Annotated in this window: 215 protein-coding genes (2 of these 215 only partly in view); 86 read left to right on the top strand and 129 right to left on the bottom strand. The window is 64.3% G+C overall.

Annotated elements, in window-relative coordinates; genetic code table 11:
• The 5 genes from H6955_06665 to H6955_06685 all read right to left on the bottom strand — a co-directional run.
• Positions 1-111, bottom strand: the 5' portion of a protein-coding gene (locus tag H6955_06665; GenBank protein ID MCP5313218.1) for a purine-binding chemotaxis protein CheW. The gene continues 462 nt to the left of window position 1, outside the view; 111 of the gene's 573 nt are visible here — the first part of the coding sequence; the start codon lies at positions 109-111; the stop codon falls past the left edge of the window.
• Entirely contained in the window at positions 108-470 is a 363-nt protein-coding gene (locus H6955_06670) for a response regulator (GenBank protein MCP5313219.1), read from the bottom strand. The genes H6955_06665 and H6955_06670 overlap by 4 nt, the downstream gene beginning before the upstream one ends.
• The gene (locus H6955_06675; protein ID MCP5313220.1) at positions 470-865 is read right to left on the bottom strand and encodes a response regulator; all 396 of its coding nucleotides are present in this window, start codon (positions 863-865) and stop codon (positions 470-472) included. The genes H6955_06670 and H6955_06675 overlap by 1 nt, the downstream gene beginning before the upstream one ends.
• 79 nt (positions 866-944) lie before the next feature.
• Positions 945-1,658, bottom strand: coding sequence for a rhodanese-like domain-containing protein (locus tag H6955_06680; GenBank protein ID MCP5313221.1), 714 nt, complete (start codon positions 1,656-1,658; stop codon positions 945-947).
• Between the two features lie 65 nt (positions 1,659-1,723).
• On the bottom strand, positions 1,724-2,119 hold the full coding sequence (locus H6955_06685; GenBank protein ID MCP5313222.1) for a hypothetical protein: 396 nt from the start codon (positions 2,117-2,119) through the stop codon (positions 1,724-1,726).
• 188 nt (positions 2,120-2,307) lie between these two features.
• On the opposite strand from H6955_06685, the gene gshB reads away from it, so the two are divergent.
• The 9 genes from gshB (at position 2,308) to H6955_06730 (ending at position 10,004) form a co-directional block, all read left to right on the top strand.
• On the top strand, positions 2,308-3,258 hold the full coding sequence (gene gshB, locus H6955_06690) for a glutathione synthase (GenBank protein MCP5313223.1): 951 nt from the start codon (positions 2,308-2,310) through the stop codon (positions 3,256-3,258).
• Positions 3,255-4,319 carry an FAD:protein FMN transferase gene (locus tag H6955_06695; protein ID MCP5313224.1) on the top strand — a complete coding sequence of 355 codons (1,065 nt, stop codon included), beginning with the start codon at positions 3,255-3,257 and terminating at the stop codon, positions 4,317-4,319. Before gshB ends, H6955_06695 begins: the two co-directional genes overlap by 4 nt.
• 156 nt (positions 4,320-4,475) lie before the next feature.
• Entirely contained in the window at positions 4,476-5,309 is an 834-nt protein-coding gene (locus tag H6955_06700) for an energy transducer TonB (GenBank protein MCP5313225.1), read from the top strand.
• Positions 5,310-5,354: 45 nt separating this feature from the next.
• Positions 5,355-5,918, top strand: a complete 564-nt coding sequence (locus H6955_06705) for a YqgE/AlgH family protein (GenBank protein MCP5313226.1) — start codon at positions 5,355-5,357, stop codon at positions 5,916-5,918.
• Entirely contained in the window at positions 5,918-6,316 is a 399-nt protein-coding gene (gene ruvX, locus H6955_06710; GenBank protein MCP5313227.1) for a Holliday junction resolvase RuvX, read from the top strand. Before H6955_06705 ends, ruvX begins: the two co-directional genes overlap by 1 nt.
• A 13-nt stretch (positions 6,317-6,329) precedes the next feature.
• Positions 6,330-6,845, top strand: coding sequence for a bifunctional pyr operon transcriptional regulator/uracil phosphoribosyltransferase PyrR (gene pyrR / locus H6955_06715; GenBank protein ID MCP5313228.1), 516 nt, complete (start codon positions 6,330-6,332; stop codon positions 6,843-6,845).
• Positions 6,846-6,868: 23 nt separating this feature from the next.
• Positions 6,869-7,855, top strand: coding sequence for an aspartate carbamoyltransferase catalytic subunit (locus tag H6955_06720; GenBank protein ID MCP5313229.1), 987 nt, complete (start codon positions 6,869-6,871; stop codon positions 7,853-7,855).
• Positions 7,852-9,141, top strand: a complete 1,290-nt coding sequence (locus tag H6955_06725) for a dihydroorotase (GenBank protein ID MCP5313230.1) — start codon at positions 7,852-7,854, stop codon at positions 9,139-9,141. Before H6955_06720 ends, H6955_06725 begins: the two co-directional genes overlap by 4 nt.
• Positions 9,138-10,004, top strand: coding sequence for a dihydroorotate dehydrogenase electron transfer subunit (locus H6955_06730; protein MCP5313231.1), 867 nt, complete (start codon positions 9,138-9,140; stop codon positions 10,002-10,004). Before H6955_06725 ends, H6955_06730 begins: the two co-directional genes overlap by 4 nt.
• A 26-nt stretch (positions 10,005-10,030) precedes the next feature.
• Here H6955_06730 and H6955_06735 read toward each other — a convergent pair whose 3' ends face one another.
• The 3 genes from H6955_06735 to H6955_06745 form a co-directional block, all read right to left on the bottom strand.
• Positions 10,031-12,826: a response regulator gene (locus H6955_06735; protein MCP5313232.1), complete on the bottom strand. Its 2,796-nt coding sequence runs from the start codon at positions 12,824-12,826 to the stop codon at positions 10,031-10,033.
• A gap of 122 nt (positions 12,827-12,948) precedes the next feature.
• Positions 12,949-14,061, bottom strand: a complete 1,113-nt coding sequence (locus tag H6955_06740) for a PilT/PilU family type 4a pilus ATPase (GenBank protein ID MCP5313233.1) — start codon at positions 14,059-14,061, stop codon at positions 12,949-12,951.
• A gap of 92 nt (positions 14,062-14,153) precedes the next feature.
• Positions 14,154-15,191: a type IV pilus twitching motility protein PilT gene (locus H6955_06745; GenBank protein MCP5313234.1), complete on the bottom strand. Its 1,038-nt coding sequence runs from the start codon at positions 15,189-15,191 to the stop codon at positions 14,154-14,156.
• 130 nt (positions 15,192-15,321) lie between these two features.
• On the opposite strand from H6955_06745, the gene H6955_06750 reads away from it, so the two are divergent.
• From H6955_06750 to H6955_06775, 6 genes are all read left to right on the top strand, one after another.
• Entirely contained in the window at positions 15,322-16,005 is a 684-nt protein-coding gene (locus H6955_06750; protein MCP5313235.1) for a YggS family pyridoxal phosphate-dependent enzyme, read from the top strand.
• An 82-nt stretch (positions 16,006-16,087) separates the two neighbouring features.
• Positions 16,088-16,912 carry a pyrroline-5-carboxylate reductase gene (locus H6955_06755; protein MCP5313236.1) on the top strand — a complete coding sequence of 275 codons (825 nt, stop codon included), beginning with the start codon at positions 16,088-16,090 and terminating at the stop codon, positions 16,910-16,912.
• The gene (locus tag H6955_06760; protein ID MCP5313237.1) at positions 16,912-17,487 is read left to right on the top strand and encodes a YggT family protein; all 576 of its coding nucleotides are present in this window, start codon (positions 16,912-16,914) and stop codon (positions 17,485-17,487) included. Before H6955_06755 ends, H6955_06760 begins: the two co-directional genes overlap by 1 nt.
• Positions 17,484-17,786 carry a YggU family protein gene (locus H6955_06765; GenBank protein MCP5313238.1) on the top strand — a complete coding sequence of 101 codons (303 nt, stop codon included), beginning with the start codon at positions 17,484-17,486 and terminating at the stop codon, positions 17,784-17,786. Before H6955_06760 ends, H6955_06765 begins: the two co-directional genes overlap by 4 nt.
• A gap of 240 nt (positions 17,787-18,026) precedes the next feature.
• A complete protein-coding gene (locus tag H6955_06770; GenBank protein MCP5313239.1) occupies positions 18,027-19,964 on the top strand; it encodes a dynamin family protein in 1,938 nt (645 codons plus the stop codon).
• 109 nt (positions 19,965-20,073) lie between these two features.
• Positions 20,074-20,520 carry a DUF4426 domain-containing protein gene (locus tag H6955_06775; GenBank protein MCP5313240.1) on the top strand — a complete coding sequence of 149 codons (447 nt, stop codon included), beginning with the start codon at positions 20,074-20,076 and terminating at the stop codon, positions 20,518-20,520.
• 28 nt (positions 20,521-20,548) lie between these two features.
• On the opposite strand, the gene H6955_06780 is transcribed toward H6955_06775, so the two are convergent.
• From H6955_06780 to xth, 3 genes are read right to left on the bottom strand one after another with little or no spacing between them, the layout of a single operon-like run.
• Positions 20,549-21,214 carry a sulfite exporter TauE/SafE family protein gene (locus tag H6955_06780; protein ID MCP5313241.1) on the bottom strand — a complete coding sequence of 222 codons (666 nt, stop codon included), beginning with the start codon at positions 21,212-21,214 and terminating at the stop codon, positions 20,549-20,551.
• On the bottom strand, positions 21,207-22,580 hold the full coding sequence (locus H6955_06785) for an MFS transporter (GenBank protein ID MCP5313242.1): 1,374 nt from the start codon (positions 22,578-22,580) through the stop codon (positions 21,207-21,209). Before H6955_06785 ends, H6955_06780 begins: the two co-directional genes overlap by 8 nt.
• Positions 22,570-23,343, bottom strand: coding sequence for an exodeoxyribonuclease III (gene xth / locus H6955_06790; protein MCP5313243.1), 774 nt, complete (start codon positions 23,341-23,343; stop codon positions 22,570-22,572). The genes H6955_06785 and xth overlap by 11 nt, the downstream gene beginning before the upstream one ends.
• A gap of 89 nt (positions 23,344-23,432) precedes the next feature.
• Between xth and pyrE the strand changes: the two genes are divergently transcribed.
• Positions 23,433-24,080 carry an orotate phosphoribosyltransferase gene (gene pyrE, locus H6955_06795; protein MCP5313244.1) on the top strand — a complete coding sequence of 216 codons (648 nt, stop codon included), beginning with the start codon at positions 23,433-23,435 and terminating at the stop codon, positions 24,078-24,080.
• Here the strand turns inward: pyrE and H6955_06800 are convergent.
• A complete protein-coding gene (locus tag H6955_06800) occupies positions 24,077-24,823 on the bottom strand; it encodes a sulfite exporter TauE/SafE family protein (GenBank protein ID MCP5313245.1) in 747 nt (248 codons plus the stop codon). The genes pyrE and H6955_06800 overlap by 4 nt on opposite strands.
• Before the next feature lie 71 nt (positions 24,824-24,894).
• Here H6955_06800 and H6955_06805 point away from each other — a divergent pair, with 71 nt between their 5' ends.
• Positions 24,895-25,917, top strand: coding sequence for a DUF4124 domain-containing protein (locus tag H6955_06805; GenBank protein ID MCP5313246.1), 1,023 nt, complete (start codon positions 24,895-24,897; stop codon positions 25,915-25,917).
• Between the two features lie 35 nt (positions 25,918-25,952).
• On the opposite strand, the gene slmA is transcribed toward H6955_06805, so the two are convergent.
• From slmA to coaBC, 5 genes are all read right to left on the bottom strand, one after another.
• Positions 25,953-26,549 (bottom strand): nucleoid occlusion factor SlmA, encoded by a 597-nt coding sequence (slmA, locus tag H6955_06810; GenBank protein ID MCP5313247.1) that lies wholly within the window; start codon positions 26,547-26,549, stop codon positions 25,953-25,955.
• 9 nt (positions 26,550-26,558) lie between these two features.
• Complete coding sequence (argB, locus tag H6955_06815; GenBank protein MCP5313248.1) at positions 26,559-27,455, bottom strand: acetylglutamate kinase; 897 nt, start codon at positions 27,453-27,455, stop codon at positions 26,559-26,561.
• A 21-nt stretch (positions 27,456-27,476) separates the two neighbouring features.
• Positions 27,477-29,012 (bottom strand): phosphomannomutase/phosphoglucomutase, encoded by a 1,536-nt coding sequence (locus H6955_06820; GenBank protein MCP5313249.1) that lies wholly within the window; start codon positions 29,010-29,012, stop codon positions 27,477-27,479.
• Positions 29,013-30,055: 1,043 nt separating this feature from the next.
• Positions 30,056-30,511, bottom strand: coding sequence for a dUTP diphosphatase (gene dut / locus H6955_06825; GenBank protein ID MCP5313250.1), 456 nt, complete (start codon positions 30,509-30,511; stop codon positions 30,056-30,058).
• Positions 30,483-31,700, bottom strand: coding sequence for a bifunctional phosphopantothenoylcysteine decarboxylase/phosphopantothenate--cysteine ligase CoaBC (gene coaBC / locus H6955_06830; GenBank protein MCP5313251.1), 1,218 nt, complete (start codon positions 31,698-31,700; stop codon positions 30,483-30,485). The genes dut and coaBC overlap by 29 nt, the downstream gene beginning before the upstream one ends.
• Before the next feature lie 135 nt (positions 31,701-31,835).
• On the opposite strand from coaBC, the gene radC reads away from it, so the two are divergent.
• The 3 genes from radC to rpmG all read left to right on the top strand — a co-directional run bounded on the left by radC (position 31,836) and on the right by rpmG (position 33,041).
• The gene (gene radC / locus H6955_06835) at positions 31,836-32,510 is read left to right on the top strand and encodes a DNA repair protein RadC (GenBank protein ID MCP5313252.1); all 675 of its coding nucleotides are present in this window, start codon (positions 31,836-31,838) and stop codon (positions 32,508-32,510) included.
• Positions 32,511-32,623: 113 nt separating this feature from the next.
• The gene (gene rpmB / locus H6955_06840; protein MCP5313253.1) at positions 32,624-32,860 is read left to right on the top strand and encodes a 50S ribosomal protein L28; all 237 of its coding nucleotides are present in this window, start codon (positions 32,624-32,626) and stop codon (positions 32,858-32,860) included.
• A gap of 13 nt (positions 32,861-32,873) precedes the next feature.
• A complete protein-coding gene (rpmG, locus tag H6955_06845; GenBank protein MCP5313254.1) occupies positions 32,874-33,041 on the top strand; it encodes a 50S ribosomal protein L33 in 168 nt (55 codons plus the stop codon).
• A 66-nt stretch (positions 33,042-33,107) separates the two neighbouring features.
• On the opposite strand, the gene H6955_06850 is transcribed toward rpmG, so the two are convergent.
• Together H6955_06850 and H6955_06855 are read right to left on the bottom strand one after the other, a co-directional pair.
• Positions 33,108-34,283, bottom strand: a complete 1,176-nt coding sequence (locus H6955_06850; protein ID MCP5313255.1) for a fatty acid desaturase — start codon at positions 34,281-34,283, stop codon at positions 33,108-33,110.
• 255 nt (positions 34,284-34,538) lie between these two features.
• On the bottom strand, positions 34,539-36,503 hold the full coding sequence (locus H6955_06855; protein MCP5313256.1) for a hydantoinase/oxoprolinase family protein: 1,965 nt from the start codon (positions 36,501-36,503) through the stop codon (positions 34,539-34,541).
• On the opposite strand from H6955_06855, the gene H6955_06860 reads away from it, so the two are divergent.
• The 5 genes from H6955_06860 to mutM are packed head-to-tail and all read left to right on the top strand — an operon-like array spanning position 36,502 to position 40,631.
• Positions 36,502-37,311, top strand: coding sequence for an ABC transporter ATP-binding protein (locus tag H6955_06860; GenBank protein ID MCP5313257.1), 810 nt, complete (start codon positions 36,502-36,504; stop codon positions 37,309-37,311). The two genes, H6955_06855 and H6955_06860, sit on opposite strands and share 2 nt — an antisense overlap.
• Positions 37,308-38,048, top strand: a complete 741-nt coding sequence (locus H6955_06865) for an ABC transporter permease subunit (protein MCP5313258.1) — start codon at positions 37,308-37,310, stop codon at positions 38,046-38,048. Before H6955_06860 ends, H6955_06865 begins: the two co-directional genes overlap by 4 nt.
• Positions 38,048-39,337, top strand: a complete 1,290-nt coding sequence (locus H6955_06870) for a GldG family protein (protein ID MCP5313259.1) — start codon at positions 38,048-38,050, stop codon at positions 39,335-39,337. The genes H6955_06865 and H6955_06870 overlap by 1 nt, the downstream gene beginning before the upstream one ends.
• The gene (locus H6955_06875; protein ID MCP5313260.1) at positions 39,334-39,816 is read left to right on the top strand and encodes a hypothetical protein; all 483 of its coding nucleotides are present in this window, start codon (positions 39,334-39,336) and stop codon (positions 39,814-39,816) included. The genes H6955_06870 and H6955_06875 overlap by 4 nt, the downstream gene beginning before the upstream one ends.
• 2 nt (positions 39,817-39,818) lie before the next feature.
• Complete coding sequence (gene mutM, locus H6955_06880; GenBank protein MCP5313261.1) at positions 39,819-40,631, top strand: bifunctional DNA-formamidopyrimidine glycosylase/DNA-(apurinic or apyrimidinic site) lyase; 813 nt, start codon at positions 39,819-39,821, stop codon at positions 40,629-40,631.
• Here mutM and ggt read toward each other — a convergent pair.
• The 6 genes from ggt to H6955_06910 form a co-directional block, all read right to left on the bottom strand.
• Positions 40,570-42,336: a gamma-glutamyltransferase gene (gene ggt, locus H6955_06885; GenBank protein ID MCP5313262.1), complete on the bottom strand. Its 1,767-nt coding sequence runs from the start codon at positions 42,334-42,336 to the stop codon at positions 40,570-40,572. The genes mutM and ggt overlap by 62 nt on opposite strands.
• Position 42,337: 1 nt before the next feature.
• Positions 42,338-42,592 carry a YfhL family 4Fe-4S dicluster ferredoxin gene (locus H6955_06890; GenBank protein ID MCP5313263.1) on the bottom strand — a complete coding sequence of 85 codons (255 nt, stop codon included), beginning with the start codon at positions 42,590-42,592 and terminating at the stop codon, positions 42,338-42,340.
• A gap of 34 nt (positions 42,593-42,626) precedes the next feature.
• Entirely contained in the window at positions 42,627-43,106 is a 480-nt protein-coding gene (gene coaD, locus H6955_06895; protein ID MCP5313264.1) for a pantetheine-phosphate adenylyltransferase, read from the bottom strand.
• 71 nt (positions 43,107-43,177) lie between these two features.
• Complete coding sequence (gene rsmD / locus H6955_06900) at positions 43,178-43,789, bottom strand: 16S rRNA (guanine(966)-N(2))-methyltransferase RsmD (protein ID MCP5313265.1); 612 nt, start codon at positions 43,787-43,789, stop codon at positions 43,178-43,180.
• The gene (locus H6955_06905; GenBank protein ID MCP5313266.1) at positions 43,750-45,096 is read right to left on the bottom strand and encodes an insulinase family protein; all 1,347 of its coding nucleotides are present in this window, start codon (positions 45,094-45,096) and stop codon (positions 43,750-43,752) included. The genes rsmD and H6955_06905 overlap by 40 nt, the downstream gene beginning before the upstream one ends.
• Positions 45,086-46,459 carry an insulinase family protein gene (locus H6955_06910; GenBank protein ID MCP5313267.1) on the bottom strand — a complete coding sequence of 458 codons (1,374 nt, stop codon included), beginning with the start codon at positions 46,457-46,459 and terminating at the stop codon, positions 45,086-45,088. The genes H6955_06905 and H6955_06910 overlap by 11 nt, the downstream gene beginning before the upstream one ends.
• A gap of 182 nt (positions 46,460-46,641) precedes the next feature.
• Between H6955_06910 and ftsY the strand changes: the two genes are divergently transcribed.
• The 5 genes from ftsY to H6955_06935 all read left to right on the top strand — a co-directional run bounded on the left by ftsY (position 46,642) and on the right by H6955_06935 (position 50,930).
• Complete coding sequence (gene ftsY, locus H6955_06915) at positions 46,642-47,616, top strand: signal recognition particle-docking protein FtsY (GenBank protein ID MCP5313268.1); 975 nt, start codon at positions 46,642-46,644, stop codon at positions 47,614-47,616.
• Positions 47,617-47,665: 49 nt separating this feature from the next.
• Positions 47,666-48,337 (top strand): cell division ATP-binding protein FtsE, encoded by a 672-nt coding sequence (gene ftsE, locus H6955_06920; GenBank protein MCP5313269.1) that lies wholly within the window; start codon positions 47,666-47,668, stop codon positions 48,335-48,337.
• On the top strand, positions 48,337-49,299 hold the full coding sequence (gene ftsX, locus H6955_06925; GenBank protein ID MCP5313270.1) for a cell division protein FtsX: 963 nt from the start codon (positions 48,337-48,339) through the stop codon (positions 49,297-49,299). The genes ftsE and ftsX overlap by 1 nt, the downstream gene beginning before the upstream one ends.
• Before the next feature lie 223 nt (positions 49,300-49,522).
• Positions 49,523-50,305 (top strand): class I SAM-dependent methyltransferase, encoded by a 783-nt coding sequence (locus H6955_06930; GenBank protein ID MCP5313271.1) that lies wholly within the window; start codon positions 49,523-49,525, stop codon positions 50,303-50,305.
• 157 nt (positions 50,306-50,462) lie between these two features.
• Positions 50,463-50,930: a rhodanese-like domain-containing protein gene (locus H6955_06935; GenBank protein MCP5313272.1), complete on the top strand. Its 468-nt coding sequence runs from the start codon at positions 50,463-50,465 to the stop codon at positions 50,928-50,930.
• A gap of 244 nt (positions 50,931-51,174) precedes the next feature.
• Here the strand turns inward: H6955_06935 and H6955_06940 are convergent, their stop codons facing one another.
• Entirely contained in the window at positions 51,175-51,849 is a 675-nt protein-coding gene (locus tag H6955_06940) for a hypothetical protein (GenBank protein MCP5313273.1), read from the bottom strand.
• Between the two features lie 581 nt (positions 51,850-52,430).
• Between H6955_06940 and H6955_06945 the strand changes: the two genes are divergently transcribed.
• The gene (locus tag H6955_06945) at positions 52,431-53,132 is read left to right on the top strand and encodes a PEP-CTERM sorting domain-containing protein (protein ID MCP5313274.1); all 702 of its coding nucleotides are present in this window, start codon (positions 52,431-52,433) and stop codon (positions 53,130-53,132) included.
• 77 nt (positions 53,133-53,209) lie between these two features.
• Here the strand turns inward: H6955_06945 and H6955_06950 are convergent, their stop codons facing one another.
• The 4 genes from H6955_06950 to H6955_06965 form a co-directional block, all read right to left on the bottom strand.
• Positions 53,210-53,995 (bottom strand): succinate dehydrogenase/fumarate reductase iron-sulfur subunit, encoded by a 786-nt coding sequence (locus tag H6955_06950; GenBank protein ID MCP5313275.1) that lies wholly within the window; start codon positions 53,993-53,995, stop codon positions 53,210-53,212.
• Entirely contained in the window at positions 53,995-55,917 is a 1,923-nt protein-coding gene (locus H6955_06955) for a fumarate reductase/succinate dehydrogenase flavoprotein subunit (GenBank protein ID MCP5313276.1), read from the bottom strand. The genes H6955_06950 and H6955_06955 overlap by 1 nt, the downstream gene beginning before the upstream one ends.
• 1 nt (position 55,918) lies before the next feature.
• Positions 55,919-56,602, bottom strand: a complete 684-nt coding sequence (locus H6955_06960; GenBank protein ID MCP5313277.1) for a succinate dehydrogenase cytochrome b subunit — start codon at positions 56,600-56,602, stop codon at positions 55,919-55,921.
• A 133-nt stretch (positions 56,603-56,735) separates the two neighbouring features.
• Positions 56,736-57,539 (bottom strand): hypothetical protein, encoded by an 804-nt coding sequence (locus H6955_06965; GenBank protein ID MCP5313278.1) that lies wholly within the window; start codon positions 57,537-57,539, stop codon positions 56,736-56,738.
• Between the two features lie 331 nt (positions 57,540-57,870).
• On the opposite strand from H6955_06965, the gene rpoH reads away from it, so the two are divergent.
• A complete protein-coding gene (gene rpoH / locus H6955_06970; protein ID MCP5313279.1) occupies positions 57,871-58,722 on the top strand; it encodes an RNA polymerase sigma factor RpoH in 852 nt (283 codons plus the stop codon).
• A 78-nt stretch (positions 58,723-58,800) separates the two neighbouring features.
• On the opposite strand, the gene ccoS is transcribed toward rpoH, so the two are convergent.
• From ccoS to H6955_07000, 6 genes are all read right to left on the bottom strand, one after another.
• Positions 58,801-59,031, bottom strand: a complete 231-nt coding sequence (ccoS, locus tag H6955_06975) for a cbb3-type cytochrome oxidase assembly protein CcoS (protein MCP5313280.1) — start codon at positions 59,029-59,031, stop codon at positions 58,801-58,803.
• 14 nt (positions 59,032-59,045) lie between these two features.
• Entirely contained in the window at positions 59,046-61,466 is a 2,421-nt protein-coding gene (locus H6955_06980; protein ID MCP5313281.1) for a heavy metal translocating P-type ATPase, read from the bottom strand.
• Between the two features lie 288 nt (positions 61,467-61,754).
• Positions 61,755-62,663 carry a protoheme IX farnesyltransferase gene (locus tag H6955_06985; protein MCP5313282.1) on the bottom strand — a complete coding sequence of 303 codons (909 nt, stop codon included), beginning with the start codon at positions 62,661-62,663 and terminating at the stop codon, positions 61,755-61,757.
• Complete coding sequence (locus tag H6955_06990) at positions 62,645-63,625, bottom strand: COX15/CtaA family protein (protein MCP5313283.1); 981 nt, start codon at positions 63,623-63,625, stop codon at positions 62,645-62,647. Before H6955_06990 ends, H6955_06985 begins: the two co-directional genes overlap by 19 nt.
• A 2-nt stretch (positions 63,626-63,627) precedes the next feature.
• Positions 63,628-64,242, bottom strand: coding sequence for a hypothetical protein (locus tag H6955_06995; GenBank protein ID MCP5313284.1), 615 nt, complete (start codon positions 64,240-64,242; stop codon positions 63,628-63,630).
• The gene (locus H6955_07000) at positions 64,229-64,999 is read right to left on the bottom strand and encodes an SURF1 family protein (GenBank protein MCP5313285.1); all 771 of its coding nucleotides are present in this window, start codon (positions 64,997-64,999) and stop codon (positions 64,229-64,231) included. The genes H6955_06995 and H6955_07000 overlap by 14 nt, the downstream gene beginning before the upstream one ends.
• Positions 65,000-65,047: 48 nt before the next feature.
• Between H6955_07000 and H6955_07005 the strand changes: the two genes are divergently transcribed.
• On the top strand, positions 65,048-65,263 hold the full coding sequence (locus H6955_07005) for a twin transmembrane helix small protein (GenBank protein ID MCP5313286.1): 216 nt from the start codon (positions 65,048-65,050) through the stop codon (positions 65,261-65,263).
• Positions 65,264-65,344: 81 nt separating this feature from the next.
• On the opposite strand, the gene H6955_07010 is transcribed toward H6955_07005, so the two are convergent.
• From H6955_07010 to bioB, 10 genes are all read right to left on the bottom strand, one after another.
• Complete coding sequence (locus tag H6955_07010) at positions 65,345-66,205, bottom strand: cytochrome c oxidase subunit 3 (GenBank protein MCP5313287.1); 861 nt, start codon at positions 66,203-66,205, stop codon at positions 65,345-65,347.
• 73 nt (positions 66,206-66,278) lie between these two features.
• Positions 66,279-66,830, bottom strand: coding sequence for a cytochrome c oxidase assembly protein (locus H6955_07015; GenBank protein ID MCP5313288.1), 552 nt, complete (start codon positions 66,828-66,830; stop codon positions 66,279-66,281).
• A 175-nt stretch (positions 66,831-67,005) separates the two neighbouring features.
• Positions 67,006-68,586: a cytochrome c oxidase subunit I gene (gene ctaD, locus H6955_07020; GenBank protein ID MCP5313289.1), complete on the bottom strand. Its 1,581-nt coding sequence runs from the start codon at positions 68,584-68,586 to the stop codon at positions 67,006-67,008.
• Positions 68,587-68,610: 24 nt separating this feature from the next.
• Positions 68,611-69,837: a cytochrome c oxidase subunit II gene (coxB, locus tag H6955_07025; protein MCP5313290.1), complete on the bottom strand. Its 1,227-nt coding sequence runs from the start codon at positions 69,835-69,837 to the stop codon at positions 68,611-68,613.
• A complete protein-coding gene (locus tag H6955_07030) occupies positions 69,834-70,268 on the bottom strand; it encodes a DUF2244 domain-containing protein (protein ID MCP5313291.1) in 435 nt (144 codons plus the stop codon). The genes coxB and H6955_07030 overlap by 4 nt, the downstream gene beginning before the upstream one ends.
• Positions 70,269-70,559: 291 nt before the next feature.
• Positions 70,560-71,234 carry a dethiobiotin synthase gene (gene bioD / locus H6955_07035; protein ID MCP5313292.1) on the bottom strand — a complete coding sequence of 225 codons (675 nt, stop codon included), beginning with the start codon at positions 71,232-71,234 and terminating at the stop codon, positions 70,560-70,562.
• Positions 71,231-72,100, bottom strand: coding sequence for a malonyl-ACP O-methyltransferase BioC (bioC, locus tag H6955_07040; GenBank protein MCP5313293.1), 870 nt, complete (start codon positions 72,098-72,100; stop codon positions 71,231-71,233). The genes bioD and bioC overlap by 4 nt, the downstream gene beginning before the upstream one ends.
• Positions 72,093-72,884: a pimeloyl-ACP methyl ester esterase BioH gene (gene bioH / locus H6955_07045; GenBank protein ID MCP5313294.1), complete on the bottom strand. Its 792-nt coding sequence runs from the start codon at positions 72,882-72,884 to the stop codon at positions 72,093-72,095. The genes bioC and bioH overlap by 8 nt, the downstream gene beginning before the upstream one ends.
• Positions 72,881-74,044, bottom strand: coding sequence for an 8-amino-7-oxononanoate synthase (bioF, locus tag H6955_07050; protein MCP5313295.1), 1,164 nt, complete (start codon positions 74,042-74,044; stop codon positions 72,881-72,883). Before bioF ends, bioH begins: the two co-directional genes overlap by 4 nt.
• A gap of 103 nt (positions 74,045-74,147) precedes the next feature.
• Complete coding sequence (gene bioB, locus H6955_07055) at positions 74,148-75,158, bottom strand: biotin synthase BioB (protein MCP5313296.1); 1,011 nt, start codon at positions 75,156-75,158, stop codon at positions 74,148-74,150.
• A 220-nt stretch (positions 75,159-75,378) separates the two neighbouring features.
• On the opposite strand from bioB, the gene H6955_07060 reads away from it, so the two are divergent.
• Positions 75,379-76,083, top strand: coding sequence for a ComF family protein (locus tag H6955_07060; protein ID MCP5313297.1), 705 nt, complete (start codon positions 75,379-75,381; stop codon positions 76,081-76,083).
• 59 nt (positions 76,084-76,142) lie between these two features.
• Here H6955_07060 and dksA read toward each other — a convergent pair whose 3' ends face one another.
• The 7 genes from dksA to H6955_07095 all read right to left on the bottom strand — a co-directional run bounded on the left by dksA (position 76,143) and on the right by H6955_07095 (position 83,128).
• Entirely contained in the window at positions 76,143-76,562 is a 420-nt protein-coding gene (gene dksA, locus H6955_07065) for an RNA polymerase-binding protein DksA (GenBank protein MCP5313298.1), read from the bottom strand.
• Positions 76,563-76,666: 104 nt separating this feature from the next.
• The gene (locus H6955_07070) at positions 76,667-78,166 is read right to left on the bottom strand and encodes an alpha/beta hydrolase (protein ID MCP5313299.1); all 1,500 of its coding nucleotides are present in this window, start codon (positions 78,164-78,166) and stop codon (positions 76,667-76,669) included.
• Positions 78,166-79,065, bottom strand: coding sequence for a 4-hydroxybenzoate octaprenyltransferase (gene ubiA / locus H6955_07075; protein MCP5313300.1), 900 nt, complete (start codon positions 79,063-79,065; stop codon positions 78,166-78,168). Before ubiA ends, H6955_07070 begins: the two co-directional genes overlap by 1 nt.
• Positions 79,062-79,643 carry a chorismate lyase gene (locus H6955_07080; GenBank protein MCP5313301.1) on the bottom strand — a complete coding sequence of 194 codons (582 nt, stop codon included), beginning with the start codon at positions 79,641-79,643 and terminating at the stop codon, positions 79,062-79,064. Before H6955_07080 ends, ubiA begins: the two co-directional genes overlap by 4 nt.
• Positions 79,644-79,720: 77 nt before the next feature.
• Positions 79,721-81,808, bottom strand: coding sequence for an ATP-dependent DNA helicase RecG (gene recG / locus H6955_07085; protein MCP5313302.1), 2,088 nt, complete (start codon positions 81,806-81,808; stop codon positions 79,721-79,723).
• 48 nt (positions 81,809-81,856) lie between these two features.
• The gene (locus tag H6955_07090; GenBank protein ID MCP5313303.1) at positions 81,857-82,753 is read right to left on the bottom strand and encodes a hypothetical protein; all 897 of its coding nucleotides are present in this window, start codon (positions 82,751-82,753) and stop codon (positions 81,857-81,859) included.
• A 204-nt stretch (positions 82,754-82,957) separates the two neighbouring features.
• Positions 82,958-83,128 (bottom strand): hypothetical protein, encoded by a 171-nt coding sequence (locus H6955_07095; protein MCP5313304.1) that lies wholly within the window; start codon positions 83,126-83,128, stop codon positions 82,958-82,960.
• A 372-nt stretch (positions 83,129-83,500) separates the two neighbouring features.
• On the opposite strand from H6955_07095, the gene H6955_07100 reads away from it, so the two are divergent.
• Genes H6955_07100 through H6955_07110 form a run of 3 tightly spaced genes read left to right on the top strand, consistent with a single transcriptional unit; the run spans position 83,501 to position 86,587 of the window.
• The gene (locus H6955_07100; protein MCP5313305.1) at positions 83,501-84,682 is read left to right on the top strand and encodes an efflux RND transporter periplasmic adaptor subunit; all 1,182 of its coding nucleotides are present in this window, start codon (positions 83,501-83,503) and stop codon (positions 84,680-84,682) included.
• A gap of 7 nt (positions 84,683-84,689) precedes the next feature.
• A complete protein-coding gene (locus tag H6955_07105) occupies positions 84,690-85,376 on the top strand; it encodes an ABC transporter ATP-binding protein (protein ID MCP5313306.1) in 687 nt (228 codons plus the stop codon).
• The gene (locus H6955_07110; protein MCP5313307.1) at positions 85,373-86,587 is read left to right on the top strand and encodes an ABC transporter permease; all 1,215 of its coding nucleotides are present in this window, start codon (positions 85,373-85,375) and stop codon (positions 86,585-86,587) included. The genes H6955_07105 and H6955_07110 overlap by 4 nt, the downstream gene beginning before the upstream one ends.
• A 148-nt stretch (positions 86,588-86,735) precedes the next feature.
• Here H6955_07110 and tsaA read toward each other — a convergent pair whose 3' ends face one another.
• On the bottom strand, positions 86,736-87,164 hold the full coding sequence (gene tsaA, locus H6955_07115) for a tRNA (N6-threonylcarbamoyladenosine(37)-N6)-methyltransferase TrmO (GenBank protein MCP5313308.1): 429 nt from the start codon (positions 87,162-87,164) through the stop codon (positions 86,736-86,738).
• Positions 87,165-87,484: 320 nt separating this feature from the next.
• Between tsaA and H6955_07120 the strand changes: the two genes are divergently transcribed.
• Complete coding sequence (locus H6955_07120) at positions 87,485-87,898, top strand: YjbQ family protein (protein MCP5313309.1); 414 nt, start codon at positions 87,485-87,487, stop codon at positions 87,896-87,898.
• Positions 87,899-87,933: 35 nt separating this feature from the next.
• Here the strand turns inward: H6955_07120 and H6955_07125 are convergent, their stop codons facing one another.
• Positions 87,934-88,455 carry an invasion associated locus B family protein gene (locus H6955_07125; protein MCP5313310.1) on the bottom strand — a complete coding sequence of 174 codons (522 nt, stop codon included), beginning with the start codon at positions 88,453-88,455 and terminating at the stop codon, positions 87,934-87,936.
• A gap of 252 nt (positions 88,456-88,707) precedes the next feature.
• Between H6955_07125 and H6955_07130 the strand changes: the two genes are divergently transcribed.
• From H6955_07130 to H6955_07155, 6 genes are all read left to right on the top strand, one after another.
• Positions 88,708-89,460 (top strand): glutathione peroxidase, encoded by a 753-nt coding sequence (locus H6955_07130; GenBank protein ID MCP5313311.1) that lies wholly within the window; start codon positions 88,708-88,710, stop codon positions 89,458-89,460.
• A gap of 93 nt (positions 89,461-89,553) precedes the next feature.
• Positions 89,554-90,963 carry a glutathione-disulfide reductase gene (gene gorA, locus H6955_07135; GenBank protein MCP5313312.1) on the top strand — a complete coding sequence of 470 codons (1,410 nt, stop codon included), beginning with the start codon at positions 89,554-89,556 and terminating at the stop codon, positions 90,961-90,963.
• Positions 90,964-91,072: 109 nt separating this feature from the next.
• Positions 91,073-91,987, top strand: a complete 915-nt coding sequence (locus H6955_07140) for a mechanosensitive ion channel (GenBank protein MCP5313313.1) — start codon at positions 91,073-91,075, stop codon at positions 91,985-91,987.
• Complete coding sequence (locus tag H6955_07145) at positions 91,980-92,813, top strand: magnesium transporter (protein ID MCP5313314.1); 834 nt, start codon at positions 91,980-91,982, stop codon at positions 92,811-92,813. Before H6955_07140 ends, H6955_07145 begins: the two co-directional genes overlap by 8 nt.
• 1 nt (position 92,814) lies before the next feature.
• A complete protein-coding gene (locus H6955_07150) occupies positions 92,815-94,122 on the top strand; it encodes a magnesium transporter (GenBank protein ID MCP5313315.1) in 1,308 nt (435 codons plus the stop codon).
• A gap of 208 nt (positions 94,123-94,330) precedes the next feature.
• Positions 94,331-94,735, top strand: coding sequence for an SCP2 sterol-binding domain-containing protein (locus H6955_07155; protein MCP5313316.1), 405 nt, complete (start codon positions 94,331-94,333; stop codon positions 94,733-94,735).
• Positions 94,736-94,759: 24 nt separating this feature from the next.
• Here the strand turns inward: H6955_07155 and H6955_07160 are convergent, their stop codons facing one another.
• Positions 94,760-95,146 (bottom strand): RidA family protein, encoded by a 387-nt coding sequence (locus H6955_07160; GenBank protein MCP5313317.1) that lies wholly within the window; start codon positions 95,144-95,146, stop codon positions 94,760-94,762.
• Positions 95,147-95,234: 88 nt separating this feature from the next.
• Between H6955_07160 and H6955_07165 the strand changes: the two genes are divergently transcribed.
• On the top strand, positions 95,235-95,471 hold the full coding sequence (locus H6955_07165; protein MCP5313318.1) for a hypothetical protein: 237 nt from the start codon (positions 95,235-95,237) through the stop codon (positions 95,469-95,471).
• Here the strand turns inward: H6955_07165 and lnt are convergent.
• The 6 genes from lnt to H6955_07195 all read right to left on the bottom strand — a co-directional run bounded on the left by lnt (position 95,453) and on the right by H6955_07195 (position 100,985).
• Entirely contained in the window at positions 95,453-96,937 is a 1,485-nt protein-coding gene (gene lnt / locus H6955_07170) for an apolipoprotein N-acyltransferase (GenBank protein MCP5313319.1), read from the bottom strand. The two genes, H6955_07165 and lnt, sit on opposite strands and share 19 nt — an antisense overlap.
• 4 nt (positions 96,938-96,941) lie before the next feature.
• The gene (locus tag H6955_07175) at positions 96,942-97,841 is read right to left on the bottom strand and encodes a CBS domain-containing protein (protein MCP5313320.1); all 900 of its coding nucleotides are present in this window, start codon (positions 97,839-97,841) and stop codon (positions 96,942-96,944) included.
• Entirely contained in the window at positions 97,838-98,302 is a 465-nt protein-coding gene (gene ybeY, locus H6955_07180; GenBank protein MCP5313321.1) for an rRNA maturation RNase YbeY, read from the bottom strand. Before ybeY ends, H6955_07175 begins: the two co-directional genes overlap by 4 nt.
• Before the next feature lie 4 nt (positions 98,303-98,306).
• On the bottom strand, positions 98,307-99,278 hold the full coding sequence (locus H6955_07185) for a PhoH family protein (protein MCP5313322.1): 972 nt from the start codon (positions 99,276-99,278) through the stop codon (positions 98,307-98,309).
• A 30-nt stretch (positions 99,279-99,308) separates the two neighbouring features.
• On the bottom strand, positions 99,309-100,661 hold the full coding sequence (gene miaB, locus H6955_07190) for a tRNA (N6-isopentenyl adenosine(37)-C2)-methylthiotransferase MiaB (GenBank protein ID MCP5313323.1): 1,353 nt from the start codon (positions 100,659-100,661) through the stop codon (positions 99,309-99,311).
• A gap of 90 nt (positions 100,662-100,751) precedes the next feature.
• A complete protein-coding gene (locus H6955_07195; GenBank protein MCP5313324.1) occupies positions 100,752-100,985 on the bottom strand; it encodes a heavy-metal-associated domain-containing protein in 234 nt (77 codons plus the stop codon).
• A 204-nt stretch (positions 100,986-101,189) separates the two neighbouring features.
• Here H6955_07195 and H6955_07200 point away from each other — a divergent pair, with 204 nt between their 5' ends.
• The gene (locus H6955_07200) at positions 101,190-101,819 is read left to right on the top strand and encodes a hypothetical protein (protein MCP5313325.1); all 630 of its coding nucleotides are present in this window, start codon (positions 101,190-101,192) and stop codon (positions 101,817-101,819) included.
• Between the two features lie 272 nt (positions 101,820-102,091).
• Positions 102,092-103,666, top strand: a complete 1,575-nt coding sequence (locus H6955_07205; protein ID MCP5313326.1) for a hypothetical protein — start codon at positions 102,092-102,094, stop codon at positions 103,664-103,666.
• Between the two features lie 14 nt (positions 103,667-103,680).
• Here H6955_07205 and H6955_07210 read toward each other — a convergent pair whose 3' ends face one another.
• The 6 genes from H6955_07210 to H6955_07235 form a co-directional block, all read right to left on the bottom strand.
• Positions 103,681-104,619 carry an HDOD domain-containing protein gene (locus tag H6955_07210; GenBank protein ID MCP5313327.1) on the bottom strand — a complete coding sequence of 313 codons (939 nt, stop codon included), beginning with the start codon at positions 104,617-104,619 and terminating at the stop codon, positions 103,681-103,683.
• A gap of 126 nt (positions 104,620-104,745) precedes the next feature.
• Positions 104,746-105,504: an FprA family A-type flavoprotein gene (locus H6955_07215; GenBank protein MCP5313328.1), complete on the bottom strand. Its 759-nt coding sequence runs from the start codon at positions 105,502-105,504 to the stop codon at positions 104,746-104,748.
• A gap of 127 nt (positions 105,505-105,631) precedes the next feature.
• Entirely contained in the window at positions 105,632-106,231 is a 600-nt protein-coding gene (locus H6955_07220; GenBank protein MCP5313329.1) for a response regulator, read from the bottom strand.
• Positions 106,212-108,629: a response regulator gene (locus tag H6955_07225; protein MCP5313330.1), complete on the bottom strand. Its 2,418-nt coding sequence runs from the start codon at positions 108,627-108,629 to the stop codon at positions 106,212-106,214. Before H6955_07225 ends, H6955_07220 begins: the two co-directional genes overlap by 20 nt.
• The gene (locus H6955_07230) at positions 108,626-109,804 is read right to left on the bottom strand and encodes an HDOD domain-containing protein (GenBank protein ID MCP5313331.1); all 1,179 of its coding nucleotides are present in this window, start codon (positions 109,802-109,804) and stop codon (positions 108,626-108,628) included. Before H6955_07230 ends, H6955_07225 begins: the two co-directional genes overlap by 4 nt.
• A complete protein-coding gene (locus H6955_07235; GenBank protein ID MCP5313332.1) occupies positions 109,801-110,682 on the bottom strand; it encodes an ATPase in 882 nt (293 codons plus the stop codon). Before H6955_07235 ends, H6955_07230 begins: the two co-directional genes overlap by 4 nt.
• 345 nt (positions 110,683-111,027) lie before the next feature.
• Here H6955_07235 and H6955_07240 point away from each other — a divergent pair, with 345 nt between their 5' ends.
• Entirely contained in the window at positions 111,028-111,387 is a 360-nt protein-coding gene (locus H6955_07240; protein ID MCP5313333.1) for a hypothetical protein, read from the top strand.
• A 28-nt stretch (positions 111,388-111,415) separates the two neighbouring features.
• Here the strand turns inward: H6955_07240 and H6955_07245 are convergent, their stop codons facing one another.
• From H6955_07245 to H6955_07285, 9 genes are all read right to left on the bottom strand, one after another.
• The gene (locus H6955_07245; GenBank protein MCP5313334.1) at positions 111,416-111,949 is read right to left on the bottom strand and encodes a cyclic nucleotide-binding domain-containing protein; all 534 of its coding nucleotides are present in this window, start codon (positions 111,947-111,949) and stop codon (positions 111,416-111,418) included.
• Between the two features lie 139 nt (positions 111,950-112,088).
• Entirely contained in the window at positions 112,089-113,591 is a 1,503-nt protein-coding gene (locus H6955_07250) for an NADH-quinone oxidoreductase subunit M (GenBank protein ID MCP5313335.1), read from the bottom strand.
• 58 nt (positions 113,592-113,649) lie between these two features.
• Entirely contained in the window at positions 113,650-115,176 is a 1,527-nt protein-coding gene (locus H6955_07255) for an NADH-quinone oxidoreductase subunit M (protein MCP5313336.1), read from the bottom strand.
• 46 nt (positions 115,177-115,222) lie between these two features.
• Positions 115,223-116,779, bottom strand: coding sequence for a hypothetical protein (locus H6955_07260; protein MCP5313337.1), 1,557 nt, complete (start codon positions 116,777-116,779; stop codon positions 115,223-115,225).
• Positions 116,769-120,056: a DUF2309 domain-containing protein gene (locus H6955_07265; protein ID MCP5313338.1), complete on the bottom strand. Its 3,288-nt coding sequence runs from the start codon at positions 120,054-120,056 to the stop codon at positions 116,769-116,771. The genes H6955_07260 and H6955_07265 overlap by 11 nt, the downstream gene beginning before the upstream one ends.
• Positions 120,057-120,122: 66 nt before the next feature.
• Positions 120,123-121,586, bottom strand: coding sequence for an NADH-quinone oxidoreductase subunit M (locus tag H6955_07270; GenBank protein MCP5313339.1), 1,464 nt, complete (start codon positions 121,584-121,586; stop codon positions 120,123-120,125).
• Positions 121,587-121,966: 380 nt separating this feature from the next.
• Positions 121,967-124,429, bottom strand: a complete 2,463-nt coding sequence (locus H6955_07275) for an EAL domain-containing protein (GenBank protein MCP5313340.1) — start codon at positions 124,427-124,429, stop codon at positions 121,967-121,969.
• 6 nt (positions 124,430-124,435) lie between these two features.
• Positions 124,436-125,407, bottom strand: a complete 972-nt coding sequence (locus H6955_07280) for an ABC transporter substrate-binding protein (GenBank protein MCP5313341.1) — start codon at positions 125,405-125,407, stop codon at positions 124,436-124,438.
• A gap of 157 nt (positions 125,408-125,564) precedes the next feature.
• Positions 125,565-125,807 (bottom strand): CDGSH iron-sulfur domain-containing protein, encoded by a 243-nt coding sequence (locus H6955_07285; GenBank protein ID MCP5313342.1) that lies wholly within the window; start codon positions 125,805-125,807, stop codon positions 125,565-125,567.
• Between the two features lie 230 nt (positions 125,808-126,037).
• Between H6955_07285 and H6955_07290 the strand changes: the two genes are divergently transcribed.
• On the top strand, positions 126,038-126,904 hold the full coding sequence (locus H6955_07290; protein MCP5313343.1) for an HDOD domain-containing protein: 867 nt from the start codon (positions 126,038-126,040) through the stop codon (positions 126,902-126,904).
• A 34-nt stretch (positions 126,905-126,938) separates the two neighbouring features.
• On the opposite strand, the gene H6955_07295 is transcribed toward H6955_07290, so the two are convergent.
• From H6955_07295 to H6955_07330, 8 genes are all read right to left on the bottom strand, one after another.
• On the bottom strand, positions 126,939-128,003 hold the full coding sequence (locus H6955_07295) for a tartrate dehydrogenase (protein ID MCP5313344.1): 1,065 nt from the start codon (positions 128,001-128,003) through the stop codon (positions 126,939-126,941).
• Between the two features lie 20 nt (positions 128,004-128,023).
• Positions 128,024-129,034 (bottom strand): Ldh family oxidoreductase, encoded by a 1,011-nt coding sequence (locus tag H6955_07300; GenBank protein ID MCP5313345.1) that lies wholly within the window; start codon positions 129,032-129,034, stop codon positions 128,024-128,026.
• Positions 129,031-129,960: a hydroxyacid dehydrogenase gene (locus tag H6955_07305; GenBank protein ID MCP5313346.1), complete on the bottom strand. Its 930-nt coding sequence runs from the start codon at positions 129,958-129,960 to the stop codon at positions 129,031-129,033. The genes H6955_07300 and H6955_07305 overlap by 4 nt, the downstream gene beginning before the upstream one ends.
• A gap of 48 nt (positions 129,961-130,008) precedes the next feature.
• A complete protein-coding gene (locus H6955_07310; GenBank protein ID MCP5313347.1) occupies positions 130,009-130,494 on the bottom strand; it encodes a tripartite tricarboxylate transporter TctB family protein in 486 nt (161 codons plus the stop codon).
• The gene (locus tag H6955_07315; protein MCP5313348.1) at positions 130,484-131,995 is read right to left on the bottom strand and encodes a tripartite tricarboxylate transporter permease; all 1,512 of its coding nucleotides are present in this window, start codon (positions 131,993-131,995) and stop codon (positions 130,484-130,486) included. The genes H6955_07310 and H6955_07315 overlap by 11 nt, the downstream gene beginning before the upstream one ends.
• Positions 131,996-132,040: 45 nt before the next feature.
• Positions 132,041-132,988 (bottom strand): tripartite tricarboxylate transporter substrate binding protein, encoded by a 948-nt coding sequence (locus H6955_07320; GenBank protein MCP5313349.1) that lies wholly within the window; start codon positions 132,986-132,988, stop codon positions 132,041-132,043.
• 163 nt (positions 132,989-133,151) lie between these two features.
• Positions 133,152-134,327: a UxaA family hydrolase gene (locus H6955_07325; protein MCP5313350.1), complete on the bottom strand. Its 1,176-nt coding sequence runs from the start codon at positions 134,325-134,327 to the stop codon at positions 133,152-133,154.
• 54 nt (positions 134,328-134,381) lie between these two features.
• Positions 134,382-134,663: a UxaA family hydrolase gene (locus H6955_07330; protein MCP5313351.1), complete on the bottom strand. Its 282-nt coding sequence runs from the start codon at positions 134,661-134,663 to the stop codon at positions 134,382-134,384.
• Between the two features lie 192 nt (positions 134,664-134,855).
• Between H6955_07330 and H6955_07335 the strand changes: the two genes are divergently transcribed.
• On the top strand, positions 134,856-135,584 hold the full coding sequence (locus H6955_07335; GenBank protein ID MCP5313352.1) for a GntR family transcriptional regulator: 729 nt from the start codon (positions 134,856-134,858) through the stop codon (positions 135,582-135,584).
• 147 nt (positions 135,585-135,731) lie between these two features.
• The gene (lon, locus tag H6955_07340) at positions 135,732-138,113 is read left to right on the top strand and encodes an endopeptidase La (GenBank protein ID MCP5313353.1); all 2,382 of its coding nucleotides are present in this window, start codon (positions 135,732-135,734) and stop codon (positions 138,111-138,113) included.
• A gap of 41 nt (positions 138,114-138,154) precedes the next feature.
• Here lon and H6955_07345 read toward each other — a convergent pair whose 3' ends face one another.
• Complete coding sequence (locus H6955_07345) at positions 138,155-138,745, bottom strand: MarC family protein (protein MCP5313354.1); 591 nt, start codon at positions 138,743-138,745, stop codon at positions 138,155-138,157.
• Positions 138,746-139,219: 474 nt separating this feature from the next.
• Here H6955_07345 and H6955_07350 point away from each other — a divergent pair, with 474 nt between their 5' ends.
• Positions 139,220-140,452, top strand: coding sequence for a TlpA family protein disulfide reductase (locus H6955_07350; protein ID MCP5313355.1), 1,233 nt, complete (start codon positions 139,220-139,222; stop codon positions 140,450-140,452).
• On the opposite strand, the gene H6955_07355 is transcribed toward H6955_07350, so the two are convergent.
• From H6955_07355 to H6955_07370, 4 genes are all read right to left on the bottom strand, one after another.
• On the bottom strand, positions 140,425-141,279 hold the full coding sequence (locus H6955_07355) for a UDP-2,3-diacylglucosamine diphosphatase (protein ID MCP5313356.1): 855 nt from the start codon (positions 141,277-141,279) through the stop codon (positions 140,425-140,427). The genes H6955_07350 and H6955_07355 overlap by 28 nt on opposite strands.
• Before the next feature lie 132 nt (positions 141,280-141,411).
• Positions 141,412-141,801 (bottom strand): diacylglycerol kinase, encoded by a 390-nt coding sequence (locus H6955_07360; protein ID MCP5313357.1) that lies wholly within the window; start codon positions 141,799-141,801, stop codon positions 141,412-141,414.
• Complete coding sequence (locus H6955_07365) at positions 141,774-142,826, bottom strand: glycosyltransferase family 1 protein (protein MCP5313358.1); 1,053 nt, start codon at positions 142,824-142,826, stop codon at positions 141,774-141,776. The genes H6955_07360 and H6955_07365 overlap by 28 nt, the downstream gene beginning before the upstream one ends.
• A gap of 48 nt (positions 142,827-142,874) precedes the next feature.
• On the bottom strand, positions 142,875-144,101 hold the full coding sequence (locus H6955_07370; GenBank protein MCP5313359.1) for a glycosyltransferase: 1,227 nt from the start codon (positions 144,099-144,101) through the stop codon (positions 142,875-142,877).
• A gap of 195 nt (positions 144,102-144,296) precedes the next feature.
• Between H6955_07370 and H6955_07375 the strand changes: the two genes are divergently transcribed.
• The gene (locus H6955_07375; GenBank protein ID MCP5313360.1) at positions 144,297-145,088 is read left to right on the top strand and encodes an HAD family hydrolase; all 792 of its coding nucleotides are present in this window, start codon (positions 144,297-144,299) and stop codon (positions 145,086-145,088) included.
• A gap of 94 nt (positions 145,089-145,182) precedes the next feature.
• On the opposite strand, the gene putP is transcribed toward H6955_07375, so the two are convergent.
• Positions 145,183-146,631 carry a sodium/proline symporter PutP gene (gene putP, locus H6955_07380; protein ID MCP5313361.1) on the bottom strand — a complete coding sequence of 483 codons (1,449 nt, stop codon included), beginning with the start codon at positions 146,629-146,631 and terminating at the stop codon, positions 145,183-145,185.
• Between the two features lie 350 nt (positions 146,632-146,981).
• Positions 146,982-147,437: a hypothetical protein gene (locus tag H6955_07385; GenBank protein ID MCP5313362.1), complete on the bottom strand. Its 456-nt coding sequence runs from the start codon at positions 147,435-147,437 to the stop codon at positions 146,982-146,984.
• 179 nt (positions 147,438-147,616) lie between these two features.
• Here H6955_07385 and H6955_07390 point away from each other — a divergent pair, with 179 nt between their 5' ends.
• The 4 genes from H6955_07390 to H6955_07405 all read left to right on the top strand — a co-directional run bounded on the left by H6955_07390 (position 147,617) and on the right by H6955_07405 (position 154,666).
• Positions 147,617-148,378 (top strand): hypothetical protein, encoded by a 762-nt coding sequence (locus H6955_07390; GenBank protein MCP5313363.1) that lies wholly within the window; start codon positions 147,617-147,619, stop codon positions 148,376-148,378.
• Positions 148,379-148,841: 463 nt separating this feature from the next.
• A complete protein-coding gene (locus H6955_07395) occupies positions 148,842-151,184 on the top strand; it encodes a hypothetical protein (GenBank protein MCP5313364.1) in 2,343 nt (780 codons plus the stop codon).
• A 162-nt stretch (positions 151,185-151,346) separates the two neighbouring features.
• Positions 151,347-152,180, top strand: a complete 834-nt coding sequence (locus tag H6955_07400) for a GNAT family N-acetyltransferase (GenBank protein MCP5313365.1) — start codon at positions 151,347-151,349, stop codon at positions 152,178-152,180.
• A gap of 80 nt (positions 152,181-152,260) precedes the next feature.
• Positions 152,261-154,666 (top strand): VCBS repeat-containing protein, encoded by a 2,406-nt coding sequence (locus H6955_07405; GenBank protein ID MCP5313366.1) that lies wholly within the window; start codon positions 152,261-152,263, stop codon positions 154,664-154,666.
• Between the two features lie 25 nt (positions 154,667-154,691).
• On the opposite strand, the gene H6955_07410 is transcribed toward H6955_07405, so the two are convergent.
• Both H6955_07410 and H6955_07415 read right to left on the bottom strand, forming a co-directional pair.
• A complete protein-coding gene (locus H6955_07410; protein MCP5313367.1) occupies positions 154,692-155,600 on the bottom strand; it encodes an NAD(P)-dependent oxidoreductase in 909 nt (302 codons plus the stop codon).
• Positions 155,600-156,040, bottom strand: coding sequence for a heme-binding protein (locus tag H6955_07415; protein ID MCP5313368.1), 441 nt, complete (start codon positions 156,038-156,040; stop codon positions 155,600-155,602). The genes H6955_07410 and H6955_07415 overlap by 1 nt, the downstream gene beginning before the upstream one ends.
• Positions 156,041-156,442: 402 nt before the next feature.
• Between H6955_07415 and H6955_07420 the strand changes: the two genes are divergently transcribed.
• Together H6955_07420 and H6955_07425 are read left to right on the top strand one after the other, a co-directional pair.
• Positions 156,443-156,973 (top strand): riboflavin biosynthesis protein RibA, encoded by a 531-nt coding sequence (locus tag H6955_07420; protein ID MCP5313369.1) that lies wholly within the window; start codon positions 156,443-156,445, stop codon positions 156,971-156,973.
• A gap of 49 nt (positions 156,974-157,022) precedes the next feature.
• Positions 157,023-157,256, top strand: coding sequence for a DUF2789 domain-containing protein (locus H6955_07425; GenBank protein ID MCP5313370.1), 234 nt, complete (start codon positions 157,023-157,025; stop codon positions 157,254-157,256).
• Positions 157,257-157,291: 35 nt separating this feature from the next.
• Here H6955_07425 and H6955_07430 read toward each other — a convergent pair whose 3' ends face one another.
• The 5 genes from H6955_07430 to H6955_07450 all read right to left on the bottom strand — a co-directional run bounded on the left by H6955_07430 (position 157,292) and on the right by H6955_07450 (position 161,674).
• A complete protein-coding gene (locus tag H6955_07430) occupies positions 157,292-158,629 on the bottom strand; it encodes an MATE family efflux transporter (protein MCP5313371.1) in 1,338 nt (445 codons plus the stop codon).
• A 34-nt stretch (positions 158,630-158,663) separates the two neighbouring features.
• The gene (locus H6955_07435) at positions 158,664-159,587 is read right to left on the bottom strand and encodes an amidinotransferase (protein ID MCP5313372.1); all 924 of its coding nucleotides are present in this window, start codon (positions 159,585-159,587) and stop codon (positions 158,664-158,666) included.
• Between the two features lie 61 nt (positions 159,588-159,648).
• Complete coding sequence (locus H6955_07440; GenBank protein MCP5313373.1) at positions 159,649-160,389, bottom strand: phosphatidylserine decarboxylase; 741 nt, start codon at positions 160,387-160,389, stop codon at positions 159,649-159,651.
• A 164-nt stretch (positions 160,390-160,553) separates the two neighbouring features.
• Positions 160,554-160,943, bottom strand: coding sequence for a YbaY family lipoprotein (locus tag H6955_07445; protein MCP5313374.1), 390 nt, complete (start codon positions 160,941-160,943; stop codon positions 160,554-160,556).
• Positions 160,944-161,002: 59 nt separating this feature from the next.
• Entirely contained in the window at positions 161,003-161,674 is a 672-nt protein-coding gene (locus H6955_07450; protein ID MCP5313375.1) for a cysteine hydrolase, read from the bottom strand.
• Between the two features lie 194 nt (positions 161,675-161,868).
• On the opposite strand from H6955_07450, the gene H6955_07455 reads away from it, so the two are divergent.
• The 3 genes from H6955_07455 (at position 161,869) to H6955_07465 (ending at position 166,034) form a co-directional block, all read left to right on the top strand.
• Entirely contained in the window at positions 161,869-162,807 is a 939-nt protein-coding gene (locus H6955_07455; GenBank protein ID MCP5313376.1) for an amidohydrolase family protein, read from the top strand.
• Positions 162,808-162,884: 77 nt separating this feature from the next.
• Positions 162,885-164,048, top strand: coding sequence for a molybdopterin biosynthesis protein (locus H6955_07460; GenBank protein ID MCP5313377.1), 1,164 nt, complete (start codon positions 162,885-162,887; stop codon positions 164,046-164,048).
• 27 nt (positions 164,049-164,075) lie between these two features.
• Positions 164,076-166,034: a molybdopterin biosynthesis protein gene (locus H6955_07465; GenBank protein ID MCP5313378.1), complete on the top strand. Its 1,959-nt coding sequence runs from the start codon at positions 164,076-164,078 to the stop codon at positions 166,032-166,034.
• Between the two features lie 29 nt (positions 166,035-166,063).
• On the opposite strand, the gene H6955_07470 is transcribed toward H6955_07465, so the two are convergent.
• Entirely contained in the window at positions 166,064-166,759 is a 696-nt protein-coding gene (locus tag H6955_07470) for a haloacid dehalogenase type II (GenBank protein MCP5313379.1), read from the bottom strand.
• 766 nt (positions 166,760-167,525) lie between these two features.
• Here H6955_07470 and H6955_07475 point away from each other — a divergent pair.
• Positions 167,526-168,695, top strand: a complete 1,170-nt coding sequence (locus H6955_07475) for a hypothetical protein (GenBank protein ID MCP5313380.1) — start codon at positions 167,526-167,528, stop codon at positions 168,693-168,695.
• 329 nt (positions 168,696-169,024) lie between these two features.
• Positions 169,025-171,247 carry a hypothetical protein gene (locus H6955_07480; GenBank protein ID MCP5313381.1) on the top strand — a complete coding sequence of 741 codons (2,223 nt, stop codon included), beginning with the start codon at positions 169,025-169,027 and terminating at the stop codon, positions 171,245-171,247.
• Between the two features lie 118 nt (positions 171,248-171,365).
• Here the strand turns inward: H6955_07480 and H6955_07485 are convergent, their stop codons facing one another.
• A complete protein-coding gene (locus H6955_07485) occupies positions 171,366-172,193 on the bottom strand; it encodes an NAD(P)H-binding protein (GenBank protein MCP5313382.1) in 828 nt (275 codons plus the stop codon).
• Positions 172,194-172,495: 302 nt separating this feature from the next.
• On the opposite strand from H6955_07485, the gene H6955_07490 reads away from it, so the two are divergent.
• The 6 genes from H6955_07490 to H6955_07515 are packed head-to-tail and all read left to right on the top strand — an operon-like array spanning position 172,496 to position 176,321.
• Positions 172,496-172,783 carry a DUF2282 domain-containing protein gene (locus H6955_07490; GenBank protein MCP5313383.1) on the top strand — a complete coding sequence of 96 codons (288 nt, stop codon included), beginning with the start codon at positions 172,496-172,498 and terminating at the stop codon, positions 172,781-172,783.
• A 5-nt stretch (positions 172,784-172,788) separates the two neighbouring features.
• Entirely contained in the window at positions 172,789-173,640 is an 852-nt protein-coding gene (locus H6955_07495) for a DUF692 domain-containing protein (GenBank protein ID MCP5313384.1), read from the top strand.
• Entirely contained in the window at positions 173,637-174,419 is a 783-nt protein-coding gene (locus tag H6955_07500; protein ID MCP5313385.1) for a putative DNA-binding domain-containing protein, read from the top strand. Before H6955_07495 ends, H6955_07500 begins: the two co-directional genes overlap by 4 nt.
• Positions 174,412-174,906: a sigma-70 family RNA polymerase sigma factor gene (locus tag H6955_07505; protein MCP5313386.1), complete on the top strand. Its 495-nt coding sequence runs from the start codon at positions 174,412-174,414 to the stop codon at positions 174,904-174,906. The genes H6955_07500 and H6955_07505 overlap by 8 nt, the downstream gene beginning before the upstream one ends.
• Positions 174,903-175,505 (top strand): hypothetical protein, encoded by a 603-nt coding sequence (locus H6955_07510; protein MCP5313387.1) that lies wholly within the window; start codon positions 174,903-174,905, stop codon positions 175,503-175,505. The genes H6955_07505 and H6955_07510 overlap by 4 nt, the downstream gene beginning before the upstream one ends.
• A gap of 12 nt (positions 175,506-175,517) precedes the next feature.
• Complete coding sequence (locus tag H6955_07515; GenBank protein MCP5313388.1) at positions 175,518-176,321, top strand: formylglycine-generating enzyme family protein; 804 nt, start codon at positions 175,518-175,520, stop codon at positions 176,319-176,321.
• 126 nt (positions 176,322-176,447) lie between these two features.
• On the opposite strand, the gene H6955_07520 is transcribed toward H6955_07515, so the two are convergent.
• On the bottom strand, positions 176,448-177,407 hold the full coding sequence (locus H6955_07520) for a hypothetical protein (protein ID MCP5313389.1): 960 nt from the start codon (positions 177,405-177,407) through the stop codon (positions 176,448-176,450).
• 344 nt (positions 177,408-177,751) lie between these two features.
• On the opposite strand from H6955_07520, the gene H6955_07525 reads away from it, so the two are divergent.
• On the top strand, positions 177,752-178,309 hold the full coding sequence (locus H6955_07525; protein ID MCP5313390.1) for a hypothetical protein: 558 nt from the start codon (positions 177,752-177,754) through the stop codon (positions 178,307-178,309).
• Between the two features lie 184 nt (positions 178,310-178,493).
• Here the strand turns inward: H6955_07525 and H6955_07530 are convergent, their stop codons facing one another.
• From H6955_07530 to H6955_07575, 10 genes are all read right to left on the bottom strand, one after another.
• A complete protein-coding gene (locus tag H6955_07530; protein MCP5313391.1) occupies positions 178,494-180,236 on the bottom strand; it encodes a radical SAM protein in 1,743 nt (580 codons plus the stop codon).
• A gap of 149 nt (positions 180,237-180,385) precedes the next feature.
• Complete coding sequence (locus H6955_07535) at positions 180,386-181,378, bottom strand: alcohol dehydrogenase catalytic domain-containing protein (GenBank protein ID MCP5313392.1); 993 nt, start codon at positions 181,376-181,378, stop codon at positions 180,386-180,388.
• Between the two features lie 11 nt (positions 181,379-181,389).
• Positions 181,390-182,148 carry an SDR family oxidoreductase gene (locus H6955_07540; protein ID MCP5313393.1) on the bottom strand — a complete coding sequence of 253 codons (759 nt, stop codon included), beginning with the start codon at positions 182,146-182,148 and terminating at the stop codon, positions 181,390-181,392.
• Entirely contained in the window at positions 182,148-183,461 is a 1,314-nt protein-coding gene (gene hisD, locus H6955_07545; protein ID MCP5313394.1) for a histidinol dehydrogenase, read from the bottom strand. Before hisD ends, H6955_07540 begins: the two co-directional genes overlap by 1 nt.
• A gap of 49 nt (positions 183,462-183,510) precedes the next feature.
• Complete coding sequence (locus H6955_07550; GenBank protein ID MCP5313395.1) at positions 183,511-184,824, bottom strand: TRAP transporter large permease; 1,314 nt, start codon at positions 184,822-184,824, stop codon at positions 183,511-183,513.
• On the bottom strand, positions 184,824-185,273 hold the full coding sequence (locus H6955_07555; GenBank protein MCP5313396.1) for a TRAP transporter small permease: 450 nt from the start codon (positions 185,271-185,273) through the stop codon (positions 184,824-184,826). The genes H6955_07550 and H6955_07555 overlap by 1 nt, the downstream gene beginning before the upstream one ends.
• 143 nt (positions 185,274-185,416) lie before the next feature.
• The gene (locus tag H6955_07560) at positions 185,417-186,568 is read right to left on the bottom strand and encodes a TRAP transporter substrate-binding protein (GenBank protein MCP5313397.1); all 1,152 of its coding nucleotides are present in this window, start codon (positions 186,566-186,568) and stop codon (positions 185,417-185,419) included.
• Positions 186,565-186,819 carry a hypothetical protein gene (locus H6955_07565; protein ID MCP5313398.1) on the bottom strand — a complete coding sequence of 85 codons (255 nt, stop codon included), beginning with the start codon at positions 186,817-186,819 and terminating at the stop codon, positions 186,565-186,567. The genes H6955_07560 and H6955_07565 overlap by 4 nt, the downstream gene beginning before the upstream one ends.
• Before the next feature lie 75 nt (positions 186,820-186,894).
• The gene (locus H6955_07570) at positions 186,895-188,070 is read right to left on the bottom strand and encodes a UxaA family hydrolase (protein MCP5313399.1); all 1,176 of its coding nucleotides are present in this window, start codon (positions 188,068-188,070) and stop codon (positions 186,895-186,897) included.
• A gap of 50 nt (positions 188,071-188,120) precedes the next feature.
• Entirely contained in the window at positions 188,121-188,402 is a 282-nt protein-coding gene (locus H6955_07575; GenBank protein ID MCP5313400.1) for a UxaA family hydrolase, read from the bottom strand.
• 322 nt (positions 188,403-188,724) lie between these two features.
• Here H6955_07575 and H6955_07580 point away from each other — a divergent pair, with 322 nt between their 5' ends.
• The 3 genes from H6955_07580 to H6955_07590 all read left to right on the top strand — a co-directional run bounded on the left by H6955_07580 (position 188,725) and on the right by H6955_07590 (position 191,151).
• Positions 188,725-189,456: a GntR family transcriptional regulator gene (locus tag H6955_07580; GenBank protein MCP5313401.1), complete on the top strand. Its 732-nt coding sequence runs from the start codon at positions 188,725-188,727 to the stop codon at positions 189,454-189,456.
• Between the two features lie 205 nt (positions 189,457-189,661).
• Positions 189,662-190,633, top strand: a complete 972-nt coding sequence (locus tag H6955_07585) for a radical SAM protein (GenBank protein MCP5313402.1) — start codon at positions 189,662-189,664, stop codon at positions 190,631-190,633.
• Positions 190,634-190,977: 344 nt separating this feature from the next.
• A complete protein-coding gene (locus H6955_07590; protein ID MCP5313403.1) occupies positions 190,978-191,151 on the top strand; it encodes a hypothetical protein in 174 nt (57 codons plus the stop codon).
• Positions 191,152-191,379: 228 nt separating this feature from the next.
• On the opposite strand, the gene katG is transcribed toward H6955_07590, so the two are convergent.
• On the bottom strand, positions 191,380-193,560 hold the full coding sequence (gene katG, locus H6955_07595; GenBank protein ID MCP5313404.1) for a catalase/peroxidase HPI: 2,181 nt from the start codon (positions 193,558-193,560) through the stop codon (positions 191,380-191,382).
• A gap of 295 nt (positions 193,561-193,855) precedes the next feature.
• On the opposite strand from katG, the gene H6955_07600 reads away from it, so the two are divergent.
• Positions 193,856-194,536, top strand: a complete 681-nt coding sequence (locus H6955_07600) for a DUF480 domain-containing protein (protein MCP5313405.1) — start codon at positions 193,856-193,858, stop codon at positions 194,534-194,536.
• Positions 194,537-194,573: 37 nt separating this feature from the next.
• Here H6955_07600 and glgC read toward each other — a convergent pair whose 3' ends face one another.
• Positions 194,574-195,842, bottom strand: coding sequence for a glucose-1-phosphate adenylyltransferase (gene glgC, locus H6955_07605; GenBank protein MCP5313406.1), 1,269 nt, complete (start codon positions 195,840-195,842; stop codon positions 194,574-194,576).
• Between the two features lie 113 nt (positions 195,843-195,955).
• Positions 195,956-196,255 (bottom strand): DUF3144 domain-containing protein, encoded by a 300-nt coding sequence (locus tag H6955_07610; protein ID MCP5313407.1) that lies wholly within the window; start codon positions 196,253-196,255, stop codon positions 195,956-195,958.
• Positions 196,256-196,637: 382 nt separating this feature from the next.
• On the opposite strand from H6955_07610, the gene H6955_07615 reads away from it, so the two are divergent.
• Complete coding sequence (locus H6955_07615; GenBank protein ID MCP5313408.1) at positions 196,638-197,951, top strand: amino acid permease; 1,314 nt, start codon at positions 196,638-196,640, stop codon at positions 197,949-197,951.
• Between the two features lie 191 nt (positions 197,952-198,142).
• On the opposite strand, the gene H6955_07620 is transcribed toward H6955_07615, so the two are convergent.
• The 4 genes from H6955_07620 to H6955_07635 all read right to left on the bottom strand — a co-directional run bounded on the left by H6955_07620 (position 198,143) and on the right by H6955_07635 (position 204,810).
• Positions 198,143-198,622, bottom strand: coding sequence for a hypothetical protein (locus tag H6955_07620; GenBank protein MCP5313409.1), 480 nt, complete (start codon positions 198,620-198,622; stop codon positions 198,143-198,145).
• 916 nt (positions 198,623-199,538) lie between these two features.
• Positions 199,539-200,432: a hypothetical protein gene (locus H6955_07625; GenBank protein MCP5313410.1), complete on the bottom strand. Its 894-nt coding sequence runs from the start codon at positions 200,430-200,432 to the stop codon at positions 199,539-199,541.
• Between the two features lie 15 nt (positions 200,433-200,447).
• Positions 200,448-203,261 (bottom strand): hypothetical protein, encoded by a 2,814-nt coding sequence (locus H6955_07630; GenBank protein ID MCP5313411.1) that lies wholly within the window; start codon positions 203,259-203,261, stop codon positions 200,448-200,450.
• A 583-nt stretch (positions 203,262-203,844) separates the two neighbouring features.
• Positions 203,845-204,810, bottom strand: coding sequence for a TIGR04348 family glycosyltransferase (locus tag H6955_07635; GenBank protein MCP5313412.1), 966 nt, complete (start codon positions 204,808-204,810; stop codon positions 203,845-203,847).
• Between the two features lie 61 nt (positions 204,811-204,871).
• On the opposite strand from H6955_07635, the gene egtB reads away from it, so the two are divergent.
• The 3 genes from egtB to selD all read left to right on the top strand — a co-directional run bounded on the left by egtB (position 204,872) and on the right by selD (position 209,459).
• Complete coding sequence (gene egtB / locus H6955_07640) at positions 204,872-206,155, top strand: ergothioneine biosynthesis protein EgtB (protein ID MCP5313413.1); 1,284 nt, start codon at positions 204,872-204,874, stop codon at positions 206,153-206,155.
• Between the two features lie 81 nt (positions 206,156-206,236).
• Complete coding sequence (gene egtD, locus H6955_07645; GenBank protein MCP5313414.1) at positions 206,237-207,211, top strand: L-histidine N(alpha)-methyltransferase; 975 nt, start codon at positions 206,237-206,239, stop codon at positions 207,209-207,211.
• Positions 207,201-209,459 carry a selenide, water dikinase SelD gene (selD, locus tag H6955_07650; GenBank protein MCP5313415.1) on the top strand — a complete coding sequence of 753 codons (2,259 nt, stop codon included), beginning with the start codon at positions 207,201-207,203 and terminating at the stop codon, positions 209,457-209,459. The genes egtD and selD overlap by 11 nt, the downstream gene beginning before the upstream one ends.
• A gap of 142 nt (positions 209,460-209,601) precedes the next feature.
• Here selD and H6955_07655 read toward each other — a convergent pair whose 3' ends face one another.
• The 6 genes from H6955_07655 to ald form a co-directional block, all read right to left on the bottom strand.
• The gene (locus H6955_07655; protein MCP5313416.1) at positions 209,602-210,579 is read right to left on the bottom strand and encodes a hypothetical protein; all 978 of its coding nucleotides are present in this window, start codon (positions 210,577-210,579) and stop codon (positions 209,602-209,604) included.
• Positions 210,580-210,694: 115 nt separating this feature from the next.
• Positions 210,695-211,900 (bottom strand): ABC transporter permease, encoded by a 1,206-nt coding sequence (locus H6955_07660; GenBank protein MCP5313417.1) that lies wholly within the window; start codon positions 211,898-211,900, stop codon positions 210,695-210,697.
• Positions 211,900-212,619: an ABC transporter ATP-binding protein gene (locus tag H6955_07665; GenBank protein MCP5313418.1), complete on the bottom strand. Its 720-nt coding sequence runs from the start codon at positions 212,617-212,619 to the stop codon at positions 211,900-211,902. Before H6955_07665 ends, H6955_07660 begins: the two co-directional genes overlap by 1 nt.
• 7 nt (positions 212,620-212,626) lie before the next feature.
• Positions 212,627-213,928, bottom strand: coding sequence for an efflux RND transporter periplasmic adaptor subunit (locus H6955_07670; protein ID MCP5313419.1), 1,302 nt, complete (start codon positions 213,926-213,928; stop codon positions 212,627-212,629).
• 341 nt (positions 213,929-214,269) lie between these two features.
• A complete protein-coding gene (locus H6955_07675; protein ID MCP5313420.1) occupies positions 214,270-215,535 on the bottom strand; it encodes an adenosylhomocysteinase in 1,266 nt (421 codons plus the stop codon).
• 139 nt (positions 215,536-215,674) lie between these two features.
• Positions 215,675-216,784, bottom strand: coding sequence for an alanine dehydrogenase (ald, locus tag H6955_07680; protein ID MCP5313421.1), 1,110 nt, complete (start codon positions 216,782-216,784; stop codon positions 215,675-215,677).
• A 293-nt stretch (positions 216,785-217,077) separates the two neighbouring features.
• On the opposite strand from ald, the gene H6955_07685 reads away from it, so the two are divergent.
• The 3 genes from H6955_07685 (at position 217,078) to soxA (ending at position 219,160) form a co-directional block, all read left to right on the top strand.
• Positions 217,078-217,617, top strand: a complete 540-nt coding sequence (locus tag H6955_07685) for a hypothetical protein (GenBank protein MCP5313422.1) — start codon at positions 217,078-217,080, stop codon at positions 217,615-217,617.
• A gap of 326 nt (positions 217,618-217,943) precedes the next feature.
• Positions 217,944-218,387 (top strand): sulfur oxidation c-type cytochrome SoxX, encoded by a 444-nt coding sequence (soxX, locus tag H6955_07690; GenBank protein MCP5313423.1) that lies wholly within the window; start codon positions 217,944-217,946, stop codon positions 218,385-218,387.
• Positions 218,388-218,392: 5 nt separating this feature from the next.
• A complete protein-coding gene (gene soxA, locus H6955_07695) occupies positions 218,393-219,160 on the top strand; it encodes a sulfur oxidation c-type cytochrome SoxA (GenBank protein ID MCP5313424.1) in 768 nt (255 codons plus the stop codon).
• A gap of 22 nt (positions 219,161-219,182) precedes the next feature.
• Here the strand turns inward: soxA and H6955_07700 are convergent, their stop codons facing one another.
• The 3 genes from H6955_07700 to H6955_07710 form a co-directional block, all read right to left on the bottom strand.
• Positions 219,183-220,538, bottom strand: coding sequence for an NAD(P)/FAD-dependent oxidoreductase (locus tag H6955_07700; protein ID MCP5313425.1), 1,356 nt, complete (start codon positions 220,536-220,538; stop codon positions 219,183-219,185).
• Positions 220,539-220,547: 9 nt separating this feature from the next.
• Positions 220,548-221,240 carry a c-type cytochrome gene (locus tag H6955_07705; GenBank protein ID MCP5313426.1) on the bottom strand — a complete coding sequence of 231 codons (693 nt, stop codon included), beginning with the start codon at positions 221,238-221,240 and terminating at the stop codon, positions 220,548-220,550.
• Positions 221,241-221,609: 369 nt separating this feature from the next.
• Positions 221,610-222,938 (bottom strand): OFA family MFS transporter, encoded by a 1,329-nt coding sequence (locus H6955_07710; GenBank protein ID MCP5313427.1) that lies wholly within the window; start codon positions 222,936-222,938, stop codon positions 221,610-221,612.
• A 298-nt stretch (positions 222,939-223,236) separates the two neighbouring features.
• On the opposite strand from H6955_07710, the gene hemG reads away from it, so the two are divergent.
• The 4 genes from hemG to H6955_07730 all read left to right on the top strand — a co-directional run bounded on the left by hemG (position 223,237) and on the right by H6955_07730 (position 229,314).
• A complete protein-coding gene (hemG, locus tag H6955_07715; GenBank protein MCP5313428.1) occupies positions 223,237-223,767 on the top strand; it encodes a menaquinone-dependent protoporphyrinogen IX dehydrogenase in 531 nt (176 codons plus the stop codon).
• Between the two features lie 178 nt (positions 223,768-223,945).
• On the top strand, positions 223,946-224,998 hold the full coding sequence (locus H6955_07720) for a DMT family transporter (protein ID MCP5313429.1): 1,053 nt from the start codon (positions 223,946-223,948) through the stop codon (positions 224,996-224,998).
• Between the two features lie 461 nt (positions 224,999-225,459).
• Positions 225,460-227,544 (top strand): SulP family inorganic anion transporter, encoded by a 2,085-nt coding sequence (locus H6955_07725; protein ID MCP5313430.1) that lies wholly within the window; start codon positions 225,460-225,462, stop codon positions 227,542-227,544.
• Positions 227,545-227,934: 390 nt separating this feature from the next.
• Complete coding sequence (locus H6955_07730) at positions 227,935-229,314, top strand: L-serine ammonia-lyase (protein ID MCP5313431.1); 1,380 nt, start codon at positions 227,935-227,937, stop codon at positions 229,312-229,314.
• A 73-nt stretch (positions 229,315-229,387) separates the two neighbouring features.
• Here H6955_07730 and H6955_07735 read toward each other — a convergent pair whose 3' ends face one another.
• A protein-coding gene (locus tag H6955_07735) for a histone deacetylase family protein (GenBank protein ID MCP5313432.1) crosses the window boundary here: on the bottom strand, positions 229,388-230,686 show its 3' portion. It continues 459 nt past the right edge of the window; 1,299 of the gene's 1,758 nt are visible here — the last part of the coding sequence; its start codon lies beyond the right edge, outside the window — the gene reads right to left on this strand; its stop codon occupies positions 229,388-229,390.

Consider the following 230,686-nt stretch of genomic DNA (forward strand, 5'->3'; position numbering starts at 1 on the left):
CTGGGGCAGGCGCTCCGCAGCCGCATTGCTGCGCTGCTCGATCTCTACCAGCACGTCCAGCGCATCGGCAGCTGTGAGTGTTGATTCAGCAAGACCAAGCACGGCAGTCAACCCAGCAATTCAGTAATTTTCTGCAGCAATTCCTTGCCATCGACCGGCTTTACCAGGTACCCCTTCGCCCCTTGACGCATACCCCATTCACGGTCGGTCTCCTGATCCTTGGTGGTTACCATCAGCACGGGTATGTGCTGGGTCTTGGGGTCACGACTGAGCTTGCGTGTAGCCTGGAAACCATTCAGTCCCGGCATCACTACGTCCATCAGGATGGCATCCGGGCCCTGCGATTTCGCGGTGGCGATACCGGATTCGCCATCCGCTGCAGTCAGCGCCTCATGACCGCCCTGCTGCAGGATCTTGGTCAACACATGCAGTTCCGTGGGTGAATCATCGACGATTAGGATCTTGGCCATTAGTTTTGTGCCTTCGCGTCTGTTGATTGGTCCCCGCCAGACTGACTGACGGCATGCTTTCGAATCGCACCGAGCAGTTCATCACGTGTGAAAGGTTTGGTCAGATACTGCTCCGAACCGACGATTCGCCCGCGCGCACGATCGAACAGCCCGTCCTTGCTGGACAACATGATGACCGGGATATTGCGGTACAACTCGTTGTGCTTGATCAGTGCGCAGGTCTGATAGCCGTCGAGGCGCGGCATCATGATGTCGACGAAGATCAGGTCTGGGTGATTGTCCGCAATGATCGACAATGCCTCGAATCCGTCCGTGGCGGTAAGGACCTCGCACCCGGCTTTGGTCAGCAGGGTTTCCGCGGTACGACGGATCGTCTTACTGTCGTCGATCACCATGACTTTCAATCCGCCAATATCAACTGCGTCGTCACTGCTCACACGCTGTCCCCTGTGAATGCTTGAATCACCAATAAAGTTACTGACGCGGCACGACCGTCGTCAGCCCCCAGAGCTGCCACATCTGCATGCCCCCGCGGTAGTACTTGAGTTTCGCCGGTGGGTACCCGATCTCGACCAGCCCACGGATCGCTCGTGGCGATTGCCCGCACGCCGGCCCGTTACACCAAAGCACGAGCTCCTTGGCGTCGGTGAAATCCCAGGTGTTGGTTTTCTGTCCCTTTTCCGACAGACCCCACTCCTCCATGAGGCCCTCGATGGCGCCGATCTCACCGCGCGGCTTGGCGCCCAACGACTTCAGCACTTCGGCGAGATCGGGGTCGTCAGGCTGCTTGGTAAACAGCGCAAAAGGATAGTTTACTGAGCCCGGAATGGTACCTTTCCGGAACCACGACTCGGTACGTGCATCGATCAGCAGTCCACTGCCGTCGCGCAGCCGGGTTTCCATGAAATCGAACAGCTCCACTTCGCCAATTGCCTGGACCCCGGCCGACGGTGCGATCGGCTGAATGCAAAACGGCGGGCACTTCCGCGCCGTCTTCGCGAAGTAACCTTTGAGCTCGTAGTTGGGATCCTGCACACGCTGTACCTTTACCGAACGGCCCTCGTGGATCACGTGCAGGTACGGCTTGCCATTCATCAGCGGGATGAAATCCTTGGATTCACCGATCTGCAGCTCGTCCGCGGTCGCCTTATTCGCGGCCACCCAGCCGGCCACCAGTACCAAGGTCATCAACACGGCTGTCGAGAGCGCTGTGGCATATCCCGATTTGCTTGCTTTAAAGCGAAAGTCCACCATCACGGATGCAAATACCTCTCTATGATCTTCTCACGCAGCGCTTCCAAGGACGCGCCACGCTGGTAATCGAGGTAGATTTCCTCGCGACTGCGCTCCGGCAACTTCCCGTAGAAACTGTAAGTGCCCACGTGCCGGTCGCGGAGTTCCGCCTCGAAAGCTTGGCGCGACATCGTCCCGACCTCACCGCTTCTGCTGGAACCGCCAGGGCCGTCATTTTGTGTATCGGACGGTCGGGCCTCGACCTTAGAGGCTTCTTGGTCGAGCATATCCAGGTAGCTGTCGTCTGCCGACGCAGCGACCACCGGTAGCGCGCCAAAAACAATGACAGCAACGCCCCTCGCCAACACTTTGATCACCGGGAGCGCTGCTTTTAAAATCGCTGAGAAATCAATCATCGGCCCTCCAGCCGCGCATCTCACCCTGCATGAAGGCCGCAACACGCGCCGGGTCGGGAGTACAGGTTTCATCAAAAAAACAGCAAGCCCCCAAGACCCGCCGTCGCCCCTAATATAGACGACCCGGCAACAGTAACGGCCGGGATGCGCGGTTTTGAAGCCCCTTTGGCCACACAGGCAGGTAAAGCATGCAAGTTTCGCTCGGCGTCGTGATGGACCCGATCAGTCGGATCAAGATCCACAAGGACAGTACTTTCGCAATGCTGCTGGAAGCTCAACGGCGCGGCTGGCCGCTGTGGTACATGGAGCAAGGCGATCTGGCGCTGAGTTCGGGGCGCGTTTTTGCGCGGATGCGGCCACTGCAGGTGCGCGACGATCCGGCTGGTTGGTTCGAGCTCGGCTCCCACCAGACACGTCCACTCGACGAACTCGACACCGTCCTGATGCGTAAGGATCCACCGGTCGATATGGAGTACCTGTATGTGACACACCTGCTGGAACAGGCCGAATCACGCGGCACCCTGGTCGTCAACCGGCCAAAAAGCCTGCGCAACGCTAACGAAAAATTGTACACGGCCTGGTTTCCCCAGATCTGCCCCCCGACGCTGGTGACGCGGACCCATGCGGACCTGACCGCCTTCATCGACGAGCATCAAGACACCATCCTGAAGCCCCTCGATGCAATGGGTGGCGCATCGATATTCCGTGTGCGTAGCGGCGACACCAACCGCAACGTGATCATCGAAACGCTGACCGCAAACGGTACGCGGTACGCGATGGCGCAGCGCTTCATTCCCGAGATACGGGATGGCGACAAGCGCATCCTGGTGATCGACGGCGAACCCGTCCCCTATGCCTTGGCACGCATCCCGGCGGCCGGCGAGAACCGAGGAAATCTCGCAGCCGGCGGGCGCGGCGTCGGCGTCGCGCTGAGTGACAAAGACCGCGAGATCGTGGAGACTGTGGCACCGCGGCTGCGCGAGGAGGGCATTCTGTTTGCCGGCCTCGACGTGATCGGCGACTTCCTGACCGAGGTTAATGTCACCAGCCCGACCTGCATCCGCGAACTCGACCAGATCTACGGCCTCAATATCAGCGCGCTCCTAATGGATCGCATCGAGCAGAAACTCGCAGTATGAGATTGCTTGCCCTGCCGCGGCGCTGCGGTGCCCTATTGGCGATCATCGCGATGCTCGTCGCCCTCACCGGTTGCGGCCGAAACGACCCCGTGTCTCGGGGCCGGATCACTGCTTTCGATACCACGATCGATCTGACGCTGATCGGCGTGGATCGCCAGCGCGCAGCGGAAATCACCCGCGTGCTCGAGGCCGACATGCAGACCATGCAGCGCGCATGGCACGCCTGGCAACCGGGTCCCGTATCGCGCATGAATGCCCTGTTCAACGAGAGCGACGCAGCGTTCGCAGCACCTCCGTCTGTGCTGCCGCTGCTGCGGCTCTCCAAGTCGCTCTCGCTGGAAAGCGGCGGTCTCTTCAACCCGGCCATCGGCCATCTGGTGCGCGCCTGGGGTTTTCAGGGCAGATCGGCCAACTGCCTGCGCCCCCCGTCGGAAGAGTTGATCCGCAAGGCGATCGAGGCCCACCCCAGCATGCAGGACGTCACCATCGACGGATTTCGCGTTTCGTCGTCCAACCACATGGTGAAACTCGACTTTCGCGCCATCCAGCTCGGCTTCGCGCTCGACCAGGCGGTCGCCAGGCTGCAGGAGATGGGCGTCAACAATGCCAGCATCAGCGCCGACGGCAATCTGCGGGTTATCGGCTCACGGGATGGCCACCCCTGGAGTGCGACCCTGCGCAGTCCAGAGGGCGGCGCAGTGTTCACCACACTGCCGGTCCGCGACAACGAGGCGGTGTTCACCGCTGCATCCTACAAACGCAACTTCACCTGGGAAGGCAAGCTGTACCACGACATCATCGATCCGCGCACCGGGTATCCGGCCGAAGGCACGGCGTCGGTAACCGTGTTGCATCCGAATGCGACCACCGCCGCCGCGGCCGCCAATGCTTTGTTCATAGCCGGTGCCAGCGACTGGTATCGGGTCGCGAAGATGATGGGCGTGCGCTACGTGATGCTGACCGACAGCAACGGAACGGTCTACATGAATCCTGCGATGCGTGCGCGTGTTAAGCTCAGCGGCAGCAACCGCGAAGTGGTCGTCAGCGATCCGCTGACCTGAAGCGGCAGCGCATCCTGGCTTCGGCAGACCCGAAGCATAACGCACGGCGCTCCGGTCGCTAACCAGGCACCGTCCGCCGGGCAACACCACGAGGACTCCGTGGAGATCGACGGCAATTCGGGCTTCCGGCAATCGAACGAGGCGTTCGGCTTTGCACTGACGGCCGCCCTGGGCTTGCATGCCTTGTTGATCCTCGGCGTGACGTTCGACATCTCGCGCGACCGACCGCCGCCGCCGGAACGCACCCTGGACATCACCCTGGTGCAGCCCAAACCCAAACCGCTCGAGGCCGAGAACCCGGATTTCCTGGCTCAGCAGACCCAGGAAGGCGGTGGCGAGGAGACGATCAAGGAGCGCCGCACCAGCCCGCTGGGCAATCCTGAGGCGATTCCGGCACCGGAACCCGCCGTCGAACTGATGCGCTCCGGTGACCCCGAACCCGTGCCGGAGGCCAAACCCGAGGTCGTCACCACGCGTCAGGCGGCGCGCGTCGAGCGTGCGCCACCGCCCAAACCGGTCGTCAAGGAACGACCGCGTGCAACCCTCAGCCAGCTGCTGGCCAGCACTCAGCAGGAGATCGACCGGCTGACCGCCGAACTGGACCGTCGCACCCTGTCGGCGTCCAAGCAGGAAAGGCGCAAGGCGGTCAATGCCAGTACGCAGGAATACCAATACGCGGCATACCTCGAAGCCTGGCGCAGCAAGGTCGAGAAGATCGGCAACCTGAACTATCCGGACGAGGCCAAGCGCCGCAAGCTGTATGGCCATCTGCTGATGCACGTCGCGGTCCGAGCCGACGGCAGCGTGGAACGAATCCGCGTGGTACGCTCGTCGGGACACAAGCTGCTCGATGACGCCGCGGTACGGATTGTGCGCATGTCGGCACCGTTCGCCCCTTTTCCTCCCGAGATCCGCAAAGAAGTCGACGTCCTCGACATCACGCGCACCTGGCAGTTTCTCGACGGAAACACCTTGTTTTCGTCGCGCTAGACCCCATCTTGCCGACTGGGGAGTCGCGCACGATACTTGAACCTTATGAACGACCAAGCTTCGTTGAAGAACCAGCTGCTGATCGCGATGCCGGCCCTGCAGGACCCGAACTTCGCGCGCACCGTGACCTATATCTGCGAACACGGCGAGCACGGAGCGATGGGGATAGTGCTGAACCGTCCCACCGATCTGTGCCTGGCAGACATTCTGCAACACATGCAGATCGAAGGCGGACTGGGCGATGCAGGCGAACAGATCGTCTACCTTGGCGGCCCGGTCGAGGAAGAACGCGGTTTCGTGTTGCATACGCACACCGCCCCCTGGGACTCGACCCTTGCAGTCAACGAAGACATCAGCATCACGACGTCACGCGACATCCTCGAGGCGATGGCGCGCGGTGACGGTCCGTCGCGCACCCTGGTGGCACTCGGGTACGCCGGCTGGGGTGCCGGCCAGCTGGAGCGCGAACTCAAGGAGAACGCATGGCTCAGCGGCCCGGTCGACCAGTCCATCCTGTTCGACCTGCCCGCCGAGCAACGGTGGGAGGCCGCGGCGCGACTGCTCGGCGTCGACGTCCATCTGCTGAGCAGCGAGGCCGGGCACGCCTGATGGGCGTGCTGCTCGGTTTCGACTACGGCACGCACAAGATCGGCGTCGCAGTGGGCCAGGCGTTGACCGGCACGGCGACACCGTTGACGACCCTCGGCCTGGTCAATCACGGTCCGGACTGGGCGGCAATCGCCGATCTGCTGGCCGAGTGGCACCCGGAGGCCCTGGTCGTTGGACACCCCTACGAAATGAGTGGACGCGAGGCGAACAACGCGGCCGGCGCCAAGCGCTTCGCGCGGCAGCTGCACGGCCGTTTCCGGTTGCCGGTGCACCTCGCCGACGAGCGCCTCACCAGCCGCATCGCATGGACCGAGCTCGGCACCGCGGCCGCCAAAGACCCGACCCGGGTGGACGCCTTCGCCGCCAAACTGATCCTGGAAACCTGGCTCAATGACTGAACCGACGCCCTTCATGGGACACGACGCCATCGTCGACCTGATCCACGGCATGGCCGATGTCCTGCGCAGCCGGCAGCGCGACCGGGCATTGGACGATCCGGCAATGATCGGCATCCACACCGGCGGCGCCTGGGTGGCCAAGCGGCTCAACGAGATGCTCGGCCTGCACCAGGCGAGCGGCCAGCTCGACATCAGTTTCTATCGCGACGATTTCACCCGCATCGGGGTGCACCCCCAGGTCAGACCCTCGCAGATCGATTTCGACGTCGAGGGGCGGCACATCATCCTGGTCGACGACGTACTCCACACCGGCCGGACCATCCGGGCGGCGATGAACGAGATCTTCGACTTTGGGCGCCCGGCCAGCATCACCCTGGTCGCGCTGATCGAGCGCAGCGGCCGGGAGCTGCCGATCCAGGCGGATGTCATCGGACTACGCCCTCCGCTGGGCCTGACCGACCACATCAAGCTGAACGGCCCCGAGCCGTTGAGCCTGGAGATTTTTCACGGACCTCGGACAGGCCGCTGATCGCAGCGCTACAATAGCGGGCGATGCCAAGCCCGCGATCGCACAATCTGCAGCTCAACGAGAACGGCCGGCTGCGCCATTTTTTGACCATCGACGGTCTCGGCCGGGATCTGCTGTTGCATATCCTGGACACTGCCGAGTCCTTCGCCGCGCTGCCGGGCCGCCCGGTGAAAAAGGTCCCACTGTTGCGCGGCCGAATCATCACCAATCTGTTCTTCGAAAACAGTACCCGCACGCGCACCACGTTCGAACTCGCCGCGAAGCTGCTGTCCGCCGACGTGATCAATTTCAACATCAGTACATCGGCGACCTCGAAGGGCGAGACACTGCTCGATACCCTGCGCAATATCGAGGCGATGCATTCGGACATGTTCATTGTCCGCCACGCACAATCGGGCGCGGCGCATTTCATCGCCAGGCATGCGTCACCCAGGGTCAGCGTGATCAACGCCGGGGATGGCCGTCATGCCCACCCGACCCAGGCGATGCTCGACATGTTCACGATCCGCAAACACAAGGGCGATTTCACGCCATTGCGGGTTGCCATCGTCGGTGATGTCTTGCATTCGCGCGTCGCGCGATCCCAGATCCTTGCCCTGAACACACTGGGCGTCAGCGAGGTGCGGGTGGTCGGCCCGCGTACCCTGCTGCCGACCGAGGCGCGCGCACTGGGTGTACATGTCTTTCATGACCTCGCCGAGGGCATCAAAGATGTCGACGTGGTGATCATGCTGCGCCTGCAGAACGAACGCATGGACGGGGCCCTGTTGCCCAACCAGCACGAATACTTCCGTCTGTACGGACTGACGGACGAGCGCCTGGAAAATGCCAAACCGGACGCGATCGTGATGCACCCCGGACCGATCAACCGCGGCATAGAGATGGATTCGTCGGTCGCCGACGGTCCGCGCTCGGTGATCCTGCAGCAGGTCAGCTATGGCATTGCCGTGCGCATGGCGGTGATGTCGATGGCGATGCAATCGCAGGCAGATCTCGGGGGCGAGCCATGAGTGTCAGCATCGTCAACGGGCGGTTGATCGATCCGGCACATGGCATCGACGACCTGCTGGACCTGCATATCGACGGCGAGGTGGTGGTCGCGATCGGCGATGCTCCGGCGGAGTTCGCCGCAGCCGAGGTGATCGATGCGCGCGGCAAAGTGGTCTGTCCCGGCCTGGTCGACCTCGCGGCCAGCCTGCGCGAACCCGGTTACGAGCACAAGGCGACGCTCGCCAGCGAGGCGGCCGCGGCGGCACGCGGCGGCATCACGACACTGGTCTGTACGCCGGACACCAACCCGGTGATCGACAATGCAGCGGTCGTCGAGCTGATTCATCGCGTGGCACGCAAGCTCGCCCAGGCGCGTATCCTGGCGACCGGCGCGCTCACCCGCGGCCTCAACGGCGAGCAGTTGTCGGAGATGGCGGCGCTCAAACAGGCCGGTTGCGTGGCGGTCGGCAACGCCCACCTGCCAATCGCCTCGACGCTGGTGGAACGCCGCGCCCTGGAGTATGCGGCGACCTTCGGGCTGACGGTGTTCCTGCGCTCCGAAGACCGGCACCTCAGGGCCGGGGGTTGCGTCCATGAGGGCGTGGTATCCGTGCGGCTCGGCCTGCCCTGTATTCCGGCCGCTGCGGAAAGCGTCGCGGTGGCACGCGATCTCGCGCTGGCCGAACACACCCGGGCCAAGGTGCATTTCCGCAACCTGTCGACGCGCACGGCCGCGCGCATGATACGCGAGGCCCAGGCGGCCGGGCTGGCGGTTACCGCGGACGTCGCCGCTCACCAGCTGCATCTCACGGAGATGGACGTCGACGACTTCAACGCCGCCTGCCATGTGTCACCACCGTTGCGCACCCTGGGTGATCGCGATGCCTTGCGACAGGCACTCGCCGACGGCACGATAACGGCGATCTGCTCCGACCATCAGCCGCACGAACCCGATGCCAAGCAGCGTCCGTTTCCCGAAACCGAGCCCGGTATTTCCGGCCTCGAGTCGCTGCTCGGTCTGACGCTGCGGCTGGTCGACGAGAAGGTCCTCGATCTCCCGACCGCACTGGCCCGGGTAACCAGCGGACCGGCCGACATACTGGGCCTGCCGTACGGCCGCCTGGGTGTCGGTTCGCCGGCCGACGTGTGCATCTTCGATCCCGCTCAACACTGGGTGTTGCGCGCTGCCGACATGCGCAGCGAGGGCAAGAATACGCCGTTCGACGGCTGGGATTTTCCTGGTCGCGTCACCCATACCCTGTTCAACGGGCGCGTGGTGTACCGTGCGCCGGACATCGACGGATGATACAAGCCACACATCGCGCCACCATTGCGCTCGAAGACGCCGAGGTTATCGAACACCAGTCCTTCGCCGGCGATCAGTACCTGTTGCGAGTGCGCGCTCCAAGTTGCGCGGCTCGCGCCCTGCCCGGCCAGTTCGCGCACCTTACCGTGGATCCGCAGCGCCCGATGCGCCGACCGCTGTCGATCATGCGCACATCGACCAGAGACGGCTGGGTCGATTTCCTTTACAAATCCGTAGGCGACGGTACACGTCTGCTGACGGCGCGCCGGCCAGGCGAACGCATCAGCGTGCTCGGTCCTATCGGTCGACCATTTCAGGTCGACGCGCAGAGACCGCTGCTGATCGGTGGCGGGGTGGGTATGCCCCCGATGGTGTTCATCGCCGAATCATTGAGGCGATCGGGAAAGCAGCCGTTCGTGGTGCTGGGTTCCGAGGTGCCGTTTCCGTTCACTGCGCGCCCGTCGCAATTCGTTGTCCCCGGCATGCCCGAGGGCGTCATCGCCGCGATGCCGTTGCTCGAAGACTGGGGCATCCCGAGCCGACTCACCAGTCTCCAAGGGTATACCGGCTGCCACGAGGGCTACGTGACCGAACTCGCGCGGCACTGGCTGGACGCGATGGACGACGGCGAGCGTTCCAAGGTCGCGGTCTACGCCTGTGGCCCGCACCCGATGCTCGCAGCGGTCGTCGACCTGGCACGCGCGTACCGACTGCCGGTTCAGGTATCACTGGAGGAATTCATGGCGTGCGCCGTGGGTGGCTGCGCCGGCTGCGTGGTCGAGGTGGCAACGCCTGCAGGCCCGGCCATGAAGCGCGTCTGCGTCGACGGCCCGGTATTTGACGGCTACTCGGTATTCCAGTGATCCGATCCCTGGACGGGACAGTGGCGTCAGTGCACCACTGACGCGGTGGCCGGCCCCGCCCCTCCGCTCCGCGTGTAGCTCAGGATGGTGTCGACCAGCACTTCCTTCAACACCGGTTTGACCAGCTGGTCGTGCATGCCGGCGGCGAGCGATGCCTTGTGTTCGGTGGGCGAAACATGCGCTGTCAGGCCGATGACGGGCACCAATGAGCCGGCATCACGGATCCGACGCGTGGCCTCGCGACCGTCGAGCACCGGCATCTGAACGTCCATCAACACGACGTCGAAACCGCTCGTGGCCTCCCCTACGACCGCATCGACCGCTTCGGCGCCATTGTTCACCGTGGTCACAACCGCGCCCTCGGCGCTCAGCAACGCCTCGACCAGGCGGCGGTTGACCGGGACATCGTCGGCCACCAACACACGCAATCCCGCCAACGGCAGCTCTCTGGGCAGAAGCGTCGGCGAATCGTCCGACTTTTCGCTGCGGGCTTCGTGAACCGATTTCAGCGGTAGGCGCAATACAAACTGGCTGCCTCGACCGTGTTGGCTGTGCACATGGATGGCACCGCCCATCATGATCGCCAGGGTATTGCTGATGCTGAGCCCCAACCCGGTGCCCTCGCGATTCTGCGCAATCGATTCCGGATCCTGGTTGAACGGTGTAAACAGCCGGCCGATCTGGTCGGCGGACATGCCGATGCCAGTGTCCGTCACGGTGAACAGATAGGTTCCCGCCTCGCAACGGATATCGAGATTGACCGATCCCTGCTCGGTGAACTTCACCGCATTGCTCAACAGGTTGATCAGGATCTGCTGCAAGCGGAAACCGTCGCCGACCAGACGCTCCGGTATCTCGGCTGCGATCGTCGTCGACATCACCAGTGCCTTGGCATCGACGCGCTGCTTGAGCATGTCGGTGCACTGTTTGACCGCCTTGCGCAGTTCGAACGGACGAGCCTCGATGACCAGTTTTCCGGCTTCGAGCTTCGACAGGTCGAGCACATCGTTCACGACATGCAGAAGGTGCTCCCCGGCATCGAGGATCTGTTCGAATGTGGCTGCGACACGACGATTCTGGCTCTGCTGCATGCCGACCTGCGACAACCCGAGAATCGCATTCAGCGGCGTGCGGATCTCGTGGCTCATATTGGCGAGAAACTGGCTCTTTGTCTGTGCGAGACGTTCGGCAACATTGCGGGCATCGACCAGTTCCGCAGTACGTTCGAGCACCTCCTGTTCCAGCCGGTCTCGGTGATTGCGCAACGCCCGCTGGATCACGCGCATCTCGCTGATGTCCTGCATCATGCCGACTGCCTGCAATGTGCGCGTGGGGCCGATGACATCGAATTCCGCCATCGCGTGGATATCGATCTCCTTGTCATCGATCAGCAGCCGGAACTCGACGTCCATGGTGCCCCCCGGACGTCCGCCTCGCCAGGCTTTCAGCAGATCGAGCTTGTCGTCCGGGTGGACAAACGCCAGAAATTCCATCCAGGTGCTGACATGCGCGAGCACCCTGTGTATGCGGCTGGCACCCTGATCGAATGCAAAACTCCCATCCAGTGGCCGCCCCGTCCAGCTGGCGACACGCGCCATCGATTGGGCCAACTGGAGGTTCTGCTCGCTCTCCCGCAGCGCCTGTTCAGCCGAAGCATGCGCCTTGTCGAGCGCCTCGATCTGCGCGGCTGCCTTGTTGATCGCCTCGATCATGATGTCGATCTCGTCGTCCGGCAGTCCGTCGCGAACCGGTGTCGGCAACTCCTGGCGTAAACGCGCGAACGACTTTTCCGCCAGCAATGGCAGTGCGTACACCATTTCCTGAATGCGCCGCATCGGCCCGGCCATCAGTATCAAAAGGATCAGTTCCGATACCACCAGCCCCCCCAGGCCGATAAACAGACTCTCCGCGGTTGCTTCACGAATCGCCTGAATCTTGCCGGACACGCCATTGACCGCCAACACCGTGACCCGGGGATCGACCGCCACCGCCGCGAGTACGTTCGCCTCGTACCAGGTGCCGCCGGAACGTACCTGGCGGGGCCCGTCGGCGAGTTCCGAAATGTCCGTGAGACGCGCAAGCGATCCGAGTACCGGCAGCACCACCTCGGGACGCGTGATCGCCGCGACGCTGGCCCCCCACAGGCGCGCACCGAGGTGCGCGGCACCGCTCTCCGTCGTCGCAGTCGGGTGATACAGCAGGACGATATCCGCACCGGACAGCAGCTGAAACTCGCCCAAGCTGATGGCAGCCGGCCGCTCGAGCAACAATACTGCCGTGGTCTTCCCCAGGCGCCGCACCGGCGTCGCAACCACCTGCGAACACTGGGCGCCACACACCAGACGACCCCGCGGCGCATCCTCACGTGTCATGATCTGCAACAGATCACGTACCGCGGGCACCGCGCGGCCCTGTGGCCAGGACACCGCAAGGTCGTCGTGGCCGCCAACCCCGAGGTAGTGGATGCCCTCGATACCCCACGCGGCCTCCATCTGCATGCCGTGCCCGGCAAGCACCTCCGCTATGCGCTGTGGGTCGTCAGGGGCCGGGGCTGCGCTGCCAGCGGTCGTCAACAGAGGCACGAAGGACGCGAATGCCGAAAGCATGTCGGTTCCAGCAGACATCACGACATTGAACTCGCGCGTCTGGGTCGCCAACCGATTCGCCTGTTCCGTCTCGTAGTGTCCGACCGCCTTGCGATAGACCAGGTACGCGATTGCGGAGTTGACAAGTACCAGCACGACGCTGAGCACGACGAGGGCCTTCCACTTGAGACTGAGGAAGGTACGCCGTGGCGCTTTGCGGTGCTGGTTCCTCGTCACCGCGGCTCATCCCGCTGCAATGCGGCGCGCGAGGTATCCGATGGCGGAAAAACTGGGGATGCCTGGTGCTGTTCTGATCATCACTACGGCTCCGTGTTTGCGCCGCCGCTGCGAACCCCGAGTTACTCGCTGAAACCGATCTTTCCGGCGTCGCGATTGAGGGCATTCGGACTGGTGTCACCCAACTTGATCATCAACCTGACCTCGTTGGCGGAATCCGCGTGGTGCAACGCATCTTCCTGGGTGATCTCCCCGCGCCGGAAGGCATCGTACAGCGCCTGGTCGAAGGTGATCATGCCGTGCTCCGTGGAGCGCTTCATCAATTCCTTCAGCTTGTGCACCTCGCCCTTGAGGATCAGGTCCGAGACGAGCGGCGTGTTCAACAGGATCTCGACGATCGCCCGCCGACCGTTGCCGTCAGGCCGTCGCACCAACTGCTGGGCGACGACACCGCGCAGGTTCAGCGAAAGATCCATGAGTATCTGGTCGTGCTGCTCCTCGGGGAAGAAATGCAGGATACGGTCGAGTGCCTGGTTCGCATTGTTGGCGTGCAACGTGGTCAGGACCAGGTGCCCGGTCTCCGCGAACGTTATCGCGTGCTCCATCGCTTCGCGCGTCCGAATCTCACCTATCAGGATCACGTCAGGGGCCTGGCGCAGCGTGTTGCGCAAGGCGATCTCGTAAGACTCCGTATCGATGCCCACCTCGCGCTGGGTGACGATGCAGCCGGCATGGCTGTGCAGGAACTCGATCGGGTCCTCGATGCTGATGATATGGCCGGTGGTGTTCTGGTTGCGATAGCCGACCATCGCCGCCAACGACGTGGACTTGCCGGTCCCGGTCGCCCCGACGAACAACACGATACCGCGGTTGGCCATCGCCAGGTCATGCAGGGTGTGCGGCAGGCCCAACCCTTCGAGCGTCGGGATGCGCGTCTCGATCCGGCGCAACACCATGCCGACCGCATCACGCTGCACGAATGCGCTGACCCTGAAGCGCCCGATGTTCTTCGCGGTGAACGCGAAGTTGCACTCCTTGGTATGCAGGAATTCCTCGCGCTGCTCCGGGGTCATCAACGACAGCGTCAATTCGCGGGACTGGGCGGCATCCAGGCGGGTCTTCGACACCGGCATGATGCGGCCATGGACCTTGATGCTCGGTGGGATGTCAGCCGTGATAAACAGGTCTGATGCCTTTTTCTGGACCATGTGATCCAGGATGTCGCTGAAATCCATGTACCCTCCCTCAACCCGCCACCGGCCGGGCCATTCCCGCCAGGCGGGTCACCGCAGGTGCCGCTAAAGAGACCACAATCACGCCATGACGTCTAGCTGAAAAGCTCCTTGTTTACCGCGCGCGCGATTGCATCCTGCTTTGAAATCAACCCCTTACGCAACATCTCCTGCATGCCCTGGTCGAGCGTCTGCATGCCGTACGCCTGGCCGGTCTGGATCGCGGAGTACATCTGCGCCACCTTGTCTTCGCGAATCAGGTTCCTGATCGCCGGCGTACCGACCATGATCTCGTGGCACGCGACGCGACCGCCGCCGGTACGTTTGAGCAGGGTCTGGGAGATGACCGCGCGCAGTGATTCCGAGAGCATCGAACGGACCATCGCTTTTTCGCCGGCCGGGAACACATCGACGATACGGTCGATGGTCTTGGCCGCCGAACTGGTGTGCAGCGTGCCGAACACCAGGTGACCGGTCTCCGCGGCTGTCATCGCCAGACGAATGGTCTCCAGGTCGCGCAACTCGCCGACCAGGATGATGTCCGGGTCCTCACGCAGTGCCGAACGCAGCGCCTCGGCAAAACCCAGCGTGTCGCGATGCACCTCGCGCTGGTTGATCAGGCATTTCTTGCTCTGGTGGACAAACTCGATCGGGTCTTCGATGGTCAGGATATGGCCGTACTCGGTGTCGTTCTTGTAGTCCATCATCGCCGCCAGCGTGGTCGACTTGCCCGAACCGGTCGGTCCGGTGACCAACACCAGGCCACGCGGGTTGTCGCAGATGTCACGGAACACTGACGGGCAGTTGAGCTCTTCGAGGCTCTGGATCTTCGATGGGATGGTGCGGAATACCGCGGCCGCGCCGCGGTCCTGGTTGAAGCCATTTACGCGAAAGCGCGCCAGACCGGGGATCTCGAACGAGAAATCGACCTCGAAGAACTCCTCGTAGTCTTTGCGCTGCTTGTCGTTCATGATGTCGTACACGAGCTCGTGTACCGTCTTGTGGTCGAGGACCGGCACGTTGATGCGCCGGATGTCACCGTCCACGCGGATCATCGGCGGCAGTCCGGCCGACAGATGCAGGTCAGAGGCGTTGTGCTTGACGCTAAAGGCGAGCAGCTCAGCAATATCCATAGTGTTCCCGCAGCAGCTAGGTTTAAGGTTGCAGATAAACCAGTGATAGTTAGCGACACTACGCGCCATGAATTAAGCGGTGGGTATGAACCCGTGGCGCCGCAACCGCCGACCGGATGATAGCCTGGACATGAACCATATTCCTGCCCGGCTCGATGAGGTACGCCGTCGCATCCGCTCGGCGGCACTCGCGGCCGGCCGCGATCCAGATGCGATCACCCTGCTGGCAGTCAGCAAGACACGGCCGGTCGACGACATCCGTGCGGCATACGCTGCCGGGCAGCGGCTGTTCGGCGAGAACTACCTGCAGGAGGCACTGCCCAAGATCGCCGCCCTCGCGGATCTCGACCTGGAATGGCACTTCATCGGTCGGTTGCAAAGCAACAAGACTGCCGATGTCAGTCGCACCTTCGCCTGGGTCCACGGCCTCGACCAGTGGCGCCACGCTCAACGTCTGAACGATCAACGTCCGACCGGCCTGCCGCCGCTGCAGGTCTGCCTGCAGGTCAATCTCAGTGGTGAATCCAGCAAAGGCGGTATCACGCCCGACGATTTGCCAGGCCTGGCAAAAGCCGTCGCCGAACTGCCACGCCTGCGCCTGCGCGGCCTGATGACCATGCCGGACCCCAACACACCCGTGGAGACGCAACGCGGCGTATTTGCACGCCTGCGGCAGCTGTTGCGGGCGCTGCACGACAGGGGTCTGCCGCTCGACACCCTGTCGATGGGCATGAGCGCCGACCTCGAGGCAGCGATCGCCGAAGGGGCCACCCTGGTCCGCATCGGCACCGATATTTTCGGGGCCCGCAGATGACGCTGGTCGAACCCGCCCCCCATCCGGCGGCGCGCTTCGATTAAAATCCATTTCACCCAGGCAACCAGAGTCAAGAGTTCAAATGAACCATCGCATCGCGTTTATCGGCGCCGGCAACATGGCCGGGGCCCTGATCGGCGGATTACTCGCCGACGGCGTGCCAGCCGATCGTATCGTCGCCAGCGACCCGGCGCCGGCAAAACGCGAGGCACTGCGTGCCGCGACCGGCATCCAGACACTGGATGACAATCTGAGCGCGGTGGTGCAGGCGGACGTCGTGGTGCTGGCGGTCAAACCGCAGGTGCTGCGCGAGGTCGCCCAGGGACTCGCGGACGGGCTCGCCGGTCGTCGCCCGGTCGTTGTCTCGATCGCCGCCGGCATCCGCTGTGCCAGCCTGCAGAGCTGGCTAGGCGGCAATGTCGCATTGGTGCGCACGATGCCAAATACCCCGGCGATGATCCAATCCGGGGCGACCGTGCTGTATGCGACCCCCGGGGTGAGTACCGCACAGCGCGAACAGGCCGAATCGCTGATGCGGGCGGTCGGCCTGACTCAGTGGATCGATGACGAGGCCTTGATGGACGCGGTGACCGCACTGTCCGGCAGCGGTCCGGCGTACCTGTTTCTGGTGATGGAGGCGATTGAGGCCGCGGCGCGCGATCTGGGCTTGGACCACGAAACCGCCCGGCTGCTGACCTTGCAGACCGCTTTCGGTGCGGCGCGCATGGCGCTCGAGAGCACCGACCCACCAGCGACGCTACGCGCCCGGGTCACCTCCCCCGGTGGGACGACCGAGCGCGCCATCGCGGTACTCGAAGACGGCGGCATCCGCGATCTGTTTGGGCGCGCGCTGAAAGCCGCCCGTGACCGCTCCGTCGAGCTGTCGGCCGACCTGGGGGCCGCGTGATGGGTGGTGGTTACCTGACACAGCCGGCGATATTTCTCGTCCAGGTGCTGTTCGGTCTGTATGCGACCTTGGTCGTGTTGCGCTTTCTGCTGCAGTTGGTGCGCGCCGATTTCTACAATCCGCTGTCGCAGTTCATCGTTCGCGCCACCAAACCGCTACTCAATCCCATGCGGCGCCTGATACCGGGCGTCTCCGGCCTGGACATAGCCGCGCTGGTGCTCGCATGGCTGGTGCTGACCCTCGAGCAAACCGCCATTCTCGGCCTGGCCGGCAGCGGCTTTCATCCGGGTGCCGGCGCGCTGCTGGCAATTCCGGAACTGATCTCGCTGATCATCAACATCTTCCTGTTCGCGATCCTGATCCAGGTGATCCTGAGCTGGATAAATCCGGGAACGCTGAATCCGGCGGTCGGGCTGATCCACAGCCTGACCGAACCGCTGCTCGGACCTGTGCGCCGAAGGATGCCGGACATGGGTGGCCTGGACCTTTCGCCGATGGTCGTCATGCTCGGCCTGGTGGTACTGGAGATGCTCCTGATCCCGCCGGTCAAGGACCTGGTCGTGCGGCTGATGTGAACGCGGCGACCTGGTATCGCTGGGACGGCGAAGACCTGCTGCTGCAACTCAAACTGCAACCGCGCGCCGGCAGGGACGCGTTTGCGGGGGTCCACAACGACCGGTTGCGGGTACGCGTCGTGGCCCCTCCCGTGGACGGCCAGGCCAATGCGCACCTCACCGCCTGGCTGGCGAAGCAATTCGGGGTGGGTCGCAACGCGGTCACCATCGAGTCCGGCCAGACGAGTTCCCTGAAACGTGTGCGCGTCGCGTCTCCGAACCGGCTGCCGGGCATCTTCGATACGCCCGAGGCGCCCTGACCTCGCCACTGCAGGTCCCGGAAGCGCCCGCCACCCCCATTGGGATCTGCGTTCCGTGACGCGCCACGCATCCCGGGCGGCGATCTGCGCAGCAAGACGCCCACCTTCCTATTGACCGCCTCCGGCGTGGCCTATACTGAGTGCCACGATTGGTCACCCAGCCACCAGACCAATCGCACAAAACAACAATAGCGGCAACACAGTGCCGAGCCGAACACCGTCAGGGTGGCCAAGAGCGACATGTTTAAATCAGAACTCTCGCACCAGCTGGGCGCGTTCCACGCCTGGAAACAGGCCCAATTGCGGCTGCTGAAACAGGTCCGGCCATGGCTGGAACAACAGGGTCTCTACACCGCGGAGGCACGCAGCGCGATCGAGCGCGCCGTACGCGCACTGAGCGACGACCACCTCACGGTCGCGGTTGCCGGTGAGTTCTCGCGCGGCAAGACCGAGTTGATCAACGCGCTGTTTTTCGCCGACTACGGACGCCGCCTGCTGCCGACCAATGCCGGACGCACGACAATGTGTCCGACCGAGATCCTCAGCCACAGGGGCCGTCCGCCGGAGCTTCGCCTGTTGCCTATCGAAACCCGCCACAGCGAGCTGTCACTCGCGGCACTTTGCGACGACCCGCGATACTGGGAGGTCCGCACACTGCCGCTGGACGATGCGGATGCGCTGGCCGAACGGCTACAGATGCTCACGGAATACAAAACCGTGTCGGCGCGGGAAGCGATGCAGCTGGGATTGCCCGGTGACCCGCACACAGATGGCCAACAGACCAGGATTCCGCGCTGGCGGCTCGCGCAGATCAATATTCCGCACCCACTGCTGGCACAAGGCCTGCGAATCCTCGACACGCCCGGGCTCAATGCGATTGGCAGTGAACCCGAACTCACCTACGAGATGCTGCCGGCGGCGCACGCGGTGCTGTTCGTTCTCGGCGCAGATACCGGCGTGACCCAGTCCGACCTGCAGATATGGGAACAGTACATCCAGCACCCGGGGCAACCGCCGCGCCCGGGTGTCATGGTGGTATTGAACAAGACAGACACCCTCTGGGATGAGATGCGCACCAAGCGCCAGATCACCGACACCATCGTGCGGCAGTGCCGCGATGCCGCGCAGACGCTGGCGGTCGATCACGGTCAGGTATTCGCACTGTCCGCGCAGAAGGCGCTGTTGGCACGCATCAAGCACAAACCGGATCTGGAGGCGCGTAGCGGGGTAACGGGTCTGGAGCGTTATCTCGGCGAGGCACTTCTGGCCAATCGCATGAACATCATCCGCTACGAACACACGGTGTTGGTACGCGAAGCGCTCGAAAAGCTGGAAAACATGGTGCGCGCCCGCCAGGAACGCAGCATGCAACAGCAGCAGAGCCTGCTGGACCTGGCCGGCCGCAGTGACTCGGCGATCGCACAGATGCTGGCGGAGACTCAGGCCGAACATGATCACTACCAGGAAGTCGTCGATGCCTACCGCGTCGGTCGTTGCCAGTTCTCCGAACACGCCGCGCGGTTGCGCAGCACCTTGGACCAAAGCACGCTGGACGAAACGCTCGACGAGATTCGCCGCACGATGACCGGTGCCTGGACCACACCCGGACTCAAACAGGCGATGCGCCGGCTGTTTGGCGACATCAATGGACGGATGGCGGCAGCAGCGGAGCAGACCCAGGCGATGCGACGACTGCTACGCACCCTGTACCGGCGATTCGAGGGCGAACGCAGGACCGCGACCACTCACCCGCCAATGTACTCACTGATCAAACACCAGGTCGATCTCGGCCTGCTCGAGCAGGAAGCGGAAGTCTTCCGCAAGAGTGCGCGCACGACGCTGACCGAACAGCACTTCGTAACGAAACGCTACTTCAGCACCATCGTCCAACGCGCTCGCCAGGCCATCGCGGCGGCGTACGCTGAGGCGGACGACTGGAGCAAGACGGCCATGGAGCCGCTGTTCAACGAGGTCAAGGAGTACCGAGACGGCCTCGCCGAGGAGATACAACACCTGCGTGACGCGGCCGAGTCACGCCGTACCGTGCAGCAAAGGCTCACTCGACTCAAACGCGACCAGGCACGACTGCAGGCCCAGCTGGCGTCGCTCGGCAAGGTCCGCGAGATGCTGGTCGAACCCGGACTCCGCCCTCCAGCGAAGGCCAGCGGGCAGAACTGACTCCCCGCTCCCGCCCGGCACGATGTCGCAACAAACAGTGCTGCGCACTGGTCTATATTGATGCTTAGACGGATCTTCTAAAACAACAGCAAACTGGAGGAAATCCCCAATGAAATCTCTGGCAAGGGCGTTGGGCCTGGTGCTTCTGCTTGCGTTGCCGCTGGTCGCCAGCGCCGAAAACAGTACGCATACCGGCGGCTATACGATCCACCACAACGCGCTGACCACGGACAGTCTGCCCGTGCAGGTGGCAACCGCCTACGGTATCCAGCGGAGCAAGAACCGCGCCTTGCTGAACGTCAGCGTGATTCGCGACGCACCGGGTGGCCAACTGGGCACGCCTGTGCATGCACAGATCCGTGCGGTAGCGAGAAACCTGTATGGGCAGCTGCGACCGATCGAGATGCGTGAAGTCGTTGAAGGTCAAGCGATCTATTACATCGCGGACTTCCCGGTCGCACACCGCGAACTCTTGAATTTCGAATTCGAAATCATGCCGGAAGGCGGGCGTTATCCCTTGCGCGCCCATATGCGCCAGGAGTTCTACACTGATTGAGGTCGACAGTGTGTGGCGGTGAACCTGTTCACCGCCCCCACGCATCGAGCAGCAACACCAGACCGAACAGCATCACCAAGCCGCCGGCGATCCTCCGAACCAGTGGCTGCCGGGTCCAGCGGTTCAGTTGTGCGGCGGCGACACCCATCAACATCAGATTCGGCAAGGTGCCGAGACCGAACGCCAGCATCAACGAAGCCCCTTGCAGGGCACCACCGGAAGCGACCGTCCACACCAGCGCACTGTACACCAGACCGCAGGGCAACCATCCCCACAACAGCCCCAATACGAAGGCATGGCGCGCAGATCGGATTGGCAACAGCCCCCGCCCCAGCGGCTCCAACCTGCGCCAAACGACACCGCCGGCGCGCTCGACGTGCGACAGCAGGTTCCACCACCCGGCCAGATACAGGCCCATCAACAGCAGAAAGACCGCGGCCAACGTCAGCAGGACACGCTGCGCCGCCTGTACCGGCAGAAGGCCCGAAAAAAAGAACCCAAGCGCCCCCATCAAGGCCCCGGCGGCTGTATAACTGCTGATCCGGCCGATGTTGTAGGCCATCAGCATCGGTAGATGCCTGCCTCCGGGCATCCCCAGCGACATCGCACCGACGATGCCGCCACACATGCCGACGCAATGTACGCCGCCCAGCAGGCCGACGACGAAGGCGCTGATCAGGTCGACTTCAGGCATCTGAACTGTTCGTCTCCACACGGGAGTAGCGCGCCGCCAGCCATACCAGCAGCAACACCGGTAGTCCCATCGCCGCGGTCCAGACGAAGAACTGCTGATAACCGATATGGTCGACTATCACGCCCGAAAAGCCGCCTACGAACTTGGGCATCAGAAGCATCACCGAACTGAACAACGCATACTGGGTCGCCGAGTACTGGACGTTGGTCAATCCCGACAGGTAGGCGACGAAAGCGGCAGCGGCAAGTCCACCGGACAGGTTGTCCATCGCGACGACGCCGATCAGCAACGGCAGCGAATTGCCGACGCCCGCGAGCCACGCGAATAGCAGGTTCGTCGCGGAAGACAGTAGCGCTCCTGCGAACAGGATGCGCATCACGCCAAGTCGGTCGACCAGCACCCCGCCGATCACAGCACCCAGCAGCGTCATCGCAACACCAAACACCTTGGTGACATTGGCCACTTCAGTCTTCGTGAAGCCCATGTCGACATAGAACACGTTGGCGATGACACCCAGCACAATATCCGAGATCCGGTAACTGGCGATCAAGGCGAGCACAAGCAACGCCAACCAGCCGTAGCGTCCGAAAAAGTCCACGAACGGGCTTAGTATGGCCAACCACATCCAGCGTGCCGCAGGTAGCAACCAGCGCGGGAGGGTCGCGATCATGGCCGGCACTCGCGTCGCGTGCGCCGCAGGCCGCTGCGGCGGGTGTGGCTCGCCGGCCAGCAAGGTGGTCACGATCCCCACGACCATCAACGCGGCCATCACCAGGTAGGCGAACTGCCAGGGTCCGTGTTGGTACTTGGCCTCATCCGGATCGACCCAGGCCGCCAGCCACAGCACGCCCGCCCCGGCCGTGATCATCGCGAGGCGGTATCCAATCATATAGGTGGCCGCCATCGCGGCCTGCAGGCGAACACCGCCACTCTCGATGCGGAAGGCATCGATCACGATATCCTGCGTCGCGGATGCAAACGCGACAACAACGGCAAACCAGACCAGGCGATCCAGATCGTGCGCAGGATCGGTGACTGCCATCGCCACCAGCCCGCCGACGACACCGCACTGGGCCAAAAGCAACCAGCTCCGCCGTCGACCGATCAGGCCCGACAGTACCGGGATCCGCATACGATCCACCAGCGGTGACCAAACCCACTTGAACCCGTAGGCAAGCGCGACCCAGCTCACGAAGCCTATCGTAGATCGGTCGATGCCGGCTTCACGCAACCAGTACGACAGCGTTCCGAAGACCAACAACAATGGCAGACCGGAGGAGAACCCAAGGAACAGCAGGGTCATCGGTCGTGGGTGGAAATAGATGCCAAACGAATCACGCCAGTTGGCACGCACCTCAACGGTCATCGTCGTAATCCACGATGAGCGGCGCATGGTCCGAAAAGCGTTTGTCGCGATAGATCCGCGCGCCGAGGATGCGTGCGCGCAACCCGGGCGTCACCACCTGGTAGTCGATCCGCCAACCGACGTTTTTTGCCCAGGCCTGTCCGCGGTTCGACCACCAGGTATATTCGTCCGGGTCCTGGTTGACGACACGAAATGCATCCACCCACCCGACGGGCCCGAACAGACGGTCCAGCCAGGCACGCTCCTCGGGAAGGAAGCCGGAGTTTTTCAGGTTCCCGCGCCAGTTCTTGATGTCGGCCTTGGTATGCGCGATGTTCCAGTCGCCACACAGGATGTACTCCCGACCGTCTTGGCGCATCCGGGTCAGTAGCGGTGTCAGCCGCTCCATGAGATCGAACTTCACCTGCTGGCGGTGTTCACTCGAGGAACCCGACGGCAGATACAAGGAAATCACGCTGAGACTGCCGAAGCGCGCCTCGATCCAGCGCCCTTCGTCATCCACGTCGGGCCAGCCGAGGCCCTGGATGACCTCATCGGGTTCGTGCCGGGAATAGATGGCGACACCGCTGTAACCTTTCTTCTGGGCAGGATGGTAGTAGCAGCGGAAACTCGGCGGCCAGAACTGGCGGTCGCTCAGCTGATCGATCTGAGCCTTCAGCTCCTGAAGACAGACGACGTCGGCACGCTGCCGACGCAGCCAGGCGAAAAAGCCCTTGCGCGCCGCCGATCGAATGCCGTTCAAATTGAGACTGATGACGCGCATCCGGCGATTATAGGTAAAGCCGTGACAACGCGCGCTTGTCATGAGCGGCGGGCTTTCGCACAATGCGGCGTCGTTCGAAGGCCTTCATTATGCAAGATTACCAACGCGAATTTCTCGATTTCGCCCTCGATATCGGGGTGCTGCGATTCGGCACCTTCACGCTCAAGTCAGGGCGGATCAGTCCGTATTTTTTTAACGCAGGACTGTTCAACACCGGCGCCGCATTGGCCAAGCTTGGTCGATTCTACGCGCAGGCGATCGTCGACGCTGGCATCCGCTTCGATGTGCTGTACGGTCCCGCGTACAAGGGCATACCGTTGGCCGCAGTGACCGCAGCCGCTCTCTTTGAGCAGCATGCGATCGATGTGCCCTATGCGTTCAATCGCAAGGAGGCCAAAGGCCATGGCGAGGGGGGGCAGATTGTAGGGCACGCCCTGCAGGGCGGAGTGCTGATCATCGATGATGTGATTACCGCAGGTACCGCGGTGCGCGAATCGATGGACATCATCACGGCCGAAGGTGCACGACCCGCCGGTGTGGTGATCGCACTCGACCGACAGGAGCGCGGAACCGGCACGCGTTCGGCGATCCAGGAGGTCGAAGCCGACTACGGCATACCGGTAGCATCCATCGTGCGTCTCGACGACCTGGTGGGGTTCATTGGCGAACGTTCGCAGTTCTCGGAACATCTCGAGAGTATCGAGGCCTACCGTCGCGAATACGGCGTCGCCCCCTAACCGATAACCAGTTTCGCACCGACCAACAAGGTGACAACCTCGAAAATCCGTTTGATCCAGACATTGCCCTTGAGGATCGCGAGGTGTGCACCCGCGTATCCGCCGAGCAGGGAGCCGAGCAGCAGGGCCGGCAGCCAATCCCAACGCACCTCGCCCAGAATGCCCAGCGTGATGGCGCCGGCACCGTTCCAGACGATGCCGACCAGGACCAGCGTATAGGCGACCGCCTGCCGATAGTCGGCGCCGAACCAGCGCACCAGCCACAAAGTGACGAACAACCCGGTCCCGGAAGTCAGGGATCCGTTCAGCACACCAATCGCGAACAGTCCGATGCCACCCCAAATCAAACCGGGGCCCTCGCGGTTGCGGGGTTGCTCCGCCAGTCCCAACTGCTTGCGCGACACGGAGTAGATACCCAGCCCGAGCGTGAGCAGCCCCAGCGCAACCTCGGCATGCCGGCCAGGAACTTGCAGGATTAGACTGGCGCCTAACAGTACGCCTGGTACGCCGGTTGCCAGGATGAATAGTACGAAACGGCGCTTCAGCCCTCCCTCGCGCAGGTGACGGACCGTGGCACCCACGCCGAGAGCGACAGAGGCGAGCTTGTGTGTGGCCAGTGCCACACCGAATGGCAGGCCGAGAAAGATCAGCGCTGGCAGCTGCAGCAGGCCGGCGCCGCCGCCGGCAAATGCGGAAAACAGGTTGGCGAACAGGGCAACCAAAAAAAGTATGAACTGTTCCACATCCCTGCCGCTAATCAATGGCGAGACATCATTATAATCGTGGGTTAGGCGCCCGCCGCCGGTAAAGAGACATGAGATCAGCGATTCGATTCATCATTCCTCTACTGACGCTTGTCGCGTTCGTTCTTTCGCCAGTGCAGGCCGGTACGATCAAGAAATGGGTCGACGAGAACGGCCAGGTGCACTACGGCACCGCCGTGCCTCCGCAATACAAGGATCTGGCGCACAGTGAACTGAATGAACGCGGGATCGAGTTGCGGCGCCAGGAGCGCGCGCTGACGCCGGAAGAGATCGAGCGCGAAAAGGCCCTCGCACAGCTGCGTGCCGAGCAGCAGAAACTGCTCGAAGAACAGCAGGCGCGCGACCGCATCCTGTTGAACCTCTATCGCAACGAGGACGATCTGGTGATGGCGCGTGACGGTAAGATCGCCCAGCTGGACAGCCAGATTCGGCTAAATCACAACGAGATCAGGCGGCTCAAGACACGGTTGTCCGATTTTCAGGCCTCTGCGGCAGCCAACGAACGCAGCGGCCGGCAGTTGAGTGATCGCCAGAAAGCCAATCTGGACGCGACCCAGCGTTCGATCGAGCGCTCCTACGCCATCATCCTCAGCAAGGAAGACGAAAAACGCGCCACGCTGGAACGCTACAACTATGATCTGGAGCGTTTCCGCAAGTTGCGCAGTGGCGCGGCGCATGCCGCCAATGCCGACGTGATTGCCGAGTCGGAGTTTCCCGATCTGGTCGATACCGCGGTGCGCTGCCACACGTCCGACGACTGCGTCCGGCTATGGCAGAGGGCGCAGGACTACGCTCGCCAGCACGCGACCACACCGGTCGATCTCGCGGCCGACCGCATCCTGGTGACTGCCCCACCGCGCGAGCTGCGCGACATCAGCATCACGGTCTCACGCCTGATCGACAAAGATAGCGAAAGCGAACGGATCTTCATGGACGTGCAGTGCGCCAACTTCACCGAAGGCAAGGAGTTTTGCCGCGGACCGGTGGTTCGGGAGATCCGCGAACGATTCAAGGCCGCACTGGGCCCGGTCAGTCCGCCGCCAGCCACCGCGGAGTCGCAGTCGGCCGAGTAGACCTCAGACGCGTCGTCGCGAGGTGTGCCTGGGGGTCAGGGCTCGCGCGGCGGATCGAACAGGCCGTGGCTCAGCACCAACCAGTCGGCCTCCCACGCGGGCAACGAAGCCAGCGCGAACCTTGAGCGCAGGAACTGCTGCATCCGCCCTTCGACGAACGCCGTCAACAACGCAGCGGCGGCCTCCGGGGTGGTGCGCAGATGCGCATCCTGACGCATCTGGGCTTCCCGGAGGATCTGCCGCAGTTGCAGGTCGACCCGCTCGAAGAACTGCTGCACCCGGTCATGCAGACGTTCACGCTCGCCAACCAGGGCATCACCCAACAACACCCGGGTGATACCGGGATTGCGGTCGGCAAAACCCAGTAACAGGTAGACCACCCGGGCAATCCGTACCTGGGTGTTCCTCTCGTCTGCGAGGATCTGGTTGATGCGCGCGAACACCGTTTCTTCGGCGAACCCGATCAGCCCCTCGAACATCCGCGCCTTGCTGGGGAAGTGACGATAAAGCGCCGCCTCGGAGACACCCACCGCACGTGCCAGTGCGGCGGTCGTGATGCGGTCTCCCGGATGCCTTTCGAGCTCGTCGGCCAGCGCCTCGAGGATTGCCTGCTTGCGGGAGGGGCGCGGCATGTGTGGCGATCAGCGACGGCGGATCAGGGTACCGACGCCCTGGTCGGTGAACAGCTCGACCAACACCGCATGCGGCACCCGCCCGTCGATGATGTGTGCCGAGTTCACACCTGCCTTGACCGCATCCAGCGCACAACCGATCTTCGGCAACATGCCACCGGTGATGGTGCCGTCGGCAATCAGTTCATCGACACGATCGAGACTGAGCCCCGTCAGCAGCTTGCCCTCCTTGTCGAGCAGCCCCTGGGTGTTGGTCAGCAGGATCAGCTTCTCCGCTTTCAGCACCTCGGCCATCTTACCGGCCACGAGGTCGGCGTTGATGTTGTACGAACGGCCGTCGCTACCCACGCCGATCGGTGCAACCACCGGGATGAAGTTGCCATGCACCAGCATGTCGACGACCGAAGCGTCGATACTCTCCACCTCACCGACATGACCGATATCGATGATCTCGGAAGTCTGCGCCTCTGCGTTGGCGCGGGCCAGATTCAGCTTGCGGGCGCGAATGAGGTCGCCATCCTTGCCGGTCAGACCCACTGCGGATCCGCCATGGCGGTTGATCAGGTTGACGATCTCCTTGTTAACCAGACCGCCCAGAACCATCTCGACGACATCCATTGTCTCGGCGTCGGTGACGCGCATTCCCTGGACGAACTCGCTCTGCTTGCCCAGCCGCTTGAGTAGGTCGCCGATCTGCGGACCACCACCGTGCACAACGACGGGGTTGATACCGACCAGCTTCATCAGTACCACATCGCGCGCGAAGCCGGCCTTGAGGTCCTCGTCGACCATCGCGTTGCCGCCATACTTGATCACGATCGTCTTGCCGCCGAAGCGCTGTATGTAGGGTAACGCTTCCGTCAAAACGTGGGCGACATTGCCCGCCGCCTGTGCCGTCAGACTCATAGTTGTCCCGCGGTATTGTTCTTAAAAGGGTGCCTGCATGTCGGGGGCCACGCGACGCAACAGATCGCGGAACCTTGCCTTGATCTGTTCGAGCGCGTCCTCGTCGTCCGCCTCGAAACGAAACGTCAGCGAGGGCGTGGTATTCGAGGGGCGTATCAGGCCCCAACCGTTGGCGAACTCGACACGCAGGCCATCGAGTTCCACCAGCCGGGCATCATCGAATACCTTGTGCGCATCCAGTGCGCGCATCAGGTTCGGACTCTGACCTTCCTCGAGCATCAGCTGATATTCCGGTGTAGACGGGCTGGATGGCAACTCGCCAAATACCTCGGAGGCCGGCCGCGAATCGAGCGCCAGCAACTCCAGGACACGCGCCGCCGCGTAGATCGCATCGTCAAAACCGAACCAGCGTTCCTTGATAAACAGATGACCCGTGAATTCGCCACCGAGCAACGCACCTGTCTCGAGCATCTTGGCGCGCATCCGCGAATGCCCCGATTTCCACATGATCGGCCGGCCGCCATGGCTGAGCACAAAACTCGCCAGATGCCGACTCGATTTGACGTCGTACAGGATATCCACGCCGGGGTGACGACCGAGCACATCGGCCGCGAGCATCATCAGCACCTTGTCCGGCCAGATGTTGTTGCCCGCTTCGTCGATCGTGCCAAGGCGGTCGCCGTCGCCGTCGAACGCAAACCCGACATCGGCGCCCTGGGACTGGACCTCGCGCATCAGCGCCGCAAGGTTGTCAGGCTGGTTCGGGTCGGGGTGGTGATTGGGGAAGGTTCCGTCCGGCTCACAGAACAGCGGCGTCACTTCGCAGCCCAGGGCCTCGAACGCGGCGACCGCCAGATCACCCGCCACCCCGTTGCCGGCATCCACGACGACCTTCAGCGGCCCAGCGAGTTGCACCTCGCGGGTTACCGCCTCGACATACTCCCCGACCAGGTCGATGCGTTCCACGCTGCCCTGTCCGCGCCGCAGTTCGCCGCTCATCATGCGCAGTCTCAAGTCTTGCAGGTCGTCGCCATCCAGCACCCGATCGCCAACCATGATCTTGAAACCGTTGTAGCGACTCGGGTTGTGGCTGCCGGTAACCATGACCCCGGCCTGCGCGACCTGAGTATGCAGCGCAAAATTGATCAGCGGCGTGGGCGCCATTCCGGCATCCACGACGCGGCACCCGGTCCCCACCAGGCCGCGGATCAGTGCCGCCGACAGCTGCGGACTCGAGGTCCGCGCATCGCCGGCGACCACCACCTGGTTGCCCCCCTGGTCGAGCACCAGGCTGCCGACCGCGCTGCCCAACAGCTGGGCAATCTCGGGGGTCAGCTCCTCACCGACGATGCCGCGTACATCGTAGGCGCGGAACAATTGCTGCGGGACATCGGCGACCGGATTCGCCCGGGCGCCTCCCAATACATCCGCCGGGTCGTTCTCGAGCTCCTCGACTTCGACACCGAGCGACGCTTGCTGCGCCGCCGGAGCCGCGGGGATGCGCGCCTGCTTGCCCGTCTGCGCCGTACTGACAGCGGCCCTCGCAGGGTCTCCCATGGCGATCGAGGGATCGCGCGCGTCGCGCGCAAACTGCCCGAGCAATGCGATCGCATCGGCGGCACCCGACAGATTGGCCCGGCGCGGCGGCATCCCTTCTCGGCGCAGAATCGCCTCGCCCAAATTCACCACGGTGGCCATATCGTCACGCAGGTCGCGGCGCAGCATATGCCATTGCAGATACATCGTGAGCAGCAGCGCGAGTACGCTGCCCCCGGCCAGCGCGAACAGTGTCTGCAGGTCGTCCAGCCCCCCGGTTTCCGGCATCAGGCGATAGCCCACCTTCCAGATCGTCTGCGGCACATTGACGCCGCCGGCCGCCGGCAGGTCCTCGTTGCCACCCGGGCCGGAAGCCAGCACGTAACCCCCGTCTCCCCCCTGCAGCAACTCCACCCGGCCGGGGAAGGGCGGCGACGATTCCACTACCGCGATCAGAGGCCGCAGATCCCATGCGGCGAACAGTACGCCGCCCTTCTGCCCTGCTACCGGCAGCGGCAACGCGATCGCGAGATAAGGCGCACCCGACTTGATCTGATGCACCTCGGCAGGGGTGGGACGGCCGCTGTCGAGCGTGCGATGCAGCATGTCCAGACCCGCGTACCCCATCGGTGCCGGACCGTCGAGATCCGGCTGGCTGGTGTCGGAGGCGAGTACCCGGACCTGCAGCAGGCCGGGGATACGCTGCTGCAGCGATGTTTCCAACGCGCCCATCGACGCGTGATCGCCGGCCGCGAAAATCTTACGTGCCTGCGGTTCGTTCAACGCCAGCGTGAGCAGATCTCGGCGCGCGATGATCTCGCCTTCGAGTCGGCCGGCAAGTGCAGTCGCGACGCTGATCGCCGCACTTTCGGCGGCGCGTGCCGTGGCCGTGCCGATACTCTGTTGGGCCAACACCGCAGCCAGTAGTATCAGCAGCGTGGCGACGACCACCGCCGGCGCAAAGTACAGCAGCAAGGGTCTGCCACTGCGCCGCTTGGCGGCTTCCGTGGCCGGCTGATTGGCGGCCTGTTGGGGTTTGCGTTTGAACATTCCCAGGTTATGTCCTAGTGGCGTCCCGAATGGCCGAATCCACCGGCGCCACGGTCGCTTTCGTCAAATGTATCGACCTGTTCGAATACCGCGCGCACCACCGGCAGCAGCACCAGTTGGGCGATCCGTTCGCCGACTTCAATGCGGAACGGTGCGCTGCCGCGATTCCAGCAAGATACGAAAAGCTGTCCCTGGTAGTCCGAATCGATCAGTCCCACCAGATTGCCCAGCACGATGCCGTGCTTGTGGCCCAGGCCGGAGCGAGGGAGGATCACCGCGGCCAGCGCGGGGTCGGCGATGTGGATCGCTATGCCGGTCGGGATCAATTCGGTCTGCCCTGATGCCAGCTCCAGCGGCTCGTCGAGCATCGCCCGCAGGTCCATTCCGGCGGCGCCGTCGGTCGCGTAATCGGGCAGTGGGAAGGTGTCGCCGAGGCGGTTGTCAAGAATCTTGAGTTGCAGTCTGTGCATCGAAACGGTCCGCGATCAGTTCGGCCAGCTGGGCCGCCAGCTGGGTCTTGGGTTGTCGAGCGAGGGGCCGCCGCCCACCGTCCCAGATAACCAGTAGTGCGTTGTCGTCCACTTCGAATCCCTGAGCCGCACCCACCTGGTTAGCGGCCACCATATCCAGGCCCTTAGCACGCAGTTTTGCCTCGGCATTCGCCGTCACGTCGTCCGTTTCTGCGGCAAATCCGACACAAAACGGCCGTTGAGTGCCTGCTGCGACCTCGGCCAGGATATCCGGGTTGGGTATCAATTCGAGCGTGAGCCCGCTGGTCGTCTTCTTGATCTTCTGTTCGGCAGTCGCCACCGGTCGATAGTCCGCGACCGCGGCACATGCCACGAAAATGTCCGTCCCTGGCAACGCCGAAAACACCGCTTCACGCATCTGCCGCGCCGATTCGACATCGATGCGGGTCATCACCCTGGGCGGCGTGGCGAGTTCCACGGGGCCGCTGACCAACACGACCTCCGCGCCCTGCGCGGCAAGGGCCCCGGCCACCGCGAAGCCCATCTTGCCCGAACTTCGGTTGCCGATGAACCGCACGGGGTCGAGCGCCTCGCGCGTCGGGCCTGCAGTGACCAACACCCGCCGGCCGACCAGGCGGCCCTGGGCAAACTGTTCGGCCAACGCAGCCAGCAGCCGCGCCGGTTCGACCATCCTGCCCGGTCCGACATCACCACAGGCCTGCTCGCCCTCGTCCGGACCGACCAGCTTCACGCCGCGAGACTGCAGCAGCCTCACGTTCGCCTCGGTGGCCGGGTGCCGCCACATCGCCTGGTTCATCGCCGGCGCCATCAGCACGGGCGCATCTGTCGCCAGGCACAGCGTACCCAACAGATCTCGCGCCATCCCTGCGGCCGCCTGGGCGAGAAAATCGGCGGTGGCCGGCGCGATCACGACGAGCTCCGCCCATCGGGCGAGCTCGATATGGCCCATGGCCGCCTCGTGCGCCGCATCAAACAAGGCACTACGCACGGCCCTCCCGGTCAGCGCCTGCAGCGTCAACGGAGCGATGAACTGCCCGGCCGCTTCGGTCATCACCACCTGGACCTCGGCACCCGCCGTCGTCAACAGGCGGGCCAATTCAGCCGCTTTGTAGGCAGCGATCCCGGCGGTGATACCAAGCAGCACTCGGCGTCCACTGAGCGGATGCATCGAACTGGGCGATTCCTTAGATTCCGGGGCTGTCGATGGGCCAAGAGTAACCGACCGGCCGCATGCGGCAAAGCAGGCTTTACGGCAAAGGATCGGTTCGGCTAGGCTTTCGTCGCTTCATGGAGGAAGACGGCGATGGCAATCAGGGACTGGCCGGCCAACGAACGGCCGCGCGAGCGCCTGCTCGCACACGGCGCGCGAAGCCTCAGCGATGCCGAACTGCTGGCGATCTTTTTGCGTACCGGGGTCCGGGGCAGCAGCGCCGTCGATCTGGCACGCGACCTACTGACCCGGTTCGGCAGCCTGCGTTGCCTGCTGGCGGCGCCACGCGAGGCGTTCTGCGACGCTCCGGGGCTCGGCGATGCGAAATTCGCCCAGTTGCAGGCGGTCCTGGAGATGGGACGCCGCCACCTGTTCGAACGACTGGAACGCGGCGAGCCCCTGTCGAGTCCACGGCATTCGGCGCAGTATCTCATCGCCCGACTGCGCGACCACCCCTACGAGGTATTCGCGGTGCTGTTCCTCGACAACCGGCACCGGGTTCTGGCGTTCGAAGAACTGTTCCGCGGCACCATCGACGGTGCCAGCGTCCATCCGCGCGAGGTGGTGCGTCGCGCGTTACGACACAATGCGGCCGCAGTGATCCTGAGCCACAATCACCCTTCCGGGATCGCGGAACCGAGCCGGGCCGATCAACAGATCACCGCCAAATTGCGCGACGCGCTGGCGTTGGTCGACGTCCGCGTACTGGACCATCTGGTCGTCGGCGACGGGGAGTGTTGCTCGCTGGCGGAACGCGGCCTGCTCTGAGCGCTCGGCCACGGGTTGACCGATATCCGCGGTTCCGGTATAAATTGCGGCCTTTCCGCCCGCCCTAAGGCTCGGGCACGACGAATACAACGCGCTTTTTCGAGGCCTCAACCATGTCTAAAGTCTGCCAGGTCACCGGCAAACGGCCGATCACTGGGAACAACGTATCCCACTCGCATCGCAAGACCCGGCGCCGCTTCCTGCCGAATCTTCATTACCATCGCTTCTGGGTGGAGAGCGAGCAGCGTTTCGTGCGGCTGCGCGTTTCCGCCGCCGGTATGCGGATTATCGACAAGAAGGGCATCGATTCGGTGCTGAACGAGCTGCGCGCGCGCGGCGAAAAGGTCTGAAGGAGCGACTGACATGGCTAAAGCGGTACGCGAAAAGATCCGCCTGAACTCGAGCGCAGGCACCGGACACTTCTACACCACGACCAAGAACAAGAAGACCATGACCGGCAAGATGGAGATCAAGAAGTACGATCCCGTCGCCCGTAAGCACGTGATGTACAAGGAAGGGAAGATCAAGTAAGGGCCTCGCCGGGCGCCCGAAAAAAAACCGCCTTTCGGCGGTTTTTTTGTGCCCCGGTGACATGCCTCAGACGGGTGCCGGTGCGTAGCTGCGCAGGTTGCGCGCGAAATCCTGCAGCGCCTTGATACCGCTGCTGTCCGCCTCTCGGCACCACTGCTGCAGCGCACCGAGCAGTGCGTCCTGGCTGGAAGCGGTGCGCTCCCAGACCTGTTGCAGCTGCTTGCGGAACCGGTGCACCGTCGCCAGCATCTGGCTGCGATCGAGCAGGTTCTCCAGCCGCTGCCGGCTTTGTACGTCGAGCGAGGACTCTTCTCGCGCCAGCAGCCTGCGCGCCTGTCGTGCCAATCGCCGGCAATGCCGCTCGGAACGACAGAACTCGGCATCCGCGACCGGCTTGATCACCTCCCGCGCATAGTTCGCCAGCACATGCATGCGGTGCGTGACCACGGCCCTGACGGTATCCATATCGATCACGCTCTTGTCGCGCAGCCGTGATGGCCGGCGTGCCACCCGTCGGACCCGGGCGAGACCCAGCACCGACAAGGTGCGGATGTAGAACCAGCCGATGTCGAACTCCCACCAGCGCGCGGACAACTTGGCCGAACTCGGGAATGCATGATGGTTGTTGTGCAGTTCCTCGCCACCAATCAGGATGCCCCACGGGGAAATGTTGGTCGCCGCGTCCGGCGACTGAAAATTGCGATACCCCCAGAAGTGCCCGACGCCGTTGATCACCCCGGCGGCAAAGAACGGGATCCAGATCATCTGCACCGCCCACATCGCGATGCCCGGGATTCCGAACAGGGCGACATCGATCAGCAGCATCACCGCAATACCCATGAAGTTGTACGGCGTATACAGTCGACGCTCGATCCAGTCGTCCGGGGTACCGTGCGCGTAACGCTCGACCAGCTCCGATCGACTCGCCGCCTCCCGGTATAGCTCGGCACCTTCCAGCAACACCTTGCGCAGACCGAGCACCTGGGGACTGTGCGGGTCCTCCGGCGTCTCGCAGCGGGCATGGTGCCGGCGGTGCACGCCGACCCACTCGCGCGTGATCATTCCGGTCGTCAGCCACAGCCAGAATCGGAAGAAATGCGCGATCACCGGGTGCAAGTTCAGTGCGCGGTGCGCCTGGCAACGGTGCAGATAGACGGTGACGGCAACGATCGTCACGTGGGTCATCGCCAGGACAATCAATATCGACTGCCACCAGGCGGGTGCAAGCAAACCTTCGGTCATGAAGAATTCCTCGGGACCTTAAATCGAAATAATTGCGGATCCGATCGACAGAGGGTAACGGAAGTTCCGCGAAAACCTGAGCGCCGAGGCCCCGGAAGGTGCCCTTTAGGGAATCTGGGCCCCATGCGAGGTGGAGAGGCACCCGACAATGATACCCCGGATCACCGGGTGCCCGAAATTCCGCTCAGCCCCGGGGCACCGATGACCTGCCCGTCGCAGCCGGCGATCACGCCAAAGGTTCCGACGCCCACCGCATCAGCCGATACGGCGCAGCTGGAGATTTCCGATGCGGTCGACGCTGAGCCGCCAGCCCGGTGCCACCCAGGTCGTCGCGACCGGCTCCATCACCAGAAGCGGCCCGTCACACACCTGCCCCGACACCAGTTCGCCGCGGCGATGGCATGCAGCCGCGTACGCTCCCCCGAAGACCTCGCGGACCGCAAAAGGCCTGGCAGGCGGGCCCTCGGCGGCCACCGGCAGGCGCAGATCGGTCGCCGGACCGCGCACCCACTGGCGCAGATTGACCACCTCAACCGGCAGATCGAGCCGATGACCGTAGCGTGCCAGGTGGCGCCGATGGAACGCCTCCCGGGTGGCCTCGACGCCGTGCCAATCGATATTCAGCGTATACGCCTGACCGGCGTATCGCAGATCGACCGAGGCCGTGGCGGTACAGTCCGCGGCGGCAAACCCCTCGGCCTGCAGCTCGTCGGCACCCTGTCTGTACAAGGCGTCGAAGATCGCCGCGATCTCGGCTTGCGGCAGCCCGTCCAGCAGCCCGATGTGGGTGCGCGACAGCTGCCGTCCGGGCCGGGCCGCGAGCATGCCGAGTGCCGATAACACCCCGCCGTGCATCGGAATCATCGCGGCTGGCGTACCGAGCAGGTCCGCCAGCGCACAGACGTGCAGGCCACCTGCCCCGCCGAATGCGACCAGTACGTGCTCGCGCGGATCGACGCCCCGCTTGATCGAGATCGCACGCAACGCCTGCGTCATGTGCTCGTTGGCGACCGCGACGATATCGCGGGCCGCGGACAGCAGATCCGTGCCCAACCCGCTGGCCAGCGCCTGCATCGCCTGCCGTGCGCCTTCCAGATCGAGCGGCATCGCGCCGCCAAGGAAGGCGTCGGGCTGCAGCAGACCGAGTACCAGATTGGCGTCGGTGACGGTCGGCGCAACGCCACCGCGCGCATAGCACACCGGCCCGGGATCGGCGCCGGCCGATTGCGGTCCGACCTGCAGCATGCCCCCTGCGTCCAGCCACGCGATCGAGCCGCCGCCGGCGCCGATGGTATGCATATCGACCATCGGCACGGCGACGGGAAACCGCCCGATGCGACCGTCGGTGGTCAGTCGTGGCTGCGTCTCGACCAATGCGACATCGGTCGAGGTTCCCCCCATGTCGAAGGTCAACAGGCGTTCCTGGCCGGTCGCGGCAGCGAGCTGTCGTGCCGCGATCAGCCCCCCCGCGGGGCCGGACAGCAACATGCGTACCGCGTGGTCTGCGGCCTGCGCGGCCGCCACCGTGTCCCCGGAACTCTGCATCACCGCGACCGCGGCATCACCGATCCCCTGCTGCAGCCGCCGCAGGTAGCCGGCCACCCGTGGCCCGACCCAGGCATTCAGCCAGGTTGCCATGCCGCGTTCGAACTCGCGCACCTCGGGCAGCACGCGCGACGACAGCGAGACGAACAGGTCCTCAGGCAACGCGCCGGCGATACGGGCCTCGAGTGTCGGGTCCAGGTAAGAGAACAAGAGGTTGACCGCGACCGCCTGCACACCGAGCCGTTCGGCCGCCGCGCGGATCTCCGCGAGGTCCCGGTCGGTCAGCGGCTCGAGCAGCTCGCCACGCGCGTCGAGCCGGCCCCCGGTCTCGATACACAGGTCCGGCGCAACGACCGGCGCTGTGGCTGCGGGTTGCAGGTCGTACAGCGCGGCACGCTGCTGGCGACCGATGTTGAGCAGATCGGCGAAACCACGGTTGCCGACATAGAGGGTCTTGACACCCTTGCCCTCGAGCACTGCGTTGGTCGCCACGGTCGAACCATGTACCAGATGCAACGGCTGGCCGGCCAGGCCCATCTCGGCGACACCCTGGAGAATCGCGCGCTCCGGTGCGTCGGGCGTGGACAACACCTTGTGCACGCGCAAAGTACCGTCCGCGTCGAGCAGGACGAAGTCGGTGAAGGTACCGCCAGTATCGACGCCGAGTCGCAACATGCGGCGCATTGTAAGAGATGCATCCGGTTTCACCGCACAGGGTTCGCAATTTGCCGCGCGCACGGTAATCTGCCGCGCCATGGAAGCCGTGTTGTCCGCCCATGATCTGAGCTATGGCCCGCCGCGCCAACCACGCGTACGCCGGATCGACCTGCAATTGACTGCGGCCGACCGGCTCGGCCTGCTCGGACTCAACGGCGCCGGCAAGTCAACGCTGTTGCAGCTGCTCGCCGGCGTGCTGCCGCCGAGCGCGGGTGAGGTACGCGTGCTCGGCCGCCGTCTCGATGCCGACGGGCACGCCGCGCGCCGACAGATCGGCTACCTTCCGCAGCGCGTCCCCGCATATCCGGAACTGAGCGTGCGTGAGAATCTCGCCTGGGCCGGACAGCTGCACGGATTGCGCGGACGCCCGCTGCGCGAGGCGATCGCCACGGTGCTCGCGCAGGTCGAGCTCGGTAACGTCGCCGACCGCCTTGCCGGTCGACTTTCGGCCGGTATGCTGCAGCGCCTCGGCCTGGCGCAGGCGATACTCCATAGGCCGCGCGTCCTGATCCTCGACGAACCGACGGCGAGTCTCGATCCGCTGCAGACCGAACAGATCCGCGACCTGCTCGGCAGGCTTGGCGACGACGTCAGCCTGGTGGTCGCAACCCATCTGCTGGACGATGTACTGCAGCTGTGTGGACGCGTGATCCTGCTCGATCAGGGGCGCCAGGTCGCCGAGCATCCGGTGACCGCCGATATCGACCTGCTCGCACATCTGCGCGCCGGGCTGAACGACACCGGCCTGCACCAGGCTGCGCGATGATCTGGACCATTGCACGCCATGAATGGCGACGCCTGCACAGCGCGATCACGTTCTGGCTGCTGCTGGCCTTCGCACAGCTGCTGATCGCCTGGCTGGCATTCGCGCAACTGGAGACGTTCGCGACGATCGCACCGCAACTGACCGCCGCCGGCGCACCGCTCAGCGCCATGGATCTGGTGGTCGTCCCCACCTTCAACAGCCTGGTGTTGCTGCTGCTGCTCGCGGCGCCGCTGCTGGCGATGGGCAGCCTCGCCGGCGAGGTCCGCAGTGGCCGCATCGCCCTGTGGCTCGCGGCGCCGGTTGCAGCGCTGCGCATCGTGGCGGGCAAGGTGATCGGGCTCTGGCTCGCGCTCCTGCCGCCACTGGCGACCTGCATGCTGACGCTGGCCGCGCTGGGCCTGGCGATCGAAATCGACCCGACGCGCTTCGTACTCGCAGCCACGATGCTCGCCGTGTTCACACTGTGGCTGAGCTGCATGGGGGTGTTCCTGTCGAGCCTGTTCGACCACCCGGCCGCGGCGCTGGCCGCGTGTTACGGGATCCTGCTGTTCCTGTGGCTGCTGGATTCACTGAGCGGGAGCCAGGCGGCCTGGTCGTGGTGGGCATTGCTGCCGCACCTCGAACCGGCCTTCGATGGCCTACTGCGCAGCCAGGACATCGTGTTCTTCGTCGCCAGTGGCGCCGCCGCCTGGCTGCTCGCCGGCTACCGTGTCGCGCGACGGCGGGGAGAACTGTGATGCTGCGCCGCCTGGTCTTCCTCGCGCTGGTCGCCGCGTGCCTGTGGTTCGCGGCAAGGGTCGGTGACCGCCATTCGTGGCAGCTCGACCTCAGCAGTGCGCAGATCCATACGCTCAGCGAGGCGGCACAACGGGCGCTCGACGCCCTGCCCGATGGTCTGCGCATCACGGCGTTCGTACCTGACCTGGTCGTCGACCGCGCACGGATCGAACAACTGCTCGCCCCCTATCTCGCACACCCGCGGGTCCGGCTGTCTTTCGTCGACCCGCTGCAGGACCCGGAAACCGCGCAGGCGCAAGGCGTGCAACGGCATGGCGAGTTGCACCTGCTGAGCGGGCAGCGGCGCGAGGTCGTGGTCTCCCCGTCACGCGGCGAACTCGACCGCGCACTCAACCGGCTGGCGCTGCAGGGAGAACGCTGGATCGTGAGTTTCACGGGACAGGGCGAGAGCCGGATCGACGGGGCGCCGGGCGGCCTGGGTGATTTCGTCCGACACCTCGAAGAACAGGGATACCGGGTGGTCGAACTCGACCCGCGCCAGCTCGATGCCCTGCCCGACAACACGGCGTTGCTGCTGATCGCCGGACCTCAGGGCGAATACGGACCGCACACCGAACGCCTGATCGAGCAGTTCGTCGACAGTGGTGGCGGCCTGTTGTGGCTGTTCGGCGACGCGGAATCAGCCCTAGTCGAACGCCTGTTCGGCGTGACAGCACTGCCCGGTATCGTGGTCGACGCGGCCGCGGCCCAGTACCGACTGGAGCGCCCGGACTATGCGGTCGTCTCCCGGTTCCCCACGCAACTGCCGGGGCTCGGCGATGGATACGCCGCGCTGAGCCAGGCGCATGCCCTGGCCTGGCAGACGCGCGAAGACTGGCAGGAACGCATGCGCCTCGAGAGCAGCGCGCGCAGCTGGAACGAGACCGGCAGCCTGCGTGGCGAGATCGCGCGCCAGCCCGACCTGGGCGAACAGGCCGGTCCGCTGACGGTCGGCATCGCGCTGGAACACGCCGCGACATCACCGGCTGCGCGGGTGATGTTCGTCGGCGGACGACAGTTCCTCGGCAACGGCCAGATCGGGCAAGGCGCCAACCTGGCATTGGGTCAGGGCCTGGTGCGCTGGCTGACCGCCAATCAGGGGCTCGCGGCGGCGCCGCCGGTTCACGACCTGGGCGTTCGCTGGTCACCGCAGACCGCTGCCGCTTTCGCGGTCGGACTGATGGCCGGGCTACCACTGTGTTATCTCGGTCTCGGATTCTGGTTGCGCCACCGGCGACGCCGTGCATGAGTAGCTGGACACGTCTGAATCTGCTGCTTGCCGTGCTGCTCGGCGCCCTCGTGGTGGCGGACCAGTGGGCGGGCGTTGCGACCGCGAACGGGCCATTGACGCCGCTCGATCCCGACGAGATCAGCTCGCTGCGTGTCGAACGCGCAGACCGCATGCAACTCGCACTGACGCGCACCACCGACGGCTGGACACTGGAATACCCTGCCGGCGGCGCAGTCTCCGGGCAGCGCGTCGCGCCGTTGCTCGCGCTGGCCAGGGCGCCGGTATTCGAACGCTTTCCGGTGAGTCGCGATCTGGCCGCGTATGGCCTGGACCCGCCGCAGGCGGTGCTGCTGCTCGACCGGCAGCGATTGTTGTTCGGTGGCCGCGAACCGACCCAGCAGGGCCGCTATGTGCTGGTCGGCGACCAGATCGCAGTGATCGACGACGTCTACTTCAACCTGCTGACCCTGCCGGCACGGCATTTCACCGGTGAGTGACGATGCCTGAACTGCCCGAGGTCGAGACGACGCGGCGCGGAATCGCACCTCACCTTCAGGGACAGACGATCGACGGCGTGCGTATCCGTCAGCCCAGGCTGCGCTGGCCGGTCCCCGATCTCGCCGCACTGCTGGGTGGACACCGCGTGCTGCGGGTCGAGCGGCGCGCGAAGTACCTGTTGCTGCGCTTCTCGCACGGCACGCTGATCATCCATCTCGGCATGTCCGGCAGTCTGCGTATCGCGCCGGCCGCCAGCCCGCCGCGCCTTCACGACCACGTGGACCTGTTGTTTGGCGAACGCTGCCTGCGCCTGCACGACCCGCGCCGCTTCGGCGCCATGCTGTGGGCCGCCGGCGACGACCCCTCGCAGCACCCGCGCCTTGCAGACCTCGGCCCCGAACCGTTGAGCGAGGCGTTCGACGGTGCCTGTCTGCAGCGTGCCACACGCGGCAGGCGGACCCCGATCAAGGCGTTGCTGATGGACGGCCGGGTGGTGGTCGGCGTTGGCAACATCTACGCGACCGAGGCGCTGTTCCATGCCGGCATCCACCCGGCACGCGCCAGCGGACGGGTGTCTCGCGCGCGCCTCGACCAGCTCGCGGGGGCGGTCAAGGCGGTGTTGCGGCATGCAATCGAACGCGGCGGCACGACGCTGCGCGACTTTGTCAACGAGTCCGGTGAGCCGGGGTACTTTGCCCAGGAGCTGTTCGTCTATGGGCGCGCCGGTCAGCCGTGCCGGCGTTGCGGCAACGTCATCCGGACCCGCCAGATCGGCCAGCGCGCAAGCGCCTATTGTCCGCACTGCCAGCATTGAGCGCACCGTCGACCGCCGCCGGCCGCCGCACAGCGGCGCGCCCGATGCCGCGTGGATCCGCGGCGGCGTCGAGCCGGTCTGCGGCGATGTCCCAGACGATCGCCTGCATATTGCCGTAAGGATCGTCCAGCACCCTGATCGAATGACCGCGCCGCGCCAGCTCGTCGACCACCTCGGGCGGCAGGGCACCGGGTTCGACCTCGACCCGGTCCGGCAGGTACTGGTGATGAAAGCGGCCCGCCGCGACGATCTGCTCGGCCGAACGACCGTCGATGGCGTCCAGCAGACCGAGCAGGACCATGCTGATGATCCGCGATCCGCCGGGGGTGCCGAGGATCGCAAGCCGGTCGGGGCCCTCGACGAACGTCGGCGACATGCTCGACAGCATCCGCTTGCCGGGCGCGATCGCGTTGGCGGCGTTGCCGACCAGGCCGTAGGCGTTGGCGGCGCCCGGTTTGGCCGAGAAATCGTCCATCTCGTCGTTCAGCAACACGCCGGTCCCCGAGGCGACGAAGCAGGCACCGAACGGGTAATTGATGCTCAGTGTCGCCGCGACCCGATTGCCCTCGGCATCCAGTACCGAGAGGTGGGTGGTATCACGTCCCTCGTCGGACAGCGACGACAGCGCTTCGCTCGGTGTCGCCCGCTGCAGATCGATCTGCCGCGCCCGTCCGGCCGCATAGCGTGGACTGAGCAGGCGCGCGAGCGGCACCGAGACGTGATCCGGATCACCCAGGTAACGGGCGCGGTCGGCGTAGGCCCGGCGCATGATCTCGACCAGCAGGTGGGTGCGATCGGCGGGCGAAAGCCCCCGCAGCGGCCGCTCATTGAGCATCTGCAGCATCTGACCGAGCAGCACCCCACCCGAGGACGGCAGCGCCGCGCTGACCACACGCCAGTCGCGGTACCGCGTCACGACCGGCCGGCGCTCGACGACCCGGTACTGATGCAGGTCGCGCGCGGTCCAGATGCCCCCGCCGGCACGCACCGCCACGACCAGTTGATCGGCGATCTGACCGCTGTAAAAGGCCCGGGCACCGTCACGCGCGATCGCGCCTAGGGTCTCGGCGAGTGCGGGTTGACGCAGGCGAAAGCCTTCGGCGGGTATCTCGCCCCGGTCGAGAAACTGCTCCGCGGCCGCGGCGTCGGCGCGCAGCGCAGCGAGTCGAAACCCCGCCATGCGCCGGTAGACGCCGTCGACCGGGAAGCCATCGCGGGCGAGGATGATCGCCGGCGCGAGGCTCACCGAGAGTGGCAGCCGGCCATAACGTGTCGCGATATGTGCCAGCGCCGCCGGCACCCCGGGGATGCCGGCCGCCAGGGGCCCATCGATGGACGCTCGCGGGACCACCTGACCCGCGGCGTCCAGGTACATGTCCGCGTGCGCCGCGAGCGGCGCGCGCTCGCGACCGTCGACCATGACCTGATAGCCGTCGCGGGCACGGTGCAGCAACCAGAAACCGCCGCCGCCGAGTCCCGAGCTGTAGGGTTCGACCACTGCCAGCGCAGCGCTGACCGCGACCGCGGCATCGAATGCGTTGCCCCCTGCCTCGAGGATCAACAGGCCCGCCTCGGTGGCCAGCGGGTGTGCCGACGCGACCGCCGCCCCCGGAGGGCGCGGACCGGCCGTGGCCACGCTACACAGGCACCAGACAACAAAAAGGCTCCACCAGGGAGCCTTGTACAGTGAGCGGCGGCCGAACATGTCAGCCATTCGCGGCGGTGATGCGCTCGTATTTGGCCATCAGTTCTTCCTGGGTCTCGACATGGTTCGGGTCGTGCGGGATACAGTCGACCGGACAGACTTCGACGCACTGTGACGTTTCGTAGTGCCCGACACACTCGGTGCACAGATCCGGGTCGATCACGTAGATCTCGTCACCCTGCGAGATCGCGCCGTTCGGACATTCCGGTTCGCAGACGTCGCAGTTGATGCATTCGTCGGTAATCATCAATGCCATGTGGGCCGCTCCAAAATACTCAATGGAAATTAACTCAGGTACAGCGTTTGCTTTCGAGCAGCCGCTGTACCTCGGGATGCACGAATTCTGACACATCCCCGCCGAGCCGCGCGATTTCCCTCACCAAGGTCGAGGAGATAAACGCATACTTCTCTGCGGGCGTCAGAAAGATTGTCTCCACATCCGGCGCCAGCCGCCGGTTCATGCTGGCCAGCTGGAACTCGAACTCGAAGTCCGAGACAGCGCGCAGTCCACGAATCACGATGCCCGCGTCGTGTTGCTTGCAGAATTTCACCAACAGGCCCTCGAACGGCACCACCTCGACGCGCGGGATACCGCTGAGCGCCATCTTCGCCAGCTGCACCCGTTCGTCGATGCCGCACACCGGTGCCTTGCCGGTATCCTTCGCGACCGCGACAAGCACCTTGTCGAACAACCGCGTCGCGCGCATCACCAGGTCGCTGTGACCGTTGGTGATCGGATCAAAAGTACCTGGATAAACGGCTGTCTTCATTGCGATTCGTCATCTGGGTTCCCGCTCATCGCCAGTCGTCGCCGGCGTTGCGGGCATCAAAAGGCGCCATTCTAGCCCGGCTTGCTGCGCCGCAACAAACGTTGCGCCGACTGGCCGGCAACCCCCTGGCGATGCAGCGTCCAGTTGCCCGGCAACTCCGGCCATGGGTGTTTCGCATCCTGCTCAAGATAGACGATCGCGGCATCCGACAACCAGCCGTGTTGCTCCAGCAGCCGGCAGGTGTCGCCCAACAGCCCGGCCGCGAACGGCGGGTCGACGAAAACCAGGTCGTACGGCCGGTCCGCCGTGCTCTTCAGCAACCGCAGCGCATCGTCCTGCACCACCAGCGCATTGTCCTGTTCATGCAGCAGCGCGATATTCTCGCGCAGTCGCTCGGCTGCAGCGCGATTCCGTTCAACGGCCAACAGGTGTGCAGCACCGCGCGACAGGGCCTCGAGGCCGAGCGCCCCGCTGCCGGCGAACAGATCGAGACAACGGGCGCCGGGAACCTCGTGCTGCAGCCAATTGAACAGCGTCTCACGCACCCGGTCCGGGGTCGGACGCAGGCCTGCACCCGGCGCAAACCGCACCCGGCGCCCGCGATGCCGGCCACCGATGATGCGCACCTGATTGGCGGTCACCGTCAGCCGCTGCCGCCGACGATCACGGCGATCCCGGCCGATCCACCGATGCGCCGTGCGAATGCGTCACGCACCTGCTCGGTGGTGACCGCGGCGAGTTTTCCGGTCAGCGTATCCAGGTAATCGAGCGGATAATCGTAGAACCCCATCATCGCGATGTAATCGATGATCTTGGCGTTACTGGAGATGCGCAGCGGGAATCCACCGATCAGGTTCTGCTTCGCCGCATCCAGCTCTTTCTCGCTCGGTCCGTCAGTGACGAATCGTTGCAGCGTGTCGCGCATCACCTTCAATGCCTCGTCGGCCTGATCGTTCTTGGTCTGTGCGACCATCAGGAACGGGCCTTCGGCACGCATCGGGCTGAAATAGCTGTACACGCTGTACGACAGGCCACGCTTGTTGCGAACCTCCTCGCCCAGGATAGAGACCAGCGAGCCGCCGCCGAGCACGTGGTTGCCGACATACAGCGGAAAGTAGTCCGGATCATGGCGCGCCATGCCGGCCTGGCCGATGTAGATGTGCGTCTGCGATGAGGGAAACGCCTCATGCAGTTCGCCGCCGCTGATCGCCGGCGGCTGCGGAATCACCGGCGCCGGCTGGCCGACGGCGAGGCCCTCGGTGACCCGTTCGGCGATCGCCTCGGCGGTGACGCGGTCGACGTCCCCGACCAGTGCGACCACCGCGTTGCTCGCGACGTAGTAGCGCCGATGGAAAACCAGCAACTCGCCGCGATCGATCGCCGCCAGTGCACTCTCGGTACCAGTCGGCGAATGTGCATACGGATGGTCGCCGTACAGCGTCTCGAAAAACCGCCGCTGGGCGACGGTCGCCGGTGACTGCAGGCTGCTGCGCAGTCCGATCTGCAGCTGTTGTCGGACGCGCTCGATCGCATCGGGGTCGAAGCGCGGCCGCGCGACCACGGCCTGCAGGCTGTCCAATGCCGAGTCGAGCACCGCGGGATCCGTCAGGCTGCGCAGGCTGACCCAGGCCATGTCGCGCAACGAGCTGCTGCCCAGTTCGATACCACGCTCTTCGAGCCGCAGCGCCAACGCGTCCGCGTCCCAGTCGCCCGCGCCCTCGCTGAGCATGCTGTTGACGAAACGCGCCAGTCCGGGCCGTTCGCCGTCCCGGGCACTGCCCGCGTCGAACACGACGCGCACGTCGAGCATCGGCAGCTCCGGGGCGTGCACGTACATCACCTTGGCCCCGCGGCTGGTATGCCAGGATTCGACTGCCGGACCGGCCGACGCGACGACGGGCAGCATCAACAGGGCTGCAAAGAGCCACGCGGCGGCCCTGCGCCAGCCCACCGTCAGGACTCCGCGGTGCACACTGCCCTCAGCTGCCATGATGGCCCCCGGCGGCGGCCGCGCGTGGTGCGGATTTCTCGATGGGCAGCGGATCGAGGACTGCGACCGTGAGATTGTCGTCGGTCAGGTAACGCCGGGCGACGCTGCGCACCTGTTCCGGGGTCACCGCCTTGAGCGCCGCGATCTCCTGGTCGAGCAGACGCCAGTCGAGCCCGAGCGTCTCCAGCATGCCGATCTGCATCGCCTGGTAGAACAGCGAATCGGCCTCGTAGACCTTGCTCGCGACCGCCTGGGTGATCACCCGCTGCAACTCGGATTCGTCGACGAGCTCTTCGCGCAACCGCGCGACCGCGGCGCGCAAAGCCTGCTCCAGTTCCTCGACGCTGTGTCCGTCGGTCGGCGTCCCGTCGAGCGTGAACATATTCGGCAGCCGCCCGTAGCTGGTGTATTCCGCACCGGCACCGGCCGCGATACCGGTACCGCGGATCAATTCGCGCGACAGGCGCGCACTGTCGCCGCCATCCAGCACGCTCGCCGCCAGGTGCAGCGCGTAGGGTTCCCACGGCTCGGGCGCCTGGCCGATGATCGGCGTCTTGTATCCCATCACCAGGAACGGCTGGCGCGCGGGCACGCGCACCGTGACCCGGGTCTCGCCGGCCTGCGGCGGTTCCTCGACCGGTTTCTGGGCGACCGGCTCGCTCGGCGCCAGCGAGCCGAAATGCCGCTGGGCGATCGCCCGCACCGTCTCCGGCTCGACGTCGCCGACCACGACCAGGGTCGCGTTGTTGGGCGCGTACCAGCGCCGGTACCAGGCGGTGAGATCGTCGATCGTCATGTGTTCGAGGTCGTTCATCCAACCGATGATCGGATTGCGGTAAGGCGACGATCGCCACGCGACCGCGTTGAACTGCTCGTACACCCGCCCGCTCGGCTTGTCCTCGGTACGCAGGCGTCGCTCTTCCTTGACCACCGCGATCTCTTTGGCGAACTCGTCCGCATCCAGCAGCAGATTGCGCATCCGGTCGGCCTCGAGTTCGAGCGCACGCTCCAGATGCTCGACCGCCAGGGTCTCGAAGTAGGCGGTGTAGTCACTGCCGGTGAATGCGTTTTCGGTGCCGCCGAGCGCGGAGATGATGCGCGAGAACTCACCCGCCCCGACCTGCGGCGTCCCTTTGAACATCATGTGTTCAAGCGCGTGCGAGATCCCGGTGATGCCATCCGGCTCGTAGCTCGCCCCCACCCGGTACCAGACCTGGCTGACCGCAACCGGGGCGCGGTGATCCTCCTTGACGATCACCTGCATGCCGTTGTCCAGCTGATACTCCGTGACGTCCGCCAACGTCGGCAGCGAGAGCGTCCACAGACCGAGCACTACGATTCGAATCAGGTCTTTCAATGCCATCGGGGCTCCAAGATGTGCCGCTACCGGCGCCGGTGGTACGATGCGCCGCAACAGGCGCGGATGTGCGCCGTTCAACCCGGGATTCTTGCAAGCGGGCCTGGTGGCATCAACCACCGCCCGGTTGCGGTACTTGCGCCAGAAGACCGGCAGACCGGTTCAACAGTTCCCTAAGCAGTTACCCCATGTTCGGATTCGGCAAAAACAAGACGACTGACACCAAGGCGGAACCGGAGGTCAAACCCCAGGGCCTGTTTTCCCGCCTGAGGGCCGGTCTGGCGCGCACCCGGGCCACGCTGAGCGACGCGTTGGGCGATCTGCTCAGCGGCCGCCGGCAGATCGACGAAGACCTGCTGGAGGACCTCGAAACGCTGCTGCTGGGCGCGGATGTGGGCGTCGACGCGACGCGCCGGATCATCGACGACCTGACCGCGCGCGTGCGGCGCAAGGAACTGGCCGACCCGGCCGCGCTCGGCAACGCACTGCGCGCCCAACTGAGCGAGATCCTGCATGCGGTCGACACCCCCCCGGTCAAGGTACCGGACGGACGGCCGCTGGTGATCCTGATGGTCGGGATCAACGGCGCCGGCAAGACCACGACGATCGGCAAGCTCGCCCGCCGCTTCAAGGATGAAGGCCGCAGCGTCATGTTGGCCGCCGGCGACACCTTTCGCGCTGCCGCGGTCGAGCAGCTGCAGCGCTGGGGCGAGCGCAACGCGATCCCGGTGGTCGCGCAGTCGACCGGGGCGGATGCCGCCTCGGTGATCTACGACGCCCTGGCGGCAGCGACCGCGCGCCATGTCGACGTGCTGATCGCGGACACCGCCGGTCGCCTGCACACCAAGAGCAACCTGATGGACGAGCTGACCAAGATCAGCCGCGTGATGAAAAAGATCGATCCCGAGGCACCGCACGAAGTGCTGCTGGTGGTCGACGCAGGCACCGGGCAGAACGCCCTGAACCAGGCGATCGAATTCAACAATGCGGTCGGGCTGACGGGCGTCGCGCTGACCAAGCTCGACGGCACTGCGAAGGGCGGCATCATCTTCGCAATCGCCGAACGCCTGGGCGTGCCGATCCGCTTCATCGGTGTCGGCGAGAGTATCGAGGATCTGCGACCGTTCGACGCAGATGAATTCGTCAAGGCGCTGTTCGAGTGAAGCGGCGACAGCGACGACCAGGACAACGGGACCAGCAGCCGCCTGCGAGATGATTCGATTCGACAACGTCGCGAAACGCTATCCGACCGGCCACGAAGGGCTGTCAGGGGTCGACCTGCATCTGGAGCCCGGTGAGATGGCATTCCTCACCGGCCACTCGGGCGCCGGCAAGAGCACGCTGCTCAAACTGATCGGCCTGCTGGAACGGGCGACACGCGGCCAGGTGTGGGTGAACGGCCGCAACCTGAACAAGCTCAAGACCCGCGACATCCCCTACCATCGGCGCCAGGTCGGCATGATCTTCCAGGATCACCGCCTGCTGCACGATCGCACCGTGTTCGACAACATCGCGCTGCCGTTGGTGGTCGCCGGCATGGGGCATGCCGAGATCAAGCGGCGCGTACGCGCGGCGATGGACAAGGTCGGCCTGTTGAAGAAGGAGAAGGTGTATCCGATCACCCTGTCGGGCGGCGAGCAACAGCGCGTCGGCATTGCCCGCGCCCTGGTCAGCAAACCGCCGGTGCTGCTGGCCGACGAGCCGACCGGCAACCTCGACCCGGACCTGTCGCGCGAGATCATGGAATTGTTCGTCCAGTTCAACCAGGTCGGCGTGACGCTGCTCATCGCGACCCACGACGTCGACCTGATCAATCGTCTGGGCAGACGGATCATCCGCCTGCGCCACGGCCGTATCGCCGGCGACAGCGGGGGCACGGACTGATGGCGCGACGGGGCGAATCGCCAGCGAAGTTCCGGCGCAATCGCAATCCGCTCACATGGCTGCTGCGCCATGCGCAGATGTCGCTGGCCTCGCTGGGAAGGCTCAGTCGCAGCCCGGTCAGCACCCTGATGACCGCGGCGGTGATCGGTATCGCACTCGCGTTGCCCAGTGGCCTGCACCTGCTGGTGGACAACGTCCGCGGCCTGAGCAGCGCCTGGGACGGCACCGCGAGCATCTCGCTGTTCCTGAGCGACGCGCTGGATGCCGAGCAGGCCGAGGCGGTGCGCGCCCAGATCGCGCAACGCCCGGATATCGCAGAGACCCGGCTGATCGGGCGCTCGCAGGCACTCGACGAGTTCCGCCGCCTGTCGGGTTTCAGTGGCGCGCTCGACCTGCTGGACGAGAATCCGCTGCCCGCACTGGTGCTGGCACGCCCACGCGACGAGGACCAGGATGCCGCCGCGATCCACCGCATCGCCGAGGAGCTGCAGGCCTACCGCGAGATCGAACTGGCGCAGGTCGACCTGCAGTGGGTCGAACGCCTCGGCGCGATCACACGCACGATAGAGCGCGCAGTCGTGGTCCTGGCGGTACTGCTCGCGGCCGCGGTACTGTTGATCGTCGGCAACACCATCCGCCTCGAGATCCAGAGCCGACACAGCGAGATCGAGGTCGTGAAGCTGGTGGGGGGCACCGATGCGTTCATCCGCCGGCCGTTCCTTTACGAAGGCCTGTGGTACGGCCTGCTCGGCGCGCTCATCGCGCTCGGCCTGGTGCTGACGTCTTTGTATCTGCTCGACGGGCCGGTCGCACGCCTCGCCGGGCTTTATCAGTCGACCTTTGAACTCGCGGTGATCGACCCCTACAGCCTGCTCGGGATGCTTGTCGGTGGGCCACTGCTCGGCCTGGCCGGCGCGTGGCTCGCGGTCGGCCGGCATCTGGCCGATATCCAGCCGGAGTAACGCCGCGGCCGGCACGACGCGGATTGTGGTAGCGTCCGTCTGGGACGATCGCCCGAAGGCACTCAGGTCGACGGCGCGCCGGCTGGATGCGCGGACCTGACCGACCCCGTCTCTCGGGTACCCCTCGTTGGGCATCCAGACGCTGCGCTTTGACGCATCCCGCGGCGCGGCATGTGCCATGCTTCCTCCTTGGTTGGGCATAGACCGGCCAAGGGACACCGCAATGAAAGACACCTGGCAATCCGGTAGTGCGTACGAGCGTTACATGGGCCGCTGGAGCCGGCGCGTCGCCGAGGCATTCGTCGACTGGCTGTCGCCCAAGAGCGGCTTGAGATGGTTGGACGTCGGGTGTGGATCGGGGGCCCTCAGCGAGGCGGCGATCGAGCGGCACGAACCCGCTTCCGTGACAGCTGTCGACCAGTCAGAAGGTTTCGTGCGCACGGCTTCCCGGCGGCTTGGTGTCCGTGCGACCTGTACGGTCGGAGATGCATTGTTGCTGCCCCTCGACGACGCCTCGTGCGATATCGCAGTGTCCGGACTGGTACTGAATTTCATCGGTGAACCGGCAAGGGTGCTGAGCGAGATGCGGCGCGTGACCGGCAGAGACGGTACCGTCGCGGTCTATATCTGGGATTACGCCGGGAAGATGGACCTCTTGACCACGTTCTGGGATGCCGTCGTTGGGCTCGACCCCGATGCCTCGGGGCTTCACGAGGGGCGACGCTTCCGGGATGCAAACGCCGCTGCGTTGTCCGAGACCTTCAGGCAGGCCGGCCTATGCGCAATCGAGACGACGCCTATTGAGATCGCTACGGACTTCGTTGATTTCGACGACTACTGGACACCGTTGCTCGGTGGTCAGGGACCGGCACCGACCTATGTCTCAAGCCTGGAGGCGGCGGACCGGGACAGGCTGCGGGAACTGTTGCGTCGAAGCCTCCCGGTCCAGCAGGATGGCTCCATTTCGCTGACCGCGCGCGCCTGGGCGATCAAAGGCGTAGCGTGATACGGACGGATTTTCGGGCGCCCACGCCGGTGGGACAGCCCCTGCAGGGACGCGAGGTGAATGCGAGGCCGATCCCCCTGAGGTACGGCACAGTCCGGCAAAGCTGGGCGAACGCGACGGCGTTCGCCGAACCACTCACTGTCTTGCGGAGCACAATATGCACAGCCGTTTCACAGTCGCGCTGCTACTTTTGCCATTCTGCGTCGCCATGGCCGAAGAGAACCCGGCCCTCGAGGCCATCCAGGAGTACATGGACTTTGCAGAGTACTCCGAAGGTTCAATCTCCACCGACCAGCTCGCCTCGATCGATTCGGACGGGATCTTCTTCGTCGATACCCGCAACCAGGGGCAGTACGACGAGGGCCACATACCCGGTGCGGTCAACATCGAATGGCGGCAGATACTCGCGCGTCGCGACGAGATCCCGACCGACAGGCCGGTGGTCCTGTACTGCGAGACGGGTCTGTTGTCGTCCAAGGCGCATTTCGCGTTGCGACTCGCCGGCCGCGACAACGTGAAGGTGCTCTGGGGTGGTTACCTCATGTGGAGTGCGCGGCACAGCTTTGAAGAGGCGCAGCAGCAGACCAGGACCACACCGGCCAGCACCGATCGCCCGACCCCTTGAATCTCAGTGAACCGGGGCATTGTGCCCCTGTCCGACGGGCCTTGCGGCACCGCGCCTCGCCGACCGATCGGTAGCAACGCGGGAGGCGTCCGGCCTGTGGGACGCTAGCGACGGGCGCCGACCCCGAGCAGCCGCTTGCCTCGTACAGGGCAATGGCGGTTCGCCGACAAAATCGGACAAACCAAAACCCCGCCGAAGCGGGGTTCACGTCTGATATCTGATACCGGCTACCGCTCAGCTCAGCTCAGCTCAGCTTTCGGCGGATGAACCCCAGACCGAGCAAGCCCATTCCAAACAGCGCCAGAGGGGCGGGAACCGGAACGGCACCATCTACGATCTCGACCGTATCAAACGCCTTCACTCCGCTGAAACCACGAAACGCGATACCACCGCTACTCGAAAACGAGACTGTACTGCTGACGGAATTCAGGAGCGTCGTACCATCGCTGTCATAAAGATTGCCCGTGACAGCACCGGCAGCACCCCAGACTACTTCAGCTCGATACCAATGATCCGCAAGAAAGGCCTGCGCGACCGAGTCGAGTTCGGAGAAGCCAAAGCCAAAGTTGTCTTGGAAGCGAATGTCTCCGGTATTCGGAGCCAGCACGAAACTCTGCGTCCCCCCTGCACCGGTCCCGAACCCGAAATAAGCACGGCCTTCGCTTGTATCGGCAAATTGAATCCAGACGGAGAGCGTATCCCCCGCCGAGACCAGTGAGTCGGTTCGGTAAATCCATTCGCCCGCATCGGTCCCCAGACCGAAACTTCCGTCGTGCGCATGCGCAGCGGAGAGGGTACCGCTCGCGTTATTGGCGTAACCGGCGATTCCGCCTTCGAAATCCTCGATGACCGTCGCATTCACATTCGAAGAGAAAACAAATGCCGCCAGCAATGCCAAAGCTACTGCGTGGATATTCATTCTTATTGCCATTCTCCGTCCCCAAAGACTCGCTCAAAACAATTCGTATCAACGAGCAAATTCTATGCCGATAAAAATCTTCGTTTATTATTCAGTACTTTGCATGATTTCGATTGGAAAACACCCGCCATCAGCGGGAAAGGTGTAAAAGAAATCGGCAGCGTGGGCAATTCCCACCGCCGGTTGAAAGCGGACCGTTCGTCGCAATCTGCGGACCCCGCTTTGGGCAGATATTCGGTGAAGGAGCCCGGATCTCCCCATTTGCTCGCAGATTGCATGTGCGGGAAGCGTTGGCGAAGTGGTCCGTGAGCGAATGGAAAGTAGACGCGGGTTGACCTTCGTGTTCCGCCCAAGCGGACATCGCCTTCCGGCTTGTGGGTATGCGGGTCGCCAGTCCCGCATCAGTACCGAGGCCGGGCAGAGCCATCACGGCATTCCCAACGCGGGCATTCTCCGCCGGTGCGCCTGCGGGTTTCGGCCAACACCGGACCTCGGCGATTTGCGATTGGCGGATGTCAGAAAACTTTACGCAGTTGGAGGCGGCAGTGATCTCGCCAGCTGCAAGTACATGATTTTATTGCATGGCACAAATCGTGCTCGCCATCTCTCATTCCCGACAAAACGCAGAAAAAACAAATTTCCGGAGGCGAATAACGATGGGTCCACTGAAGGTTTTTATTGCTGCCGCAGCGCTAAGTGTGCCAATGCAGGCATTGGCAATTCCTGCTCTGACCAGTTTTAGTGGCGGCATCAACGCGACGTCTGGCAGTGACCAACTCTACGGCTGGGTATTTGATGTCAATTCGGCCGTAAACGTCACAGCACTTGGTGCTTTTGACGATGACCTCGACGGTATGGCTGTCAGTCATGATATCGGGATCTTTCGTGTCTCCGACCAGACCCTGGTCGCTTCGACTACGCTCGGTGCCGGAACAGGCGGGTTTCTTGACGGCGACTTCCGATACGGGACGCTGTCGAGCGACGTCCTGTTGTCGGTTGGGCGTTACCAGATACTGATGACCATGCCGAGCGGAAATGCCGACCTCCAGTCCATCACCAACACCGTGGTCTCTACTGCTGCAGAGATCGACTACGTGACCAGTGCGTTCGACGAGGGCAGCTCCCTCCACTACGTCACAAGCTGGGGTGCGTTTGCAGAAGGCATGTTTGGGCCGAATTTCCAGTTCGACGCGGCGGTTCCCGAGCCCATGACCTTGGCATTGATGGGCTTAGGCCTTGCCGGTATCGGGTATAAGCAGCGTCGCGACAAGAAAGCTGCATAGCGAAGAATCGGACAACCCCCTTATTCGACCCCACTACGGTTAGCCCTGGTGGGGTTTTCCTTGGTCGCCGTGCCCGCTCACTCCTCGTGCTCGTGCGGGCCGGCCAACTCGACGAACTCGCGGCTGGTCAGTGCCGCGGTGAGGAACTCGCGGTTCAGCTGCGCGATGAAGCGCACCGGGATTTGCTTCGGGCAGGCCTCGGCGCAGGCGTAGTGATTGCTGCAGTTGCCGAATCCGGCATCGTCCATCGCCTCGACCATGCCGATCACCCGTCGCACACGCTCCGGTCTGCCCTGCGGCAGCAGTGCCAGCTGCACGACCTTGGCCGCGGTGAACAGCATCGCGGAGCCGTTCGGACAGGCGGCGACACAGGCCCCGCAACCGATGCAGGCGGCGGCCTCGAACGCCGCGTCGGCGGCCTGCTTGGCGATCGTCAGCGCATGCGCATCCGGCGCCGAGCCGGTGTTCACCGAGACATAGCCGCCGGCCTGGATAACGCGATCGAGCGCGGCGCGATCGACGATCAGGTCGCGCAGCACCGGGAAGGCACGCGCCCGCCAGGGTTCGACGGTGATCTCGCTGCCGTCGACGAAATGGCGCATGTACAACTGGCAGGTAGTCGTGCCCGGCAGCGGCCCGTGTGGATCGCCGTTGATCACCATCGCACAGGAGCCACAGATCCCCTCGCGACAGTCGTGGTCGAACGCGATCGGCGGTTCGCCCTGACCGATCAGGCCCTGGTTCAACACGTCGAGCATCTCCAGGAACGACAGGTCCGGACTGATGTCATGCACCCGGTAGGTAACAAAGCCACCTGGATCGGCCGCGCCGTGTTGTCGCCAGATGTGCAGCATGAACTCCATCAGCGGTAATTCCTCTCCGCCAGCTGCAGGTGTTCGAAGTGCAGCGGCTCGGTGGCGCGTTGCGGCGCGGTGTCGTCACCGGCGAAGCCCCAGGCGGCGACATGCGCGAAACGCACGTCGTCGCGCCGCGCCTCGCCGTCGCCGGTCTGGTATTCGATGCGGAAGTGCGCACCGCAGGATTCCTCGCGGGCCAGCGCGTCACGCACCATGACCTCGGCGAACTCGAGGTAGTCGGCGACCCGCCCGGCCCGCTCCAGGACCACGTTGAACTCATCGCTGCCACCGCAGACGCAGATGCTCGACCAGAACTCGTCACGCAGCGCCGGGATCTCGCCGAGCGCGCGCTCCAGCCCGGCGCGGCTGCGCGCCATGCCGCAGTGCTCCCACAAGAGCTCGCCGAGGCGGCGGTGGATCGTCTCGATCGGCGTGCGCCCACCGATCGCGACCAGGCGTTCGATTTGTGCCTCGACCGCGGCCTGGGCCGCCGCAAACGGCGCCGTGTCGGTGCCGGGCGGCCCCGGCGCCCGATCGGCCAGGTAGTGGCCGATGGTCTGCGGCAGGATGAAATAGCCGTCGGCGAGACCCTGCATCAGGGCGCTCGCGCCGAGCCGGTTCGCCCCGTGGTCGGAGAAGTTGGCCTCGCCGATCGCGAACAGTCCGGGCAGCGTCGTCATCAGGCCGTAGTCGACCCACAAGCCGCCCATCGTGTAGTGCGCGGCCGGGTAGATTCGCATCGGGGTCTGCCACGGGTCTTCGCCGGTGATGCGCTGGTACATCTCGAACAGGTTGCCGTAACGGTCTGTGATCACGCGCCGCCCGAGGCGTGCGATGGCCTCGCCGAAGTCGAGGTAGACGCCCCGCCCGGTCGCACCGACCCCGCGCCCCTGTTCGCAGACCGCCTTCGCGGCGCGCGACGAGATGTCGCGCGGGCTCAGGTTGCCGTATGCGGGATACATCCGTTCCACGTAGTAGTCGCGCTCGGCCTCGGGGATCGACGCCGGAGGACGCGTGTCGTGTACCGCGGCCGGCACCCAGATGCGACCGTCGTTGCGCAGCGATTCCGACATCAGCGTCAGCTTCGACTGGTGATCGACGACCGCCGGGATGCAGGTCGGGTGGATCTGCGTGAACGACGGGTTGGCGAACCAGGCGCCGCGCCGGTAGGCCCGGTAGGTCGCGGTGACGTTGCTCGCCAACGCGTTGGTCGAGAGATAGAAAATGTTGCTGTAGCCGCCGGTCGCCAGCACCACGGCGTCCGCCGCGTGGCGTTCGATGCGCCCGTCGGTGAGCCGGCGGGTGACGATGCCGATGGCACGCCCGTTGTCGACCACCAGGTCAAGCATCTCGCTGCGGGTGTGCAGGCGGACCTGGCCGGCCTGCACCTGACGGCTCAGTGCGCCGTAGGCGCCGAGCAGCAGCTGCTGACCGGTCTGGCCGCGCGCATAGAAGGTGCGCGAGACCTGGGCGCCACCGAACGAGCGGTTGTCGAGGTAGCCGGCGTAGTCACGCGCGAACGGGATGCCCTGGGCGACACAGTGGTCGATGATCTGGTTGCTGATCTCGGCGAGGCGATAGACGTTGGCCTCGCGCGAGCGGTAATCCCCGCCCTTGATGGTGTCGCGAAACAGGCGCTCGGTGCTGTCGCCGTCGTTGCGGTAGTTCTTGGCCGCGTTGATGCCGCCCTGCGCGGCGACCGAGTGGGCGCGACGCGGACTGTCGTGGAAGGTAAAGGCGTCGACCCGGTAACCGAGTTCGGCGAGGCTCGCCGCGGCCGACGCACCGGCCAGCCCGGTGCCCACGACGATGATCCGGTAGCGACGCTTGTTGGCCGGGCTGACCATGCGGGCCTCGGCGCGGTAGCGCTGCCACTTGCCGGCGAGCGGCCCGTCCGGGATGCGGGGGTCGAGCGTCGGGGCGTCCATCTCAGCCGCCTCCAGTGAAGGCGCCGGCAAGCACCAGCACGGGGATCGCCGCGAATCCGCCGACAACCAACAGCGTCAGCGTGGGCGCCAGGACCCGGATCAGGCCCTGGTAGCTGTCATGGTTGAATCCCAGGGTCTGGAACAGCCCCTCGATCGCATGTACCAGGTGCAGACCTAGCAGGGCCATCGCGAACAGATAGAGCCCTGCGGTGAGCGGATCGCTAAACGCGGTGACCACCATCCCATAGACGTCTACCCGCCCGGCCGCGTCGTACAGCGGCTCGACCCGTGGACCGACCGCGTGCAGCGTCAGGTGCAGCAGATGAAAGGCCACGAAGACGATCAACAGGCCGCCACTGACCACCATCAGGCGTCCAGGCAGACGGGTGCCGAGACGCGCGATATACCGATAGCGCAGCGGCCGGGCCGCACGGTTCTCGCGCGCCAGGCGCAACGCTGTCAGCACGTGGGCGAGGAACAACGCGAGCAGTGCGAGACGGAAACCCCACAACAGCGGATGCCCTTGCAGCCAGTCGGCGTAACCATTCAGGGCATCGGGTCCCTTGAGGATCAACAGATTGCCCGCGGCATGCACGAACAGGAAACCGACCAACAGGGTGCCCGTCGCGGCCACGACGAGCTTGCGACCGATCGAGGTGCGAAACAGCCGAATCAGTCGATTCACGTCGCTGTCAGCCTGTCGTCGATGAACGGGGATCGGCCCATGGACTCCAACAATAACCTATCCGCACGCCGGCGCGCGCCCCATGGATCCGGTTCGTGGATGCAGCCGGCGCAGGGGCCGGTCAGGATGGGCGTCAACGCTCCTCGGCACGCTGCAGATACGGCCGACCGGAGGCGGCGCCGGAGCGCACCAGGTAGTCGAGTATCGCCGGCTCAACCTTGATGCCACGCCGGTTCAGCGCCTCGTTGCCGAACAGCACGTTGAATTCCAGCAGCCACGGGTGATCCCCGTCGAGGATCAGATCGAACCCCGCATGATCGATGCCGAGCGCGGTCGCGACCTGTTCGACCAGGCGCAGAGCGCCCGGCGGGATCGCGTCGAAATCGGCCAGTCCGCCGCAGGCGACGTTGTGATGGAATCCGTCGCCACCACGCCGCCAATAGGCAGCGATTATTCGGTCGCCAACCCAGACCACGCGCAGATCGGCCTCCGACGGCAGGTACTCCTGTGCGTACAGTACGGCGCTGTTGGCGGTCCAGTCGCGCAACGCCGCGACGGTCTCGAGCAGCGCCACACCGCGCCCCATGGAACTGCGCGGTTCCTTGACCACGACCGGCAGACCGAGTTCGTCGACGACCCTCTCGACCGCGTTCGCATTGGCCGGCAGGATCAGGGTGCGCGGCACATGCTGTGGCGCAACCGCCTGGAAGGCCCGTGTCATCTCGATCTTGTCGTACCCCAGGTCGTAGCTCGCGGGACTCGGAAACACCCGTCGCCGCAGCGCATAACACAGTACGTTCAGCTGCCAGCTCTCAGGGAACAGCACGACGTCCGCATCGAGGACGCGTTGGCGCTGATCGAACATCTGCTCCGGTTTGAGGTAGCCGACACCGGGCAGACCCAGCGTGCGGTAGGGATTGAACGACAACAGGCGCATACACCGAGAGAGCGAGGACCGAGGGAACCGGACGCGGACACGGCCGGCGCGCGCTTTTTACGCCGCGGCTATCCCGCCGTCAATGGGCCGCGGCGCCGGACGGCCTCAAGGTGGCCCTCCGCGGACCGCTAACCCGCGACGGGGACCGCCCAACGGGCCGGAGATGCCCGAAGCTTGGTTCAAAACCATGATTTTTATCAGATAGTTACCAAGATCCCGGAACTTCTCCGAGGGCTTGGCACTCTGACAGACGGACTGCTAAAAAACGATTGGCAGTCCCTCATAACGAGTGCTAAATTCGAATTGGAAGAAGGATTTAGGAAGGGGATAGATGACCAAACAGCTTGCCATTCCGATGACCCTGCCGACCGGCAATATGGAGGCGTACATCGGCGCTGCGTTCCAGCTGCCGATGCTCACCGCCGAGGAGGAGCACGATCTCGCGGTACGCCTGCGCGATCGCAACGACCTCGGAGCGGCGCGTGCACTGGTGATGTCTCACCTGCGCTTCGTCGTGCGCATTGCGCGGGGTTACAGCGGTTACGGCCTGCCGCAGAACGACCTGATCCAGGAGGGCACGGTCGGTCTGATGAAGGCGGTCCGCCGTTTCGACCCGGACATGGGTGTGCGCCTGGTCTCTTTCGCGGTGCACTGGATCAAGGCCGAGATCCACGAGTACATCCTGCGCAACTGGCGGATCGTCAAGGTCGCGACCACCAAGGCGCAGCGCAAACTGTTTTTCAATCTGCGCAGTGCGAAGAAGCGCCTCGGCTGGTTTTCCCGCCAGGAGGTCGAGGAGGTCGCCGAAGATCTCGGCGTGAAGCCCGAGACCGTGCTGGAGATGGAGTCGCGCCTGTCGAACTACGACGTGTCTTTCGATGGCGCCGATGCCGACGAGGACGATGCGCCGGGTGTCGCACCGGCGGCTTATCTGCCTGACCTGCGCCACGAACCGTCGCGCATGCTTGAGCAGGCCGACAGTGCCCGGTCCGAACGCGACGGCCTGTACGACGCACTGGATGCGCTCGATCAGCGCAGCCGCGACATCCTGCAGCGTCGCTGGCTCAATGAGAGCAAGGAGACACTGCACGAACTGGCCGACGAGTACGGCGTATCCGCCGAGCGGATCCGTCAGATCGAGGCCGCGGCGATGAAGAAGCTGCGCAGCGCACTGGCCGCCTGACGGCCGGTCGCCGGCAACAGATCACCGACGCCCGCCCTTGTGCGGGCGTTTTTCATCCTGCCGGGCGCCGGGCGGCCATCACTCCCGGCGGTCGGCGGAATCCTCGGGCTCGGTGCTGTCGGCATCCGGTTTGGCCGCAGGGGGCTGGCGTTTGCCCGGAATCATCGGATCGTCATCGTCCATCAGGATACGGTGCGCGGGTCCCTCGAGGTCATCGTACTGACCGGTGCGCACCGTCCACAGGAAGAATCCGACCGCGACGATCATCAGGCCGACGGCGAGCGGGATAAGCAGGTAGAGAATGGTCATCGGTTATCCGGCGATCAATCGTTGGTGCGCTTCAGGCGGAGGGCGTTGAACACGACGACCAGCGAACTCGCCGACATCCCGATGGCCGCCATCCACGGGGCCACGAAACCGGCGGCCGCCAATGGCACCGCGGCGGTATTATACAAGATCGCCCAACCCAGATTCTGTTTGATCACGCGGCGCGTTGCGCGTGCCTTGCTCAAGGCCTGTGGCAGCACGCCCAGGTGCTCGGACAGAACCACCATGTCCGCGCTCGCATGGGCCAACTGCGCCCCCTGCCCCATCGCGAGCGACACGTCCGCACCGGCAAGGACCGGTGCGTCGTTGACGCCATCGCCGACCATCGCGACGCGATGCCCCTCGGCCTGCAGCGCACGCACGCGCGCCAGCTTGTCGTCCGGGCGCAAACCGGAACGCGCCTGTTCCAGTCCGAGGGCATCGGCGATCCGCCGCACCGCACCGGCGGCATCCCCACTGAGTATCTCGACTGTCACGCCCAGATCGCGTAGTCGGGTAATCGCGGCCACTGCATCGCTACGCAATTCGTCGCGCAGCGCGAATCGCGCCAGCAGGCCCTGTCGGTCACCAAGAAATACCTGGGTCGCATGGTCCGCGGGGTCGGGCACGGGCGGCACCTGGCCACTGAGCGCCGCCGCATAGGCCGGGTTGCCGATTCGGTAGACGTCGCCGTCGATCTCGCCCTGCATGCCTTCACCGGGCAATGCACTCAGTTCGGACACCTGCAGTGCACGTCCGGCGTGCGCGGCCAGCGCCTTGCCGACCGGGTGTTCCGAACCGCTCTCCAGGGCCGCCGCGAGCGCCAGACAGCGCTCCAGATCGGCGCGCCCGCTCAGCACCTCGCTCTCGCCGAGCTGAAGGATCCCGCGGGTCAGGGTGCCGGTCTTGTCGAACAGCACATGGCTGACCTGGGCCAGTGTCTCCAGCGCATGCCCACGCGTGGTCAGCAGACCGAGCCGGGTCAGCGCACCCGAGGCCGCCGTGACGGCGGTCGGCGTGGCCAGCGACAGCGCACAGGGGCAGGTGACGACGAGTACCGACAGCGTGATCGCGAACGCATGCTCGGGCGCATGTACGCCCCACCACGCGGCGACCACGAGCGCGACCAGCAACAGCGCACCGACGAACCAGGCGGCGACCCGATCGGCCAGACGCGCGATATGCGGTTTTTCCGTCTGTGCGCGATCGAGCAGGCGCACGATCGCCGACACCAGGGTGTCCTCGCCGACCTTCTGCACGCGCAGCTGCAGCGGGCTCTCGACATTCACGCTGCCGCCCACCAGTTCGTCACCGATCGCGCGCGGCCGCGGCAGGCTCTCGCCGGTCAACAGCGATTCGTCGACCGAGCTGCGCCCCTGATGCACCACGCCGTCCGCCGGCACCGTCTCGCCGGGCCGCACCAGAACGAGGTCGCCCGGTGCGAGTTCGGATACCGCGACCACCCGCTCACCGTCGGCCTCGATCCGGGTCGCGGTCGCCGGCAGCAACTTGACCAGCTCCTCGGCCGCTTCACCGGCGCGGTGGCGGGCGCCCATCTCCAGGTAGCGGCTGGTCAACAGGAAGAACGCGAACATGCAGACCGAGTCGAAATACACCTCGGCGCCGTTGAATACCGTGGACCAGACGCTGGCCGCAAAGGCACCACCGATCGCCAGCGAGACCGGCACCTCCATGCTCAGCTGGAGACGTTTCAGGTCGCGCCAGGCGGTGACGAAAAAGCCGCTCGCCGCATAGGTCACCACGGGCAGCGTCAGCAGCAGGCTCACCCAGCGCATGAACACGCGCAGGCCGGGATCCATGTCGCCGCCTTCGCCGGCGTACATCGCGATCGCCAGCATCATCACCTGCATCGCACCGAGCCCGGCGACCGCGAGACGGCGCAGCGCCTTCGACTTCTCCTTCTTGTACACCGCCTCCTGGCGGCCCGGGTCGAACGGATGGGCGATGTAGCCGATCTCGCTGATCGCCTTGAGGATGTCGGAAAGGTGGATGCGGCCTTCGTCCCAGCGCACCCGCGCCCTGTGGGTGCTGTAGTTGACGGAGAACTCCAGCACTCCCGGCAAGGCATTCACGTGGCGCTCGTTCAACCAGACACAGGCGGCGCAGGTGATCCCCTCGAGGATCAGCGAGGCGCTGCGCTCCATGCCCGCATCGGCGTGCACGAAACTCTGCTGCAGCGCCGGCTGATCGTACAGCTCCATGCGCCGCAGTGCCTCGGGCACCAGGTCCTCGGCCTTGCGCGAGGGTGTCTCGCGGTGGCGGTAGAACGACGTCAGCCCTCCGTCCACGATCGCCTGGGCAACCGCCTGGCAGCCATGGCAACACATCGCGCGGGCCCGGCCATCGATCTCCACGCGATAGTCGGCTCCCTTGGGGATCGGCAGACCGCAGTGAAAACAGGTATCGCTGTCGCTCAAGGTCGCGAACCCCGTCGGGCACAACAAAACCGCATGGTCGGTTCGGACATGGTCCTCAAGCTCTCAGACATTCGCAGCAGGGGCAGCCCGAAGGCCGGACGAGGGTAACGTTCGGTGGTGGGATAACAGGCGGCAGTGGCTGACGGAGGGTCGACCCACTGTCGTGCCGCCTATGTTACCGCAAGCGCGCACGCGCGGGCAGGCCGCCATTGTCTCGCAGCGATGACCGGGACACCCGGCGTGGCGAACGGTTTGCGGCGAGGTGCCGCGTAACCGAAGAGCGGCCGGCTAACCGGCCAGCGCGACCAGGTGCGGCACGTAGTGGTCGGTCAACAGCAGGGCGAACAGCGCCATCAGATAGATGATCGAGTAGCCGAAGGTGCGCATCGGCATGCGGTTGTCGTCGTTGCGGTACAGGCGCACTGCGTAGTACAGGAATCCCAGGCCAAGCACGATGGCCCCACCGAGGTAGAGTCCGCCGCTCATACCGTATCCGTAGGGCAGCAGGGTCACCACCAGCAACAACACCGTGTACAGCAGGATCTGCAGGCGCGTGAAGTCACTGCCATGGGTGACCGGCAACATCGGCATGTCGACCTTGCGGTATTCCTCCTCGCGATGGATCGCAAGCGCCCAGAAGTGCGGCGGCGTCCAGGTGAAGATGATCAGGAACAGCAACAGCGCCCCGGGATCCACGCTCCCGGTCACGGCCGCCCAGCCGAGCACCGGGGGCGCCGCACCCGCCGCACCGCCGATCACGATGTTCTGGGGTGTCGCCCGCTTCAGGTACATGGTGTAGATCACCGCGTAACCGATCAGCGAGAGGAACGTCAGCCAGGCCGTCAGCGCATTCACCAACAGCGCCAGCGTCGCCATCGCGATCGCGCCGATGATCAGGGCGAAAACCAAGGCATCGCGACTGCTGACCGCACCTTTCGGCAAAGGCCGGCCGCTGGTACGTCCCATCACCGCGTCGATCTTCTGGTCGACGACGTGGTTGATAGCGGCCGCCGAGGCCGCCGCCAGGCCGATTCCCAGGGTACCGAACACCAGGGCATCCAGCGGCACCATGCCCGGTGCCGCCAGCAGCATGCCGACCACGGCGGTGAATACGATCAACGCCACGACGTTGGGTTTACACAGCTGGAGATAGTCTTTCCAGGCCGGGCGTGCGGAATTCAGTACTGTCGTTGCCATAATCGAAAATTCAGATAGACCATTGAAAGAAGCAGCAAGGCGGCGACACCGTTGTGGGCGGTCGCAACCTCGAGCGGCAGGTGCAGCAGCACATTGCCGATACCCAAACCGACCTGGACGATCAGCAGTCCACCGACCAGCAGGGCCGCGCCGGTCAGGGAGGTACGGCTGCGCAGGATACCCAATGCGAGCCAGGCAAGGTACAGGAAAGTGATCAGCGCGCCGACGCGATGCGAAAAATGAATCGCTGTCCGGGCCGGATGATCCAGCACCCCGTACTCGTAGTTCACGCCGAGACCGCGCCACATCACGAACGCCTCGCGGAAATCCATCGCCGGCAGCCAGCTGCCGTGGCAGGTCGGAAAATCGAGACAGGCCAACGCGGCATAGTTGGAACTCGTCCAGCCACCGAGCGCGATCTGCGCCACCAGGATCAGCAATCCCAGGCCTGCAGCGAGGCGCCAACCGCCCCTCCCGACCGGCGGCGGACGGCTGCCGGCACGCATCGCCAGCAGGGCCAGCAGCGCGAAGGTCGCGAAGCCGCCGAGCAGATGCCCCATCACCACGATCGGCTTGAGCAGCAGGGTCACCGTCCACATCCCCAGTGCGGCCTGAAACACCACCAGCGCGAGCAGGGCTGTCGGTAGCCAGACCGGCTGACGCGCATCGTACCGACGGCGCGCCCAGGACCAGACGGTGATCGTCAGGATGCACAGACCGAGCGTGCCGGCGAAGTAGCGGTGGATCATCTCCTTCCAGCCCTTCTCCGGCTCCAGCGCGCGTTGCTCGAGGTAGCGTTTGTCGGCAACGTGTTCTTCGCTGGCCGGCACGGTCAGGTGACCGTAGCAACCCGGCCAATCCGGACACCCGAGTCCGGCATCGGCGAGTCGCGTGTAGGCGCCGAGCAGGATCACTGCAAACGCGAGCAGGCAGGTGAAGATTACGAATCGCCGGTATGCCATCGTCAGCCTATCTGCGAGATCTTGAGCAGCTTCTGCAAGTCCCGCATCATGCCCTTGGCCGGGACCTCCAGGTCATAGCTCATCATCAGGTTGCCGAGCGGATCGACGAGAAAATAGTGACTGCCGCCGGCGTCGAAGCCGTCGCCGCGAAAACGCTGCAGAAATGGCTCGGCGGTTGAATCGCGGACGACCCAGCGCAGATCCTCGTGTTCGGCCGCAAGCCGCTGCGCCAGGTCCTGTGCCGGGGCACGATCGAGAACCAGGAGGCGCTGCACGCGCGCGATGTCCTTGTTCATCGCCAGGCGAATCTGCCGCGTCAGGTACAGCTGCCGCTCGCAGCGTTGGTCGCACCCGGCGGCACCGAACACCACGTATGTCCAGCGACCGCGCAGCTCGGCATCGGTTGCAGGACGACCGTCTGCGTCGACCACGCCGACCAGGTGCACCGGTCGGGCGGGAGCAATCAGCGTGCCGGCATTGGTGGTTGCACCGGCGCCAGCGTCGCCCATCACTTTCCATGCCACCCAGGCGGCGATCGGCGGCAGCATGAACAGCGCGACGATCAGGATCAGCTTGGTCCTGTTGTTGCGCGCCACCATTGCCTCAGGCGTTGACATGTTTGCCCCCGTCGTCGCCGCGGCGCCGCGTATTTACACCGACGTAGATGATCAGCAGCGCCGTCGCGAGACCGAACCATTGCACCGCGTAGCCGATGTGCTTTTCCGGTCCGATATCGGGTATCGGGGTCCAGTCGTACTGCAGGCCACCCGGCTGGCCCTCATCGATCACCAGGGTGTAGCGCAGCAGCCGCATACCGCGCGCCTCGGCCAACGCGGAGACATCCAGCGACTGGACCAGCACCTTGTCGGCGACGCTGTGCAGCGGCACCTCGCCCAAGACCAGGCCGACCGAGGCGGGTGAATCCAGACGACCGGTCAGGGTCACGGTGCCTTCGGTCACCGGCAATGCGGGCAGGAACTCGCGCGAGGCACCGACGGCGATCCAGCCGCGGTTCACCAGCAAACCCGGGGCCTCTTCGCCATCGATCTGGAACGGCGTGAACACGTGGTAACCCGGCTGGCCGGCGAACACGCGGTTGTCCAGCAGCCATTGTTGTTCGGGCACGAAACGGCCACGTACCCGCGCAAGACGGTAGCGGTCCTGCCCAGCCAGCGTCATCGACGAGTGCAACTGCAACGGCGCGGCGAGTTCTCCCGCGGCACGCTGCTCGAGCAAAGCCTGCTTGTCGTAGGCGCGTTGCGTCTGCCAGTAGCCGAGCCCCAGAAGGATCGGGAATATCACGACAAAAGCGACACTCGGCCAAAGCGCCGGAGCGAAGCGGTAGTGTCCAATGTCGATGGGCGGAATTCGCATCTGGCTGACTGTTATACTGCCGCCGCACTCAATGAGGAATCAGCTGCTGTGTGGATCAAGGTCATCATCGTTGTCGTCTTCGTCGGAATCATCGCCAGTCTCGCATCGGGGCTCTACTACCTGGTGAACGATCGCGGCGATTCACGCCGGACGCTGCGAGCACTGACATGGCGCATCGGCCTGTCGATCGGCCTGTTCGCGTTCCTTATGCTGCTGATTGCAACCGGGGTGATCGAACCCCACGGCATCATGCCAGGGAGATAGCGACCTGCAGTTGCGCCGCTCGGTCAGCGGGGCTGGTCGGGCAAGATCCGGGCACGACCAAGGCCGTGCCCGGCAGTAGCGTCAAAGCACGTATACGAAGATAAACAGGCCGAGCCAGACCACGTCGACGAAATGCCAGTACCAGGCAACACCCTCGAACGCGAAGTGGTGTTCCGGCGAGAAATGTCCTTTCGCCGCACGCAGGGTGATCACGATCAGCATGATGGTACCGATCGTCACGTGCATGCCGTGAAATCCGGTCAGCATGAAGAACGTCGAGCCGTAGATGCCCGAGCCCAGGGTCAGGTTCAGCTCGTGGTACGCGTGGTAGTACTCGTACGCCTGGAAACCAAGGAAGGTTACGCCGAGCGCCACCGTGGCGACCAGCCACAACACCATTTTCGATTGATCGTTCGCCTTGAGCGCCCAGTGCGAAAGGGTGATCGTCACACCGGAAGTCAGCAGCAGCAGTGTATTGATCGCCGGGATGCCCCAGGCGCCCATGCTGTGGAAGTCGCCACCCACGTTGCCCGGGCCGTTGGTCGGCCAGGCCTCGCCGTAACCCTTCCAGAGGTATTCATGGGTAGAGAAGTCTCCACCCAGCAACCACGGCAGGATCAGAACTCGCGCATAGAACAATGCGCCGAAGAAGGCCGCGAAGAACATCACTTCGGAGAAGATGAACCACATCATCCCCTGGCGGAACGAGCGGTCGACCTGCTCGTTGTACACGCCCTTGAGACTCTCGTTGATGACCGTGCCGAACCAGCCGAACATCATGAACGCGACCATCGCCAGGCCGAGCAGCAGGATCATCTGCCCCGAGGTATTCCCGTTGAACCAGTTCGCGGCACCGATGACACCGATCGTCAGTGCAACACTGGCGACTATTGGCCAGTGACTGCCGTGTGGCACGTAGTAATGGTCACTCGTATGCGCCATGTCTCCCCCCAGAATATCTGTATCGTGAATCGTTGATTGATTATTCATCCGCCCGGCAGATGCCCGGCGGGACCTATTTCATTGCCACTTGCTGGGTCACGTCGAACAAGGTGTAACCGAGCGTCAGCGTCTCGACGTCTCTTGGCAGGTTCGGATCGACGATGAACCGCAACGGCATGTCCTTGTGCTCACCCGCCGCCAGCGGCTGCTGGTTGAAGCAGAAACATTCCGTCTTGTTGAAGTAGCGGCTGGCCTTGCCCGGTGCGACGCTCGGCACCGCCTGTCCGATCATGTCGTGCGATGTCGGATTACGCGCGCTGAACGCCGTCGCATACACCTTGCCGGGATGCACCTGCATGCTGGCGACCGTCGGACCGAAATCCCACGGCATGCCGGTATTGTTGTTCGCAACGAACTGCACGGTCACGGTGCGCGTCATATCCGGATGGTAGCGCGATACGACTGCCGCCTCGTCGACCCGACCCGTCTTTCCGTTCAGACCGGTGATCTCGCAAAACACGTCGTACAACGGTACCAGCAGATAACCGAAGCCGAACATCGCGACCGCGACCGCGGCGATCCGCACGAACGAGCGGTTGTTGCGTCTTTCAATCTGCGAACTCAAGGGTTCAGCCCCCCTTTCCAGTCGACAGATACAGGCCCAGCAGGAAGAAACCGAACGCGACCACTCCCAGTATCACTGCCAACCGGATATTGGCCTTCGACTTGTCTTCAACATTCGTCATGTGCGTTCTGCCGGTGGTGGGTCCCCGCCGGACGACGGGGACCTGTACCACGCGTTACTTGACCTCAGGGGCCTCGGTGAAGGTGTGGTACGGCGGCGGCGACGGCAGCGTCCATTCGAGACCGTGCGCGCCTTCCCAGACCTGGTCGGTCGCCTTCTCCCCGCCGCGGATGGTCTTGATCACCAGCCAGAGGAACATCAACTGCGAGGCGCCGAAAACAAATCCGCCGATCGACGAGATCATGTTCCAGTCGGTGAACTGGATCGAGTAGTCCGGAATACGCCGCGGCATGCCGGCGAGGCCGAGGAAGTGCTGCGGGAAGAACAGCACGTTGACCGAGACGGTCGAGATCCAGAAGTGCAGCTTGCCCAGTTTCTCGTCGTACATGTTGCCGGTCCACTTCGGCAACCAGTAGTAGGTCGCCGCCATGATCGAGTAGATCGCACCGGTTACCAGGACGTAGTGGAAGTGCGCCACCACGAAGTAGGTATCGTGGTACTGGAAGTCAGACGGCGCGATCGCCAGCATCAGCCCGGAGAAACCACCGATGGTGAACATCATGATGAATCCGATCGCGAAAAGCATCGGCGTCTCGAAGGTCATCGAGCCCTTCCACATCGTCGACACCCAGTTGAACACCTTCACCCCGGTGGGCACCGCGATCATCATCGTGGCGTACATGAAGAACAACTCACCGACCACGGGCATGCCGACGGTGAACATGTGGTGTGCCCAGACGATGAACGACAGGAACGCGATCGAAGCGGTCGCATAGACCATCGAGCTGTAGCCAAACAGCGGCTTGCGCGCGAAGGTCGGCACGATCGCCGAAACGATACCGAACGCCGGCAGGATCAGGATGTAGACCTCGGGGTGACCGAAGAACCAGAAGATGTGCTGATACATCACCGGGTCACCGCCGCCGGCCGCACTGAAGAAGCTGGTGCCGGCGAACTTGTCGGTCAGCAGCATGGTCACGGCACCGGCGAGCACCGGCATCGTGGCGATCAGCAGGTACGCGGTGATCAACCAGGTCCAGACGAACAGTGGCATCTTCATCAGGGTCATGCCCGGTGCACGGAGGTTCAGGATCGTGACCACGATGTTGATCGACCCCATGATCGACGAGATGCCGGCGAGGTGGATCGCGAAGATCATGAACGGGAATCCGTCACCGGTCTGCAGCACCAGTGGCGGATACATCGTCCAGCCGGCCGCCGGGCCGCCGCCGGCCATGAAGAAGGTCGACAACAGCAGCGAGAACGCGAACGGCAGAATCCAGAACGAGAAGTTGTTCATGCGCGGCAACGCCATGTCGGGCGCGCCGATCATCATCGGAATCAGCCAGTTGGCGAGGCCGGTGAATGCCGGCATCACAGCGCCGAAAATCATCACCAGCGCATGCACCGTGGTCATCGAGTTGAAAAACTGCGGATCGACCACCTGCATACCCGGCTGGAACAGCTCCGCGCGGATCACCATCGCCATCGCGCCGCCGATGAAAAACATCACCAGCGCAAACAACAGATACAGCGTACCGATGTCCTTGTGGTTGGTTGTGGTGACCCACCGCATCAGGCCCTTGGCCGGCCCGTGATCGTGATGGTCGTCGTGAGTTGCTGTAGCGGTACTCATCTTCGTGACTCTCCCAGATTCTACTTAGCGGGCTGCCTTGACCGCAGCGGGTTGAACGATACCGGCGCTATTGCCCCAGCTGTTGCGCTCATAGCTGATGACCGCGGCGATATCCGCGTCGTTCAGGATGTTGCGATAGGCCGCCATCGCCGTGCCGGCTTTGCCGTTCATGACGATATCGATATGCGCGGCTGCCTCGCCGGTCGCGATCTTGCTGCCGGCAAGCGCCGGGAATGCCGGCGGTACGCCCTGACCATTCTGCTGGTGGCAGGCTGCGCAGTTGGTGTTGTACACCTGTTCACCCTTCGCGATCAGCTCGTCCTTGGTCCACTCGCGATCCGCCGACGCGGCGGCTGCAGCGGCAGCGCCCTTCTGCTCGGCCACCCATTTCGCGTAGTCCTCGGGCGCCTTGGCGATCACGACGATCGGCATGAAGCCGTGGTCCTTTCCGCACAGTTCGGCACATTTGCCGCGGTAGACGCCGGGCTCGTCAACCTGGGTCCAGGCCTCGTTGACGAAACCGGGGATGGCGTCTTTCTTCCAACCGAGGTCCGGCACCCACCACGAATGGATCACGTCCGCCGCGGTCAACAGGAACCGCACCTTCTTACCGGTCGGAATGACCAGCGGGTTGTCGACATCACGCAGGTACTGGTCACCGAACTGGGTGACATCGACGCCTGAACCGAGCACGCGTGCTTCATTGTGTTTCGGGTGCAGCGAACTGATGAACGACACCCCGGCAGCGTCACCGTCGACGTAGTCGTATTTCCACTTCCACTGGATACCGGTGACCTTGATGGTCAAATCGGCATTACCGGTGTCCTCCATGGCCAGCAGCGTGCTGGTGGCCGGGATCGCCATGCTCACGAGGATCACAATCGGCACGATGGTCCACAGGATCTCCATCGTGGTGCTCTCGTGGAACTGCGCAGCGACCGCACCTTTGGCCTTCCGGTGGTAGATGATCGAATAGATCATCGCGCCGAACACCACCACACCGATGGCGCAGCACACCCAGAAGATGGTCATGTGCAGGTCGTAGACGCTCTGACTGGTCGACGTAACCCCTTCGCGCATGTTGAGTGCGTAGTCAGCGTGTGCCGACACGACTGTCGCCCCCAGGAACGCCGGCAGAAGCCTGGCCAATTTACGCTTCACTGTCACTTTCTCGGTCCCCCCGAATAGGTATTCGTTATCTTGTGCGGCGCGCCCGCTCCCACAACAAGGGACCAGGTGCGCAAAATTCATGCGGAGAGCAGTCTGTCCAGCTCTGCCGCGAGTTCGGCCTTTTCCTCGTCGACCAGGAACTCGCCAATCTCTACGCGCTTGCCGGAAACGCCGATCCACAATCGCCGCGGATACCATCGCTCCCGGTTTTTGCTCAGCTCGACCTTCACCCAGCCCCGCGCAAACTCGACGCGCTGTTCGGGCCCGCCCCTCTCGGGGCAGCGCCCGCGGTCGCGACCTTTTTCGATCGTGACCAGCGACTCGCTGATCGACACGACCTCGCAGCGGCGCGAGGCGTGCGAGACGATATAGATGCACGCATACACTGCAGCGAGCTCCAGTCCGGCGAATGGCAGGACGAGCCATAGACCGCGCGCGGCGAGCACCAGCGATACCAGCAGCAGCGGCACCGCAAGTGCAGCCAGGAACATCATCGATTGGTGCCAACTCATTGAGCGGTTTGGTCTGATCACCACCCGACGGACAGTGCTGTCGGGACAGCTATCGGAGATCACCATCTGCAAGGCATTCCCAGCGGCTCAGTGCCGTTCGCGTCTAGGAAACGAACGGCATCGCAACCGTTTTTTCCGCGGGGGCAGGGTAGCGCGCGCCACACCGGGAGCCAAACAAATTTGAGCTAGATCAGTTAAAAATCTTTTTATGGTATTTGACTTCTCTAATATTCCATTTTGTTAATCTAGGTCAAACAAACGCCGGAATACCCGTGCTCCGGGGACGGACTCTCAGAAACCGTCGGCAAACAACGGCCGCGAGACATCGGCGCAGGCCGGGTGCTGCGGGTTGCCCATCACCCCCAGGCAGGGCACGTCGAGCTGCGCATCGAGCGTCGCGAGGTTTTCGACCGGCCGCGGCATAGCCGGATCCACCTGGGAACCGATCCAACCTGCCAGCCTGACGCCGCTGGCCTGGATGGCCTGCGCCGTCAGCAGCGCGTGATTCAGGCAGCCCAGCCGCAGACCCACCACCATCAGGACCGGAAGGTCGAGCGTCCTGGCGACATCCGCCATCGTCAGATCCCTGCCCAACGGCACCAGCCAGCCGCCCGCACCCTCCGCGACCACGGCATCGCTGATTCGCTGCAGCTCATTGAATTCTCTCTTAATTATGTCCAGTTCGATGACGACCGACCGGTCTGCAGCCGCGATGTGCGGGGCGATCGCCGGCGCGAAGCAGTAGGGGTTTACGCGACAGTATGGGACGTCCAGGCCGCTTGCGTCGGCCAACGTCAAGGCATCGTCATTGCGCAGCTTTCCGTCACGGCATTCGGCACCGGCGGCCACCGGTTTGTAGCCGGCGACGACCAGGCCCCGGCGTCGCAAAGCCCTGATCAACGCGCTGGCGACCAGCGTCTTGCCGACCCCGGTGTCGGTGCCGGTCACGAAGGCGCCGCGGTTCATCGCGGGCGCCGCAGCACGTCCAGCGAGACCCGGGTTTCGCCGTCCACGCGGCGCTGCGCGGCGCCCCAGGCATGGCCGTGCACCACCTCGTAGCTGACCGGCAGGCGCCCATCCGGGCCACGGAACTGTTCGTATGCCGCACACACACGCTGGATGCGCCCCCGCCCGGTCAAGCCTCGCGGACGCTGCAGGCTGGCGTTCGCGGCGCCGATCTGCTTGATCTCTCGCATCAGTTGCAGCGGGTCGGCGTAGGTCAACGTGAGCCGCTCGACATCCATCACCGGGTCGGCGAGTCCGGCCGCCATCAGCATGTCGCCGTAGTCATGCAGGTCGATGAACCGGTGTACATGTGACCGTCCGTCGACCTGCGCCCAGGCGGCGCGCAGTTCGTGCAGGGTGTCCGGACCGAAGCTGGAGAACATCAGCAACCCTTCCGGTCGCAGCAGCCGGGCGATGTCCATGAATGTCTGGGCCGGCTGCGTGCTCCACTGCAGTGCCGCATTGGCGAATATCAGGTCGACACTGTTCGCCGCCAACGGCAATGCGTCGAGGTCGCCGCAGACACAGCGCGGACGACGCAACCAGCGCCCGCGCCGCCGGGCACGTTCGAGCATCGGCAGTGCAAAATCCAGCGCGATGACCATCGCCTTCGGGAAGCGCCGCAGCAGCGCCTCGGTCGCCGTCCCGGTGCCACAACCGATGTCGAGGATGACCCGCGGCTGGACACGCATGTAGTCGAGCCGCTCGAGCATGCGACGGCCGATCTCGTTCTGCAGGAAGGCGCCATCGTCGTAGCCAGACGCCGCACGCCCGAAGGCCCGCAGCGCCTGTGCCTTGTCGAGCTGCGGGGGATCGGTGTCAGCCATCCGCGTTCACCTCGATACCGGCACCGCGGACCGCTGCGTCGAGCAACGCCAGGCAGTCGGCCGGATGCGAAAGGAAGGGGGCATGCCCGGCACCGGCCACGACATGCATCGCGCCACCCGGGCAGAGATCGGGCAGACGGGCGCGCAGTGTCGACGGCACCAGCGTATCGCGCGCGCCGAACACCCAATCGACCGGACCCGGCAACGTCGACAGTTCGGTGCGCAGATCGTTGCGCAGCAGCAACTCCAGGCCCTGTCTCAGACCCTCTGGGCTGGCGTGTGGCCGCCGCTCGAGCTCGGCGCGCAGGATGCGCAAGGTCTCGCGTGCGCGCTCGTCGCCCATCACCTGCAGTGCGAGAAAACGCAACACCGTGGCGTGCGCATCGTCGGTGAGCGCATCGGCAAACTGGTGGAAGGTCGCTGCCGGCATGGCGCACGGCCAGTCATCCTGTTGTACGAAACGCGGGGTCGTGGCCACAAGGAACAGACCGGCAACCCGGTCCGGTGCGAGCCGCGCGGCGCGCAGCGCCACCTGGCCGCCGAGCGACCAGGCCAGCCAGTGCGCTCGCGCCGGTGCCGCGTCCAGGCACGCCTGCGCCCAGACCGTCAGATCCGCCACCGGAGCGGCCGGGCTGGCGCCGTGCCCAGGCAGCTCGATCATCGTGACGCGATAGTGCCGGGCGAGTTCACCGAGCAGCGGTTCCCAGACGGCGGCATTCATGCCCCAGCCATGCAGCAGCACCAGTTGGGGTCCGCGCCCGGTTTCGTCGCGGTAGAGCTTCATCGCCGCTCCCCGGCCGCCACCTCGCCGAGGACGGCGAGCAGGGTCTCGACCTGGCCGGCGGTGTGCGACGCCGACAGGGTGACGCGCAGCCGCGCCGCGCCGTCCGGGACGCTCGGAGGCCGGATCGCGCCGACCAGGATCCCTTCACGCTTCAACGCGTCGCTCCAGAGGTTGGCGCGCGCCGCGTCGCCCAGCATCAACGGTTGAATCGCCGTCGGCGAATCCATCAGCTGCAGACCAAGCCTCTGCGCGCCGTGGCGGAAGCGTTGGATATGCCCCTGCAGGCGTTCACGTCGCCAGTCTTCTGCGGCGACGATCCTCAGGCTCTCCCGGGTGGCCTCGGCGATCGCCGGCGGCATTGCCGTCGTGTAGATGTACGGCCGCGCGAACTGGATCAGCGTCTCGATCAGTTCCTGGGAACCGGCGACGAAGGCACCGGCGGTCCCAATGGCCTTGCCGAGTGTGCCCATCAGGATCGGCGCCGCATCCTGGTCCAGGCCCGCCGCAACGGCACTGCCCTGCCCCTGCGGACCGAGTACACCGATGCCGTGTGCCTCGTCGACCATCAGCCACGCATCATGCGCGCTGCAGGTCGCCGCGAGCGATTGCAGCGGCGCAACGTCGCCGTCCATGCTGAAGACGCCGTCTGTGGCGACCAGGCGACGCCCACCCGCCCCGGCGGCAAGCTGTCCGTCCAATGCGGCCACGTCGGCATGCGGATAGCGCTTGAACGCCGCGCGCGACAGCAGACCGCCGTCGAGTAGCGAGGCATGGTTCAGACGGTCCTGGAACACCTGGTCGTTGCGCCCCAGCAGCGCGCTGATCACACCGAGGTTCGCCATGTATCCGGTCGAGAACAGCAGCGCGCGCTCGCGTCCTGTGAACGTCGCCAGCTCCTCCTCGAGCGCGTGGTGTGCACTACTGTGGCCGCTGATCAGGTGAGCGGCACCGGCACCGACGCCGTAACGTGCGATGCCGCGCCTGGCCGCCTCGGCGAGGCGTGGGTCGGCCGCGAGGCCGAGGTAGTCGTTGGAACAGAACGCCAGCATACGCCTGCCATCGACCATCAACTCCGGCCCCTGCGGACCGTCGACGACACGCCGGGTGCGATACAGGCCGTCGCCACGGCGGCGTTCGAGTGCGGCGCGCAACGCCTTCATGAGTTCATCCCGCGCGCGGACCGCCACGGCGCGCGCACGTCCCGGATTGACGACGTTGGGACAACAGCTGCCGGCATCGTGCAGTGGGCCGAAAGCGCAGCATTCAGTGCGCCGGACCGCAACACACCTGTTGGTCAGTTGCCAGCTCGCCGGATTCCATCTGCATCCCCAGCCGCGCAAACAGGGTCCGGTCGTGATCGGCTGCGGGATTATCGGTGGTCAACAGGCGCTCGCCGTAGAAGATGGAATTGGCGCCGGCGAGGAAACACAAGGCCTGCATCTCGTCGCTCATATCGGTACGGCCGGCCGACAGGCGCACGTAACTCTTCGGCATAAGCAGCCGCGCTACCGCGATGCTGCGCACGAACTCCAGCGGGTCGAGCTTGTCCGTGCCATGCAGTGGTGTGCCTTCGACCTGCACCAGCATGTTGATCGGCACTGACTCGGGATGCTGCGGCAGATTGGCCAACTCCTGCAGCATGCGTGCGCGATCCGTGGACCGCTCGCCCATCCCGAGGATGCCACCCGAGCAGACGTTGATCCCCGCCTCGCGCACGAAGCGCAGGGTATCCAGGCGGTCCTGGAAGGTGCGCGTCGTGATCACATTGCCGTAAAACTCCGGCGATGTATCGAGGTTGTGGTTGTAGTAATCGAGCCCCGCATCCCGCAGCCGCTGTGCCTGCGTTTCGGTCAGCATGCCCAGTGTCACGCAGGTCTGCATGCCCAGATCGCGTACCGCGCCGATCATCTCGACCACCCGTTCGAGATTCGTGTCGGTCGGATTGCGCCACGCGGCCCCCATACAGAAACGCGTCGCCCCCTTGGCCTTGGCCGCCTGCGCGGCCTCGACCACTTCGTCGAGCGGCAGCAGTCGCTCGCGCTCGAGACCCGTGTCGTAACGCGCGCTCTGTGAGCAATAGGCGCAATCCTCGGAACAGGCACCGGTCTTGATCGACAGCAGCGTGCTGACCTGGACGCGGTTCGGATCGAAATGCGTGCGATGTATCGTCTGCGCCTGAAACAGCAGATCATTGAACGGCAGAGCGAACAGGCGGCTGATCTCTTCCAGCGTCCAGTCGTGGCGCACGGCGCCATGGGTATCCGCGGTTTGCATGTCGGCGACTCTCCTCAAGCTGAACGATCACCAGCGAGGACGAAGCCGTCGCGGTCCGGATCGGTGCGCAGCGTTGCCTGAGGCGGAGCGACGGATGGGTCTCGCGACGCGGACAGGAGCCACTCGCCGCCGTCGCGCCATGCCAACCCAGGTTCAACGGGAAGCACCGGACGTGCCATCATAGGTTGGCCAGGATGGCTGTCAACCGAAAGGGAATTCAATGGTTAACATTTGGCCAAATATTGCACATTGGTTCGGTAGTGCCTGCCGGTTGTGCAACGCACCGGCCGACGGCGTCTGCCAGGCCTGCCTCGCCGAACTGCCCCGCAACCGCAATGCCTGCGTGCGTTGCGCGCTGCCGCTGGGCACGATCAGCACAAGTCTTTGTGGCGAGTGCCTGCGTCACCCACCCACGTTCGATCGCGCAGTCGCACCGCTGTTGTATGTTGCGCCCGTCGACGACCTGATCGCCGGTTTCAAGTATCACCACCGGTTGGCGGACGGTCGTTTTCTCGCGGACCTGCTCGCCGGGGAACTCGCACGGCGCGAGCCGTTTCCGCAGCTGCTGTTGCCGATGCCATCGTCGGCCCGGCGACTGCGTGAGCGGGGTTTCAATCAGGCCGCCGAACTGACCCGCCGGCTCGCGCGCCAACTCGGGATCGAGTGGTCGACAGCCGCGCTGCGGCGCGGCGATGGCGCCAGGCCGCAGCGCGGACTGGGGCGCGCCGCACGTCTACGCAACCTGCAAGGCGCATTTGCCGCTGCCGCAGGTCTTCCCAGTCACATTGCGTTGGTGGATGACGTGATCACGACCGGGGCGACCGTCGAGGCCGCCAGCCGCGCATTGCGTGAGGCCGGTGTACAACAGATAGAGGTCTGGGCCATTGCGCGTACCCCGCGCGCCCGCCGGACGACAGCGCCCTGAGAGCCCCTGTTCGGGCGCGCGACCCGCTTACCACACGGCAGGTACCGGAGCAGAGACCTTCAGCGGTCGGCCAGCACCCGCTCCTTCATTTCACGCCGCTCCTGGGCGTCAATGGTCAGGGTCGCGATCGGGCGTGCCTTCAGCCGCATCACGCCGATCGGTTCGCCGGTATCTTCGCAATAACCGTAGGAGCCGTCTTCGATGCGCTCGAGCGCCTGCTCGATCTTGCGCTGCAGCTTACGATAACGGTCGCGGGTGCGCAGTTCCAGGCCGTGCTCGCTCTCGCGGCTTGCCCGATCGGCCTCGTCGCCCACTTCCTGGTAGGACTTGTCGCGCAGATTGTCCAGCGTCTCCTGCGCCTCGGTCATCAGCTCTTCACGCCAGCGCAGCAATTGGCGGCGGAAATACTCCAGCTGGAGAGAATTCATATATTCCTCGTCCGGGCTGGGCTCGTAACCTTCCGGCAGTTCCACTGTCATGTCTGTTCCGACTCCGAAGATTGCTTAAGGCCGCGGGTTTTTAGCCTACCCGGCCTGCATAATCAACCCCGGGCTGCCGGAAACACTGACCGAAAACAAGAAAACTACAAACGTTCCAGGCATTTAGGAACGACAGGATCGTTCGGATCGGAGAAAAAATCGCGCACCAGTTCGGCCGCGCAGACGTGGCTGTCGAGCACGCCATGACCGACCGCGGGGAATACGAAGACCCGGCCACGTCGCAGATGCCGCACGGCGTCTTCGGCCCACTCCGGCGGCGTGACCGGGTCGAATTCGCCGGCCAGCAGCAAGGTTGGCACATCGGCGACCACCGGGGTGCGGAACGCCGCCGGCGCCTCGCCCGAATCCCAGAAACGGCAGGCATGGTATTGCCAGTCGAAGCGCTTTATCTGCGCCGCACGCGGATACAGCTGCAACTGGGCCTCGGCATCACGCAGGTCGACCGCACCCCCGTCGTGGCAGTCGACCGAACTCGCCACCGGGTCGCTGATCGCGTCGTCGAGTAGGTTGTCGACACTGTCCTGGATCAGGCTGCGCATCGGGCTGTCCAGGCGTCCCTCGGCGAGCGCACGCAGACTCTCCGGGAGATGCGGTATCAGGTCCCATTGGTACATCGCGTCGAACAGCAGCCAGGCGAGGTCCTCGTCGTCGTACACGACCGCAATGTCGCGACCGGTGTCGGGGTCGCGCACGCTCAGCTTGATCGACTCCCGCCGGACGCGTTCGCTAGCCTCGGCAAGCCGCGTCTGCAGCTCCTCTGGGGTCTGTGCACACTCACCGGCCAGCTCGCAGATCCGACCGAACAGTTCCAGCGCACGCTGCAGCAACCAGGCATCCGCGAGCTCGCCATTGACCTCCGGCGGGTAGGGTGAGTCGAGCACCGCGGCGCGCAGCAGCCGTGGCGCGCGGCGCATCATCTCCAGGGCAACGCGGCTGCCGTAGGACACCCCGTATAGATCCCATTGCTCCAGGCCCATCGCCCGCATCAGATCGATCGCATCGCGCACGTTCAGATCCGTGGTGAAACGGTGCAGGTCGACGCCATCGGCACGCAGCCGGTCGTGGCAGGCACGTGAGGCGTCGCGCACTCGGCGGTAGGTCTCTTCGGTCGGCAGCGGCAACGGCAGCAACTCGCGGCGCACCGTGCGCAGCTCGGGGCAATCGTAGGCCGGTTGCGACAGGCCGACGCCGCGCTGGTCGTACAGCACCAGGTCGGCAGGCCAATCGTTCGCATCGAACCATTCCAGCCAGAAAGCGATCTCGTCGGATTTCAGCCAGGCAGAACCACCGGGTCCACCGGCGATGTACAGCACCGGTGGACCACGGCGCTTCCAGAACCATTGCCGCAGGTACACCACCGGCAGCGCAAAACGCTCGGGGTTCGCCCCCGGTTCAGGTGCCGTGTGCAGCCGGCCGCAGTGGATCGGCCGCCACCAGGGGCGCTCGAACCAGCAGTCGACCCATTCCAGGCGTGCGCCGTCCTCGAGTTCCAGTGCGGGCGGTGGCGCGTGCAGCGCCTGCCATCCCCACCAAAGACCCGGTGCCAAAACCACGAGCCAGACCAACAGGCGCAGCAGGACCATCAAACGCGGTCCGCGAGATAGTCGATCAACAGACCGGCGAACAACAGCATGCCGACATAATGATTGTTCAGGAACGCGCGAAAACATGCCGCCCGGTCGCGCGCGCGGATCAACCACTGTTGGTAGACGAACAATGCCGCGACCCCGGCCAGGGCGGCGTGATAGACGATGCCGCGCCCGGACAGGTCTCCCACCGACCACAACAACGCCAGCATCACCAGCTGCAGCACGCCGATCGCCAGTCGGTCGTATCGACCAAACAGGATCGCAGTCGACTTGATGCCGATGCGCAGATCATCCTCTCGATCGACCATTGCATACATGGTGTCGTAGACCAGTGCCCAGACCACGGTCGCGGCAAACAGCAGCCACGCCACTGGTGGCACCTGGTCCTGCACCGCGGTGAACGCCATCGGAACGGCCCAGCCGAATGCCAACCCGAGGACCAGTTGCGGCACCTGGATGTAGCGCTTGGTGAAGGGATACAGCGCGGCCAGCCCGAGCGCGATGAATGAATGCGCGATGGTCCTGGCGTTGAGCGTCAATACCAGCGCAAATGCGAGCAGGCTCAGTGCCGCAAACACCAGCACGGCCTCACGCGCACTGATCAGGCCGGTCGCCAACGGCCTTTGTGCCGTACGCTCGACATGCCCGTCGAAGTCGCGGTCGGCAAAATCATTGATCGCGCAGCCGGCCGAACGCATCAGCGCGGTGCCGAGCACGAACACGACGAGCGTCCACCACGGCGGCACCCCTTCGGCGGCAATCCACAACGCCCAGAGCGCAGGCCACAGCAGCAGATAGATGCCGATCGGCCGGTCGGCCCTGACCAGCCGCCAATAGAGTGCGAGACGCGACCGCCACTGCGGCACCGCCGCCGATGGCTGTCCGACACTCACTGCCGCAGCTCCGCGATGCCGGGCAGGAACAGCTCGTTCACCAGGATACGCTCACCGCGATACTCGAACAGCGTGCGCCGCCCCCAGATCGCCGCCGGCCGACGGCGCAGGTGCGCGGTGGCGCGGGCAAACAGGCAATGCCGCGCGGTGATCCGTGCCACCTCGACACGCAGCCGGCGCGTCGTCGGATCGGAGAACAGCACCTCGCCGAGCGGCCGTCGTCCGAGGCGGGTCAGCGCCCTGACCGGTCCACGCAGGTTGGCCATCGGGATCAGGGTCCGTGCAAACACCCAGGCGTCGCGTCCGCAGTACAGTCGCACCTCGCGCACCAGGGTCGCACGCGGCGGCCCGGATGCCAGCAGCGCCGCCTCGCTGGTCAGTGCCGCGGCTGCCGCCTGGCCGAGCAGATCGACGCTGAACCGGCGGCGACAACTCGCGATCACCGACCGGGTCAGTGACCCGTCGTCCGTCAACCAGGCGTGGGTCTGCGTGTCACAGCCCGGCAGGCGGCGCGACGTCAGCGTCGTCCAGGTCGGTTCTCGAGGGGCGCAGTTTATTGCCTTGCTACGTCGAAACATCGTGATCGGCGGGACCGGAGATGGGGCCAATTATCGCACGCCGGCAGCAGCCACGCCCGGCTCGACCGGCGCACGGCTCAGACATCCGCGTACTGCTCGCGACGCCCCACCCAGCGCTGAATCAGCGGCGCGACCCGTTCCGGATACTGCGCGATCAGCTCGTCGGCGAGTGCCTGCACCTGCGGCACCAGGTCCTGGTCGCGCAACAGATCGGCGACCCGAAACTGCATTTCGCCGGTCTGCCGGGTACCGAGCAGCTCGCCCGGCCCGCGGATCTCCAGGTCGCGCCGGGCGATCTCGAAACCGTCGTCGGTCGTGCGCATGACTGCGAGACGCTCCTGGGCGACGCCACCGAGCGGGGGATGGTAGAGCAGCACGCAGTGGCTCTGCTGCGAACCGCGCCCCACCCGGCCGCGCAGCTGGTGCAACTGCGAAAGACCCAGGCGCTCGGCGTTCTCGATCACCATGAGACTGGCATTGGGCACATCGACACCGACCTCGATCACCGTGGTCGCGACCAGCAGATCGATCTCGCCCGCCTTGAACGCCGCCATCACGTCCGCCTTTTCGGCCGCCTTCAGACGACCGTGGACCAAGCCGACCCGAATACCCTCGAGTGCCTCCGCGAGTGCGGCTGCCGTGTCCGCCGCGGCCTGCGCCTGCAGCGCCTCGGACTCCTCGATCAGGGTACATACCCAATAGGACTGGCGACCGTCGCGGCACGCCGCTGCGACGCGTTCGACCACCTGGTCGCGGCGGCGGTCGTTGACCACCACGGTCGAGACCGGCCGCCGCCCGGGCGGCAGTTCGTCGATCACCGAAAGGTCGAGATCCGCATAGGCCGTCATCGCCAGGGTGCGCGGGATCGGGGTCGCGGTCATCACCAGCTGGTGAGGCACCTCGACACCGCCGCCCTTCTCGCGCAATGCGAGCCGCTGATGGACTCCGAAACGATGCTGTTCGTCGACGATCACCAGACCCAGTCGATCGAACCGGACATCCTCCTGGAACAGCGCGTGCGTCCCGACGACGACCTGCAGCTCGCCGCTCGCCAGCGCCGCCAACGTGGACTCCCGGCGGCGCCCCTTGTGCCGCCCACTCAACCAACCGATGCGTACGCCAAGCGGATCGAGCCAGGATTCGAAACTGCCCAGGTGCTGTTCGGCCAGCAGTTCGGTGGGTGCCATCAGTGCGACCTGGCAGCCAGCCTCGACCGCGCTCAGCGCCGCCAATGCGGCGACCACGGTCTTGCCGGAGCCGACGTCGCCCTGCACCAAGCGCATCGCGGGTTGCGCCTGCGCGAGGTCCGCGCCGATCTGTGCAAACACGCGGCGCTGCGCCGCGGTGAGTGTGAACGGCAACCGGGCGAGCAATGCCCGCTGCAGCTCACCATCCCTGGCCAACACCGGTGCCCGGTGTCGCCGTTGCCGCTGGCGCAGGGTGCGCATGCTGAGCTGGTGCGCGAGCAATTCCTCGAAGGCCAGGCGGCGCTGGGCGGGATGTCCACCGTCCGACAGCAGGCGCTCGGCATGTTCTGGCGGCGGTCGGTGCAGCAGGCGGACCGCATCGGCCAGCGACGGCAGACGCAGCGCATCGAGGACCGCCGGCGGCAGCAATTCGTCGAGCCCGCCCTGTCCGAGCAGCGCCAGTGCGCGCTCGGTCAGGTCGCGCCAACTGAGCTGGTGCATGCCTTCGGTGGTTGGATAGATCGGGGTCAGTGACGCGGCCGCGGCGACCGGCTCGTCCTCGGCAACACGCTGCACCTCCGGGTGGACCAGCTCGTAGCTGTTCGGCCCGTTGCGCACTTCGCCGAAACAGCGCAGCCAGCTGCCGCGCGCCATGTTCGCCTGCTGCGCAGCGCTGAAATGAAAAAACCGCAGGATGATGCCGCCGCTGCCGTCGGCCAGGCGCACCAGCAGCGCCCGCCGGCGGCCGTACCGGACCTCGGCCAGTTCGACCTGCCCCTGGATGACCGCCTGATCGCCCGGGCGCAGACTGCCGATCGGCACGATGCGGGTGCGGTCCTGATAGCGCGTCGGCAGATGGAACAGCAGATCCTGGACACTCTCGATCCCCAGCCGATGCAGGCGCTCGGCGTTCTTCGGACCCACCCCCTTCAGCGCGGTGACAGGCGTGGCGGCGAGCGTTCGGCTGTGTACAGGCACCGCGGCAGGATACGGAACCGTAAGAGGCGCAACAAGCGCCCCTGGCGATCAGCGGAAATACTCGAGTTCGATCTGGAGCGGCGCCGTGCCGGGTACGGCGCGCAGTACCGCACCGTACCGCTGCCGCTCGCCACCGAGCAGGGTCTCGAGCCGCGAAACGAACAACCTCGACGACCTTGCGTCGTACAGGTTGACCAGATAGTTGTCCCGAAACGGTTCGTCCGACACGTCGCTGAGTTCGAAACGGATCGGGCTGGTCGAGACCAAGGCGAACGCGGCGCTGACCGGCAGCACGACGTTGTTCGGCTGCCATACGAGCGCGTACGGCAACCGCAGTACGCCGGTCCGATCGGAGAAATCGGCGAGCAACGCCGGGGCCTCGCCGGCGGTCGAATACGGGCGCACGCCGGCGATGTTGCCTCCAGCCGCGTAGCGACAGACCTGCAGTCGAGCCTGGCGGGCCACCACGCTGCCATCCGACAGGCGCAGCGTCTCGCACAATTGCTCCCCGCAGCCGAGCAGCAGCGTGCTCTGCCATACGAGCTGCGTGTAATGCCCGCAGCCGTCGCCAGTGCACTGCCCGTTGGCGAAATCGTAATCGCGGTACTCGTCGGCCCACAGGGACACCGCCTGCCGGATATCGAACCCCGGATCGGTGGAGAACGCCAGGTTTTCGCCGGTATTGACCAGGTTGTCGGCGTGCTCCCAGAGGCAGCGTCGCGCGTGGTCCGCGGCACCGACCGCCATGGCCGGGTCCCAGCTGAGCAACGGCAGCGGCGGATCGGCGGCCGGCTGCCCGGGCAGCAGACCTGCACTGACACTGGAACGGACCTGGTTGTGGCTCTGCAATGCAGCCGCCGGGTCGGTGGACCAGGCCGTACCGTGCCAGCTGAGCACGATTGCGAACGTAAACCTTGAGAGATGCACCATCGTGACCGCCCCCATCGACCTGTCCCGCCGTCGCGGGTCGTCGAAACTGTTCGTTGACACAGCCTAGCTGCAACCGTCGACGCTAGCGTCACCAGGGTAACACCGGCACCGGTGGCGAATCCGACGTACCGAGGCACACCCAAAACGAAAAAGCCGGCGCCGCGTCAACGGGCCGACCCTTTCGATGCCTCCGGCCGAAGACCGGGACGGCGATGCCGCTTAGCGCCCCATGTCGTCGAAGACCATATCGGCATGCGGCGTATCGGCGACGTTCTCGTCGATCATCTCATAGATCTCGGGATCGACGATATCCGCGGCGGGGTGATGGGCGAAGGCCGAAACCGATGCAAACAAGGACGCGATGGCGGCCACTTTCATAATATGGGTCATGAATCATTTCCTTCATCTGGTTGCAGTGAATCGACTGCCGCGCGGCGCCACCGCGTTCCGGGGTACCGGGTTGTCCAGCGGCCTTGCGCAATCGATGGGGCGCAGACTAGACGCAAGGCATGCGTGGAGGGTTTTCTCCGCAGTAACCAAATGTAACGAGGTATTTCGACCGATGTGCGCGAGTTCAAAGAACGGTGGCCGGGCACCCGGTGTGCCGAACGGCACAAGCCAGCGCCGGCGCGCCGGTCGCGCGCCCCGCGTGTCATCTGTACATGCCAGAGACGGACACCGCCGCTCTGATGCATCTTGTAACAATTGCCGGACGAACATGTGGCCCACGACGTTGTCGAATTCATTATGAAAAACAATCGCATGAACATCGTTCTTGTCATCGCTGCGGCGGCCGCGCTCGCCGTGGCAACGGGCACCTGGTGGCTATCGCGTTCCACCGAAGTAGTGCCGACACCGGACTACACCTCGGTTGAGATCAAACGCGGCGACATCACCGCCACCGTATCGGCCACGGGCACCCTCAATCCGATGAAGACCGTTCAGGTGGGCAGCCAGGTGTCGGGGGCGGTGCAGCACCTGTACGCGGATTTCAATGATCGCGTCGAAAAGGGCCAAGCGATCGCGCAGATCGACCCCGCCCTGTTTCACGCCAAGCTGGCCGAGGCCCAGGCCGACGTCGCCAGTGCGAAGGCCGGTCTCGAAAAAGCCGCGGTCGGTGTCCGTGACACGCAGCGTGAGTTGGACCGCCAGAAGCAGTTGTTTGGAAAGAAGCTGGTGGCCGAGAACATTCTGGATGCCGCGCGCTTTGCGCACGAGTCCGCACAGGTCGAGCGCCAGCTCAGGCAGGCGGCCGTGGCACAGGCCGAGGCCGTGCTGAAGCGTGAGGAGGTCAACCTCGCGTACACCACGATCTATGCGCCGATCGACGGTGTCGTAATCTCACGCGATGTCGACGTCGGCCAGACGGTCGCCGCAAGTCTGCAAGCCCCTACACTGTTCACCATCGCGAACGACCTGACCCATATGCAGGTCGATGCCGAGGTGGACGAGGCCTTTATCGGTCAGGTCCAGGAAGGCCAGGCCGTCAGTTTCACGGTGTTCGCCTATCCGGGCGAACGTTTCGACGGACGCGTGGTGCAGGTACGCCTGCAGCCGAAGGTCGAATCGGGGGTCGTGAAATACAACACCGTGATCGAGGTGGACAACACCGCGGGACTGTTGAAACCGGGGATGACCGCCAACGTCTCTATCCAGGTGGAACAACGCAGCGACGTGCTGCAGGTGCCCGGCTCCACGCTGCGGTTCGTCCCCGACTGGCCCGCGGCCGAACTCGCCGCACTGCGCCGCAGTCTCGCGCCCGGCGAACAGCTTCTATGGGTTGCCGAGGGCAAGCGCCTGCGCCCCGTCAAGGTCAGCTCGGGCGTCATCGGCGACCGCATGGTCGAAGTACAGAGTGACGAGCTCAAAGAAGGGATGCTGGTCGCGACGCCGGAGAAACGCGAGACCGCGCGCAAGCGGCGTTTCGGTATCAGCTTCTTTTGATTCGATCATGAACGCACCCGTCATCGAGGTCAGCGAGCTCCACAAGACCTACGTACTCGACGGCGTAGAGGTCAAGGCGCTGCGCGGCATCGACCTGGTGGTCGAAGCCGGCGAGTTCGTCGCCGTGATGGGTCCGTCCGGATCCGGCAAATCGACGTTGATGAACATCCTGGGTTGTCTCGACCTGCCGGACAGCGGGCGATACCTGCTACAGGGGCACGACGTCACGCAGCTGCATGCCGACCAGCTCGCGGCCTTGCGCAATCGCGAGATCGGCTTCGTGTTCCAGAATTTCAACCTGCTGCCGCGTACCAGTGCGCTGGAAAACGTCGAGACGCCGCTGGTGTACGCCGGAATCGGCCATGCCGAGCGGACACGTCGCGCGACCGAGATGCTTCGCCAGATGGGACTGGAAGACCGTCTCGCGAGCCTGCCGAGCCAGCTGTCCGGCGGACAGCAGCAGCGCGTGGCCATCGCGCGCGCGCTGGTCACCCGGCCTGCGCTTTTATTGGCGGACGAGCCGACCGGCAACCTCGATACCGCGACGAGCGCGGAGATCATATCGCTGCTGGAGAAGCTGAACCGTGACGAAGGCGTTACCGTCGTGTTGATCACGCACGAGCCCGAAGTCGCAGAACGCGCCCGGCGAACGCTCGTCGTACGCGACGGCCGCCTGCAGGAGGAGCGCGGGTGAACGCCTCGGCGGCCCTGCAACTCGCGTTGCGCGCACTCTGGCGCAACAAGACCCGCGCGATGCTCACCGCACTCGGTGTCGTGATCGGCGTCGCCGCAGTGATCACCATGGTCGCGATCGGCGCGGGCGCGCAGAAACGTGTGGCCGAGACACTGGACAACCTGGGTACGAACACGCTGGTGATCCGACCGGGCACGGTGACCCGCGGCGGTGTGCGGACCGGAGCCGGTGGACGCACCAGCCTGTCTCTGGCAGATGCCGAGGCGATCGATGACCTGCGTGGCGTGGTGGCGGTCGCGCCGAGCATTCGTGCCGCCGGGCAGGTGCGCAACCGGGACGCCAACTGGGGCACCACCATCGAAGGGGTCACGTCAACCTATACCGAGGTACACAACTGGACACTTGCGGAAGGCCGCTTCCTGACCGAACAGCACATGATCGGTGCCGCGCACGTGTGTGTCGTCGGTCAGACCGTGGCGCGCGAACTGTTTGGCCTGGCCAGTCCACTCGGCGAACACCTGCTGGTCAAGGGGACCGCGTGTGAAATCATCGGCGTGATGGCGGGGAAAGGGGCCACCGCCTGGGGCACCGACCAGGACGATGCGGTGTACATGCCGATCACGGCGGTTCAGCGCCGCCTGCTCGGCGTCACCCACGTGCACCGCATCGATGTCGCGACCACAGGTCGCGCGGCCTCGTTCACCCTGCTCGCGGATATCAAGCGATTACTGCGTGAGCGGCATCGCCTGGTCGAGGGTCAGGCCGACGATTTCCGCGTCTACAACCGCGCAGAACTCGCCGAATCCTCCGAAGAGAGCGCGCGCGTATTCACCTGGTTGCTCGGCAGCATCGCCTCCGTGTCATTGCTGGTCGGCGGCATCGGCATCATGAACGTCATGCTGGTATCGGTCACCGAGCGGACCCGCGAGATCGGCATCCGTATGGCCCTGGGCGCACGGCGGCGCGACATCCTGCTGCAGTTCCTGCTCGAGGCGCTGCTGTTGAGCGCGGTCGGCGGATTGTTCGGCATCATGGTCGGCACCGGCGGCGCCGTCGCGGTGGCGCATTTCTCAGAGCTCTCCGCGATCATTACGCCGTTTTCGGTGCTGGTCGCGTTTCTGTTCGCCGTGCTGGTGGGTGTCTTCTTCGGTATGCACCCGGCACGCAAGGCTGCAAACCTGCATCCGATAGAGGCGCTGCGCTTCGAGTAGCCGGCTGCGGTCGCCGCGGACGCTCGAACGGTGCGCCGCCCGCCCGCGACGTGATCGGAAACGTCGGGCGATTCAGTCACCGACGTGCACTGTGGGCACATCCATAGCGCGGCAAAAGGCGCGTGTCCCGCACCTCAACCGGTGGGCACTACGGCTTGATATCCAACACCGGTGTGTCGGCAAAGGCATCGATGCCGTCGATCTCGATCGTGGTGCCGTCGACCGACAGCACCCGACAACGGCTCAGCGCGATCAGGTTCGGGCGAACCGGTGCGCGCGTGGCGAACACGCCGCGCAACGGATTGTCAGGGTTTGCACGCGGATGGACCTGCAGGATGGACCTCTGCTCAGGGGTGTCATTGCGGTCGAACCAGTACAGCACCCAGATCGACTCGAACTGCTCCAGGCCCAACAGCGCCGGCCGATAGCGGGGCTCGATCTCGATTGTCGTACGCCCGTCGCGTTTGCGCACCCATCCGATCGGTCGTACCTCGTAGACCGGTGCTGCCGGATCGGCGTCCTGCGCAGGCACACCACCACGCGGATCGGGCCAAGCCGCAGCCGCACCGATCGCGATGGCCAGCGCCCCGCCCCAGGTAACCGACGACCGGATCACGACCGACCCGTTGGCCACATGACCCGATGAACGGCGGGCCGGCCGTTGAATTCGAACATCGCCACCTTGTACGAACACCTGATCGCTTGAATGGTTCTGGGATTGGATCAGACTCCTTGGGCGACTGCCAAGTGCCCCCCGACGCCGCGCACCGCGCCAGTCGTTCAGAGGCGTGACCCGTTCAGGTGGCGAACCACCGACGAACGCGCGACGCGTGGCTTTCGGTCGTGCGCCGGTTTGCGCTTAGACTGGTCGACCGGACTCTGTCAGTGCAATCGCCGATGACCCACCAGGAAATCATTGAACACCGCACCCGCGGCCGTGGTACCTACGACATCACCGACCAGGTGCAGCGGGTGGTACGCGAAGCCGCGATTGAGACCGGCCTGTGCCACCTGTTTGTCCAACACACCAGTGCCTCACTGATCGTCTGCGAGAACGCCGACCCCAGCGTCCGCAGTGACCTCGAACGGTTCATGCAACGCCTGGTCCCCGACGGCGATGCGATCTACAACCATACGATGGAGGGGCCCGACGACATGCCGGCGCATATCCGTTCGATCCTCACCCAGGTCGATATGACCGTACCGGTGTCTCGCGGGCGATGCGCGCTGGGGACCTGGCAGGGGATCTACCTCTACGAGCACCGCCACCATCCGCATCGGCGCCAGATCGTGGTGACGGTCAGGGATTGAGCCGGCAGGCAGGACGCCTGCCGGCGGCACGTGCGCTATTTCTTCTCTTTGAGCACCGCGAGGGCCTTAGTCAGGCCGTTCAGCGACAGCGGCAGACCGACCACCTGCTTGGTCGGTGTCGCGACCCGTATCACCGCCTGTTCGCCCTTCTTCAAGCTGGCCAGCATCGCATCCGGGATCGGTGTCGCGATCGTGGTGCAGCCGTCCGCTGCACAGAGGAAATAGTTCAGCTTGAGGGGTTCTGCACCCTCCAGGGTCAACGCGGCGCCCGGGGGCAACAGCGAACCGAGCGGAACCGTGACCACCAGCATGGGCTCCTTGTGTTCCGGCCGGAACGCGATCCGCGCGCCCAGCACGAGTTGCCCGGTGTCCTTCTTGGTCACGTTCTGAAACACGTAACACAGCTTGTCTTTGCCGTCCGGCCCTTCCTCGCAGCGATAACCCCAATCCCCGTAGGTCGGGATCTGGTCCGCGTTTTTATCTTCGGCGCCAATGGCTTGGCTGACCATCAGCGAACCGGCGAGCGTCACAAGCAAAGCAGAAAAAATCTTGCGCATCATGCATTCCGTTTAGAAAAAAGTCTTCGCAGTCTATCGGCAAACTGCACCGGCAACAAAGACAGCCAGCCGCGGCTGAGGTTCCAGGGAAGGGTCGCGCGGAGCGACTCCGGCGCCACTCACACACGAACCGAACGGACGATCGATAGCCATTCGCTATCTATATATTAGAAACAAATGATTTCATTAATGAGTGGGAAATCTCGATACTGCATCCACTCAAGTTAAACGCATCTTTATGGAGACCGAGTGATGAAATTGCAGAATCGTGAAGGCCAGCGCATTCCCAGTGTCGTATTCCGGACCCGCCGCGAACACGAATGGGTCGATGTCAGCTCAGACGAGGTCTTCGGCGGCAAGACGGTCGTGGTGTTCGCCCTGCCCGGCGCCTTCACCCCGACCTGCTCGTCGACCCACGTACCGCGCTACAACCAGCTCGCTGCGGAGTTCAAGCGCCACGGCGTCGACGACATCGTCTGCGTGTCGGTCAACGACGCCTTCGTGATGAACGAGTGGCGTGCCGAGCAGAAGGCCTGGAACCTGACCTTCCTGCCGGACGGCAACGGCGACTTCAGTCGCGGCATGGGCATGCTGGTCCCCAAGGAAGACCTCGGTTTCGGTGAGCGCTCCTGGCGCTACTCGATGCTCGTCAAAGACGGGGTGATCGAGAAGATGTTCATCGAGCCGGACGTGCCGGGTGACCCGTTCGAGGTGTCGGATGCCGACACCATGCTGGCCTACGTCGCGCCGAATGCGAACAAGCCGCTCGACGTCACCGTGTTCACCCGCGAGGGCTGTCCATTCTGCAGCCGCGCCAAGGGCATGCTGCGTGACTCCGGCATCCAGTTCGACGAGCTGGTACTGAACCGCGACTACAGCGAGGTCACGCTGCGCGCTGTGGCCGGCATCTCGATGGTGCCGCAGGTGTTCGTCAACGGCGAACACATCGGTGGCTCGGACAAGCTCGAGGAGTTTCTCGGCGGACGTGACAAGGCCGCGGCCTGAGGCATAACCCCCGGTGAAAAGATCCCGGCTGCGGGAGGGTCTACTCCCGCAGCCACGCCGGGACCATGCCCGGCAGTATTCTGGAGTAACGAGATGAACACGCACTTCGACCTGATCGCCATCGGTGGCGGCAGTGGCGGCCTGGCCGTGGCCGAAAAAGCGGCACAATTCGGCAAGCGCGTCGCGGTGATCGAGTCCGGCAGGCTCGGTGGAACCTGCGTGAACAACGGCTGCGTACCGAAAAAGGTCATGTGGTACGCGGCCAATCTGGCACACGCGGTCGACGACGCCAACGATTTCGGCATTCCGGCCCAACGCGGCCGGACCGACTGGCGCAAGCTGGTCGGTGGACGGCAATCCTACATCGGTCGCATCAACCGTTACTGGGACAGTTACGTCGACGACAGCGGCATCACCCGCGTCGAGGGCGCCGCCCGATTCATCGATGCACACACGATCGAGGCCGCCGGCCAACGCTTCTCTGCCGATCACATCGTCGTCGCGACCGGTGGCCGCCCGATCGTGCCGCCGGTCCCCGGCGCCGAACTCGGCATCACCTCCGACGGTTTCTTCGCGCTGCAGGAGCAGCCGCGCAGGGTCGCGATCATCGGTGCCGGCTACATCGGCGTGGAACTGGCCGGCGTGCTGCGCGCGCTGGGATCCGACGTCAGCGTGGTCGCGCTCGAGGCCCGTGTCCTCGAGACCTTCGACGAGATGATCGGCGACGTGCTGATGGACGAGATGCGCAAACAGGGTATCGAACTGCACATGAGCTTCCAGGTCGCAGGCCTGGTAGAGACCGCTGCCGGTATCGCGCTGGACGCCAGCAACGGCGATCGTCTGGACGGATTCGATGCGGTGATCTGGGCGGTCGGTCGCGCACCGAACACCCGTGAACTGGCGCTGGAGAAAGCCGGCGTGGCGACACGTGCGAACGGCATAGTACCCACCGACGCGTTTCAGAACACCAATGTTCCCGGGATCTATGCGATTGGTGACATCACCGGCCGCACGCCACTGACCCCGGTCGCGATCGCCGCCGGCCGGCGCCTGGCCGCACGCCTGTTCGACGCCCAGCCGGAAAGCCGGGTCGACTACGACAACATCCCGAGCGTCGTGTTCGCCCACCCGCCGGTCGGCACCGTCGGCCTGACCGAGCAACAGGCGCGCGAGCGGCACGCGAAGGTGACGGTCTACAAGACCGACTTCACACCGATGCGTCACGCGCTGTCGGAACACGGTGTGACCACCGCGATGAAGCTGGTGTGCACGGGCGAGGAACAGCGCGTGGTCGGCATCCACCTGATCGGTGACAACGTCGACGAGATGCTGCAGGGCTTCGCGGTGGCGGTGAAGATGGGTGCGACCAAGGCCGACTTCGATGACACCATCGCCATCCACCCGGTCAGCGCCGAGGAACTGGTGACCATGAAGGTACCCGAGCCGGACCCCCACCCGCATCACGGTATCGATGCCGGGGTCGAATGGCGCGAGGCCGGTTGACACCGACGATGCACATCGATGCGGACAAGCCGGATGATGCGTGGCCGCGGCTTTAACGGTCGTCTATAGTGGACCTGCATAGGCAGGTCCACACGGCTTTGGGAGGACCATGGCTGCATCACCGCCGGTTCCGCCCCCGATCTCCCCTCAGGCTCCACCCTCTGCGCTCCAGGGAATCGGTGTCAATCTGATCGACAACCCCGGGCTCTGGTTCGACGAAGTCAGTCGCGAACTCACCCTGGCGCTGAAAACACTGCTACCCAATCTGCTCGCGGCGATCGCATTGGCGCTCCTCGGCTGGCTCGCGGCAATCGTGCTGCGCTGGCTGATCATGCGCTTCGGCAAAGGGCTCGACGCAATCCTCGCGGTGGTTCACCGGTGGTCCGGGCAACAGGTCGCCCAACCGCGCTGGTCGGTTTCCAACCTGGTCGCCAAGATCGTGTTCTGGATCGTCCTCGCGTACACGCTGAGTGCAGCGGCCGAACAGCTCGGGCTGACCACATTCGCACGCTGGGTACTGGGACTGCTCGGCTACCTGCCCAGCCTGCTGATCAGCCTGTTCATCCTGTTCATCGGTTACCTGATCGCCGGCGGCATCAGGAACCTGATCATCGTCGTCGCGGACAGCAGTGGTTTTCAGCATGGCCTGTCGCTCGGCCATCTGACGTCGGGACTGGTGCTGGCGTTCACGCTGCTGCTGGCGTTGGACCAGCTGGGCCTCGACGTGACCCTGTTCGCGACCATCATCACGCTGGCTGCCGCAGCGCTCTTCGCGAGCGTCGCCCTGGCGTTCGGTATCGGCGCGGCCGACGCGGTGCGCAACGTGATGGCTTCGCACTATGTACGTCGTGCCTACCAGCCGGGCCAGCGGGTCCAGATCCACGGGATGCAGGGCGAGATCCTGGAGATGAGCCAGGTCGCAGTGATCGTCGAGACCGAAGACGGCGAGGCCTGGATTCCGGCGCGCCTGTTTCTCGAAGGCGTCGCGCTGATCGCTGGCGATGAGGACGGCGAACGTGCTTGATGCCGTCACCAAGGGTTTTCTGACGCAACATCCGGCCTCCGCGGCACGGACGCTGGCACGTCTCGACAGCCGTGATGTCGAGGCCGTGTTCAGTGCGATGCCACATGCGGTCGCCGCCAGGGTACTGGAACAGATGGCACCGGGTTCAGCCAGCCGCTGCCTGTTGCTCCTTCCACCTGCGACCGCCGGTGAGATCCTCGCCCGGACCACGCTGCTCAATGCGGTGGCCGCGCTCCGCGTGATGCAACCCGCACAGGTCCAGACACTGCTTGCCGTGGTACCACGCCCGATCGCGGCACGCCTGCGGCTGCGGCTGCGTTTCTCGGAATCGGTGGTCGGTGCGTACGTCGACGAGGATGTATTGACCCTGCTACCGGATCAGCGGGTCGGCGATGCATTGCGCCTGTTCCGGCGCAGCGGCCAGCACACCGGGCAGACGATTCCGGTCCTCGATCGCGACCGCCGCCTGCTCGGCATCGCCGACCTGGGCGACCTGCTCGGCGCAAACGATCGGCGCCTGTTGCAGCACGTGTTGCGTCCCGCGCGCGCGGTGTTGCATGCGCGCACCGCGCTACAGGCGGTGACCGCCCATCCGGCCTGGCTGACCCATGACAGCCTGCCGGTGATCAACCGTAACGGTGTCTTCCAGGGCGTACTGCGGCGCTCGCGCGTCATGGAAGAGGGACAGGACCTGTTGACCGAGGTCACCGACCGCAACGAGCTCATCACCACCCGCGCCGCGTTGGCCGACATCTTCTGGGTGGCAGTCGGTGCGCTGTTCATCGGCGGGTCGGTGGCGACCGAGCGGGAACCGAGGGACAGATGACATGAAGCCCGGACTCGCCAATGCAGTACACGCGCTGCAGCGCGACCTGGTAGAGAACCATCCGGACGATGCCGTGCTGTTGCTCGAACGCCAGGCACCGACCGAGGTCGCCGAGTTGCTGGCACGCCATCCGATCACCGCGACACTCCCGGTCTGGGAACGCCTGTCGCCCGACGTCGGCATACGGGCGCTGGAGGCCCTGCCACCGACACAGGCGGTCGAGATCCTGCGCCACATGGATCCATCGCGTGCCGCCGCGATGCTCGCAATGCGCGACGTGGAGGCTCGCGAGAAATACCTCGAACGTCTGCAGGACACCGAGGCACAGGAGTTGCGCGCCATCCTTTCCTACCCGATGGACAGTGCCGGGGCCCTGATGGATCCGCGCATTCTGCTGCTGCGTGCGGACACCACGGTGCGCGAGGCGCTTGCACGCATCCGGGCCCTGCGCCGGCGTGGAACGCGACGACTGTTCGTCGTCGATGCCGACAATCACCTAGAGGGCCAGGTGGACATACAGGACATCGCGACCGCGACCGCGAACACGCGGCTCGAGGAGATCCAGCGACCGGTAAGAGCCGTAGTCAACGCCCTGGCGCCGCGCGAGGAGGTGGTCGATATCCTGGAGCAATATCGTCTGACCGATCTGCCGGTCGTGGATGCCGACGACCGACTGATCGGGGCGGTGCGCTATCGCAACCTGATGGCGGCGGCCGAAGACGAGGCCACGGTTGCGATGCAGACCATGGTCGGCGTCAGCAAGGACGAGCGTGCACTGTCGAACGTCTCGTTCGCGGTGCGCAAACGGCTGCCGTGGCTGCACATCAACCTGGCCACCGCATTCCTCGCCGCCGCGGTCGTCGGACTGTTCGAGAGCACGATCGCCAAGTACACCGCACTCGCGGTCTTGCTGCCGGTGGTCGCCGGCCAGTCGGGCAACACCGGCGCCCAGGCACTGGCAGTGACGATGCGTGGGCTGGCGCTGCGAGAGATCCGCATCCGCCACTGGCCACGCGTGATCTTCAAGGAGATGTCGGCCGGTTTCTGGAACGGCATCGCGATCGCCGCCACGACCGCGTTCGGGGTCTGGATATGGAGTGGCTCGGCCGGACTCGCCGGCGTGATCGGCATTTCGATGGTCCTGTCGATGGTGATCGCGGGCGTGTTCGGAGCGGCGATCCCGCTGCTGCTCACCGCCTTCGGCCAGGACCCGGCACAATCGTCGTCGATCGTCCTCACCACGATCACCGACGTCACCGGCTTTTTCAGCTTCCTCGGCATAGCGACACTGTTTGCAAACCTGCTCTAGGCAGGCCTCCAGCGACTGTTTCCGGAAAACGCCCGGGCACCCCCGCGCGTCCCTCTTGGCGACCTGGTCATCGTTGCCGCAGAATCGCGCCGCGCGGGCAGCGGGTCAGGTCCGCGCTTGCCGATCCCGCCGTTGACGGCCAGGATGCACTGGTCTAGTTCTATTAGGCACCGCCTGTGCCCCCCAACCTGAAGACAAGGAGAATCGGATGGCCGAGCTTTTCTCTGACGAGTGGATGAACCAATTGAAAGACGCATGGAACGCCGAGCCCGAAGTGCGCGACAAACTGGCCGAGATCGGCTTCAGCTCGGTGATCACCTGCGGCTTCAAGGACGAGGACCAGCCGCGTGGGGTGTTCGTCGTGGAAAACGGCGAGTGCGTGCGCGCCGGCGACTATGCCGACGAGGCGCCCGATTGGGACATGCGCGCCTCGCGCGACGACTGGATGAAATGGGTCGCCAAGGGCCTGGGGATGGCGGGAATGGGCACCGCGTTTGCAATGGGCAAACTGAAGTTCAAGAAAGGCGACTTCAAGGCGATGATCAAGGATCCGCGCATGGCGGGCCCGTTCGTCAAGAGCTTCGGGCTGATGCAGAAGATCGGCGCCGAGTGACTGCCGCCTCGGCGCGCATGCGCGTCAACCGCCCAGTTCCAGGATGCCGTCCATCTCCACGTTGGCATCGCGCGGCAGCGATGCCACGCCGATCGCCGCACGTGCCGGGTAGGGTTCCGGGAAGTATTCCGCCATGACCTGGTTGACCAATGCGAAATTCGCCAGGTCGACCAGGAACACGTTCAGCTTGGCCATATCGGCCAGGCTGCCACCCGCGGCGCGCGCCACCGCCTGCAGGTTGTCGAGCACCTGCCGAATCTCGGTCTCGGTATCACCGTCGACCAGTGTCATGGTGCGCGGATCCAGGGCTATCTGCCCGGACAGGTAGACGGTTGTGCCGAACTTGACGGCCTGCGAGTAGGTTCCGATGGCCTGCGGGGCCTGGTCCGTCTTGATGATTTCGCGACCCATTGGGTTAGGCTCTCCGTGGATGGCAGGTGGTTCGGTCGTGTCGCCGCCGGGCTATGGCGAAGCAGCGGCGGCCGGCTAAGCTGTGGACATGCGCAGACTGTATCGGATGCTGGTCGCCGTGCCCACCCTGACATCGCTGGCGTTGCTGGTCAGTGCCTGCGATGACGTACCAGCGCCCCCGCGACAGAGCGCCGAACCGATCCCGGATATCTACCTCGAGGCGCTGCAGAACGCCGAGGCGGTCAAGTACTCGCTCGAGCAGCGCGGTCTCGAGCAACGACGCGTCGATGCGCTGCTCGGCCGGGCTCAGGCACCTGAGCGTTGAACGACGCGCGCTGACAGCACCATCAACGCGGCCAGCATCACCACGACCGGATTGCCCCAACGCACGAACGGCGTGCTGCCGCTCATCGGCTGGATGTCTTCGGTGAGAATCGCCTGGCGGAACTGCGGCGCGGTGCCCAACAGGCGTCCACGCTCGTCGATGAACGCCGACACCCCGGTGTTGGTGGCGCGCAGCAGATAACGGCCGCTCTCCAGTGCGCGCATGCGCGCGATCTCCAGGTGCTGATGGGGGGCCAGCGAATCACCGAACCAGGCGTCGTTGCTGGCATTGATCAGGAACGCCGCCTCGGGCAGCGCGCGGCCGACCTCCTCCGCGTAGGCGTCCTCGTAGCAGATGTTGACGCCGGCCGGATGTCCGGCCAGCCGCACGAGCGGTTTGCGATCGCCGCCGGCGGCAAAATCCGACATGGGGATCGCCAGGAAGTCCAATACCGGTCGCGTCCAGGCGTCGAACGGCAGGTACTCGCCGAACGGCACCAGGTGGCGCTTGTAATAGTGATCCCGGCCACTCGCACCGAGGCTCAACATCGCATTGTAGTAATCGCCCTGACGGTCGCCGTCGACGATCCCGAGCAGTACGTCGCGCCCGGCATCCTGCAGCTGCGCCGCGAGCGGTTCGAGCAGGCTGGACTCCACCTCGGACGCGAATGCCGGCGCGGCCGTCTCCGGCCATATCACCAGCCGACTGTCACGTGTCTCTGCGGTCATATCGAGGTAGAGATCGAGCGTCTGCGCGCGCATCGAACGCCGCCACTTGTGTTCCTGCGGGATTGCGCCCTGCAACAGGCTGACCTGGAAGGGCTCGCCGACCGGCGCGCCCCAGTCGACCTGCTGCAGCCCGAGACCCGTCGCCCACAGCGCGACCAGGCCCAACAGCGCGGCCGGGCGACGCCAGAGATTCAGCAGGCCCGCACTGACCGCGACCACCAGGCTGACACCATAGACACCGAATACCGGCGCAAAGCCGGCACTCGGCAGATCGATCTGGCTGTAGCCCATCGCGAGCCACGGAAAGCCGGTGAACAACCAACCGCGCAACCACTCGCCAAGTACCCAGACCCCAGGCAGCACCGCGGCCAGCCACAGGCCATCGGAGCGACCGCGGAGGCGTTCGCCGAGCCAACCGGCAAGCGCGAAGTACAGCGCCATGAACATCACGAAACCGGCGGTGATCAGGATCGCCAGCGCCGGCACCACGCCGCCGAACTGCGCGATACTGATGCGGATCCAGGATACGCCGAATCCCATCAGGCCGAGACCGAAGGCGTAACCGGTCCAGAGGTTGAGGCCCGGCCGCGCCGGGTGTCGCCAGAGGTGGAACAGCACCGCGAGCGCGAGCGGTGCGAGCGGTCCGAAACCGAACGGGGCGAACGCCAGCACCGCGCCGCTGCCGGCGATCAACGCGAGCAGCAGCTGACCCACTGCGGGCCAGGGCCCGGGACGCATCGATTCAGGTTCCGCCGTTCGCAGCCGGTGCCGCCTGGGATGCGCTCGACGGGGCATCGCCGCCCCCCTCGATGCGCTCGACGCTCAGCAGCCGCACCTTGCGGCTGTCGGCCCGCACCACGGTGAAACGAAAGCCGTCCACGGTCACCGATTCGCCACGCGTCGGCAGGTGGCCCAAGGCGTTCACGGTCAACCCGCCGATGGTGTCGAAGTCGCTGTCGTCGAAACCGACCTCGAAGTACTCGTTAAACTCCTCGATCGTCGTGTGCGCCTTCACCGTATAGCTGTTCGGCCCGCGTTTGAGAATGAAGGCGCCCTCGTCGAAATCGTACTCGTCCTCGATCTCGCCCACGATCTGTTCGAGCACGTCTTCGATGGTCACCAGGCCTGCCGCACTGCCGTACTCGTCGATCACGATGGCCATGTGGTTGCGACTCGCACGGAACTCGCGCAGCAACACGTTCAGGCGTTTGCTTTCCGGGACGAACACCGCCGAGCGCACGATGTCACGCATCTTGAAACGCGGCGCGTTGTCACCGCAGTACTGCAGCAGATCCTTGGCGAGCAGGATCCCGATCACCTCGGCGCGGTCGTCATCGATCACCGGGAAACGCGAGTGGGCCGATTCCGTGACGATCGGCAGCACCTTGTTGAGCTCGTCGTCGCGGCTTACGACGACCATCTGTGCGCGCGGAATCATGATGTCGCGCACCTGCAGGTCACCCACCTGCAGCACGCCCTCGAGCATCGCCAGCGCCTCATTGTCGAACAAGGCCCGTTCCTTGGCATGCTTCAGCAGCGCGATCAGATCGCGTCGGTCACGCGGCTCGCCCACCACACCCGGTATCAGCCTTTCCAACCAGCGTGCGGCAAGCGAACTGCCGCTAGATCGGTCTTCACTCATAGCGTCTCGTCGTCAACATAGGGAGCCGGATAACCCAGGCCTTCCAATATGCGGGTTTCCAGTCGCTCCATCTCTTCGGCCTCGGTATCGGTCTGATGATCGTAACCCTGCAGGTGCAGCATCCCGTGCACCACCATGTGCGCCCAGTGGGCCGCCGCTGTCTTGCCCTGCTCTTGCGCCTCACGCTGCACCACGGCTGCGCACAGCACCAGGTCACCGACGTGATTCAGTGCAATCTCCGGCAACGGCTCGTACGGAAACGACAGCACGTTGGTCGGTGTGTCCTTGCCGCGAAAATCACGGTTCAGCTGGCGACTCTCGGCCTCGTCGGTCACCCGCACCACGACCTCGGCGTCCGACGCCGCATCCTGCCAGGCGGCACGCGCCCAGCGCTCCAGGTCCGCAGTGGCCGGGATCGCGTCCGGATCGGTGGCCACCTGCACCTCTACAGCAAGGACCATGCCGTCAACCCTGCTCACGGTCGAACCGCTCGTACGCCTGCACGACCTTCTGTACCAGTGCGTGGCGCACCACGTCACGCGCATTGAAGAACGTGAAGCTGATCCCATCGACCGCGCGCAGCACCTCGGTCGCCTCGCGCAGACCGGACTTTTGGCCGCGCGGCAGATCGACCTGGGTGATGTCACCGGTGATCACCGCCGTCGAGCCGAACCCGAGCCGGGTCAGGAACATCTTCATCTGTTCGGTGGTCGTGTTCTGTGCCTCGTCGAGGATGATGAAGGCCTCGTTCAGCGTACGGCCGCGCATGTAGGCCAACGGCGCCACTTCGATGACGTTGCGCTCGATCAGCTTGTGTACCCGCTCGAAACCGAGCATCTCGTACAAGGCGTCGTACAGCGGACGCAGATAAGGGTCGATCTTCTGGGCGAGATCGCCGGGCAGGAAGCCGAGACGCTCGCCTGCCTCGACCGCCGGGCGCACCAGCAGGATACGGCGGATCTGATCGCGCTCCAACGCGTCGACCGCGCACGCCACCGCGAGGTAGGTCTTGCCGGTGCCGGCAGGTCCGACGCCGAAATTGATATCGTGCGTCAACACCCGGTGTACGTATTGCGCCTGGTTAGGCCCCCGCGGACGCACCAGGCCACGACGCGTCTTGATCGTCGTCTCCGGCACCTCGGCGGTATCGTCGGCCAGCGCGTCGACCCCGGCCTCTTGCAGGAACAGGTGCACGCGCGCCGGACTCAACGCCTCTTCGGCACTGGCACGGTACAGGCCCTGCAGGACCTCGCGCCCAGCCGCGATCGCGGTGGGTTGGCCGAGCAACTGGAAACTGCTGCCGCGGTTGTTGATCTCGATGCCGAGGCGCCGCTCGACCTGGCGCAGGTGCTCGTCGAGCTGACCGCAGACGTTGCGCAGGCGCTCGTTGTCCTCCGGCGCGAGGACCAGCTCCAGCGATTCAGGGTGTTCAGACATCTCTCACCAAGTCGCGTTTCGCGGTATCCATCAGGCGTGGGCTGCCTCGCTCCTCACTGCATCGACCAACTCCCCGCGCAGGGAATTCGGATTGGCCGCGGTGATGCGCAGATCGACGAACCCGCCGATCAACTCGGCCGGCCCGAGGAAATTGACCACCCGGTTGTTCTCGGTGCGACCGGCCAGCTCGTCCGGGTCCTTGCGCGACGGGCGATCGACCAGAACGCGCTGCACGCTGCCAACCATCTGCCGGCTGATGCGCTGCGCACTGTCGTTGATCAGATGCTGCAGTCGCGCCAGGCGCTGTTGTTTGAGCGCGTGCGGCAGGTCATCGGGCAGATCGGCGGCCGGCGTGCCGGGGCGGCGGCTGTAGATGAAGCTGAACGAATGATCGAAACCAATCTCGCGAATCAGGCCGAGCGTGTGTTCGAAATCCTGTTCGGTCTCACCCGGGAAGCCGACGATGAAATCCGACGACAGGCTGATATCGGGCCGGACGGCACGGAGCTTACGGATCTTCTGCTTGTAATCGAAGGCAGTGTGTCCACGTTTCATCGCCATCAGGATGCGATCCGAGCCGGACTGTACCGGCAGGTGCAGGTGGCTCACCAACTGCGGCACCTCGGCATACGCCTCGATCAGGGAGTCGGAAAACTCGACCGGGTGCGAGGTCGTGTAGCGGATACGCTCGATCCCGTCGATCGCAGCGACGAAACGGATCAGCAATGCCAGGTCGGCGATCTCGCCATCGTGCATAGGCCCACGATAGGCATTCACGTTCTGCCCGAGCAGATTCACCTCGCGCACCCCCTGCGCAGCGAGTTGCGCGACCTCGGCGAGCACGTCGTCGAACGGCCGGCTGATCTCCTCGCCGCGCGTATAGGGCACGACGCAGAAGGTGCAGTACTTGGAGCAGCCCTCCATGACCGACACGAAGGCGGTCGGGCCCTCGGCGCGCGGTTCCGGCAGCCGATCGAATTTCTCGATCTCGGGGAAGCTGACATCGACCGACGGCAGGTGCTGGTCGCGCACACGGTCGAGCATCTGCGGGAGCCGGTGCAATGTCTGCGGACCGAATACGAGGTCGACATAGGGCGCGCGCTCGCGGATCGCCTCACCCTCCTGGCTGGCAACGCAACCGCCGACGCCGATCACCAGGTCCGGGCGTGCGCGCTTGAGTTCCTTCCAGACACCCAGCTGCGAGAACACCTTTTCCTGGGCCTTTTCGCGGATCGAACAGGTGTTGAGCAACAGCACGTCGGCCTGTTCAGGATCGTCGGTGATCTCCAGCCCATGCGACGCCTGCAGAACGTCAAACATCTTCTGCGAGTCGTACTCGTTCATCTGGCAGCCGAAGGTACGAATGAAAAGCTTGGCCACGATGCCGCTCAATACAACCAAGGGGGCCGGGATTTTACAGCTGAAATCAGGGGATTGCACCCGGCCGCCGCACCCGGCGGCCGGTCGGATCGGTCACAGGCCGACCAGTTCGGCGCTGACGCCGCGGCTGAGCACGGTGCTCAGCAGGTCCAAGGCGTGCACGCCCTCCGGGTCGTAGTCGACCAGCATCAGGTGGCGGGTCCGGTCGTTCACGCAGGCGCTGTAGACGCCCGGCAGGGAGCTGATGTCGCGCTCCAGCGAGTGGATCTCGTGGTCTGCGAGATCCTCGTCGATATGAATCATCACATCGGTACAGTATTTGTGCATCGTCGTCCTCCGCACTCGGGCCAACCGCCGCCAGCCGACGGCATGGCTTAATAACTAGTCGAGCCCGCGTTCCCGGCAATCAGTAATAACCCTAGCTGGCGGGGGGCGACAGGCGTGCCGGAGATCGTTTCCGGCAATTCAGTCAGCAGCTTCCCAGGGACGGCGGACGGGCGCGCTAAACTAGGGAGCAAGGCAGCCAACTGCCTGATATCAGGATGCTTTAGGTCGTTGAACCGGGTTACGTCAAGCACCGGAAACCTGTCCGCCCTGGCCGGCTCGGCGCTCGCCGGGGGCGGTGTCGCACGCGTGCGCGCCGACCAGCCGACCCAACCGGTCGATCCCACGGATCCCGTGCGCGACCCGACGAGCAGCGAGTACCGCGCGGTCCAGGAGCTCAAACAGCGCGACCGCGAGGTCCGCCAGCATGAACAGGCGCATATCGCCGCCGGCGGGTCGCACGTCAGGGGGGGCGCCCAGTACCAGTATGAACGCGGCCCCGACGGCCGCTTCTACGCGGTCGGCGGCGAGGTGCAGATAGACACCGCGCCGGTTCCCGGTGACCCGGCGGCCACGATCCGCAAGCTCGAGGCGGTACAGCGCGCGGCCTCGGCGCCGGCCGATCCGTCGGGACAGGACCGCTCCGTGGCCGCTGCCGCGGCGCGCGGCATCGCCGAAGCGCGGGCCGAGCTACAGGGTGGCGCCCCCGAATCCAGCGACGGGCATGACCGCAACGCACCCGACCAGGCGGAGGGGACACGGGTGCGCAACGCACTGTCCGCCTACCGCGACGCCGCTTCCGCAGACGCCGGACAGCTCCTCGACCTGATCGCCTGAGTACCCGCACCGCGGGATTTCCGACCGCGCCCGCCTGCATCCGGCCGCCGCGCTCCGCCAGCCGCTCCACACAACGACCGCTACAGAACCCCCGGGGCGCGGCCGCTAACCAGGATTGGGCCCCATTGATTTTCACGCCAATCCATGCGGTTACATGATTTTCCTAATGCAAACTAGTGGTATTCCCGATTTCCCGGGCGGCGTATTCGTGATCTGTTTCACAAAACGATGACGGGGTGCGCGTGACCGGACGAACGGGTTTGTTTTTTGCAGTGCTGACGGCGCTCCTGGCCAGCGGCAACGTCCGCGCATCGCTGCAGCGTCCCTCGGCCACCGCGGCGCCACCCGCGGACGCGGCCACGGCGACGGCCGCACCACTGCACCTGCAGCTACCGGCCTCGGTGGTCGCCGTACCGGCGGCCTCTGACGACCTGCCGTCGACCTCCGACGAGCGTCTCGGCGACCCGCCCGCCGACTTTGCCGATCTGACACCGCTCAACGCCGCGGACCCACCGCGCGAACTGACGTACGACAGCCTGATCCACAAACGCGGCCCCCGGCCGGCTGCAGTCGCCGCCTGGGACCTCGGCGACCATCTCAACGTGCGTGGATTCGGTGCGCAGACGAAGGCGGGCACCGGCTACCAGCGCCTGGTCGGCAGCGATGCGGTCGACTATGCACTCAACGGCGTGGTCGTCGAGAATCACCTGTCACTGGACGACAGCGACCAGTTGGACATCGTTGCCGGCTGGCTCAGCGGCCGCGCGGATGTCCCGGGTAGCACCCCTCGGCACGGCACCGCCTGGTCGGTCGCCACCGACGCCGCGTTGCTGTCACGCCGTCTGACCCTGCATGCCGAGTACGCAGGTTCGCAGTTCGAGTGGACGGATGCCGGCCGGCTGGAACCGCGTGCCGATCAGGCGTATCGGGTCAAGCTCGAGTACAACGCCGTCCCGACCTCGTCGATGAACTGGCGCCTGGGCAGCGAGTACAGCGCGGTCGGCGCCTGGTTCGCGAGCCTCGCCAATCCGTCACTGGCCGGAGACCGCAGCAGCCTGCGCAGCTACGGCCGGCTGAAGACCACACAATGGCAGTTCGACCTCGCGCTGGAACGGCGCCGCAACAACCTCGCCGATGATCCGTCGCGTGCCATCGTGTTCAGTGACCGGCTGCAGCTGTCGACCGGCTGGTCTCCGGATACTCAACCGCCGTTCGCCCTGCTCGGCAGGCCGACGGTCCGCCTCGCCGCGGAACTGGGGCGGCACCGCGAACTCGCCGCGGCCGGCACGGCAACCGGCGGCACGGAATCGCGACCCTCTGCCAACCTCGCGCTGCAGGGCGAGTTCTCACACGACGGCTGGTTGTGGGGCTGGCGGGCCAAGGGCGGTCGTTCGCCGCTTGCGGTCGACGCCGCGGTCAATCGTGGCAGCCGGGTGATGGGTTTCGACCTGTATGGCGACTTCACCCGCGGGGCATCGCCGCTGGCGGTGAAACCGACGCTCTCATGGCAGAACCGGGAGGACCTGCAGACCGGCACGCGCGCCGGCAAGTGGCGTGCCGCGCTCAGCAGCGCGACGATCGCCCTGCACCACGATCTGCATGCCAAGTTCGACCTGGCCTATCAACGCCAGGTCCGGTCCGACGGGACCGAGGTCGACGACTCGGCCGGCGTCGGCGCCAACCTCGTCTGGACACTGCTCAAACCCGGCACCAACCGGCGTGGGCTGGCGCTGGCGTTGAGCGGCAAGCTGCGCGACGGCGACCCGGCGAATTCGGGTAGCGCGGTCGACGGCGATTATGCGCTGATGATGTCCCTGTCGACCGAGAACCCGCTCGGCACCTGGTGAGACCGGCCGCCCGGTCAGACAGCGCCATCCGCGGTCGACGGCAGCCGCTCGCTCAGCACCTGCAGCGCCAGTTGCAGGTGCGCGGCATCCACCACCTGCATGCCGCACATCGCCTCGACCATCGGTATCTCGTCCGACGCCTCGTCGAGCATCTCGACCAGCGCCGGCCAGTCGCAACCCAGCAGGCGACAGACATCGGCCTGGTGCGCGGCAAGGTCGGACGGCGGCCCGCTCCAGGTCCAGATATCGGCGAGCAGTCCCGCCGCCATGACCAGGCGGTTGAAATCCACTCCGGCGCTGTCCACCATGCATAGATCCGGCGCATTGCTCGCGCGCACGGCGAGCGCCAATCGTTCAGGCAGTCCCCAGCGGTCCAGCAGCCAGCCGCCGACCGCCGCGTGATCGGTCGACAACCGCTCCCGCTCATACGACAGCGCGTTGCCGTGCACGTACCCATCGCACTCCAGCGTCGCGTAGAAGGGTCCCTGCAGCTGTGCCAGCGCGAGCATCCCTATGTCCTGCAGCAGTGCGGCCAGCGCGACGGCCTCGGCGTCCGCCGCCAGCAGGTGTCGGCCGACGACACGCGCACAGGCGGCCGACAACAGCGCACGCCGCCAATAGGCCGTGTAGCAGAATCCCGGCCCCCCGCCCGCGGCCAGGGCCGGGACCAACGCCGCGGACAATGCGAACATGCGTGCCGGCTCGAAGCCCAGGTAGCTGACCGCAAGGAACACCGTGTCGGCCTGCCTTGCCCGCCGATAGGCCGCCGAGTTGGACAGACGCAACAGGTTCGTCGCCAGCGCGGGGTCCTGCCCCACGACCGTCGCCAATTGCTGAGCGTTGGCGTGTTCGGACTGACCCAGACCAATCAGCTGTATCGCGACCGCCGGCAGAGTCGGCAGTTTGATTGCGAGCAGTTCACGCTGCAGCGCTGCTTCGATAAAGGGTTCCATTCATCGTTCCTTGCCTAACCCGGCTGGCCCATCGGGTGGACCGGTTTCAGCGTTGCGGTGCGCGGCCGTCGTGTCGATGCTCCGCGACACCTTAGGCGGTGTGGGCCCGCGCCGGAGCCGCACCGGTCACGGCACCCGGTAGTCACTCTGCTGCATCAGATCGATGCCGCATTGCAGCTCGCTGATCCAACGGATGAACTCGGCGATGGCCTTGCCGGTCAACGCCCGGCCATGCTGTGGCACCAGCATCTCGATATCCATCCCGGCCGCCATCTGCGCCCAGTACCGACACACACGGTTGCTGTTCATGTAGCGACGGTGGAAGGCCTCCATGTGCGGCAAGACATCACCCAGGCGCTTCGCCGGGACATCGAGGTCGGCGACATCGCACAGGTTTGCGCCGAGGTCGCCCGAGAACAGTATCCGGCTCTTCGGATCGTAGAACTGGAAATTGCCTTCGGCATGCAGGAAATGAGCGGGTAGCGCCTTGAGCGTAATACTGCCCAGTTGCAGGTTCATGCCCTTGTCCGGCACCGGCACGATGCGTCCGGCGGTCTTGCCCTGGCGCGTGAAATGCGGGATGAAACGCTCCCACAAGGCCGGCACCACGACTTTGCAGTTGGTGCCCACCAGCCATTTGTTCAGCGAGGCGACGATGTCCGGGTCCTGGTGCGAGGCGATCACATAGTCCAGGTTCTTCACGTTCATGTAGTTGCTGATCGCGAGGAACAGCCCGGTATAGGTGAAGTCGCCGCCGGGATCGATCAGCGCCGCATGGTTGTTGTCGAAGACGAGGAACTGGTTGGCCTGAACCGCCTCGCCATCGACCAGATCGCGGAACGCCACGCATACGTGCTGTCCGTCGTTGTAGAGCTCGGCAGGCATCCTATTGCTGTATCCGCGTCGTGCAGGCCTGAAAAATTATAGGCAGCGTTGATGCAGTCCTTGGGGAATGCCGGTAGTTGGCCGCAGGCTGCGCGAGCAGGTGCGCAGTACCCCGTGAACCCGGTTCTCACGCGACGGGCTCACCGGCGTCCTCCAGTTTCTTCTGTACGTACTGCAGCACGATTCGCTCAAGCTTCTCACGCTGCGGCGGCTTGACCAGGAACGCCGCAGCACCCGCTGACAACGCGGAGCGCACGTTCTGGACCGAGCTGTGAGCACTGAGCATGCAGACAAACAGATCGGGGAACTCTTCGTGCAGTTCCTTCAGTGCCGAGATGCCGTCACGGCGTGGCATGTCGATGTCGAGAAACACCATGTCGGGGACATACCGTCCGGTGCGCGCCAGCGCGAGTTCGCCGTCCTCGGCGCGCAGGATGCGGTGCACCCCCATGTCACGCAGATTCTTCTCCAGCATGTCCAACATCAACGGCATGTCATCGGCGATCAGCACGCCGATCTCCGGCAGCAGCGTACGCGGGTCCCTGGTGACCTTCGCTTCCGGGACCGGTTCATCGCCCTCGACGAAACCGAAGTCGCGAAGTTCACGATACTTTTCCTCGTCACCGACGGTAACGCCCGCCTTGACCAGCAGGACCCCTTCCTTGTTGAACACGTCGACGGCCAACGGTTCGCCGAACTTCACCATTTCAGACGTCAGGCGGCGCATCACTCTCTCCATCGGCCAGGGTTTCGACCACCTCGGTACACGTGAGACGGAACCGTTCGAGCTGCGCAGCGAGCTCGGCGGAATCCACCGGCTCAGCCGCGGCGGTTTCGATATCCGCACCGATCTCGCTGATCCGGGGATATCCGAATCCGCCGCCGGCCCCTTTGACCTGGTGCCCGAGCGAGCGCACCTGCGGCCAATCCCGTTCGCGAAACGCCGCGAGCATGTCGGCAAGCGTGGCCGGCAGGCTGGCGACGAAACGTGCGCTCAGGGCCAGCAACTCCCGGTCGTCCGCTGCGTCGCGATCGGCCGCACCACCCGCCTCGTCCGCGGCGGGAAGGTGGCGCGCGATCACCTCGTACAGGGCCTGCCAATCCACGGGCTTGGTCAGGAAACCGCTACAGCCGGCGCGCAACACCTTCTCACGGTCACCGATCATCGAGTGCGCGGTCAGCGCGACGATCGGCCCGTCGTACAGGGTCTGACGCAACAGTTCGACCGCCTCGATCCCGCCCATGACCGGCATCTGCAGGTCCATCAGAATGAGGTCGTAGCTACCGCTCAACGCCGCCTCGACCGCCAGTTCGCCGTTTTCGACGATCGTCACCTCGGCTCCGGTTCGACGCGTATAGAGTCCGATGAGGCGCTGGTTGTAGGGATTGTCTTCGGCCAACAGGATCTGACCCCGGACGGACGGCGCCTGTGCGCTGGTCACCGAAGGCAGCGCCGACGAAGGACGGATGATCAGGTCCTGGGCCAGTTCCGCACCGTCCAGCGGACCGGTGTCGACGGTCACCACGAACAGACTCCCCAGCCCGGGCTCACTGGCGATCTCGATGTCGCCTCCCAGGCGGTTCGCCAGACGGCGCGAGATGCTCAGACCCAGACCGGTGCCACCGAACCGCCGGGTGGTGGAGTTGTCGGCCTGCACGAAGGGCTCGAACACCCGCTGCTGCTGCTCTTCGCTCAACCCGATTCCCTGGTCGAACACCGTGAACATCATCTGCTGTGCCTGGGTGTTGCAGCTGACGATCAGGCGCACGCTGCCTTGTTCGGTGAACTTCACCGCGTTGTTGCACAGGTTGTAGAGGATCTGCTTCAAGCGTGTCGGATCCGTCTGGATGCTACGCGGCAACGGCGGCATCAGGTGGGTCTCGAACTCCAGTCCCTTGGCGTCCGCCTGTGCACGGATGCCGGAACCGCAGCCGAGCAGCAGGCCGACCAGGTCGACCGGTACGGTTTCGATATCGAGGCGATCGGCCTCGATCTTCGACAGGTCCAGGATGTCGTCGATCAATGCCCGCAGGTGGCGACCATTGTCGATGATCGCCTGCAACGCCTCGCTGCGATCGAGGCCTTCCTGTCCGGCATCGAGACCGGCCTCGGCGAAACCGATGATCGCGGTCAGCGGCGTACGGATCTCGTGGCTCATGTTGGCGAGGAACTCGCTCTTCGCCCGGTTCGCGCCCTCGGCGCGTTGGCGTGCCTGCACCAACTGCTCGCGCAACTCGACGTCCTCGCTGATGTCGTCGGCAGTGCCGACGATGCGCGCCGCCATGCCGCTTTCGTCGCGCACCGCCATCCAGCGGTTCTTGATCCAGCGGTAGGCGCCATCGCGGTGACGCACCCGAATCGTCTTGTCGTAGGTCGACAGCTTGCCGTCCATATAGGCCTCGAGATCGGCCATCGCCTGCGACAGGTCCTCCGGATGAACGCGCGACGTCCAGGCCTCCAGCGTGCTCGGCAGCTCATCGTCGCGATAACCGATCAGCGCCTTCCAGCGGGACGACATGAACACACTGCCGGTACGGATGTTCCAGTCCCAGACCCCTTCGTCGGCGGCTTTGGTCGCCAGTTTGAAGCGCTCCTCGCTGTCACGCAGACGTGCCTCGGTCTCGCGCTCGGTACTGAGCTGCGCAGCCAGTCGACTGTGCATGCGGTGCGCTTCGAGCAGGTTGCGGATGCGGTGCAACAGCTCCTCGTGATCGAATGGCTTGGTGACGAAATCGCGTGCCCCCGCCTGCAGCGCACGCAGTCGGGTTTCGCGGTCCGCGTGCGCCGTGACGACGAGCAGTGCCAGGTAGTCTTCCGGCGGCGTCAATTGCTTGAGCCGGTCGAGCACCTGCATGCCGTCCATCTGCGGGATGCGCATGTCCAGCAGCACCAGGTCTGCGGCGCCTTGCTGGTAGGCAGCGATCGCCTCGAATGGATCGGTGAATCCGTGCAGGTTGTGGTAACCCGCACGCCGCAACAGCCGCAGCAGCGACCGCACGTTGGCCGGATCGTCGTCGAGGATCAGAATCCGCGCATCGCACAATGCCTCGTTGCGACCCTCCTCGAGCGGATCTGCGGGAGCGTCGATCTGCGCCGACGGGCGGCTGTTCGATTGCGCTGTCATTGGATGCTCACCTCGGGTTGCAACCAGCCGGACAGGTCGTCGAGGCAACCAATCGCCTGCAGGTATTCGCGATCCACCTCGGGCTCCCGGTCTGCCGGACCGGTCAGCGCGTCGGCGACATGCACATAGGTGGTCACGGTCGCTAGCGTTTGGCCGGCACCGCCGGGGTGGTGATGCCAGGCCACGGCATCCACGATATCGAGAGAGAAGCCCCACAGCTTCAGCAGATAGGCACCGACCCAGCCGTGGTGCGCTCCAAACCGTTCGTCCTCCTCGCGACACAGCTCGACGCCGTACTTGCGGCTGTCGGTATAGCTCACCCAGCAGGGTTCGTCGGTCTCGAGCGCCAACACCAGGCGGCCGATGTCGTGCAGCAGCCCGGCCAGCCCCGCCGCGTTGCGCACACCGGCGCTCGCCCCGTGCCGGCGCGCGATCTCGATCGCGCGCTGAGATGTCAACAGTGCACGCGTGTTCAGCCGCGCCCGCCAGGCCTCGAGCCCAGCCGGGTACTGATTGCGGGTAAACAGTTCGTAGTGCAGCACGATGCCCGAGAGGGTCTCGGTGCCGAGGCGCTGGACCGCGTCCTTCAGGCAGGAGACGTCGTTGTGGCCGCCAAAAAAGCTGCTGTTGGCGAGCTGCACGAGCTTGGTGGTCATCGCGACGTCCTGCTCCAGCAATGCGGCGATGTCTTCGACCGAGGCCCTGCGGTCGTCATCCGACAGGGCGCTGGTCAGGGATGCGAACAGGTGCGGCGTCGGCGGCAGCGTCTTGAGTGCACCGAGGTGCCGACGCAGGTCGTCCGACAACGGCATGGCGCGTAGCGATGCCGCGCGCTCGACAAGACCGACGATCGCATCCGGTTCGAACGGCTTGGCGAGCGCCAGGTGGGCCCGTCGAATCGCCGGTGCCGCTTCACGTTCCGCGGCAAAACCGGTCAGCACCGCGCGTATCGCACCGGGATGTTCCGTCGCGGTCGCACTCAGGATCTCTGCACCGCCGAGGCCCGGCATGCGCAGGTCGGTGACGACCAGGTCGTAGGTCTTCGACCGCAAGCGCCGGATTGCCGCCCCCGGGTCGGATTCCATGTCGATCTGGAAATGTGCCGGCACCGCCCTGAGCGTGCGTCGAATGGTGCGCAACATCGCGGGCTCATCGTCGACGAACAGGATGTTCATGCGCGGGCACCGCAGCAGCCGGCAATCTCTGCGCCGACCGCAGCCGTTGGCAGCGTGACACGAAACTCGGCCCCGCCATCCGGTCGGTTTTCGGCCTCGATGGTGCCGCCATGCGACTCGACGATCGCGCGGCTGATCGACAACCCCAGGCCGGTCCCGGCACCCGCAGGCTTGGTCGTGAAGAACGGCTTGAACAACTGCGACCGAACCTCGGGCTGAATGCCCGGGCCGTTGTCGCGCACGCGCAACTCCACGGAATCGCCGACCGCGCGGGTACTGATGTGGATCTCGCCGAAGCCCGTCATCGCCTGCGCGGCGTTGATCAGCAGATTCAGTATCACCTGGTTGATCTCACCCGGTTTACCGCTCAATGTCGGCAGCGGTTCGAGGTCGACCACGACCTTGGCCCGGTACTTGAGTTCGTTGTGCACGATCTTCAGCGTGTCTTCGACACATTGATTGACGTCGAACACCTTGCCCTCGGGGGGATCGGTACGCGCGAAACGATTCAGACCGCCGACGATCTCCTCCAGGCGCACCAGCCCGTCGCGGGTGTCGTCAAGCAACGGTGCAACATCGTCGAGCAGTGCGGCGAGGTCCTCGCCGCGCATCGCCACCGCCTCACGTTCGCGGGCCAACCGCTCGGCAGCGTCGGGGCTGTCGCCATCGGCCAGGGTCCGCAACAAGGGCATCAAAACGTCGAAGTACTCGGAGAGCACCAGGACGTTGTTCTTCACGAAGCCGATCGGATTGTTGAACTCGTGGGCGACGCCCGCGGTGAGCGCACCCAAGGCTGCAAGCTTCTCGGATTGCATCAGCTGAGCGCGCAACTCATCGATCTGGGCCTGCAATGCACCCACGTCCGGATCCACATTCATCTGCCGTCACTTCCTACCGGCTTGCCCACTGCACAGGCGTCCGCCGGATAACGACCCGGAGCGGTTTTTCTTAAGCATTTGAATCGTTTAGATCCGACGAAGCCGATTACTCGCGAACCGCCTGTCGGTGGTTGCCCGGTACCTCGCCGCGTGCCCCGGCGATCCCTGGACATACCCGATCGCAACCGTTTTTTCCTCGCCAAGTGGCAATTGCCACAGTCGCGCGCAAGCACTCCTGGAAACCTCAACACCCGAGGCAATACTGCCTTACACGCGGGCCGGTACTTTCCATGTTCGATGCAGATCCGGCTCGTGTTTCCAAACTTACTTTCGGGGAGAGACGACATGACCAACAAGCAACGACACCTCTTCGCACTGGCAACCGCAAGCACCCTGTGCCTGGCAGCCGCACTGCACCCGGCGACCGCAGACGACAGGTTGCCGGTCATCGAAATCGCATCGCTGGACGACGACCAGTTCGTGATCGCCAACATGGCCGCGACACTGGAATCGTTCGGACTCGGTCAGGAACAGGCATGGATGCTCGCGGAACAGACCGCCGAGTTCGGTACCGAAGGGCTGATGACGACCGTCGCCGCGATTGGCATCGGTGCCGAACAGGCCGAGATGATCGCGGAGCAGCAGGAGGGACTGAACGGCGGCCTGTGGGATCAGTCGCTGGCCATCACCGTACAAATCCGATAAGGGTGAGCGTTCGGCGCACGCCAGCGCTTCAGAGGTGCTGATCGATCCCGTGCGCCTTGAGCCCCCAGGCGAACAGCGAGCCGAGGCGGCGGTCGGTCTGGCGCAGACGGCAGGTGACCACGCCGAACAGCTCCTTGAGCAGCAGGTAGCCGAACTCGGGGGTCTCGTCGAGATACTCGACCAGCAGTTCGGCATCGAACACCAACACCTCGGTCGGTTCGATGGTGACCACGGTCGCCAGGCGCGGTCCGGACTCGAGCAGGCTGAGTTCGCCGAACACCTCGCCCTCGCCGAGGTCGCAGATCCCCGGCTTGATCTGCCGCTGATCCTCCAGTTCGATGCGCTCGAACACGCGCACACAACCGGACCGGATCAGGTACACGGCGCGTTCGTCGGAACCTTCCTCGATGATCGGTTCCCCGCCGTCGTAACAACGGAGCCGGGCGATACCCGATTCGAGGAAGCGCGGATCGCGCAAAAGGCTCTGGACGTTCGACATGTCGACCTCGCTGAAGCTGCACCGTGCGTGTGGGTACAGCACGACCGTCAGGGGGCCTGTCACAGAGCAGGCCCCGTCAGCGGTCTCCCGACGCGACTTTGACGAAGATAGCATCTGCGTCCGCAAATGCCACGCGGCCCGACCCTGCGGCCGCCCGACCTCCAGCCGATGGCCGGCTTCGAATCGCTTCGCCAGAGGTGGCTCAGGGTAACGGTGTACCCAGCCGGCTCACCCACAGTGCGCTGGCCGCGCGCGTGGTGTCCAGCACCAGCGCGGGATACAGTCCGGCCAACAGGATCAACGCGGCGAAGGCCCCCGCCAGCCACAGCTCGCGGCGACGCAGATCCACCAGTTCCTCGATCGCCGTGTTGCCGAATGGGCCGTAGAAGGTGCGTCGGTAGCTGTCGAGCAGGTAGGCGGCACCCAGCACCATGCCGACCAGTGCGGCCAGGCCCGCGCCGCGGTGGGCCTCCAGCGTGCTCATCAGGATCAGGAACTCGGCCGGGAACCCGGCGGTGCCGGGCACACCCAGCGACGCGAGCGCGAACAGGAAATAGAAAGCGGCGAACAGCGGCATGCTGCGACCCACACCGCCCAGGGCGATCAGGTCGGTCGAACCGACGCGTTGCTGCAACAGGCCGGTGAGCAGGAACAGGCCGCCCGCGACCACGGTGAAATTCTGCAGCTGGAACACCGCCCCCTGCAGACCCGGCTCGCTGAACGAGGCGACACCCAGCAGCACCAGGCCGACGTGGCTCATCGAGGCGTAGGCGAGCATGCGCCGCAGATTGGTCTGCGCGAGCGCGGCAAGCGCCCCGTACAGAACACCGACCACGCCGAGCCCGGCGATGAGCCAGTGCAGTTCCTGCGCGGCCTGCGGCGCCAGCGGTATCGCAAAACGGATCAGCCCGTAGGCACCCAGCTTGAGCCCGGTCAGCAGGGCCGCGACCGCGGCTGGTCCCTCCATGCCCGCGACCGGCAACCAGGTGTGCATGGGGAACACCGGAATCTTCACCGCGAAACCCAGCAGCAGCAAAAGGAACACCGCGAGCTCGGTGCCGGCAGGCAGTGGCGTCGCGAGCAGCTCGCGATAGTCCCAGGCCAGTCCGGCGGGCACGCCAACGCCGCTGAGATCGGCCTGGTGGAACGCCAGCAGCAGGATGCCGAACAGCAGCGGAACACCGCCGGCAAGCATGAACAGCGCGTATTTCACCGCGGCGTAGCGACGATGCGCGCCCGGTCCCCACAGACTGATCAGGAAGTACAGCGGGATCAGGCTGAGGTCCCAGAACAGGAAGAACAACATCAGGTCGAGCGAGCAGAAGATCCCGAGTGTCGTGTTCTCGAGCAACAACAAGAGCGTGTAGTACAGCCGCGGCAGGCTGTGCACGCTGTTCCACGAGGCCGCGATCACGCCGAGGAACAGCGCCACGGTCAGCGGCAGAAACAGCACCGAGATACCGTCGACGCCCAGCAGGTAGTGGATGTTCAGCGTCGGTATCCAGCTCGCATGCTCGACCAGTTGGAAACCGCCTTCGGTGGCATCGAACTGCAGCACGACCACGACCGCGAGCGACAGGTCGAGCAGCGCGGTCAGCAACGCGATGCGACGCGCCTGGCGTGCGTCGGGCACCAGCCAGATCAGCAGCGCGCCCAGCGGCAGGCTCCACAACATCAGGCTGAGCCAGGGTACCGACGTGCTCATCGCACCACCCCCGCATCGGGCGTCGCCCGCGCCTGTGATCGGTGTGGAGAGCGGAACATCATCGGTTTCCCGTCGCCCCCGAGTAGAAGCTGCTCAGCTGCTCGAGCGGCAGATCGATCAGGTTCAGCCAGGGTTCGGTATAAAAACCGGCACCGAGCATCACCACGACCAGCACACCGGCGATGACCCGCTCCGGTGTCGTCACACCCGGTCCGCCGGCCATCGCGTTGGGGACACGAGCGGGTGCAAGAAAGGCGCGCTGAAACGCCCACAGCAGGAAACCCGCGGCCAACACGTTGCCCAGCGCCGCAGCCACGGTCAGCAGACCGCCGAAGCGCTGAACCGAGGCCTCGAGCACCAGGTGTGCCGCGTCGAAACCGGGCGTACCGGGCATGCCGACGATCGACAGTCCGGCGACCAGGAACGCGATACCGACCAGCGGCATCTGGTCGAACAGGCCACCGAGCTTGGCGAGCAGACTGGTGCCGGCACGCCGGAACATCAGGCCGGTCATGAACACCAGGGTCACCAGCGCCAGGCCGAAGGTGACCGACAGCATCACGCTGCCCTGGAACGCCCTGTGGTCGAGACTGAACAGGCCGAGCACCAGGATGCTGGTATGCGACACCACGGCGAACGCCAGCAGGCGACGCAGGTTCTCCTGCAGCATCGCCATCAGTGCCGCGTAGAAGATCCCGACGACCGCAAACGCGAACACGTACGACTGCCACGCCTGCACGGCCTCCGGCAGCAGCGGGAAAACGAAGCGCAGCAGTCCGTAGACGCCGACCTTGAGGCCGAGCAGCAGCGTCGGCGCGACCGCGATGTCGCCATGCTCGGCGACCGGCGGCAGCCATCCGTGGAACGGAAACAGCGGCGTGCGGATCGCCAAGCCGTAGAACAGCAGGAAGAACACCACGGCCTGCGAGGCCGGCGCCACCGGTACCCGAGCCAGTTCGGCGAGGTCGAACGCCCAATGCCGGCCGCCGTCCTGGGCATGCCCCCAGCCGAGCAACAGGGCGCCGATCAACATCAGAAGTATCCCGGCACCCATGAACTGGTAGTAACGCACGAGCGCGGTGTCCCTGGCCGGCGAGGTCGCCCAACGCCCCAGGACATCGCCGATCAGACCCAGCTGCACCGCGGACAGCACCACGAACCACATCAGGTTGAGTGTCGAGAACATCATCATCAGGGTCGATTCGACGGCAAATACCAGCGCCATCAGCTGCCACGTCGGACCCAGTCCACGAATCGGCCCGTACACCATCACCAGCAGGCTGGTGAGCGCAGACAACAGGATGAACAACACGCTCACGCCGTCGACCGCGGCGTGGTAGTCGAGTGGGCCGAACAGGTGCCACCACTCGGCGAACTGCATCGCCGGACTGGTCGGGTCGTAGTCGAGATACAGCTTCACGGCCAGCAACATCTCCACTGTCGCGAGCAGCAGGCCGAGTCGCGCCAGGTGCGGCCAGGTCCGCAATGCCAGCATCAGCAGCGCCCCGAGCAAGGGCAGCAGCTGCAACACACTCAACAGCGGCAGGCCGGCATGCAGCGACCAGTGCAGTTCGATGATGCTCATCGCGTCACCCCGGACCGGCGCACCCGGCTCTCGCCCTTCGATGCCGTCACAGGATCACCACGAAGGTGGCCATGATCAGCAGCACCAGATAGCGCGGCTGGCTGAGCAGCTGCTCGATACGTTCGGCATGCACGCCGATCCGGCGGATCATGGCGTACAGGCCTTCGCCGCCGCCACGCAGCACCAGGCGTACCTCGACCCAGTGCAGCACCGTCGCGGTCCATTCGAGGATGCGACCGAGGATACCGCTGCCCTGCACGATGCCGCCCTCGGCGAGGTTCACGAAGCCGCGCCGGCGCGCCTCGAACTCGGCCAGCGACGACAGCGTGCTGGTCTGTGCCGGCAGGCCGATGGCACGCGTCACGACCTGCTCGTCGAACGCCTGCACATCGCGAGCAAGTGCGCGGGTCGGGCGCACCAGCAGCCAGTCCGCCAGCGGATCCAGCCAGAAGCGCTGTTGCGCCGCGTGGTAGAGCCCGCGGCGTTCCGCCAGCCAGGCGGGGACCGGGCGTGCGGTGCGACTCACGCGATGCATCAGGCTGGGCGCATGCAGGAACTGGTAGGCACGCCACAGCGCATGCAGCGCCAGATGCCAGGCGGCCAGCGCCGGCCACCCGAGCCCACACCACAGAAACATCAGACCGACCTGGGCGGTGGTCGAAGACATCAGCGAACTCTTGACGTCGCTCTGCACCAGGCCACTCAACCAGCCATACAGTGCCGTCGACAACCCGAGTGCGGCGATCAGCGCCTGCACCGCGGGCGCCTGCTGCAGCAGTGGATCCAGGCGGATCAGCAGGAACACACCGGCATGCACCATCAGCGCGCCATAGAAGAGCGCGCTCGACGGTGTCGGCCCCTCGAGTGCGCGGCTGATCCAGGGTGCGAACGGCACCTGCGCCGACTTGACGAGCGCCGCGAGTGCGAACGCCAGCGCGATCAGGTCGGCACGCAACGGGTCGAGCGCGCCGCCGGCGTCCACTGTCACGGGCCAGGCGATGCCGCCGAGCCAATGGAACATCAGAAAGATCCCGAGCAGGAAACCGACATCACCGATGCGGTTGGTGATGAAGATCCGGGTCGCATTGCGGGTCGCGACCGGTCGATCGAGGCGATACGCGATCAGCAGATAGGAACTCACACCGGCCAGCTCCCAGCCGACGAACGCGAGCGCCGCATTGCCGGCCAGCACGATCAGCTGCATCGCCGCGGTGAACAGCAGCAGTACCATGAAGAAGCGCTGGAAACCGGCCTCGCGGTGCATATAGCGCACGGCGAAACGGATCGTCAGCAGCGCGATCACGGCGACCAGGTTGACCATCGCCAGGCCGAGGGGATCCAGCGAGAAGCCGATCGGGATCACATAAGGCCCGCTGAGCAACCAGGGACCGAACACCACGTCACCCGGCGCACCCTGCCACAGGGCCTGTAGACCGAAAGCCGCGCCGGTTACCAGCGACAGGGTCACCACGCCGAGCGAGACCCGAGCGGCATGCGGTTCACCGGTCTCGCCGTGATCGCGGCCGGACAGAAAGCCGAGCGCGAGCCAGGCCGCGCCCAGCAGCGGCGACAACGGGATCAGCCAGGTCAACTCAACCGGCATCGCTCTCCCCTGCCTGGGCGACCAGCACCGGATCGAGCGGCGCGAGTGTGCCCGGGTAGTAATCGGACGAACGCGCGACGGTCGGCAGGGCCACGACCGGCCCCTGCCAGGGTTTCCAGCCGCCTGCGGGTTCGAACAGGTGAATCGCCGCCGAGTCGGGGGCCTTGGCCGCCAGCAGCAGCCAACCGTTGCCGATCAGTTCCTGCAGTGCCGGTTGACGCCCATAGATCGCGCTCAACACCTCGGTTTGCGCCTCGACGACCACCAGCAGGCGGATCGGCTCGTGGATCTCGATCATCTGCTCCGGCAGGCCGGTGCGCAGGTCCGAGGCCGCGCCGTCCATCACGCCGAAGAAGCCGGCCAGGTTGTGCGTGACCTTCGAGCCCGCGCCATAGTGTTCGTTGTCGACCGTCGAGAAATAGTACTCGAGGTTGATGCCCGCGCCGACCGGCGCATTGGCCAGCAACACCGACTCGAGCACGCTGCCATCGGGGTCGCGCGTCGGGTCATACGAGATCAGGAAGGCACGCCGGTCGAGGAACAGTCCCTGGCTGAAGGTGCGGCGCCCGATCAGCGCACAGGCATTGGTGGCGTGCCCCAGTTCTGGCCGCGCCTGGCTGAAGTCCAGGGTACGTTCGACGACGTGCTCCAGGGCCTGTTCCGGCGACGGGTCGACCGGTGCCGAGGCGAACTTGCGGCAACGCTCGTGCGCATGCTGGCGGCCTACCTGTTGCAGGGTGCGATCGAGGCGTTCGAAGGCACCGAGCAATGCATCCGGGATCAGGTCTGCGTCATACCAGGTGATCGTCTCACTGCAGGTGTTGTGCTCGGCGGCGACGAACCAGCAGTCGTCCGGTATCAGGACCTGCCGCGCCCGCAACAGGACGCGCACCGCGGGGCGATTCGCCATCGCCGCGAAGATCCGAGCATTGGGACCGCTGTGATTGCCGCTGCAGGCGCCACAGTTGTAGGCAGACAGATGCGGGTTGTTGTCGCTGTCCGAGCCGTGCCCCATGATCACCACCAAGGCCGCGAGGCCGTCGGTGAGACCGATGCCGCGCAGGAAGTGCTCGACCCGCGACACCTGTTCCTCGGTCACGAAACCGGCCTGCACGTTCGCCGGACCCGGCACGCCGTCGTAGGCCGCCGCGGTGATTGCGACCTCGGTCGGGACCCTCAGGTCGACCCGCCGCTGCAGGCGTTGCGCCCACTGCCCGAATGCGCGCGGTGCGAACACCTTGCCGGCCAACGCGGCGGCGGCCGCCGGCGCCGCCAGCGCGATCCCCAGCGTCGAACTCAACAGATTGCGGCGGATCTCGTGATGCAGCGCATCGCGCAACCACACCCGCACACCATGCCGGCGGCGATGCGCCTCGTATTGCCCGGCACTGTCCGCACGCGGCCGCTCGCGGACCTCGTTGGCCGGCACGATCACCACCGGCGTCGAGGCCGTCGCGTGCGTGTCGTCCAGGCCGCGCCAGTAACTGGGGACGCCAAAGTGGGCCGCGGCACCGAGTGTCTCGACCGTCGGATCGCGTTCTTCGAGATGTCGACGCGTGCCCTCTTCCCGGTCGTCCATGCAGAACACCAGTTGCGCCGATGGGCGCTCGGTACGTGCCTGCCACCGGCCGCGCCCCTGGTTGTTCACCAGCGCGTTGAAGATCCGGTCGCGGTAGTGATGCTCGTGGGCCCGCAGCCAGATGAAACCCATCGCCTGTTCATCCAGCCGCTCCAGGCAGTCGAACAGCGCGGCGACCTGGGCCCCGTCGAGCGCGCGCAACGCGTCGCCCGACAGACCCAGATGCTGGGCGAGCCGGAACAACGGCCAGGCGTTCTCGGCGACCCCACGGTGTGGCCGGTCGGCGACCTGGCTGTGTTCCCAGGTCAGGATCAGCTGGGCGAGGCGGTACCACTGGTCGGCCGACGGGTCGCCGCGGCGGTGCATCGACTGGCCGACCAGGCGCTGTGCGTGGGTCGCGAGATACTCGGGCAGGCGGCCGTCGAACAAACGGTGTCGGACCAGGAACTCCGCGGGGGCATGACGGAACTGCCAGCGCAACATGTCCAGGCGCGGCTCTATACCCCAGGTCTTTGCGCACAGCCGGCGGGCGAACAGGCGCTCGAGTGCTAGACGTACCGCCAGATAGTCGATCATCTCGACCGGCTGTGCCTGACCCTGGTGCCCCGGGTGCAGATGGCGCCACAGGAACATACCCGACCATCCGGGCAACTCCAGCGCCAGCCGCTCGAGATAACCGATCCAACGCGCCTGCGGCAGGTCGAGACGTTCGAGTTCGACGACGATCGCATCGAGCGGGTCCGCGGGCAGCTCGTCGAGGTGCGCGTGCCAGTCGTACAGGTCCTCGAGAATCCAGGTCGGCAGGTCGCCACGGTCGTCCCGCCAGGCCTGGTAGAAGCCCTGGGCGCGCTGCCCCGCGTGCCAGGCCGCGGTGCCCAGGTCGAGGAAGTTGCCGAGATGGCGCAACAGGTAGGGCCGGACGTCGGCGAGCAGGTCGTGGCCGGTCAGACGGAAGAGCAGACCGCCGAGCGTGAGCTCGCCGCCGACCCGCGCCAGCAGGGCCTGCATGTCGCGTTCGGCCACCCGGTGCAGATGCCGGCGCGCCAGGCCGTCGGTCGCACCGTCGGCGATCTCGGTCGAAAGCTGGCTGAACATCGCCTCGGCACGCGCCGGCGCGAGATCCAGCAGTTCCTCGGGGTGGCGCACGAAATGCTGCAGATCGAGTACCTGCAGACAGGCCCTCCACAGGTCGGCGACGGCGTCCGGCGGCTCGACGCCGGCAGTCTTCGACAGCCGGTCGCGCGTCTCCGCCGGTACGTCGTCCTGGAAACGTCCGAGCACACCCAGTTCCTCGATCTGCCAATTGAGCTGGCTGCTCGTGATCCCGTGCAGTGGATACAGCAGCGCCAGGAGGTAGACGTCACGCCGGGTGACCGGTCCGTCGGCGCCCTGCCAAAGGACCTGTCCGGACTGCAGCTGTTGCCCATCGTCGAGCACCGACAACAGATCGTCGCGCGTGATGCGGCCCTCGCGGTGCAGGGCGCGGTATCGCGCGAGCGGCAGGTAACCGCGCGCACCCGTGATGCGACGCGCCTCGGCCAGTGCCTCCTGGAATGGCAGGTGCTGGTAGCCATGCAGTGTGTTGTGATGAACGAACCCCTGGATGGGCGCCTGTCCCGGCAGCACGTGCTCCAGACGCTCCACGGCAGCGCGGATCGCCGCACGGATATCGTCGACCGGTTGCACCGAGACGCTCATGAGGCCTCTTCCCGGCGCCGCCCCGGTGCCGCCGATCGACTCGTCTGGCAATCCACGGATATCACGTCACTGCCCCAGGAAGGCGGTGTTGAAGCGCCCGACCGACGCCGAGACGAGATGCAGGGCACCGGCCGGGAAGACACCGAGCAGCACGATACCGGTGGCCAGCACACCGGCCGCCAGCAGCTCGCCGGCGCGCAGGTCCTCGACCTGCCGCATCTCGTCGCGCACCGGCCCGGTGAACAATCGTCCGACGGTACGGATCGCATAGGCCGCGCTGATCATCACGCCGAGACTGAGCAGCACGACCATCCAGCCCCAGGCCTGGAACCCCCCGATCAGGGTGTGCAGTTCGGCGATGAAGCCGGCGGTGCCGGGCAGACCGGCTGCAGCGAACAGCGCCAGTACGGTGAAGAACGCGAAGCGCGGGGTGATGCGTACCAGCGAACTGTAATGGCCGATCTCCCGCGTATGGGTACGCTCGTACAACAGGCCGACCAGCAGGAACAATGCCCCCGCAACCAGTCCATGGGCCACCATCTGCATCACCGCACCGGTCAGGCCGGCGACATTCAGCGCTGCGATGCCGAGCAGCACGACGCCCATATGGCTGACCGAAGAGTACGCGACCATCGCCTTGAGATCGGTCTGGCGCCACGCGAGGAGACCGCCGTACAACAGGCTGACCAGTGCCAGCGCGGTGAGCAGCGACTGCAATGCTACGACCGCATCCGGCAGCGTCTGCGCCGCACGAATCAGGCCGTAGGAACCCATCTTGAGCAGGATGCCGGACAGCAGAATGGACACCGGCCCCGGCGCCTCCACGTGCGCCAGCGGCAGCCAGCCGTGGATCGGAAAGATCGGCATCTTCACCCCGAAACCGATCAGGAAGCCGAAGAAGATCAGTATCTGCGCCTCCCGCGGGAGTTGCTGTGCACCGTCGGCGAGGTCGGCCATCGCGAACGAATGCGTCGAGGACGCATCGAACAACACCAGCAGCGCGATCAGCATGAACACCGAGCCGCCCATCGTGTACAGCACGAAATTCAGCGCCGCGCCGTGCCGGTTGCGCCCCCCCCAACGGTCGATCAGGAAGAACAGCGGGATCAGGGTCAGTTCCCAGAACACGTAGAACAGCGACCAGTCGCGTGCCATGAACACGCCGAGCAGCGCCGATTCCAGTCCCAGCATCAGCAGGTAATAGCCGCGCACGCGTTCGCGGATCGAGCCGGAGGCGAGCACCGCAATGAAACACAGCAGTGTTGCGAGCAGCACCATCGGATACGAAAAGCCGTCCACGCCGAGCGCGAACGAGGTGCCGAGACGCGGGTTCCAGCTGTACTGCTCGGCCCACTGGGCACCGGCGACGCTGTCGTCGAACAGACCGAGCAGGCCCCACGCCAGCAGCATCGTCAGACTGGTGAAAGCCACTGCCAGACGACGCATCCACTCGACACGCGCGCGTGGCAATATCAACAACAGTGCGGCACCACTGGCGGGCAGCAACAGCAGGATCGACAACACGGGGATACCGTGCATCACGGGAGCGAGGTCCTCCCGGCTGCAGCCATGGCCAATTGCCCGGCGGACGATCCGGCGCGGAGGCATCCGTCGCGGGGCGAAGGCGCCGGATCGGCGCAACCGGACGACGAGGTGATTGTCGGCTGCGACAGCATCGCGGCAATGGCTGGCCGGGTGAAGGTTGCCTGCCCGACCTCATCGACGATGTTCGCGAACCCCAGGCCGTACAACCGTACGCGGCCGACCGTGTCGATCTCTGCTGTCACCTGGTTCCGCCCCTCCGCACGGCGCCTGCCTGGACCGATCAGCGCCAGGAGATACCCCAGGATAGGCGCAATCCAAAAGCGGAACAAATGCTGGACGCGCGGCGTGCCGATACGCCGGTACAGTCAGGAGCCGGTCGAACGGATCTGCTCGATGATGCGCTGCTCGAACTCGGAGGCGGGCATGGGTTTTGCGAACAGGTAGCCCTGACCATAGTCGCAGCCCATGCCACGCAACAGATCACGCTGCTTCTCAGTCTCGATGCCCTCCGCGACGACCTTCAGTCCGAGTTTGTGCGCCATGATGACGATCGCTTCGACCAACGTCTGTTCCGTGGAGCCGCCACCGAGGTTGCGCATGAACGAGCGGTCGATCTTGAGGTAGTCGATATCCAGTTCCTTGAGATACGCAAGCGACGAGTAGCCGGTACCGAAGTCGTCGATCGCGACCTGCACACCCGCGTCACGGCACCGAAGCAGGATCGATGCGACATTTTCCTCTTTTTCGAGCAACAGACCCTCGGTGATCTCGATAATGATGCTCTCACCGGGCAGCCCATAGCCCGCCAGTTCTTCCAGCCAGCGGCCGCGGTCCTCATGTTGCGTCCTGAGCTGCATCGGCGACACGTTGACGCTGAGTTGGAACGAATCACACAGATACGGCTTCCAGGCGCTGAGCTGCTCGAAGGCACGTCGGAACACCCAGTCACCGATCTCGTTAATCACGCCGGTCTCCTCGGCGATCGGAATGAAGCCGGCCGGACTGATCTCGCCTTTTTCCGAATGGAACCACCGCAGCAGGACCTCGGCCTTGCAGACCGATCCGTCGGCGAGATCGACCACCGGCTGGAAAAACAGCTTGAACTCGTCGTTGCTGATCCCCTTGCGCAGGTCCCTGGCAATCTGCATGCGCAACAGTGACGCCTGCTGCAATACCGGCGTGAAATAGTGATACCGGTTCTTGCCCTGCTTCTTCGCCTCGTACATCGATTGGTCAGCGAACTGGATCAGGTTTGCGGCGTTGTCGGCGTCGTTCGGGAAGTTGGCGATGCCGATGCTCGCGGTCACGAACACGCTTTCGCCGTTCAGCTCGTAGGGATGTCCTATCGCCTGGATCAGTTTGGCCGAGATTCGGTCGACCGACGAGGTATCAAGGTTGCCGGCGAGGATCACGACGAATTCGTCACCGCCCAGTCGCGCGACGATATCGGAGCTGCGTACCGCTTCGGTGAGCCGCCCCGCGGCCAATCTGAGCAGGGCATCACCGCTCTGGTGGCCGAGGACGTCGTTGATCTCCTTGAAACCATCGAGATCGAGGAACAGGACCCATACGCCGTAGCCTCCCCGGTTCGCCTTGTTGATCTCGCGGTCGAGTAGTTCGTGAAAAAGCTTTCGGTTCGGCAGCCCGGTCAGGGTGTCGTAGTTCGCCTGCCGCCAGACGATCGCCTCGCGTTCCTTGTTCTGCGAGATGTCGGTCATGGTGCCGACCATGCGTTGCGGCTCACCCGCCGCGGTGCGCTTTACGACCCGGCCCCGGCCCAGCACCCAGATCCAGGAACCGTCGCGTTTGCGCAACCGGTGCTCGGCACTCCACGATACAGTCCGTCCCTCGAGGTGTTCTTTCAGCGAACGCTGGACTGCCTCGCGGTCCTCTTCGTGGATCCGCTCGGCCCAGGTCGAATAATCGGAAGCCACGTCTTGTTCACCGAGGATCCGTCGCCAGGCCGGACTGTACTCGACCGTATCGCGCTGCACGTCCCAGTCCCACAGGCCGTCCTGCGCGGCATCGACGGCCAGACGGTGCGTCTCTTCGCTGTCCGCGAGATCCCGGCGGGTTCGTTCCAGCTTGTGAATCTTGTCGCTGAGGCGCGACCGCAGCGAATTGAAGGATTCGACAACGACGTCGAGTTCGTCGTGTGCACTGTTTGCCTTGCGGTCCAGCACCAGGGGATCGCCGATGCGCTCGAGCCGCATGTCGCGCAGGTAGCGCGCCATCCCCGAGAGGTGCCGCGTGATCAGGTACTGGACCAGCAGCAGGATCCCGAATGCGACGAAGAAGGTGCGGACGCCTTCGGTGACCAGCATCACCTTGAGGCGCTCGTACAGCCGGGCATGGAGAAGGCCCAGGTCGGTGCCCAGTTCCAGGGTCCCCAGCTGCACCAGGGGGCGCTTGCGGTCGTGAATCTCGAACGAATACCGCTTCATCGTCGCACCGCCTGTGTCGCGGGGCAGGTGAAAGCGCTCGCCGTACGCGGTCTTGAGATCGACCGCCTGGACATCCGGCATCGAGAGGATGCTCGCCAGCTGTGTCTGGATCAGCGCGGAATCGAGCTGCCAGATGCTCAGCCGCAGCGCCGGAACATGCGTGTGCTCGACACTGGCGATGCGCGCCTCCAGCAGCTCCAGGTCGCGGTTGTAGTCGGCGTAGAGCTGCACCGCGGTCGAGCCGACGGTAACCAGCACGCTGATCAACAGGATCACCTTGAGCAGCCTGAAATGCAGGCTGCTGTACGTCAGACCGCCGGCGCTGAACCAGGCGCGCACACCCCCACCGTCGGTGGCTTCGGAATTTTCCTGCTCGGTACGCATGGCGATTCAGCGCGCCCCGGCCGCCGTGCATCCGGCCTGTTCGATCCAGGCCGACGATTTCGGTTGATGGGCGTCGAGCCAGTGGGCCGCGGCCTCGGGAGCGCTGTAACCCTGCACTTCGACCAGCGCGGCCGCGGTGGCAATGTCTGCATTGGAAAAATCGATCGCACGCACCAGTGCGAAGCCGCACGGCCAGGTCTCGGGAAACGTGCGCGACACGGCCTTCTTCAGCCAGCCGTCTTTTGGATTGCCGCAGTCCCAGGCCAGTCGCCGGTTGATACCCCACTCCGGGTCGGTCTCGCAGGCCTCGGCGTAGGCGGGAAATTCGACGAATTCACCCGGGTAGACCGACTCGACCCAGTTCGGCGTCCAGTTGAACAGCACGACCGGCCGGGTGTGTCTCGCCGCATCCTCGAGCACTCCGCGCAACGCCGCGGCATCGGCGAGTTCGACCACCCGGAACGGCAGACCCAGGGCGCGTATCCGGGCGCGGTCGGGCTTTTCCCAGGGCCCGGTGTAGTAGACGCCGAGTTCGTTGGAACCATCCGAGAACTGCGCCGCGCAGGCCTTCAGTGCGGTCCAGTCCGGAAGTCCGGGGCAGGCCGCCTTGGCGTACTTCGGGTACCACCATTCCTCGCGTGTCAGCGCCGTGTGTGTGCCGGCGTCGACGACCAGCCCCCGCCGGGTGAGCTCGTTCATCTTGCTCGCCATGCTGCCTTCCCAGACCTCGACCTGGAGATCGGCCTGACCGCTGCTCAGCAGAAACCATTGGCTGTCCGCGTCTTCGGCGAGATAGCTGACCGGATAACCCAGCCTCTGCAGCAACAGGCCAACGATGTGCGAGGCAACGACCTGGCTGGTCCAGTCGAGCGTCAGGATCTTGATCGGTTGCGTGCTCGAACCGACCGGCTGCGTGTAGCAGCCGGAGACCAGTATCGCGAGGCACAATAATCGTCTGATTCGGATCCAGCTCGGCATATCGGAGTCGTCGCTTCCAGTGTGCTGGGCGATACAGGCCTGATTGCAGGCCCGTGACTTCAATGGGCTATCGGCTGGGATTCTCTGAAGTGAAGTCGGCGCGAAGCCGGTGCCCCGCGCCGCTGTTCAGCGGGCCGGCCGCGCGTGGCCGATCCGGCTACAGCTTCTGGTGGCTACCGTCGCAATACGGTTGCTCGGCGGTATGTTTGCAGCCGCAGAGGTAGACCTTGGCGGTCTTTTGTGCGGTGAACGCGACCGGTTCGAATCCCGTCCCCTGGTGGGACCCGTCACAGAAGGGCTGCTGCTTGCTGCGGCCGCAGGCACACCAGTAATACGTCTTGCCCTCTTCCACCTCGGTGGCATAAGGCGCCTTTTGGGCAATCACGGGTTCTTTGTCCATTCGTTTCCTCCTCAGGATGCATGCCCCGGCATCATTGCGAAACACGGCCGGCCTTCGCAAGCCCGGTGCCGCCCGACGGGAGCATGGGGCCGCAACGCCGCCTCGCGTGCCGGCGGGCTCAAGTCACAGACATTTCCGCCGATCCTAGGAGGACCCATCGGATACACCTTTGGCCGGGTCGCGCACCTGCCCTGCCCGCAGAACCCCACTCGATCACGGAGTACAGGCCCGTGGATGTCGACCATCTCGTCAATTCGGTCTCGGATCTCGTGTCGTTGCCCGACGTCTGTCTGAGGGTCAATGCCCTGCTCGAGGATCCACGCGCATCGGCGGAACAGATCGGCGAAGTCGTCAACTATGACCCAGGCCTGACCGCGCGGCTGCTGAAGATTGTCAACAGCGCCTACTACGGACTGCCTGGCCGCATCGAGACGGTTTCACGTGCGATTACCGTGATCGGCAGCAAGGACCTCCAGGCGTTGATACTGGCGACCTCGGCTGTCGAGGCGTTCAAGCAGGTGTCGACCGACCTGGTGGACATGGAGGCGTTCTGGCATCACAGCGTCTTCGCCGGGCTCAGCGCGCGCAACCTCGCCGCGCGTTCCGCCACACAGGGCGGCGAGACCCTGTTCGTGGCCGGACTCCTGCACGACGTCGGCAAACTGGTGATGTACCACGGCCTGCCCGGGCAATCACAGGAGATCCTCGCCCGCTGCGCCGCGGAGGGGACGGAACAGCATCAGGTGGAGCGCGAGGTACTGGGATTCGATCATGCGACAGTCGGCGCCGCGCTGCTGCAGGCCTGGCATCTGCCGGACAGCCTGGTCACCCCGGTACGGTTCCATCACGACATCGGCGCCGCGACCACCTTGGCGCGCGAAACAGCCCTCGTAAACATTGCCGACGCGATTGCGCATTCCGTCGAACCGGGTACCAAACAGCGGTCTGCGGCACCGCCCGGACGCACGGTCGCACCGCTCGCCTGGGACCTGTCCGGCTTGACTGCGGAGGTCGTCGGCCCGACGGTCGACGAGGTCAACCTCCAGTCGTTCGAGATGCTTGAGATCGTTTCCCCGGGGGCGATGCTGGTCGTCTGATCGATCTCCGGCTCCGGTCCGTCGCGGCCGCCAATCACAGCGCCGACGCGATCGCGTCACCGAGTTCTTTCGTGGTGGCATTGCCCCCGATGTCCGGCGTGCGCGGCGCCTGCGGATCCGCCAGCACCGTTTCGATCGCGGCCAGGATCGCGTCGTGCGCGGCACGGTGTCCGAGGTGGTCGAGCATCATCGCACCCGACCAGATCTGGCCGATCGGGTTTGCGACGCCCTTGCCCGCGATATCCGGTGCCGAGCCGTGTACCGGCTCGAAGCACGACGGAAACTCCCGCTCCGGGTTGAGGTTGGCCGACGGTGCAATACCGATGGTGCCGGTGCAGGCCGGCCCCAGGTCGGACAGGATGTCGCCGAACAGGTTCGAGCCGACCACGACATCGAACCAGTCCGGGTGACGCACGAAGTGCGCGGTCAGGATGTCGATATGGAACTTGTCCACCGAAACGTCCGGGTATGACCGCGCCATCTCGTCGACCCGGGCGTCCCAGAACGGCATCGTGTGGATGATGCCGTTCGACTTGGTGGCACTGGTCAGGTGTCGTGCCGGACGGCTTTGTGCGAGCTCGAACGCGTAGCGCAGGACACGATCGACACCTTTGCGGGTAAATACGCTCTCCTGGACCACGGTCTCCTGCTCGCTGCCGGCGTACAGCACACCGCCGATCTCGGAGTACTCGCCTTCGTTGTTCTCACGCACGATGTAGAAATCGATGTCGCCGGGAACCCGTCCGGCCAGCGGACAGGGCACTCCCTCGAACAGGCGCACCGGGCGCAGATTGACGTACTGCCGGAACTCGCGTCGTATCGGGATCAGCAGCCCCCACAACGAGACATGGTCGGGGACACCCGGAAAACCGACCGCACCGAGGAACACGGCATCATGCCCGGCGATCTGCCGGATACCGTCTGCCGGCATCATGCTGCCACGCTTGTGGAAACGCTCGCATGACCAGTCGAAAAGGTCCCAGTCGAAGCGGATACCGAAGCGGCCGCCGATCTTTTCCAGGACCTTTACGCCTTCGGGCACGACCTCGTGCCCGATACCGTCGCCAGGCACCAATGCGATCTTGTAGTTCGTCGTCACAACCTATACCTCACCCACGGTCAGGCGTTCGCCGACAGGCTCTGCAGTTCCTCGTGCAGCGCCTGCGGGACCGCCAGGCCATCGCGTGCGGCCGCGGCACGCAGCGCAAGACGCCGTGTACCGGGTAGCCGGGTCCCCGGCTGCGCGAGGATCGCCGCGATCAAGGTCTCGATGCGCTCGACGAAGGCCCCACCGGCGAATGCAGCGGGATCGATCGCGATCAGGAACTGGCCTACACCGGGCGGCTGGCCTTCGGCGGTAAAGAACGACGAGGCCTCGAAGCCGAATCGTGCACCGCTCAATGCCGCCGCGAGGATCTCGACCATCATCACCAGGGCCGCGCCCTTGGCGTCACCCATCGGCAACATGGTGCCCTGCAGCGCCGCCTCGGCGTCCGTCGTCGGCTTGCCGTCCCGGTCGAGCGCCCAGCCTTCGGGGATCGGCTCTCCCTGTCGTGCGGCGACCATGACCTTGCCGCGCGCGACCTTGCTCAGGCTGAGATCGATCACCAGCGGCGGCTCGGATCGTCGCGGCGCGGCAAACGCGATCGGATTGGTTCCGAACACACCGGTACTGCCTCCCCACGGCGCGATCGCCTGCGGGCTGTTGCCGAATACCAGCCCGAGCAGCCCGCGCGCCGCGAGCTGTTCGACGTGGTAACCGGCCTGGCCGAAGTGATGCGAGCGATGTACCGCGGCTGCCGCAACACCCGTGGCACCGACCAGCGTCGCCAGGGTCTCGACGGCCAGCGCCATCGCCGGAAAGGCAAAACCGTTTGCGGCATCGATACGTATCGCGGCGGTGGCGGTCTGATCGAGTGCCGGCTGTGCGTGCCCGTCGACCTTGCCGGAGGCCGCCTGGGCCGCGTACGACGGCAGACGCGAAAGACCGTGTCCCTTCTGCCCATCGACCTCCGCGGCGACCAGTGCACGTGCGACGCTGGCGGCGTTTGCGTCACTGGTCGCATGCCGCACGAGCACGGCGCTGGCGAGCGATTCGGCCTGCTCCAGGCTCAACGTGACCGTACTCATCGCTTGCGCAGCGCATTGCGCACGTTGTCGGCGGTGACCGCACTGACCCGCTCGTTCGATTCCCGAGTCACGCCGGCGATATGGGGCGTCAATACCAGATTGTCGACCCCCGCGAAGCGCGCACCGCCCGACGCCGCCACCGGCTCTTCCGCGAACACATCGATGGCGGCGCCCGCCAGGTGTCCCGACTTCAGTACACCGACCAGGGCGTCTTCGTCGACGATGCCTCCACGCGCGGTGTTCACCAGTACCGCGCCCGGCTTCATCTTGGCGATCGCCGGGCCATCCAGCAGCCCCCTGGTCGTATCGCTCAGCGGCACGTGCAGGCTGACCACGTCCGAGTGCCGCAACAGTGTATCCAGCTCGGCGCGCTCGACATCGCGCCACGCCGGATCGCCCGCGTCGACGAATGGATCGAACGCCATGACCTGCATGCCCAGCGCACGCGCGCGGCGCGCGGTCTCGCGCGCGATACCGCCGAAACCGATCAAGCCGAGCCGCTTGCCACCGATCTCGCGCCCCATACAGCGCTGGCGCGGCCACTCGCCTGCAATCACCGCAGGACCCGCCAGGTAGGCATCGCGCAGCAACAGCATCGCGGTCGCGACGACATACTCGGCGACCGCGACGTCGTTGGCGCCGGTAGCCGGGCAGACCGCAACGCCACGCTCGCGGCACGCCTCGAGATCGATGTTGTCGAGGCCCACGCCGAGCCGGCCGACGACCTGCAGGATCTTGCAGGCGTCGAGCAAGGCACCCCGTACCTGTGTCCGGTTGCGCACGATCAGCGCACGCGCATCGGCCACCGCCGCCGACAGCTGGTCGGGATGATCGACGAGGTCGGGGTCGTACAACACCTCGAACTCGCCGGCCAGGCCGTCGACCGCCGCCTGGTCCATGAATTCAGCAATCACGACATCAGCCACCGATGTCCTCCTGTGCGCAAAGTGATAAACGGGTGGATTCGGTGCGGGTTATTCAAACAGCAGGCCGGTCGGCAGCGGTACCAGCAGGACCTTGGCGAACAGCGCGTAGAAACCAAGCACCACGCCGACACCGATCAGCGGGTAGGCGACCATCCGATAACGTGTCCAGGGGTCGTACATCGCAAACTGCATCAGTGCCGCGAACGTCGCCAGGCCGGACAATACGAAACCGATATAGGGCATCAGCGCCGTACCGATGAGCATCGCCGCCACCAGCCCCACCCGGCGCGGGGTCGACGCACCCGGCATCGACACGCCATTGCCCGGCACCGGTCGCACCAGATTCCAGACGATCAACGCCACCGAGAATACGATCATCGCGATCGCGATCGCGCGCGGGAACACGTACGAGTCGGAATCCGCCATGTTGGTGGTATCCCATAGCGACACCGCGGCCAGCACGATGAACGCGACCGCGACCAGCATGCCGGCGACGTCACGCTTCGGCGATTGTGGGGATGCGTCAGTCGGCACGGACCTTCCTCCTACCCTTGCCCAGCCATCGCGCCCTGATCAACGGATAGAACAGCGACAACAGGATCAGTGCAATGATCGCCAGGCTGATCGGTCGGCCGAAGAACATGCCGACGAGGTCTTCTGTCGCCGCACCGATCGTCCATGCCTGGACGAACCCCTGCTCGGCAATGCTGCCGAGAATCAGGCCCAGCACGATCGGCGAGGGACTGAAACCGAAGCGGTTCAATATCCAGCCGACCACGCCCAGCACGATCATGACGACCACATCCGAAACGCTGTTGCGGATCGCGTAGGTGCCGATCATCGTCATGAACGCGACCGTCGGCACCAGCAGCGCCTTGGGTACCGTGATGATCGTCTTGTACGCGTACCGACCGATCACCAGGCCGGCAGGCAGCATCAACAGGGTCGCGAGGAACAGGCCATAGATGAAGGTGTAGACGATCGAGCCTTCCTCGGTGAACAGGTTCGGGCCGGTGCGCACACCCTGGATCAGCAGGGCGCCCAGGATCACCGCATCCGGTGGCGTGCCGGGTATGCCCAACACCAGCGTGGGGATGAAGCCGCCGCCGACGGTCGCGTTGTTCGCCGACTCGGTGGCCTGTATGCCCTCGGGTTCTCCCTTGCCGAACTGCTCGGACCGGTCGGAGCTGCGGCGCGCCTCCGAATAGGCGACCAGGCCGGCGATCGACCCGCCGGCACCCGGAAGAATCCCGACCAGGGTCCCGATCACCGAGCTGCGCACCAGATTGACCTTGCGGTTCCAGGAGATCGCCAATGCCTCGCGGAATCTGAATCCGCGCGGCTCGTGCGTTACCTTCAGGTGCTTGTCGGGGGTCGCCACCAGGTCGATCAGTACCGGTACGCAGTACAGCCCGATCAGCGCGCTGACGGTCTCGATGCCGCCAAGCAGGGTCTGGCTGCCGAAGGTGAAACGGATGTCGGCACTGATCTCGGCGACACCCACGCAGGCCAGCAGCAGGCCGAAGCAGGCCCCGATCAGTCCCTTCAGCAGGTTGCCCTCGGAGAGCGCGGAGATCAGCGTCAGGCCGAACACCGCGAGCCAGAAATACTCCACCGGCCCGAACGCGAGCGCGACGTCGGCAAGCGGTGGTGCCAGCATCAACAGGAATGCCGCACCGACCAGCCCGCCGACGACCGAAGCCAGACACGCCAGCGTGACGGCGAGATCCCCGTCGCCACGTTTGGCCATTGGAAAGCCATCGAAGGTCGTCGCGATCGCCGACGGCGTCCCCGGCGTGTTCAGCAGGATGGCGGCATAGGCACCGCCATAGATCGCCCCGGTATAGATGGCGCCCATCAGGATCAGCGCAGACGCCGGCGGCATCGTGAACGTGATCGGAACCAGGACGGCGACGGCCATGGTCGCGGTGAGCCCTGGCAGAGAACCTATCACCGTCCCCGCCACCACGCCGGCCAGCGCCAGCATGATGTTGAACAGTGTCAAGGCCTCCAGCAGGTATTCGATCCCCGGCATGGTCGCCGCCCTCCCGGCCCGGTCGTCGGACAGTCGGGTGGATGCTTACTTGACGACGCCGGCTTCGCGTGCCGCTTCGCCGTAGACCGCCTTCTTCTCGTCCATGAAGGCCTTCATCCCGGCATAGTCGACATCGAGCAGGGCCATGCCGTCATTCTCCATGCGCCGCTGAAACTCGGGATCCGCATTGATCTCACCGATCATCTTCGACAGCTTGACGCGAATGTCCTCGGGTGTGGACTTGGGCACTGCGATACCGCGATAGGCACCGGAGACCAGATCGAAACCCAGTTCCTTGAAGGTCGGCACATCAGGGAACTTCGGGTGACGCTTTTCCATGGCCACGGCGAGCAGACGCACCTGGTCCGCATGCTTTGCACCGACCGAGGTATAGCCCCACTCGGCCTTCACCTGGTCGCCCAACAATGCAGCAACCGCCTTACCGGTGCCCTTGAACGCGACATAGGTGGTCTTGATGCCGGCCATCTTGTCGAACAGCACCTGCGCCAGGTGGTTCGCGGTTCCCTTGCCCGAACCCGACAGGGTCAGCTTGCCCGGATTCTGCTTGGCATAGTCGATCACGTCCTGGACCGTCTTGAACGGGCTGTCCTTCGTGACGACCAGCGCGTCCGGGGTGTAGTGGAACATGTACACCCCCACGAGGTCGTCGGTCTGGAAGCCGACGTCTTTCTGCATCGGCTTGACGATGATATGCGGGAGGTTGATACCCATGATGGTATAACCGTCGCCCTTGCTGCTATTGAGCTGCGACCACCCGACGGCACCGCCGCCGCCCGGCTTGTACGAGATAACCAGGTCCTGACCGAACTTCTCCTTGAAGAAGGGTTGCTGATGGCGTGCAGTGATATCCGATTCGCCACCCGGTCCGAACGGAATGATGTAGCTGATGGGTTTGTCGGGATACTCGGCGAACGCCGCGTGCATGGGCATGATCGCCAGCAGGGCGACCGCGGCCAATTGCTTGAGTTTCATATCTCCTCCTCTCACCTCTGTTGTTATCGAATCAATGGACGGCGTCACAGTCGATCTATCGCGACGGACCTCCGCCATTCGTGCCGGTGTTCATTCACGTCCCTGTGAGCCACCGTTGAACAGGCGCGTGGCGTGTCACCCGCCTGCGCCAGCGTGCGTTCGATCAGGCGCTTTCGTACAAGCGGGTCAGCACGAACTCGCGATGACCGAGTGCCTCGGCCGCGGTCAGACGACCGTTCGCGGTGCGGAACATCGACTCCAGCAACGCATCACCGGCCTCATCGGGTGTCATCTCGCGACGCAACAGTCCCGACACGTCGACGTCGACATGTTCGGCCATGGTCCGCACGGTTCTCGGATTCGCACAGATCTTGATCACCGGGACGATCGGATTGCCGATGATGTTGCCCTGTCCGGTAGGAAACATGTGCACGACATAGCCTGCAGCGCCGCACAGCGTGACCATCTCCGCCGCCGCAGATGACGAATCCATGAACCAGAGTCCGGGCCCTGTCGGCGCCTCGGCCTTGTCCAGCACGCCGTCGACCAGACACTGTTTGCCGATCTTCTGAATGTTGCCCAGCGCCTTCTCCTCGATGGTCGTCAGGCCACCGGCGATGTTGCCCTTGGTCGGCTGGGATTCCGAGAGATCATTGGTCTTGAAGCGGTTGATCATGTCCTGGTAGCGATTGAACATGAACATGAAACGGTCACGCACCGAGTCGTCTCGACAACGCGCGGCCACCAGGTGCTCGCCACCGGTGATCTCCGACGTCTCGCCGAATAGCAGCGTCGTGCCGTGCGGGTACAGCTTGTCGAACGCGTTGCCGACAGTCGGGTTCGCGCCGCAACCGGAGGTGGTATCCGATTCACCGCACTTCGTTGAAACCCAGAGTTCTTTCAACGGCGCCTCCTCGCGACGCTGCTCGGATGCGGATTGCACGAACTCCTTGGCCGCACGCGAGGCGCGCATGATGGTCTCGTGATCGCCGTGCAGTTCGATGCCGAAGCCCGCGACCTTCTTGCCGGTCGCCGCAATGCCGTCGACCACGCGCTGCGTCCAGCCCTCTTCGATGCCGATCACGACCACCGCCGCCACGTTCGGATTCGCGCCGGTGCCGATCAACGTGCGGAAATGCAGATCCAGGTCCTCTCCGAACTGTAGCCGGCCATAGGGATGTGGCAATGCCATCGTTCCCTTGATGTTGTTCGCGACCGCCTCGCAGGCTGCGTTCGACAGGTCGTCCACAGGCAGGATGATCACGTGGTTACGCACCCCGTAGCGGCCGTTCTCACGCCGATAACCCCAGAACGTGGCGTTGTTAAGGTCTAAAGCCATGGACTTCTCTCCAACTCTTGAAAATTAAAGCTGACCGTCAGGTGCGACCGCTCATCACCAGCGCTTGGTCTTGATGTTGTGGACGTGCGCGTGTTCGCCCACGCCGATATCGGCGACCGCGCGACCGATGTCGACCCCGTACTTGATGACGGTATCGCCCTCTTTCATCGGCTTTATCGCCAGCTTGTGCCCGATGGGGATATCGCTGGCCGCTTTGAATTTGATCTCTTTGTCCTGGTCCATGATCCAGCCGGTCAGGTCGGCACCGGCCTGTACCCCTTCAACGACGACGACGCCGACGCTGTCGCCCTCATCGTGCACTACGAAATCGATCATGCGTCCTCCGGATAGCGTGGGACGACCGCCCCACTGCGGCCGAAAATATGCGGAAAATCTAGTAGCGCACCCGGGCCATGTCAAGCATCTTTGATAACTCTTATATAAGAGCTACGATTTAGTTGCCCGGACGTTGGACAGCGCTTTTCTCCGCGGGCAAAATCGGCGACCTTCGCGGTCGGGAGGGATAGATTGAACAGCGTTTCCATTCATCGTGGCGGTCCGCTGTACGCACAGGTCAGGGAGATCCTCACGCAGAGGATTACCGAGGGCGAATGGCAGCCCGGTGACCTGCTGCCGAGCGAGCAGCAGCTGGCCCGACAGCTGAACGTCAGCCAGGGCACGGTACGCAAGGCAATGAACGACCTGGTTGCGATCAATGTCCTGGTCCGCCAACAGGGCAAAGGGACGTTCGTCGCCAGCCACGATGCACAGCGCGTGCTGTTCCACTTCTTCCATATCGCCGCAAACGACGGCAGCAAGGTCCTGCCGACCAGCAGTGTGTTGTCATGGTCGCGGCGACGCGCGAGCAAACGCGAGGCGCAGGCGCTGAAACTGCCGGCCGGCGCCCGGGTGATCCAGATCGAGCGTATCAGGGACCTGGGGGGCAAGCCGACCATCGTCGAGACCATCGTGGTGCCGACCGCGCTGTTTCCCGACCTGGTACAACCGGACGAACATCTGCCCAATACGCTGTATCAGCTTTATCAGCACAGGTACGGCGTGACGATACATCGCGCCGAGGAAAAGCTGCGCGCCGTGGCTGCCGGAGAGCGCGAGGCGCAACTGTTGAACGTCGAGGTCGGCACCCCGTTGTTGGAGATCGAACGCCTGGCGCTGACCCTTCCCGGAAATCCTGTGGAACTGCGCATCAGCCGCTGCGATACCCGCGAGCACTACTACGACAGTACCCTCGCCTAGCCCCGACGTTGCATGAGCGCGGACGCCATGTCGTGGCGGTACGCCTTGTACTCGGCCGGTACCGCCCCCATCTGTTGACGACAACCCCTGGTCAAGCCGCCGCCCCGGCGACCCTCGACCGCCACATCCCAGTCGGATCCACGAATAATGAGCGAAACGGACGACAACATAGAGGTCATCGAGGCCGCCAAACCCCTGGCCCGCTCCGACGAGGTCCTGCCCAACGTGATCCATCTGTTGCCGGTGGCGACGCGCCCATTCTTCCCCGGCCAGGGCGTGCCGCTGGTGATCGACGCCGCGCATTGGCGCGCCACCCTGGAGGCGGCACATGAGGCGGGGCACAACCTGATCGGTATCGTGCTCACCCGTAACGACGATGCCGAACAGGCAGCGACGCAGGACCTGCATCGCGTCGGCACCGTCGGGCGCATTCACCGTGTCCAGGCGACCAATGGCAACGCCCAGGTCCTTGTGGAATGTATCCAGCGTTTCGAGATCGCGAAGATCCTGTCCGGCGAGGCGCCGTTCACGGCGCGCGTCGAGTACCGGCGCGAACCGGCCGGCAAACCCGATCCGGACCTGAAGCCCTACTCGATAGCCCTGATCAACATCATCAAGGAGCTGCTGCCGCTCAACCCGCTGTACCAGGAAGAGCTGCGCATGTTCCTCGATCGGTTCGGACCCGACGATCCCTCGCACCTCGCGGATTTTGCCGCCAGCCTGACGACCTCCGACAAGGAGGAGTTGCAGGAGGTACTCGAAACCTACCCCCTGCTGCCGCGCATGGAAAAGGTGCTCGATCTGTTGCACCGCGAGCTGGACCTCGCGAAGGCGCAGCAGAAGATCCGCAGCGCGGTCGAGGACCGCATGCAGGCGCAGCAGCGCGAGTTCTTCCTGCGTGAGCAGCTCAAGGCGATCCAGCAGGAACTCGGCATCTCGAAAGACGACCGTACCGCCGAGATCGACACCTTCCGCGAACGGCTCGTGTCGCTGCAGCTGACCGACGAGGCCAGCGCGCGGGTCGAGGAAGAGATGGCCAAACTGGCGATGCTCGAAACGGGTTCGCCGGAATTCGCGGTGACGCGCAACTATCTCGACTGGATCACGCTGCTGCCCTGGGGCCGGCACTCCGCGGACCAGCTCGACCTGGAGCGCGCACGCAAGGTGCTGGACCGCGACCACTACGGGCTCGAGGACGTCAAGCGGCGCATCCTCGAATTCCTCGCGGTCGGCATCATGAAGGGCGAGATCAGCGGATCCATCATCCTGCTGGTCGGCCCACCCGGCGTGGGCAAGACCTCGATCGGCCGCTCGATCGCCGATGCACTCGGTCGACAATTCTACCGGTTCTCGGTCGGCGGCATGCGTGACGAGGCCGAGATCAAGGGTCACCGCCGTACCTACATCGGCGCCATGCCGGGCAAGTTCGTCCAGGCGATGAAGAGCGCCGGGACCCAGAACCCGGTGATCATGCTCGACGAGATCGACAAGATCGGCGCCAGTTACCACGGTGACCCGGCCTCGGCCCTGCTCGAGGTGCTCGACCCCGAACAGAATGTCGACTTCATGGATCACTACCTGGATCTGCGCTTCGATCTGTCGAAGGTGCTGTTCGTCGCCACCGCCAACCAGCTGGACACGATCCCCGCACCGCTGCTCGACCGCATGGAGGTGATCCAGCTGTCCGGCTATATCGCCGAGGAGAAGCTGCAGATCGCCCGGCAGTATCTGCTGCCGCGCCAGATCAGCCGCGCCGGCTTGAAACCGGCGGACCTCAGACTCTCGGCAGCGACGCTGCGTGCGATCATCGACAGCTACGCGCGCGACGCCGGGGTGCGGCGTCTCGAGAAGCAGCTGGGCAAGATTGCACGCAAGGCCGTCGTGAAGGTACTCGACGGAGCCGCGACGCCGATCGAGGTAAGCAAGGAAGATCTGCAGACCTACCTCGGACCCGCGGTTTTTCGCGACGAACGCACCCTGCGGGGACCCGGTGTCGTAACGGGCCTGGCGTGGACCGCGATGGGCGGCGCAACCCTGAGTATCGAGGCGGCAAGGGCGCACGGATTCAACCGCGGATTCAAGCTCACCGGCCAGCTCGGCGATGTCATGCGCGAATCGGCCGAGATCGCTTACAGCTATGTGGTGGGCCATGCCCGCCAACTCGGCGCCGACCCGGCCTTCTTCCGGGAAGCCTTCGTCCATCTGCACGTACCGGCCGGTGCGACGCCGAAGGACGGTCCGTCCGCCGGGATCACGATGGCCTCGGCACTGCTGTCGCTGGCGCTCGACAAACCGGTACGCAAGATCGCGATGACCGGCGAGATCACGCTGACCGGCGAGGTGTTTCCGGTCGGTGGTATCCGCGAGAAGGTGATCGCCGCGAAACGCGCCGGCCTACGCCAACTGATCCTGCCGGAAGACAACCGCGGTGACTACGATGAGATCCCGGCATACATCCGCAAGGGGCTGACCGTGCACTTCGCCAGCACCTTCAACGAGGTCGCGCCCCTGTTGTTCGGCAAAGGCTGAGCGGCCAACCCGGTCCGATACCCGGCGATGCCTTTGACGGATCAGCCCGTGGCGGGACCCAGAAATGCCTTGATGCCAACCAGTATCATGTTGACCGCGACCAGATTGAGCAGTAGCCCCATGAACTTTTCCAATGCCCTTATCCCGCGCTGTCCGAGATAGTCGCTGATTCGCCGGCCGAGCAGCAGGATCACTGCGGTGACGAAGCACACCGCAAACAGCGCCAACAACAGGTTCACCGCACCGGTCTGTTGCTGGCCGTGCAGCACCATCACCGTGGTGATCGCCGAAGGGCCCGCGAGCGCCGGTACCGCGATCGGCACCAACACCGGATCGTCACGATAGTTGTCTTCGAAGATGGCCGCAGCCGACCGAAAGATCATCTTCAACGAGATCAGAAAAAGGATCACGCCGCCGGCCACGGTCAACGAGGCACGCTCCACGTTGAGGTAATGCAGGATGTATTCGCCGGCGAAAGCAAAACCGGCGAGTATCAGCATCGCCAGGGCGGTCTCGCGGAGGATCAGCCGGCGGTAACGCGCCCCCGAGATCCCGTTGGTCACGGCCAGCACGAACGGAAGATTGCCGAACGGGTCGATCACCAGCATCAGCAGGATGGCGTTTTCGATCATCGATGTCCGGGAGTCACTGCGGTTTCCAGCGCACAACCAGCGTAACACCGGGGCAAGCGGCGCGACAGTGATCGGGTGGCGCGGGCGTCTCCTTGCCGGGCGCCGACGCTGGATCGCATTGACGTGTCGCGACGCTTCGCCCTAGGCTCGACGCATCGGCTGGCACCTTGCACCTGTACAGGACACCGACCCGATGCAATCCGGTGTCGGCAGGCAGTTGCGGACGATCCAACCCTGTCGCAGGGGCCCGTGCCGCACGACGAATTACGCGAGACGATCATCAGACCAGGTGCACACTCAGGCATGCATGCCATCGGATCACCAAAGGTCGCCACAGTGGGCGCATCCGCCGGCCGTAGCCGGCCCGGGACCCGGCTCGCCGGCGCACTTTTCCTGGCAGTGCTGTTGGCGCTCTGTGCTGGGACGGCCGGCGCAGAGACGCCTACCGAGGTCGACCTGGCGTCGGGTTTTACAATGCAGGTGCTGCAGTTTCCGGCACGCCACGAACGCCTGCTGATATGGATCCCGTCGAAATACGGCATCCGCGACGGCAACATCCCGTTCGCGCAATCGGTGCAGCGGCAGGGCATCGACTACTGGCTGGTCGATCTGCACGGTTCCTACATGGCACCCACCGGTCGCTATGCGTACGCCGAGTTCGAACCGGGCCACATCAAGGAGCTGATCGATTACGCCGTCCGGCAGGGCTGGAAAGACATCGTCCTCGGCGGGGAGAGCCGTGGAGCGACGCTCGCGATGCAGGCCGCGCGCATCTGGCAGCTCGAGAACCCGGGCGGCAAGGCGCTCAAGGGCATGTTGTTCTACCACCCCTACCTGATCGACGGTTCGACCCCGATCGGCCAGACGGCACGCTTTCTTCCGATCGCACGCGCGACCAACCTGCCGATCTATATCTTCCAGCCGCAGCTGAACACCAAGTTTCTGCACAGCCAGGCGTTGATGGATCAGCTCCAGAGCGGTGGCGCCGCGGTGTATTTTCATTTCCTCGACGGAGTCAGGGGCGGCTTCCATCTGCGCGATGCCGACAGCCTGACCGCGCGCGAATCCATCGAACGAGACCTGGTCGGTGAACGTGTCCGCAAGGCGTTCGGCCTGCTGTCGCGGCTGCCGACACCGCCCACGGCCGCCATGGAACCCGGGATGCCGATTGCCGAACACACTGGGCAGGTATCCGACGACAACACACTGGTACCGATCGGGCGCGGCCCGACGCCGCCGTTGAGCCTGCGCGACGACCAGGGCCGACGCATCGACCTCGGTGATCTCGACGGGCAGGTGGTTCTGGTCAACTTCTGGGCCAGCTGGTGTGGACCCTGCGTCAGGGAGATCGCCTCGCTGACCCGCCTGAACGAACGCTACCGCGACAAACCGTTTCGCATACTGGCGGTCAATATCGGTGAAAGCGCCGAACATGTCGCCACGTTCTTCGACGACCGGGGCATCACGCCCAGCTTCGACCTATTGTTCGATCGCGACAGTGAGGCGGCCAAGGCGTGGCGGGTGTATGCCGTACCCTCAACCTACCTGCTCGATAAGGAACACCGTATTCGTTACGGCTACCGGGGGGCGCTGAAATGGGACAAGACGAGCGTCGTGGAGATCATCGATGACCTGCTCTCCCGGCCTCGCGACGCGGCCCGGGCGCACACCGCGAGGCGTCAGCCCGGCGAACGCGCCGCCGAGTGACGCGCGAACGCGGGCACGCCCTCACCTTCGGCGCTACCCGGAAGGCGGGGCGGCGCATCGAGTTCCGTCTCGCAGCAGACGACCTCCTTGGCGTCGGCCCAATGCAGGATGCTCAACACACCCTGGTGATCCTCGACCATCGCGGTACAGCTCTCGACCCAGTCGCCGGTGTTGCAATACAGGGTGTCGCCGATGTAGCGCAGCTCCGCCTTGTGGATATGGCCGCAGACCACCGCGTCTATATCGCGACGGCGTGCCTCGTCGGCGACCAGGCGTTCGAAATCGGAGATGAAGTTCACCGCGTTTTTTACGCGGTGCTTGAGGAAGGCGGACAGGGACCAATACGGATAACCCAGGCGGCGGCGTACCAGGTTGAAGTAGTGATTCACAGTCAACGCGACTTCGTAGGACCAGTCGCCGAGCATTGCGAGCCATTTCGCGTACCGCACCACGCCGTCGAAACGGTCGCCGTGCAACATCAGGATTCGCCGACCGTCCTTGGTGGTGTGCAGCGGTTCCTCCTGGATCTGGATGCCGCCGAACCAGAGGTCCAGGTAGTTGCGCAGGAACTCGTCGTGGTTACCCGGCACGTAGACGACACGGGTGCCCTTCCTGGCCTGCCGCAGGATCTTCTGTACCACGTCGTTGTGTTGTCTCGGCCAGTACCAACTGCGCCTGAGCCGCCAACCGTCGATGATGTCGCCCAGCAGGTAGATGTGGTCGGCGTCATTGTTGCGGATGAAATCGAGCAGGAACTCGGCCTTGCAGCCACGCGTCCCGAGATGGATGTCCGACAGCCAGACTGCCCGGTATTTTCTTTCACTCATGCGCTGCGTCTCGATGGGCTGCGTTGCGCGCGATCTTCGCAGCAGCCTATGTCAGCCAGGTGACATCGTTCGATATACATGGCTGTCTGTTTCGAGACGGCTGATTGCGCGCCGCGTCGTGCAGGCCGTTGCTCACCACAGGTGGAATCCCGGAAAGAAGTGTTCCACCGCGACGGTCGACCAGACGACGATCAACAGCAGCAGGGTCAGGAAAACGGCTGCCGACCCCATATCCTTGGCCCGCCCCGACAACTTGTGCGGCTCGTCGCCGATCCTGTCGACGACCGCCTCGATGCCCGAGTTCAGCAGTTCGACGATCACGACCAGCAACAGGGTGGCGACCAGCAACGCGATCTGTACCGCGTTCTGTCCCAGCCAAAGTGCCAGCGGCAGAAACGCGACCGCCAACAGGGTCTCCTGCCTGAAGGCCGACTCGTACTTCCAGGCGGCGCGAAACCCCTTGAGCGAGTAACCCGCCGCCTTGATGATGCGTCTTAGGCCGGTATCGCCTGGCTTTGCCATTGTGCCTCTTTCACCGCCGGAGCCTTGTCGCCGTTGATCGGCACCAGCGCGTGCAGAAACTGCCGCGCGATCGATGCCCAGTCGTATTGCAGGGCCTGCGCCCGGCAAAGGTCACGGTCCAGCGTCGCTGCGCGCGCGATCGCGACGCCCAGGTCGGCGTCCATGATCCCGGTCACGCCTTGCTGCAGCACGTCCCTGGGCCCGGTGACCGGAAATGCCGCCACCGGCGTACCGCTGGCGATCGCCTCGAGCATCACCAGCCCGAAGGTATCGGTCAGCGACGGGAACACGAACACGTCGGCCGCTGCGTAGTAGCCTGCCAGCTCCTCGCCGTATTTCGCCCCGGCAAACACGACTTCCGGATACCGCTGTCGCAGCTCCTTGAGGCTGGGCCCGTCGCCGACGACCACCTTGGTACCCGGCAACGGCAGTCCGAGGAAGGCATCGAGGTTCTTCTCCGGTGCGACGCGCCCGACATTCAGGTAGATCGGGCCTGCCCAGTCATGCGTTCGCCTGCGCGACGGTGCGAACAGACCGGTATCGACACCGCGCCCCCAGACCTCGAGGTGACGGAAGCCACGCCGTTCCAGGTCGTCCTTCAGCGACTGCGTCGGCACCAGGGTGCGAAACGCCGGTCTGTGGAATCGGCGGACCAGCGGATAGGTCAGCCCGAGCGGCACCGGCAGCCGTTCGCGGATGTACTCAGGGAATCGCGTATGGAACGACGTCGTAAAGGTGTATCCACGTCGCAGACAGTACCGCCGGACGTAGTGACCGATCGGGCCCTCGGTGCTGATGTGGATCGCATCCGGGTTGAATGCGTCGATGCGCGCACCCAGGCCCGTGAGCCAGGTCGAGATCCGGATCTCCGGATAGCTCGGCATCGGAAACGACGGGTAGTCTCCAACCGCAACGGCCTCCACCTGGTGCCCGTGGTTGCGCAGTTCCGCCACCATCGTACTGAGGGTCGTCACGACGCCGTTGATCTGTGGATGCCAGGCATCCGTGGCCAGCAGAAGCCTCATCGGTACCGCTCGACGCCTGTGGCCCCAGTCTTTGCACATCGGTTCATATCATCGCCCTTGGTCCACGATCCTCTCACCGGCCGCCGCAACACCATCGTGCATAGGTTCATCCTCGGACCGGACCTCACCGGCCAGCACGCCCCGGTAGAAATCGAGCATCCGCTGTGCCTTGGCTTCGGTGCTCCAGGCGCCCGCGTAGGCGATCCCACGACGCGCCAGTTCGACGCGTTGCCCTGCATCGGCGTACAGCGTGATCACACGGTCGGCAAACGCCTGCGGCTGTGGCGGCGAGATCAGGCAGCCCTGTCCCTCGACCAGTACGTCCAGACTGCCCATGCTCGCGGTCGAGACCACCGGTAGACCACTGGCCATCGCCTCCAGCAGTACAAGCCCCTGGGTCTCGGTCTGCGACGCAAACACGAAGGTATCGCTCGCCTGGTAACACTCCAGGAGTTCGGTCGAGCGATCCAGGTAGCCGACGAAGCGTATCTGTGCACCACGCCCTGTCGCGTGGGCCCTCTTGCGCAGGCCCTGCAACGCCGGGCCCTCCCCGGCGATCAGCAGCATCGCATGCGGAACCGCCGCCTGTACCCGTTCGAACATCGCGATCAACAGCTCGATGTTCTTTTCATGAGCGACCCGGCCCACGTACAACAGCAGGTAGGCATCGTCAGGCAGCCCATGGCGTTCTCTGAACGCGTTGTGCGGCACCACCTCGAAACTTGCTTCCGGCAGACCGGTGGCGATCACCGCGGCGGGCCGGCTCACGCCGTACTCGCGCAGCTTCTCGAGCATCTGTCGCGATGGCGAGATCACGGCATCGACCTGGTTGCACTGACGCCGCGAATACCGGCGGGCCATCGCGCGCAGCCAGGCCCCTGGCAGCCAGGTCAGGTATTTCTCGAAGTACGCCTCGAAGAAGGTGTGATAGCTGACGACCACCGGGACACCCAGTGCACGCCCCAGATGGATGCCGGCATAGTGGGCGACGAACGGCGTCTGTACGTGCACGATATCGATATCCCGTTGCTTCAGTTGCGGCACGAGGCGCTTGATCGCGCTCATCGACATCAGGCGGTCTTCCGGGTCGAACGGCAGGCGTACGGCCGGGATCCGCAGCACCTCGAATGCCGGCTCGTAGGCGTCGGGATACCGGGGTGCGATCAGCGTGACACGATGGCCCTGTTCGAGAAAAGACCCGGCGAATGTCTGGATCGAGGTCGACACCCCGTTGATACGCGGAAAATACACATCGGACAGCATCAGGATATGCATGGATTCGACACCGGGTCCGCAGCGTTCGCTGTCGGCTCAACCACTCAGTTGCGCGCACTGTATGTCCGCAACTTGGCAGTTTGATGACGGTACAAGGCCATGTGTCGCTCACGTTCCCGACGATGCCGGCGGTCACACGATTGCAACCTGGACGCGGTAGGCTGTCGGGCAATGTGAGAAAAATGTTTCCGTGATATGTACAGCAAAGACAGGCTGCTGATCCTGGATGCCGATGGAACGACCATCGATGCCTTCGCTGCCATCGAACGCACGTTCCAGCTGCACGACATGGACATCGGCAACCTGGAACGCTTCCAGAAGCGCCGGCATCTGTTCAAGTACCTCGGCGGCCTCAAGGAGTTCCCGAGCAACCTGAAGCGTCAACTGGGCAAGCAGCAGCGCGCTAGGCTGATCGACACGCTGACGCAGGTCTACCGCTACGAGGCGAGCCTGTATGACTGCATCGGACCCTGGATAAACCGCCTGATCGGACACGACGGCATCCGCATCGGCATGGTCACGCGCAACATCACGCGTGAACCCCTGGATACGCTGCGCTGCCTGCTCGAACGTCATGCCGTGGATGTCGACCGGCTCGATTTCCTGATCCATATCCCGCTGAAGAGCGACAAGACCGCCGCGTTCAGACAGGCACGTGACGATCGTCGGATCAACCCGGCAAGGTGCTACGCCTGCGGCGACGAGAAGAAGGACTTCACCGCCGCCGTGGCGGCCGGCATGCATCCGTTCATGGTGTCCTACGGTTTCGAGGACTTCGCGCGACTGACCCGCAAGGTCGGTGTGCCGCCCGAGTTGATCGCGCAATCCCCCGATGAACTGTGCACGCGCGTCCTGCACGCGCTGGATATCGAGCCGGCAGGCAACCGGGATCTACTGGAACGGGCGGATCGGCGCGACGCACCCCGTGCCGTCGCGATTCCGCATCGGCGACACGACGCCGCGAATCAACGCCGCATCGCCGGTTGACCGCTCACAGGGTCTTCCGTGGCGCGCCAGCGCTGCCGGATGGCGGTCGACGGTCGGCCCCTTTCCACCGATCCCTCCTCCCTGTCGGGGACCGTCAGGCATGGTCACGCAGGGGCCGCAGCCAACCCACCAGCAGGATCGCCAGCGACGAGGCAACGAACGCGGGCAACAGTTCGTACAGGTCGAACCAGCCGCCCTGCAGGGATTTCCAGCCCCAGACCGTCAGTCCGCCGACGACCATGCCGGCCATCGCGGCGGCACGGCTCATGCGCGGCCAGAACAATGACAGCAGGATCACCGGACCGAACGCTGCGCCGAAACCGGCCCAGGCATAGGCGACGAGATCGAGCACCTTGCTCTCCGGGTCCGTCGCGAGGGTGAACGCCAGCACTGCGATCACCACCACCGCGATGCGCGCAACCGCGATCATCCTGCGATCATCCGCGTCACGACCGAACAGCCGTCGATACAGGTCCTCGGACAGGGCCGAGGCGGCCACCAGCAGCTGCGAGTCGGCGGTGCTCATGATCGCCGCCAGGATCGCCGCGAGCAGGATACCGGCGACCAGGGGATGGAACAGCTGCGCGGCCAACAGGATGAACACCTTCTCGGCGTCGGCACCCTGCAATGGCGGTTGCAGCCAATCGATCCCCACCAACCCCACCGCGCCGGCGCCGAGCATGCCTATCAGTGTCCAGGCGATCGCGATGCGCCGCGCGCCCGGGATCAGCTCGACCGACCTGATCGCCATGAAGCGCGCCAGGATGTGTGGCTGGCCGAAGTAGCCCAGCCCCCAGGCCAGCAACGACAATACGGCCAGCAGACCGAGGGGCTCACCGCTTGCACTGGTCAAGGGGTCGAGCAAGGCAGCGTTCCTGTCCGCCAGCCCGGTGACCACGGCGTCGACGCCGCCCTGCAGGGCGAACACCATGACCGGCACGATCACGAGTGCGGCGGCCATCAACAGTCCCTGCGCGACGTCGGTCCATGACACCGCGAGGAATCCACCGAGCAGCGTGTAAACGATGATCACCAGGGTGCCCACGGCCACCGCGGTGATGTACGGCAGCCCAAAGACCTCCTCGAACAGCTTGCCGGCCGCGACCAGGCCGGACGAGGTGTAGAACAGGAAAAAGATCAGGATCAGCAGTGCGGCGGTGATGCGCAACGCACCCGAGGGATCGCGAAAGCGATGCTCGAGGTAGGCCGGGATCGTCAGGGCGTCGCCCGCATGCTCGGTGGCCACTCTCAGGCGCGGCGCGACCAGGTGCCAGTTGGCATAGGTGCCCAACCCCAGGCCCAGGATCAACCACCCGGCTTCGAGCCCGGCGAGATACGCGTAGCCGGGCAGGCCGAGTAACAGCCAGCCGCTCATGTCCGTCGCGCCGGCCGACAGGGCCGCGACCCAGTGCCCGATACCGCGACCGGCCAACAGATAGTCCTTGATATCGAAAAGTCGCGAGCGCGCGCGCCAGCCCAGGTAAAGCATGAACAGCACGTAGGCGACGAACGTCGTGGCAATCAGGCCGGAGTCTTCGATCATGGCTTCACCGGGCGTCGATTTCCCACAGAGGCGAGTGACAATCCGCGAATGGCGGAGCATGCAACAGAACCGGGCAGCTGGCGAATCCCGGTTGCAGGAACACCTCGGAGGCGTGCGGAGTATCCCGGACCGCCGCACCCCCACGGACGCATGACTTTATGCGGCCAATCCAGGAAACAACCCGGGCCATCGGGGGCAAGCTCCAGTCAAATTGGTCTGTGGATTGCGGCTGGACGATGTCCGCTGGCGGCCAGGAAGAGACATTCGCGGGAGAGCCAAGAGCAGACTGCTTCCGGCCGAAACCGCTCTTCGGACAATCGGACGCATTGTCAGCAATCGGGGGCACTAGCCTAGACTGAGTTCCACAGATCAACTAAAGGGATTGCGTTTTCGTTACCAATTGTTGAGAAATGAACATCAGAGGCGATGAGGCTGAGATAATAATCGTGGCTTTCAACGACGTAATGCTGGTAGGCACTTTTGTCATACTGTTGCCAATTGGCGTCGTTACTGGAACGCTCGGCAATGAGACCTTTCAGAAGCGTGGAATCTGGAACAACAAGGTAGTAAGACCTGAGATCCGTGTCTTCGACTTTTGGGTAGCCCCTGGTGCTCAAATGGCGGGTCCATGCCACATGCCATACACCTTCAAAATGAAGACAACCAATGTAAGGTGCATCTTCACCAGGAGATTCCCAGCATTTAAAATATGTCCATGCCTCGTCTCTTACATGATGCAAAATTACAAAATTCTGGGGGTCTTTCCAGACATCCAACGCGACCGGAACAGCAATATCATACGCCATTTTTAACTCTATCCTTCGACTAGGATTCGATTATCAAATTAACTGAAAAACAGGCACGTAAAAAACGAATATCAAGATCATTATGCCTCAGTGTTTTTGCGTTAGGCCAAGTACTGGTCGTTGAGAAGTGGGTAAAGTGTAGAAGTCGCAGCACCGACCACGGCAGTGAGGATAATCCGATGAGAAATCGTAAGAATGCTCCGCTCCTTCTCCTTCTGGCCTTGATAGTTTTATTGCCGAGTGTTGCAAACGCGAACAGCGGGAATCCCCCTAGCGCTATAGACGTCTTCAAAGAGATCGCAACGATTCAGAAACTCCCGGATCACGGTCTCACCGCAAAACAGCTTCACGGCGACCGCGATATGGCTCGGCAACTGTTTTCAGGTAAAGACTGGGCTGCCTGGATCAGGCTAGTACGGTATCGCAATCGTTTTCACGCAGCCAAGTCGGTCGCTGACATCGCCCGTTCAGAAAAGAGCCTGCTTGAAGAAGCAGACATTGGCAATGCGACCGAATATGCCCGACTTCCTAAGCGAGAGTACGGTAACGGGAATCATTTTTTAGTGCTTTCAAGTGGCCTCTGGACAATCTCAGTTCGCATTGAGTACTGGCAAGGAACGACCCAAGGCCATGCATCGCAAGTGGCCGTTCAGTTCGCAAGAGCTTTGTTATCGAACCTTCATGCATTGGGGTTGGGCAACGAAGGGGCAAGCGCCAGTGCGGGGACAGGTATGGAAACACAAGGCACACCTGGTCTCGGTGGTTTGATCAGCGGCATCTCGCTCACTGCGGAAGAAGAGCAAATGCTAATTGAGGGCGAAGTGCCTGAAAGGTTTATCAACTCGGGATTTCAATCAGGCGGCGGCATCCCGGCTGGCCCGACGGTCAGAATCCCAATGAAAAGCACAGGTACGGGCTTTCGGATCCTCGAAGGCAGATAAAGCGATCATGCATCTTTCAGCCATTGCACCCAAGTCGTCGGGGCGCACCGCTAGGCCGCTTTCTGCGAACGCCTCTCGAGTATCCCAGTGAGTGTCCGCTCATCGCCGGTAGCGGGAGCATCGCAGAGATCTCCGAGGGGCCGCATTGGTCGCTTAGCGGACCCAGTCCATCGAGCCATACTCCGAACAACCCAGCAAGCGGGACCCGGGTAGGGCGATGGGCCGCTTCCAAAGACAACGATTCCCGGGCCACCTCTCGAAAACAGTCCACCGCTGCCCCCTACCCCACCACGCCCGACATCTTCGACCAGTCCGTTCAGCCTGCGTTCAGGAAACAGCTGCAACCATCGCATCAGCGGCGGCGGCCTTGCACTCAGAGGCCCCGTCGCAAGCCCCTGCGCGGCCCCAGGGGCTAGAATAATAAATGGAAGCCGGTCATCGAACCCAGGGAAGATAGAGAGTCGTGACACATAGGGACCTGTTCGAACCACGCCCGCTCGCCACCTCCATCCGGCGTTGCCTCTGCGCCGCGGCCCTGTCGGGTACCCAGATATTGGCCACGGCATATGCCGGCGACCAGATCGTACGTTCAACCACCGCGACGGTATTCGGCCTGCCGGCTGACGGCACGCGGCTCGCGGCACCGGCCGTGACAACCATCGACGGCATCAAACATCTTCAACTGCTGCGCCGGACGGACGACTCCTGTGTCGCGCAGAGCCTTCTATACGGCCCCCTGCCGTTGCTCCTGGACCGCACCTGGTTACTCCAGGCCAAGGAGGTGAAACTGATCCGGTTGCCGCCGCCGTGGTGTAGCGATGGGCAATACTATGGCCCCTGGACGCTGGTCGATATCGATGGCGACGGCATCCTGGAGCTGAACATCGGTAACCGGTTGTACACGCTCGACGAAGCGCCCGTGCTGCTCGACGAGGGGCTGTTCCGTGGGGGATACAACCCAATCACCGATGACGACAAGTCGCGTTATTTCTACGACGTCGACGATGACGGTGACCTCGATGCCTTCCTGGTGGACTTCAAGGGCCCTTTGTACAAGGGCGCCGAGTACTATGAAAATGTCGGCAGCCCGGAAGCGCCTGCGTTGCTGTTATCCAACACCGAGCCAGAGGTATTGATACAACGGATGTTCGACAATCTGCCCGAAACGGCGCGCGAGGCAGCCGGCATCTTCACCCCCTATTGGAAACTGATCGCCCGACGGATGGTGTTCGAGGACGTCGACGGGGACGGCGACACCGACTTCTTCAACGCCGGATCGCTCGGCACTCTGCCCTTGGATCCCAATTACTACGAAAACATCGGGACCGATGCCGAGCCTCGTTACGCACTGCCGTTCCATCCCTTCCCGGTCAACATACCCTACATGCGATGGGTGACGGATTTCGATTCGGATGGTGACCTCGACGTCCTGGCCGATGTCGTCGGACGGCCCGACCTGGTCGCTTTTTATGAAAAGCAGGACGGCCGGCCGTCGCTGTATGCCGACCCGGTGATGATCGGCAGCACGACCGAAGCGTCGTGGCAGTCAAACATAGATATACCCGGGTGGTTCTACAGGGCCCAGCTTGAGCCGCGGCGACTCGCGGACCTGGATGGTGAAGGGTTTCAGGAATGGATAGTCCGCATGGAGCCGCGGTACGACCTGCCGGAGCCGTTGAGGCCGCCGCCGTACATGCTGTTTACCGTGCGAGACGGTGCCTGGGAACCGATCGACCTGATCTGGAAGACCGATACCCTCAACGAGGAGGACTTCTCTGATCTGACCGAGCCTCTCTTTTCCGATGTCGACGGGGACGGCGACCTGGATATCGTGTTCAGCGCGCAGACGACCTCAGCATACCTCAACTCGGTGATGATGGAGCAGGTCGCGCCGCTCAGTTTCGCGGCACCCGTGCGTCTCCCCGGGTACGTCTTTCCCCCTCCTGGAGAGTCCTTTGTTTTCGACCTCGAAGACGACGGTGATCTGGAGACCTTTACGGATGGCCGGGTGGGCATCAATGTGAAACGGCAACCCGGCAACATCGGCAGTTTCTCGGTGCGGTCGTACGTGGGTCAGGACGTGCGCAAACAGGTGGGCGGCTTCGTCATCGAAGGCGACTCGCCACAGACCGTGATCCTGCGCGGCCTGGGCCCCAGCCTGGCGCAGGCGGGCATCGAGGCACCGCTGCAGGACCCGGTGCTGCGGCTGTATGCCGGACGCGAGCTGATCGCGATCAACGACAACTGGCAGCATCACCCAGAGGCCGACCGCATTGCATCGGCTGGCCTGGCGCCCGCAGACGCGCGCGAATCGGCATTGCGCATCCGCCTCGAACCGGGCACCTATACCGTGCATCTCGACGGTAAACCCGGTGACACCGGCATCGGCATCACCGCGATCGACAACGATCTGCAGATGCCGTCGACCGCGATGCAGGTCAGCATCTCCGGACGCGCCCTGGTCGGAACGGGCGAGCGAATCGCCATCGGTGGTTTCATCGTCGAAGGCGACACGCCGGTCAGGGTGTTGATCCGCGGCCTGGGCCCGAGTCTCGGCGACGCCGGTGTCTCGATTCCGCTCGCCGATCCGTTGCTTAAGCTGCATGCCCACAGCCGCGTGATCGCGATCAACGACGACTGGCGGTCCGCACCGAACGCGGACGAGATCGCCGCGCTGGCCGATCCGCCGCTTGACGACAAGGAGGCCGCGATCCTCGCGGTGCTGAACCCGGGTACTTACACGGTCTTTCTGCGCGGTGCGGACGGCGGGACCGGCGTCGGCATCGTCGCGATCGATCGGCCGTGATAGCCCACCGAGCCGGCCCGTCTGTGGCGCGTATGTCGCGCATCGCGCTCGTCGACCCCTGCGAAGACGGCGTTTGATTCGACCATGGAACACGACGCCGGAACACGGATCACGCTGCAATGCTATCGCGGCTTACAACCATTGCTCGCGCGATATCCACGGATGATATTGCCGGCGGCGCGACCCTTTCTCGACCACCGCGACCCCGAGAGCGAGTGGCTCGGCGTTGCTGCGCACACAGGGTCCGAGAACCACGGGGTGCTGGCCGGCCTCGTCGACCGGCGCAAGAACCGTCTGCAGGTCGTCTCCTGGTTGGTGGCAGAAGCGTATGCCGGCAAAGGGATCGGCCAGGCATTGCTCAGTGCGCTCGAGACCTGGGCGAAGTCGCAGGGCATCACCTACCTGTCGCTCACGATCCGCGACAATCAGTCGGGTTTTGCGGCCACCTCGCACATCCTCGAAAAACGGGGATGGCACGGTCCGCAGGCACTGGTGCACCGCTTCAAGGTTGCCGCCGCGACACTGCAGGATCTGCGTTGGCAGCACATACCTCGTCCGGCATCTGAACTGACGGTGTTTCCATGGAGCGAACTGAGTGATGCACAACGCACGGCGCTGATCAGCGAACTCCGCGACAGGGAACAGGTACCGATCGAGTACTTGCCGACGGTCATCGAGCAGCACTTCGATGCACTGAGCGTCGGGGTGCGGCTGCACGACGAGATCATCGGCTGGTTGATCGCCCACCGACCGAAACCCGACCTGGTGGAATATTCGACGTTGTACCTGAAACCCGCGCATCGCAACACCGGCGCGAGCATCCTGTTGCTGGCGGAAAGCTTCCGGCATCTGGGCGAATCCGGCGCGCAATTCGTGATCTTCCAGGTGCGCACGACCAACGCGTCGATGCTGCGCCTGACGCGCAGGCGGTTTCGACCCTTCGTGAGCGAAGCGACGCTGATGCGCTTCGAGAAGGACCATGGGCCGGGACGGTAGCGACGACGCGCCCGGCCGGGTCGACGCAACTGGTCACCCACACCGCGCTCCGAATGAATTGATCAACACAGGGAAGACTTATGAATCGCCTGCTTTTCAACCGCAACCCGCTCAATAGGGCCGTCAGCAGCTGTGTCTATGCCGTCGGCCTGATTGGATCGCTCGCAACGAACACCGCGCTTGCCGGGAACGAGATTGTCCGCGCGGCGACCGCGACGCCATTCGGCGTGCCCGAGGAGCTGCTCAGGTTCGGCCCTCCGGCGGTCACGACAATCGACGGTGCCAAATATCTTCATTGGATCGCTACGACAGACGAGCCCGATCTGGCAGAAAGCCTGATCGTAGGGCCGCTCGATTCGTTGCTCGACCGAACGGTGCCCTGGGAAGACCTGATTTACTCGAGTGAAAGGTTTTCGCTCCCCGAGCAATGTGCCGTTTCAAGTGAATGGAGAACCTGCCTGGCGCTCGTCGACCTCGACGACGACGGTCTCGTGGAGCTAAACATCGACAACCGGCTGTACGTGCTCGACAGCCAGCTGTCCCTATTAACCGATTCGATGTTCGAGACTGAGACCGACTCCGATTATTTCGGAATCTGGCCCGACTACCGCAGCTTTGCCGATGCCGACGATGACGGTGATCTCGATCTGTTTCTGATGGACTCAAAGACGTCGAGCCATGTCAGATTCTTCGAAAACGTCGGCGATCCTCAGGCGGCCGTTTTTGTACAGGCACCAACCGAAAGCGAAGCAGCTTTTGCCCGGACCAAACCCCTGTCTCTCGGCGCCTCGTCTCTGTATGGACTGGATTTCGTCGACTGGACGGCCAGGTACACCTCGCTAGAGGTCGATCTGGACGGCGATGGCGACACGGACATCGTCGAAGTCGAGGGAAACAAAGAATATATCAGTCGCTACCTCGAGGGAAACATCACCAACGCAATCGCGCGTTTCACTCCTGTCCATCCGCACGTTGACAGCAGTCGCTACCTGGAAAACGTCGGTACAGATGATGCGCCGGTGTTCACGAACCCCTTCTTTCCTTTTCCGGTTCCCGGCGCATATATTCAATGGATCACCGATTTCGATTCCGATGGCGATCTCGACGTACTGGCATATGACGTAAACAGGCCAGGCGAGCTTGCGTTCTTTGAAAAACGTGATGGCATACCCTTCCTCTATGCCGCCCCGGCGTTTCTTGGCAACCTCCCACGCCTTTCGTCGTCCAAGGCCGACTACGCCGCGGGCGTGGACCGATACCTGCGGCGTACGCAGTCGCCTTTCGTTACCGATCTGGACGGTGATGGTTACCCGGAATTCCTGTTGGAAGCCTGGTATGAAGGCACGCCGCTCGTCCGCGACATGGAACTGATCACGTTGCGCAATGGTCAATTCGAGCGCATCGACATCCCGCTCGAAAGTGACACCGTGTCACGAGCCGACTACGCTCGCGCTGGCGGTGCGTTCTTCCACGACATCGATCAGGACGGTGACCTGGACGTTGTCTACCGCGCGGAGGGAGCCCCTGTCTCGTTCATATTTGAACAGACTACCCCGCTGGTGTTTGCGCCTCCTAGAAAAACGCTCGAGGATCTCTCGTATGGGTATCCGGAGTTGGTACCCGTGCACACGATTGACCTGGACGACGATGGCGACCTAGATACGTTCAACGATGTGACCGGTCAGGTCGACATCAACCTCGAGCGCAGCCCCGGCAGCATCCGGAGCTTCTCGACCCGCTCGTACGTCGGCGAATCGGGTGCCGACGTCCAGGTCGGCGGCTTCATCATCGAGGGCCATTCGGCGCAGACGGTGATCCTGCGCGGCCTCGGCCCGAGCCTCGCGGCCGAGGGCATCCGCAGACCGCTGCAGGACCCACAACTGCAGCTCTATTCCGGCAAGACCGTGATCGCCAGCAACGACGACTGGGGCGCGCATCCGCAGGCGGATCGCATCGCATCGGCGGGAATCGCACCCACCGATCCGAAGGAGGCCGCGCTTCGCGTGCGCCTGAACCCCGGGGTCTACACCGTGATCCTCAAGGGCAAACCGGGCGACACCGGGGTCGGCATCGTCGCGATCGACAACGACATCCAGATGCCGTCGATGGCGACCCAGACGAGTCTGTCGGGCCGCGCACTGATCGGACCCGGCGAGAACGTCGCGGTCGGCGGCTTCATCATCGACGGCGACACGCCGGTGAAGGTGCTGCTGCGCGGCCTGGGTCCGAGCCTCGCCGAGGCGGGCATCGACCGGCCACTGAGCGATCCGACGCTGACCCTGTACGCCGGACAACAGCCGATCCTCGCCAACGACGACTGGCAGGAGGCCGCGAACGCCGCCGAGATCGCGGCGCTGGCGCACGCACCGCAGTATGCGAAGGAGGCCGCGATCCTCACCGAACTGCCGCCGGGGACCTACACGGTGCATCTGCGCAATGCGGACGGGACGAACGGTGTGGGTATCGTCGCGGTCGATCGGCCGTAACGGGGACGCGCCCAATCGGCGCGACTCAGCCGTTATCGTCGTGCGATAACAACAGCCTGATCAGCGCGCTGTGATCGAGGTCGCCGTCACCGGCCTCGATCAGGCGCTGGTACAAGGTGCGCCCGAGCGCGGTGGCCGGCAGCGCCTGGCCAAGCAGCTCGCCGAGCTCGCAGGCCTGACGCATGTCCTTGTGCTGCGTGGTCACCCGCGCGCCGGGTTCGAAACGCCGTTCGATCATCTTCAGTCCGTGTACCTCGAGGATGCGCGAGCCGGCAAAGCCGCCCAGCAAGGCCTCGCGCACGCGCCGCGGATCGACACCGGCCGCCTCGACCAAGGCCAGCGCCTCGGCGACCGCGCCGATGTTGAGTCCGACGATGATCTGGTTCGCCGCCTTCGCGACCTGCCCGGCGCCGGTCTCGCCGACATGCGTGAACTGACTGCCGAGCACCTCGAACAGCGGCATCGCACGCGCGATCGCGGTATCGCTGCCGCCGGCCATGATGGTCAGGCTCGCGTTGATCGCGCCGATCTCGCCACCGGAGACCGGGGCGTCGATGAAGTCGACGTCCATATCCTCAAAGCGCGCCGCCATGTCGCGCGTGGCCATCACCGAGGTGGTGCCCATGTCGATCACCAGGCTGCCCGGGCGCAGTCCCGCGGCGATGCCGTCGCCGCCGAACAGTACCTGTTCGACGACCGCAGTATCGGCCAGCATCAACACAACGATGTCGGACACCTGTGCGAGGCTCTTCGGCGTATCGCACACCGCCATCCCCGGTTGCCGGAGTTGCTCGGCGACCGTCCGCGTACGGTTCCACAACGCGATTCGGCCACCGGCAGCGTGCAGGTGGCGCGCCATCGGTCGGCCCATCAGCCCGAGACCGGCAAAACCGATACGCCAGCCATCCAACGTTTTGTGCGCCCCCTCGGCCATCACCCGGCCCGGTGCACGAGGCCCAACGCATCGATCGCGGCGATTGCGCAGGCCTCGTCCTCGTCCGACGGCCCGCCCGCGACGCCGAGGGCACCCAGCACCCGCCCGTCGGCATCGCGGACCAGTACGCCGCCCGGCAGCGTGATCAGCCGGCCGCCCGACATCGCGTTGAGCGCCTGCAGGAAGCCCTGCTGCTCGCCCCCCTCGCCGAACCGCTCGGCCAGTCGGCGGGAATCCACACCCATCGCGAGCGCCCCCCAGGCCTTCGCCTGACAGACGTCGGCGCGCAGAAAGGTCACGCCGTCCTGGCGCTGCATCGCCCTGAGGTGACCGCCGGCATCGAGTACCGCCGCGGCCAACGGCGGCAACGCGCGTCGCGTCGCTTCGGCGAACACCTCGGCGATCAGGCGGTTCGACTGGTCGAGGGTCAGTTCGGTCATCGCTCAGGCTCTCTTCGTACTTGTGATCGCCGGGTTGGCGATAGTCTATGCATCCCGGCGCAATGTACCGGCTCCATCCGGCCATGCTCAAGCCGCTGGGACCCGCGTGGAGACCACGTCGATCGACGCCGAACTCGCACGCGGGCCTCGCGGACTCTTGGCAGCCGTCATCGCACGTCGCATGGAGGGTGCCGTGTCAATTGCGCCATCGATGGCGGAACTCAGCCGATCGAGCCGCCCTTCCGGATCCCGCTGTCTGTCGCAGAACCCCGGTCCGGCAGGCCTCTTGGCCACACCGGTCGCGCCCGGCATGGTTCTTGAGGGCCGTGAGTTGACACCGAACAGGCCCACCAGGCAACGAGACCGGGCCTTTCAACCTTTCCCTGAACCAGGAGGCCGCTCATGTCCAGCATGGGTCTGATCGAAGAAAGCTATCCGGCCAGGATCGCCGCGGTCGTCAACAATCCGCTACAGGCGGATGAAACCGTGACCCGCCTGGTCAGCGAGGCCGCGATCCCGCGCGCGCAGATCGTTGTCGTCAAGCCGATGGACGTGGCATTCGGGCGCAAGCTGGAACCGGAGTCGCAGGGCATCGCGCGGACCGCGATCAATGCACACCTGAAGCTGGGCGTGATCGGTTTGTTCACGGGGGTCGCACTCGCCGTGCTGCTGATCCTCATCGACGTGGAGATGGCGTCCGCCAACCCCGCCTACACCTTGTCGGCGTTCGGCGTCTTCTTGACCCTGTTCGGCCTCCTGCTGGGCGGACTGGTGACGGCGCGACCGGACCACCAGGTGGTCATCGCCGGTGTCCGCGAGGCGTCCGAGGAAGGTCGATGGACGGTGGTCGTACATGCCGCCAACGAAGAACAGGTCCGACGCGCCCGTCGCCTGCTCGACGGCGAGCCCGCCAGGGTGATGGCCGCGCGGTGACGCGCAGCGCCCGCCAAGCCGATCGGAAAGCCAGCACAGGAGCACGCACATGGACACCATCGAACACGATATGCACAACCTGTTTGCGCAACTCGGCCTGCCGGACGATCAGGCATCGATCGCGCAGTTCATCCAGACGCACCGTCCCCTACCCAACGACATGCCGCTCGCCGAGGCACCGTTCTGGACACCGGCACAATCGGCATTTCTGCGCGAGGAACTGCTCGAAGATGCGGACTGGGCACCGGTGATCGACACCCTGAATGCGGAACTGCACGGCTGAAGTGGGGGCAAACGACCTGGCGGCTGCCGCGCGGATCAGACCTGGATGCGCCGCCACAGACCGCCGTGAAGCCAGGCCCAGGACAACAACAGGCAGCTGGTCCAGCCGACGCCCTCGGCGACCCAGATCCAGGCGAGCGGCAGGCCGAGCCAAATCGCGACGCCGTAGACGGTCGCCAGCGTCACGACGGCGACCAGTGACTGAATGACCAGTATCGCCTGCGTGTCGCCGGTGCCGGCCAATGCCGAATACAGCATCTCCGCCGGCACCGCGATCAAGGTGACCGCGACCACCACCAGCAACCCGGCCAGCGCACCGTCGACCATCGCGGGGTCGTCACTGAACAACGCGATGACTTGTTCGGGAAGGCTCAACGTCAGCACCAACAACGGCAACAGTGTGAGAAAGGTGAGTACCACGGTGCGGCGCAACATCGGCCAGAGCTGCCTGGCGCGCAGCTGGCCGAGCAGGTTGCTGACCATCGAGCACACGGTCTCTGAGAATGCGTCCACCGGGATCAGGAACAAGGCATAACAGCTGTAGACGATGTTGGCCTGGGCCAGCGGTTGTTCGCCGACCTGCTCGACAATCGCGAAGAACGCCAGCCAGCGCCCGGTCGCCACGAGGTTTTCCAACGACACCGGCAGAGACAGGGCCAGCAGCCGCCTGACGAGCGGATAATCCCAAGGGGTCAGGCGCAGCAGGTGATGGCTCACCCGGTAGCGCTGCCGAACCACGTCGAACAACAGGAACAGGCTGGCCGCCATCTCAGCGCACAGGGACGCGTAGCCCGCCCCCTCGATACCCAGCTCGGGCAGTCCCCAGTTGCCGAAGATCAACGCATAGTCGAGGACGATATTCGTGGTCGCCAGGACGAGCGTCGCGCCGATCAGAATCCGCGTCCTCGCGATGCCGATGTAGAAGGCACCGAGCGCCAGGTTGAACGAGTAGAACAGCAGCCCGAATGCCGCGATCTGCAGATAGCTGTCGACGGCCGCGTGGATCGCGCTGGATGCAAACAACAGCCCGGTGGCCGAAGGCACCAGGAACTTGATCCCGAGGATCAGGAGAACTGCGGTGATCAGCAGCAGGTACAAACCCTGGTTGAACACGGCGCCGATCTGCCGCGACCCGCCCTCGCCGGCGCGTCGACCGATGGTTATCTGGATACCGTCGACCAACCCCAGCGTCATGAACAACGCGACCGCGTAGATGGCATCGGCGAGGGCAATGGCGCCCAGCTCGGTCATGCCATAGTGGGCCAGGAACACCGTGTCGGTGACATCGACCACGGTCTCACTGATACCCGTGACGATCAGCGGGTAGGAGACGCCCCAGATGTTCCGGTAGGACGGTCGAAAGCGTGAGCTCACGGGCACGGTCGGCGACGCGCGGGACCCGGACGCATCACACCAGCACCAGGTCGAATGAACGGTGATTGAGGTGCATCACCATGCAGGACAGCAGCGCGCCACTCTTGAGGTATTCGCTCAGGTTGAAGAACGACACCTCGAATCCGAGCCGGGTGCCGATGTCCTCGAGCGTACGGTTCTTGTGTCTCTCCTCGTCGTAGTACGGGTCACTCGTGCTCATCTCCAGGATGTGCGAGGCGTTCATGATCGTGTTGCCCAGCCGCACCGAATTGCACACACCCGACAGGCAATCGTCGACGGACACGTCGATGATGTTGGTCACCTTTTCGACCTGCGCCAGTTCCTGCTTGGTATACATCTCGGTGCATACCAGCGTGTCGCTCCGGGTCAACGGAAAGGTCGTGCAGTCGAGGTGATACAGGTAGGGGTCGGTCTCTTCCAGAGGCACGATCCGCATATCGAATTGCTCGCTCATCCAGTCGTAGGCCCGGCGGTCGGACCGCACGCCGTACCCGCCGAGATAGACGTTGTCGTGCAGACGCTTGAGTTCGGCCTCGCCCTCGAAATGATAAGGCGGCACTTGGGTGCGATAACCCATCGCCTCGAAAAATGCCTTGCCGACCTCGATCTCGTGCGCCCGGTTCTGAACACTGAAGTTGGACAGCACCACGACATCTTCGCCCTCGAGATGATCGAGCGCGACGCCGAGGTTGGCACAATAGACGAGGTCCTGCAGGCCTTCGCGCTTCGGGGTCGGCAGCAGATAGACGACCGCGTCAGCCGCGATGAAGTGATACAGCTGCAGAAACTGGTTCATCGCCCTGGGCAGATCGATTGCCCGCTGCTGCTCGATGAGCTCGTCCATCCAGGCATTGTTGGCGACGTCCGCCGACAGCGAGAACGGCACGTTCATCAGGAACGCCGGTTTCCCGAGACCCGCCGGGCTGACCATCGGCATGCCACCGTGACTGTCTGCCGACTGACGTCGATGCTTGCTGGTCATGACTGTTTTCCCTGGCTCACTCGTGCCTGCCCCGGACGACCTTGGGTGTGATCCGGACCAGGGGGTCGATGCCCGCCTCCACATGCATACCCTCGCCCAGCAGCGGCGTGAACGTCCAATGGTCCGACAGTGGAATGATCAGATCCACCTGCGAGCCGTAACGAATCTGCGAAAAACGTTCGTTCTGTGCGAAACACTGATTCTGTTTCAAACGAAACGGTGTAATGCAGTCGACGTCGTAGTCGGCAACCTGCAGCACATAGTAATGCTGACGGAGGTCCATGCTGAATATGCGGTTCACGACCCGCTGATTGTTGAACAGGTAGGCGGCATGGCGCGTGTAGGGCCTGAGCTCGTCCAACAGGTCCTTCTCGACCCCGATCATCGGATCGTTAAGGGTGCTGATCGGGTCCAACTCCCGATACACCAGCCGGCCCGCGTAAGGGATCCGGTTCACATGCACGTCGTAGAAGGTCATGAAGATACCGATCACCAGACACTCGGCATCGAAACGGGCATCGCGCAATGCCGTTTGCAGTGAATAGGCGCGGCCTTTGATATCGACAATCGCCTGATCCGGCGCGACCTGCCTGGCGTACAACACGACACCGTCTGCCGGCGGAAAGAAATAATCCGGGTCCGAGTACATCGGTCGCACCGGGTCGCGGAAGAAATACTCTCCCGACAACCAGCGCATCGGTCTGTCGTGCACCTGCTCAACATCCGATTCCAACCATGCTCGCAGTGACTTGGCCATCGCTCGCCTCGTGTCGGCAGCATTCACCGGACAGGTGGCTATATCTACTAGGATCGGCAAAAACCCACCCAGCCACATTGACAGCCGTCAAACCGGCCTCAGCCCGACAGCAATCCGCAACACGGGGCCCGCCATCGAAGGGCGCTTTGGATCGGTGCTCGTGCCTAGCGGTCGTCCACCGCCTGAAGCAGCATGTCGACATGCGAGGGCGCCCCCTGGGTGATCACCGGGTAACGCTGATCGTTGATGAAGCGCAGCCGACCACCGATCTCAATACGAGCCTGCACGGCATAGCGGTGATGCGCCTCGATGTTCACCGGGCCGTAGGCGAGTTCGAAGCTCAGCGGCACCTGCCTGCCGTGCGTGTAGATCACCAGCTCACTGAGCACGAGCGCCGGCGCGTCCGCGCGCGAGACGTCCACCAACTGCACCCGGAGCAGCGCATCCGGTGGCAACGCGATGCGCTGCCGATAGCTGACGCTCCCGGTGACGACGGCCTGCTCGGCACCACCGCCGCCGCGCAACGCATTCAGGGTTGAACAGCCCGCCAACATCCAGACCAACAGCCCGACGCCACCGTACCTGCAGATCCCCTCACCCCAGTGCGTCGTACTCACAGCGCCATGATCTCGCGGAGTTCGGTGCTCGTCACGACGTGGCAATAGATCATGTTGATGATCTCCAGCTCGTGCCGATGCAGTGCATCGGTACCCGCGGCGCAACAGTCCTCGACGAGCACCACGTTGAAGCTCTCGTCGGCCAGACTGCGTACCGTCGACGACACGCACTGGTCGGTATAGATCCCGGTGACGATCACGTTGCGGATACCCATATTGCCCAGCACCAGGCGCAGGTTGGTGCCGGTCAGTGCGCTGTCGGTGGTCTTGGTGACCGTGATCTCGCCTGCTGCCGGTGCCACCGCCGGCACGATCTGCGACGCCGCACTGTCGCGCGGCATCAGCAGGTTGTTCCAGCCGGGCATCTTCTGACTCAGTGAACGATCGCGACCGTCTTCGAGCAGGCAGGCGATGCGCGCATGCAGCACATCGATGCCCCGCTGGCGGAACGCGTCCTGCAGCGAACGCAGCGTGGGGATCACGATGTCCTGCATGCGATCGTAGAACGGCTGCCAGCGTGCCTGCTCGGCAGCGCTTTCCTTCGCGGCAAGCCCGTAGTTCTGTACGTCGATGCACAACAGCGCGGTCTCCGCGTACGGCAGCACCAGATCTTCCGGCTCGGGTGCATCCTGGTAGTAGAACGATCGGTGCGCGGTCTTCCAGCTCATCGGGTACCTCCCGGTCTCCAGGTCGATGTGAAGGTTCGACGCCAACCCTAGCGCGTTATGGCCGGCCGCCGCCAATCCGGTACCCTGCCGGCGCTGCGCACTCCGGTGCAGGCGAGAAGGGTAAAACGCGACAGACGCGACACGCCCGATCGCTTAACCTAGACGCCTTCGCTGCGTTGTCGGGGAGAAGCCACATGCGACCGCACCTTGGACCGAAATGGCTCGCCACCACACTGGCACTGCTCGGCAGTGCGTCGCTGCACGCCGGCGATCCGCCGTTCGCGGACATCCACCTGCATTGGAAATGGAACCAGAAGGAGGTCACGACCACCGAGCAGGCGGCAGAGATCCTGCGCGCACAGCATATCGGTCTCGCCGTCGTGACCGGTACGCCGCCGGCACTCGCGCTCGAGCTCCAGGAGCAGGCACCGGAACGGGTGATCCCGATCTATGGCCTCTATCGTCTGCCCGGGGAATGGTCGACCTGGCACCGTGACGACGGCCTGCTGGATCGTGTGCGCGCTGCGTTGCAATCGGGTCGGTACCACGGCATCGGCGAGGTCCATATGCTCGGCGGCTTCATCAGCCACTGGCAGAAGCCGACCATCGCCGGCCTGTTCGACCTGGCGGCGGAGTTCGACGTGCCGGTCCTGCTGCATACCGAATTCTCGCGCGCCGATTACACGCTGGGCGTGTGTCGCGCCCACCCCGATACGCGTTTTCTATGGGCGCATGCCGGCTCGATGCTGCCACCGGACGAGGTGCGCCGCGTGCTCGATGGCTGCCCGAACGTGCACGCCGAGTTGTCCGCGCGCGATCCGTGGCGGCATCGTGCAAACCTCATCGTCGACACACAGGGGCGGCTGCTGCCGGCATGGCGTTCGCTGATCGTCGACTATGCCGACCGCTTCATGGTCGGCTCCGATCCGGTGTGGCCGGTCGACAGGCTCAATCCATGGGACGAACCGGACAGCGGTTGGATCGAATTGCCACGTTTCGTTGCATTTCATCGCGCATGGCTCGACGAACTGCCCACCGACCTCGCCGAAGCGATCCGCTGGGGCAATGCGCGACGATTCTTCGCAAAGGCGCTGCCGGCCGAGGCGGTCGGGGCACCCGGTCCCGCGACGTGAAGCCGGATTCCCGCTAAGATCTGTCGATCCATTCAATAACGCGACGCAGACGCCGGTTTCGGCGGCGTCGCGACGCCATGCGCATGCCGGACCGCCCACCCTTTCATCGCCAATCCGTGACCGACGTGTTCGCCTGGCTCGACCGGGTGGCCAGTCCGTGCGGCCGCGAGGAGGTCCCGCTCGGCGAGGCGGCGGGGCGCCGACTGGCCGACGCGGTGAAGGCCGCCGCGGCGCTGCCGCGATGCGACGTGGCGGCGATCGACGGTTACGCGGTCATCGCGGCCGGTACCGTGGGCGCGAGCGACTACAGCCCCCTGCCCTACCATGCGGTCGACGGCGCCAGCCCTCTGCGCGCCGGTGAGGCGAGCTCGCTGGTATCCGGAGAGACCCTGCCGGCCCATGCGGACGCGGTGCTGGATCCGGCGCTCGTCGAACAACACGCGCTGACAATGGAGATCTCCGGCACCGTCGCACCGGGCGTCGGGGTGATAGTGGCCGGAGAGGAATGCGAGGCCGGCGCACCCCTGCTGCATGCGGGGCGGCAGCTGCGGCCGCACGACGTCGGCTGGCTCGCACTCGCCGGGATTGAAACGCTGCCGGTCCTGGGCCGACCCCGTGTGCGGATCCTGCTCGCAGGGCACTACGAGCGTGACGCCAATGGACCCATGCTGGCGGCCGCGATCAGGCGAGACGGTGGCATCGTCGGTGGAACCGACGAGATCGGTGATGCCGATGCGCTGACGGCTGCCCTGCGGCAACCGGACGACGACCTGGCGATCGTGGTCGGGGGTACCGGCCAGGGTGCGAACGATTTCAGCGTCGCCACGCTGGCACACGCGGGCAGCGTCGATATCTACGGCGTTGCGATGAATCCCGGCGAGAGCGCCGCGTTCGGCCGGGTCGGCGGACGGCCGGTCATACTGCTGCCCGGTCAGCCACTCGCCTGCGCATGCGCCTACGACCTGCTCGGATCGCGCCTGGTGCGTCGACTGGCCGGACACGACACGGCGTTGCCCTACGTGCCCGTAGAGCGGCCCCTGGCGCGCAAGATCGCCTCCACGATCGGCCGCCTCGAGGTATGCCGTGTGCGGTTGCGGGATGGGCTGGCCGACCCCCTGGCGATCGCCGAGAACCGACTGCTGCGCAGCGCGGTCCGTGCCGACGGGTTCGTCGTCATCCCCGAAAACTGCGAGGGCTATCCGGCCGGCACGCGTGTCACCGTTTACCGTTACGAGCCGTGACGCTTCACGGCAGCGAGGAGATCACCCATGACCGATGCCAACACCCTGGTCGAACGTCGTCAGGCGGCCAACCAGCGCCAATTCCTGGATGTCGTGACGGCCGAGGAGGCGTCGCATCGGTTCTGGGATGCGGCCAGACCGGAACCGCTCGGAACCGAATCCGTCCCGTTGGACGAGGCATTGAACCGCGTACTCGCCGAGGACATCACCTCGCCGGTGGATGTGCCCGGCTTCGATCGCGCGAACGTCGATGGTTTCGCATTGCGCGCCCAGGACACCGTCGGCGCGCGCGAGGACACGCCCTGCCTGCTCGAACTCACCGATGACGTGCTGACGCCGGGTATCGCACCGCGCTGCACTGTCACCGCCGGACACGCCAGCGTGATTGCGACCGGCGGCATGGTGCCGCGTGGCGCCGATGCGGTGGTGCTGGTCGAGGACACCGAGCTGCTGGAGCGCGACGGCCGTCAGTTCGTCCAGGTCGGCAAGGTGCTGCCCGCCGGCGCCTTCATCGCGTTCGCCGGCACCGACGTCGGGCGCGGCGAGACAGTGCTGCGCGCCGGTCATCTGCTGACCTCGCGCGAGATCGGCGTGCTGGCTGCGGTCGGACTGGCCACGGTGCCGGTGTTCAGGCGACCGCGGGTCGCGGTGATCTCGACCGGCGACGAGCTGGTACAGCCGGGCGATTCGCTCGGCCCCGGCGAGGTCTACGACTCGAACGGTGCGATCGTCGCCGCGGCGCTGCGCGAGATCGGCTGCGAACCGGTCCGTCTCGGTGCGTTGCCCGATCAGCATGATGCGCAGCAGCAGGCACTGGACGAGGCCCTCGGCTGCGATGCGGTGATCCTTTCCGGCGGTACCTCGAAGGGTGCGGGTGACCTGTCGTACGAGGTGGTCAGCGCGCTGCACGACCCCGGCGTGGTGGTCCACGGGGTGGCGGTCAAACCGGGCAAACCCCTGTGTCTCGCAGTCACCGGGCGCAAGCCGGTCGTGATACTGCCGGGCTTCCCGACTTCCGCGATTTTCACGTTTCACCAGTTTGTCGCCCCGGTCCTGCGTGCACTCGCCGGGCTTCCGGTGCAGACACGCGAGTCTGTCGTCGCCGAGCTGCCGATGCGCATGAGCTCCGAACGTGGGCGCACCGAGTTTTCGATGGTCAGCCTGATGCGGACCGACAACGGCTACGCCGCCTACCCGATGGGCAAGAGTTCCGGTGCGGTGACGGCGTTCAGCAATGCCGACGGCTTCATCCGTGTCGATGCCCAGACCGAGCTGCTGACCGCCGGCAGCAAGGTGCAGGTGCAGTTGCTGTCACGCCAGCTGACGCCGGCGGACCTGGTCACGATCGGCTCTCACTGTGTCGGCCTGGATTACCTGCTGCGCGCACTGCAGCGCGACGGCATCGCGACCAAGTCGATGCACGTCGGCAGCCAGGGTGGACTGTCGGCGGTGCGGCGCGGTGAATGCGACATCGCCGGCATCCACCTGATGGACCCGGAAACCGGCGAATACAACGCCCCGTACGTCGAGGCCGGCATGCGTCTGCAGAAGGGCTACCGGCGTATGCAGGGTTTCGTCTATCGGCGCGACGACCCCCGTTTCCACAAAGCGTCGACGCCGCAGAAGGCGGTGGCCGCAGCCCTCGCCGATCCCGATTGCGTGATGGTCAACCGCAACGCCGGCAGCGGCACGCGCGTGTTGATCGACGAACTGCTGCAAGGCGCACAGCCGGCCGGTTATGCGGTGCAGACCAAGTCCCACAACGCCGTGGCGACCGCAGTCGCCCAGGGGCGTGCGGACTGGGGCATCGCGATCGATACGGTCGCGCGGATGTACGACCTGGCTTTTCTGCCGCTACAGGAAGAACACTACGACTTCGTGATCCCGGAAAACCGCTGGGAGTTGCCGGCGGTGCAGCGTTTCATTGCCCTGCTGCAGCAGCCTGATATCCGGGCCGGACTCGCGGAGCTGGGTTTCCACACCTGACCGGCACAGCGGCAGGTCCGCAACCGCGGTCAGGCACCCAGCGCGTCCGCCAGCGCCAGCAGGCCCGTCGCGTGCAGCGTATTGCGATCGCTGCCGCTCAGTTCTTTGTGACGTCGCGGCCCGAATTCCATCGGCCGCTCGATATAGGCGGTCTGCAGTCCGCAGGCACGCGCCGCATCGAGGTCGTCCTGGTGGGCGGCGACCATCATCACCGCTTCGGGTGGGACATCGAAGACGCGCGCCACGCCGAGATAGGTATCGGGGTCGGGTTTGTATCGGCGGAACACCTCGGCGGACAGGATGCAGTCCCATGGCAGGGCCGCCTGCTTCGCCATCTCCGCGAGCAGACCGATATTGCCGTTCGACAGCGTGCAGATCATGTACCGCTGTTTCAGCCGGTTGAGTCCCTCGACGCTGTCCGGCCATGGTTGCAGCCGGTGCCAGACCCTGTTGAGGTGCGCGACCTCCGCCTGCGTCAGTCCGCGCAGGCCGAAACGTCCGATCAATCCATCGAGAATCTGCCGGTGCAACAGGTCGAGCGAGGTCCAACCCAGCTCTCCGGAACGCACGCGTTGCATCGCCGGCTGATAGCCGTCGCGCCACGCCAGCGCGAACGCGCCGCCATCGATGCCCGGACGCAAGGTCTCGACCTCGCGCACCACGGATCCGTACCAGTCGACGACGGTGCCGAATACATCGAATGCCAGGACCAGAGGATCCGTCATCGCGCACCACCGGTGTGTCAATCGCAATCCCCGCATGATCGACGACGCATCTCGCAATCGGCAAGCCCCCCCCTGAGACGGGGACAGGCACGGCACGCGGACGCCGACGGCTTCACAGGCGCAACGGAAAGCGGATATTCCGTGAAGCGCTCCTCGCTGCCTGGCCGCGCGGAACCGGGACGACTGTCGGTCAAGGTGCAAAACTGGCGTCGCATCGGGCGGGCAAACAACACCGAAGACCGATAACGCGACCGGCTGCCATACCCTTCATCGCAGAGAAGACGGCCGCTCCTCGACGAGCGTGCGCCGAATCGCGATCGGCCTGCTGCACGCCGAACAGGTCCGACACGCTGGTGCCCGCCAGCGCGACAAGTACCAACACCTAGGTGGCGCCGATGAGCAACTGGTGTTGTGAAACAAAATCCGCGAGGTTCATGCAGCCTGGTCGCCCTGGTTTTCCGACCAACCTTGTCCCGCTTGGTATCCAACACCGCCACGCAATCTGAAGCGCGACCACATGGCGATGGGCTCGGTTCCGCACGCTGCGGGTTGAGGCCTTCACCGTCAGCGTCGCCGACCGCCTCTCGCATCGTCACGATTGTTTACAGTTTCGCCCCAGGTGCCGTCGCCATCGATTTCGCGTGGGAACTAACAGCCGGTGGCGGCTCAAAAAAAACAACATGGCACAAAGCCTGCATCTTCGCACCAACGACGACCTCTCCAGCCCGCAGTGGCTACGAACAATCAACAACCGAGAGTCGAGACAATGAAGAAAGGACTGTTTGCAGCCTGGCTGCTGTTGGCGTCGTCCGCGCCCTTCGCGGACGTCGGCATCGGCGTATTCTCCAAGAACACGATCTATGAGGATGGCGAGATACCGCAGTTGTGGCTTTCGGGCTTCAACAACGGGGCGGCGCCGCGGCTCGTGGACATCCATTTCGGCCTGATTGCGCCCGATGGCGCGGTCTACGAGTATCCGGATTGGAATCGCCGCTTCACGCCATGGCTGAGATCCCTGAGCCTGCCTGCGAACTTCGAGTTTCCGGCCACGCCGATTGTCGATGTCGATCAGCTCCCGGGTGCGAACAAGGAGGGCACCTGGTATGTCGCAGCCGCGCTCACCGAGCCCGGCACACTGAAGTTTCTTTCGGTTGCCGTCCAACCGTTCAGCGTGATCGAACAAGTCGACAACGACACACGTTACGGTTTCGTCAACCTGCTCAAGTTGTCGGGCGACGACACCGGCACGGCGGCTACCGGGTTGTTCTGGAAACCGGCCGTGACCCCGAACCTCCTCGAAAGCCTGCCGTCGCTCGGCAGTCCGGTGACAGAATTCGAACAGTGCAGCTACCAGAACGTGGCATTCGTCGGAGGCGAACCGGGTGATTTCCTGAACATCGGCCGGCAACTGAATCTGCGGGGTTCGAACGGCCTCACAACGACGGTGTCGATCGACCGCGATATCACCAGCAATTTTTATTTTTCCGTGCTGTCACGGTCCTTCGTGACCGACGGCACCAACTACACCTTCAGCAGCAACGGTGGCGACGACCTGTCGGCATTCAGCGTGACGACCACTGCGCCCGAAACGTTGATACTCTCGGACCCAACCGGCGGAGACCATTCCGTGAGCAGCGACCTGGACCTGAAATGGAACGGCAACAACGGCCAGGGCGAGGTGGTGGCGCAACTGACCGGCGAAGGCTCCAGCGGCTCGCTGGCGATTGCCTGTCGCTTCTCGGACGACGGGGAGGCGACGGTGCCGGCCGAACTCCTGGCACAGCTGAGATCCGACCTCGCCTCGACCAATGACGGTGTCCCGCTGGTGGTGTTTCGCGCGAACACGACGCCGTTCAACACCGCCGAAGCCGAACTCGCCACGGGGGCATTTTCGATCGCGTCGGGCACGTTTCGAATGCTGCGGCTGCGCCGGTAGCCCGGCCGCGGTCGCCGACGCGGACGACGCAGCGGCCGCTGGTCGCTGCGGACCGATGAAGCCCGTGACGAAAGGGCAGGAGAGACGCAAACGCCTCGATACCCGGCACCAGTCACCACTGGGAATACCGTTCGCAACACGCTGTGTATCGGAACTCCGGCGGGCCCTGGGCTGTCTCACAGCCGGGAGCGGCTAAGGAGAGCACTGACTATGCACAGGGAAATTTGCGCCGATCGGATGACGCACCGTTGCCATACTGTGGGCGAGTTAACAGCCCACCGGCCGCTGTCTGCGGACAATTCATGGTAGTCCATGACTGCCTGTGAACGATGAGTATTTCTGCCAGCTTTCGGCGTTCGAGACGCCTGTCACGCACCACGCTGGGCCTCCTGCTGGTCTGCGCACCCTATGCCAACGCCGCGTTGCCTGGCGCGCCCGTCGACCTGGGCCTGCCCAAGGCACCCCAACTGCTGGAAGTACCAGGCTCGCCGCAGCCGGCGACGGTGACCAGGTCCGCCGCGCCGACGAAATCGACCAAGAAGCCGGTGCCTGTGGACACACCCGGGACAGCGCCACTCCCCGGCCCGATTGAGATACCCAAGCCAAAGCCGCTGCCGGGGGCACCCAAACCGATCGTGGACGATCCGGGCCCACCCCCGGAACCCGCACCCGATCAATCAGAACCGCCCGGCGGATTCGATGAACCATTCCCCATCGTCTACTCCTGGTCCGAGCGCACGCAGCGCACGGCAACCCTGAATGACCACACGATCAGCGCCAATGCGATCAGCGCCTTCGATCCGCTGCCGGAAGTGGTGCATATCGTCGGCGGTTTCAAAGAGGCGAACCTGGTCTACCGCGATGCCGACGGTTACGAGACCACGATCTACGACTGCATAGGCGATGATTCAGTGATCTGCGCCGCGCTGGACGGCCGTGTCAGTCCTGACGCGACAAAGGTCGCGTTTTGGGTGGCATTCGCCAGAAACTTCAATCCGACCACGTGGACACTCAACGGTAACCTGCCCATACCGCGACTGGGTAGCACCATAAAGACGCAGATCCATATCTACGACATCGCGACCGGCCGGATCAACGCCTGGGACACGCCGGGTGGCCAATGGGACATGCATCCGGAATGGATCAGCAACGACAAGTTGATCTTCGTATCCAACCGCGCCAAGGTCCGGCCGGTCTACCTGCCCGGGAAGGTGGCACCGACGTCCTGGGCCTTGCAGCGCTATACCGCGAACGCCGACGGCAGCAATGCCGTCAACATCGGGCCGCATGACGATGCAGTCCTGCATCCCTACGTGCTGTCGGACGGCAACATCCTCTCGGCGAATTTCCGCGCCGACGAAAAACTGAGCCAGGGCATCACCACCATCCCCAACCAGTGGTGGATGACGATGACGGATCAGTTCGGTGGTCACGAGTTCACGGTGTTTGGTGCACACGCCGGAATCTATCGGTCTCAGAATAAAACGGTCGAGGGTATCCTCTCGTTGCATTTCTACGGTGAACGCACCGGCGGCGACCTGCTGACCGGCAACTACTACCGGCTCAACCATGTCGGCGGCCAGGGTCAGGTGCTGTCCATCGAGCGCCTGCCGCACGGTGTTGAGGGGGCGACGGGACCGGGCAACCTGATCCCGAGGATCACGGTGATCAATCCCTACGGGCAGGAAGAAGACAATCCGACGCTGCGCGACCCGCAGACCGGTCGGTTCTACGGGAAGGCAAGTTGGCCGGTCGGTATTCCTGGCAACCAGGTGATGCTGACGCTCGCCGATGGTTTTTGCTATTCCGGTCTGAAACTCGAGAACGCCAATGACAAGTACCTGCGCGGCGGCCCCGGATGCAACCTGGGCATCTATCGCACGACCCGAATACCGTCGAAGCGGCCCGGCGACGACATGGTCAAGATTGTCGATGATCCCGATCGACACGAGTTCAGCCCCGATATCGCGCTGCCGTATCAACGGATCTACGGCAAACCCATGCCCGATCAGCAGGTGCGCGAGATCCAACGCGACGAGTACGGTGAGGCGTACTGCACCCTGGAGGTGATCGACGCGACCTTCGCAGAGCTCTACCCAAACGACGACAGAAACTCGAAGCGCATTCCATGCCGTGAATTGGGCGGTTCGTGCATCAAAGCGGGTTACTCGATTCCCAAGGACCTCGCCGCGTTGGCGATCTACGAGGCCGCGCCGAACCGCGTGCCCCAAAGCAAGGCAAGACCGGAAGACGTCACCCTGGACGGCCACAAACTCACGTTGCTCGGCTACGCACGACCGGAGCAAGACGGCTCACTGGCGGTGAGAGTCCCGTGCGAGACGCCGATCAAGATGCGCGGCGTGGCGGAGGATGGCACGGTATTCGTCCGCGACCAGATCACGCACTCGCTGCGATCCGGCGAGGCACGGCGTTGCATCGGCTGCCACGGCGGACATACCGAGAATGGCTACAAGTCCTTCGGCGGCATGCGGAACTGGAAATCGACCATCGCCGCGGGTAGGCCGCCACAGCACCTTTCGCCCAAGCTGTAGAGACAGGTGGGCGCAGCGGCTGCACGCGTGACTGCAGCGCCCTGCCTCGTCGCACGCCAGGAGCCCACTACAGGAGCCCTGACACCGACTTGCACCTTCGCGGCGCTTCGCGGATCGCTCAAGCGGCCTGCTCCCAGGCCCCACCCGCGGCCGCCGTGCGACAGAACTCGGAAAAATCGCGAGGCTGTCGGCCCAGCGCCCGTTGGACACCGCCTCCCAGTGATGCGTTGCGCCCGTCGAGCACCTCGCGGCAGATCTCGGTGAAGACGCCTGCAACCAAGGGTCCCGCGATGTCCTGCATCGCCGCGTGAAACTGTTTGAGCGTGATCGGCTGATAACGGACCGTTTTGCGCATCGCGCGTGACAGCTCGGCCGCCGCATCGCCAAACGTCAGGAGGCGCGGCCCCGTCACCTCGTACAACTGCCCCGCGTGGCCTTGCTCGCTCAGCGCGGCGACCGCGACGTCGGCGATGTCGTCTACGTCGACGATCGGTTCGCGAACATCGCCGGCAGGCAGAGCGACCACACCGTTCAGTGCGGGCTGCCGCAGATAGCCCTCGCTGAAGTTCTGCGCAAACCAGGCCGCACGCACCAGGGTGTATTCCAGGCCGCTGTTCCGCACGATGTCTTCGCAGCGCTGGGCGTGGTGCTCGCCGCGACCGGACAGCAGGACCAGGCGCTTTACCCCTGCCGCGGCCGCTGCGCGGGTCAAGGCCTCGATCTTCTCCGGTGCCCCCGGGAAGGCCAGGTCGGGAAAATAGGAGATATACGCGGCATGCGCGCCCGCGAGTGCGGCCGGCCAGGTGTCCGCGTCGTCCCAATCGAACGGCGTCGCCGAATGCCGCGATCCACGACGCACCGGGTAGCCACGCTCGGCGAGTTGCGCGGCGATGCGGCGCCCGGTCTTCCCGCTGGCCCCGATGACGAGTATCGGTTGGTGTTGCATGTCCGTGACCTCACTGGTGGTTGACGTTGTGTGAAGCCTAGGTGGGAAGACGCGGATCAACCATGCCAGTTTGTCGCCATGATTGTGCAGATCGTCTACCCGTCGGCGAGACGCTGCGCGTGCTGCGCCTGACCCGCACGCTCGATTGCCGCAGTGGACGGGGTCTCCAGTTCATCGAGCGGACCAACATCTGGTGTTGGCAGTCATGTGCGACGCAATCAATGGCGTGCACCGATCGTCAAACCTATGAGCGCCCGGATTCCGGGCCTCAGTTGCTACAGACACTAGGGAGATTCCAATCGATGATTTCGACTACACGCAGCAACGCTGCACTCGCGAGCCTGCTGGCCGCTGGCACGCTATTGGCATCAAATACTGCGTCTGCAGTACCAGATTCTCCCAAGGCCTGGGAGAAATGCGCCGGCATCGCAAAGGCAGGAAAGAATGATTGCGGCGCCCTCGACGGCAAGCACGGCTGTGCAAGCCAGGCAACGGTCGACAACGCAGACAATGAGTGGGTCTACGTGCCTGCCGGTACCTGTGAAAAGATCACGGGCGGCATGATCGCCAAAGTGAAACCGGCCAAGTAGAGACCATGGCTGCCCTGGATCCATTCTGCGAGCGCAGACCTGTGTCTGGCGTCGGCATAGGTCTGCGCGACCCTCATTTCGAACAACTGATGCAGCACGATCACGGTGTACCCTGGGTCGAGCTGCTGACCGACAATTATCTCGCACGCGGAGGCGTGACGCCGCGTCAGCTCGAACGCATCGCTGCGCGCTTTCCGGTGACGCTGCACTGTGTCGGCATGAACCTAGGTGGTACCGATCCACTCGATATCAAATATCTGAAGACGGTGCGCGACATCTCTGAGCGGGTCGGTGCGGCATGGATATCCGACCATGCCTGTTTCACTGCCCACGCCGGGCGACACTATCACGAACTGCTGCCGCTGCCCTTCGACGAGCAGACGCTACATCATATCGCACGGCGTATCGAACAGGCACAGGACGTGCTCGGCCAGCGTCTGGTCATCGAGAACGTGTCCGCCTACGTGCGGGCTGCCGCACCAATGACCGAGGCCGAGTTTCTCGGCTCGCTCTGCGAGGAAGCCGACTGCGATCTGCTGTGTGACGTCAATAATCTGCATGTAAACCAGGTGAACTTCGGGCTGGATGCCCAGCTGGCACTCGGTGCGCTGCCTCTGTCGCGCATCCGCGAGATCCATCTCGCCGGGTCTGAGAACAGGGGGCCTTACCTGATCGATGCCCACAACCATCCGGTGAGCGAACCCGTTTGGGCGCTGTTTCGGCAACTTATCCGCTCGACACCGGACACCCCGATATGTATCGAATGGGACAACGACATACCGGACCTGGAAGTGCTGCTCGAGGAGGTCGCCCGCGCCAAGCGAATCGTCAGCCAATCGAAGGCGCTGGCCGCGTGACCCTTCGCCGCGACCTGGCGCGCTGGCAGACCGCAATCGCCGATGCGATAGACGCCCAGGCGCCTCACGGTCTACCACCTGGGCTGGCAATGGAGCCAGGTGGCATGAGCGCACAAGACGGCTGCCGCGTGTACCGCAGCAGCAGCCGCGGCACCCGAGCCAGGGCGTTGCGGGACGTCTACCCTGTCTGCAGACGCCTGGTCGGCGACAACTGCTTCGACGCGATGGCTGCCGATTGCGTCCGCCACTATCCGTCGCGGCACGCGGACCTCAATCAGTTCGGCAGCGCATTCGTGGACCTGACCGAGGAACTCACGCGACGGTCGGCAGCATTTTCGGAATTGCCGTGGCTGCCGGATCTGGTACGCCTGGAATGGCTGTGTCACACCCTTTACTACCGAGATGAGGACCCGCCGCTGCACCTCGACCTGCTCAACCGGCTGAATAGCTCGCAACTGATGATCAGCCCCGCCAAGCGCGTGGCATGGATGCGCAGCAAATGGCCGGTGCACCAAATCTGGACACTGCACCGGATGCCATACGTGCCGCCCTTGATGCATATCGCCGCTGGCGATTGGTTCATCGTCGCCGAGAGGCATGCGACCGGTACATCGGCAGGCGCTACCGACGAAGCGTTGTGGCAACTGCTCGACGCATGCGATACCCCGATGTGCATTGACGAACTGGCGGCACACCCCTCACTCGAAGCCGCACGATTGGGCGAGCTGTTGCAACGACGCTGGATCGACATCTCTGATCGGGAGTACGGAGTTGTTTGACCGCCCGGCACTCAATCGATTGTATCGCTACGCCTACACGCTATGCGGTGATGATACCCAGGCATATGACCTGCTTCAGGACACGGTCGAACGTTGCCTGCAGCGCCCGGCAGGCCCGCTGGTCTCCCCGGAGGCATATGCACATAGAGTCATGCGCAACCGATTCATCGACATGGCGCGTCGTCACAACAACAGTCCGGTACAGACCGGCACGAACGAAGATGCCGAACTGCTCGCGATCGATACCCATTGCCTCGAGGACCTTTTGATCAATCGCGATCAGCTGGAGACGATCTGGTCCATACTGGACGCATTCGAACGCGAGATTCTCTACTACTGGGCAGTCGAGGACATGACCGCGGCGCAGATCGCTACAGTGGTCGGCAGCCGACGGGGCACAGTGCTGTCACGCATTCACCGTTTGCGCCACAAGCTGCGCGCAGCGCTGGACGGCAAACCTGACGCGACGGGTGGGGAGCACCCATGAACACGGGTTTCAAACACCGCATTGTCGAACACCTGCAGCAACGCGAGCTGGACGATGCCCAGTGGCAACAGCTCAGATCACTGCAGCAGCGCGCTAACGGGAGCAGGTCGCGGCGCCGACCGGCCCTGGTCGCGCTGGCTGCATCGCTACTCCTTGCCCTGCTCGTGGGTCTGACGCTGGACTGGACGGATCAGGATTTGTCGCGGCAGATCGCCGATGAAGTCGCGATGAACCATTTGAAACAGCGGCCATTGGAGGTGGTTGGGAGCACGCTGGATGACCTGCGGCCGTATTTCGACGAACTGGAGTTTCAATTGCTCGAGCCGTCGAATTGGCAGGCGTCGTCGTTCGGCCTTGCCGGTGGCCGCTATTGCAGCGTGAGGGGGGTCACCGCGGCGCAACTGCGCCTGCACGACGATGACGGTGGGTCGGACACGCTCTATCAGGTCACCTATGATCGCTCCAGGTTCGGCGAGATCCCCAACGTCGGCAAGGGTGAATCTCCACTCGCAGTGCAGGTGCGCGGGCTGAGGGTCGACCTGTGGGTCGAAAAGGGACTGTTGTTCGCATTGGTCCATGGCGGTCAAACCGAAGAATGAGGGGACATACCAATGCATCACACCATCGTCATCGCCGTAAGCCTTCTCGTATCGATGTCCGCATCGGCCGCAGAACGCATCCGCGTGCCTGCAGGCACGTTCTCGATGGGCTGCTCGATCGGCGACGCGCTATGTGAATCAGACGAAGGTCCGCCCGGCGGCGTCCCGGTCAATGTGCCCGCTTTCCTGATCGACAGGCACGAGGTGACCGTGGCCGACTATCGCGCCTGTGTCGAATCCGGCAGGTGTACCCGCCCACTCGACAGCCGCCTCAATATGTACTGCAATTACGACCACCCGGAACGCGATAGCCACCCGGTCAACTGCGTGGACTGGAAACAGGCGGTCGATTTTTGTGCGGCCATTGGCGCACGACTGCCAAGGGAGGCCGAGTGGGAAACGGCAGCACGTGCAGGCAGCCTGACCGCCTATCCATGGGGGGACGATGTCAGTTGCAAGCAGGCCATTCTTGACGAGGTCAGCCCACAGCCATCGAAGCAGGAGCCCGACGGCTGCTGGAAGGACGCCTCCTGGCCGGTAGGCAGCCGCGCGCCCAACGCACTCGGCCTCTATGATATGCACGGCAACGTCGGTGAATGGACCGCAAACTGGTATGCCCCCGACGCGATTGCATCCCTGTACGCGAAAGGCGATCTGGACGGCCCAGCCAATAGCCGACAACGCGTTGCGCGCGGTGGCTCATGGGATGAGAACCGCGTCAACCTGCGCAGTTCGTTCCGCAACACCAAACCGCCGGCACAGGGCGAGTCGATCTACGGCTCGATCGGATTTCGCTGCGCCGCGGACGCTCCGTAGGCGATACCGGATCGGACCGAGACCCGCTATGCCAATTGGTCGCTCATTCTCCGATCACCCAGAGCAGCGAAGAGCGAAGCGGGTAGCGGCGGCGTTCGCCAGCACAACGGAGCACAGGGGCGGTGTTCACACCAGGGGCGACATCAGCGACAGCCAGATCGGCGAAGCAAGTGCCGCCGCCAGAATCAGCGCAGCCGTGGTCAACAACCCGACTGCCGTCTTGAAGTAGCCACGTACACTGCCGCCGACCCTCTCCAGGACCTCACCGGCACTGCCGCGATAGACCATCAGGTTGGGCCCGATGCGCGGGTGCCGCGCGGTGATCGCGTGATGCTGTGCATCGTAGGTGCCGACCACGCACACCGTCTCGTCGACCGGAAGTATCTCCTGCTCTATCGTCAGGCCGTCGGCATCGCCATCGAGCGGCGCCATCAGAAAGTCGTGGTGCAATTCATCGACCTCCGCTGCGCGCGCAGCAAGAAGGGTCGCATGTCGTTCACGCTGACCGGCGCTCGCGACATCTTTGGACAATCGCTGATGCAGTGCCTCCAGCTGCGCCCGGCATTCTGCGCCCTTGAGGTCCTCGCGCAGATCGTCCTCGACACTCGGAAACGAACCCAGGGCGAGACTCTTCGAGCCCCCGTCGATCCGGGTCTTGACGAGGTGAAAACCCTGGGCGAGCTCCACCCGCCTGCGCTCCCCCTGCCGCGCGTACCCCTGGCCCGAGACAACATAGGTGTAGGCGACGCAGGGGGTGGCACTGAATGGCGGGTAGATGGGCGGCCCATCCGTGCACGTCCGACCCTCGAATGCGATCACCGTGCCGTCTTCGAACGGGCTGTCGCCTTGATTCATGGAGCGCCGAATGATCGCGAGGTTGGACCAGTCGACGACATTCCAATACGCCAGCAATACCCCGAGGACACCCGCGCCCCCGGCAATCAGGCCCAGTGCGAGGCCGAGTGCACCGGGGATGCGCGCATCGACCAGCGTGACCACCGCAATGGTGCCAGCCAACAACGCCAGCGGAGGCAACAACGCGGCGACGAAGCGTAGATTGTGCGAGATGCGGGATGGGCCCGTCATTCGGCGTTCTCCTTCCAAGCCGCAGGCACGGCCACCGATGAATGGTCGTCCAAGCATAGCCAAAGCCTCGTGCGCCCGGTCGCCACGGTGGACGCGTTGCTCTCTCGTTGTGGCCGTGGCCCATCACTCACGGATTCGGTGAAAACCCTGATTTCAGTGTCGAAATTCTTTACTCCTGCAGCTGAGATCAGGCGACATCCGCTCCCGCCGATTCGGCGGAAACCCTCCAACACCCTGAGATTTGGGAAGTTCGGGCCATCGTGTCCCCGCAGGGAACAAAAGTTGCTTCGAGTGACATGACGATGCTTCGGCGAGAGGCATCCCCGACCTGGAGGACACTGACGATGAAATCTACAATCCTGCGGCGCTCGCCCATCACCTGCGCTGTCGGCCTGGTGGCCATGCTGAGCGCAGGCGGCGTCTTCGCCGCGAGCAGCGTGCCGGTGACGGTGATAAACTCCGACATCAACCCGGTGCCTGTGACCTCTGCCCGACAACCCTACCAACTGGTCTTCGACGTGTCTGCCTCGCCCGGCTCGGTGGAGGCGTGCGACATCATTCCGGTACCAGCCGGCACGACATTGACGATCACCAGCATCGGTATGGACGTACGGGTGGACCCGAGTTTCGGGCCCAGCGCCTATCTGCGAGTGATCCGTGGAGGCACGCTGTTTCGTTATCAGGGCGATCTGAGATTCATCAATCAGTTGACGACCAGACGCTATCAGGGGATCTACCAGCTCGAGACCTTCGTCGGCGAACTGGACAGTGGAGCTTCCAATTCCGCGCAGATCTGCGTCGCCGCGCCCCCTGCCCCGACACCGCTCGGCAGCAGCGCGCGAGGCGTGATCTCCGGCTATGTCGAACCGGTCACCGTGATCGACGGCAACGCGCTGCCCTGACAGATCGTCGCGACAGAGAAGTCTCGATGAGCCGGGGGTCAGGGCGAATTGATCAGTCCCGCCGGAAGCATGCTCACTGCCTCATCGGCCGGCCGCGCGGTGACCAACGGCAAACCGTTCGCACACGCATCAGCGCTGACGGTGATCGGCAAACGCATCGCAGACCGGCGTTTGGACTGAGCCCCTATCCGGCGTCTTGATCCAGCGCGATCAAGCGCCGGGTCAGGTGCAGACGTACGTCGCTGTATTCGGTGAGCATGTGGAACAGATGGTGCGGGCCGGTGGCCTTGTGGATCAGGGCGTCGAGATCGTCCCGCACCTCGGCGTACAGCTGCGGCAGACGCCGATCGAACAGATGCAGCGCATGGATCAGCGGATCCTTGCGTTGGCGCGCCAGTATGGTGTCGACGCCGTCGTTGTAGAGGTCGCCCATGCACAGATGCACTGCGTTGAACAGCGTTACCCAGCCGTTGAACCAGAACATCAGATCGATATCGAAACGCTCGCCCGCTGCTGCCCCCTTCACCAGCACCGCATCCAGCAGCTCCTTTTCCTTGACCGTCTCACCCTCGTCCAGCAACTCGGCACGGCCATAGCCATCGATGGTGGAACTGGTCATCAGGATCGGAGCATCCGGGAATGCGGTCAGCACGAAGCTGGCATCTTTGAGAACCGGCGCCAGCTTGTCCGGCGACTGTGGGTTGCGTTTCAGGCGTTCCGAGGGCGCGGTCGACAACACCTGCACCTGGTGACCGCGCTCTCCCAGGGCATTCACCAGGCGCGCGAACACGCCCTTGTGCAGCACGTCCATGGAAAAATTCAGACCTGTCTGCTTGTGCAGCAGCGCAAGCTGCACCTGTGCGGCATATCGTGGCACTGTCTCGACGATGTTGGCGATCTTGGCCACCGGGATGCGTTCGGCGAGCTGACCACGCTTGTCGACGATCACCTCCTGGTGAAACTCGTCGAAGCTGATCTGCAGCAGTACCCGTGCCTTCGGCCAATGACCGGGTCGACCACGGACGGCATCGGCCATGGCCTTGATGACGCGCCCGGTCTCCGTGCTGTCGTTGGCGAAATCGCCGTTCAGCAGGATCGCGAAGGTCGTGACATGACGCATCGCACGGATGGCACTGTAGAAGGCCTCCATGTGCCGGGTGAGGTCGCCGCCGGTGAACAGCACGTTGTCGGACAGCGCATCGACAGTGCGGTACACCAGATCGGGATCGGCAGCGGCCGGCTTCGGTGGCCGCCATATGAACATGCAGTGCCGGCACGTCTGGGGACAACCCATCGCGGGGATGATGCCGGCCTTTGCAAGCCGCGGCCGGGCGCTATCGGGAACGCGGTCCGGCAACGTGTCGATTAGCGCGAGACGCTGCAGGTCGTGTTCACCGAGCATGTCGCCGTAGCGCTCGCGTTCCAGCCGGGCCAGGTCAGCGTACGCGGCCTTGTAGTCCTTGCCGAACAACCCAAGCGCGTCCCATAGACCCCGGACGTGGGCGACGAGTCGCTCCGGGTCCCCGCCCTGCGCCTCCAGCAGCCGCAACAACTCGCGCTGCTGCACGGGGCCACCGGGACCGACCTCGAGCCAGTGGTCGATGTAACCGCGGACGAAGGCATCACCGCTGTCGCTCAGTAGCAGGTCCATCAACCAACGGCGCGCCGGGGCACCGAAGCCCGCCAGTACGCGCTCGAGGTAGGCGGCATGCACGTTGTGCCGCAGCCAGTGGTAGGCGTAGAGATAGCTGAGCAGGAAGCTCAGGTCCGCGGCATCTGCACGTCCGGCGAGTCGCTCGGCCATCGCACCGGAGGTCATGCGGTTGACCTCGTGTTTGAAACGTCGCCGCATGGCCGGAAGATAGACGCCCAACAGCTGTTGCTGTGTGGCATGGAGTGGCTCGATGGTGGACACGACGGCGGACATGGCGTTGGGGCACCCGGGAATGCGGAGATGCCAGTATAAGGGGATACGATGCCGTTTTCCGCGGGTTCCGAGCCGGGACAAGGGTTCGATCGAACGCGCCGGGTTGCTAGACCGGACAGGTATCCGGCCCCCGCAGCGCTTCCCCCGCCCTAGGGTCGCAAGACGATTTTCGGCGCCGCGGCCCTGCCCTCGTGGATATCTCGAAATGCTGCCGCACCTTCCGACAACTGGCGCGTTTCCACCCAATCGAGCGGACCCAGTGCCCCCCGATACAACGCCTGAATGGCGGCACGCAGATCCACCGGGCTATAGGTGTAGTTGCCCAGCAGGGTGATCTCTTCCAGGGTCATACGGCGGGTGTCCAGGCCGGGCTCGTTGTCCTGCAGACCGACGTGGGAAATGACGCCACCCGACGCCACGAAGCGACATGATGCCGCGCGGGTCCGACCGCTCCCGACGGCGTCGATGACCAGGTCGAAGCTCTTCTCGTCCGGCAGGTCATCCCCCAGGGGGTCATAGACGTCGCAACAGCCAAGCCGTTCGGCCGTCGCCCTTCTCAGGGCATTGGTATCGCCGAGCCAGACATCGATACAGCCTTTGCCCTTCAGCATCAGCGCCGCGAACGCACCGATCGAACCACCGCCCAGCACCAGGGCCCGGCATTCGGACAGGGGCCGATGCAGCACCCGTTCTGCCAGGTAGATCGCGTGCAACGACGTGGCTGCCGGTTCGGCAAGGCTGGCGATCACCGGGTCCATGTCCTGCGGCATGTCGAGCAGGTTGCGTTCGGGGATGACGATGTACTGCGCAAAGGCACCGGCAAGGCGCATGCCTATCAGCTCGCGCTTGGCGCAGAGGTTGGAACGTCCGCCCTGACAATGGTCACAGACGCCACAGGTCAACAACGGATTGAGTACCGCCCGTCGCCCCTTCTGTGCACCGTTCTGGACGACACCCACGGCTTCGTGCCCAAGGATCAGCGGCGGCACCCGCCGCGCATCCTGCCCGTGATAGGCATGCATGTCGGAACCGCAGATCCCGACGGCCTCGATCTTCACAAGCGCCTCGCCGGGACCCGGAACGGGGTCCGGTTCGTCGCGATACTGGACCTCGAGGGTATCCGTGTACACCAATGCTTTCATGTGTGTCCCGCCTATTTGGCCGTGAAGCCGCCATCGAGATGAATCACCTGGCCCGTGAGATAGTCAGACGCCGGCGAGGCCAGAAACACCGTCAACCCGTCCAGATCCGCCAGTTCCCCATTGCGGCCGATCGTGGTTTGCGACGCCAGCCTGTCCAGCAGTTCGGGGTTCTCGTAGACGGGTGCCGTGAGCTCGGTGGGGAAGAAGCCGGGCGCCATCGCGTTGCAGTTGACGCCGTGACGCGACCACGCCTCGGCCATCGCACGTGTCAGCTGGGCAACCCCTCCCTTGGAGGCGCCGTAAGCCAGGCCGTTCGGAAAGGCACGGGTCGATTGCAGCGACGCGATGTTGATGATGCGCCCCCAGCCTTTCTTCTTCATCGCCGGTATGAGTTCGCGCGCAAGAAAAAAGGGCACGGCAAGGTTGAGATTCAGGGTCTTGTCCCAGCTGTCGAGCGTGATCTCCCCGGCCGGTTGGCGAAAATTGACGCCCGCTGCGTTGATCAGTACATCGATCGATCCGAACGACGTCGCGGCCTGCTCCGCCAACGCCGGCAGCAGGGCGCGATCACCAAGGTCGGCCGCAAGCGCCGTGGCCCTGCCCGCCGACGACTCGATCTCGAGCACAGCCTCGTTCAGTTGCGCCTCACGCCGCCCCACCAGCACCACGGCCGCGCCCGCCCGCGCCAGCGCAATCGCCTGCCGCCGGCCGATACCGGATGTGGCACCCGTCACCAGGGCCACCTTTCCCGCGAGGTTGAACTCCGGCATCACTCGACGGCTGCGGGCTGCAGGTTGAAGGATTCGTTGGGAAAATACTTGGACAGGCGATCATCGCCGGTCCGCGCGTGCGCCTCCATCCCCTCGAGGCGCGAGATCCTGGCGGCCGCCGCCGCGACCTCACGATTGGCCTCGCGACTCATGCGCTGGGTGGTCACGGTCTTGATGAATTTTCCGACCGAAAGACCACCGGTGTATCGCCCGGCCCCTTTGGTCGGAAGTATGTGATTGGTGCCGGAGCACTTGTCACCGAAGGCCACCGTGGTCTCTTCGCCGACAAACAGCGAACCATAGTTGCGCAGACGCTTGACCCACCAGTCCAGGTCACGCGCCTGCACTTCGAGATGTTCCGAGGCATAGTCGTCGCTGACCTGCGCGGCCTCTTCCCGGTCGGAGCAGAACACCACCTCACCATAGTCGCGCCAGGACGTTTCGGCGGCCGTACGTGCGGTATCCGGCAACTTCGCAATGAGTCCGGGCATCAGTGCCATCACCTTTTCGCCCAAGGCCCGATCCAGTGTGATCAACCAGCAAGGGGTGTCCAGGCCATGCTCGGCCTGACCGACGAGATCGCTGGCAACGATCGCCGGGTCGGCCGTTTCATCGGCGATCACCGCGATCTCCGTCGGACCCGCGAACAGGTCGATACCGACGCGACCAAACAACATGCGCTTCGCTTCGGCGACGAACCGGTTACCCGGACCCACGAGGATGTCCGCCGCATGACCGGTAAACAGTCCGAATGCCATGGCGGCAATGCCCTGCACGCCACCCATTGCAAGGATAGTGTCCGCACCGCACAGGTTGGCCGTATAGATGATTGCGGGATTCACGCCCACACCGGGCTTTGGAGGAGAACAGGCGATCACATGGTCCACACCGGCCGCCTTGGCGGTGGCCACCGACATTACGGCCGAAGCCACGTGGGAATAACGCCCACCCGGCACGTAGCATCCCGCCGTGGCCACGGGTATCTGCCTTTGTCCGGCATACAGACCCGGCGAGAGTTCGACTTCGAAATCGATCAGCGCCTGTCGTTGCTTCTCGGCGAAGCCGCGCACCCGGTCGTAGGCGAACTGAATGTCATCTTTCACCTGCCGCGGCACCCTGGCGGTAGCGGCTTCTATCTCCTCGGGCGTGACCACGATATTGCCGGTGTAATTGTCGAGCTTCGCAGCGTACTCGCGCGCCTTCTCCTCTCCACCGACCTCGATCGCCGACAACATTTCAGACACGATCTTGCGCGTGTCGTCTTCACCGCTGGCCGCGGTCTTTTCCGCCTTTTTCAGATATTCGACAGTCATAACTGGATCTCGCAATGAATGTGATCGACAAAGGTTGCAACGGCCGCCCTCAATCCAGCGCCCAGAGCGAAAGCTCGGGCACGAAGGCAAGCAGCAGAACGACAAACAACATGGCCACGACATAGGGCAATGCCCGGCCGGCCACTTTGAGGATCGGGGTGCCCGTCAAACCGGACACCACGAACAGATTCAGACCGAGTGGCGGCGTTATGAAACCAACGCCGAGCGACGTCACCATCATGATGCAGAAGTGGATCTCGTTCATGCCGATCTCCTGGGCAAGAGGCAGCATGATGGGCGCAAGAATCACGATGTTCGGTGTCGTCTCCATGACGCAGCCGGCAACGATCAGGATGAATATCATCATCAGGATGATCACGGTTGTGTTGTCGGTCATGGAGGTCATCACGTGCACGAACCCCTGAGGGACTTCGAGCGCGGCCAGCGTCTGGGCCAGCGGCAGTGAAAATGCGATGATCGGGACTATTACCCCGTTGACCTTGGCCGAACTCGCCAGCATCTTCGGAAAATCAGCGAGCGTGATGGTGCGCTGAAACAACCCGATGATGATCGTCGTCACAACCGCGACAGCGGCCGCTTCGGTGGGGGTGAAGATACCGCTGTAGATGCCACCGAGGATGATGAACGGGACGATCAGCGCATAACGTCCTTCGTAAACCGCCTTCCACAGGCGACGGAATGAAAACCCCTGGTCTGCATTCTCGTAGCCTTTTATCCGGTTCATGATGATGTTCGTGATCATGATCGTCAGCATGATCAGCAGCCCGGGCACCATCGCGGCAAGAAACAACGTCGATGCGGATATCCCCAGGATCAGACCGATGATGATGTAGGCAATCGACGGTGGGATCAGAATGCCCGTGCAGGCACCCGCGGCAACCAGTGCACAGGCGTAGGGTCGTGTATAACCTTGTGCCACCAGGCGATCGATCGTCATGCGGCCGACGCCCGCAGCACCCGCGGCGTCTGAGCCCGAAATGCACGCGAAAAAGCCGCATACCAGCACTGTCGCGGTACCGAATCCCGAGCGAAAACCCCCGACCAGGGCTTCGGCGACATCCAGCAGTTTGTGCGAGAGACCGGTTCGAACCAACACGTCCCCGGTCAGGATGAACAATGGAACCGCGATCAGCGCAAAGGCATCGATCCCGTCAAACAGGGCCTCGCCGAGCAGCGAGAGCGGCAGGACACCGGAGAAGTGCAGCATCAGGATCGAGGTGACGCCGAGCACGGCCCAGACCGGCACGGCGAGCACGATCAGGACGAGTGCGATCAACAGCGGGACGTAGAACTCCCAGCCCAGCACCAGTTCGAAGGCATCCTGTTGATAGAGATGTTCCATCAGTCGAACAACCTGTTGCCTTCGAATACCGCACGTCCTCCTCGCATATCACCCCAGTCACGCCAGATCGACTGCAGCAGGCGGAAGCAGGTCAATGTGAAGCCGAACGGCACTGCGGCGAGAAACCAGGCCTGGGCGATTCGCAGGCCGTGAGTGACGGACCCGAACTTGATGGAGGTCGCCAGTGTTTCGAACGAGAAATACAGGGCAAGCAACGCGACTGCCAGCATGACGAAGTCGCCAGTGAGGTAGATGAATGCCTTGCCGCGGGGCGACAGGAAATGCAACAGCACGTCGATACGGATGTGTGCCCGGTCGCGGACAGCAGCCGCGACCCCGATCCAGACGAGGTAGATGAAGGCATATCGCGCCACCTCCTCGCCCCAGATCGACGAATAGGAAAGCACGAAGCGACGCAGGACCTCGCTGCCGATGGTCACCACGATCATGGTGTAGAAGACCAGCAGCAGCCAGCGCTCGCAGTTCTGGTCGATCTGTTTCAGTAACAGTCGCACAACGACGCCCCCCTGTTCGGACCGAGACGAAAGCCTGCGCGGGTCACCCGGTTAGAGGAGACCCGCGCACCGGTGGCTCAGGCATCGTTGACGTAATAACGTCCCTGCGTGTTGGTGGCGTCGAGCAACTTGTCGAAAGCCGCCATGGAGCCCGCCAGCTCCTTCTTATAGGAGTCCCATTCAGCGTTCTGATGGCCACCCTTCTGCACCCACTGCGCCAACTCGTCCTTCGTTGGGGAATAGAACTGGACACCCGACTTGCTCATCTCTGCCATCGCGTAGGCGCGTGCCGCCGGCACCTTCGACAGGTTCTGATGAGACGTCACCTCGCTCGCGAACTCGATACCTTCGCGCACCGCGAGCGGCAGTCCATTGAACCACTCCAGGTTGCACGAATAGACCTGCGCATCGGGTACGGCCCGGGTAAAGGTCACCCACGAGAGGATGTCTTTGAAACCGAACACGAACAAGGCGCCCACTGCCGGGTCCAATGCGTCGGCGACACCCTGCTTGATGGCCGATGGCGTCTCACCCCAGGCGACCGGGGTCGGGTTCGCCCCGATCGCACGGTAGTACTGCTGAAGCATCTGGGATCCAGGGACTCTGAACTTGATACCCGCGAGGTCGTCGGGTGTCTTGATCGGACCGTCACCGCCCTTGCGCAAGGCCACGACCCGCGGATCGATCACGACATACCACAGTGGCTTGAAGCCTTTCTCCTCGACCTTCGGATCGACCTCCTTGCGCCATGCGTCCGACGAAACGAGGTTGATGAAACGCTGATTCTCCCCGCAGAAATACGGCAGGTTGATCAGGTCCACAGTCGGTGCGAAGGGGGCAAAATTGGAAAGGGAATGCTGCGCCGCCTGTATCGTCCCCTGCTGGACCTTTTGCGCCAGCGCACCGCCGGCACCCAGCTGGCCACCCGGCGCAAGCTTCACGTACACCTGGCCGTTGGTCATGTTCTGGATGTTCTCCTTGAAGTCCAGTTGCATGATCGGGTAGCTGCGCGATGCACCGAGCACATAGGCGGTTGCGATCGTCATCTTGTATGCAGCCGCCTTTTCACGCTCTCTCTCCTCCTTCGCAGTGGCCGCGGCTGCCTCCCCGCTGATCAATAGGCTGCCCGAAGCCCCTGCGACCACAGCGGCGGTGAATCCGTATTTCCCGGTCAGCGCCAGGAAGCGACGACGCTCGATGGATTCGAGTGTTTCAGGTTTGCGTTTCACTTGGTCTCCTCCTCCACCTTTTCGGCAGAATTTGTTTTGGGTCCGGCTTCGTACATTTCGCGACGCAGCACCTCGATGACGAAGCAGATGACCGCGGCGAAAAGGATCAAAAACTCGGCCACGTCCCCGATGTGCAGGATCGGCTGAAAATCGAATACCAGGGCCGACTTGCCGATCAGCAGGTTGAGCAGAAACACCCCGAAAAGTACCCCGGTCAAAGGCAGGCACCAGACATCGACCACCTTCCGCATCACTCGATCCTCCAGCCCAACGGTTCTTGCCGACGTGTCTGCCCAGTCACACCCCGGAATACGAATGCGGGCGCGTCATGCGCTCTCGTAAAGCCTGGTCAGCACGAACTCCCGATGCCCTAGCGCCTCGGCCGCGGTGAGTCGCCCGTTTGCTGTTCTGAACATGCTGTCGAGCAACGCTTCGCCCGCAGCGTCGGGCGTCATTTCCTTGCGTAGCAGAGCGGAAACGTCCACATCGACGTGTTCGCTCATGGTGCGCACGGTGCGCGGATTCGCGCACAACTTGATTACCGGGATGATCGGATTGCCAATGATGTTGCCCTGTCCGGTAGGGAAGAAATGCAGGACATAGCCCGCGGCGGCGGCGAGCGTAACCATCTCTGCAGCGGCGGACGAGGAGTCCATGAACCACAGGCCCGGCCCCGAAGGCGCCTCTGCCTTGTCGAGCACACCGTCGACGATGCACTTCTTGCCGATCTTCTGGATATTGCCGAGGGCCTTTTCCTCGATGGTGGTTAGCCCACCCTCAATATTCCCTTTAGTGGGTTGTGACTCCGACAGATCGGAGGTCTTGAAACGATTGATCATTTCCTGGTAGCGATCGAACATGAACATGAAGCGGTCACGTACCTCATCGTTGCGACAACGCGCCGCCACCAGGTGTTCGCCACCGGTGATCTCGGAGGTCTCACCAAACAACAGTGTTGCGCCCTGCGGATAAAGCTTGTCGAAGGCATTTCCGACCGTGGGGTTGGCTCCGCAGCCAGACGTGGTGTCCGATTCACCGCACTTCGTTGATACCCAGAGGTCTTTCAACGGGGCTTCTTCGCGACGGAGTTCCGAGGCCCATTGCACATACTCTTTCGCCACTTTGGAGGCCTTCATGATCGTTTCGTGATCGCCGTGTTGCTCGATACCGAAACCGGTCACCGGCTTGCCGGTCGCCGCAATGCCCTCCACGATGCGCTGGGTCCAGCCGTTCTCGATCCCGATCACGACCACGGCAGCCACGTTCGGATTGGCGCCGGTGCCGATCAAGGTGCGGAAGTGGAGCTCCAGGTCTTCACCGAACTGCAGGCGACCGTAAGGGTGAGGCAGCGCCATCGTGCCCATGATGTTGTGCGCCACGGCTTCGCAGGCGGCATTTGACAGGTCGTCAACCGGCAGGATGATGACGTGGTTGCGGACACCCACGCGCCCGTTCTCACGTCGATATCCAAGAAAGGTGGCCTTGCTGAGGTCTCGGGTCATTGCGCTCTCCGATGTGTTCGACGTGGACGTGACCGCTGGTCGGCCGGTCACTACCAACGCTTGGTCTTGATGTTGTGCACGTGGGCGTGCTCACCTTTGCCGATATCCGCGACGGCCTTGCCGATATCCACGCCGTACTTGATCACCGTGTCACCCTTTTCGAGGCGCCTAATCGCCAGCTTGTGACCGATGGGTATGTCACTCGCCGCCGTGAATGTGACCTCTTTGTCCTGATCCATGATCCACCCGACGATATCGTCACCGGCCTTCACGCCTTCCACGACGACAACGCCGACGCTGTCGCCTTCGTCATGCACCACAAAGTCGATCATTTTGTTCTCCCGAGTTCGACCGGACGGACATGGACGCGCGAACGAATCCGATCGGTCCTGGGAAAGGTAGCACGCCAACCGAGTTAGTCAACTAGTCTTATATAAGAGTTATCTCATTGAAGCGCAGAAAGTCCGCAAGCCACTGTGAAATCTGCAAAATTTTTCCGTGTCTTCGCGGCATGCACGCAGAAAATTTTCTGGGCGCCTGGGTTTCACACCACGAATTGGTTGGCATGAGTCCTATACATGACTAAACTCGGAACGCGCCTGGACAGTAGTGTCAGTGTCGTTCCGGGCGCAGATTCCTCCAGAGGAGATTCGATTGCTGCTCTCCAACGCCAGAGGCGCCGGCCCGCTGTACATGCAGATCAAGGAACTGTTTGTCGCGAACCTTCGCGACGGGCTGTGGTCGCCCGGAGAGATCATTCCCAGTGAAATGCATCTTGCAAAGCAACTCGGTGTCAGCCAGGGAACGGTTCGCAAGGCGATCGCCGAATTGGTCGAACACAACGTGCTGAAACGCAAGCAGGGCCGGGGAACATTTGTAGCGAACCACGACATCCAACGCGCCCTGTTTCATTTTTTCCATATCGCGGACAACGCCGGCCACAAGGTGCTGCCGGACAGCACGACCTTGTCATGCCGCCGCAAGCGCGCGTCGAGCGTGGAATCGTCCAAGTTGAAGCTGCCGGCAGGCAGTTCCATCGTCAGGATCGAACGCATAAGAACCTTCGACGGTCGGCCTACCATGCTCGAGACCATCACGCTGCCATCGACACCCTTCGGTGAACTGGGCAAAGTCGGAGCGTGCGAGCTGCCGAACATGCTCTATGAGATGTACGAAAAGAAGTTCGGGATAACCATCCACAGTGCTCAGGAGCGCTTGCGCGCCGTAGCGGCTTCGGACCAGGACGCGTCGCTGCTGGATCTGCCGGTCGGCACACCCTTGCTCGAGATCGAGCGCGTAGCGCTGACGTTGCATGGAAGCCCCGTAGAACTCCGCGTCAGCCGCTGTGTCACAGATCGACATCACTACGAAAACACGATTTTTTGACCGGCAGGCGTCTGTGCCCCGGCACGCGGCCCCGCGTTCGACACGGGCCGGCTGGCGGACGATATTCCGACAATAGTCGCCTGCAACGTCCGGGAACTTTCCGATACACGCGAAGGCGCGCCCTTTTCACAAGCGGGCGGCGTCGCAAGGCAGCGGGTTTTCGGTTAATTTTGAGCTCTGCGCACTTCGCCTTGGTCGAAATACGATGCCGAGTGGTCAACCCGAACATCACATTGCATTCGGCCCGGTACCGTCACGTCGACTGGGCCAGAGTCTCGGCGTCAACAACGTCACCGCGAAGTCTTGCAGCTACGCCTGCATCTATTGCCAGGTCGGACCGACGACCGAAATGATCGTCGAACCGAGGACTTTTTTCAGCACGACGCAGATTCACGAGGCCGTCACCCGACGGGTCGGGAAGCTCAGGGCTCGCGGACTCCCGATCGATTACCTTACGTTCGTTCCGGACGGTGAGCCGACGCTCGACAGTGGGCTGGGCCGACATATCGAGGTGTTGCGCGACCTCGAGATCCCGATCGCGGTGATCACCAACGGTACCCTGTTGTGGCGTGAAGAGGTGCGTGCACGTCTCGATCATGCCGACCTGGTATCGGTGAAGGTCGACACGATACACGAAGGTGCCTGGCGCCAGCTCAACCGCCCCCACCGGGCGCTTGTCCTCGCAACCGTCCTTCAGGGCATCGAAGACTTCGCCGCAGACTTCGCAGGCACCCTTATCACTGACACGATGCTGATAGCGGGCATCAACGACGATGCCACTTCGCTGGGCGGCACCGCGGACTTCCTGGCCAGGATCGCACCAGATACGGCCTATATCGCGGTACCGACGCGTCCGACCACACTCGACACGGCGCACGCCACCGATGAGGCGGGCCTGATTCGCGCACACCAGATATTCGCTGGACACCTGCGATCCGTGGAGCTGCTTACCGGACACGAGGTTGGCGAGTTTGCGCATACCGGCGACGCGCGCGTGGACCTCCTCGCGGTCACTGCGGTGCACCCGATGCGCGAGGCGGACGTCAGACGCCTGGTGGACGCCGACCAGGCGGGATGGGGACTGGTCGAGGGCCTGCTGGCCGAGGGCGCACTCAAGGCCACCGAGTACGAGGGCGAGCGCTACTTCCTGCGACCCGTACGTCACATCGACGGTTGACGCGCGCTTCTGTCGATTGGTGCCGGGTTTGACCGCCGCTTCGACGTCGCGCGTCGCGTCCATCTTGAACTTGTTCCCGGTGTCACGAAAGGCCGCTGCCTTTCCCTGTCCTCGCGGGAAATCCCATGACACCTCCCTGTCGACCCGACGCCCGGCGATGTGACACGTCGCCCATCCTGGGTGATCTAGACTTGGATACAGGGCGAACGCCGTCGTCACACGTTTAACGACGCCCCGCGGCGGCGGCCACGGACCCTAGTTGTCGATGCCGCGATCCTCGCGGGACGACCGGGCACCGAACACGCCCGTCGTGATCTATCGAGACTCAATCAGCAGGAATTGCCATGAACACCCAATTCAGGGACACGCTCGAATCACTGGTGAACCAGCGGATCGCCGAAGGCGCGGACCCACAAGAGGTATTCGAAGAACTCAGGCGCGAGGCGAATCTCGTCTTTGGTCATTACAACCTGGAGTACGAACTCGGGCTGTTCGCGAAGGCGGACCGACAGGAGTAGCGGGCCCGTGCGGGCGCGAAACCGATCCGTGTCGGGCCAACGACAGCGAGCCTCGGCCAGGCATGGCGCACGATAGGTACGCTCGAGTGCCAAGCCGGGATCCGCAGCCGAGGGTTCCGGGATAAGGCGCCGTTCCAGACCGTTCTGAAACGGCGCCCGCTTACCGCTCGCGATTCCGACAGGCCTCCATAGCGGCCATACGAGGCACGCGACAGCTTGCGTCCGAGGTCAAGCGAGGTCGAAGCGGTCCAGGTTCATCACCTTGTTCCAGGCCGCCACGAAGTCGTTGACGAACTTTTCCTGCGAATCGGCGGCTGCGTAGACCTCGGCCAGGGCGCGCAACTCCGAGTTGGAGCCGAACACCAGATCGACGCGCGTGCCGGTCCACTTGGATGCGCCGGTCGCACGATCGGTCCCTTCGAACGTATCGTCATCGGCCGAGGTCGACTTCCAGGTGGTGCCCATATCGAGCAGATTCACGAAGAAGTCGTTGGTCAACGCTTCCGGTCGATCGGTAAAGACGCCATGCCGGGTCTGTCCGACATTGGTGTCCAGGACCCGCATGCCGCCGATCAGCACGGTCATCTCGGGCGGCGTCAGCGTCAGCAACTGGGCGCGATCGACCAGCAGTTCCTCCGCCGAGACGGAGTACTTCGCCTTCTGGTAGTTGCGAAAGCCGTCGGCGATTGGCTCCAGCACATCGAAGGCCTCGACATCGGTTTGCTCCTGCGAGGCATCCATGCGGCCTGGCGAAAACGGCACCGTCACCGCGTGACCGGCATTGGCTGCGGCCTTTTCGACGCCGGCACAACCCGCCAACACGATCAGATCGGCCAGCGACACCTTCTTGCCATCGGACTGTGCACCATTGAACGCGTTCTGAATCCCGTCGAGCACCTCGAGCACCTTTGCCAGGCGATCGGGCTGGTTGACCTCCCAGTCTTTCTGCGGTGACAGGCGAATTCGGGCGCCGTCGGCACCGCCTCGCATGTCGGAACCGCGGTAGGTCGATGCGGAGCCCCAGGCGGTCGAAACCAGCTCGGCGACAGACAGGCCGGACCCGAGGACCCTGTCTTTCAGTCCCGCTATGTCGCTGTCGTCGATCAACGCATGGTCGACTTCGGGGATCGGGTCCTGCCAGATCAGCTGCTCGGCAGGCACCTCCGGGCCAAGGTAGCGGGAACGGGGTCCCATATCGCGATGGGTCAGCTTGAACCACGCCCGGGCGAAGGCATCCGCAAACTCGTCAGGGTTTGCGAGGAAATGCCGTGCGATCGGTTCATAGACGGGATCCATCCGCATCGACATGTCAGCGGTCGTCATGATGATCGGTCGTTTCTGCGACCCATCTTCGGCCGCCGGCGCCTGGTTGCCGTCGGTGGCCTCCTTCGGCGTCCACTGCCAGGCGCCCGCTGGACTCTTGGTCAGTTCCCACTCGTTGCCGAACAGCATCTCCAGGTAGGTCATGTCCCATTGGGTCGGTGTCGGGGTCCATGCGCCCTCGAGGCCACTACCGATCTGGTCGCCCCCCTTGCCGCTGCGATAGCTGCTCTTCCATCCCAGTCCCTGTTCACCGATGCCGGCCGCTTCGGGTTCGGGGCCCACATGGCTGGCCGGTCCGGCGCCATGGCATTTCCCAAAGGTGTGTCCGCCAGCGGTGAGGGCGACGGTCTCGTAATCGTTCATCGCCATCCGCGCGAAGGTCTCGCGGACGTCGCGACCGGCTGCGACCGGGTCCGGTTCACCGTTCGGCCCTTCGGGATTCACGTAGATCAGGCCCATCTGAACTGCCGCGAGTGGGTTCTCGAGTTTGTCGTGTTGGCCGGAATAACGCTTGTCGTCCAACCAGGTGTCTTCGTTGCCCCAGTAGATGTCCTTTTCCGGTTCCCAGATGTCCTCGCGTCCGCCGGCGAACCCGAAGGTCTTGAATCCCATCGATTCCAGCGCGACGTTGCCGGTCAGTATGAACAGGTCCGCCCAGGAGATCTTGCGGCCGTACTTTTGCTTGATCGGCCAGAGCAGCCTGCGCGCCTTGTCGAGATTGACGTTGTCGGGCCAGCTGTTGACGGGTGCAAAGCGCTGGTTGCCGGTCCCTGCACCGCCCCGTCCGTCGCCGGTGCGATAGGTGCCCGCGCTATGCCAGGCCATGCGGATGAAGAAGGGTCCGTAGTGACCGTAGTCCGCTGGCCACCAGTCCTGCGAGTCGGTCATCAGCGCATGCAGATCCCGCTTGACCGCATCGAGATCCAGGCTCTGGAAGGCTGCGGCGTAATCGAAGTCCGCACCCATCGGATTCGACTTCGACGAATGCTGTCGCAGGATGTCGAGCTGCAGCTGGTTAGGCCACCAATCTCGATTCGATCTGCCTCCACCCGCTGTGTGATGGAAAGGGCATTGGCTGTCAGACATGGCGTTTTCTCCCGTCGTTTCCACGACTGTTTATGCATAGGTCCCGCCTTGTATAGTCTTCCGTCGATCGGCTGGCTAATTGATTATGGGTAGCGACTCGATAGCTTGCGGCAATGAGCCGAGATGCGCCGACGACGGCATGCGGCGTCGGGCAGTGCATTCCGGGAGGACATCCACTGCCGGATGAGCGCCATCCCGACACCGTATTGGCCGAACGAACCCAACCCTGCGCAGTGCCGGGTTGCCCACCGGCATTACAATGCCGCCACCCACCGAGGTCAGAACAGGTTCACCCATGCGCATCAAACTCAACCCGACCGAAAGCCGCGTGATCGGCTGCCTGATCGAGAAACAGATCACCACGCCGGCGCAGTACCCGCTGTCGCTCAGTGCACTCACGACGGCCTGCAACCAGAAAAGCAGCCGCGAGCCGGTAATGCAGCTGAGCGACACGGAGGTCCAGCAGGTTGTCGACGGCCTGATCGCGAAGCACCTGGTCAGCGATCGCGGTGCCTTCGGCAGCCGGGTGACCAAGTACCAGCACCGTTTCGCAAACGTTGGCTTCGGCAGTCTGGAGTTCAGCGACAAGGAGATCGGCATCATCTGCCTGTTGTTGTTGCGTGGGCCGCAGACACCCGGGGAGCTGCGCAGCCGCAGCAACCGGCTCTGCCATTTCGACGACGTCAACGAAACCGAGAACGTATTGCAGGGCCTGATCGATCGCAGTGATGGGCCCTTCGTGGTCCGCCTGGCACGGGAACCGGGACGACGGGAGATGCGCTATGCCCACCTTTTCGGTGACCAGGACCCGGAATCCGCTGTGGTGGCGCCTGCTGCGACAGCAGCCTCTTCAGACGCAGGTGGCAGCGACGACCAGCGCATCGCACAACTCGAAGACCTGGTGCTCGAACTGCAGGACGAACTCGAGGCCGTGAAGGCCCGGCTGGCACTTCTGGAAGGCGGCGCACAACACTGACGCCACAGCCCAGACCGTCGAAGGGCCTGCCGCCCGGTCAGGTCTGGCTGACCGTGACCTCCTGCCCGAGCATATCGGCCGTCACCAGGACTATGCCTTTCTCGGTCACACGGAAGCGCTTCGCATCGGCGACCGGGTCCTCGCCGATCACGGTCCCCGGCGGGATGCGGCAGCCGCGATCGACCACTGCGCGGCGGATGCGGCAGCTGCGCCCCACTTCGACTTCGGGCAACAGCACCGATGCCTCGATGCGACCGTAGGAATGCACCCTGACGCTGGAAAACAGCAGCGAATCCACGACTTCGGAACCGGAGATCACGCAGCCCGCGGACACCACCGAATCCAGCGCCTTGCCCTCGCGCCCCGCGTCCCGAAACACGAACTTGGCCGAAGGCAGTTGGCGGTGATAGGTGCGAATCGGCCAATCCAGGTCGTACAGGTTCAACTCCGGTTCGACGGCCACCAGTTCCATATTGGCCTCCCAAAAGGCGTCCACCGTACCCACATCGCGCCAGTAAGGCTGGCGCCCCGTATCCGGGTCCAGGAACGGATACGCAAACACCCGGTGTTCGTCGATGATCGAAGGGATGATGTCATTGCCGAAGTCATGGCTTGAGGTCCGGTCCAGCGCATCCTCTTCGAGCTTTCTGAACAGAAAATCCGTGTTGAAAACGTAGTTGCCCATCGACGCGAGGGCAATGTCCGGAGTGCCCGGCATCGGCTGCGGATTGGCCGGCTTTTCATCGAAGCTGAGTACGCGGAAGTCGTCCGCGACGCTCATCACGCCGAATCCCCTGGCGTCTTCGAGCGATACGCCGACGCACGCGACGGTCATTTCTGCGCCGCTTTTTTCGTGATGTGCCAGCAAGGCGCCATAGTCCATCTTGTAGATGTGATCACCGGACAACACCAGCACGTACCTGGGCAGCAGGGTTCGTACGATGTCGAGGTTCTGGTAGATCGCATCGGCAGTACCCTTGTACCAGTCGCCGGTCGTGCGCTGCGAGGCAGGCAGGATCTCGATGAACTCGCCCAGGTCGCGTTGAAAGAAACTCCAGCCTTCGACCAGATGCCGGATCAGCGAGTGTGATTTGTACTGGGTCAAGACGCCAATGCGTCGAATCCCCGAATTGATGCAATTCGAAAGTGGGAAATCGATGATGCGGAACTTGCCGCCGAAAAACACCGCGGGCTTGGCGCGCCGTTCGGTCAGTTCGTGCAGACGTGATCCGCGCCCCCCGGCAAGGACCAGCGCCAGCGTATTGCGCGTGAGCTGGTCGAGATAACGTGGATCGTCTGCGCCCATCGTTCAGCTGCCTCCTCTCAGTTCAACCAAGCCGTTCTGTTCCGCGACGGCCGCGGCACCATCGCACCGGCAAACCGTACGCGCGCCGTCACTGGCACAGCGACGCATGGGACTCAGCTGTGCCGGAACTTTTCGATGTATTCATCGTAGTGTGCAATATAGGCATCCAGGTTCTCGGTCAGTGCCGTGCGAAACTGATCACAGAAGTATTCCAGCGCCTCGCTCCTGTCGGCCGCGAGTTCCTGCGCATCCGCGCTGGACGAAGCCGCGACAAAGGCATTGAAGCGGGCCGCCGCGTAGAGTAGCGATGCGCCGACCTTGCTGTTGCTGGCCTCGGCTCGCTGCTCGTTCGCAAGCTCGATCACCGCGTCCGCCCTTTTCCAGAAATCATCACCCGGCCCCGATCCTGTCATTACCCATCCTCGCGTCTGTGTTCCGGGTCCACGCCATCACGGACCCGCCCGGTCCTCGCCGGTGACTGCATCGAGAGTATGGACCCGATCCGACCGAACCGCCCACTACCGGACCCGGTCCACGCACAACCACGCCGATCCTGCCTCCTTCCAGTTGCTCGACCACAGGCACCGCCGCCACCCTGGATGGCGGCCTGCAAGCTCCGGATAACGGGTTTCGCACCGGCATCGTTGAACGTAGGATCAACGGTGCATTGCATCGATACGCAAACCCGGTGCCCCTGCGCCGGTAGCCACGGCAAGCACCTGCCAAACATGTGCTGCCCGGCGCGGCTTCATCGATCCGCGGGTCGATGGCAATGTATCACCAGGGTGTGACGATATGAGTGATGACGAAAAGCTCGAGTACTGGAGCGTACTGGCGATCGGCATCGGCGGCATGGTCGGTGGCGGCATCTTCGCCGTGCTGGGTCTGGCGGTACAACTGGCGCATGGTGCCACTCCGATAGCCTTCGCCATCGCCGGCGTGGTTGCGCTGTTGACCACCTATTCGTATGCCAAGCTCTCGGTCGCGTTTCCCTCGCAGGGCGGCACGGTCACCTTCATCGACAGGGCCTTCGGTTCCGGCCTGTTTGCCGGCAGCCTGAATATCCTACTGTGGCTGAGCTACGTCATCATGTTGTCGCTGTATGCCTATGCCTTCGGCAGTTATGCGGCAACCTTTGTCGAGCCCGACTGGCAGGCGCCAGGCAAACACCTGTTCATCAGCCTCGGCGTGGTGGGCATCACCGCGCTGAATCTGCTCGGTGCCGCCGTAATCGGTCGCGCGGAAACCTGGATCGTGGCCTTCAAGGTGGGCATTCTATTGGTGTTCATCGGGGTGGGCCTATGGGGCATTGAGCCACAGCGACTGCAGCCTGCCGCCTGGGCATCCCCGGTGGCGGTCGTTGCCGGCGGCTTTATTATTTTTCTTGCCTACGAGGGCTTTGAGCTGATCGCCAACGCGGCGCAAGACACGAGGGACCCAGGCAAGACACTGCCGCGCGCCTATTACTCGGCCGTACTGTTTGTCATTGCGCTGTATGTTCTGGTCGCGGTCGTCACGGTAGGCAACCTGCCAGTGGCATCGATCGTCGATGCGAAGGACTATGCACTGGCGGCCGCGGCAGAGCCCTTCCTCGGCAATGCCGGTTTTTCGTTGATCGCGATCGCCGCACTGCTGTCCACCGCATCGGCGATCAATGCCACGCTTTATGGAGCCGCACGCCTTAGCTACATCATCGCCCAGGAGGGCGAACTGCCCGAAGTGCTGGAAGAGAAGGTCTGGCGCAAGCCGATTGTGGGCCTGCTCATTACGACCGGCTTCACCCTCGTTGCGGCCAATTCGCTCGATCTCAACAGCATCGCCACGATCGGCAGTTCGGGCTTTCTGCTCATCTTCACGGCGGTAAACATCGCGAATGCGCGTCTCGCCGGACACACCGGCAGTCTGCGCTGGCTGTCGTGGCTGGGCGCGCTCGCCTGCCTGATAGCGTTGATCGCCTTGCTGTGGCAGACCGAGATGCAGACGCCGCTGAAGATCCTGATACTGGTCGCCATGCTCGGTGCCTCGACAGGCATAGAAGGCGTCTACCGCGTGTTGCGCCGACGGCGCGCAAAATCCCTGCGCGGCACCGATGCCTCCGCAGGCCCCTGAAAGCCGATCACCCAGCCGGTGAAGCCGGCCCGGCAGGTTTCGCTTGCGCGTGCGGCTGGCAACGACCTCGTTGCCAGCCTTCGGGAACACGCCTCATGGCGTGTTGGCGGATGCCACCAGCCGTGACCGAACCCTTCGATAGCACCGGCCGTCACACTGGCGCGCCAAATACCCCGGCGTATCGACGATGCCTAGTTCTCGGCGTCGATCAGATAACCGCCGATGGAGATGCTGCCAAACACGTTGTTCGGGTTACCGAGGCTCAAGCGGATGTGCGGCGACTCCAAGGGTTCGACAGTGAAGAACGCGCCACTGCTCATACCCCGCAGGCTGCCGGAGTTTCCCGCCTGAAAGAAAGGCCCGTGAAACTGCCAGATGGCGCGTTGATTGGCGATGATTCTCGAACTCTGAAACGCAATCGAGTTGACGCTCGAACTCGACGGCAGCGACGCGGACACCCAGGTCACGACCAATCGCTTGCCGTCCGGAACGGCGGGTGCGTCCATCAGTACGATGTCTTCATCGAATACCTCGAGACGTGAGCAATTCAGCAGACATCCGGTTCTCGAAAACTCCACGGTCACGTTGTACGGATCACGCCCCGGTTCATCCACGTCTTTCGTTGGCACCGCTCGTGTCGCGGCAAACGCACCCATGGACACCAGCAGCATTGCGCATGTCGCAACGAACGCCACCCACAGAGATGCTTTGTTCTTCGTAAATGCGTGAGTAGTCATCACAGATCACCTCCTCTAGATCACTGACAGACGGTGTCGACGTATTGAGTCGTCGGCACAGGCACGTCACCGTCAGCAGCGCACACACTCGTTGATCGCGCTCTAACCCTCATTCGATCGGCAACGGGCATCTCGACAAAGGCGGCATCTGCAATGCAACCTGGTGGGATCGTGTGATCGGGGACAGTGAACAGGCCCACAGACACGGCGCCGAGGCGGTTGCTGTCGCATTCGACAACTTTTCTCTTGTCCAACGGGAAAGGGTAAGGCGCAACAGGGTTTGCGGCATCGAAACCGTCGCCGTACAGAGGGACAGGAAGATCAGCGTCAACCGCTGTCGGGACGGCGGGACCCTCCGGGACGTCGCGTGGCACCCGCGCGACGGCGTCCGCACTGTGCGACAGCGCAACCACCGACATGGCGTGTACTGTTTGTTGGCACCACATGAGCGACACCTTGCGGGTCGATCGATTAATCGATGCAGTTTCGATACTGCATTTTGATCATAGGCGCCTCAAAATCGCGCCCTATTGATGCCTGTCAATAGAAAACCGATGTATTGCCGTGGTAGCGCGCTGGTCACCACGAGTACCGCCTGGGGACCGCGGCAGCATGACGCAACAGGGAACACCGTTCCTCGAGACAACCGTTCGTTATGTCGGCATCGGGGGATACGCTTCGAACCGAAACCGCGCCTTCGCATCATGCATCGGAGGACGCGCGCGATCGTCGCCACGGTGTCCATTCGCTGCATTCACTGACAGACACCGTCCCCACCGCGGCGCACTCACTCATTCCACAGCGTTGCGTGCGGGACGACGGGCGTCAATTCAACCGAGGCCGGGGGCCATCAACCCTTCGCCACGTCGATCGAAATGTGCGTGCCCAGCGTTCTTCCGTGACCGTCGACCACCTCCAGCTCGATCCTGTGGATTCCCGGCGACAACTGGTCGGTTTCGAAGACGAACCGATCGGCCAGCTTGCCGTCACGATCCGACGTCCACGTAATCGACTGCACATCGACAGACTGTCCGATGAACGCCACGACCTCGCCGCTGAACAACACCGTGGCGCCGTGCACGATCGAGGCCCCATCGGGCGGACTGGCGATCTCGACCTTCGGCGGTGCCTCGGGGAGATCGAGCGGTGCCGAATCCGACGTGGTGGTGTTGACACCGTCGGTCGCACCGACCTCGAAGATCCATCCCTTGCCTCCCGGCAGCTGCGTCTCGTCCACGGCATACTCGGTTGCATCGAGACGACGGCTGAGGCGGTTGAAGGTCCGCCCACCGTCGGTGCTGAAACGCACGAAGTACTCCATCGGCGCACCGCTCGGGTGATGTGCGCGCCATGCCAGCCGGACGCGGCCCTGGTCGCGCTTGACCGACAGATCCTCGATCACCGGCGATGACTCGGGGCGTTGCCATTCCCTGACCAGCACGTCACCACGCCACAGGCGGATCATCCGCGTTTCCGGGTGGAAGGGGACCTTGACGTACACCGCGACATCCGGGATCGCTTCCGGCTGTTCCGGGCAGTACTGAGCCGTCGGTACCTTCTGCTGCACCAGTAGTCGACCCTGCCTGTCGAGCAGTTCGATGCGCAGATCACCGACCGCCTCGTCGAACGTCGCCTGTGGTGGATGCGACGTGAGCAGGCCGGGGCGACACGCCAGCCGGTTGTCTGGCGAGAGGCGGCCGCGCAGCGTCCAATAGAGGACAGGTTGCGTTTTTTGGTCTGCCATGTTCATAGCCCCTCCCTAGCTGTACCGATCGAACAGGATGTTCCAGAACTCGACCGACGGCCAACGCTTCTGTCGGTCGCCGCCAGGGCCATCGCAGTACGACATCAGATCGCCATGCCCGGCGGCCAGCGCCTCGTAGGCGTAGACATCCACGCCGGTCTCGTCGTACTGCGCGCTGGTCGGCAGCCGGCTGTCATAGCTGCCCGCGGCCGGCGAACCCGCGCAGCCCACACAGGTGTCGCAACCGGAATGACCCACGCCCTGGGTGTGACCCAACTCGTGTGGGAAAGATGCTGCCAGCGACTCTTTGCAGATGAAACGCGGATGTCCACCGCTGGTACCGAGGCCGTTCCATTGATAGGTGCTGTCGTCGGGTACCGTCATACACCAGACCTGGCCGATGTCTTCGTAGTCGTCGGCGATATCGTCCAGATCATCGAGCAGGTTGTCCCAACCGGCCGACGTCGTCAGGTCCTCGTTGGTCGAGATCGTCGTATTGCCCGGTGCGGTATAGATCGGGAAACCGTCGTGCGCCAGCGGGTAACGCGTGCGTGTTCCCTGGTGTCCGATGCCCCAACCCGCGACGGTCGGTACGTTGCCGGTGATATTGTCGGTACACAGGATGCGCAGCAGCTTGAGTTCGCCCATCGCGGTGAACGAGACCTCGATGGCGTCCTCGGTCGTGTAAGGCTCTCCATAGGGCGATGTGCTCTCGATGAAGGTACGCAGCTCTTTGCGCCCGACCGCCAGATGGCTCGGGATGCGGAAATTCAGCGAATGTTCGAGATCGTCGCGAACGATGTTCGCCGCCGGACGCGCCATCGTGTCGCCCGTCGGGTTGACCGGACTGAGCATGTCCACGGTGCCGGAATCGAGATCGGTCACCGCGAGCTGGCCGGTCACGCGCGGCTGCACATTGGGTCCGTCGCCCTCGTCGAAACCGTCGCGCCGACCGGAATCCACATAGGCGCGCACCAGGGTGCCTTTGCCCTGCGCCAGGCGCACGCTGTTGTTCGCCGACAGGTCGCCGATGATGTTGAAGCGTTGAATCGCCTGGGTGGCCTCGATACCGGCGACGCTCAGTGCAGGATCGACATAGGCATTCAAGCGGATCTCGCGTACCGCGGCCGCCTCCGCGCAGGCGTTGTCGGCGGTCAATGTGCAGACCGTGACGCTCGGCCGTCCCGCCGGAATCGACACATCCAGACCGGCTTCGGCATCCAGGCCACTGTGCGGGGTCACGACGCCGTCCTGGTCGATCGACAGGTCGACGCTCGCATCTTCCGGGACCACGACCCAACGCAGATGCACGGTATCGCCGGCATCGACCCGCACGTTACCGCGCTCGCCGTCGGCGGTGAAGTGCCTGATATAGGCGGCGCCGCCGGCGAAATCGAAAGTGGCGCCGCGTCCTCTGCGGTAGACCTCCACGGCCGAACCGCAGGCGGTCGCGAAGCCGCCGATGATACGCAGGCTGATCGGTCCGGGTCCGGCCTCCGCCGGCAGTGGCACCTGAATACGTGTATCGGTCCAGTCGACGTCCGGGTCGACCGGCGCGGCCTCCACGGTGCCCCAACCGGAGCGATCCGCGAACAGCACCCGGTTGCGGCTTGGGAACATGCCCGTGAAATTCTCGCCGGTGATCACGATCGGCGATCCGGGGCACCCGTCGCTCCAGTCGACATCGTGGATCTCGTACGAACCCCCGCTCAAGCCCCCGCTGTGCATCGCGCGGTCCATCTCCGCGGTACAGAACCATTTCTCGATGCGCCAGATATCGTCGACGTCGAAGATGTCTTCCGGGTCGACCGGCCACGGCATCGGGCCGTCGTCGGGGCCACAGGTACCACCGACGAATCCGAGCAGGTTGCGCAGCGATCCGATGCCGCCCGGGTTGCTGCGCAGCGCGTTCCTCGCCGCGCGATAGATCGCATCCATCTGTCCGAGTGCCCCGATCGCGCCGAGGGTGACACCGACATAACGGTTCGCAACGGCGCGGTCACCCTTGGCGGCGAGAATCGACGCCGCGATCAACGGCAGATAACGCTCCTTCTCGATGAGTGTTTCCGACGGACCCGCGCCCAGGGCACGCTGTTTGGCGGCCAGCAGCTTGCCGAGGGATTCGGGTTCAGGGGCGGCATTGGTCCGCCAGCGCGCACTGGCCGCCGCGAACTGCTCGGGCTTGCGGACCTTCTGCCGATGGATGATCGTTTCAAGGATCGTGACATATTCCAGGATCGCGCGCGGATCGTTCTCGATCACGCCCCAGGCGATCTCCAGGATGTCGCCGAATACGAAGATGTCGGGTGCCGGACAGTACCAGGCATTGAACGGGATCGGTGCCGGCCCGCCGTGACCGAAAGGCCGTGACCCGAGTGGCGTGTCATGGCCGATCATCCCCCGCCTATCCAGCAATGCGACCGCGCGATCGATGGTATCGAGCTTGTCCTGCGCGACGATACCGCCAGAGAGCCGCGCCAGGTGGTGCATTTCCCTGAGGTGCCTGTCGAGTTTTGCACGGGGTATCGTGACGGAGAAATCGGTAACGCGGTCGGCATCCCACAGCACCGCGTTTTCGGAGCTGTAGACCAGATGTCCGTTGTGGTCGAGCACGTTGATGTACAGATCGGGTTTCTTCTCGACGAAGTCGCGGAAGTCCCATTCCCGATACGGCACGACGAACTCACCCTCGTCGTTCGTGATCGTCGAGCCCAGCCTGTCGTCGAACAGGTGATCCTTGTCGTAGACCACGACGGTCAAACCAAACACGCCGGTCCTGTCCTCGAGGAGGACCACCCGGCCCCGCACGCTGAATCCATTGCCTTGCATCTTTCCGTGCCTCCGTTGCGCGGGCGTTCATGCTGTCGGGAGAGTCGACGCCGCTCCTTGCGGCACCGGTGCCACCGGGTCGCCGCGTTGCCGTCTGCGTGTCGCAGGACCTCGAACCGGATCCCGACCGGCACGCCCTTCGAGCCCGGTCGTTGCCGATGCACGACCGACCGTCAGAGTCCGCTGCGTGTCCTCCGCAGGCACCATCCCCAGACGGATGCACGCACCGTGTTTGCGGTACCTCTAATAGAAAAACCAGCAGCGGTTCCCGAACTGCCATTGATGCGCATCATAGGAACAGAAACCCCTGCCGGGGTTTATGTCATGCGCGAAACCGGGTGGGGGATTGCGGTGGACATGGCCGCCTGAAGCCCGCCACCTGAACCTCCCGGGGCTAGAGGAAAAGGGCATGCAAGGGCGCGATTTCACCGCCCGGAACGCCGCCGGGTTGCCGGGCGGGCGCAGACGACAAAAGGCGCAGCACGGCGGCACACGGGCACCGACCGGGTTCTTCCGGCCGGCACAACCGCTGGCGCGCACTCGCGTTGTGATCCCTTTCCGCGAACGGCGCTGCAGCCGCGAACTAGACCGCGTCCGCCGCCTGGATCTCTTGCAATAGTTCGCCCCAACCGGCCTGCTCCCGTTCCGCGCTGAACAGGTGGCGCCGCGCGGCACAGGCGGCCTCGAGTTGCGCGTAGTACGCGACGTCCGACTCGGCGCGCAACAGGCGTTCGCGCAGGGCGTCGGCATCCTGCACCGGGTAGTAACCGGGGTAGTCCGCCCCCAGGAGTCCCACCGACCCGTCGATGTCCGACGCGATCACCGGCAGGTCCGCCATCACCGCCTCGGAGATCACGTTCGCTCCACCTTCCATCACGGAAGGCAGCACGAACAGATGCGAGCGCGCGTAGACCTTCCGCAACGCGGCATGTGCAATCTCACCGTGCCAGCGGTAGCGCGGGTTGATGCGCATCTCCTCCCTGGCCGCTGCCGCCCAGTCTTCGGTGTGGGCCCGACCATAGGCATCCACCCTAATTCGACTGTGTTCAGGCAGGTTCCGTACCGCCAGCGCCGGTCGCAGCGGGTCCTTCTCCTCGCGCAGGTGCCCGGCGAAACAGACGCGGAAACTACGTCGTGCGGGTTGCCGGTGCCGCAGCGGGCGGGCGGACTGGACGATGACGCGCAACCTCCCACGCAGACGTTCCGGCAGGACATCGCCGACCAGCGGGTGCAGCCCGACGATGAAATCGGCGACATCGAGCGACGCCAGGGTGGTCTCGCGGTGGCTGTGGATGAAGCGATAGGCGTCGGTTCCTGTCAGTACCACCACCAGGGGCCGTTCAGGGTACACGGCGGCAAACCGTGCGATCGCCTGCGCGCTGCGCCAGGCGTGCAGGCCCACCATCAGGTCGGCCGGTTCGCCGTGGTAGTCCGTGGATACCTCGACGCGGTGCCCGAGACGACGCAGGATCGCGGCCCAACGATTCGCCGAGGCCCTGTTGCCGGCGCGCGAGCCGCGCGGTGCGGGGGTGACCAGCCTGATGTTCATGTGACATTCCAGGGTATCCTTGTCACCATAGCACGCCATTTCGTCTGGCCATCATCGTCCTATGTCGCAGCGCCTCATCGACAGCATGGAAGACGCCCGCCAGCGCACGCTCGCGCTCGTCGAGGGGCTGGATGCGGCGCAGCTGATGGGGCCAAGGCTGCCAATCGTGAACCCGCTACGCTGGGAGATCGGGCACACCGCCTACTTCTACGAGTACTGGATACTGCGCCGGCACCTGGGCCTCGAGCCCGTCTTCGAATCGGTCGACGGCCTCTACGATTCCATCACGATTGCCCACGATGACCGCTGGGACCTGCCGCTGCCCGGCCTGGACGAGACCCTGTCGTACATGCGCGAGGTACACGACCGGGTGCGCCGCCATGTCGAGCAGGATGGCCCCGACCCGAGGCGTGACTACCTGCTCGAGTACGCGATCTACCACGAGGACATGCACACCGAGGCATTCACCTACACGCGCCAGACGCTCGAATACCCGACACCGGACATCGGCGGTACGGCCGCCGCGGAGTGGTTGCAGGGCCGGCTGGCGGGGGACGCGCAGATCCCCGGCGGGACCTTCATGCTCGGCGCCACGCCTCAAGAGGGCTTCGTGTTCGACAACGAGAAATGGGCCCACCCGGTCGAGGTGCGACCCTTCGCGATCGCCCGCGCGGCGGTCAGCAATGCCGAGTACGCGGCCTTCGTGGACGCCGACGGTTACCGGGATGCGCGGTTCTGGGACGAGGCGGGTCTGGCCTGGCTACAGCACTCCGGGCTGGACTGCCCGCGCTACTGGCGACGTGTCGGCGGCCGTTGGGAGCTGCGACGTTTCGACCGCTGGGAGACACTGCAGCCCGATGCCGCCGTGATCCATGTGTGCTGGCACGAGGCCCGCGCCTACTGCCGTTGGGCCGGGCGGCGTCTGCCGACCGAACTGGAATGGGAGGTCGCCGCGGCGGGCCAGCCGGACGGCCATGGCGGTCTGTCAGACGACAAACGGCACTATCCCTGGGGCGACGCGATGCCTGCGCCGCACCTGGCCAACCTGGACGGCCGCGCGCTCGGGACCATCGCGGTCGGCGCGCTGCCGGCAGGCGACAGTGCATTCGGCTGCCGACAGATGATCGGCAATGCCTGGGAGTGGACCGAGGATACCTTTCTCCCCTACCCGGGTTTCACACCCGACATGTACCAGGACTATTCCCAGCCGCTGTTCGGCAACACCAAGGTATTGCGCGGCGGGGCCTGGACCACCCGCGGGCGCATGATCCGCAATACCTGGCGCACCTACTACGGCGCCGAGCGCAACGACGTCTTTGCCGGCTTCCGCACCTGCGCGTTGTAGGTCGATGAACGACGACGCCCTTTCGCCGCGACAGACCGAGTCGGGTACCCGGCCGCATCACCCCCGGCGGGAGACATCCGCATGAGCAGGGCTTCGGTCAGTTTCCACGATCTTCGCCCGACCGCCGACGACCTGGCGGCAGACGTGCTGGCCGGGTTGTCGCGCACGCACAAATCGATCCCGCCCAAGTACTTCTACGATACCGAGGGATCACGGCTATTCGACGCGATCACCGAATTGCCCGAGTACTACCCCACGCGCACCGAGACGGCGATGCTGCGTGCCTATGCGGACGAGATCGCCGCGAGGGCCGGCACCGGGCATCTGCTGGTCGAGCCCGGCAGTGGCAGTTGCACCAAGGCACGCATCCTGTTCGAGGGCCTGCAGCCCTGTGCCTATGTACCCATGGATATCGCGCGCGATCACCTGCGCATGGCGGCGCAGCAGGTCGCCGGCGAATTCCCCTGGCTGGAAGTGCATGCGGCCTGCACCGATTTCACCCGTCTGATGACACTGCCGCCGGACAGCCCGGAAGGCCGGCGCCTGGCGTTCTTCCCGGGGTCGAGTATCGGCAACTTCGATCCGGAGGACGCAGTCGATTTCCTCGGCATGATCGCCGACATGGTGGGCCCGGGCGGTCAGCTGCTGATCGGCGTGGACCTGAAAAAGGACAGGGCGGTACTGGAGGCGGCCTACGACGACGCCCAGGGCGTCACCGCGGCGTTCAACCTGAACCTGCTCGCACGGATCAACCGCGAACTGGGTGCCGATTTCGATCTCTGCCGGTGGCGGCACAAGGCCCTGTACAACGAGGCCGAGGGTCGCATCGAGATGCACCTGGTCTCTCGCGTGGCGCAGCAGGTGACCGTGCGGGGCCACAGCTTCCACTTTGCCGGGGGCGAGACCATCCACACCGAGAACTCGTACAAGTACAGCGTCGCGGAGTTCCGCGCCCTGGCCGCAAGGGCCGGCTTCACCACCGACACCGTCTGGGTGGATGCCGACCGGCTGTTCAGCCTCCACCTGCTGCAGACCGGGGGCGCCGATGCAGACTGATGTCCCGGTCATCAAGGACATCGTGCTGGTCGGCGGCGGCCACGCGCATGTCTCGGTACTGCGCATGTTCGGCATGAAACCCCTGCCGGGTGTCCGCCTGACCCTGATCACCCGCGACATCCAGACGCCCTACTCGGGCATGCTGCCGGGCCTGATCGCCGGTCACTACGACTGTGACGACGTGCATATCGACCTCGGGCCGCTGGCACGTTTCGCCGGCGCACGGCTGTACCACGGCGAGGTCGAGGGGCTGGATCTCAACGAGCGCCTGGTCCATGTCCCAGGCCGCCCGCCCGTGCCCTATGACCTGTTGTCGATCAACACCGGCTCCCGTCCGCGCACCCTCGACGTGCCGGGTGCGCTCGAACACGCCCTGCCGGTCAAGCCGATCGACCGCTGGCTGCGCGACTGGGAGGGCTTGCAGGCGCGGGTACTGGGCAGCCGGGGAGCGTTCCGCGTACTGGTCGTGGGCGGCGGTGCCGGTGGCGTGGAACTGGCACTGTCCACCCAGCATCGCCTGACCGGCCTGCTGCGCGACCGGGGCGACGATGTGGCACGTCTGCACTATGCGCTGGTCACGGACGGTCCGGAGATCTTCTCCACCCACAACGCCGGCGTGCGCCGCCGCTTCCGGCGCGTGCTGGGTGAGCGCGGGATCGGTATCCACCTCGACAGCAAGGTGGTCGCCGTCGAACCCGCCGGCGTGCACATCGAAGGCGGCGCCTTTCTCCCCGCCGATGCGGTGCTCTGGGTCACCAACGCCGCGGCGCCGGCGTGGCCCGGGCAGTCGGGACTCGCGGTCGATGCCGAGGGCTTTGTCGCCGTCGACCCTACACTGCGCTCGATCTCCCACGCGGAGGTGTTTGCGGCCGGTGACGTGGCCAGCATGCCCGATCCACGGCCCAAGTCCGGGGTGTTCGCGGTGCGCCAGGGCCCCGTCCTGGCCGAGAACCTGCGCCGCGCGGCGGCCGGTCGCCCCCTCAGGCCCTATCGTCCGCAGAAAAACTTCCTCGGCCTGATCAGCACCGGTGACGCCTATGCGGTGGCCTCGCGCGGCAACTGGTCCTGGGAGGGCCGACTGCTGTGGACCTGGAAGGACTGGATCGATCGTCGCTTCATGCGACGGTTCAACGAACTGCCGGAGATGGCGCACGACACCGGACCGGACCTGGCCGGCATCGCCGATGCAGACGCGATCCGCGAGCTCTCCACGCTGGCGATGCGTTGCGGTGGGTGCGGCGCCAAGGTCGGCAGCACCGTGCTCAGCCGGGTGATCAACCGGCTGCCGCCGCAGCGCCGCGACGATGTGCTGATCGGCCTGGACTCACCCGACGACGCGGCGGTCTTCGAGGTACCCCCGGGCCGGTTGATGGTGCAGAGCGTGGACTACTTCCGTGCCTTCATCGACGACCCGTACACCTTCGGGCGCATTGCCGCCAACCACGCCCTCGGCGACCTCTTCGCGATGGGTGCCGAGGCGCAATCCGCACTGGCCATCGCGACGGTGCCCTATGGCCGGGAACGCATCGTCGAGCAGACGCTGGCGGATCTGATCGGCGGCGCCCTGGATACCCTGGCACCGACCGGGGCCGTGCTCGCGGGTGGCCATTCCAGCGAGGGTGCCGAACTGGCCTTCGGCCTGACGGTCAACGGATTGATCGCGAGAGACACCCTGTTACGCAAGGGCGGCATGCGGGCCGGCGACGTCCTGATCCTGACCAAACCGATCGGCACCGGTACGCTGTTTGCCGCGGACATGCGCGGCAAGGCCAGGGGCCCCTGGGTGGATGGCGCGATACAGTCGATGCTGGTCTCCAACCAGGGGGCGGCCTCAGAGCTGCACCGATGGGGGGCGACCGCCTGTACCGATGTCACCGGGTTCGGCGTGCTCGGACATCTGGTCGAGATGACCCGCGCCTCGGAGGTCGACGTGCGACTCGAACTCCAGGCCATACCGCTGCTCGAAGGCGCCGAGCAGACCGTCGCCGCTGGGATACTCTCGTCGCTGCAGCCACAGAACCTGCGCCTGCGCCGGGCGGTGCGCAACCCGGACACCCTGAGCACCCAGCCGCGTTATCCGCTGTTGTTCGACCCGCAGACGGCGGGCGGGCTCCTGGCGTCGGTCTCTGCGGACAAGGCATCCGCGTGTCTGGACGCATTGCACCGATCGGGCTACCCGCACGCCGCGGTCATCGGCCGGGTCGAGCACCGCTCGACGGCGGCGGCCCCGATCGACGTCGTCCCTTAGCGCCTGACGATCGGCGGCGTCGATCCCCGGCTGCGCAATGCGCGGCGGGAGGGCGCCGATCCGCCGGGGTCGCACGGCAACGGCCAGGCCAGCACGCACCGGTCTGCGCAGTCGCCGCCGGGAGACGCCCGCAGCAACCCATTCACCAGTTCGAAGGCGCGTAGTTTTCCAGCCGCTCGTAATACTCGCCCTGCTGGGTGTTCAGATTCGGATCCCAGAGCGGGTCGTTGGTGCGCACGGACATCCCGGGATCGTTCGGATTGACGTAGTTGTAATCGTAATAGCCGTCGGCCTCGTAGCGGGCGCCCGTCGCCGGATTGATCAGCTGCTGCCTCTCGTGTATCGCGCTGACGGTGCCTTGCTGCATCCGCTCGGCTGCGGCGCTCCGATCACGGTAGGCGTTGTAGCTCTGGTCCAGCGCATCCATATTGTTTTGATGAATACGCCGCTGGGTGCTGTAGAAGGCATTTTCACGCGCGCTGAGGTTGCCTTCGAACTGGACCGTCTGAGCGTTTGCCAGCTGCACCCATTGCTCGTCGTATCGGTAGGAGTTGACGAACGCGACGAGCTCGCGACGCAGGCGCCCCAGATCGTCGACGACCGAAGACGGCAGCGTGATGCCATAGGCGTCGACGATCGACATCGGCGCGCCATTGTTCGGAAAAATAGAGATCACGATCGCCGATACGCCGGTTTCGTTCTTGTCCGGGTCTGTGGAATCCAACCCGTAGGTGTAGACCTGCTGTCCGCGCAGGAACAGCAGCGGTGCGTCGCGCTGCAGTCGGTATTGCGATATCTCGGGTATCGCGTAGCGTGCCAGTATCCGCACGTTCGATGCCGAGGTGGCCAGTTGCATCAATTCTTCGAAATACCGGTCGGGATCCACGACGCCCTGCACCGTGCTGACGGTGCGCAGATGGTAGACGATGTTCCCCGGCCCGGCGCAGAAGGCCGTCGGGGCATCCGGAATGGCGACATGGCAATCGAACCCCGTCGGCACATCGACATACGCCGTCACCGTTCCACTCGCCTCCACCGGAACCGTCATGTACTGCTCGGCGGCAACTGCCGAACCGGCAAACAGGGACAGTGACAGCAACGCGATATTGAGCCGATTCATGATTTCACCTCGGGATCAGGGCAGTCGATGAAGTCTAGAGGTCGGTTTTTTTTCGGTCCAGCGCCGACCGCAGGCGTTTTCCATGCGGGTAGAACCGGGAACGGACACCGTCGCGTCATTCGTGCCGCAGTGCGTCGATCGGGTTGAGCCGGGCCGCCTTGCGTGCGGGGAAATAGCCGAACAGCACGCCGATCAGCGCGGAGAACAGGAACGCGATCAGCACGATCGCGGGATCGAACACCAATGGCACCTGCAACAGGCGCGACAGCCCGAAGGCACCGAGCATCGCGAGGATCACGCCGATCACGCCACCGAAACAGGACAATACCATCGCCTCGACCAGGAACTGGATCAACACCTCTTTCTCGCGCGCACCGATCGCCAGCCGGATGCCGATCTCGCGCGTACGCTCGGTGACCGACACCAGCATGATGTTCATGATGCCGATGCCACCGACCAGCAGGCTGACCGCCGCGACGGCCCCAAGCAGCGCGGTCAGCACCTTGGTCGTGCCGGTGAGCATCTTTGCGATCTCCTCGAGGTCCCGGACCGAGAAATCGTCGTCCTCGGCGGCCGCTATATGCCGGCGCTTGCGCAGCAGGCGCGTGATGTCCTGTGCGGTCTGCGCGGCGGCATCGCCGTTCTGCAGCGACACCTGGATCAGGTTGACATCCTGGTTGCCGGCGATGCGACGTTGAAAGGTGCGCAGCGGCACAAGGATCAGGTCATCCTGGTCGCTTCCCATCGTCGACTGTCCCTTGGCCGCGAGCACGCCCTCGACCTGGCACGAGAACTTCTCGAGTCGCACCTTGCTGCCCAGCGGGTCCTGTGTGCCGAACAACTCCTTGACGACGGTCGCGCCAAGCACGCACACCGCCCTGCCGGCGTGCAGCTCGACGTCGCTGAAGCGGCGGCCGGCAGCGATCTGCCAGTTGGCGACGTCGAAATATCGGTTGTCCATACCGGTCGCCCGCGTGGACCAGTTCTTGTTGCCGACAACGGCAGTGATCGCCTTGGTCGCCGAGGGTGCCACGCTGGCGATGTTGCCCACCTCGCGGGCCACCGCCTCGGCATCGGCGGCTTCGAACGCCGGGGCGGAGGAACGCTGCCCCATGCCGATCCTTTGGCCGGGCGTGATCATCAACAGGTTGCTGCCGAGGCTGGCGATCTGTTCGGTGACCTGGATCGTCGCACCGCGGCCTATGGTCACCATGACGATGACCGCGGCGACCCCGATCACGATACCCAGGATCGTCAGCGACGATCGCAGCATGTTGCGTCGGATCTCGCGCAGCGCCAGCAGCAGCGCATTCCACAGCATCAGACAGGCTCCCCGTTGACGTCGTCGCCGGCCACCCTGCCGTCGACGAACTGCACGATGCGTGTCGCGTAGCCGGCCATCTCGGGTTCGTGAGTCACCATGATCACGGTCAGATCCCGCTCCCGGTTGAACGACTTCAGCAGTTCCATGATCTCGCGGCTGCGCGCCGAATCGAGGTTGCCGGTGGGTTCGTCGGCCAACAGTACGCTGGGCTGCGTGACGATCGCGCGCGCAATGGCGACACGCTGTTGCTGACCGCCCGAGAGTTCGGACGGCGCGTGCCTTTTCCAGGCCTCCAGCCCGACCTGGCGCAGTGCCTCGATCGCCATCGCGTGTCGTCTGGCTGCCGGAATGCCGCGGTAGATCAATGGCAATTCGACGTTCTCCAGCGCCGAGGTCCGGTTCAACAGATTGAACCCCTGGAAGACGAAACCGAGATAGTGACGGCGCAACAGGGCGCGTTGATCGGACGACAGCGCACCCACGTCGACGCCCGCAAAACGATAGGTGCCGGCCGTCGGCACGTCGAGACAACCGAGAATGTTCATGCAGGTCGACTTGCCCGAACCGCTGGGCCCCATGACCGCGAGGAATTCACCGCGCTCGATACGCAGATCGATACCCCGCAGTGCGTGCATCGTCGCGGCACCCCGTCCGTAGACCTTGGTGACACCCCGCAGCTCGATCTGTGCTTGGGTCGCGGTGTTCGGCGGGATCATGGTCCGGCTAGCGTTCCGACTTCGCGATGTCGACCACCAGCGGCGTCCCCGCCCGGATGTCGCCACCGCTGACCGCGGTCCACAGACCGTCGCTGACACCGGTCTTCACCGCTGTCGGGACAGGCACGCCGTCGCGCAGGACCCATACGCGCTGTCGGTCGGTAGCGGTCTTCTCCGCCTGCTTTTCCCGCCTGGGTTGAGGCGGACGCGGCATGATCTGGCTCAGCAGGCTGCCCTTGCGGGACTCCGGTGCATTCGTCCGCTTTTCGGGATCGAAGCGCAATGCGGCATTCGGAACCAGCAGCGCATCGGCCAGTCGCTTGACGACGATCTCGGCCGTTGCCGTCATGCCGGGACGCAACAACAGGTCCTTGTTGTCCACGCTGAGCACCGTCTCGTAGGTGATGACCCCGTCGACCTCGTGCGCACCGAAGCGCACCTGGGTGATCTGCGCGGCGAAGGCACGATCGGGAAATGCATCCACCGTGAAGGTGGCGGCCTGTCCCTCGGCAACCTGGCCGACATCGGCCTCGTCCACGTCGACATGCAATTCCATCTGCGACAGGTCCTCGGCCAACTCGAACAGAACCGGCGCCTGCAGCGATGTGGCCACGGTCTGCCCGGGATCGACGGCACGGACCAGGACGATGCCGTTGATCGGCGATCGAATGGCGGCCTTTTCCAGGTTCGTCCGGTCGACCTCGAGCCGGGCGCCGGCCTCGGCGACCTGGGCCGCAGCGCTCGCCTTGGCGGCCAGCGCCCGCTTGTTCGCGGCGCGACTGGTATCCGCCTCGTCCTCACTGCACAGCTTGTTGGCCACCAGCCTGACGCAGCGTTGCAGCTTCACTGCTGTCTCCAGCACCGTGGCCTCGGCCTCTTGGAGTTTGGCCTGTGCGGCCGCTAGGCTCGCCTCCGACTGCAGGACCTGCGCACGCAGTTTGTCGGTGTCGAGCCGGGCCAGGACGTCGCCCGCCTGGACCCGGGTGTTGTAGTCCACCTCGACGCTGGCGACGATGCCGGACAGCTCGCTGCTGACATCCACCTGGTTGGTGGGCTGCAGGTGCCCGGTCGCCGAGATCGTCACGACCAGGTCGCCGCGCCGTGCCTCGCGCGTGAGGTACTCGGGCGCCTGCTGTCCATCCCGCAGCGACCACACCAGGGCGCCAGCCAACGCCAGCGCGATGATGGCCGACACGCCGAGGATCCTCAGCCAACGCGCGCCAGGGCCTTGCGACGCGCGCTCCTGCCCGAGCACCTCGAGTACCGCTGCGGTATCGTCGCGCGGCGACGTATCCGGGTCCGGGATCATCGCAGCTGCACTCCGGTTGCCGATCGCAGCCCGATACACGCCCGGAACCTTCTGCAGGTCCCGCAACATGACAAACCCTTTGCGGGGTACGAACCGGACATCAGTTGACCTTGCACCGGCGCTTCACTTCCGCCGGGCGGCGGTCTCGCGAGCGAATCATCGGCCCTACACCTTGGAGCAGCCTGCAACTAGCCTCTCTCGACCCACCGCACCCGTCAAGCGGCGCACGCCGGCCCCAAGGGTCCGCCGTTCCTCCGCTCCAGCCGGAGGCGCGTCGATGTCCGGCCGTAACCGCCGAATCGGCTGCGCCATCAAACGTCAATGGCCACTGACGACCGTCCTCAGGTCCCCTCCCGCCACGTCGCCAGATAACTCACCTGCTCGTCCGTCAGGGAGTCGATCGCGATACCCATCGCAGCGAGCTTCAGGCGTGCGACCTGCGCATCGATCGCCTGCGGTACCGCATGTACCTGGTTGTCGAGTCGGCCGCGTTCGGCCCAGAGGTAGGCAACGGACAGCGCCTGATTGGCGAAACTCATGTCCATCACCGCCGCCGGATGACCCTCGGCTGCCGCGAGGTTCACCAGGCGCCCGTCCGCCAGCAGGCGAATCCGTCGACCGTCGTCCAACCGGTACTCGGTGACATCCGGACGAGGCCGGTTCTGAGCCACCGCGACCTCCTCGAGCGCCGGGATATTGATCTCGACGTTGAAGTGACCGGAATTGGCGAGCACGCAACCATCCTTCATGACCGCGATGTGTGCGGCATCGACGACGTGCTTGTCGCCGGTCGCGGTGACGATGAAATCGGAACAGGCCGCCGCGACGCTCAACGGCAGCACCCGGTAACCGTCCATCGCCGCCTCCAGCGCGCGCAGCGGATCGACCTCGGTGACGACCACCTGGGCGCCATGCCCCTGGGCACGGCGCGCGATGCCGCGACCGCACCAGCCGTAACCCACGACGGTGAAGGTCTTGCCCGCGATCAGGATGTTGGTTGCCCTGATCACACCGTCGAGGGTGCTCTGGCCGGTACCATAGCGATTATCGAAAAGGTGCTTGGTCATCGCGTCGTTGACCGCGACGATCGGGTATTCGAGTGCCTGCTCGGACGCCATCGCGCGCAGCCGGATAACGCCAGTCGTCGTCTCCTCGGTACCCCCGCAGACGGCGGGCAGCATCTCGCGGCGATTGCGGTGTAATTCGCTGACCAGATCCGCGCCATCATCCAGCGTGATCTGCGGTGATGCGTCGATGACGGCATTGATATGGCGGTAATAGCGTTCCTTGTCTTCACCGCGCACCGCAAACACCGGCACTTGATCATGCGTCACCAGCGCCGCCGCGACGTCGTCCTGGGTGCTCAGCGGATTGCTCGCGCACACGGACACACTGGCACCGCCGGCAGACAGCACGCGCACCAGATTGGCCGTCTCCGTGGTCACATGCAGACAGGCGCCGATGCGCACCCCCTCAAGTGGACGTTCTTCGGCGAAGCGTTCACCGATCTGCCGCAGGACAGGCATTTCCTGCGCGGCCCAGTCGATGCGCCGCATGCCCGACGCAGCCAGTCCCGCATCCTTGATATCGTATTGCGCCACCATCATGGCCCTCCATCATGCGCCGGCGTCCCGTCCCCCGTGTTCCGCGCCGTTCCACAAGGCCCCTGTCCCTGCGGATTGTCGATCGACCGGCAAGCACCGGTGATCGCTCAACGACCGACCGCACAGGACCACCGGCGACCCATCAGGGGATATCCGCGAATGCGCGGTAGTCCGCCTGCATCGAAAGGTCTTCGGCGACCGCGCTGCAGGTGACTTGCCCGGCACAGGTGTTCACACCGCGGGCGAAGGCGGCGTCGTTGCGCAGTGCATCGATACCCTGACCGGCCAGGCGCCGGACATACGGGAGCGTCGCTTCGGTCAGGGCCAGCGTCGAGGTGCGAGGATAGGCCCCCGGCATGTTCGCGACGCAGTAGTGGGTCACGCCGAACACCTGATACACCGGATCGGAGTGCGTGGTCGGGTGTGACGTCTCGACACAGCCACCCTGATCGATACTGACGTCGACGATCACCGAGCCGGGCTGCATGGCCTCGACCATCGCCGATGTCACCAGCCTGGGGGCTTTGGCACCACGGATCAGGACCCCGCCAACGACGAGATCGGCATCGCGCAGCTGTTCGGCGATCGCATCCCTACCCGACTCGACATAGCGCAGCGTCGAAGCAAGCTGCTGCCGCAGTCTCGCTTCCCGCTCCGGATGGCGGCCGATCACGACGACATCGGCGCCGATGCCCGCGGCCGCGTGCGCCGCATGCCGACCGACGGTGCCATCGCCGAGCACGACCACCTTGCCGTAGGAGCGCCCCATGACCTCGCCGAGCAACATACCTTTGCCACCGTTCGACGCAGCCAGATAAAAACCACCGACCGTAACCGCCATGTTGCCGGCCACACCGCTCATCGGTGCCAGCAGCGGCAGGCCGCCATGGTCGTCCTCGACGGTCTCGTAGGCGATCGCCGTGGTCCGCCGATCGAGCAGCGTACGGGTCAGCACCGGCGTCGTGCCGGCCAGATGCAGGTAGGTGAACAATATCTGATCGCGCAGATAGGGATACTCGACCTGCTGCGGCTCCTTCACCTTGACGACGAGGTCGTTGTCCCAGGCCTGTGAGGTGGACACGAGTTCGCCGCCGGCCTGGACGTATTCGTCGTCGCCAAACCCGGAGCCCGTTCCCGCTGCGCGCTCGACGAAGACCCGATGGCCGTCGCCGACCAGGGCGCGCACACCGTCGGGGGTCAGACCGACCCGATTTTCCTTGTCCTTGATCTCTTTGACGAGTCCGACCTTCATCCCGTAACCACGCTGCAGCGAACCTCTCTCGAATTCACTTTAGACACCTGTGCAACCCGCTGCAAAACAACAAATGAAAACAGATGCGGCAAACGCTTGCGCCTGCGTTGCTGCGCGGCATGCCCTATCTGCACCCCGCGCCCCGCCTTGATGGACATCAGTGTCACCCTTTGCGCCTGGTTGTATCGTAGTGACAATTGCCATACGGCCAACGCACGCTGCGCACAGCAAACCTGCGCAAGACGCATGGCGTCGTTGCGGGGTCTGGTTGGTTGCCCCGGAGAGCCATCAGGATGCGCACGAATTCCGGACGCACCTCGTTGTGGGCCCGCAGATCTCTGCTGACGATCATGCTGACGGTTGTGTTCGTACGGCCGCTGTCGGCCGATGGGCTGGCGCCGTATGCCTCACCCTGGCAGACAGCCAGCGGCCTTGGACATGCGCCACAACTGCCCTGGGCAATCGCGCCCTCCGTTGACGGCATGCCCGGTGCCGGGGCAGTTGCCGGATATTGGCCACACTGGGGCAACGCCTGGCAGGCACCACCCTCTTCTGCATTCGGCCGGCGAAGCGATGACGATGCTCAACCGGACCTGACCGGCCATTGGCAGGGTAGCGGTGGCGAGACGGTCGAGATCCGCGGCAATCATGCACGCATCTGGGGTCACGGCCGACAGTCCTGTGAATGCCGGTTTTTTCTGGTCGGGCGGCGTCTGATCGCCTACAGCCCGGACACCGACGTGGTGCGCAAATACTGGTTTCAGGGCGACCGCGGCAGATTCAGCCTGGTCGACGAGGCGAATAATCTGCTGACCTTCTGGCGAACCCGCTGAACATCTGCGACCCGGACGATACGAAGCGACGGGGCTGGCGGTCGTCGGTGATGGGCATCAGCGCCGGCGGCCTGCGACACCGATCTGGTCGATCCGGCCCAGGAGCAGTGCCGGGCTGGCTGGCGCGGCGACCGTCGCGCGGTCGATCACGGACCACCCGGCGGCGGGAAGCCGGACGGCGTCGAGGCCTGCTGCGTCCACTGGTTTACAATCGGGCGTCCCTACCAAGGCAACGCCGACTGCCCATCGCCAGGGTCGTCCGCCGGTCCACAGATGGAGAGCGCATGTACCGAACTCCAACAGCCGCTTTTTTGGCGCTACTCGGTATGACATCGACGGGCATCGCAACCGCCGCCGATCCGGTCGCCCCGGCCATGCCGCCGATCGAACCCTACTGTCAGTGGGAGCAGAGCGACCTCAGGATCGACGAACCCCTGTGCGGTTTGCAGGGCGACGCCAGGCGCGGTCGCGCCATCGCGACCGATGGCAACCGTGGGAACTGTGTCGCCTGCCACAACATGCCTTTCGGCGATGTCGAGGCCTACGGCACCATTGGCCCGTCGCTGGCGGGCATCGGCACACGCTATCCGGAGGGCTACATCCGCTTGCGCGTGGTGGATACCAAGTCCTTCAACCCGGTCTCGATCATGCCCGGCTATTACCGTGATCCGGCCAAGATCCATCGCCCGGCAACGGCATTCCGGGGGCGCACCTTCCTGACGGCCCAGCAGGTCGAGGATGTGATCGCCTTCCTCATGACCATGCAGTGATCGCGATGAACGTCAAGGTACTGATGATTGTCAGTCTGCTCGGCGTAGCGCCGGCCCGGTCCGTGACCGCCGAACCGTTGTCGGGTTATGCGTTCATCAAGGACGAAACCCGCGCCATGCAGGATGACGACTTCGCCAACCCCGGACTGATCGCCGTGGAGACCGGAGCGAAACTGTTCAACACGGCCTTCAGCGCAAGCGGCGAGTCCTGTGCGGACTGTCATGGCGAGGCCGGCGAGAAACTGGACGTGCAGCGGATCGCTGCCTACCCGGTCTACGATGCCGACAACAGGAAGATCGTCTCGCTCCAGGGCCGCATCGCCGCGTGCCGATCGCGTATCGCAGACGATACCCTGCCGGTGAATCATCCCGACCTGATCGCGCTGGAGACCTTTGTCCGGAATCGCGCCAAGGGTGTACCTGTGAGCGTGGATACAAAAGGCGCCGAGATCGAAGACCTGCTCAAGCGTGGGGAAGCGCTCTATCGGACGCGCTACGGACTGATCGACATGTCTTGCCATGTCTGTCACACGGTCTACGCCGGGCAATACGTGCGAGGCCAGAAGATCTCTCAAGGGCAGACCAATGGCTTTCCCGCCTATCGGCTCGGACCGGGCGAGATGGCCAGCCTGAATCTGCGGATCACCCAGTGCATGGACCTGATGCGTGCCGAGCCCTTCCCCTCGGATTCCGAGGAGATGCGGTTACTGGAGTACTACCTGAGCGCCCGCTCCAATGGCCTGCCCATTGAAACGCCCGCCGTGCGTTACTGATTCGACCCCGTCCCCACCTTACTCAACGGTAGAACAGGTCGCGATACATACCCTCGGCCCAGGCCAGACTGGCCTGGCCACCCTGGACATCCCAGGTCTCGATCATGTGGGTACGGTCGAAATCGAACAGCCGGGTCTGCGTGTTGAACCTGTAGTAGGTGATGATGCTCATCGCCTGCAGCGGGTCGATGTCGACCGAGGAAAAGCACATCGTCTGCGGGCTACGCCATGCGACATCCTTGCCCAGTGCGTGACCGGCGATCACCTCCGCCACGTACCTGCCCTCGGAATGAGCCGTGTGTCCGCCCTTGGAAAAGGGTTGGCCGCGTGAGTCACCGGTGACGTAGACGTGCTCGTCCCCGACCACATGGTAGCGAAACGGGTCGGTGTTCGCGGCTTTCTGCGGACTCTCCGGGTTCGCGATGCCGGCCTCCTCGATCAGGCGCGAGGCGCGTATCGGCGGGTAGACGATCGCGTCGTCGAACGGATATTCATCAAACTCGGTGGACAGCGTCTTGTTGTCCAGATCGACACCCGATATCTCCGAGCTCGGCAGGTACTCGATGAAGTCCTTGTACAACTCATCGAAGGCACGGTGGAAGCCGTTCTTCTCTATCTTGATACCGGTATTCATGTCGAGCAGCACAATCTTGGCCCTGACCCGTCGCTTCTTGAACACCGCGGCCAGCATGCAGGCCCGCTCATACGGGGCCGCAGTGCAGCGGTAGTCGCCGTTGGGCACGTTGAGCAGGAAGGTGCCACCCTTGAAGCCCTCGATCTTGTGCTTGATCGTCAGCAGCTCGGAGGCGCTCACGAAGCCCCCGGGGTAGCGCTGGAACAGCAGCTCCTGCTGTTCCGGATCGTCGACACCGATACGCGCGTAGTCGTAATCGATGCCGGGGGCGAGCACCAGGTACTGGTAGGCGATATGACCGGCATCGGTGTACACCTTGCGTGCTGCGCGGTCGACGCCGAGCACCGTGGCCTGCAGGAAATGGTAGTCATGGTTGTTGGCGGCATCGAAGAAACTGTGACTCAGAAAGTCCAGTTGGATCTGGTCCGCCAGCCATGAATTGCTCAGAGGAAACGAGACGAACGACGGATGCTTGTCGATCAGCAGCACGTCGAAGGCGGGATTGTGGCGCTTGAGATACTTGGCAATGGTCAGCCCCGACCAGCCGCCCCCGACGATCACCACGCGCGCGCCCTTGGGACGCGGTAACGGCGCCTCGCGCAGCAGCTTGGCAAATGCTGGGGGGCAATCGCCGACGGGGGCCGCTTCTTGCGCCCTAGCGACGGAGCCCGCGCCGCTCGCGGCCAGGGACAGCCCGGTGAACTGCAGGAAGCGCCGTCGGGTGAAGTGTTTTTCTTCGGTCATAGGTTCACCTTACTCGAAGTCGGGGTTGCGCCATTCCGAGCTGGGAGCCAGGTCTTCTTTGGGGACCGGCAGATAGGAGATGTAGTTCAGCACCCGTTCCAGATCATCGGCGGAGAGCGCCTTGAGAATAGCGGCCATCGCCGGGGCCACTTCGCGCAGCCCCTCGCGCACCTGAAGCGCCTGACGTTTCATGTAGCTGAAGTGTTGACCCTGCAGGCGGGGATGATAGGCGGCGTTGTCGCCCTCACCGGACACACCGTGGCAGCCGCTGCAGTGGGTTTGGTAGAGCTTCATACCTTCCTTGTACTCCGGGCTACCCTCGGGCCAGGGCCCCTGCGAGTGACGCGGAGCCATCGGCAGCGTCGATATGTATACCACCACGTCGACCAGGTTCTGGTAGCCGCCGATCGTACGCTCCTGCACGAAAGGCAGCATGGTGGGGTTTTCGCGGTGACCCCGACGGATATCCAGCAGCTGCTTCATCAGCACGTTGATGTGCTGACCGGCGAGTTGTGGGTAATTGCCCTCATTGTCGCCCCAGGCCTCGGGGAGGTGGCAGCGTGCGCAGATCTCGAACAGGTAGCGGCCGTTTACGGGGTCGGGCTCGAACTCCAGCACCACCTTGACGGGTTCCATCGCGTGCGAGGCACAGCCGACAAACGCGAGTAACAGGCCGCCGAGACGTTTGAGGTAATCAGGCATCATCTGACTCATGTCGCATTGGTGCTCTGTCGACGACAGTTACCCGGATACGGCCTTGGGAGACGGTCTGGTACAGCGCTTGGTGTTCCTTGTTGCCAGGATACACACAAGTTCAGACGCTGACAGCCTCACCCCTGCCGCCTGATGTGGCTGTCGATGGCACTGGACAGATGACACGCGGCCGGTCGGATGGGACGGTGCTGCACCCCGCCGCGATCACCGGGCGCCCCCCCGGCGCAAGCCCGTCCAGCCACAGCGCACCCCGCCATGTCGTCGGTTGGCCCGACAGGTTTGGCTCGCGTTATCCTCGAAGCCGAACAGGTGCCGGAGATCTACCGGCGAGGCCGTCGCCAGCGTGAAGCATGCAGATCAGCCATGCTGGGCCAGCATCCGTGGGTCGCGTTTCGGACGTTCCGAGAACGTAATGATCGCGGTTGCGACGAGGCAGGCGGTACCGGCAATGATGAAGGGCGTCATCCATACGACGGGTATGGCCGCCCCCTGCGCTGCATCCTTGAAATGGCCCGCCAGCAATGGCCCGGCGATGCCGGCGATGCCGTAGGCCGTGAAGACCCAGCCATAGTTGGTACCCACGTTGCGATTACCGAAGTAATCGGCCGTGGCGGCGGGAAAAAGCGCAAAATTGCCGCCGAAATTGAAACCGATCAGCGCCGCGACGACGACGAATCCGTGTTCCATGCCGAACGTGATGAACACGTGATAGGTCATCAGCATGGTCGCACCTTGAAGCAGGGTCATCAGCATGATCGCGTGTTTGCGCCCGATGCGGTCGGAAACGCTGCCCCAGGCGATACGCCCAATACCGTTGAAGATCGCGTACCACGCCATCGCGGTACCGGTGATTGCACCGGCATCGAGGATGCCGTGGTGCTGCAGGGCGTCGATGCCGAACAGCTTGATGCAATAGATCACCATCAGCCCGGCCAGTGCCGAGCACATGAAGACCGTCCAAAGCACGTAGAACTGCGGCGAGCGCAACATCTCGCTGGCGCTGTAGTCGGTCGCCCCATGCGCGTTTCCGTCCCTGGGCGCCGATGGCACCCAACCCGAGGGCCGGTAGTCTTCCGGCGGATTCACCATCACGATGCTGCCAAGCAGCACCAACGTTGCGAAGATCACACCGTAGATCAGGAAAACACTCTGCGGGCCCGGCAATCCGCCCAGGCTGACCGTGTTCAGCAGGCCGCCGAACCATGAACCCGCCAACTTCACCCAGATCGTCGCGCCGAAGCCGAACCCGGCCACGGCCAGGCCGGTGATCAACCCCTTGCGATCCGGGAACCATTTGACGCCGACCGCGATCGGCACGACGTATCCGAGTCCGATGCCTGCGCCGCCGATCAGTCCGATGAAAACCAGCTGGCCCCAGAACCCGCTGCCGTACAGACCCGCGAGCACATAGCCGGCACCCAGCAGCAGCCCACCCGCGACAGCCAGCGGGCGAGGCCCGGTGCGCGGCAGCCAGCGCCCCGCGAGGACCATCACGATGGCAAAGGTCGCGAGCCCCGCGGAAAAGACCCAGGCCGTTTCGCTGGCACTGAAGGCATAAGGGCCCGCCGGATCAGTCAGCTCGGCGGTGAACACGGACCAGGCATAGATGGCACCGAGTGCAAGTTGGATGAGAACGGCGCCGACCACGACGAACCAGCGGTTGAGGGGTGTCTTTTTTGCGTGCATCTGATCTGCGTTCCTGGATGCGCTTGCTCCGGTCGGGTGCGATCTCGCGAGTCGCGACAGGCCCGGCGCGCTTGAAGCCTTGCTCATAAGAAATAGCGGCCTGCCGGGCGACAGATTGAATCCTGGGCAATCGCGCGCCGACTGCACGCCCATTGGCGCTTTCGCCAATCACACCCGTACCATCGACGCGCTATCGGATCACCGCGTGCCGTGACCTTGCCTGGTACGGACTGGTCCGAATGGCAGCCGATGTTGCGGGCGTCGTATGATTGGCGTGGAGTCGTCCCTGCAGCACATCATGGCGAGTATCCTGATCCTCTATCAGACCACCGATGGTCACACCCGCAGTATCTGCGCGCGTATTCGGGAGGTCCTCGAATCCGGCGGCCACCGCGTCACCGTGGTGCCGATCGAAACCGCAGACCCCGCCGCACTCGATCGCTTCGACAGGATCGTTGTCGGCGCAAGCATCCGCTATGGCAAACACGCCAGGTCTGTGTACACCTTCATCGAGGCCAACGTGGCGGCACTCGACAGCAGGCCGAATGCATTCTTCTCGGTCAACGCGGTGGCGCGCAAACCGGAACGCAGCACGCCGCAATCCAATCCCTACGTCAAACGCTTCCTTACCCAGATCCCATGGCGACCGAGGCATGTCGAGGTGTTTGCCGGCAAGATCAACTACCCGGCCTACGGTTTCTGGGATCGACTGATCATCCGGCTGATCATGAAAATCACGAAGGGGCCTACGGACCCGAACGCTGTCGTCGAGTTCACCGACTGGCAACAGGTCGAGCGCTTCGCGCACCGCGTCGCCGCCATGGAATGAGATCGACAGGCGGGGAAGGTCGCCTGGCGCGCCCGACAGTGACAGAGCGCCGCGCATCGGTGGATACGTCGACGAGTCACTCCCGGTAGCGCGTCCGACTCGATTGAGTTCTTTCCATGTACCGGGGAAAATCCGAAGGGTCGGTGCTACCGCCAGCCACAGGATCGCCGCCAGCACTATGCGCTACCCGATCGTCGCTGCCCTCGCATCAGCATTGCTTTTTGGTCTCAGCACGCCGGTGGCGAAGATCCTTGTGTCCGAAGTACCCCCGGTCGCGCTGGCAGGACTGCTTTACCTCGGGTCCGGTGCTGGATTGTTGGCCTGGCGGTTTGCACGCAGCCGCCTGTTTCTGCGCCCGGCTGCGCACGAGGTACCGCTTGCGCGCGCCGACTGGCCCTGGTTGGCGGGCGCGATTCTCGCCGGCGGCGTCGTTTCTCCGATATTGCTGCTGTCGGGACTCGAACGGACATCCGGGGCCACGGCGTCGCTGCTGCTCAATCTGGAAGGTGTCTTCACCGCCCTGCTCGCCTGGTTCGTTTTTCACGAGAATGTCGACAGGCGTATCGCGATCGGCTTCACCCTGATCGCCGGCGGGGGCATGCTGCTCTCGTGGGAGGGCGCACCCGAGGGCGGGCTACCACTTGGCGCCCTGGCAATCATCGCGGCCTGTCTGGGTTGGGCTATCGACAACAACCTCACGCAGCGGGTATCTGCCAGCGATCCGGGGCAGATTGCAGGGATCAAGGGACTGGTGGCTGGCAGCGTCAACCTGTTGCTTGCCGTGTCGACCGGTTGGCAGCCCGCGTCCACGGCGGCGTTGGTAGCCGCCCCCGTCCTGGGGCTGTTCGGCTATGGAATCAGCCTCGCGCTGTTCGTCTGGAGCCTGCGCCATCTGGGCACCGCAAGGACCGGCGCATACTTCTCGGTCGCACCTTTTTTCGGCGCAGCCCTGGCATTGCTCATCCTTGCCGAGCGACCCGGCTCAGCCTTCTGGTTGGCCACCGTCATGATGATGATCGGCGTCTGGCTCCACGTCACCGAGCGTCACAGCCATATTCACCACCACGAACATCTCGTTCATGCCCACGTGCACCGGCACGACGAACACCACCAGCACGAGCACGGTGACTCATGGGATGGAACGGAGCCCCATACCCATGAGCACGCCCACGAACCCCTCGTCCACGCACATCCACACTATCCTGATCTGCACCATCGTCACCGCCACTGACCACCCCGGCAGAAGGTCCGGCCAGCGGCGCGTCCGGGTGGGATTCGCCGGCCGTCTTTTCCGATCCAGGGATCGAAGACAGACGTCGTCGACAACGGGAAGGACTCTTCGGACGGCCGGAAACGCCCGCACACTTCCAATGTATTCCGGCAACGACGCCGCACTATGGGCCCCCCGCCCGGTTGCGGCTGAATCAAACGCAGATCGTGAACCGCTGGATCGCGACGACCCAGCGCGACGCGCGGGTCTTCAAGCCCACGACGCGATCGAGCGCCGCAACACCCGCCTGCAGTGCCGTCCTCGTAGATGAACACCGTCGAGAACATAGGCAAACATCTATAGCAAGGCTTTGCTTTGTCGAATGGTCCCGCGTTCGCGAGATTCTTACCATTCGCTGGTGTTTCGCTCCCAACGACGCTGGGAACGCCCGCGGCCGGCAGTGTCGCTGCGAGAGTCTTGCCATGAGTAGTCTACAAACCGTGTTTCCGTTTCTGCGCTGGTTTCCGATGACCCGTGCGGGCATCCGCGCCGATCTGCTCGCCGGCATCACTGTGGCGCTGATACTGGTTCCGCAAAGCATGGCCTACGCCCAGCTCGCCGGCCTTCCGGTGGTATACGGCCTCTATGCCTCGTTCGTGCCGGTGATCGTTGCCTCGCTCTGGGGATCCTCCAGCCAGCTGCATACCGGCCCGGTCGCCATGCTGTCGCTGATGTCGGCGGCCGCGCTGACCCCTTTCGCCAGTCCGGGCAGCATCGATTTCATCCATCTGTCGATCATGCTGGCCCTGATGGTCGGGGTACTGCGCCTGGGACTCGGCCTGTTCAAACTCGGCGCCATCGTCAACCTGCTGTCCAGCCCGGTGATCGTCGGCTTCACCAATGCGGCGGCACTCATCATCGGCCTGTCGCAGCTCAGCAAGATCATTGGCGTGCCTTTCCCGCGCTCAGACTTCTATCTGGCCGACCTGTGGGGCGTGGTCGGTCAGGTCGGCGCCACCCATTGGCCAACCCTGGCGTTCGCGATCGGCGCCTACGGCCTGATCGTCGGGATGAAGCGCTTTGCGCCACGCCTGCCAGGCGTGTTGGTCGCGGTACTGCTGACGACCCTGGTCTCGGCACTGGTCGGTTTCGAGAAGAAGACATCGGTACCGGTGTCGCAGGTCCAGTCACCACCCGAGGTGGACGTCATCGAGACCTACGCCGCCGTCATGCAGCGCATCGACCGGCTTACCCTGCAGATCTCCAGCATCAACCGCGAGATCACCCGACTGGAACGTGAAGGTGGCCTGGACAGCATCACGCGCGTAGCGGATATCGGCGCGGCGATTCGGCCGCTCGAACACGAACGCACCCTGCTCAAGGCGCAGAACAACAAACGCCTGATCGAACTGCACCGCCTGCGTCTGGAGGGCGCGGAAACCGCCGAAGGCCTGGCGTTTTTCCCCTACGGAGAGGTGCCGAGCGGGATCAGCGGCGACGGCAAAGCGTGGCGCTTCACCGGTATTGCTGACGGTATCGTCACCTTGTCGTCAGGCGGAGCGGTGGTTGGCGAAATACCGACCGGCCTGCCCACGTTCGCGCCGCCGGAGCTGCAATGGAGCGCTATGCTGGGTTTGCTGCCGGCGGCCATCGTGATGGCGCTGATCGGCTTCATGGAGGCCACCTCGATCTCCAAGGCCATCGCAACCACGACCGGGGAGCGCATCGATGCAAGCAAGGAGCTGATTGGCCAGGGCCTGGCCAATATCGCCGGCAGCTTCTTCGGTTCCTACACCGTCAGCGGGTCTTTCTCGCGGTCCGCGGTGGCGGCCAGAACCGGCGCCAAGACCGGGCTCTTTGCCATCGTCAGCGCGTTGGCGGTCGTTCTGGTACTGCTGTTCTTCACCCCGTACCTGTATGCGCTTCCGCAATCGGTACTGGCGGTAATCGTGATGATGGCGGTCTTCGGACTGATACGGGTGGCGCCACTGGTACATGCCTGGAAGGTCAATCGTACCGACTCGATGATCGGCTTCATCACCTTCTTCGCCACACTGGCGATGGCACCCGCGATCGCCAATGGCATCCTGCTCGGCATTTCCCTGACCCTGGTCGTGTTCCTGGTCAAGAGCATGAAGCCACGTGCCGAGATTGTCGCACGCAAGCCCGACGGCACCCTGGGTGGCATCAAGGCACATGGCCTGACACCGATCAGCCAGTCCGTGGTCCCGGTGCGTTTCGACGGATCACTGACCTTCTCCAACGTCGCCTACTTCGAAGACGCCGTACTGGATGTGATCGCCGATTTTCCACAGTGCAAGGCCATCGTGATCATCGGCAGCAGTATCAACGAGATCGATGCCTCGGGTGAAGAGAAGATCCGCGAAGTGGGCAAGCAGCTGCACGCAGCCGGCATCGAGTTGCACTTCAGCGGCCTTAAACACCAGGTGCTTTCAACGCTGCAGCGCACCGGCCTGGTCGACGAATGTGGTCGGGATCATTTCTTTGCGAACAAGGAACTGGCCTTGCGGGAGCTGCTGGCCAGCTACGACCAGAAGCCGGCTTGATCCGGACTCGTTGGGTGTACGGCCGTTGGCGCTCCCGGGGATTGCGAACCGACCCGCATTGCAACGGGTTGCTCATGCACCCAACCGTGCGACAGGGCCGGCAACGGATCAGACCGACTGGCATACGTGAACATCTGCGATCGGGACGGCCCGTGACACCGTGGTCGATGCGGCCACTGCGTTCCGCATGGCGCGAAGCATTCCTCTTGCCGTGCCTGCCTGGATGGGGTGCGCAGGTAACTTTCGGGCATTTCTGATGTCATCCCTGACGGATTGGCCTGCCGTTGCCTGAATGCTCGACACTGGAGCAGGTCCGGGTCTGGCATCTATGATCAGGGTCTGACGTGGTTGCGCACGGCCCTTGCGGTCGACGGCGAGGCGGTTCGTTCGATGTTTATCGGTGTACTGGAACTGTTCAAGATCGGGATTGGCCCGTCGAGTTCGCATACGATGGGCCCGATGTCCGCGGCAGGCGATTTTCTCGGGCGTGTCCGCGACTACCTGGCGAGCCATCCCCAACAGCGCGAACCCGGCGTGCACTGCACACTCAAGGGATCGCTCGCCTACACCGGCAAAGGGCATGCGACCGACCGTGCAGTGGCGCTTGGCCTGCACGGGTTCACCCCGGCACAGCTGGCAAACGAAGATGTCGAGGCCCTGACCAGCCGCGTCTGGCAAACCACGCACCTCGACCCCGGTGACACCCAGCCGGTCCGCTTCTCCCCCGACACCGACATCGTGTTCGACCTTGGCGAGCCACTGCAGGAGCACCCGAACGGGATGGTCTTCGAACTGCGCGACCCGTCCGGTGCAGTATGGCTGGCGGAGACCTATTTTTCGATCGGCGGCGGGTTCATCAGCACACTGGCGGAGATCAGCGACGTCGTCGCACCGCTGAAGACCGAGGCCACCGACGACTTTCCGTACCCGTTCGACTCGGCCGCGTCGATGCTGCGCATGGCCACCGACAGCGGCCTCGATATCGCGGCAATGAAACGCGCCAATGAGCACAGGCGCCAGTCACCGGCCGCGCTCGCCGATGGCCTTTCAACGGTTTGGCAGGCCATGCGTCGCTGCGTGGACAACGGCCTGACGGCAGCGGGCACGCTGCCCGGTGCCTTGAATCTGCCGCGCCGCGCCAAGGCACTGCATGATCAGCTGGTCGCCGCCCCGCAACGCGCGACGGTCAACGACTGGTTGTGCGCGTACGCGATGGCGGTCAACGAGGAAAACGCGGCCGGGCACATGGTCGTGACCGCACCGACCAACGGGGCGGCGGGCGTGATCCCGGCAGTGCTGTACCACCTGCTCGTCCACGAAGGCGGCACCGAAGCACAGGTCGAGACGTTTCTGCTCACCGCGGCGGCGATCGGCGGGATCATCAAGCACCGCAGCTCGATTTCGGGCGCCGAAGTGGGCTGTCAGGGCGAGGTCGGTTCGGCGGCATCGATGGCGGCTGCCGGCCTGTGCGCGGTGCGCGGCGGGACGCCGCAACAGGTCGAAAACGCCGCCGAGATCGCACTCGAACACCATCTCGGCCTGACCTGCGATCCGGTCAAGGGGCTGGTTCAGGTCCCCTGTATCGAACGCAACGGCTTCGGCGCGATCAAGGCGTTCACTGCGGCATCGCTCGCGATGCACGGCAGCGGACAACACTATATGCCACTCGACGCCTGTATCGCGGCGATGCGGCAGACCGGCCTGGAGATGTCCCACAAGTTCAAGGAGACTTCGCTGGGTGGACTGGCAGTCAGCATGACCGAATGTTGACCGCGCCTGCGGCCCCCGCCCATCCGCGTTTGCGCCGCCCGACCCGGGGGGTCCTGCACGGCCCGGTGGCCGATCAACCGCTGCCCTCAGATTTCAACGGCTCGCCGAGCAGCGGCACCGCCAGGCCGGATAGAAAGCTTCGGACACCGCGCCGGATATTCTGCAGATGATAGCCGCCTTCCTGGATAACCAGCGCGGGCAGGCCCAGAGAACCGATCGCAGCACCGATGCGACGCATGCCTTCCGGCGTGATCAGGAAAGAACCGGTCGGGTCCCCGCGCATGATGTCGACCCCGAGTGACACGACCATCACCCGAGGCCGGAATCGACGGATAGCGGACAAGGCCTTGTCCAGGGCCTTCAGGTACACCTGGTCGTCGGTACCCGGTTCGAGCGGGACATTGAGATTGTAACCTTCGCCTTCGCCCATTCCCTTCTCATCGGCAAAGCCGGCGAAGAACGGGTAACTGTGCGATGGATTGCAGTGCAGCGAAACAGTGAGAACGTCTGACCTTTCCCAGAAGATATCCTGTGTACCGTTGCCGTGGTGTTGATCGACGTCGAGAACCACCACCCTGCCATCACGCGACAACAGATCTGCGGCCAGCGCAGCATTGTTGAAATAACAGAACCCACCGAACACCCTCCGCTCTGCATGGTGGCCCGGGGGACGACCGGCGACGTAGCACATGCGTGATCGACCCTCGGCTATCAGTTTTGCGCCGGTCATGGCGGCATTCGCGGAACGACGGGCAGCGGCGAAAGCGGTGGCGGTGATCGGCGTCGAGGTGTCGATACAGAAATACCCCGCACGCATGGCCCAGTTTTCGGGCAGCCTTTCAGGATAGCGGAGTGGAAAGATCTCCGGATAGAGGATCTGGCCGGGCTGCAGGCGCTTCGCGCTTTCCTCGAGGAAGTCGACCATGCGTCCATCGTGCAGGTGGCGGATCGGCGACATCCCGAAATCCTCGACGGCGTGCCGACGCAGTGGCAGGTCTTCCAGCGCACGGGTGATCGCCGAAACCCTGGCAGGCCGCTCGTAGTAGCCCTTGAACGGCGAATGCGGGATGTCATCGGCACCGCCCGTTTCGACCAGGTCGATAGGTGAACTCAAGGGGGGGATTTCGCGCAGCTTGGGGAATGGATAGCGCGGCGGACGCAGGCTCACCGGGTCGTTCTTGATGGATGCAACGATCTCGACCACCTGGGGATCGTCGGCGGCGAGCCCGACCTTCGCCAGCATGATCCGGCGGAAGACGTCGGCCAGGCGCTTGCGTGACAGCGGCCGCCCCTCCCCCATATTGTCGAGCAGCAGCATGTTCGGATCACCCAGGTTGGCGGCGGTGACGGTCCACTCGTACCGCGTTCCGAT

The organism is Chromatiaceae bacterium (assembly GCA_024235395.1).
In the GTDB taxonomy this organism is placed as follows: domain Bacteria; phylum Pseudomonadota; class Gammaproteobacteria; order Chromatiales; family Chromatiaceae; genus Thiosocius.

Excerpts from the sequence above, each read along its gene's own strand:
- H6955_06670 (MCP5313219.1), bottom strand. The coding sequence starts at position 470 with ATGGCCAAGATCCTAATCGTCGATGATTCACCCACGGAACTGCATGTG.
- H6955_06675 (MCP5313220.1), bottom strand. The coding sequence starts at position 865 with ATGGTGATCGACGACAGTAAGACGATCCGTCGTACCGCGGAAACCCTG.
- H6955_06680 (MCP5313221.1), bottom strand. The coding sequence starts at position 1,658 with ATGACCTTGGTACTGGTGGCCGGCTGGGTGGCCGCGAATAAGGCGACC.
- H6955_06685 (MCP5313222.1), bottom strand. The coding sequence starts at position 2,119 with ATGATTGATTTCTCAGCGATTTTAAAAGCAGCGCTCCCGGTGATCAAA.
- gshB (MCP5313223.1), top strand. The coding sequence starts at position 2,308 with ATGCAAGTTTCGCTCGGCGTCGTGATGGACCCGATCAGTCGGATCAAG.
- H6955_06695 (MCP5313224.1), top strand. The coding sequence starts at position 3,255 with ATGAGATTGCTTGCCCTGCCGCGGCGCTGCGGTGCCCTATTGGCGATC.
- H6955_06705 (MCP5313226.1), top strand. The coding sequence starts at position 5,355 with ATGAACGACCAAGCTTCGTTGAAGAACCAGCTGCTGATCGCGATGCCG.
- ruvX (MCP5313227.1), top strand. The coding sequence starts at position 5,918 with ATGGGCGTGCTGCTCGGTTTCGACTACGGCACGCACAAGATCGGCGTC.
- pyrR (MCP5313228.1), top strand. The coding sequence starts at position 6,330 with ATGGGACACGACGCCATCGTCGACCTGATCCACGGCATGGCCGATGTC.
- H6955_06720 (MCP5313229.1), top strand. The coding sequence starts at position 6,869 with ATGCCAAGCCCGCGATCGCACAATCTGCAGCTCAACGAGAACGGCCGG.
- H6955_06725 (MCP5313230.1), top strand. The coding sequence starts at position 7,852 with ATGAGTGTCAGCATCGTCAACGGGCGGTTGATCGATCCGGCACATGGC.
- H6955_06730 (MCP5313231.1), top strand. The coding sequence starts at position 9,138 with ATGATACAAGCCACACATCGCGCCACCATTGCGCTCGAAGACGCCGAG.
- H6955_06740 (MCP5313233.1), bottom strand. The coding sequence starts at position 14,061 with ATGGATTTCAGCGACATCCTGGATCACATGGTCCAGAAAAAGGCATCA.
- H6955_06745 (MCP5313234.1), bottom strand. The coding sequence starts at position 15,191 with ATGGATATTGCTGAGCTGCTCGCCTTTAGCGTCAAGCACAACGCCTCT.
- H6955_06750 (MCP5313235.1), top strand. The coding sequence starts at position 15,322 with ATGAACCATATTCCTGCCCGGCTCGATGAGGTACGCCGTCGCATCCGC.
- H6955_06755 (MCP5313236.1), top strand. The coding sequence starts at position 16,088 with ATGAACCATCGCATCGCGTTTATCGGCGCCGGCAACATGGCCGGGGCC.
- H6955_06760 (MCP5313237.1), top strand. The coding sequence starts at position 16,912 with ATGGGTGGTGGTTACCTGACACAGCCGGCGATATTTCTCGTCCAGGTG.
- H6955_06770 (MCP5313239.1), top strand. The coding sequence starts at position 18,027 with ATGTTTAAATCAGAACTCTCGCACCAGCTGGGCGCGTTCCACGCCTGG.
- H6955_06775 (MCP5313240.1), top strand. The coding sequence starts at position 20,074 with ATGAAATCTCTGGCAAGGGCGTTGGGCCTGGTGCTTCTGCTTGCGTTG.
- H6955_06780 (MCP5313241.1), bottom strand. The coding sequence starts at position 21,214 with ATGCCTGAAGTCGACCTGATCAGCGCCTTCGTCGTCGGCCTGCTGGGC.
- H6955_06785 (MCP5313242.1), bottom strand. The coding sequence starts at position 22,580 with ATGACCGTTGAGGTGCGTGCCAACTGGCGTGATTCGTTTGGCATCTAT.
- xth (MCP5313243.1), bottom strand. The coding sequence starts at position 23,343 with ATGCGCGTCATCAGTCTCAATTTGAACGGCATTCGATCGGCGGCGCGC.
- pyrE (MCP5313244.1), top strand. The coding sequence starts at position 23,433 with ATGCAAGATTACCAACGCGAATTTCTCGATTTCGCCCTCGATATCGGG.
- H6955_06805 (MCP5313246.1), top strand. The coding sequence starts at position 24,895 with ATGAGATCAGCGATTCGATTCATCATTCCTCTACTGACGCTTGTCGCG.
- slmA (MCP5313247.1), bottom strand. The coding sequence starts at position 26,549 with ATGCCGCGCCCCTCCCGCAAGCAGGCAATCCTCGAGGCGCTGGCCGAC.
- argB (MCP5313248.1), bottom strand. The coding sequence starts at position 27,455 with ATGAGTCTGACGGCACAGGCGGCGGGCAATGTCGCCCACGTTTTGACG.
- H6955_06820 (MCP5313249.1), bottom strand. The coding sequence starts at position 29,012 with ATGGGAGACCCTGCGAGGGCCGCTGTCAGTACGGCGCAGACGGGCAAG.
- dut (MCP5313250.1), bottom strand. The coding sequence starts at position 30,511 with ATGCACAGACTGCAACTCAAGATTCTTGACAACCGCCTCGGCGACACC.
- coaBC (MCP5313251.1), bottom strand. The coding sequence starts at position 31,700 with ATGCATCCGCTCAGTGGACGCCGAGTGCTGCTTGGTATCACCGCCGGG.
- radC (MCP5313252.1), top strand. The coding sequence starts at position 31,836 with ATGGCAATCAGGGACTGGCCGGCCAACGAACGGCCGCGCGAGCGCCTG.
- rpmB (MCP5313253.1), top strand. The coding sequence starts at position 32,624 with ATGTCTAAAGTCTGCCAGGTCACCGGCAAACGGCCGATCACTGGGAAC.
- rpmG (MCP5313254.1), top strand. The coding sequence starts at position 32,874 with ATGGCTAAAGCGGTACGCGAAAAGATCCGCCTGAACTCGAGCGCAGGC.
- H6955_06850 (MCP5313255.1), bottom strand. The coding sequence starts at position 34,283 with ATGACCGAAGGTTTGCTTGCACCCGCCTGGTGGCAGTCGATATTGATT.
- H6955_06860 (MCP5313257.1), top strand. The coding sequence starts at position 36,502 with ATGCGGCGCATTGTAAGAGATGCATCCGGTTTCACCGCACAGGGTTCG.
- H6955_06855 (MCP5313256.1), bottom strand. The coding sequence starts at position 36,503 with ATGTTGCGACTCGGCGTCGATACTGGCGGTACCTTCACCGACTTCGTC.
- H6955_06865 (MCP5313258.1), top strand. The coding sequence starts at position 37,308 with ATGATCTGGACCATTGCACGCCATGAATGGCGACGCCTGCACAGCGCG.
- H6955_06870 (MCP5313259.1), top strand. The coding sequence starts at position 38,048 with ATGCTGCGCCGCCTGGTCTTCCTCGCGCTGGTCGCCGCGTGCCTGTGG.
- H6955_06875 (MCP5313260.1), top strand. The coding sequence starts at position 39,334 with ATGAGTAGCTGGACACGTCTGAATCTGCTGCTTGCCGTGCTGCTCGGC.
- mutM (MCP5313261.1), top strand. The coding sequence starts at position 39,819 with ATGCCTGAACTGCCCGAGGTCGAGACGACGCGGCGCGGAATCGCACCT.
- ggt (MCP5313262.1), bottom strand. The coding sequence starts at position 42,336 with ATGTTCGGCCGCCGCTCACTGTACAAGGCTCCCTGGTGGAGCCTTTTT.
- H6955_06890 (MCP5313263.1), bottom strand. The coding sequence starts at position 42,592 with ATGGCATTGATGATTACCGACGAATGCATCAACTGCGACGTCTGCGAA.
- coaD (MCP5313264.1), bottom strand. The coding sequence starts at position 43,106 with ATGAAGACAGCCGTTTATCCAGGTACTTTTGATCCGATCACCAACGGT.
- H6955_06905 (MCP5313266.1), bottom strand. The coding sequence starts at position 45,096 with ATGGCAGCTGAGGGCAGTGTGCACCGCGGAGTCCTGACGGTGGGCTGG.
- H6955_06910 (MCP5313267.1), bottom strand. The coding sequence starts at position 46,459 with ATGGCATTGAAAGACCTGATTCGAATCGTAGTGCTCGGTCTGTGGACG.
- ftsY (MCP5313268.1), top strand. The coding sequence starts at position 46,642 with ATGTTCGGATTCGGCAAAAACAAGACGACTGACACCAAGGCGGAACCG.
- ftsE (MCP5313269.1), top strand. The coding sequence starts at position 47,666 with ATGATTCGATTCGACAACGTCGCGAAACGCTATCCGACCGGCCACGAA.
- ftsX (MCP5313270.1), top strand. The coding sequence starts at position 48,337 with ATGGCGCGACGGGGCGAATCGCCAGCGAAGTTCCGGCGCAATCGCAAT.
- H6955_06930 (MCP5313271.1), top strand. The coding sequence starts at position 49,523 with ATGAAAGACACCTGGCAATCCGGTAGTGCGTACGAGCGTTACATGGGC.
- H6955_06935 (MCP5313272.1), top strand. The coding sequence starts at position 50,463 with ATGCACAGCCGTTTCACAGTCGCGCTGCTACTTTTGCCATTCTGCGTC.
- H6955_06940 (MCP5313273.1), bottom strand. The coding sequence starts at position 51,849 with ATGAATATCCACGCAGTAGCTTTGGCATTGCTGGCGGCATTTGTTTTC.
- H6955_06945 (MCP5313274.1), top strand. The coding sequence starts at position 52,431 with ATGGCACAAATCGTGCTCGCCATCTCTCATTCCCGACAAAACGCAGAA.
- H6955_06950 (MCP5313275.1), bottom strand. The coding sequence starts at position 53,995 with ATGGAGTTCATGCTGCACATCTGGCGACAACACGGCGCGGCCGATCCA.
- H6955_06955 (MCP5313276.1), bottom strand. The coding sequence starts at position 55,917 with ATGGACGCCCCGACGCTCGACCCCCGCATCCCGGACGGGCCGCTCGCC.
- H6955_06965 (MCP5313278.1), bottom strand. The coding sequence starts at position 57,539 with ATGCGCCTGTTGTCGTTCAATCCCTACCGCACGCTGGGTCTGCCCGGT.
- rpoH (MCP5313279.1), top strand. The coding sequence starts at position 57,871 with ATGACCAAACAGCTTGCCATTCCGATGACCCTGCCGACCGGCAATATG.
- ccoS (MCP5313280.1), bottom strand. The coding sequence starts at position 59,031 with ATGACCATTCTCTACCTGCTTATCCCGCTCGCCGTCGGCCTGATGATC.
- H6955_06985 (MCP5313282.1), bottom strand. The coding sequence starts at position 62,663 with ATGGCAACGACAGTACTGAATTCCGCACGCCCGGCCTGGAAAGACTAT.
- H6955_06990 (MCP5313283.1), bottom strand. The coding sequence starts at position 63,625 with ATGGCATACCGGCGATTCGTAATCTTCACCTGCCTGCTCGCGTTTGCA.
- H6955_06995 (MCP5313284.1), bottom strand. The coding sequence starts at position 64,242 with ATGTCAACGCCTGAGGCAATGGTGGCGCGCAACAACAGGACCAAGCTG.
- H6955_07000 (MCP5313285.1), bottom strand. The coding sequence starts at position 64,999 with ATGCGAATTCCGCCCATCGACATTGGACACTACCGCTTCGCTCCGGCG.
- H6955_07010 (MCP5313287.1), bottom strand. The coding sequence starts at position 66,205 with ATGGCGCATACGAGTGACCATTACTACGTGCCACACGGCAGTCACTGG.
- ctaD (MCP5313289.1), bottom strand. The coding sequence starts at position 68,586 with ATGAGTACCGCTACAGCAACTCACGACGACCATCACGATCACGGGCCG.
- coxB (MCP5313290.1), bottom strand. The coding sequence starts at position 69,837 with ATGAATTTTGCGCACCTGGTCCCTTGTTGTGGGAGCGGGCGCGCCGCA.
- H6955_07030 (MCP5313291.1), bottom strand. The coding sequence starts at position 70,268 with ATGAGTTGGCACCAATCGATGATGTTCCTGGCTGCACTTGCGGTGCCG.
- bioD (MCP5313292.1), bottom strand. The coding sequence starts at position 71,234 with ATGAACCGCGGCGCCTTCGTGACCGGCACCGACACCGGGGTCGGCAAG.
- bioC (MCP5313293.1), bottom strand. The coding sequence starts at position 72,100 with ATGGCTGACACCGATCCCCCGCAGCTCGACAAGGCACAGGCGCTGCGG.
- bioH (MCP5313294.1), bottom strand. The coding sequence starts at position 72,884 with ATGAAGCTCTACCGCGACGAAACCGGGCGCGGACCCCAACTGGTGCTG.
- bioF (MCP5313295.1), bottom strand. The coding sequence starts at position 74,044 with ATGAAGGCGTTGCGCGCCGCACTCGAACGCCGCCGTGGCGACGGCCTG.
- bioB (MCP5313296.1), bottom strand. The coding sequence starts at position 75,158 with ATGCAAACCGCGGATACCCATGGCGCCGTGCGCCACGACTGGACGCTG.
- H6955_07060 (MCP5313297.1), top strand. The coding sequence starts at position 75,379 with ATGGTTAACATTTGGCCAAATATTGCACATTGGTTCGGTAGTGCCTGC.
- dksA (MCP5313298.1), bottom strand. The coding sequence starts at position 76,562 with ATGACAGTGGAACTGCCGGAAGGTTACGAGCCCAGCCCGGACGAGGAA.
- H6955_07070 (MCP5313299.1), bottom strand. The coding sequence starts at position 78,166 with ATGGTCCTGCTGCGCCTGTTGGTCTGGCTCGTGGTTTTGGCACCGGGT.
- H6955_07080 (MCP5313301.1), bottom strand. The coding sequence starts at position 79,643 with ATGTTTCGACGTAGCAAGGCAATAAACTGCGCCCCTCGAGAACCGACC.
- H6955_07090 (MCP5313303.1), bottom strand. The coding sequence starts at position 82,753 with ATGGGGGCGGTCACGATGGTGCATCTCTCAAGGTTTACGTTCGCAATC.
- H6955_07095 (MCP5313304.1), bottom strand. The coding sequence starts at position 83,128 with ATGACCCATATTATGAAAGTGGCCGCCATCGCGTCCTTGTTTGCATCG.
- H6955_07100 (MCP5313305.1), top strand. The coding sequence starts at position 83,501 with ATGAACATCGTTCTTGTCATCGCTGCGGCGGCCGCGCTCGCCGTGGCA.
- H6955_07105 (MCP5313306.1), top strand. The coding sequence starts at position 84,690 with ATGAACGCACCCGTCATCGAGGTCAGCGAGCTCCACAAGACCTACGTA.
- H6955_07120 (MCP5313309.1), top strand. The coding sequence starts at position 87,485 with ATGACCCACCAGGAAATCATTGAACACCGCACCCGCGGCCGTGGTACC.
- H6955_07125 (MCP5313310.1), bottom strand. The coding sequence starts at position 88,455 with ATGCGCAAGATTTTTTCTGCTTTGCTTGTGACGCTCGCCGGTTCGCTG.
- H6955_07130 (MCP5313311.1), top strand. The coding sequence starts at position 88,708 with ATGAAATTGCAGAATCGTGAAGGCCAGCGCATTCCCAGTGTCGTATTC.
- gorA (MCP5313312.1), top strand. The coding sequence starts at position 89,554 with ATGAACACGCACTTCGACCTGATCGCCATCGGTGGCGGCAGTGGCGGC.
- H6955_07140 (MCP5313313.1), top strand. The coding sequence starts at position 91,073 with ATGGCTGCATCACCGCCGGTTCCGCCCCCGATCTCCCCTCAGGCTCCA.
- H6955_07150 (MCP5313315.1), top strand. The coding sequence starts at position 92,815 with ATGAAGCCCGGACTCGCCAATGCAGTACACGCGCTGCAGCGCGACCTG.
- H6955_07155 (MCP5313316.1), top strand. The coding sequence starts at position 94,331 with ATGGCCGAGCTTTTCTCTGACGAGTGGATGAACCAATTGAAAGACGCA.
- H6955_07160 (MCP5313317.1), bottom strand. The coding sequence starts at position 95,146 with ATGGGTCGCGAAATCATCAAGACGGACCAGGCCCCGCAGGCCATCGGA.
- H6955_07165 (MCP5313318.1), top strand. The coding sequence starts at position 95,235 with ATGCGCAGACTGTATCGGATGCTGGTCGCCGTGCCCACCCTGACATCG.
- lnt (MCP5313319.1), bottom strand. The coding sequence starts at position 96,937 with ATGCGTCCCGGGCCCTGGCCCGCAGTGGGTCAGCTGCTGCTCGCGTTG.
- H6955_07175 (MCP5313320.1), bottom strand. The coding sequence starts at position 97,841 with ATGAGTGAAGACCGATCTAGCGGCAGTTCGCTTGCCGCACGCTGGTTG.
- ybeY (MCP5313321.1), bottom strand. The coding sequence starts at position 98,302 with ATGGTCCTTGCTGTAGAGGTGCAGGTGGCCACCGATCCGGACGCGATC.
- H6955_07185 (MCP5313322.1), bottom strand. The coding sequence starts at position 99,278 with ATGTCTGAACACCCTGAATCGCTGGAGCTGGTCCTCGCGCCGGAGGAC.
- H6955_07195 (MCP5313324.1), bottom strand. The coding sequence starts at position 100,985 with ATGCACAAATACTGTACCGATGTGATGATTCATATCGACGAGGATCTC.
- H6955_07210 (MCP5313327.1), bottom strand. The coding sequence starts at position 104,619 with ATGGAACCCTTTATCGAAGCAGCGCTGCAGCGTGAACTGCTCGCAATC.
- H6955_07215 (MCP5313328.1), bottom strand. The coding sequence starts at position 105,504 with ATGCCTGCCGAGCTCTACAACGACGGACAGCACGTATGCGTGGCGTTC.
- H6955_07220 (MCP5313329.1), bottom strand. The coding sequence starts at position 106,231 with ATGCGCCGCCTGACGTCTGAAATGGTGAAGTTCGGCGAACCGTTGGCC.
- H6955_07225 (MCP5313330.1), bottom strand. The coding sequence starts at position 108,629 with ATGACAGCGCAATCGAACAGCCGCCCGTCGGCGCAGATCGACGCTCCC.
- H6955_07230 (MCP5313331.1), bottom strand. The coding sequence starts at position 109,804 with ATGAACATCCTGTTCGTCGACGATGAGCCCGCGATGTTGCGCACCATT.
- H6955_07235 (MCP5313332.1), bottom strand. The coding sequence starts at position 110,682 with ATGAATGTGGATCCGGACGTGGGTGCATTGCAGGCCCAGATCGATGAG.
- H6955_07240 (MCP5313333.1), top strand. The coding sequence starts at position 111,028 with ATGACCAACAAGCAACGACACCTCTTCGCACTGGCAACCGCAAGCACC.
- H6955_07250 (MCP5313335.1), bottom strand. The coding sequence starts at position 113,591 with ATGAGCACGTCGGTACCCTGGCTCAGCCTGATGTTGTGGAGCCTGCCG.
- H6955_07255 (MCP5313336.1), bottom strand. The coding sequence starts at position 115,176 with ATGAGCATCATCGAACTGCACTGGTCGCTGCATGCCGGCCTGCCGCTG.
- H6955_07260 (MCP5313337.1), bottom strand. The coding sequence starts at position 116,779 with ATGCCGGTTGAGTTGACCTGGCTGATCCCGTTGTCGCCGCTGCTGGGC.
- H6955_07265 (MCP5313338.1), bottom strand. The coding sequence starts at position 120,056 with ATGAGCGTCTCGGTGCAACCGGTCGACGATATCCGTGCGGCGATCCGC.
- H6955_07275 (MCP5313340.1), bottom strand. The coding sequence starts at position 124,429 with ATGCGTACCGAGCAGGAAAATTCCGAAGCCACCGACGGTGGGGGTGTG.
- H6955_07280 (MCP5313341.1), bottom strand. The coding sequence starts at position 125,407 with ATGCCGAGCTGGATCCGAATCAGACGATTATTGTGCCTCGCGATACTG.
- H6955_07285 (MCP5313342.1), bottom strand. The coding sequence starts at position 125,807 with ATGGACAAAGAACCCGTGATTGCCCAAAAGGCGCCTTATGCCACCGAG.
- H6955_07300 (MCP5313345.1), bottom strand. The coding sequence starts at position 129,034 with ATGAGTACGGTCACGTTGAGCCTGGAGCAGGCCGAATCGCTCGCCAGC.
- H6955_07315 (MCP5313348.1), bottom strand. The coding sequence starts at position 131,995 with ATGCCGGGGATCGAATACCTGCTGGAGGCCTTGACACTGTTCAACATC.
- H6955_07320 (MCP5313349.1), bottom strand. The coding sequence starts at position 132,988 with ATGAAACTCAAGCAATTGGCCGCGGTCGCCCTGCTGGCGATCATGCCC.
- H6955_07325 (MCP5313350.1), bottom strand. The coding sequence starts at position 134,327 with ATGGCTTTAGACCTTAACAACGCCACGTTCTGGGGTTATCGGCGTGAG.
- H6955_07330 (MCP5313351.1), bottom strand. The coding sequence starts at position 134,663 with ATGATCGATTTCGTAGTGCACGATGAGGGCGACAGCGTCGGCGTCGTC.
- lon (MCP5313353.1), top strand. The coding sequence starts at position 135,732 with ATGAGCGAAACGGACGACAACATAGAGGTCATCGAGGCCGCCAAACCC.
- H6955_07345 (MCP5313354.1), bottom strand. The coding sequence starts at position 138,745 with ATGATCGAAAACGCCATCCTGCTGATGCTGGTGATCGACCCGTTCGGC.
- H6955_07350 (MCP5313355.1), top strand. The coding sequence starts at position 139,220 with ATGCAGGTGCTGCAGTTTCCGGCACGCCACGAACGCCTGCTGATATGG.
- H6955_07355 (MCP5313356.1), bottom strand. The coding sequence starts at position 141,279 with ATGAGTGAAAGAAAATACCGGGCAGTCTGGCTGTCGGACATCCATCTC.
- H6955_07360 (MCP5313357.1), bottom strand. The coding sequence starts at position 141,801 with ATGGCAAAGCCAGGCGATACCGGCCTAAGACGCATCATCAAGGCGGCG.
- H6955_07365 (MCP5313358.1), bottom strand. The coding sequence starts at position 142,826 with ATGAGGCTTCTGCTGGCCACGGATGCCTGGCATCCACAGATCAACGGC.
- H6955_07370 (MCP5313359.1), bottom strand. The coding sequence starts at position 144,101 with ATGCATATCCTGATGCTGTCCGATGTGTATTTTCCGCGTATCAACGGG.
- H6955_07375 (MCP5313360.1), top strand. The coding sequence starts at position 144,297 with ATGTACAGCAAAGACAGGCTGCTGATCCTGGATGCCGATGGAACGACC.
- putP (MCP5313361.1), bottom strand. The coding sequence starts at position 146,631 with ATGATCGAAGACTCCGGCCTGATTGCCACGACGTTCGTCGCCTACGTG.
- H6955_07385 (MCP5313362.1), bottom strand. The coding sequence starts at position 147,437 with ATGGCGTATGATATTGCTGTTCCGGTCGCGTTGGATGTCTGGAAAGAC.
- H6955_07390 (MCP5313363.1), top strand. The coding sequence starts at position 147,617 with ATGAGAAATCGTAAGAATGCTCCGCTCCTTCTCCTTCTGGCCTTGATA.
- H6955_07400 (MCP5313365.1), top strand. The coding sequence starts at position 151,347 with ATGATATTGCCGGCGGCGCGACCCTTTCTCGACCACCGCGACCCCGAG.
- H6955_07405 (MCP5313366.1), top strand. The coding sequence starts at position 152,261 with ATGAATCGCCTGCTTTTCAACCGCAACCCGCTCAATAGGGCCGTCAGC.
- H6955_07410 (MCP5313367.1), bottom strand. The coding sequence starts at position 155,600 with ATGGCCGAGGGGGCGCACAAAACGTTGGATGGCTGGCGTATCGGTTTT.
- H6955_07415 (MCP5313368.1), bottom strand. The coding sequence starts at position 156,040 with ATGACCGAACTGACCCTCGACCAGTCGAACCGCCTGATCGCCGAGGTG.
- H6955_07420 (MCP5313369.1), top strand. The coding sequence starts at position 156,443 with ATGTCCAGCATGGGTCTGATCGAAGAAAGCTATCCGGCCAGGATCGCC.
- H6955_07425 (MCP5313370.1), top strand. The coding sequence starts at position 157,023 with ATGGACACCATCGAACACGATATGCACAACCTGTTTGCGCAACTCGGC.
- H6955_07435 (MCP5313372.1), bottom strand. The coding sequence starts at position 159,587 with ATGCCGATGGTCAGCCCGGCGGGTCTCGGGAAACCGGCGTTCCTGATG.
- H6955_07440 (MCP5313373.1), bottom strand. The coding sequence starts at position 160,389 with ATGGCCAAGTCACTGCGAGCATGGTTGGAATCGGATGTTGAGCAGGTG.
- H6955_07445 (MCP5313374.1), bottom strand. The coding sequence starts at position 160,943 with ATGTTGGCGGGCTGTTCAACCCTGAATGCGTTGCGCGGCGGCGGTGGT.
- H6955_07450 (MCP5313375.1), bottom strand. The coding sequence starts at position 161,674 with ATGAGCTGGAAGACCGCGCACCGATCGTTCTACTACCAGGATGCACCC.
- H6955_07455 (MCP5313376.1), top strand. The coding sequence starts at position 161,869 with ATGCGACCGCACCTTGGACCGAAATGGCTCGCCACCACACTGGCACTG.
- H6955_07460 (MCP5313377.1), top strand. The coding sequence starts at position 162,885 with ATGCGCATGCCGGACCGCCCACCCTTTCATCGCCAATCCGTGACCGAC.
- H6955_07465 (MCP5313378.1), top strand. The coding sequence starts at position 164,076 with ATGACCGATGCCAACACCCTGGTCGAACGTCGTCAGGCGGCCAACCAG.
- H6955_07470 (MCP5313379.1), bottom strand. The coding sequence starts at position 166,759 with ATGACGGATCCTCTGGTCCTGGCATTCGATGTATTCGGCACCGTCGTC.
- H6955_07475 (MCP5313380.1), top strand. The coding sequence starts at position 167,526 with ATGAAGAAAGGACTGTTTGCAGCCTGGCTGCTGTTGGCGTCGTCCGCG.
- H6955_07480 (MCP5313381.1), top strand. The coding sequence starts at position 169,025 with ATGAGTATTTCTGCCAGCTTTCGGCGTTCGAGACGCCTGTCACGCACC.
- H6955_07485 (MCP5313382.1), bottom strand. The coding sequence starts at position 172,193 with ATGCAACACCAACCGATACTCGTCATCGGGGCCAGCGGGAAGACCGGG.
- H6955_07490 (MCP5313383.1), top strand. The coding sequence starts at position 172,496 with ATGATTTCGACTACACGCAGCAACGCTGCACTCGCGAGCCTGCTGGCC.
- H6955_07495 (MCP5313384.1), top strand. The coding sequence starts at position 172,789 with ATGGCTGCCCTGGATCCATTCTGCGAGCGCAGACCTGTGTCTGGCGTC.
- H6955_07510 (MCP5313387.1), top strand. The coding sequence starts at position 174,903 with ATGAACACGGGTTTCAAACACCGCATTGTCGAACACCTGCAGCAACGC.
- H6955_07515 (MCP5313388.1), top strand. The coding sequence starts at position 175,518 with ATGCATCACACCATCGTCATCGCCGTAAGCCTTCTCGTATCGATGTCC.
- H6955_07520 (MCP5313389.1), bottom strand. The coding sequence starts at position 177,407 with ATGACGGGCCCATCCCGCATCTCGCACAATCTACGCTTCGTCGCCGCG.
- H6955_07525 (MCP5313390.1), top strand. The coding sequence starts at position 177,752 with ATGAAATCTACAATCCTGCGGCGCTCGCCCATCACCTGCGCTGTCGGC.
- H6955_07530 (MCP5313391.1), bottom strand. The coding sequence starts at position 180,236 with ATGTCCGCCGTCGTGTCCACCATCGAGCCACTCCATGCCACACAGCAA.
- H6955_07535 (MCP5313392.1), bottom strand. The coding sequence starts at position 181,378 with ATGAAAGCATTGGTGTACACGGATACCCTCGAGGTCCAGTATCGCGAC.
- H6955_07540 (MCP5313393.1), bottom strand. The coding sequence starts at position 182,148 with ATGCCGGAGTTCAACCTCGCGGGAAAGGTGGCCCTGGTGACGGGTGCC.
- hisD (MCP5313394.1), bottom strand. The coding sequence starts at position 183,461 with ATGACTGTCGAATATCTGAAAAAGGCGGAAAAGACCGCGGCCAGCGGT.
- H6955_07550 (MCP5313395.1), bottom strand. The coding sequence starts at position 184,824 with ATGGAACATCTCTATCAACAGGATGCCTTCGAACTGGTGCTGGGCTGG.
- H6955_07555 (MCP5313396.1), bottom strand. The coding sequence starts at position 185,273 with ATGATCGTGGTGACCATCGGCAGCGAGGTCCTGCGTCGCTTCGTGCTT.
- H6955_07565 (MCP5313398.1), bottom strand. The coding sequence starts at position 186,819 with ATGCGGAAGGTGGTCGATGTCTGGTGCCTGCCTTTGACCGGGGTACTT.
- H6955_07570 (MCP5313399.1), bottom strand. The coding sequence starts at position 188,070 with ATGACCCGAGACCTCAGCAAGGCCACCTTTCTTGGATATCGACGTGAG.
- H6955_07575 (MCP5313400.1), bottom strand. The coding sequence starts at position 188,402 with ATGATCGACTTTGTGGTGCATGACGAAGGCGACAGCGTCGGCGTTGTC.
- H6955_07585 (MCP5313402.1), top strand. The coding sequence starts at position 189,662 with ATGCCGAGTGGTCAACCCGAACATCACATTGCATTCGGCCCGGTACCG.
- H6955_07590 (MCP5313403.1), top strand. The coding sequence starts at position 190,978 with ATGAACACCCAATTCAGGGACACGCTCGAATCACTGGTGAACCAGCGG.
- katG (MCP5313404.1), bottom strand. The coding sequence starts at position 193,560 with ATGTCTGACAGCCAATGCCCTTTCCATCACACAGCGGGTGGAGGCAGA.
- H6955_07600 (MCP5313405.1), top strand. The coding sequence starts at position 193,856 with ATGCGCATCAAACTCAACCCGACCGAAAGCCGCGTGATCGGCTGCCTG.
- glgC (MCP5313406.1), bottom strand. The coding sequence starts at position 195,842 with ATGGGCGCAGACGATCCACGTTATCTCGACCAGCTCACGCGCAATACG.
- H6955_07610 (MCP5313407.1), bottom strand. The coding sequence starts at position 196,255 with ATGACAGGATCGGGGCCGGGTGATGATTTCTGGAAAAGGGCGGACGCG.
- H6955_07615 (MCP5313408.1), top strand. The coding sequence starts at position 196,638 with ATGAGTGATGACGAAAAGCTCGAGTACTGGAGCGTACTGGCGATCGGC.
- H6955_07620 (MCP5313409.1), bottom strand. The coding sequence starts at position 198,622 with ATGCTGCTGGTGTCCATGGGTGCGTTTGCCGCGACACGAGCGGTGCCA.
- H6955_07625 (MCP5313410.1), bottom strand. The coding sequence starts at position 200,432 with ATGGCAGACCAAAAAACGCAACCTGTCCTCTATTGGACGCTGCGCGGC.
- H6955_07630 (MCP5313411.1), bottom strand. The coding sequence starts at position 203,261 with ATGCAAGGCAATGGATTCAGCGTGCGGGGCCGGGTGGTCCTCCTCGAG.
- H6955_07635 (MCP5313412.1), bottom strand. The coding sequence starts at position 204,810 with ATGAACATCAGGCTGGTCACCCCCGCACCGCGCGGCTCGCGCGCCGGC.
- egtB (MCP5313413.1), top strand. The coding sequence starts at position 204,872 with ATGTCGCAGCGCCTCATCGACAGCATGGAAGACGCCCGCCAGCGCACG.
- egtD (MCP5313414.1), top strand. The coding sequence starts at position 206,237 with ATGAGCAGGGCTTCGGTCAGTTTCCACGATCTTCGCCCGACCGCCGAC.
- selD (MCP5313415.1), top strand. The coding sequence starts at position 207,201 with ATGCAGACTGATGTCCCGGTCATCAAGGACATCGTGCTGGTCGGCGGC.
- H6955_07655 (MCP5313416.1), bottom strand. The coding sequence starts at position 210,579 with ATGAATCGGCTCAATATCGCGTTGCTGTCACTGTCCCTGTTTGCCGGT.
- H6955_07660 (MCP5313417.1), bottom strand. The coding sequence starts at position 211,900 with ATGCTGTGGAATGCGCTGCTGCTGGCGCTGCGCGAGATCCGACGCAAC.
- H6955_07665 (MCP5313418.1), bottom strand. The coding sequence starts at position 212,619 with ATGATCCCGCCGAACACCGCGACCCAAGCACAGATCGAGCTGCGGGGT.
- H6955_07670 (MCP5313419.1), bottom strand. The coding sequence starts at position 213,928 with ATGATCCCGGACCCGGATACGTCGCCGCGCGACGATACCGCAGCGGTA.
- H6955_07675 (MCP5313420.1), bottom strand. The coding sequence starts at position 215,535 with ATGATGGTGGCGCAATACGATATCAAGGATGCGGGACTGGCTGCGTCG.
- ald (MCP5313421.1), bottom strand. The coding sequence starts at position 216,784 with ATGAAGGTCGGACTCGTCAAAGAGATCAAGGACAAGGAAAATCGGGTC.
- H6955_07685 (MCP5313422.1), top strand. The coding sequence starts at position 217,078 with ATGCGCACGAATTCCGGACGCACCTCGTTGTGGGCCCGCAGATCTCTG.
- soxX (MCP5313423.1), top strand. The coding sequence starts at position 217,944 with ATGACATCGACGGGCATCGCAACCGCCGCCGATCCGGTCGCCCCGGCC.
- soxA (MCP5313424.1), top strand. The coding sequence starts at position 218,393 with ATGAACGTCAAGGTACTGATGATTGTCAGTCTGCTCGGCGTAGCGCCG.
- H6955_07700 (MCP5313425.1), bottom strand. The coding sequence starts at position 220,538 with ATGACCGAAGAAAAACACTTCACCCGACGGCGCTTCCTGCAGTTCACC.
- H6955_07705 (MCP5313426.1), bottom strand. The coding sequence starts at position 221,240 with ATGCCTGATTACCTCAAACGTCTCGGCGGCCTGTTACTCGCGTTTGTC.
- H6955_07710 (MCP5313427.1), bottom strand. The coding sequence starts at position 222,938 with ATGCACGCAAAAAAGACACCCCTCAACCGCTGGTTCGTCGTGGTCGGC.
- hemG (MCP5313428.1), top strand. The coding sequence starts at position 223,237 with ATGGCGAGTATCCTGATCCTCTATCAGACCACCGATGGTCACACCCGC.
- H6955_07720 (MCP5313429.1), top strand. The coding sequence starts at position 223,946 with ATGCGCTACCCGATCGTCGCTGCCCTCGCATCAGCATTGCTTTTTGGT.
- H6955_07725 (MCP5313430.1), top strand. The coding sequence starts at position 225,460 with ATGAGTAGTCTACAAACCGTGTTTCCGTTTCTGCGCTGGTTTCCGATG.
- H6955_07730 (MCP5313431.1), top strand. The coding sequence starts at position 227,935 with ATGTTTATCGGTGTACTGGAACTGTTCAAGATCGGGATTGGCCCGTCG.